206 protein-coding genes, 17 pseudogenes and 1 riboswitch (2 of these 224 only partly in view) are annotated in these 230686 nt (G+C 58.5%); of the genes and pseudogenes, 75 read left to right on the top strand and 148 right to left on the bottom strand.

Annotated features, from left to right (window positions below):
• From BLM14_RS27035 to BLM14_RS27025, 3 genes are all read left to right on the top strand, one after another.
• A protein-coding gene (locus tag BLM14_RS27035; protein WP_100003158.1) for a DUF6088 family protein crosses the window boundary here: on the top strand, positions 1-76 show its 3' end. 632 nt of this gene lie to the left of the window's left edge; only the last 76 of its 708 coding nucleotides appear in the window; its start codon lies off the left edge, out of view; it ends in the stop codon at positions 74-76.
• Complete coding sequence (locus BLM14_RS27030; protein ID WP_100003157.1) at positions 57-1148, top strand: nucleotidyl transferase AbiEii/AbiGii toxin family protein; 1092 nt, start codon at positions 57-59, stop codon at positions 1146-1148. Before BLM14_RS27035 ends, BLM14_RS27030 begins: the two co-directional genes overlap by 20 nt.
• A 175-nt stretch (positions 1149-1323) precedes the next feature.
• Complete coding sequence (locus BLM14_RS27025; RefSeq protein ID WP_100003156.1) at positions 1324-1527, top strand: cold-shock protein; 204 nt, start codon at positions 1324-1326, stop codon at positions 1525-1527.
• Positions 1528-1594: 67 nt separating this feature from the next.
• Here BLM14_RS27025 and BLM14_RS31350 read toward each other — a convergent pair whose 3' ends face one another.
• Together BLM14_RS31350 and pdxR are read right to left on the bottom strand one after the other, a co-directional pair.
• Positions 1595-1765: a hypothetical protein gene (locus tag BLM14_RS31350; RefSeq protein ID WP_157929618.1), complete on the bottom strand. Its 171-nt coding sequence runs from the start codon at positions 1763-1765 to the stop codon at positions 1595-1597.
• A gap of 33 nt (positions 1766-1798) precedes the next feature.
• Positions 1799-3247, bottom strand: coding sequence for a MocR-like pyridoxine biosynthesis transcription factor PdxR (gene pdxR, locus BLM14_RS27020; RefSeq protein WP_237143715.1), 1449 nt, complete (start codon positions 3245-3247; stop codon positions 1799-1801).
• A 192-nt stretch (positions 3248-3439) separates the two neighbouring features.
• On the opposite strand from pdxR, the gene BLM14_RS27015 reads away from it, so the two are divergent.
• From BLM14_RS27015 to BLM14_RS27005, 3 genes are read left to right on the top strand one after another with little or no spacing between them, the layout of a single operon-like run.
• Complete coding sequence (locus tag BLM14_RS27015) at positions 3440-4129, top strand: B3/B4 domain-containing protein (protein WP_100003154.1); 690 nt, start codon at positions 3440-3442, stop codon at positions 4127-4129.
• A 59-nt stretch (positions 4130-4188) separates the two neighbouring features.
• On the top strand, positions 4189-4827 hold the full coding sequence (locus tag BLM14_RS27010) for a LysE family translocator (RefSeq protein WP_100003153.1): 639 nt from the start codon (positions 4189-4191) through the stop codon (positions 4825-4827).
• A 17-nt stretch (positions 4828-4844) separates the two neighbouring features.
• Positions 4845-5645 carry a dihydrodipicolinate synthase family protein gene (locus tag BLM14_RS27005; RefSeq protein WP_237143714.1) on the top strand — a complete coding sequence of 267 codons (801 nt, stop codon included), beginning with the start codon at positions 4845-4847 and terminating at the stop codon, positions 5643-5645.
• Positions 5646-6398: 753 nt separating this feature from the next.
• Here the strand turns inward: BLM14_RS27005 and BLM14_RS27000 are convergent.
• The 9 genes from BLM14_RS27000 to BLM14_RS26960 form a co-directional block, all read right to left on the bottom strand.
• Positions 6399-7103 carry an HAD family hydrolase gene (locus BLM14_RS27000; RefSeq protein WP_100003152.1) on the bottom strand — a complete coding sequence of 235 codons (705 nt, stop codon included), beginning with the start codon at positions 7101-7103 and terminating at the stop codon, positions 6399-6401.
• Complete coding sequence (locus tag BLM14_RS26995; RefSeq protein WP_100003151.1) at positions 7100-7909, bottom strand: phosphodiesterase; 810 nt, start codon at positions 7907-7909, stop codon at positions 7100-7102. Before BLM14_RS26995 ends, BLM14_RS27000 begins: the two co-directional genes overlap by 4 nt.
• 63 nt (positions 7910-7972) lie before the next feature.
• Positions 7973-9229: an ABC transporter substrate-binding protein gene (locus tag BLM14_RS26990; RefSeq protein WP_100003150.1), complete on the bottom strand. Its 1257-nt coding sequence runs from the start codon at positions 9227-9229 to the stop codon at positions 7973-7975.
• 41 nt (positions 9230-9270) lie between these two features.
• Positions 9271-10104 carry a carbohydrate ABC transporter permease gene (locus tag BLM14_RS26985; RefSeq protein WP_100003149.1) on the bottom strand — a complete coding sequence of 278 codons (834 nt, stop codon included), beginning with the start codon at positions 10102-10104 and terminating at the stop codon, positions 9271-9273.
• Complete coding sequence (locus tag BLM14_RS26980) at positions 10101-11054, bottom strand: carbohydrate ABC transporter permease (protein ID WP_100003148.1); 954 nt, start codon at positions 11052-11054, stop codon at positions 10101-10103. The genes BLM14_RS26985 and BLM14_RS26980 overlap by 4 nt, the downstream gene beginning before the upstream one ends.
• A gap of 1 nt (position 11055) precedes the next feature.
• Positions 11056-12204 (bottom strand): ABC transporter ATP-binding protein, encoded by a 1149-nt coding sequence (locus tag BLM14_RS26975; RefSeq protein ID WP_100003147.1) that lies wholly within the window; start codon positions 12202-12204, stop codon positions 11056-11058.
• Between the two features lie 70 nt (positions 12205-12274).
• Positions 12275-13099 (bottom strand): MurR/RpiR family transcriptional regulator, encoded by an 825-nt coding sequence (locus BLM14_RS26970; protein ID WP_100003146.1) that lies wholly within the window; start codon positions 13097-13099, stop codon positions 12275-12277.
• 149 nt (positions 13100-13248) lie between these two features.
• Entirely contained in the window at positions 13249-14421 is a 1173-nt protein-coding gene (locus BLM14_RS26965; RefSeq protein WP_100003145.1) for an MFS transporter, read from the bottom strand.
• 536 nt (positions 14422-14957) lie between these two features.
• Entirely contained in the window at positions 14958-15947 is a 990-nt protein-coding gene (locus tag BLM14_RS26960) for a threonine/serine dehydratase (protein ID WP_100003144.1), read from the bottom strand.
• A 108-nt stretch (positions 15948-16055) separates the two neighbouring features.
• Here BLM14_RS26960 and BLM14_RS32835 point away from each other — a divergent pair.
• Together BLM14_RS32835 and BLM14_RS26955 are read left to right on the top strand one after the other, a co-directional pair.
• Positions 16056-16301, top strand: a pseudogene (locus tag BLM14_RS32835) (GntR family transcriptional regulator); the annotation flags it as partial.
• A 159-nt stretch (positions 16302-16460) separates the two neighbouring features.
• Positions 16461-17174 carry an aminotransferase-like domain-containing protein gene (locus BLM14_RS26955; RefSeq protein ID WP_237143713.1) on the top strand — a complete coding sequence of 238 codons (714 nt, stop codon included), beginning with the start codon at positions 16461-16463 and terminating at the stop codon, positions 17172-17174.
• 852 nt (positions 17175-18026) lie between these two features.
• Here the strand turns inward: BLM14_RS26955 and BLM14_RS26945 are convergent.
• Positions 18027-19829: an NAD(P)/FAD-dependent oxidoreductase gene (locus tag BLM14_RS26945; protein ID WP_100003141.1), complete on the bottom strand. Its 1803-nt coding sequence runs from the start codon at positions 19827-19829 to the stop codon at positions 18027-18029.
• A 68-nt stretch (positions 19830-19897) separates the two neighbouring features.
• Positions 19898-20974, bottom strand: a complete 1077-nt coding sequence (locus BLM14_RS26940) for a 2,3-butanediol dehydrogenase (protein WP_100003140.1) — start codon at positions 20972-20974, stop codon at positions 19898-19900.
• A gap of 196 nt (positions 20975-21170) precedes the next feature.
• Here BLM14_RS26940 and BLM14_RS26935 point away from each other — a divergent pair, with 196 nt between their 5' ends.
• Positions 21171-21674 (top strand): helix-turn-helix domain-containing protein, encoded by a 504-nt coding sequence (locus BLM14_RS26935; RefSeq protein ID WP_100003139.1) that lies wholly within the window; start codon positions 21171-21173, stop codon positions 21672-21674.
• Here BLM14_RS26935 and BLM14_RS26930 read toward each other — a convergent pair.
• The 6 genes from BLM14_RS26930 to BLM14_RS26905 all read right to left on the bottom strand — a co-directional run bounded on the left by BLM14_RS26930 (position 21671) and on the right by BLM14_RS26905 (position 29265).
• Positions 21671-23581, bottom strand: coding sequence for a sigma-54-dependent Fis family transcriptional regulator (locus BLM14_RS26930; protein ID WP_100003138.1), 1911 nt, complete (start codon positions 23579-23581; stop codon positions 21671-21673). The genes BLM14_RS26935 and BLM14_RS26930 overlap by 4 nt on opposite strands.
• 842 nt (positions 23582-24423) lie before the next feature.
• On the bottom strand, positions 24424-24633 hold the full coding sequence (locus BLM14_RS26925) for a cold-shock protein (protein ID WP_100003137.1): 210 nt from the start codon (positions 24631-24633) through the stop codon (positions 24424-24426).
• A gap of 269 nt (positions 24634-24902) precedes the next feature.
• On the bottom strand, positions 24903-25778 hold the full coding sequence (locus tag BLM14_RS26920; RefSeq protein ID WP_237143712.1) for a D-amino acid aminotransferase: 876 nt from the start codon (positions 25776-25778) through the stop codon (positions 24903-24905).
• Positions 25779-26144: 366 nt separating this feature from the next.
• Entirely contained in the window at positions 26145-27017 is an 873-nt protein-coding gene (locus BLM14_RS26915) for an isocitrate lyase/phosphoenolpyruvate mutase family protein (protein ID WP_100003135.1), read from the bottom strand.
• Positions 26992-28230: a pyridoxal phosphate-dependent aminotransferase gene (locus tag BLM14_RS26910; RefSeq protein ID WP_162293260.1), complete on the bottom strand. Its 1239-nt coding sequence runs from the start codon at positions 28228-28230 to the stop codon at positions 26992-26994. The genes BLM14_RS26915 and BLM14_RS26910 overlap by 26 nt, the downstream gene beginning before the upstream one ends.
• Before the next feature lie 123 nt (positions 28231-28353).
• Entirely contained in the window at positions 28354-29265 is a 912-nt protein-coding gene (locus BLM14_RS26905) for a LysR family transcriptional regulator (RefSeq protein ID WP_100003133.1), read from the bottom strand.
• 165 nt (positions 29266-29430) lie between these two features.
• On the opposite strand from BLM14_RS26905, the gene BLM14_RS26900 reads away from it, so the two are divergent.
• The 7 genes from BLM14_RS26900 (at position 29431) to BLM14_RS26865 (ending at position 37409) form a co-directional block, all read left to right on the top strand.
• Positions 29431-30603, top strand: coding sequence for an ABC transporter ATP-binding protein (locus BLM14_RS26900; RefSeq protein ID WP_100003132.1), 1173 nt, complete (start codon positions 29431-29433; stop codon positions 30601-30603).
• Positions 30604-30674: 71 nt separating this feature from the next.
• Positions 30675-31559 carry a carbohydrate ABC transporter permease gene (locus tag BLM14_RS26895; protein ID WP_100003416.1) on the top strand — a complete coding sequence of 295 codons (885 nt, stop codon included), beginning with the start codon at positions 30675-30677 and terminating at the stop codon, positions 31557-31559.
• Positions 31556-32392 (top strand): carbohydrate ABC transporter permease, encoded by an 837-nt coding sequence (locus tag BLM14_RS26890; RefSeq protein WP_100003131.1) that lies wholly within the window; start codon positions 31556-31558, stop codon positions 32390-32392. Before BLM14_RS26895 ends, BLM14_RS26890 begins: the two co-directional genes overlap by 4 nt.
• Before the next feature lie 23 nt (positions 32393-32415).
• Positions 32416-33702 carry an extracellular solute-binding protein gene (locus BLM14_RS26885; protein WP_157929617.1) on the top strand — a complete coding sequence of 429 codons (1287 nt, stop codon included), beginning with the start codon at positions 32416-32418 and terminating at the stop codon, positions 33700-33702.
• Between the two features lie 130 nt (positions 33703-33832).
• The gene (locus tag BLM14_RS26880) at positions 33833-34981 is read left to right on the top strand and encodes an aminotransferase-like domain-containing protein (protein WP_100003129.1); all 1149 of its coding nucleotides are present in this window, start codon (positions 33833-33835) and stop codon (positions 34979-34981) included.
• 81 nt (positions 34982-35062) lie between these two features.
• A complete protein-coding gene (locus BLM14_RS26875) occupies positions 35063-35977 on the top strand; it encodes a branched-chain amino acid transaminase (protein ID WP_100003128.1) in 915 nt (304 codons plus the stop codon).
• A gap of 499 nt (positions 35978-36476) precedes the next feature.
• Entirely contained in the window at positions 36477-37409 is a 933-nt protein-coding gene (locus tag BLM14_RS26865) for a TauD/TfdA dioxygenase family protein (protein WP_100003126.1), read from the top strand.
• 492 nt (positions 37410-37901) lie between these two features.
• Here BLM14_RS26865 and phnF (BLM14_RS26860) read toward each other — a convergent pair whose 3' ends face one another.
• Positions 37902-38636 carry a phosphonate metabolism transcriptional regulator PhnF gene (gene phnF / locus BLM14_RS26860; RefSeq protein WP_100003125.1) on the bottom strand — a complete coding sequence of 245 codons (735 nt, stop codon included), beginning with the start codon at positions 38634-38636 and terminating at the stop codon, positions 37902-37904.
• 111 nt (positions 38637-38747) lie between these two features.
• Between phnF (BLM14_RS26860) and BLM14_RS26855 the strand changes: the two genes are divergently transcribed.
• From BLM14_RS26855 to BLM14_RS26845, 3 genes are all read left to right on the top strand, one after another.
• A complete protein-coding gene (locus tag BLM14_RS26855) occupies positions 38748-40262 on the top strand; it encodes an alkaline phosphatase family protein (protein ID WP_100003124.1) in 1515 nt (504 codons plus the stop codon).
• A 131-nt stretch (positions 40263-40393) separates the two neighbouring features.
• Positions 40394-41641, top strand: a complete 1248-nt coding sequence (locus BLM14_RS26850; protein WP_100003123.1) for an ABC transporter substrate-binding protein — start codon at positions 40394-40396, stop codon at positions 41639-41641.
• Positions 41642-41645: 4 nt separating this feature from the next.
• Positions 41646-42803, top strand: coding sequence for an aminotransferase-like domain-containing protein (locus BLM14_RS26845; protein WP_237143710.1), 1158 nt, complete (start codon positions 41646-41648; stop codon positions 42801-42803).
• A gap of 98 nt (positions 42804-42901) precedes the next feature.
• On the opposite strand, the gene BLM14_RS32200 is transcribed toward BLM14_RS26845, so the two are convergent.
• Positions 42902-43423 (bottom strand): dienelactone hydrolase family protein, encoded by a 522-nt coding sequence (locus BLM14_RS32200; RefSeq protein WP_237143730.1) that lies wholly within the window; start codon positions 43421-43423, stop codon positions 42902-42904.
• Between the two features lie 33 nt (positions 43424-43456).
• Complete coding sequence (locus BLM14_RS26835) at positions 43457-43885, bottom strand: LysR family transcriptional regulator (protein ID WP_335672094.1); 429 nt, start codon at positions 43883-43885, stop codon at positions 43457-43459.
• A 199-nt stretch (positions 43886-44084) separates the two neighbouring features.
• Here BLM14_RS26835 and BLM14_RS26830 point away from each other — a divergent pair, with 199 nt between their 5' ends.
• The 8 genes from BLM14_RS26830 (at position 44085) to BLM14_RS26795 (ending at position 53522) form a co-directional block, all read left to right on the top strand.
• Positions 44085-45656: an ABC transporter substrate-binding protein gene (locus BLM14_RS26830; RefSeq protein WP_100003414.1), complete on the top strand. Its 1572-nt coding sequence runs from the start codon at positions 44085-44087 to the stop codon at positions 45654-45656.
• Complete coding sequence (locus BLM14_RS26825) at positions 45656-46729, top strand: ABC transporter ATP-binding protein (RefSeq protein WP_100003122.1); 1074 nt, start codon at positions 45656-45658, stop codon at positions 46727-46729. Before BLM14_RS26830 ends, BLM14_RS26825 begins: the two co-directional genes overlap by 1 nt.
• Positions 46726-47718 (top strand): ABC transporter ATP-binding protein, encoded by a 993-nt coding sequence (locus tag BLM14_RS26820; protein WP_100003121.1) that lies wholly within the window; start codon positions 46726-46728, stop codon positions 47716-47718. The genes BLM14_RS26825 and BLM14_RS26820 overlap by 4 nt, the downstream gene beginning before the upstream one ends.
• The gene (locus BLM14_RS26815) at positions 47718-48653 is read left to right on the top strand and encodes an ABC transporter permease (RefSeq protein WP_100003120.1); all 936 of its coding nucleotides are present in this window, start codon (positions 47718-47720) and stop codon (positions 48651-48653) included. The genes BLM14_RS26820 and BLM14_RS26815 overlap by 1 nt, the downstream gene beginning before the upstream one ends.
• Positions 48654-48662: 9 nt before the next feature.
• A complete protein-coding gene (locus tag BLM14_RS26810) occupies positions 48663-49526 on the top strand; it encodes an ABC transporter permease (RefSeq protein ID WP_162293271.1) in 864 nt (287 codons plus the stop codon).
• 69 nt (positions 49527-49595) lie between these two features.
• Positions 49596-50735: an NAD(P)/FAD-dependent oxidoreductase gene (locus tag BLM14_RS26805; RefSeq protein ID WP_100003118.1), complete on the top strand. Its 1140-nt coding sequence runs from the start codon at positions 49596-49598 to the stop codon at positions 50733-50735.
• 26 nt (positions 50736-50761) lie between these two features.
• Complete coding sequence (locus BLM14_RS26800; protein WP_100003117.1) at positions 50762-52006, top strand: M24 family metallopeptidase; 1245 nt, start codon at positions 50762-50764, stop codon at positions 52004-52006.
• 43 nt (positions 52007-52049) lie between these two features.
• Positions 52050-53522 (top strand): alkaline phosphatase family protein, encoded by a 1473-nt coding sequence (locus BLM14_RS26795; protein WP_100003116.1) that lies wholly within the window; start codon positions 52050-52052, stop codon positions 53520-53522.
• Between the two features lie 817 nt (positions 53523-54339).
• Here the strand turns inward: BLM14_RS26795 and folD are convergent.
• The 7 genes and pseudogenes from folD to mocR all read right to left on the bottom strand — a co-directional run.
• Positions 54340-55233: pseudogene (folD, locus tag BLM14_RS26790) on the bottom strand (bifunctional methylenetetrahydrofolate dehydrogenase/methenyltetrahydrofolate cyclohydrolase FolD); the annotation flags it as partial.
• Positions 55234-55236: 3 nt separating this feature from the next.
• A complete protein-coding gene (gene purU, locus BLM14_RS26785; RefSeq protein ID WP_100003114.1) occupies positions 55237-56121 on the bottom strand; it encodes a formyltetrahydrofolate deformylase in 885 nt (294 codons plus the stop codon).
• Between the two features lie 41 nt (positions 56122-56162).
• Complete coding sequence (locus tag BLM14_RS26780) at positions 56163-56978, bottom strand: 3-methyl-2-oxobutanoate hydroxymethyltransferase (RefSeq protein ID WP_100003113.1); 816 nt, start codon at positions 56976-56978, stop codon at positions 56163-56165.
• 47 nt (positions 56979-57025) lie between these two features.
• Positions 57026-58252, bottom strand: coding sequence for an NAD(P)/FAD-dependent oxidoreductase (locus BLM14_RS26775; RefSeq protein WP_100003112.1), 1227 nt, complete (start codon positions 58250-58252; stop codon positions 57026-57028).
• 39 nt (positions 58253-58291) lie between these two features.
• On the bottom strand, positions 58292-58609 hold the full coding sequence (locus BLM14_RS26770) for a MocE family 2Fe-2S type ferredoxin (protein ID WP_100003111.1): 318 nt from the start codon (positions 58607-58609) through the stop codon (positions 58292-58294).
• A gap of 41 nt (positions 58610-58650) precedes the next feature.
• The gene (locus BLM14_RS26765; RefSeq protein ID WP_100003110.1) at positions 58651-59736 is read right to left on the bottom strand and encodes a fatty acid desaturase family protein; all 1086 of its coding nucleotides are present in this window, start codon (positions 59734-59736) and stop codon (positions 58651-58653) included.
• Positions 59737-59886: 150 nt separating this feature from the next.
• Positions 59887-61398: a rhizopine catabolism transcriptional regulator MocR gene (gene mocR, locus BLM14_RS26760; RefSeq protein WP_237143709.1), complete on the bottom strand. Its 1512-nt coding sequence runs from the start codon at positions 61396-61398 to the stop codon at positions 59887-59889.
• Between the two features lie 117 nt (positions 61399-61515).
• Between mocR and BLM14_RS26755 the strand changes: the two genes are divergently transcribed.
• From BLM14_RS26755 to BLM14_RS26735, 5 genes and pseudogenes are all read left to right on the top strand, one after another.
• A complete protein-coding gene (locus BLM14_RS26755) occupies positions 61516-62445 on the top strand; it encodes a sugar ABC transporter substrate-binding protein (protein WP_100003109.1) in 930 nt (309 codons plus the stop codon).
• Positions 62446-62790: 345 nt separating this feature from the next.
• Positions 62791-63732 carry a Gfo/Idh/MocA family protein gene (locus BLM14_RS26750; protein ID WP_100003108.1) on the top strand — a complete coding sequence of 314 codons (942 nt, stop codon included), beginning with the start codon at positions 62791-62793 and terminating at the stop codon, positions 63730-63732.
• 32 nt (positions 63733-63764) lie between these two features.
• Entirely contained in the window at positions 63765-64694 is a 930-nt protein-coding gene (locus BLM14_RS26745; RefSeq protein WP_100003107.1) for a polysaccharide deacetylase family protein, read from the top strand.
• Positions 64658-64911: pseudogene (locus BLM14_RS31615) on the top strand (IS3 family transposase); the annotation flags it as partial. The gene BLM14_RS26745 and the pseudogene BLM14_RS31615, both read left to right, overlap by 37 nt.
• A 157-nt stretch (positions 64912-65068) precedes the next feature.
• Positions 65069-65332, top strand: a complete 264-nt coding sequence (locus tag BLM14_RS26735; RefSeq protein ID WP_108724309.1) for an aldehyde dehydrogenase family protein — start codon at positions 65069-65071, stop codon at positions 65330-65332.
• 337 nt (positions 65333-65669) lie between these two features.
• Here the strand turns inward: BLM14_RS26735 and BLM14_RS26730 are convergent, their stop codons facing one another.
• From BLM14_RS26730 to BLM14_RS32195, 6 genes and pseudogenes are all read right to left on the bottom strand, one after another.
• Positions 65670-66044, bottom strand: coding sequence for a hypothetical protein (locus BLM14_RS26730; RefSeq protein ID WP_237143708.1), 375 nt, complete (start codon positions 66042-66044; stop codon positions 65670-65672).
• A gap of 216 nt (positions 66045-66260) precedes the next feature.
• Positions 66261-67286 carry an ABC transporter permease gene (locus tag BLM14_RS26725; RefSeq protein ID WP_100003106.1) on the bottom strand — a complete coding sequence of 342 codons (1026 nt, stop codon included), beginning with the start codon at positions 67284-67286 and terminating at the stop codon, positions 66261-66263.
• 34 nt (positions 67287-67320) lie between these two features.
• On the bottom strand, positions 67321-68862 hold the full coding sequence (locus BLM14_RS26720; RefSeq protein WP_100003105.1) for a sugar ABC transporter ATP-binding protein: 1542 nt from the start codon (positions 68860-68862) through the stop codon (positions 67321-67323).
• Between the two features lie 182 nt (positions 68863-69044).
• Positions 69045-70106 carry a Gfo/Idh/MocA family protein gene (locus BLM14_RS26715; protein WP_100003104.1) on the bottom strand — a complete coding sequence of 354 codons (1062 nt, stop codon included), beginning with the start codon at positions 70104-70106 and terminating at the stop codon, positions 69045-69047.
• A 411-nt stretch (positions 70107-70517) separates the two neighbouring features.
• Positions 70518-71429 (bottom strand): myo-inosose-2 dehydratase, encoded by a 912-nt coding sequence (gene iolE / locus BLM14_RS26710; protein ID WP_100003103.1) that lies wholly within the window; start codon positions 71427-71429, stop codon positions 70518-70520.
• 188 nt (positions 71430-71617) lie between these two features.
• Positions 71618-71963, bottom strand: a pseudogene (locus tag BLM14_RS32195) (MFS transporter); the annotation flags it as partial.
• A 273-nt stretch (positions 71964-72236) separates the two neighbouring features.
• Here BLM14_RS32195 and BLM14_RS31610 point away from each other — a divergent pair.
• Positions 72237-72326, top strand: a pseudogene (locus BLM14_RS31610) (IS6 family transposase); the annotation flags it as partial.
• A gap of 345 nt (positions 72327-72671) precedes the next feature.
• Positions 72672-74414, top strand: a complete 1743-nt coding sequence (gene ggt, locus BLM14_RS26695; RefSeq protein WP_100003102.1) for a gamma-glutamyltransferase — start codon at positions 72672-72674, stop codon at positions 74412-74414.
• A gap of 122 nt (positions 74415-74536) precedes the next feature.
• Here ggt and BLM14_RS32830 read toward each other — a convergent pair.
• From BLM14_RS32830 to BLM14_RS26635, 12 genes and pseudogenes are all read right to left on the bottom strand, one after another.
• A pseudogene (locus BLM14_RS32830) lies at positions 74537-74719 on the bottom strand (hypothetical protein); the annotation flags it as partial.
• Between the two features lie 3 nt (positions 74720-74722).
• A complete protein-coding gene (locus BLM14_RS26685; protein WP_157929616.1) occupies positions 74723-75121 on the bottom strand; it encodes a FadR/GntR family transcriptional regulator in 399 nt (132 codons plus the stop codon).
• Positions 75122-75407: 286 nt separating this feature from the next.
• Complete coding sequence (locus tag BLM14_RS26680; RefSeq protein ID WP_100003100.1) at positions 75408-77264, bottom strand: coiled-coil domain-containing protein; 1857 nt, start codon at positions 77262-77264, stop codon at positions 75408-75410.
• Positions 77257-77739 (bottom strand): ABC-three component system middle component 2, encoded by a 483-nt coding sequence (locus BLM14_RS26675; protein WP_157929615.1) that lies wholly within the window; start codon positions 77737-77739, stop codon positions 77257-77259. Before BLM14_RS26675 ends, BLM14_RS26680 begins: the two co-directional genes overlap by 8 nt.
• Positions 77736-78740: an ABC-three component system protein gene (locus tag BLM14_RS26670; RefSeq protein ID WP_100003098.1), complete on the bottom strand. Its 1005-nt coding sequence runs from the start codon at positions 78738-78740 to the stop codon at positions 77736-77738. Before BLM14_RS26670 ends, BLM14_RS26675 begins: the two co-directional genes overlap by 4 nt.
• A 318-nt stretch (positions 78741-79058) precedes the next feature.
• Positions 79059-79505 carry an aminotransferase-like domain-containing protein gene (locus tag BLM14_RS26665; protein WP_100003097.1) on the bottom strand — a complete coding sequence of 149 codons (447 nt, stop codon included), beginning with the start codon at positions 79503-79505 and terminating at the stop codon, positions 79059-79061.
• A 148-nt stretch (positions 79506-79653) separates the two neighbouring features.
• On the bottom strand, positions 79654-80589 hold the full coding sequence (locus BLM14_RS26660) for an ABC transporter substrate-binding protein (protein ID WP_100003096.1): 936 nt from the start codon (positions 80587-80589) through the stop codon (positions 79654-79656).
• 101 nt (positions 80590-80690) lie between these two features.
• On the bottom strand, positions 80691-82508 hold the full coding sequence (locus BLM14_RS32495) for an amino acid ABC transporter permease/ATP-binding protein (RefSeq protein ID WP_100003095.1): 1818 nt from the start codon (positions 82506-82508) through the stop codon (positions 80691-80693).
• A 228-nt stretch (positions 82509-82736) separates the two neighbouring features.
• Entirely contained in the window at positions 82737-83279 is a 543-nt protein-coding gene (locus BLM14_RS26650) for a GNAT family N-acetyltransferase (RefSeq protein ID WP_100003094.1), read from the bottom strand.
• Positions 83280-83303: 24 nt separating this feature from the next.
• Positions 83304-84485, bottom strand: coding sequence for a M20 aminoacylase family protein (locus BLM14_RS26645; protein ID WP_100003093.1), 1182 nt, complete (start codon positions 84483-84485; stop codon positions 83304-83306).
• A 2-nt stretch (positions 84486-84487) separates the two neighbouring features.
• Positions 84488-85843: an LLM class flavin-dependent oxidoreductase gene (locus tag BLM14_RS26640; protein WP_100003092.1), complete on the bottom strand. Its 1356-nt coding sequence runs from the start codon at positions 85841-85843 to the stop codon at positions 84488-84490.
• A gap of 14 nt (positions 85844-85857) precedes the next feature.
• Positions 85858-86862 carry an LLM class flavin-dependent oxidoreductase gene (locus BLM14_RS26635; RefSeq protein WP_100003091.1) on the bottom strand — a complete coding sequence of 335 codons (1005 nt, stop codon included), beginning with the start codon at positions 86860-86862 and terminating at the stop codon, positions 85858-85860.
• 708 nt (positions 86863-87570) lie between these two features.
• Between BLM14_RS26635 and BLM14_RS26630 the strand changes: the two genes are divergently transcribed.
• From BLM14_RS26630 to BLM14_RS32825, 3 genes and pseudogenes are all read left to right on the top strand, one after another.
• Positions 87571-87801 carry a hypothetical protein gene (locus BLM14_RS26630; RefSeq protein WP_100003090.1) on the top strand — a complete coding sequence of 77 codons (231 nt, stop codon included), beginning with the start codon at positions 87571-87573 and terminating at the stop codon, positions 87799-87801.
• 258 nt (positions 87802-88059) lie between these two features.
• Positions 88060-88392: pseudogene (locus BLM14_RS26625) on the top strand (riboflavin synthase); the annotation flags it as partial.
• Positions 88393-88475: 83 nt separating this feature from the next.
• Entirely contained in the window at positions 88476-88751 is a 276-nt protein-coding gene (locus tag BLM14_RS32825) for a hypothetical protein (protein ID WP_418314282.1), read from the top strand.
• Here the strand turns inward: BLM14_RS32825 and BLM14_RS26620 are convergent.
• From BLM14_RS26620 to phnA, 7 genes are read right to left on the bottom strand one after another with little or no spacing between them, the layout of a single operon-like run.
• Positions 88667-89920 (bottom strand): amidase, encoded by a 1254-nt coding sequence (locus tag BLM14_RS26620; protein ID WP_100003088.1) that lies wholly within the window; start codon positions 89918-89920, stop codon positions 88667-88669. The two genes, BLM14_RS32825 and BLM14_RS26620, sit on opposite strands and share 85 nt — an antisense overlap.
• A complete protein-coding gene (locus BLM14_RS26615) occupies positions 89914-91560 on the bottom strand; it encodes a dipeptide ABC transporter ATP-binding protein (protein ID WP_100003087.1) in 1647 nt (548 codons plus the stop codon). The genes BLM14_RS26620 and BLM14_RS26615 overlap by 7 nt, the downstream gene beginning before the upstream one ends.
• Position 91561: 1 nt before the next feature.
• Complete coding sequence (locus BLM14_RS26610; RefSeq protein WP_100003086.1) at positions 91562-92473, bottom strand: ABC transporter permease; 912 nt, start codon at positions 92471-92473, stop codon at positions 91562-91564.
• Positions 92470-93387, bottom strand: coding sequence for an ABC transporter permease (locus tag BLM14_RS26605; RefSeq protein ID WP_207795639.1), 918 nt, complete (start codon positions 93385-93387; stop codon positions 92470-92472). The genes BLM14_RS26610 and BLM14_RS26605 overlap by 4 nt, the downstream gene beginning before the upstream one ends.
• A 5-nt stretch (positions 93388-93392) precedes the next feature.
• On the bottom strand, positions 93393-94961 hold the full coding sequence (locus BLM14_RS26600) for an ABC transporter substrate-binding protein (protein ID WP_207795638.1): 1569 nt from the start codon (positions 94959-94961) through the stop codon (positions 93393-93395).
• 31 nt (positions 94962-94992) lie between these two features.
• Positions 94993-96258, bottom strand: a complete 1266-nt coding sequence (locus tag BLM14_RS26595) for an alkaline phosphatase family protein (RefSeq protein WP_100003085.1) — start codon at positions 96256-96258, stop codon at positions 94993-94995.
• Positions 96259-97533: a phosphonoacetate hydrolase gene (gene phnA / locus BLM14_RS26590; RefSeq protein WP_100003084.1), complete on the bottom strand. Its 1275-nt coding sequence runs from the start codon at positions 97531-97533 to the stop codon at positions 96259-96261.
• Positions 97534-97692: 159 nt separating this feature from the next.
• Here phnA and BLM14_RS26585 point away from each other — a divergent pair, with 159 nt between their 5' ends.
• Positions 97693-98661, top strand: coding sequence for a LysR family transcriptional regulator (locus BLM14_RS26585; protein WP_162293259.1), 969 nt, complete (start codon positions 97693-97695; stop codon positions 98659-98661).
• Between the two features lie 399 nt (positions 98662-99060).
• A pseudogene (locus tag BLM14_RS32820) lies at positions 99061-99556 on the top strand (SAM-dependent methyltransferase); the annotation flags it as partial.
• 62 nt (positions 99557-99618) lie between these two features.
• Here the strand turns inward: BLM14_RS32820 and BLM14_RS26580 are convergent.
• The 15 genes and pseudogenes from BLM14_RS26580 to BLM14_RS26520 all read right to left on the bottom strand — a co-directional run bounded on the left by BLM14_RS26580 (position 99619) and on the right by BLM14_RS26520 (position 116695).
• Positions 99619-100944, bottom strand: a complete 1326-nt coding sequence (locus tag BLM14_RS26580) for an NtaA/DmoA family FMN-dependent monooxygenase (RefSeq protein WP_100003082.1) — start codon at positions 100942-100944, stop codon at positions 99619-99621.
• Positions 100945-100991: 47 nt separating this feature from the next.
• Positions 100992-102353, bottom strand: a complete 1362-nt coding sequence (locus tag BLM14_RS26575; RefSeq protein WP_100003081.1) for an LLM class flavin-dependent oxidoreductase — start codon at positions 102351-102353, stop codon at positions 100992-100994.
• A 69-nt stretch (positions 102354-102422) separates the two neighbouring features.
• On the bottom strand, positions 102423-104105 hold the full coding sequence (locus BLM14_RS26570; RefSeq protein WP_100003080.1) for a dipeptide ABC transporter ATP-binding protein: 1683 nt from the start codon (positions 104103-104105) through the stop codon (positions 102423-102425).
• On the bottom strand, positions 104102-104968 hold the full coding sequence (locus BLM14_RS26565; RefSeq protein ID WP_100003079.1) for an ABC transporter permease: 867 nt from the start codon (positions 104966-104968) through the stop codon (positions 104102-104104). Before BLM14_RS26565 ends, BLM14_RS26570 begins: the two co-directional genes overlap by 4 nt.
• 13 nt (positions 104969-104981) lie before the next feature.
• Complete coding sequence (locus BLM14_RS26560; RefSeq protein ID WP_418314284.1) at positions 104982-105914, bottom strand: ABC transporter permease; 933 nt, start codon at positions 105912-105914, stop codon at positions 104982-104984.
• Between the two features lie 125 nt (positions 105915-106039).
• A complete protein-coding gene (locus BLM14_RS26555) occupies positions 106040-107659 on the bottom strand; it encodes an ABC transporter substrate-binding protein (protein ID WP_100003410.1) in 1620 nt (539 codons plus the stop codon).
• Between the two features lie 69 nt (positions 107660-107728).
• On the bottom strand, positions 107729-109363 hold the full coding sequence (locus tag BLM14_RS26550) for an ABC transporter substrate-binding protein (RefSeq protein WP_100003077.1): 1635 nt from the start codon (positions 109361-109363) through the stop codon (positions 107729-107731).
• A 76-nt stretch (positions 109364-109439) separates the two neighbouring features.
• Entirely contained in the window at positions 109440-109997 is a 558-nt protein-coding gene (locus tag BLM14_RS26545) for a GNAT family N-acetyltransferase (RefSeq protein WP_100003076.1), read from the bottom strand.
• Between the two features lie 104 nt (positions 109998-110101).
• Positions 110102-111097, bottom strand: a complete 996-nt coding sequence (locus tag BLM14_RS26540; protein ID WP_100003075.1) for an LLM class flavin-dependent oxidoreductase — start codon at positions 111095-111097, stop codon at positions 110102-110104.
• A 78-nt stretch (positions 111098-111175) separates the two neighbouring features.
• Entirely contained in the window at positions 111176-111328 is a 153-nt protein-coding gene (locus tag BLM14_RS31335) for a hypothetical protein (RefSeq protein ID WP_157929613.1), read from the bottom strand.
• A gap of 685 nt (positions 111329-112013) precedes the next feature.
• Positions 112014-112259: pseudogene (locus BLM14_RS26535) on the bottom strand (integrase core domain-containing protein); the annotation flags it as partial.
• A gap of 163 nt (positions 112260-112422) precedes the next feature.
• The gene (locus BLM14_RS31330; protein WP_157929612.1) at positions 112423-112599 is read right to left on the bottom strand and encodes a hypothetical protein; all 177 of its coding nucleotides are present in this window, start codon (positions 112597-112599) and stop codon (positions 112423-112425) included.
• A 174-nt stretch (positions 112600-112773) separates the two neighbouring features.
• Positions 112774-113790: a sensor histidine kinase gene (locus BLM14_RS26530; RefSeq protein WP_100003074.1), complete on the bottom strand. Its 1017-nt coding sequence runs from the start codon at positions 113788-113790 to the stop codon at positions 112774-112776.
• Positions 113791-114038: 248 nt separating this feature from the next.
• Positions 114039-116378, bottom strand: a complete 2340-nt coding sequence (locus BLM14_RS26525; RefSeq protein WP_100003409.1) for an EAL domain-containing protein — start codon at positions 116376-116378, stop codon at positions 114039-114041.
• Positions 116379-116410: 32 nt separating this feature from the next.
• Positions 116411-116695 carry a hypothetical protein gene (locus BLM14_RS26520; protein WP_100003073.1) on the bottom strand — a complete coding sequence of 95 codons (285 nt, stop codon included), beginning with the start codon at positions 116693-116695 and terminating at the stop codon, positions 116411-116413.
• A gap of 423 nt (positions 116696-117118) precedes the next feature.
• On the opposite strand from BLM14_RS26520, the gene BLM14_RS26515 reads away from it, so the two are divergent.
• The 4 genes from BLM14_RS26515 (at position 117119) to BLM14_RS26490 (ending at position 119658) form a co-directional block, all read left to right on the top strand.
• Entirely contained in the window at positions 117119-117523 is a 405-nt protein-coding gene (locus BLM14_RS26515) for a host attachment family protein (protein WP_100003072.1), read from the top strand.
• Between the two features lie 549 nt (positions 117524-118072).
• Positions 118073-118393, top strand: a complete 321-nt coding sequence (locus tag BLM14_RS31605) for a hypothetical protein (RefSeq protein ID WP_204252056.1) — start codon at positions 118073-118075, stop codon at positions 118391-118393.
• A 458-nt stretch (positions 118394-118851) separates the two neighbouring features.
• Positions 118852-119079 (top strand): helix-turn-helix domain-containing protein, encoded by a 228-nt coding sequence (locus BLM14_RS26495; protein WP_100003069.1) that lies wholly within the window; start codon positions 118852-118854, stop codon positions 119077-119079.
• Positions 119080-119406: 327 nt separating this feature from the next.
• On the top strand, positions 119407-119658 hold the full coding sequence (locus BLM14_RS26490) for a hypothetical protein (RefSeq protein WP_133123905.1): 252 nt from the start codon (positions 119407-119409) through the stop codon (positions 119656-119658).
• Positions 119659-119787: 129 nt separating this feature from the next.
• Here the strand turns inward: BLM14_RS26490 and BLM14_RS26485 are convergent, their stop codons facing one another.
• Both BLM14_RS26485 and BLM14_RS26480 read right to left on the bottom strand, forming a co-directional pair.
• Positions 119788-120150 (bottom strand): DUF6481 family protein, encoded by a 363-nt coding sequence (locus tag BLM14_RS26485; protein WP_100003067.1) that lies wholly within the window; start codon positions 120148-120150, stop codon positions 119788-119790.
• 143 nt (positions 120151-120293) lie between these two features.
• Positions 120294-120863 carry an ABC transporter substrate-binding protein gene (locus BLM14_RS26480; RefSeq protein ID WP_100003066.1) on the bottom strand — a complete coding sequence of 190 codons (570 nt, stop codon included), beginning with the start codon at positions 120861-120863 and terminating at the stop codon, positions 120294-120296.
• Positions 120864-121121: 258 nt separating this feature from the next.
• On the opposite strand from BLM14_RS26480, the gene phnF (BLM14_RS26475) reads away from it, so the two are divergent.
• Positions 121122-121865 (top strand): phosphonate metabolism transcriptional regulator PhnF, encoded by a 744-nt coding sequence (gene phnF, locus BLM14_RS26475; RefSeq protein WP_100003065.1) that lies wholly within the window; start codon positions 121122-121124, stop codon positions 121863-121865.
• Between the two features lie 202 nt (positions 121866-122067).
• Here the strand turns inward: phnF (BLM14_RS26475) and BLM14_RS26470 are convergent.
• The 9 genes and pseudogenes from BLM14_RS26470 to BLM14_RS26430 form a co-directional block, all read right to left on the bottom strand.
• Positions 122068-122226: pseudogene (locus BLM14_RS26470) on the bottom strand (amino acid ABC transporter ATP-binding protein); the annotation flags it as partial.
• 268 nt (positions 122227-122494) lie between these two features.
• Positions 122495-123196, bottom strand: coding sequence for a DUF1045 domain-containing protein (locus tag BLM14_RS26465; protein ID WP_100003064.1), 702 nt, complete (start codon positions 123194-123196; stop codon positions 122495-122497).
• Between the two features lie 156 nt (positions 123197-123352).
• On the bottom strand, positions 123353-124642 hold the full coding sequence (locus tag BLM14_RS26460) for a class-III pyridoxal-phosphate-dependent aminotransferase (protein ID WP_100003063.1): 1290 nt from the start codon (positions 124640-124642) through the stop codon (positions 123353-123355).
• 20 nt (positions 124643-124662) lie between these two features.
• The gene (locus BLM14_RS26455) at positions 124663-125910 is read right to left on the bottom strand and encodes an alkaline phosphatase family protein (RefSeq protein WP_100003062.1); all 1248 of its coding nucleotides are present in this window, start codon (positions 125908-125910) and stop codon (positions 124663-124665) included.
• Positions 125911-125956: 46 nt separating this feature from the next.
• Positions 125957-126979, bottom strand: coding sequence for an ABC transporter ATP-binding protein (locus BLM14_RS26450; RefSeq protein WP_100003408.1), 1023 nt, complete (start codon positions 126977-126979; stop codon positions 125957-125959).
• Positions 126976-127986 (bottom strand): ABC transporter ATP-binding protein, encoded by a 1011-nt coding sequence (locus tag BLM14_RS26445; protein ID WP_100003061.1) that lies wholly within the window; start codon positions 127984-127986, stop codon positions 126976-126978. The genes BLM14_RS26450 and BLM14_RS26445 overlap by 4 nt, the downstream gene beginning before the upstream one ends.
• Entirely contained in the window at positions 127983-129506 is a 1524-nt protein-coding gene (locus BLM14_RS26440; RefSeq protein ID WP_237143706.1) for an ABC transporter substrate-binding protein, read from the bottom strand. The genes BLM14_RS26445 and BLM14_RS26440 overlap by 4 nt, the downstream gene beginning before the upstream one ends.
• Before the next feature lie 55 nt (positions 129507-129561).
• Complete coding sequence (locus BLM14_RS26435) at positions 129562-130476, bottom strand: ABC transporter permease (protein ID WP_100003059.1); 915 nt, start codon at positions 130474-130476, stop codon at positions 129562-129564.
• Positions 130473-131393 (bottom strand): ABC transporter permease, encoded by a 921-nt coding sequence (locus BLM14_RS26430; RefSeq protein ID WP_100003058.1) that lies wholly within the window; start codon positions 131391-131393, stop codon positions 130473-130475. Before BLM14_RS26430 ends, BLM14_RS26435 begins: the two co-directional genes overlap by 4 nt.
• 312 nt (positions 131394-131705) lie before the next feature.
• On the opposite strand from BLM14_RS26430, the gene BLM14_RS26425 reads away from it, so the two are divergent.
• Positions 131706-132554 carry a DeoR/GlpR family DNA-binding transcription regulator gene (locus BLM14_RS26425; protein ID WP_162293258.1) on the top strand — a complete coding sequence of 283 codons (849 nt, stop codon included), beginning with the start codon at positions 131706-131708 and terminating at the stop codon, positions 132552-132554.
• Positions 132555-132656: 102 nt separating this feature from the next.
• Here BLM14_RS26425 and BLM14_RS32180 read toward each other — a convergent pair whose 3' ends face one another.
• A complete protein-coding gene (locus BLM14_RS32180) occupies positions 132657-134378 on the bottom strand; it encodes a recombinase family protein (RefSeq protein WP_237143716.1) in 1722 nt (573 codons plus the stop codon).
• A 206-nt stretch (positions 134379-134584) separates the two neighbouring features.
• On the opposite strand from BLM14_RS32180, the gene BLM14_RS26410 reads away from it, so the two are divergent.
• Positions 134585-135484, top strand: coding sequence for a LysR family transcriptional regulator (locus tag BLM14_RS26410; RefSeq protein WP_100003056.1), 900 nt, complete (start codon positions 134585-134587; stop codon positions 135482-135484).
• Positions 135485-135736: 252 nt separating this feature from the next.
• Here BLM14_RS26410 and BLM14_RS26405 read toward each other — a convergent pair whose 3' ends face one another.
• The 7 genes and pseudogenes from BLM14_RS26405 to BLM14_RS26375 form a co-directional block, all read right to left on the bottom strand.
• Positions 135737-136342 (bottom strand): FAD-binding protein, encoded by a 606-nt coding sequence (locus tag BLM14_RS26405; protein ID WP_100003055.1) that lies wholly within the window; start codon positions 136340-136342, stop codon positions 135737-135739.
• A 168-nt stretch (positions 136343-136510) separates the two neighbouring features.
• Positions 136511-136731 (bottom strand): annotated as a pseudogene (locus tag BLM14_RS26400) (recombinase family protein); the annotation flags it as partial.
• A 205-nt stretch (positions 136732-136936) separates the two neighbouring features.
• Positions 136937-137149: an antitoxin VbhA family protein gene (locus BLM14_RS26395; protein WP_100003054.1), complete on the bottom strand. Its 213-nt coding sequence runs from the start codon at positions 137147-137149 to the stop codon at positions 136937-136939.
• A gap of 13 nt (positions 137150-137162) precedes the next feature.
• A complete protein-coding gene (locus BLM14_RS26390) occupies positions 137163-137537 on the bottom strand; it encodes an HVO_A0114 family putative DNA-binding protein (RefSeq protein ID WP_100003053.1) in 375 nt (124 codons plus the stop codon).
• The gene (locus tag BLM14_RS26385) at positions 137534-137818 is read right to left on the bottom strand and encodes a toxin-antitoxin system TumE family protein (RefSeq protein WP_100003406.1); all 285 of its coding nucleotides are present in this window, start codon (positions 137816-137818) and stop codon (positions 137534-137536) included. The genes BLM14_RS26390 and BLM14_RS26385 overlap by 4 nt, the downstream gene beginning before the upstream one ends.
• A gap of 340 nt (positions 137819-138158) precedes the next feature.
• Positions 138159-138512, bottom strand: a complete 354-nt coding sequence (locus BLM14_RS26380; protein WP_100003052.1) for a DUF2958 domain-containing protein — start codon at positions 138510-138512, stop codon at positions 138159-138161.
• Positions 138513-138956: 444 nt separating this feature from the next.
• Positions 138957-139220, bottom strand: a complete 264-nt coding sequence (locus BLM14_RS26375; protein ID WP_100003405.1) for a DNA -binding domain-containing protein — start codon at positions 139218-139220, stop codon at positions 138957-138959.
• A 359-nt stretch (positions 139221-139579) separates the two neighbouring features.
• Here BLM14_RS26375 and BLM14_RS26365 point away from each other — a divergent pair, with 359 nt between their 5' ends.
• Together BLM14_RS26365 and BLM14_RS26360 are read left to right on the top strand one after the other, a co-directional pair.
• Positions 139580-139837 (top strand): type II toxin-antitoxin system VapB family antitoxin, encoded by a 258-nt coding sequence (locus tag BLM14_RS26365; protein ID WP_162293257.1) that lies wholly within the window; start codon positions 139580-139582, stop codon positions 139835-139837.
• Positions 139837-140241 (top strand): type II toxin-antitoxin system VapC family toxin, encoded by a 405-nt coding sequence (locus tag BLM14_RS26360; protein ID WP_100003050.1) that lies wholly within the window; start codon positions 139837-139839, stop codon positions 140239-140241. The genes BLM14_RS26365 and BLM14_RS26360 overlap by 1 nt, the downstream gene beginning before the upstream one ends.
• 408 nt (positions 140242-140649) lie before the next feature.
• Here the strand turns inward: BLM14_RS26360 and BLM14_RS26350 are convergent.
• From BLM14_RS26350 to BLM14_RS26330, 5 genes and pseudogenes are all read right to left on the bottom strand, one after another.
• Positions 140650-140819: pseudogene (locus tag BLM14_RS26350) on the bottom strand (FAD-dependent oxidoreductase); the annotation flags it as partial.
• A 13-nt stretch (positions 140820-140832) separates the two neighbouring features.
• A complete protein-coding gene (locus BLM14_RS26345) occupies positions 140833-141120 on the bottom strand; it encodes a nitrate reductase (RefSeq protein ID WP_100003048.1) in 288 nt (95 codons plus the stop codon).
• A 53-nt stretch (positions 141121-141173) separates the two neighbouring features.
• Positions 141174-142178 carry a CobW family GTP-binding protein gene (locus BLM14_RS26340; protein ID WP_100003047.1) on the bottom strand — a complete coding sequence of 335 codons (1005 nt, stop codon included), beginning with the start codon at positions 142176-142178 and terminating at the stop codon, positions 141174-141176.
• Between the two features lie 25 nt (positions 142179-142203).
• Positions 142204-143379: a CobW family GTP-binding protein gene (locus BLM14_RS26335; RefSeq protein WP_100003046.1), complete on the bottom strand. Its 1176-nt coding sequence runs from the start codon at positions 143377-143379 to the stop codon at positions 142204-142206.
• The gene (locus BLM14_RS26330) at positions 143372-143731 is read right to left on the bottom strand and encodes a Fur family transcriptional regulator (RefSeq protein WP_237143705.1); all 360 of its coding nucleotides are present in this window, start codon (positions 143729-143731) and stop codon (positions 143372-143374) included. Before BLM14_RS26330 ends, BLM14_RS26335 begins: the two co-directional genes overlap by 8 nt.
• Before the next feature lie 164 nt (positions 143732-143895).
• On the opposite strand from BLM14_RS26330, the gene aztA reads away from it, so the two are divergent.
• The 6 genes and pseudogenes from aztA to zigA all read left to right on the top strand — a co-directional run bounded on the left by aztA (position 143896) and on the right by zigA (position 149808).
• A complete protein-coding gene (gene aztA / locus BLM14_RS26325) occupies positions 143896-144744 on the top strand; it encodes a zinc ABC transporter ATP-binding protein AztA (protein WP_100003044.1) in 849 nt (282 codons plus the stop codon).
• Positions 144744-145619: a zinc ABC transporter permease AztB gene (aztB, locus tag BLM14_RS26320; protein ID WP_100003043.1), complete on the top strand. Its 876-nt coding sequence runs from the start codon at positions 144744-144746 to the stop codon at positions 145617-145619. Before aztA ends, aztB begins: the two co-directional genes overlap by 1 nt.
• A gap of 17 nt (positions 145620-145636) precedes the next feature.
• On the top strand, positions 145637-146629 hold the full coding sequence (gene aztC, locus BLM14_RS26315; protein WP_100003042.1) for a zinc ABC transporter substrate-binding protein AztC: 993 nt from the start codon (positions 145637-145639) through the stop codon (positions 146627-146629).
• A 74-nt stretch (positions 146630-146703) separates the two neighbouring features.
• Positions 146704-147840: pseudogene (gene aztD / locus BLM14_RS26310) on the top strand (zinc metallochaperone AztD); the annotation flags it as partial.
• Between the two features lie 42 nt (positions 147841-147882).
• On the top strand, positions 147883-148497 hold the full coding sequence (locus tag BLM14_RS32345; RefSeq protein WP_418314283.1) for a ZinT family metal-binding protein: 615 nt from the start codon (positions 147883-147885) through the stop codon (positions 148495-148497).
• Positions 148498-148584: 87 nt separating this feature from the next.
• Positions 148585-149808: a zinc metallochaperone GTPase ZigA gene (zigA, locus tag BLM14_RS26305; protein WP_100003041.1), complete on the top strand. Its 1224-nt coding sequence runs from the start codon at positions 148585-148587 to the stop codon at positions 149806-149808.
• 26 nt (positions 149809-149834) lie between these two features.
• Positions 149835-150039: riboswitch (cobalamin riboswitch) on the top strand.
• A gap of 254 nt (positions 150040-150293) precedes the next feature.
• Here the strand turns inward: zigA and BLM14_RS26300 are convergent.
• Complete coding sequence (locus BLM14_RS26300) at positions 150294-151472, bottom strand: MFS transporter (RefSeq protein WP_162293256.1); 1179 nt, start codon at positions 151470-151472, stop codon at positions 150294-150296.
• 37 nt (positions 151473-151509) lie between these two features.
• Here BLM14_RS26300 and BLM14_RS26290 point away from each other — a divergent pair, with 37 nt between their 5' ends.
• Complete coding sequence (locus tag BLM14_RS26290; RefSeq protein ID WP_162293255.1) at positions 151510-152472, top strand: LysR substrate-binding domain-containing protein; 963 nt, start codon at positions 151510-151512, stop codon at positions 152470-152472.
• A 438-nt stretch (positions 152473-152910) separates the two neighbouring features.
• On the opposite strand, the pseudogene BLM14_RS26280 reads toward BLM14_RS26290, so the two are convergent.
• A pseudogene (locus tag BLM14_RS26280) lies at positions 152911-153006 on the bottom strand (helix-turn-helix domain-containing protein); the annotation flags it as partial.
• 65 nt (positions 153007-153071) lie between these two features.
• Here BLM14_RS26280 and BLM14_RS26275 point away from each other — a divergent pair.
• Both BLM14_RS26275 and BLM14_RS26270 read left to right on the top strand, forming a co-directional pair.
• Positions 153072-153488 (top strand): annotated as a pseudogene (locus tag BLM14_RS26275) (3-keto-5-aminohexanoate cleavage protein); the annotation flags it as partial.
• A gap of 87 nt (positions 153489-153575) precedes the next feature.
• Positions 153576-154605: pseudogene (locus BLM14_RS26270) on the top strand (IS110 family RNA-guided transposase).
• Between the two features lie 616 nt (positions 154606-155221).
• On the opposite strand, the gene BLM14_RS26260 reads toward BLM14_RS26270, so the two are convergent.
• The 11 genes from BLM14_RS26260 to BLM14_RS26210 all read right to left on the bottom strand — a co-directional run bounded on the left by BLM14_RS26260 (position 155222) and on the right by BLM14_RS26210 (position 168010).
• Positions 155222-155578 carry a DUF779 domain-containing protein gene (locus BLM14_RS26260; protein WP_237143729.1) on the bottom strand — a complete coding sequence of 119 codons (357 nt, stop codon included), beginning with the start codon at positions 155576-155578 and terminating at the stop codon, positions 155222-155224.
• A gap of 46 nt (positions 155579-155624) precedes the next feature.
• Positions 155625-157142, bottom strand: a complete 1518-nt coding sequence (gene adh / locus BLM14_RS26255) for an aldehyde dehydrogenase (RefSeq protein ID WP_100003035.1) — start codon at positions 157140-157142, stop codon at positions 155625-155627.
• Between the two features lie 162 nt (positions 157143-157304).
• On the bottom strand, positions 157305-158297 hold the full coding sequence (locus tag BLM14_RS26250) for a GAF domain-containing protein (protein WP_100003034.1): 993 nt from the start codon (positions 158295-158297) through the stop codon (positions 157305-157307).
• Positions 158298-158431: 134 nt separating this feature from the next.
• Positions 158432-160156 carry an ABC transporter substrate-binding protein gene (locus BLM14_RS26245; protein WP_100003033.1) on the bottom strand — a complete coding sequence of 575 codons (1725 nt, stop codon included), beginning with the start codon at positions 160154-160156 and terminating at the stop codon, positions 158432-158434.
• Positions 160157-160219: 63 nt separating this feature from the next.
• Positions 160220-160627: a DUF2160 domain-containing protein gene (locus BLM14_RS26240; RefSeq protein WP_100003032.1), complete on the bottom strand. Its 408-nt coding sequence runs from the start codon at positions 160625-160627 to the stop codon at positions 160220-160222.
• Entirely contained in the window at positions 160627-161445 is an 819-nt protein-coding gene (locus BLM14_RS26235; protein WP_100003402.1) for a carbohydrate ABC transporter permease, read from the bottom strand. Before BLM14_RS26235 ends, BLM14_RS26240 begins: the two co-directional genes overlap by 1 nt.
• Positions 161446-161533: 88 nt before the next feature.
• Positions 161534-162400, bottom strand: a complete 867-nt coding sequence (locus BLM14_RS26230; RefSeq protein ID WP_100003031.1) for a carbohydrate ABC transporter permease — start codon at positions 162398-162400, stop codon at positions 161534-161536.
• Positions 162401-162403: 3 nt separating this feature from the next.
• Entirely contained in the window at positions 162404-163471 is a 1068-nt protein-coding gene (locus BLM14_RS26225; RefSeq protein ID WP_100003030.1) for an ABC transporter ATP-binding protein, read from the bottom strand.
• 8 nt (positions 163472-163479) lie between these two features.
• Positions 163480-164562, bottom strand: a complete 1083-nt coding sequence (locus tag BLM14_RS26220) for an ABC transporter ATP-binding protein (RefSeq protein ID WP_100003029.1) — start codon at positions 164560-164562, stop codon at positions 163480-163482.
• Between the two features lie 119 nt (positions 164563-164681).
• The gene (locus BLM14_RS26215) at positions 164682-166457 is read right to left on the bottom strand and encodes a thiamine pyrophosphate-binding protein (RefSeq protein WP_100003028.1); all 1776 of its coding nucleotides are present in this window, start codon (positions 166455-166457) and stop codon (positions 164682-164684) included.
• Entirely contained in the window at positions 166457-168010 is a 1554-nt protein-coding gene (locus tag BLM14_RS26210; RefSeq protein WP_162293254.1) for an FGGY-family carbohydrate kinase, read from the bottom strand. Before BLM14_RS26210 ends, BLM14_RS26215 begins: the two co-directional genes overlap by 1 nt.
• Positions 168011-168345: 335 nt before the next feature.
• Between BLM14_RS26210 and BLM14_RS26205 the strand changes: the two genes are divergently transcribed.
• Together BLM14_RS26205 and BLM14_RS26200 are read left to right on the top strand one after the other, a co-directional pair.
• Positions 168346-170058, top strand: coding sequence for a glycerol-3-phosphate dehydrogenase/oxidase (locus BLM14_RS26205; RefSeq protein ID WP_100003026.1), 1713 nt, complete (start codon positions 168346-168348; stop codon positions 170056-170058).
• Entirely contained in the window at positions 170055-170846 is a 792-nt protein-coding gene (locus BLM14_RS26200) for a GntR family transcriptional regulator (RefSeq protein WP_100003025.1), read from the top strand. Before BLM14_RS26205 ends, BLM14_RS26200 begins: the two co-directional genes overlap by 4 nt.
• A 494-nt stretch (positions 170847-171340) precedes the next feature.
• On the opposite strand, the gene BLM14_RS26190 is transcribed toward BLM14_RS26200, so the two are convergent.
• A protein-coding gene (locus tag BLM14_RS26190; protein WP_100003401.1) for an IS3 family transposase occupies positions 171341-172530 on the bottom strand; the annotation gives its coding sequence in 2 pieces (ribosomal slippage) (positions 171341-172278 and positions 172278-172530; 1191 coding nt in all).
• Positions 172531-172778: 248 nt separating this feature from the next.
• Here BLM14_RS26190 and BLM14_RS26185 point away from each other — a divergent pair.
• Positions 172779-172958 (top strand): MerR family DNA-binding transcriptional regulator, encoded by a 180-nt coding sequence (locus BLM14_RS26185; RefSeq protein WP_100003400.1) that lies wholly within the window; start codon positions 172779-172781, stop codon positions 172956-172958.
• Entirely contained in the window at positions 172955-173128 is a 174-nt protein-coding gene (locus BLM14_RS32815; protein WP_157929611.1) for a hypothetical protein, read from the top strand. Before BLM14_RS26185 ends, BLM14_RS32815 begins: the two co-directional genes overlap by 4 nt.
• A 266-nt stretch (positions 173129-173394) precedes the next feature.
• On the opposite strand, the gene BLM14_RS26175 is transcribed toward BLM14_RS32815, so the two are convergent.
• The 8 genes from BLM14_RS26175 to BLM14_RS26140 all read right to left on the bottom strand — a co-directional run bounded on the left by BLM14_RS26175 (position 173395) and on the right by BLM14_RS26140 (position 181962).
• Positions 173395-175347: an acetoacetate--CoA ligase gene (locus BLM14_RS26175; protein WP_100003022.1), complete on the bottom strand. Its 1953-nt coding sequence runs from the start codon at positions 175345-175347 to the stop codon at positions 173395-173397.
• Positions 175348-175401: 54 nt separating this feature from the next.
• A complete protein-coding gene (locus BLM14_RS26170) occupies positions 175402-176184 on the bottom strand; it encodes an amino acid ABC transporter ATP-binding protein (RefSeq protein ID WP_100003021.1) in 783 nt (260 codons plus the stop codon).
• 118 nt (positions 176185-176302) lie between these two features.
• A complete protein-coding gene (locus BLM14_RS26165) occupies positions 176303-177553 on the bottom strand; it encodes a Zn-dependent hydrolase (protein WP_100003020.1) in 1251 nt (416 codons plus the stop codon).
• On the bottom strand, positions 177540-178214 hold the full coding sequence (locus BLM14_RS26160; RefSeq protein ID WP_100003019.1) for an ABC transporter permease: 675 nt from the start codon (positions 178212-178214) through the stop codon (positions 177540-177542). The genes BLM14_RS26165 and BLM14_RS26160 overlap by 14 nt, the downstream gene beginning before the upstream one ends.
• A complete protein-coding gene (locus BLM14_RS26155) occupies positions 178199-178849 on the bottom strand; it encodes an ABC transporter permease subunit (protein WP_237143704.1) in 651 nt (216 codons plus the stop codon). The genes BLM14_RS26160 and BLM14_RS26155 overlap by 16 nt, the downstream gene beginning before the upstream one ends.
• A gap of 29 nt (positions 178850-178878) precedes the next feature.
• Complete coding sequence (locus BLM14_RS26150) at positions 178879-179793, bottom strand: dimethylarginine dimethylaminohydrolase family protein (protein WP_100003017.1); 915 nt, start codon at positions 179791-179793, stop codon at positions 178879-178881.
• Positions 179794-179796: 3 nt separating this feature from the next.
• Complete coding sequence (locus tag BLM14_RS26145) at positions 179797-180570, bottom strand: transporter substrate-binding domain-containing protein (protein WP_100003016.1); 774 nt, start codon at positions 180568-180570, stop codon at positions 179797-179799.
• 18 nt (positions 180571-180588) lie between these two features.
• Positions 180589-181962: an amidase family protein gene (locus BLM14_RS26140; RefSeq protein ID WP_237143727.1), complete on the bottom strand. Its 1374-nt coding sequence runs from the start codon at positions 181960-181962 to the stop codon at positions 180589-180591.
• A gap of 129 nt (positions 181963-182091) precedes the next feature.
• On the opposite strand from BLM14_RS26140, the gene BLM14_RS26135 reads away from it, so the two are divergent.
• The 5 genes from BLM14_RS26135 to dtd all read left to right on the top strand — a co-directional run bounded on the left by BLM14_RS26135 (position 182092) and on the right by dtd (position 186140).
• Entirely contained in the window at positions 182092-183342 is a 1251-nt protein-coding gene (locus BLM14_RS26135; RefSeq protein ID WP_204252054.1) for an aminotransferase class III-fold pyridoxal phosphate-dependent enzyme, read from the top strand.
• A 37-nt stretch (positions 183343-183379) separates the two neighbouring features.
• The gene (locus BLM14_RS26130) at positions 183380-184177 is read left to right on the top strand and encodes a FadR/GntR family transcriptional regulator (RefSeq protein WP_237143703.1); all 798 of its coding nucleotides are present in this window, start codon (positions 183380-183382) and stop codon (positions 184175-184177) included.
• Between the two features lie 47 nt (positions 184178-184224).
• Positions 184225-185148, top strand: a complete 924-nt coding sequence (gene kce, locus BLM14_RS26125; RefSeq protein WP_100003012.1) for a 3,5-dioxohexanoate:acetyl-CoA acetone transferase — start codon at positions 184225-184227, stop codon at positions 185146-185148.
• A complete protein-coding gene (locus BLM14_RS32810; protein WP_100003011.1) occupies positions 185145-185597 on the top strand; it encodes a PaaI family thioesterase in 453 nt (150 codons plus the stop codon). The genes kce and BLM14_RS32810 overlap by 4 nt, the downstream gene beginning before the upstream one ends.
• A gap of 102 nt (positions 185598-185699) precedes the next feature.
• On the top strand, positions 185700-186140 hold the full coding sequence (gene dtd / locus BLM14_RS26115; protein ID WP_100003010.1) for a D-aminoacyl-tRNA deacylase: 441 nt from the start codon (positions 185700-185702) through the stop codon (positions 186138-186140).
• Here the strand turns inward: dtd and BLM14_RS32805 are convergent.
• From BLM14_RS32805 to BLM14_RS26095, 5 genes and pseudogenes are all read right to left on the bottom strand, one after another.
• Positions 186140-186299 (bottom strand): annotated as a pseudogene (locus BLM14_RS32805) (IS3 family transposase); the annotation flags it as partial. The gene dtd and the pseudogene BLM14_RS32805 sit on opposite strands and share 1 nt — an antisense overlap.
• A gap of 124 nt (positions 186300-186423) precedes the next feature.
• A complete protein-coding gene (locus BLM14_RS26110; RefSeq protein WP_100003009.1) occupies positions 186424-187236 on the bottom strand; it encodes an SDR family oxidoreductase in 813 nt (270 codons plus the stop codon).
• 137 nt (positions 187237-187373) lie between these two features.
• Positions 187374-188393: a phosphotransferase enzyme family protein gene (locus BLM14_RS26105; protein ID WP_100003008.1), complete on the bottom strand. Its 1020-nt coding sequence runs from the start codon at positions 188391-188393 to the stop codon at positions 187374-187376.
• Between the two features lie 8 nt (positions 188394-188401).
• Entirely contained in the window at positions 188402-189673 is a 1272-nt protein-coding gene (locus BLM14_RS26100; RefSeq protein ID WP_100003007.1) for an aminotransferase class III-fold pyridoxal phosphate-dependent enzyme, read from the bottom strand.
• Positions 189674-189758: 85 nt separating this feature from the next.
• Positions 189759-191231, bottom strand: coding sequence for an APC family permease (locus BLM14_RS26095; protein ID WP_157929609.1), 1473 nt, complete (start codon positions 191229-191231; stop codon positions 189759-189761).
• 505 nt (positions 191232-191736) lie between these two features.
• On the opposite strand from BLM14_RS26095, the gene BLM14_RS26090 reads away from it, so the two are divergent.
• Entirely contained in the window at positions 191737-192351 is a 615-nt protein-coding gene (locus BLM14_RS26090; protein WP_157929608.1) for a TetR/AcrR family transcriptional regulator, read from the top strand.
• Positions 192352-192676: 325 nt separating this feature from the next.
• Here BLM14_RS26090 and BLM14_RS26085 read toward each other — a convergent pair whose 3' ends face one another.
• The 10 genes from BLM14_RS26085 to paaN all read right to left on the bottom strand — a co-directional run bounded on the left by BLM14_RS26085 (position 192677) and on the right by paaN (position 205501).
• Positions 192677-194653 carry a copper amine oxidase gene (locus BLM14_RS26085; RefSeq protein ID WP_204252053.1) on the bottom strand — a complete coding sequence of 659 codons (1977 nt, stop codon included), beginning with the start codon at positions 194651-194653 and terminating at the stop codon, positions 192677-192679.
• A gap of 27 nt (positions 194654-194680) precedes the next feature.
• On the bottom strand, positions 194681-196087 hold the full coding sequence (locus tag BLM14_RS26080) for an aldehyde dehydrogenase family protein (protein ID WP_100003398.1): 1407 nt from the start codon (positions 196085-196087) through the stop codon (positions 194681-194683).
• 111 nt (positions 196088-196198) lie between these two features.
• On the bottom strand, positions 196199-197125 hold the full coding sequence (locus BLM14_RS26075) for a helix-turn-helix domain-containing protein (protein WP_100003004.1): 927 nt from the start codon (positions 197123-197125) through the stop codon (positions 196199-196201).
• Between the two features lie 80 nt (positions 197126-197205).
• Entirely contained in the window at positions 197206-199266 is a 2061-nt protein-coding gene (locus BLM14_RS26070) for a 3-hydroxyacyl-CoA dehydrogenase NAD-binding domain-containing protein (RefSeq protein ID WP_100003003.1), read from the bottom strand.
• Positions 199267-199270: 4 nt separating this feature from the next.
• Entirely contained in the window at positions 199271-199972 is a 702-nt protein-coding gene (locus BLM14_RS26065; protein WP_100003002.1) for an ABC transporter ATP-binding protein, read from the bottom strand.
• Positions 199959-200744, bottom strand: coding sequence for an ABC transporter ATP-binding protein (locus tag BLM14_RS26060; protein WP_100003001.1), 786 nt, complete (start codon positions 200742-200744; stop codon positions 199959-199961). Before BLM14_RS26060 ends, BLM14_RS26065 begins: the two co-directional genes overlap by 14 nt.
• A complete protein-coding gene (locus BLM14_RS26055) occupies positions 200741-201697 on the bottom strand; it encodes a branched-chain amino acid ABC transporter permease (RefSeq protein WP_100003000.1) in 957 nt (318 codons plus the stop codon). Before BLM14_RS26055 ends, BLM14_RS26060 begins: the two co-directional genes overlap by 4 nt.
• A 2-nt stretch (positions 201698-201699) precedes the next feature.
• Complete coding sequence (locus BLM14_RS26050; RefSeq protein ID WP_100002999.1) at positions 201700-202572, bottom strand: branched-chain amino acid ABC transporter permease; 873 nt, start codon at positions 202570-202572, stop codon at positions 201700-201702.
• A 74-nt stretch (positions 202573-202646) separates the two neighbouring features.
• On the bottom strand, positions 202647-203795 hold the full coding sequence (locus tag BLM14_RS26045) for an ABC transporter substrate-binding protein (protein WP_100002998.1): 1149 nt from the start codon (positions 203793-203795) through the stop codon (positions 202647-202649).
• 44 nt (positions 203796-203839) lie between these two features.
• The gene (paaN, locus tag BLM14_RS26040) at positions 203840-205501 is read right to left on the bottom strand and encodes a phenylacetic acid degradation protein PaaN (protein ID WP_100002997.1); all 1662 of its coding nucleotides are present in this window, start codon (positions 205499-205501) and stop codon (positions 203840-203842) included.
• Positions 205502-205601: 100 nt separating this feature from the next.
• Between paaN and paaG the strand changes: the two genes are divergently transcribed.
• The 4 genes from paaG (at position 205602) to BLM14_RS26020 (ending at position 208874) form a co-directional block, all read left to right on the top strand.
• On the top strand, positions 205602-206390 hold the full coding sequence (paaG, locus tag BLM14_RS26035; protein WP_100002996.1) for a 2-(1,2-epoxy-1,2-dihydrophenyl)acetyl-CoA isomerase PaaG: 789 nt from the start codon (positions 205602-205604) through the stop codon (positions 206388-206390).
• Complete coding sequence (gene paaI / locus BLM14_RS26030; RefSeq protein ID WP_100002995.1) at positions 206387-206836, top strand: hydroxyphenylacetyl-CoA thioesterase PaaI; 450 nt, start codon at positions 206387-206389, stop codon at positions 206834-206836. Before paaG ends, paaI begins: the two co-directional genes overlap by 4 nt.
• A gap of 35 nt (positions 206837-206871) precedes the next feature.
• On the top strand, positions 206872-208182 hold the full coding sequence (paaK, locus tag BLM14_RS26025; protein WP_100002994.1) for a phenylacetate--CoA ligase PaaK: 1311 nt from the start codon (positions 206872-206874) through the stop codon (positions 208180-208182).
• 95 nt (positions 208183-208277) lie between these two features.
• A complete protein-coding gene (locus tag BLM14_RS26020; protein ID WP_100002993.1) occupies positions 208278-208874 on the top strand; it encodes a TetR/AcrR family transcriptional regulator in 597 nt (198 codons plus the stop codon).
• Positions 208875-208884: 10 nt separating this feature from the next.
• Here the strand turns inward: BLM14_RS26020 and BLM14_RS26015 are convergent, their stop codons facing one another.
• The 10 genes from BLM14_RS26015 to pcaF are packed head-to-tail and all read right to left on the bottom strand — an operon-like array spanning position 208885 to position 217790.
• Positions 208885-209499 (bottom strand): transferase hexapeptide repeat family protein, encoded by a 615-nt coding sequence (locus BLM14_RS26015; protein ID WP_100002992.1) that lies wholly within the window; start codon positions 209497-209499, stop codon positions 208885-208887.
• Positions 209500-209997, bottom strand: coding sequence for an acyl-CoA thioesterase (locus BLM14_RS26010; protein WP_100002991.1), 498 nt, complete (start codon positions 209995-209997; stop codon positions 209500-209502). It abuts the gene before it with no gap.
• A 4-nt stretch (positions 209998-210001) separates the two neighbouring features.
• Complete coding sequence (gene paaZ / locus BLM14_RS26005) at positions 210002-212059, bottom strand: phenylacetic acid degradation bifunctional protein PaaZ (protein ID WP_100002990.1); 2058 nt, start codon at positions 212057-212059, stop codon at positions 210002-210004.
• A gap of 15 nt (positions 212060-212074) precedes the next feature.
• On the bottom strand, positions 212075-212830 hold the full coding sequence (locus BLM14_RS26000) for a Phenylacetic acid catabolic protein (protein WP_100002989.1): 756 nt from the start codon (positions 212828-212830) through the stop codon (positions 212075-212077).
• A gap of 11 nt (positions 212831-212841) precedes the next feature.
• Positions 212842-213918, bottom strand: a complete 1077-nt coding sequence (gene paaE / locus BLM14_RS25995) for a 1,2-phenylacetyl-CoA epoxidase subunit PaaE (RefSeq protein WP_100002988.1) — start codon at positions 213916-213918, stop codon at positions 212842-212844.
• A 22-nt stretch (positions 213919-213940) separates the two neighbouring features.
• Positions 213941-214465, bottom strand: coding sequence for a 1,2-phenylacetyl-CoA epoxidase subunit PaaD (gene paaD / locus BLM14_RS25990; RefSeq protein ID WP_100002987.1), 525 nt, complete (start codon positions 214463-214465; stop codon positions 213941-213943).
• 9 nt (positions 214466-214474) lie between these two features.
• The gene (paaC, locus tag BLM14_RS25985) at positions 214475-215257 is read right to left on the bottom strand and encodes a 1,2-phenylacetyl-CoA epoxidase subunit PaaC (protein WP_100002986.1); all 783 of its coding nucleotides are present in this window, start codon (positions 215255-215257) and stop codon (positions 214475-214477) included.
• Positions 215257-215541 carry a 1,2-phenylacetyl-CoA epoxidase subunit PaaB gene (paaB, locus tag BLM14_RS25980; RefSeq protein ID WP_069061017.1) on the bottom strand — a complete coding sequence of 95 codons (285 nt, stop codon included), beginning with the start codon at positions 215539-215541 and terminating at the stop codon, positions 215257-215259. Before paaB ends, paaC begins: the two co-directional genes overlap by 1 nt.
• Before the next feature lie 13 nt (positions 215542-215554).
• Positions 215555-216559 carry a 1,2-phenylacetyl-CoA epoxidase subunit PaaA gene (gene paaA, locus BLM14_RS25975; RefSeq protein WP_100002985.1) on the bottom strand — a complete coding sequence of 335 codons (1005 nt, stop codon included), beginning with the start codon at positions 216557-216559 and terminating at the stop codon, positions 215555-215557.
• 25 nt (positions 216560-216584) lie between these two features.
• Positions 216585-217790 carry a 3-oxoadipyl-CoA thiolase gene (gene pcaF, locus BLM14_RS25970; protein ID WP_100002984.1) on the bottom strand — a complete coding sequence of 402 codons (1206 nt, stop codon included), beginning with the start codon at positions 217788-217790 and terminating at the stop codon, positions 216585-216587.
• A gap of 201 nt (positions 217791-217991) precedes the next feature.
• On the opposite strand from pcaF, the gene BLM14_RS25965 reads away from it, so the two are divergent.
• Entirely contained in the window at positions 217992-218966 is a 975-nt protein-coding gene (locus BLM14_RS25965) for a PaaX family transcriptional regulator C-terminal domain-containing protein (RefSeq protein WP_162293252.1), read from the top strand.
• Positions 218967-219445: 479 nt separating this feature from the next.
• Here the strand turns inward: BLM14_RS25965 and BLM14_RS25955 are convergent, their stop codons facing one another.
• From BLM14_RS25955 to BLM14_RS25920, 8 genes are all read right to left on the bottom strand, one after another.
• Positions 219446-220477, bottom strand: a complete 1032-nt coding sequence (locus BLM14_RS25955) for a proline racemase family protein (protein ID WP_100002982.1) — start codon at positions 220475-220477, stop codon at positions 219446-219448.
• Positions 220474-221943, bottom strand: coding sequence for an aldehyde dehydrogenase family protein (locus BLM14_RS25950; RefSeq protein ID WP_100002981.1), 1470 nt, complete (start codon positions 221941-221943; stop codon positions 220474-220476). Before BLM14_RS25950 ends, BLM14_RS25955 begins: the two co-directional genes overlap by 4 nt.
• A 37-nt stretch (positions 221944-221980) precedes the next feature.
• On the bottom strand, positions 221981-223213 hold the full coding sequence (locus BLM14_RS25945; RefSeq protein WP_100002980.1) for an NAD(P)/FAD-dependent oxidoreductase: 1233 nt from the start codon (positions 223211-223213) through the stop codon (positions 221981-221983).
• Positions 223214-223277: 64 nt separating this feature from the next.
• The gene (dapA, locus tag BLM14_RS25940; RefSeq protein ID WP_100002979.1) at positions 223278-224156 is read right to left on the bottom strand and encodes a 4-hydroxy-tetrahydrodipicolinate synthase; all 879 of its coding nucleotides are present in this window, start codon (positions 224154-224156) and stop codon (positions 223278-223280) included.
• Positions 224157-224192: 36 nt separating this feature from the next.
• A complete protein-coding gene (locus BLM14_RS25935) occupies positions 224193-224858 on the bottom strand; it encodes an amino acid ABC transporter permease (protein ID WP_100002978.1) in 666 nt (221 codons plus the stop codon).
• Between the two features lie 11 nt (positions 224859-224869).
• Positions 224870-225538, bottom strand: coding sequence for an amino acid ABC transporter permease (locus BLM14_RS25930; protein WP_100002977.1), 669 nt, complete (start codon positions 225536-225538; stop codon positions 224870-224872).
• Between the two features lie 10 nt (positions 225539-225548).
• Positions 225549-226319: an amino acid ABC transporter ATP-binding protein gene (locus BLM14_RS25925; RefSeq protein WP_162293251.1), complete on the bottom strand. Its 771-nt coding sequence runs from the start codon at positions 226317-226319 to the stop codon at positions 225549-225551.
• 60 nt (positions 226320-226379) lie between these two features.
• Positions 226380-227213, bottom strand: a complete 834-nt coding sequence (locus BLM14_RS25920; protein ID WP_100002976.1) for a substrate-binding periplasmic protein — start codon at positions 227211-227213, stop codon at positions 226380-226382.
• A gap of 196 nt (positions 227214-227409) precedes the next feature.
• Here BLM14_RS25920 and BLM14_RS25915 point away from each other — a divergent pair, with 196 nt between their 5' ends.
• From BLM14_RS25915 to BLM14_RS25905, 3 genes are all read left to right on the top strand, one after another.
• Positions 227410-228129: a GntR family transcriptional regulator gene (locus tag BLM14_RS25915; protein WP_100002975.1), complete on the top strand. Its 720-nt coding sequence runs from the start codon at positions 227410-227412 to the stop codon at positions 228127-228129.
• A 311-nt stretch (positions 228130-228440) separates the two neighbouring features.
• Positions 228441-229190 carry a pyrroline-5-carboxylate reductase gene (locus BLM14_RS25910; protein ID WP_100002974.1) on the top strand — a complete coding sequence of 250 codons (750 nt, stop codon included), beginning with the start codon at positions 228441-228443 and terminating at the stop codon, positions 229188-229190.
• An 88-nt stretch (positions 229191-229278) separates the two neighbouring features.
• A protein-coding gene (locus BLM14_RS25905; protein ID WP_100022278.1) for a cobalamin B12-binding domain-containing protein crosses the window boundary here: on the top strand, positions 229279-230686 show its 5' portion. Its footprint extends 332 nt past the window's final position; 1408 of the gene's 1740 nt are visible here — the first part of the coding sequence; it begins with the start codon at positions 229279-229281; its stop codon lies off the right edge, out of view.

Genomic DNA, 230686 nt, shown 5'->3' with positions numbered 1-230686 from the left:
GATGTATCCCGTGGTGGAGACAATAACGCGCGACATTCGCGTCGCAGAGGAAGGAAATGCGCCAGGGCTTCATTAATGTGCTTCGCAGTAGCGCCGATGAGCGCCGGGCCTTGTTCGAAACGGTGGCTTCCGACCTACAAACGCGAGCTGAGAATATCGAAAAAGACCTATACGTTTGCTGGGTCCTCGACTTCCTATTCAACGGACGCGCCGACGATCCGATCGGTCTTTACTTCAAGGGGGGTACCAGCCTCAGCAAAGCCTACGGCCTGATAAATCGCTTCTCCGAAGATATCGACATCGGCATTTATAAAGCCGACCTGAAAGTACCGACAGAGAGCGAGATCGCCGCTCTCTCCTCGGTGACCAAGCAGCAAAAGGCACTGGCGGAAGAGGTCGACGAAGCCGCACGTCAATATATGTCTGGACCTCTGAAGGGAAGACTTAGCCAAGAAATCGCTGCGGTCGAGGCCACGATCGGCCAAGCTGGGCATTTCTCTCTCAATTTTGGTTACGATGCCTACCGAAAAAAAGAGGCCCTCGACGTTCTGGTGCTCGGATACAAAAGCGTTTTCGATACGAGCGGGGACTATGTTGAGTCAGCAGTACGCATTGAAGCCGGCGCGCGCCCAGACCCGTCACCTGCAGAGGCGCGCACGATTGTTGCCTATGTTGCTAAAGAAATGGGAGAAGGTGATTTCACGGTTCCCAACGTAACGACCGCCAAGCCGGAGAGGACGTTTTGGGAAAAGGTTCTCATTTTGCACGCGATGACGGAAACGACCGAAAAGCGCAGCGCTGAAGAAGACCCGGAAAGAAGGATCCCGGACCTCAATCGGTATTCACGCCACTATTACGACGTCCATCAGATTTGGACACACCAGGACTACGGTCTCACAACGGCTTCGATGCGTGAACTCGCAGAGGCGTGCCGACAGCATAAGGAACTCATGTTTCGATCTCCGGACCACCGATACGATCTGGCCGTGCCGGGCACATATCGCCTCGTACCGACACCAGCCATGCGCAAGAAACTTGCCGCCGACTACGACAGAATGTCGGCGATGATCTTTGCAACGCCGCCAGGCTTCGAAGCGGTGATGAAGAGTATTGAAGAGCTCGAGGCAGCGGTCAACTCGACCAAATAGCCTATCCGAACTATCGACCCTCATTCATAGCTCCACGAGATCAACAGAATGCATGAAGCCCTAAAGATGAGCCTCGACGCCAGTATCGCGGTGTTGGCGGTTGATGGGCAAGCAATAGCGCTATAAAAAGTCTATCGCGGAGTCAAATCGCTACGGGAATTCAAGAGGAACTGTCATGCCCACTGGTACTGTTAAATTTTTCAATGACGACAAGGGATTTGGTTTTATTACACCCGAGAATGGTGGAACGGATGTCTTCGTTCACGTCTCTTCCTTGCAGCGAGGCGGCTCGCTCAGAGAAGGTGACAAGGTCAGCTTCGAGGTAGGCCAGGACCGCAAGACCGGGAAGTCGAAGGCCGAGAACGTCAGCGTGCTTTAACCACAAGGGCGCGTGCTAGCCTGCCTGCGAATTCGGGCAGGCTGAACGCCTCCGAGATCGGCGGCGTTTACTGAAAATTCCGGCTCTTCACCTTCAAAGTACCGATGTGAAGGTCGGGCACGAACATGTCCCGCGGCTTCACACCGATCGGCGGCAGCTCTCGGCTGTCCGGACTGCCCGGTAATCCATGGGCGAATTCGTCGCCGCGGCCGGTCGGCAGCCGGAAACCAACCCGCATCCGTTCGGTTCCAGAAGCCCAATCCAATGAAAACTATCTGACCATCAAAAACTTCCCGTTGTCGCCCGCGGTCCCGCGCAGAGGCTCCGCATTGCCGACACGGTCGAGGTAGACGCAGTGCAACTTCTCCACTCCCTTGGCGAGTTGGTCGACGGACATGGACGCATAGCCGAAAATATATCCGGCTCGCTCATCAGTCGGGGATGAGAACAGGCGTGTGACAGGATAGATTCCGACGTCATGGTTTCGAGCGGTATCGGCAAAACGCTCCTCGTCCTTGGAGCGCATCGTGTTGAACCACACGACGACGTGAAGTCCCGCGGTCGTGCCGACGATCTCGATGTCGTCGGCAAAAGCGCGGGTCATTGACGCTAGAAATACAGCGCGTCTTTCCGCGTTCAGTCTCCTCATCTTGCGGACATGTCGCTCATAAGCGCCAGTCTCGATCAGCGCCGCGAGAGCTTCTTGCTCGAACGTGGAGGTGTGCCGATCGGCGATCTGCTTGCAGTGGACGAACGCCTCGACAAGTGGATGCGGGAGCACGATGTATCCAAGCCTGAGCGTTGGTGACAGGGTCTTCGAGACCGTTCCGACGTAGATGACGCGGCCTTGTCCAGACAGATATAGAGGCGGTATGGGGCCAACGTCGTACCGATACTCGCCGTCGTAGTCGTCCTCGATAACATAGGTATTCGCCGAAGCGGCCCACTCCATCAATGCTTGGCGATGCGCAGCAGGCAAAACTCCTCCCAGGGGAAACTGGTGGCTCGGAGTCACGTACGCCACCGCGATGTCGCCAGCCTCGGGAAGCTTCGTGGTGTCCATGCCATGAGCGCCACAGGGCACAGCAACGGTGTTTGCTCCGACGGCGAGCATGACGTTTTTTGCCATGGCATAGCACGGGTCTTCGACCACGACCCCGTCGCCGGGATTGACAAGGACCCGCGCGCAGAGGTCCAGTGCCTGCTGCGATCCGTTCACAACTAAGATTTGGCCGAGATTGCAGCTGATGCCCCTTGACCGCCAGACATAGCTCTGCAAAGCCTCCCGCAAGGATCGGCTTCCGGCCGGATCATCGTATCCCAATCTGTCGCGATGCATGAGGAAGGCGGTGTTCAGCGCTTTTCGCCAGGGTGTCTTTGGAAAGTCCACCGCTGCGACATCCCCGTAGCGGAAATCGAATTTGAGCTGTGGCTTCCCGGCGGTGCTGTTCGACGGCTGAGCCATCGTGCGAGTTGCATAGGCCGAAAGCTGGCGAGCGGCGATCGCCGAACGGTCGGACGGGGTAACTTGACTCAGCCGCCCTGCGGACGCAACCGTTGCTTTTCGACCCTGCTGTACCTGGACATAACCCTCCGAAATGAGCTGGTCAAAAGCGGTGGTCACCGTTGTCCTTGAAACACCCAGTTCTTCCGCAAGCGAGCGGCTCGAAGGCAAAGTGTCGCCGACACCGTATACTCCGGCTTCGATCTGCGTGAGCAAGGAATGATAGATCCGACGCGTTGCTCCCGTTCTGCGAGACCCGTCCTTGTACTGGACCAATGAACATCCCCATAACTGGCAGTTTCATTTGTGCCAGTGAACTGCAATAGTGGTTTCCAGTCAAGGAGAGGTGTTCGTCACTCGTCGCGCCGCTCATGGATTGCCTTTGCCTGAATTGATGGAGTTGCCTGGATGTTTGAGAAACCCGTCATCGACGGTCGAATACAGAATATTGCACCCGGATTCAGAGCAGTGAGCGTCCACGTCGATGCCAATTCCGCAGGAGAAGGGCGTTTCGATCCTCGATTGCTCGCTGAAGCCTGCGATTGCGTGTTGGCGGGTGGGCCGGCTTGGGCAGAAACTCATCTGGCGAGTTGGTCCGACGCCTATGTCCGCTTTGGGGCGAAGCCGAACCGCACGCCATGCTCAGCCCAGGCCCTGAGAAAGCGTGTCCTCAAGGACGGTAGCATTCCGACAATCAACCCGATCGTCGATCTCTACAACGCCATCAGCCTCAAATACGCAATCCCGGTGGGCGGCGAGAACTACGACTCCTATGTCGGGAGACCCTTCCTGACGATCGCGGACGGGACGGAAACGTTCGACACCGTAATGAATGGGGAGGAGGTCATCGATCCGCCTTTGTCGGGAGAGGTCGTCTGGCGCGACGACAACGGTGTAACCTGCAGACGCTGGAACTGGCGACAAGGAACTCGAACCCGCCTGGAGGCCACAAGAGGCCGGATGTGGTTCATATTGGAGGCTTTGGAGACCATGCCCGACGAAGCGCTGGCGGAGGCGACGGATGCCTTGGTTGAAGGGCTGAATGCGTTGATGCCGGGCTGCACGATCGTGAGCCAAACAATCGCCATCGCCAAGTGACGTTTCGGGTCGAGTGATCGCATCCACCGATTTGAATGAGATTTTTAAGGGTTCAGAGAATGAATGTCGATGTCCATCAGTTGCTCATAGTCTACGCAGCATATGTCATCGCCGCGGGAAGCCCCGGCCCGAGCAACATGCGCATTATGGGCGTGGCGATGGCTCGCGGCAGAGGTGCCGCGCTCATGCTCGCCTCGGGCGTTGTCAGCGGCTCGATCTTCTGGGGTCTGATGGCCTCGACGGGCATCTCCGCCTTGTTGGCCAGGTACGCCCAGGCGCTGATCGTTCTCCAGATTTTCGGGGGCCTCTATCTGCTATTCCTCGCCTTCAAGGCGGGACGTTCGGCCCTCACGTCAAACGAGAAGCTGGCAGCGCGCGCGTCTGCCGACGAAGTCACTCTTTCACCGGGTGCGCTCTATCGAAGGGGTCTCGTGATGCATTTGGCGAACCCAAAATCCGTGCTGGCATGGATCGCGCTGGTAACACTGGGGATCGGCCCGAATTCCTCATGGCAGAGCATTGCTGCGATATTGAGTGGCTGCGCCGTCCTGAGTGTCGCGATCTTCTGCGGCTACGCCATCGTTTTCTCCACACCCCCGATGGTGGCTCTGTATCGCCGCTGTCGTCGCTGGATCGAAAGTCTGCTGGCGATGTTTTTCGCGTTTGCAGGGCTGCGCATGCTGCTCTCCCGTATTTAGTTTCGAAAGGATAGATGATGACTTTGTTTCGTGGACTGTCGGCGTTCCCCCTCACTCCAACCGATGCCGAGGGGCATGTCGACACCGATGCGCTGGCTCGCTTTCTCGAGCGGATTCATCACGCCGGCGCAGATTCCATCGGCCTGCTCGGCAGCACGGGCGGCTATGCCTACCTCACGAGGGAGCAACGGAAGCGTGCGGTCCAGGTCGCCGTGGAATGCATCGGCGGCAAAACGCCTCTTGTCGTGGGTGTGGGAGCATTGCGTACCGACGAGGCTAAGGCGTTGGCGCGCGATGCCAAATCCGCTGGCGCTGACGGCCTGCTCCTCGCACCCATGTCCTACGTTCCCCTAAAAGACGACGAAGTCTTCCGGCACTTCGTTGCCGTGGCCGAGGCGGGAAACCTGCCTTTGTGCATATACAACAATCCAAGCACCACGCACTTCACATTCAGCGATGCATTGATCGCCCGGCTTTCAGCGGTGTCCAACATCGTCGCCGTAAAAATGCCTCTGGCGGCAAATGACGATTATGCGGGGGAACTGGCACGCCTGCGGCAGATCACCCCTGACACGTTCTCGATCGGATACAGCGGCGATTGGGGTGCGGCCGATGCCTTGCTTGCCGGATGTGACACCTGGTACAGCGTTGCGGCAGGTCTGCTGGCGGCCCCGGCGCTTGCGCTGACGCGTGCGGCGCAGTCAGGGGACGCTGTCGAAGCCGCGCGGTTGAACCACGCTTTCGAACCGCTCTGGACCCTGTTCAAGCGGCACGGCAGCTTCCGCGTCATGTTCGTCATCGCCGAGCGCAGGGCATAGGTTTCCAGTGTAACCGCTGACAGGTATTGGTGCAAAGCGAGCGTGGTGGTCAAGCTCCTTGTCGTCTTGCTGTTGAATTCCGCTGTGATTTGACCCGTCTTTCCGCGTGGCGCTAAACCCCTGCTAAGCGGAGGCAGGTCTATGAAGTGCATCGTAATTAGAACTAACCGTGGGTTACCGCGAAAGGGCGAACGGGGTGAATTTTGTATGGAATTCGACAGCGCAGACGTTATTCACGCTTCGGTACGCCATTGGCGCCGAGAAGTTCGATTTCCCCTATCGCAATTGGTTGCGGGCTCGACCAATCCGATTTGCACTAGCGGAACTAAATAACTGATTTATTAGACGGAGGATCGCAGCCGCGATATGGGGCAACCCAAGAAAACGGCAACCTATGGGATTACCGAGGTATTTTCATCTTATGCTGGATGCGGTGCCTCACAACCAACGATTCCCGCGCCTGGTCGAATGGCGCCACACCAGATGGAACTGCGCGCAACATAACTGCGGGTTCCCCTAACAGGAGCGCGTTATACCACCGGCCGTGGCCCGCCGTTTACTTCGAGCCTTGGCCGACAGCTGGGCTCGTATCCGCATATGCATGCCGCAGATCCGCAGCCTATCTAATCCTTTGGAAAACGGCATGCCTTCCCGAGCCACGCGTATCGTAGGTTTCGCCCTCGCGAATGATCCAGAGCCCGGCCGCAGCACATGCTGTCACCGGGCGCCTGGAAAAGACGTTTCGGCGGGCGATCAGCCTTCTGCCATCTTGGGAGTCGCGTAAACCTCGCTCATCATCAGCAGCGGACCCAACTCTTCTGCCGATGTCGCAACGACTGCAGCGCCGGCTGAGAGCAATCGTTGACCGTGGTCCTCAAGGCAATGGCCGCCTGCCGTGAAACCAATCACGGTCATTTCTGCCGCGACACCTGCGCGAACGCCGGCAATGCTGTCTTCCACCACGACGCAGCGCGCCGGCGCAATGCCCATCTGGGTTGCGGCGAACAGGAACAGGTCCGGTGCCGGCTTGCCGGCCTTTACCATGACCGAGCTGAAGACGTGTGGATCGAAGTGCGTCCAAAGCCCGGTCAGTTCAAGACCAAGTCGCAGCTTGTCCGGCGCGCTGCTCGAGGCGACGCAGCGCGGTAATGGCAACTGGTGCAGGAGCCGGTCAATGCCACTGATCGCTTGCAATTCCGTCCGATAGCTTTCCTTGATCCGGGATTGCACGATGGTATCGAAGTCGCTCGGCAGGGCACGGCCCCAGTCTTCCTCGATCATCTTCCGCATGGTCGCCGACGACAGGCCGGTGAAGCGTAGAACCACATCAGAATAAGACGTCGGATAGCCGATGCGGGTCAGTTCCTCAGCGTCGATGCGACTTGCCAGCGTCTCGCTATCGATCAGAACGCCGTCGCAATCGAAGATGACCAGTTCATAAAAATTCTGTTGGTTCATTGTTCGCCCTCCGGAACTGGACCTGCAGCGGAGATCTCAACCACGTGGCGGTCGCTCACTTCCAAGCGATGGACCAGGACGCCATCAGCGTCTATCAGCGCGATGTCGAAGGCCGGCGCGTCCTCGACGAAATCCGCATCCCTGCGCGTGAAATTCGGAATGATCTGATGCGCAACGCCGCGGCTTGCGCTGAAGGGGATGCCACTCCACGTACCGCCGACATCGACATGCACATGACCGTGGAAGATGTGCCGCACATTGCCGGCCCCAACGATTGCCCGCATGTTGTGACGCCAGTTCTCTGTGTTCCATGGTTCAAAATGCGGCAAACCGATCGGCTGCAGCTGATGATGGACGAAGAGAAAAGTGGGCGCTTCCGGCTTCTCGGTAAACCGCGCCAGCAGCCATTCGAGCCGCCCCTCGTCCAGCGCGCCATGGCCGGAACCCTCCACAAGGGTGTCGAGGAAGATGAGGCGTCCCGCGGAGCTCTCGTGGACCGACTGGACGAAGCCGCTTTCATCGCGCGGTTCACCGGGAAAGGCGCGCACGAAGTTCTCACGGCTGTCGTGATTGCCGAGCAGAAGCCGGGTGGGTACGCGCAGGTCCCGCAGCACGTCGCGCAGCAGTTCGTAGGAAGCGAAGTCTCCCTCGTCAGTGAGATCGCCGGTCACGACGCAGAGCTCGGCGTCGGCGTGATCACGGTTGATACGCGCGATGGTTTTTCGCAACCGTTCGGCAGGGTCGAAGCCAAAGAGCATTGCGCCCGGGCGTACAAGGTGGAGGTCAGTCAGATGAATGAGTTTCATAGGTAAATCCGCGAAAAAAGGAAGGAACGCCGCACACATGTGCAGCGTCCCGGGAGGAGTGGATCAGTTGGTCTTCGGCAGAAGGGCGCGAACCTGGGACGCCATGTCCGCGAGAGCGGCTTCCGGCTGCTTGGAGCCGAGCGCGATGGCCGTCATTTCGTCGCGTAGGACCTCGCCGATCTGAACACCGTTATCGCCAGGCCAGGAGAACCACGGGCGAGCGCGCGGCGTCTGGAGCACGCTGGTGTACCAGTTGGGATGCTTGTCGTAGAAGGCGCCGAGATGATCCTTGTCGAGCGCAAGCGTGTTGGTCGGCATGTAGCCGGTATTCGGCACGACAATGCTCTGGCCTTCAGGACTTGTGGCGAACTTGACGTACTCCCAGGCAGCGGCGCGCTTGGCGGGATCGTCGGTCAGGACTACTGCAACCATGCCGCCCGTCGGCATTGTCGCATCTTCAACGCCGAGCGGCTGCTTGGCCGTGCGCAGTTTGAACCGGTCTCCAATTTCACCTTCGAAACCGCTCACACTACCGGCAGAGGCGAAGAAGAAGCCAAGCTTGCCGGAGGTGAAGAGTTGCCGGGCGGCGCGGGAGTCGATCGCCGGCTGAGCGCCATCGGTATGGAACCGCTTGAACAGCTTGACCGCGGCCTGGCCGGCAGGACCGTCAAAAGCGATGTCGCTTTCCTTGTCGTTCATCATCTGGCCGCCGAAGTTCCGCACCAGGTTCTGCGTGGTCCAGTCGTCCGAGCCAAGCTGATAATACATGCCGGACGTTCCGTCGCCGAGCGCTCCGATTTTGCCGGCGAGCGCAACAAAGCTGTCCCAGTCGGCCGGGATCTTGTCGGGATCGCCACCCGCCTGCTTCACAAGATCGGCATTGTAATAAACGACCGGCGTCGACATGGCGAAGGGAAGACCGTAGAGATGGCCGTCGATCGTTGCGAGAGACAGGACCTGCTCCGTATAACCCTTTTTGGCCAGGTGGTCCGCGGCAACGAGATCATCGATGGGCTTTACGAGGCCACGCGCGACGAGCGGACGCAGCACGTTGAACCCGACATAGTGAACGTCCGGCAACTCGCCCGCCATGCTCTGGCGGATCAACGCCTGGACAGCTTCATCATAGCTGGGTGCAGCGGCACGGAAGTTGATCTTGATGTCCGTATGGTCCGCCATGAAGCGATCGGCGATCGGCTTGTGGATGACTTCGTGTTCGGGCCAGGCGTAGTACACGTCGAGTTTCGTTTCGGCTTGCGCCGGCAGGGCTGCTAGGGCGACAGTGATGCCGGCAGCAAGGATCATGGCAAGTGTTTTCACATTGCTCTCCTAAGGTTTGAGAATTAGGTTGGAAAACGGAGTTAGTGTCGGACGAGCACCAGGCCCCGGATAAAGTGCTTCTGCATGAGAAGAAAAAGACCGACCAAGGGCGCGGTCACGAGAACGCCCCCGGCCATCAGCGCACCGACATTTCCGGCGCCCTCGCCCGCCTGCCGGAAATAGGCAATGCCGAGCGACGGCGTCATCATGTCGGGATTGGTCGTCACCACCAGGGGCCAATAGAGATCGTTCCAATGGGCCACGAGGGAGAAGATCGAGAAAGAGGCGACGGCTGGCCACGCTGCAGGCAGCATGATCCGCCAGGCGATCGAAAGTTCGCTGAAACCGTCGAGGCGTGCTGCGTCCAGCACCTCGTCGGGAAAGGTCACAAAGAACTGCCGGAAGAGGAAGATGGCAAACACCGAGATGATCCAGGGCAGCACCAGCGCAGCGTAGCTATTGAGCAGCCCGGATTTCGCGAGCGCTATGTAGATCGGGATCGTCGGTATTTGGACCGGCACCAGGAGACCGACAAGGACGGCCCCTAAGAGGATCGGGCGGCCGGGAAAGGAAAGTTTGGCGAGCGCATAACCACAAGGAATGGCAACCGCGATCTGCAGCACAAGAATTGCGAAGCAGACGACGATGCCGTTCCCCATGAATCGCAGGAGCGGAATGGCCGAAAGTGCGTTGCCGTAATTGTCGATTGCGCCACTGAGCGTCGGGACCGGCAGGAGGCTGCCGCTGAATATCTCGCTCTGCGGCGTCAGCGAGGCCAGTAGCATCCATAAAAAAGGGAAGACCATGACGATCGCGCCAGTTGTCAGTATGGCGTGCGAGGCAAGGCGGGAGGCCGGAGACTGCGTGATGATCATGACCGGCCTCCATTGGTTTTAGAGCGACCCCGGCGCTCGGAAACACGCATCTGGACGAGCGACAGGATGGTGACGAAGACGAAGAAAGAAACGGCGATTGCCGACGCATAGCCCACTCGAAAGTAGCGGAAGCCTTCTTCATAGAATGTGTAGAGAATGACGGACGTGGACTTCATCGGCCCGCCCCCTGTGAGAACAGCGACCGTCTCGAACACCGAAAAGGCGCGGATGATTGTCATCACCGTGACGAACAGCGTCACCGGCGCCAGCATCGGCCAGGTCACGAGCAAAAAGCGTTTCCATCCATGGTCTGCCCCATCAATCGCTGCGGCTTCGTAGAGTTCCTTTGGAATGGTCGAAAGACCGGCAAGGAAGAGGATCATGTTGAAACCCACCAACTGCCAGATGCCGATCGCCGCGAGCGAATAGATGGCCGTTGCCGGATCGGACAGAAACCTGACGGGAGAGGCTCCGAAAAGCTGCAGCAGGGTATTTGCGAAACCGAGACTGGGATGGAGGATTGCTTCCCAGGCGGTTGCAAGCGCCACCAGGGTCGCTGCCACAGGCAGAAAGTACGCTGTGCGATAGAGTGCCGCAAACCGAGATTGGGCGATCAGGAGAGCGACCAAAAGCCCCCATCCAATAGAGGTCGGCACGACCACAAGCACATAAAGCGCGGTGTTGCGCAAGCTCTGCGCAAAGCCGGGGTCGGTCAGCATGCGCGTATAGTTGGCAAGCCCGACAAACCGGGCACCGGCAAGACCGAGCGAAGCGTCTGTGAACGACAGAAAGAAGACGAGAATGGCAGGGCCGATCACAAGAGCGGCAATCAACAACGTCGCGGGCAGAGCCAGAATGACGCCCGCGCGAGCCTGGGCACGCGCGTAAAGATCGTGGGTTGAGGCGTTATCAGCCAAGGAACGGATCGGGATATCGTCGACCACGGCCATCTCAAGCCGCCCTGCTGTGGTCGCGACGCTGGCGGGACCCGTTAAAGGGGAAGAACCATGCCTTGTCCTGATCGATGCTCAGTCCGAGGGTCTCCCCGCCTCGCATCGCATGAGCGCGTTCAGCCGCGATCCGAACGACGAACTGCCCACCCGCGCTAGCCTCGGCAAAGACATAAGCATCGGTCCCAGCGTGCTCGATGCGTGCGACTTGAACCGGCAGCACGCCCGGCTCATTTGCGCCAACCAGGAACGCATGTTCCGGCCGGAAAGCCAGCGTGCCAGCCTCCCCGGATCCGAGCGCATCGCGAATAATGATCCTGTTGCCACCGATCATCAGCCCGCCGCCGATCGGTGCGGTCACAGCCAACTCATTCAGGAATGGCTGGGCCAGGAACCGGGCAACATCGAGATCGACAGGTTCGCGATAGAGATCGGCGGGGCTTGCGACTTGGCGGATCTCACCGCCAAACATGATGGCGACGCGGTCCGAAAGCGCTGCCGCCTCAGCCTGGTCGTGGGTCACGAATATCGTCGTCGTTCCCATTTCCCTATGGAGCCGAGCGATCTCGCCACGCGTATGGATGCGCAGCGCTGCATCGAGGTTCGCCAGCGGTTCGTCCATCAGGAAGATTTTCGGGTTGCGCACCATGGCGCGACCCAAAGCCACACGCTGGCGTTGTCCACCCGAAAGTGCTGCCGGCCGGCGGTCGAGCAGCGCGTCGAGCTTGAGCAACGCCGAGGTCTGGCGGACCCTCTCTTCGATCGAGCGGTTGCGTTGGCCAGCTCCGGGCAGCAGAGCGCCGATCACCGGAAGACGTTCAAAGCCCGTCAGTTCGCGCATGATCAGCGGGGCTGCGATATTGTCGTAAACGCTGAGATGCGGATAAAGCGCATAGCTTTGGAATACGAAGGCCAGCTCGCGATCCTTCGGCGCGATAGCGTCCAACCCCCTGCCCCCTGCACGCACATGGCCGTGATCCGCGCGCTCCAGTCCAGCTATGATGCGCAGAAGGGTGGATTTGCCGCAACCGGACGGCCCGAGCAGGGTCAGAAATTCCCCTGCGGCAACCCTTAAAGAGATGCCGCGCAGCACATCCGTCGCGCCATAGCGCTTGCTGATTTTGTCAATGTGGAGGTCCAAAGCTGCCATTCCAGTTCCTTCGGTTGGGGCAGCTTTAATGGTGTATTATTTCATATTGATGACAATATGGAGTTTAGTTTCATTTTCCAGACAATTCCTCAATCGCTTTTCCGAGCGCCAGCATCAGGCTTTCGATCACGAAGATCTTTCCGACCATCGGGGTCAGCGTGCCGCCGATCGGGCGGTCATGAAGACCAGATGCCTGCAGAGTGAAGTCCGCTGCCTCACTTAGCGGACTGCGGGCGCGGTTGGTGATCGCAACGGTCACTGCCCCCGCTGAGCGGGCGCCTTTCAGAAATTGCACGGTATCAACCGACAGACCGGAGATCGAGCAACCGATCGCCACGCATCCCGGGCCAAGTCCATTGGCGACTTCATGCGCCATGTTGGAGTTTTTGAACGCCACCGCCGTAAGTCCAACCCGCAAGAGCCTGTAGGCGAGCAGTTCTGCCGTTACGCCGGACATCCCTGCTCCGTAGAGATCAATCCGTCTGCTTGCCGCAAGCACCGCGGCGACCTTCTTGAGGGTTTCGAGATCGGCATTGCTGTGTGCGATGCCGAGGTTTTGTACCATGGTGTCATGGAGCGATAGCAGGGCGCTGTCCGCATTTTCAGGACCAGCGGTAGGCAGTCCCGGACGGCCAATCTCTCCAGCCAGCGCCAACTTGAAATCGCGAAAGCCGGAAAAGCCTATCTGCCGGCAAAGCCGCACTATGCTTGCTTCACCGCTTCCCGCGAATTCACCCAACTCTGCGACCGATTGGTGCAGCACCTTTTCGGGGTTTTCCAAAATGTACTTGGCAATGCGAGCAAGCGCATTCGGCAGACGATCGATCTCCTCCTGCAAGTGAGCCAGGATGCTCTCGTGCCGTGCCGCTGTCATTGCTGGCGGGTTAATGCTCATTGCCAAAATACCTGTTCCTTGTAAGGCCGAAGAAAACAAAAGCCGTTTTCCTAAAAAGCCGAGAATGCTCCCTACGAGTTAGCATGGTCGGTCCCAATAATTCCCCTTCAAAATTTGCCTGGGACGCATTTGCGGAGCCGTAGCCGCAATCAATGTCCTTCTCCAGTCGCAGGCGCGCCATCAACCTGTTCCTGCTTCAACACTGGAGCCAGGGCTGCAGCCAACACGGCAGAAACCCCAACCACGAAAAAGCAGACGCGCAAGCTAGTGGCTTCCGCAAGCAGTCCGATCGCGGGAGGCCCGAGGACCATGGCGCCATAGGCGAAGGTTGCGACGGAGGCGATCGCCCGGCCTGGCGGCACATGACGGTCCGCGGCTGCCCGACTGAAGGCAAGCGGAATGAGGGCAGCGTAGCCGACCCCCATGAGCACGAAACCCAGCAGGACAAGCGGTAAGGTGTCGGAGGCGACGATTAGGAAAATTCCAATGGCGGCCGAGTATCCGCTCAGCCGTGCAACGGCGGCTGGCCCCAAGCGCGAGACGAGGAAATCCGCAGCGAGCCTCATGATCACCATAGCGGCGGAAAAGCCCGCGTAGCCCAGCGCGGCGTGCGCCTCCGCCGTTCCGACAACATCGTGCAGGTAGACGGCGCTCCAATCGGCAGCAACGCCCTCGCCCAACCCGGAAGCAAGCGCAATGAACCCTACAAGAAGGAGAGTGCAGTTAGGTAGCGCGAAGCTGACCGCTCCCTTCCGCTTCGGCCGGGTGGTAGACGGCCAATCGAACCGGAGAAGCGGTCCCAGAAGGGCGCCGGCGACGACCGCGGTGAAAGCGAAATGGATGTGCAGGGGTGCCTCGGCATGAGCGGCAAAATAGCCGCTCGTTGCGCCGAGCCCTGCACCAAGGCTCCACATCGCATGGAACGACGACATCACTGGCCGCCCCATGTGTTTTTCCACTTCGCTCGCCCAGCTGTTCATCGTCACATCCATAGAACCATGGCACATTCCGAAGAAGAAAAGCGCGACCCCCAGCAGCGGCAACGTTGGGGCGAAACCAAGCAAGACGATCGAAATCAGGAATGCGGCCGCGATCCTTCGGGTCACTCGCACAGCACCCAAACTATCGGACATCCGGCCGGCAAGCGGGAACGAAATGAGCGCGCCCAGCCCCAGAAGCAGCAACAGCGCTCCGAGGCCCGCCTCGTCAAGATCAAAGCGCGTCATCACGGCTGGGACGCGAGAGGCCCAGGTTCCGAACAAGACACCGTTCAAGACAAATGCCGCAGCGACACTTCGCCAAGGAGTGAGCAGACTGGACATTGTCTCCAGAAGAACGTTGGCGCAGTCGGCCGCCTGGCCGATTTGCGAGTTGCTGATCCAGAGTCAATGGAGTTCGATTGAACGGAGAGCTCCCGTGCCTCCCGATGCTCTGTGTTAGCGGCAGCCTTTAACGGTGTTTTATTTCATTTTGATGACATTGTGGAGCCTGGCTCCACAAACGAAGATCGCCTCGGAGAAGCAATGGGCTCGGCAAACGATCCTCTTACTCGCTTTGCGAGCCTGCAAGCGCTTCTCGGTCGCATCGCTACCGCACATCTGTGCAAAAAGCACTGAAAGTCGAAGGGCTACTGTAAAGTCACTTAGCCGGCAGACATGTGCACGCCGACCAACCCAAATCACGCGCTAAGCAAGTTAGTGTCGCAGCATACTGGTGGCTCACAACCAACGATTCCTGCGATTGGTCGAGCGCTGCATCCCGAGGCTGGCGGCGTGAGAATGAGCTGGTCGAAGATGAAAGCACCATCGGCAAACGGGCCCGATGACGCGCCCGATGTCCGTGCACTCAACAGCGGTGATCAAAGAAGACTTTTCAGCGTCTTTGGACTGATGCGGGATCCGCAAATGACGAGAACAACTGTCTTGCCCTCGAAGCGTGCAGGATCATGCTCTGCGGCTTCGAGCAGAGCAGCGATGGCAAGTCCTGCTGACCCTTCCAGAAGATGGTTGTCGTTCTCGATGTACAGCCGCATCGCGGCCTTCGTGGCCTCCTCCGAAAGGAGATGCCATTCGTCAACGAGCCGAGTGACCAATGGAAGGGTGATGGCATCCTCTTCCATGCCCCCGGCGCATCCGTCAGCAATCGTTGGATCAGCCTCGAAAACCACAACCTTGCCAGCCTGGATTGATGCATACATCGCATGATCGGCTTGTGGGGAGCATGCGCAGACCCGAAGTGTCTGACCAATTCCCTTCAGGTATCCGGCAATGCCGCTGAGCAGTCCGCCGCCTCCGACCGACAGGAATAACTCGTCGACCTGGCCAATCTGTTCCATCAACTCCTTGCCGATCGTCCCCTGCCCGCCAATAATTGCCGGGTCATTATAGGGGGAAGCGAACGTGAGACCGCGCTCATTCGCGAAAGCGCGGGCGTGGATTTCGGTTTGTCCGCTGTCTTTCGAGTAGAAGCGAACCTCTGCACCAAGTCCGCGGACTGCATCTATCTTAACGGACGAGGCGTTCTCCGGCATGAAGATTAGGCTTTTTGCTCCGAACGCATTCGCAGCATGTGCTACAGCAGCGCCATGGTTGCCTGTAGAAGCAGCGACAATCCCCCTGGCACGCTCGGCTTCTGACAACGAGGCGATCTTGTTCACGGCCCCGCGCGCCTTGAAGGAACCAGAAACCTGAAGCTGTTCAAGCTTGAAGAAAACGTTCGCTCCAGTACGGCTGCTGAAGTAGGTGGACCGTTGTAGAGGGGTGCGGTGAATATGGCCGGCGACCCGGGTATGTGCAGTTTCCACGAGGGCGGGAATGTCACTTACCGCAAGAGCTTGAGCTTCAGTCACCGTTCGGTCCTTTCTTTAAGAAGTTCGCGCTGGACACCATGTCAGAGAGCCCTTGCGTTGAAAGAGTCCAGTTTTTAAGAAAGTGGTATCATCGGCTTCTGCAGATGGATGCCATTTTTGAGCGTGCAGTTCTTAGTAATGGATGGAGGGATCGTGGTGCGTTCTGAAGGACTGGTGCGAGTGTTGTCTTTTCTTGGCGACTGGAGCAGACCCGGTGAGCCACTTTACAAGAGTCTCGCCGGCGCCATTGAGGCTTGCGTGGTGCGGAAGGAGATGATTCCTGGCGACCGATTGCCTTCGGAGCGAGAGCTCGCTGCAGGGCTTGGTATCAGTCGAACCACCGTCTTGCGAGCGTTCCTGCATTTGAAAGAAAGTGGCATAGTCGTGGGACGAAAGGGTAGTGGGACGCGGGTCGCTGGCGCCCCTGGCGCGAAGGTTTCTTTGTCCAGGGACGTGCGCGCAGCCTCGCGACTGGCACCCGGGGGCCAAAAGGCATCATCAGGAACAGTTGACTTGTCCATAATTGCGCCTGAAGCTCCAACGGCTTTCGCTCAGATCATCGCTGATCAGGCAGCTTTCCTGCTCGCAGAGAGGGATTACCATCCCCAGGGCCTGCCCCAGCTTCGAATGCTGATCGCGAGCCGCTACGACAATGCCGGGCTCCCTACAACACCTGAGCAAATAATCATTACGACGGGTGCGCAGCAGGCCATTAGCCTGGTAGCCGCGGCGGAGCTATCCCGTGGTGATCGGGTCTTGATCGAAGATCCAACATACCACGGTGCAATCGACGCCTATTCGCTCGCTGGAGCGCGCCTCGTGGGGGCACCATTGGGACGCTTTGGCTTGAGCCCAAGTGTAACGAGGCATATGGTCCTCTCGATATCGCCCCGTCTGCTCCATGTAACTCCCAACCACCAAAATCCAACGGGAGTGGTCTACACCTCCGATGTGCGCGCAGAGTTAGCTGAGATTGCTGACGAGACGGGCCTAACGGTGCTTGAGGATGACACCCTAAGCGAATTGTGGTTCGACAAGGAACCGCCACCGCCCCTGGCATCTTGGAGCAGAAAGGATCGCGTGGTCACGGTCGGTTCGTTCAGCAAGACCCTCTGGGCCGGGCTTCGCGTTGGCTGGCTTCGTGTTCCCCCTCGAGAAGTAGGCCGTTACGTTACGATCAAGACAGCTGCAGACTCGTCAGCGCCGGCAGCACTATTGATTCCTTGATCCGAGCAAGAGTGGCACATCTCCGATCCGCACGAGATGTCATGTCAAAGTTGCTGCGCCAACACATACCAGACTGGACTTTTGTGCGGCCAGGCGGCGGTGCCTTCCTTTGGGTCGATGTGGGAGGTGTAAACACAGCTGCTTTTCAGCAGCTAGCGTTGAGGCAAGGTGTCCTGTGTACCGACGGTGATCTTCTATCGCCTACCCGCAGCGTGCTCCACCACCTACGCTTGGCATTCGATCAACCCGTCGAGAGCCTCGAACTTGGTGTAAAGCGGTTGGCGGCAGCAATGGCGAATTCGGTGCGTAGTAAATAATCGCGCTTCGCTTGACACTATTCACGTGTTGATCTCCACAAGAAGTGACCGGTATAGCAGTGAAACCCCGGGGCTGAACCACGCGCCGCGTGCTGATCAACATTCTCTCTTGCCGCCGTGGCAGTCGTGCAGGAAACGGCCAATTCAAGGGCTGACGCATGCGACCTCCTTGGTTGTTCTTGCCTCAAGTGAGACAAACGCAGTCGCAAGGTAATGCTCGACTTAGGTGACGCTTTACCCTCAAGCGAAGCGATTTCGGGAAGGTTTTGCCTTGAGACAACCACCAGAGGCAGGCCTTTTCAAGCGAGAGCATCTTTGCCTGCATACCAGAACCGGCTTACACAGTTATCTTAGAACATAACTGCCACCTGGGCCGGATTGCAAAGGGGAGAGAGCGGGTCTGGGGAAACAGTTCTTGTTCTGAACCCCGTCTTGATGAACAATCGAATGAATAGGCCCATACCGCTAAAATCGCCGTTGGAAATCCTTTCCCGTGGCACACGCAGTTGCCACGGGACCACGTTTAAGTCTTGGGTCAGGAAAGATGATGCACTTCTTGAAGGCCGTAGACAGGCGTTTCGATACCCTCCATGCGGGCCTTCAGTTGGAGGGATAGGTATTGCGAGTAGTGACGCGATTGATGCAAGTTGCCACCGTGGAACCACAGCGCCTCCTGTTGTGTGGGTTTCCACATATTGCGCTGCTCGCCTTCCCAGGGTCCAGGATCCTTTGTGGTACTGGAGCCAAGTCCCCAGCATTTGCCGACCTTGTCAGCAACCTCTTTCGAGATCAGATCGGCCGCCCAGCCGTTCATTGAACCATAGCCCGTTGCGTAAACAATCAGATCAGCCTCGAGTTCACGTCCGTCTTCCAGCACGATCCCATTCTCATTAAGTTCGCGGACATTTGCACCGCTAATGAGCTTGATCTTGCCATCGGCGACGAGGTCGCAGGCGCCGACGTCAATATAGTAGCCCGAACCACGGCGCAGATACTTCATGAACAGGCCAGAATCATCATCGCCGAAATCAAGCATGAAACCTGCTTTCTCCAGTCGCCTGTAGAAATCGGCGTCCTTTTCGCGGATCTTGTTGTAGATTGGGATCTGGAACTCATGCATGATGCGATAAGGCAGCGACGCGAAGATGAGATCGGCTTTGCGTGTCGTCATTCCGCTGGCCACGGCGCGTTCGGAATAAAGATCACCAAGGCCGATTTCCATCAGCGAATCTGATTTGACAATATGTGTCGATGAGCGCTGCAGCATGGTCACGTCAGCCCCGACTTCCCACAGCGCCGCGCAGATATCGTGGGCCGAGTTATTGGATCCAACAACCACAACCTTTTTGCCCGTATAAGCTTCTGGCCCCGGATGCTGGGATGAATGCTGTTGTTCGCCCTTGAACACATCGATCCCCTTGAACTTCGGCCAATTGACCTTGCCGGACATGCCTGTCGCCAACACCAGCTGTTTTGGTCGCAGCACAATTTCCTCGCCTTCGCGCTCGACGACAACCGTCCATTCGCCACTGACTTCGTCGAACTTGGCGGATTTGCAGACCGTAGAACTCCAGTAATTCAGCTCCATGACCTTTGTGTACATCTCCAGCCAATCCCCGATCTTGTCCTTCGGCGCAAAGACCGGCCAGTTGTCCGGAAACGGGATATAGGGGAGATGATCGTACCAGACCGGATCATGGAGGCAGAGCGACTTGTAACGCTTTCGCCAGCTGTCGCCGGGGCGTTCATTCTTCTCGACGATGATCGTCGGCACCCCAAGCTGGCGCAGGCGGGCACCAAGCGCAATACCGCCCTGCCCGCCGCCAATGATGACGCAATAAGGCTGGTCCGAATAGCCAAGTTCGGCAGCCTCTGTTTCGCGCTTCTCCTTCCAGGTCTTGCGATTTGGCTTGCTGCCATGTTGTGCGCCGAGGGGGCGCAAGAAACCTTTGGGTTCCTCGTGTCCTTTGAGTTCCGACATTGTCGTCAATAATGACCAGATCCGGCCGTTCTTCAGGCGGATGTGGCCATAGCCCCTGGCGGCATCTGTCTCGAACTCGATCCAACCCTGGACGACACCGTCGTCCTCGGTGGCGACTTCCTTCAAGTCCTGCCGCAGGTCTCGCGGTTTGATATGCACAAGCTGATCGGAGAGCATGTCCCTGATCTGGTTGTGTCCTTCGAGCGTCTTAATGTTCCAGGTGAACGTTACAAGATCGCGCCAGTAACAATCGTCCTGAAACAGATTAGCAGCCGCATCGACATCATTATTAGCAAAGGCTCTTTCGAGCTTGCCAAGGACGGTCTCAACTTTCTGGTGGGGGCTGTCGTCAAGCATGAAATCTCCTCCATCTGCTTGCATGTCAATCGTTGATCGGGGTGCAGGCTCCTCTTCCGCAATCCCGGCTATGCAGTCATGTCGATCAGAATCTTCAGATGCTTGCCCGCGGGATCAAGCAGGGTTTCAAAGCCTTCCGCCACAGCTTCATTAAGGGTGATGCGTTTGGTGATGACCTTGTTGGCGGGCAAAAGCCCAGAACCAATCAACCGGATCACACGGGGCCAATAATGGGTGGGATAAGCCCAGGATCCGCGAAGGTCGATGTCCTTGAACGTGACTTGAAACCAATCGAGCGGGTTCTCGTGGGGATGCAGTCCCGTCTGTACGACGACCCCTTGTTTGCGCACGGCATCGGTGCAGGCTTTTAACGCATGTTCATTGCCAACGCACTCGATTGCTACATCACAGCCGACGCCACCTTCTGTCTTGGAGCGTACGACGTCGCCAACCGTTTCGCGCACGGGGTTGATTGTAACGACATCGGGCAAAATGGTCCTTGCGAGGTGAAGCCGCGTATCGTTGATGTCCGACAAGAAAAGCTGTGCTGCGCCTGCCGCGCGGGCCGCCAGCAGCGTCAGCACACCGATGGGTCCAGCTCCAGTAACCAATACGCTGCTTCCAGCGGCCACACCGCCGCGGTCACAGGCATAGACCGCGACTGCTGACGGCTCAACGAGAGCCGCTTCCTCATCGGTCATTTCATCGGGGATATTCTGAACATTGTATTCGTTGAGCAGAGCGTATTCCGCCATGCCGCCTGACTGCCAGCTCAAACCTGCAAGTGCGAGATCTGTGCTGAGGTGGAACAGGCCCCGATCGGCAAAATAATCGCCAGAGCGGGGCATGATCAGCGGCTGCACGGACACGCGGTCTCCCGGCTTGACTGATGTGACGCCCTCACCCACCGCCTCAACAACTCCGCCAAATTCGTGGCCGAGCACCTGTGGGCCGCTGGTCCCGGTGAAGGGATGCGGTTCAACCGGAATGAAAATTGGGCCCGACACATATTCATGCAGATCAGTGCCGCAGATACCGACAAACGTATTGCGGATGAGAACTTGTCCACTTGGTGGATTCGACGTTGGTTTAGCGATCTCTTCGAGACGCAAATCCTTCGCCGCATGGAAACGCAATGCTTTCATTCATTCCTCCCGGCCCCGGCATCATCGCCAAACGGGGCTGTTGCATTCATTCGTCTTCCCGTGGTCGTCCAATCGCTGCTCGACAATTGGCAATGCTACGATCGCAAGAACTATGCCAAGCACGCGGTATGGCGTTATGTAATTGTTCTAATTATATAAATCGCGGCAGGTTACGCCTTGGGCGGGTGTCTAAGCTGTGGCAGTACAACAGGTGGCGCACCCCATTTTGCAACAGTTGCAACACTGTGCTTTTCCAAAAACCAGGGCTATCAAACAAGCACTGCGTGTGTTCGAGGCAACGATGGAAGAACCCATCAGCATGTTTGAGGTGTCGCAGCGCATTGGAATCACGTGTCGGCAGATGGAGAGGATATTCAAGGAGGAACTGGGCAAATCACCGTTAAGAGTGCGGGATCGCTTAAGGGTTCGCAGAGCAAAACGGTTGCTGCTCGAAACGGATTTGAATTTCACTGAGATCGCTGTCGCTTGCGGATTGCTTGGCACAAAAACACTCAACGGAGCGTTTGCGCGCGAGGAAGAAAATTGCCACGGGAACTTCGGCCTTCACGCGCCAGTGTGTCATCGCATTCCGCGCTCGGACGAGACGCGAATTGACAACAATTCGCCCGTCAGACCAGCGTACAGCAATCGCACATTTTTGATGGCGTTCAAAATTCTGGGGTTCAAGTACAATAGTTAGTGGGCTGGTTTTTGCCGAAGCCGTCGCAACTGTCTATGCACCGTGGACCGGTCAACGCCGAGCAAACGAGCGGCCGCCGAAATGTTTCCACCTGAGGATGCAAGAGCCTCCGTAAGGCGTAAAGACAGGCCATCGCCAGATGACAATGTTGAATTGGATAAAGGTTTGAACGCGGGACGATGAAAGTGGTCGGGTAGATCAACAGGCTCAATGACGCCGTTTTCGCAAAGCGCGGAAGCAACATCAAGGACGTTAAAGAGTTCGCGGACATTACCGGGCCAAGTGTACCGTTTGAGCAGCAATCTTGCTTCTGCACCAAGCTTGGGGCTAATCCCGGCGCTCGACTTGCATTTCTTGAGCACCTCATCCAGCAACCACTCGAAGTCGCTGCGGTCTCGCAACGCAGGCAGTGACAGGGTAGCCGCGTTCAGCCTGTAGAACAGATCCTCGCGAAATCTTCCTTGCGCGACAAGCTCGGCCAGGTTGCGGTGGGAAGCGGACAGAACACGAATATTCACCGGCTTCGGTCGGGAAGCACCAAGTGGCAGAACCTCGCGCTCGGCCAATGCCCGCAGCAGGCGGCTCTGCAATCCCAAAGGCATATCACCAATCTCGTCCAGGAAGAGCGTCCCGTCATCCGCTTCTTCGATAAGGCCCTTGCGGCCTTTTGCCAGTGCTCCGGTAAATGATCCAGGAACATAACCGAACAGTTCGCTCTCGATAAGTTGTTCGGGCATGGCCGCGCAGTTTACCGCGATGAAGCGACCCTTCGCACCGCCGCTGTCGTGGATTGCGCGCGCGAGGTACTCCTTGCCCGTTCCGGTCTCGCCCTGGATCAAAATCGGCAGCGATTTGTCAGCGAGTTTGGCGGCCTTTGCCTGCAGGGCGGCCAGTTGCGGATCGCCGCCACTTAAGCGTCGCAGCGAGGCCGGTATTTTTTCCGGTATCGCCTGTGGGCCGCGATACCTGTAATTTGGCTCGATCGCATGCGCAAACAGGATGTTGCCGTCGCGAGCAAATACCAGTCTGTCCTCTGATGGACGCGTACGGGTAAGATCACCCAGATCATCAACATCCATGTCGAAGAAACGCGAAACAGGCTGTCCAATCAAACTATCGGGCTGACGCCAATCGAGACCGGACGCCCGCGCCAATATCTTTGCTCCGTCATGCGTCACGCCAATAATGCGCCCTCGCCCGTCGATCGACACCGCAGCCTCAGGATCGACATCAAGAAATTCCGGAGAGCGGGAAAAGCGCAAAACCCATTCGTTGCGGGTTTGTGCCATAAGATTGGCAAGTTCGATCCGCCTGGCAGTCGCCGTCACAAGATGGAGCGCGAGGTTCTGGCTGGCCTTTATCTGAGGAGACCGTAGAAGCGAGATATCCAACACTGCCGACAACTCGCCCTGTGCATCGTATATAGGAGCGGCAGTGCACGTTAGCGGCGTATGGGTGTTGTCGAAATGATCCGTTTGGTGGATGGTCAAAGCCTCACCGGTCTCTAGGCACGAACCAACCGCGCATGTTCCGGCGCGTTCTTCCGACCATTCGGAGCCTAGATAAAGACCCGACTTGCGCAAGTTGTTGTCAAACAGCGGGTCGCCTAAAAACTCGACTGTCACGCCCTGCCGGTCAGAGAGCAGGAGCACATAATTTTGGCCGGCGACGTGACGAAAAAGGTTCTCGAGCCCCGACCGCGCGATTGCGATCAACTGTTCGGATTGCTGGCGGTGCTCCCGCAGCTGGATGTCCGGAACAATATAGGCTTCACAACTTTGCGCCGGATCGAGCTTGTGCTGCGTGATACAGCGCAGCCATGATTGCACAACGGTCTCATCCCGATTGCTGATGCCCCCCAGACTGACAGCTTCGATCTCGCGAATGTGTTCCGAATGCAAAGACATGAGTTTGCGCGACAAACCTCCCGGCAGATCGCTCTCCCTTCTTTTGGCACGCCCAGTCTGCATGAGTTGACTGGATTGTAAATACAGCCCCAATTTTTAGAAGATTATCTCATCTACGTCCTCGGCAAAGTAACCCGTCGCATTTGCATGCCACAGCCATCTCTTTGAAAGCTCGATAGCGCCGTATTTTAACGTCGGCCATCGGCCGAACAGGGTTCCGCGTGGCCCGTACTGGTTGCCTCGCCAAAGGCAAAGAACCTTGCATCCTCCCATCCTTTGCGGCTTTTGTTGGCTTTGGATAGGGAGGATGAAAGGATCGTCGGCTTATTGCATGACGTTGCCAAGAAACGGCGTGGTCCCTTGATAAAATCGGCTCGAAGGGGTTTCCCCCTCATATCCAGTTCGCGACACTTGGCGATCAGAACGCCGGATTCGCCGCGACGAGCGCCGTCATAGCGGACCTATGGTCTCGACCGCTGTACTTGGCGCGGGCTCGACCACTTCAAGGCCTACGTCCGGTCCTCGGTCGTCGCCTACAATCTCACCCTCTTCTCTCGTCTCAGACCGGTTTGACGCCAGTCATCGAGTCGCCCTCACTGGGCATGCCAGCGAGCCACGCTCCCCCAATGCCCGCATCCCGCCAGAAAGCTCTTCGGCCGCAATCTGTGAGACGCGGCGCCGTCACGCCTGTCCATACAAATATCCGGTCTGCTGCCAAACAATCGCTGAAACTACACGCTCAAGTGCGGTGTGATTGATGGGAAAAAAGGGCCGGACATCAAACTCAGCCCTCTTGCTTTTCGAGGTCCCTCGCCGCCGGTCGCGCGAACGAGACGCGTCGTTTAGCCGGCGCTCAATTGATCGGCCGACATTTTGCCCGATTTCTTGTCCCGCACCATTTCGTAGTTGATTTTCTGACCGTCATTGAGACCACGCAGTCCCGCCCGCTCTACGGCCGAGATATGGACAAAAACATCAGTACCGCCATCATCCGGCTGAATGAAGCCAAAACCTTTGGTCGAATTAAACCATTTAACAGTGCCAGTAGCCATTTTATACCTTCGTGGTGCGTATGGGCGTGCGAGAGGATTGGCGACAACCCGGTTATAGTGCGGCTAGAGATTCATAGTCGCGACCGGAAATGTCAATCAGGAGAATTGCTTAGAGAAATAGGGCAATCTCCCTCCTTCGGTCTCATCATCGGTCTACAAAACGCTGGGGAAAATTTTCAGGCGTTGTTACGGACGCCTGCTCCGGCCACGGTGGCAATGGCATATGGATCGCCGACAGGGCATCAGACCCGCGGGAACAACTGGCGACGTTAGGGAGTACGCTCACAATCTCCAGTCAGAACATTGGTAGCAGTGTCGCCGCTACGCGCATAATCCCGATAGGCTTTTTGCAGCCTGAGCGTAACCGCACCAGGCTTCCTATCAGCGACTGGCTGTGTATCGATCTCGACAACCGGGATGACGAAAAAGGTAGCGCCTGTGAGGAAGACCTCAGACATCTGACGCAGAGCGGAAACCGTTATTGGTTCTTCCGTGACAGGCAGTCCTAGTTCCTCTGCCAGAGCAATGACACGCTTGCGTGTGATTCCTGGTAGAATTGTTGGCCCGAGTGGATGCGTCCAGACAACACCATCTCTATCCACTCCGAAAACGGTGGTAGATCCACCTTCCGTGACGATGCCGCCCTCGTGAAGTATTGCCTCGCCCGCCCCCACTGCATGCGCTCGGGATTTTGCGAGAACCTGTGCCAGGAGGGAGGTCGATTTTATGTCTCGACGCTTCCATCTAAGATCTTCAACCAGTGCGGCCGAAATGCCGGAATCGAGCCTCGGATCGGAATCGAGCGGCTTTGGCTGGACAATGCCAAGGATGGTCGGGGACAGGTCCTTGGTCGGCACAAAATCACGTTCCATCACGCCACGCGTGACTTGAATATAGACGGTCCCCGTCTCAATAGTATTCGCATCGATCAACCGGTGATGAATGGCTTGCCAATCGGCAAAATCAAGGTCCACTTTGATGTTGATGTGCTCAAGAGAGGAGCGCAGGCGAGAGAGATGCGCGTCGAAATCAACCATGCGCCGTCCGACAAAGGCTGTGACTTCATAGATCCCGTCGCCGAGATTATACCCACGATCAAAGATTGGTATCCTGGCTTCCTCTATTGGAAGATACCGACCGTCCAAATAAGCAATCCGAGCTGATGATATGCCGCTCATCGTCCACCTTTAAGAATTGGTCCGCCAACTGCGGATGCTACGTCATTGTGCTTGCCTGGATCGACAAGACCCGATGTCCCGTCGAGCATTCGGTTATGATCTAGATCCTCGTCGAATCGGGATTGATTAGGGTTGAGGCGACCGCGGATCCAATCGCCAAGCGTAGTAGTCGCCATTGTAGTGAAGAGACCCTAAAAAAACTTGCCGTCTCCGAAGCTCGTGCCAAACGGCGTAATCTGATCAAGGTAAGCAACCCAACATAAAGCCCGTCTTCCGGAGAAACCTACGTCGTCGATCGGAATTGGCGGCGGGCTTTAGCCGCATCGTCCCTACCTATCTCAGGAACCGCTTTTCGTCGGCCTTGACCTCGTCCATCTTCTGAAGCCGGAAGATCTCTTCGACGGGCACGATGTCCTTGTGCACGTTCTGCACGCCGCCATCGGCGATGATCCGCCGGAAAGCATCCTGCATCGCAGTCGTCGCGGCGCGGATACCATAATTGCCGTAGATCGTCATCTTGATGTTGCCGAGCGCGCGGATACGCGTGGCGTTGAGTTCCGGATAAGCGTTCGGAACAATGACGAGCGGGACGATGCCCTTCCAGGCGCGGGAAAAACTCTCGATCTCGGCCGGGTCCTTCTTTTTCGAGTGGATCAGAACCATGTCCGCGCCGGCCTCGGCATATGCCATGCCGCGCTTCAGCGCTTCCTCTTCGCCGAGGCCCGCAATCAGGGCTTCCGTGCGGGCAATGACGAGGAAATCCGGATCGCTGCGGGTGGAGACCGCAGCTTCGATCTTGCCCTGGAATTCCTCGATGCGCAGCAGTTCCTGGCGGCCATCGGCGGCCAGGCTGGTGACCTTCGGAAAGGTCTTGTCCTCGATCACGACGGCGGCCGTGCCCGCCTTTTCGTATTCGCGGATGGCATGGATCACGTTCAATGCGTTGCCGTAGCCCGTATCGATATCGGCGACGATCGGCAGCGAGGACTGACCGGCGATCGCCCGCAGCATATCGAGATGCTGGGTCATCGTGATCAGGCTCATATCGGCAAGTCCGTAGAGCGCCGAAAGTTCGAAGCCGGAAGCCCAGAGACCGTCGAAGCCGGCCTCTTCGGCGAGGATGGCGGACAGCGGGCTGTGGGCCGCCATGATGTGAACGAGGCCGCGTTCGGCCATGCGGTCACGCAGTTGCTTTGCTTTGCTCATAGATCTTCTCACTTTCGGAAAGGGCTTCGCACGCGGCAAGGATGCGGCCGCAGGCGTGCTGCAGCTCTTCGACCGACGCTGCATAGGAAATGCGGATATAGGGCGAGGCCATGAAGCCGCTGCCCGGCACCACGGCGACGCCGAAATGCTCCAGCAAGTACAGGGCAAAATCCGTATCGGTCTCGATCACCTTGCCCTGAGGGGTGGTGCTGCCAATCACGCCGGCGCAATTGACGAAGACATAGAAGGCGCCGTCCGGGGTGCGGCATTTGAGTCCTTGTGCCTCGTTGATCTTTTCGACCACGAGATCGCGGCGCTTGCGGAAGCTCGAGACGAAATCGTCGATGTAGTCCTGGTTGCCGCCGATCGCCTCGATCGCCGCATATTGCGAGATCGAGCTGGTGTGGGACGAGGTCTGACCCTGGATCGTGTTCATCGCCTTGATCAGATCCTTCGGCCCGGCGCCGTAGCCGAGGCGCCATCCGGTCATGGCGCTGGATTTGGAAACGCCGTTGACCGTCAGCGTCCGGTCGATCAGGTCAGGTGCTGCCTCGGCCATCGTGGCGAAACGCACGCCATAAACGAGCTTCTCGTAGATATCGTCGGCAAGCACGTGCACCTGACTGGGGCGGCGCAGAACGACGGCCAGCGCAGCAAGCTCGGCCTTGGAATAGACCGCACCGGTCGGATTGTTGGGCGAGTTCAGCATCAGCCACTTGGTGCGCGGCGTGATCGCCGCCTCCAGATCTTCCGCCTTCAGTTTGAAGCCGAAACGTTCGTGGCAGGCAACGAGAACCGGCTCGCCACCGGCAAGCCGCACCATGTCGGGATACGACACCCAGCAGGGTGTCGGGATGACGACCTCGTCGCCCGGATCGAGACTGGCGAAGAGCGCATTGAAGACCACTTGCTTGGCGCCGCAGCCGACGGTGATAGCGTCGATGTCGTAGTCGAGGCTGTTGTCGCGCAGGAGCTTCTGACGGATCGCCTCACGCAGCTGCTTGACGCCGGCGACAGGCGTGTAACGCGTCTTGCCCTCACGAATGGCAGCTATTCCAGCTCTTTGCACCACGTCGGGCGTATCAAAATCCGGTTCGCCCTGGCTAAGCGTAATGACATCGATTCCCTTTTCCTTCAGGGCAGCGGCGGCGGCGGTCATGGCCTTGGTTTGAGAGGGACGGACGGCTTGTAGTCTTTTGGCGATGAGTGACAATGCAACTCTCCTCGAAACACCGGGTTTGACCCAGAACTAGCTAAGGTAACCGCAACGCGCCAATTGCGGCATCGCACAAAGCGGGCATAACGATCGCATTTCCCGATGGAATCAGAAGCGCGACTATTTGGCTGGGACGTCTTCCTCCGTCATTTTGCGGCAAAGCCGGGTGAGCCAACGGCAGAAGGCGCGGGCGACATCCGGGTTGTCGCTGCGATCGATCGCATAGGCACGGTACTGCATGCCGCTTGGCGCGCGTGACCCGGCAAGCACTTCCAGAAGGCCCTGTCTGATCAGCTCCGCGACGACGATGTGCGGCGTCACCAACAGGCTTTGCCCGGTGGTGACCGCCGGCAGGGCGAGATAGTGATGATCGTAACGGGCGCCTGAGGTGATATCGGACGTCTTCAGGTCCATTCCGCGCAGCCAGGTCGGCAGGATGTCGGGCCGGGATGTCACTGCAATTACCGAGGTGCTCCGCAAGGCCTTGAGGCCGCGGCCGGCGACACAGTCCGGGGCACCGACGCAGACGAGTTGCTCGTCATGGACGTCCCAGCGGTCGGCTGGCTCGGTCAACATCAGGTCTCGGGTCAACAGCACGTCGAAGCTGTCGGTCGAAGCGGGTGCGGACAACGTGCTGATGACGTCGACCGTGACGCCGCCCATTTCTTTGGAGAATTCGCGCAAATTGGGGATCAGGACCGTATAGGCGAAGGTGGAAAGCGACGTCCGCACGACGAGACGATTGGCGTCCGTCCTGTCGCTGCGACGCATCCGCTTTGCGGTGAAGAGGATCGTATCGAGCGGCTCGGCCACGGCATCGGCGAATAGTCGTCCGAAGTCCGTCAACTGGCTCTGGCGGCCGCGCCGTTCGATCAGCTTTGCCCCGAAATACTCCTCCAGCACCGCAAGATGGCGGCTGACCGAGCTCTGGGTGATGCCAAGCGTCTTCGATGCCCGCGTGACGCTGTTGTCTCGTGCGACCTGTACAAACGCCCGCACCGCATTGAGTGAAAGATCCTTTTCCTCGGCCAAAATTCGTCTCCCATGAACCGGATGGATACTCATCCAGAATCGCTTAACTGGCATCGCAATATTCGATAATTGTCACAACCATGTAACAAAGCCAATCGATGGTCAGCCTCAATTGAACTCATCAAGGCGATGCTTTTGAACATTGCCGACTGAACGAGGTAACCGATGTCGGCGATAACCATCGAAAAAATAGAAAAGACATTCGGCGCCACCCCCGTGCTGCGCGATGTCTCGCTGAAGATAGCCGATGGTGAGTTCCTGACGCTGCTCGGCCCGTCGGGCTGCGGGAAGTCGACGCTGCTGCGCATCCTCGCAGGCCTCGAGGTGCAGACCGGCGGTTCGATTTCGATTGGCGATCGTGTCGTCGACGGCGTACGTCCGAAGCGGCGCGACGTGGCGATGGTGTTCCAGTCCTATGCGCTCTATCCGCATATGACAGTCGCTCAGAACATGGCCCTGCCCTTGCGTATGCGGCGGCTGTCGGCCTGGCAGAGGTTGTCGATGGTCGGCGGGTTGCTACCGGGCACCAAGCCGGTATCTGCAGAGATTGAGCTGGATGTGATGCGGACCGCGAAAGCGCTTGGTATCGGTCATCTGCTTGCCCGCAAGCCCGGTCAGCTGTCAGGCGGCCAGCGCCAGCGTGTCGCCGTCGGCCGTGCCATGGTGCGCGAGCCGGCGGTCTTCCTGATGGATGAGCCGCTCTCCAATCTCGACGCCAAGCTCAGAGTGCAGATGCGCGCCGAGATCAAGGAATTGCATAATCGACTCGGTGTCACCTTCGTCTATGTCACCCATGACCAGTCCGAGGCCATGACCATGTCGGACCGGGTGGCGGTGATGCTCGACGGCGAGTTGCTGCAGGTCGCCCCCCCGCAGGAGATTTATGACGATCCCGACGACCGGCGCGTCGCCGAGTTTATCGGCTCACCCAAGATCAACATGTTGGACGCAAGGCTGCGCGAAGACGGACTGGCCGATACGGCCGGCACGAGCTTTTCCATTGCCGGCAATATCGGACCGGGTACAGCCCTGACCCTGGGTGTCCGCCCCGAAGCGTTCCATCTCGTCGATGCCGGTGGCCCGAATGTCCTGACCGGCGCGGTGCGCCTGGTCGAGCACATGGGGTCTGACCTCTTCGTCCATCTTAACGTTCCGGGAACCGATCATCCGGTCATTGCCCGGCTCCTCGCCGAACGCGCACCGCAGATCGTCTCGGGCCAGACCCTGCATCTTGGCGTCAAGCCGGAGCGCCTGTTGCTCTTTTCCGCCGACGGACGCCGCCTGCGCCCGAATGATGATGCGGGCGCGACCGTGCTGCGGATCAAGGAGCACGTGTAATGAGCAGCGTCGCTTCCACCGCAATCAAACCTGCCGGCCCTTCGGCAGACCGGCCCGGCACCCGCAAGGCGCTGCGCAATCCCAGGCTCGCCGAAACACTCGCGGCCTGGTCATTGGCCGGACCGGCACTCGTCCTGCTTGTCGCCCTGTTCTTCCTGCCAGTCTTTGCCGTCTTTGGCATTGCCCTCACCGACTGGCAGTTCGGCGCGAGCTCGCTCTCCTTCGTCGGGTTCGGTAACTTCAAAGAGGTCTTCGCCGACGAGGGCTTCCGCGCTTCGCTGGTCAACACCATCCTCTATGTCGTGATCGTCGTCCCCGGCACGATCATCCTCGGCCTTTTGATTGCACTCTCGATCGAAAGCGGCAAGTCTTGCCGAGCCTTCTACCGCGCCATCCATTTCCTGCCCTTCATGGCGACGCTGACCGCCATGGCGATCGCCTGGGAGGCGCTGCTGCATCCAACCATCGGTCTCGTCAACCAGACATTGGCCAGCTTGGGTCTGCCGACGGCCAACTGGTTGCGCGACGAACAGACCGTGCTTCCAACGCTCGCCATCATCGGCATCTGGCAAAACCTCGGCTATGCCATGGTGTTGTTCCTCGCCGGGCTGAAATCGATCCCGCAGGACCTCTATGACGCTGCCGACATTGACGGCGCTGACCTTTGGCTCGATCGGCTGCGCACCGTCACCCTGCCGATGCTCGGGCCGGTCTCCATGTTTGTCTTCATCGTCGTGGCGCTCAGGGCCTTCGAGACCTTCGATACCGTGCAGGTTCTGACGCAAGGCGGGCCCGGCCATGCTTCGGAGATGCTGCTCTACACCCTCTACCGCGAAAGCTTCGAGTACCTGCGCACCGGCTATGGCGCCTCCGTCGCTGTCGTCTTCCTCTTCATCGTCGTTGCGCTGACCCTCATCCAGGCCCGCGTCATGGACGACAGGGTTCACTACCAATGAGCACCCACCGCCTCGCGCCGCCCTCGGCCATTCTTCGCCATGCCGCCCTGCTGACTACCGGAGCGCTGATCCTCATTCCCTTTGTGTGGATGATCTCGCTGTCGATCAAGCCGCCGGGCGAGATCTTCCGGGCCTCCTTCAGCTTTTGGCCGGAACAGTTCTACGGCATCGAGAACTACACCAAGGCTCTGACCGAGGCACCGTTGCCGCAATACATGTTCAATGGCATCTTTGTTTGCTCGATGATCGTCGTGCTGCAGATCGTCATCTGCGCGCCGGCGGCCTATGCGCTGGCCAAGCTCGACTTTCACGGCAAGAACCTGCTGTTCGGCATGGTGCTGATCGCGCTGATCCTGCCGCACGAGGTGCTGTCCCTGCCGCTGTTCATCCTCGGCTACCAGATCGGCATCCTCAACACCTATGCAGCGCTGATCTTCCCCTACATTGTCTCGCCCTTTGGCATCTTCCTGTTCCGGCAGTTCTTCAAGACGATCCCCGACGACGTCATCCATGCTGCCCGTCTCGATGGCCTGTCCGAGCTGTCGATCGTCTGGAAAATCATGGTGCCGATGGCGCTTCCGGCGATTATCGCCTTTGGCATCTTTTCGGTCGTCGGCCACTGGAACAGCCTGTTCTGGCCGCTGATCGCGGTGCGCGACCAAGCCCTCATGCCGCCGCCGCTCGGCATCATGGCCTTCAAGAACGAAGAAGCCGGAAACGACTACGGCCCGCTCATGGCCGCATCCACCATCGTCGTCCTCCCACTCATCATCGCATTCCTCTCCGCACAAAAATGGTTCGTCGAAGGCCTCACAGGCGGTGCAGTGAAATGATCCCCAAAGATAGGACAGCTACAATGAAACTAACCCGCCGAATTTTCGCCAAAGCCCTCGCTGCTGGCCTTATCACAGTTCCAGCGTTCTCGCTTCTCTGCTCGACCGAAGCATTGGCTGAGACAATTACACTGAAGATTTCTCATTCGTGGCCAAATCGTACCGAGTTTCTCCAGCGAATGCAGGCCGCCTTCAACGGTTCACACAAGGATGTACAGATCGAGTACGTTTCGGGAGGAGACAACTGGCAACCGCTCTTTCAGTCGACACTCCGGGACTCGCTCGTTGGTCAGCTTCCCGACGTGACCCACCAGTTGATCAACTATACTGGGCTTTATTCAGAGAAGGGCATCGTCCAGCCGATTGATACCATACCCGGAGGTCAGGATTTCATTGCGTCATCGGGTGTTTCTCGCGCCCTTGTTGAGGCTGCGACGGCGAACGATCATGTCTATGCCGTGCCCTACGGCCTGACCGTTCCCGCTGTCTTCTACAACATGAGCCTGCTCAAAAAGGCGGGTTGGGACCAGGATCATGTGCCCCAAAGCTGGGAAGAGATCATCGATGCAGCAGCGAAGGTCTCGGCGCTCGGCGGCAATATCAGCGGCGGCTACTTCGAGTTCGAAGCATCTAACAACTGGATGTATCAGAACGTGTTGTCCGGCCTTGGTGGCTCGATGCAGGGGGAGAACGGAACCGTCGGCTTCGATAGTGAGCTCGGTGTCGAGGCTATGAGCATCATTGGCAATTTCGCGAAAGCAGCCAATACCGTGGCGATGACGCGGGATCAGGCACGTCAGGCTTTCAATGCAGGAACAGTTGGAATTCTTCTCCGGTCCGCCAGCGGCATTCCGTCCATCATGAAAGCCGCGCAAGCGAATAACTTCAAACTTGAAGTAGGACCTTTCCCCGTTACTGCCGGCAAAGGCAAGCTCTCTGCTGTCTCACACGGCATGTTCATTCTCACCGACGACCCCGCCCGCCAGAAAGCCGCCCTTCAATACATCGAATGGGCTTATGGACCTGAGGCACAGGCGTTGGAAGCCGAATATGCAGGGTACCTCCCGGCAAATTCCAAAGCGCTCAACGAAAGCGAGCTGTTTGCGGACTATCTCAAATCCAATCCCTACGTCCGCAGTCTGACCGCATCACTGTCGGATGCCGGTGACTGGTACACTTATCAGGTCGACAACACTGACCAGATCTTTGACGCTCAGATCGAAATCGTTCGTCGCGTGGTCACCGGTAAGACCGACCCTGCCGCAGCCGTCGCAGAGATGTCGGCCGAAACAGAGAAGCTCCTGAAATAAACATGATGGGGACCGATTGGTCATCCTTTCGGCCCCACTTCCCCGCTGGCTGCGAGGTCTCTGATCCAGCCTTTCCTGCGCGGGCGCGATCCCCAAAGAGCCAACCAAAATTAGAGAACGCGAGGCCATCATGAACGCTCCGACACCAACCGCTCAAATCGAAACACAGAAAACGGACGGCTCATCACTGCCTCCTGTTCCGATGACGGGCAACCTCCCGCCGCGTGTTCCTGAAGTCTTCGACCATGAATATCGCGCGGCGATGCGGAGCCTCCTAGAAGCAAGGGAGCCGATGGACTGGATTGGCGTCCACCAGTTTCTGGGGTTTCCGGAAGATCGTGCAGCGGGCGCCCAGTTCGTGACGCGGCGCCTTTCTGCGGCTCCCGATCCGGAGCGAGTGGTTCTGTCCCACTCGACGCAAGCAATTTTAACTGTTCTTTGCGGTTCTCTCGTAGGAGCAAATGGCGTTCTGGCGGTCGAGGAACTGACCTACCCCACCATGGCAAAATTCGCCAAGCAAATGGGCTTTAATCTGGTTGGCGTCAAACTGGATGATCAAGGGATCATACCAGACGCGTTCGAAAAAGTGTGCAAGGAGCACAAGCCGCGGGCGCTCTATACTCTGCCTACGTTGCAAAATCCGACAACCGCCATGATGGGGTTAGAGCGCCGCAAGGAGATCGTCGAGATCGCGCGAAAACATGGTGTTGCGATCTTCGAAGACGACATCTATTCGCTACTGCCGGAGGGCGTGCCGTCACCGCTCGCCGATTTGGCGCCCGACATCACCTATTATATGCTCGGCACGGCCAAATCGATCGGCGCGGGCCTCAAGGCGGCCTATCTGGTAACGCCGACGACCACTGAACCGGCCCGGTTGTTCTGGCCCGGGAGCGGCATGACCTATTGGATGATCGCGCCTGCCAATGCGGGTGTTGCGACGGAACTCGTTCACAACGGCGGTGCCGACCGGATCATTGCAGCTGTCCGCGAAGAAACCCGCGCACGGCAAAACATGGTTGCGGAAACGCTGAAAGCCACCAGTTACCGGACTGCACCCGAATGCTTGCACGTCTGGATGGAAGCCCCATCGAATAGGGATCTCCAGGGGTTCGGCGAAGATTGCAAACGCCGCGGTGCGGACGTGGGCCCTGCGAGCAGTTTCCTCCTCGCAGGCGGCTCGGCGCCGCATCGAATTAGATTTGGCACAGGTAAAGCAAGAGAACGCTCCGACCTTCAGCGTGGTCTGGACGCGATTGCGGCGGCCTATTTCTCCTGAACACGACGTCAAAGTCGAGGTTCGTCACCCAGTACTCCGACCTCGGCTTTCCCCTCAATCAAATAAACAATGAGAGCGGACATGGCAGCCCCAGAATTTGTCTATCACAATGGAAAGATCGTTCCGTGGAGCGATGCAACACTACACGCGTTCTCGCTAGCCGGAAAATACGGAATCGGAGTCTTCGAAGGCCTCCGGGGCTACTGGAATGACGAGGATGAGCAGCTCTACCTGTTCAGGCTTGCAGAGCATTTCAAACGTTACGCCTTCTCTCAGAAGGCGATGCGGTTCGATCCTGGCCCGAGCGAGGAGGAACTGACACAGGCGATCTTTGACCTATGCAAGGCCAACAACATCCGGTGCTCAGCGCACTTGCGCGTTTCGGCCTTCCTTACGAATGAAGGCGATATGGTCGCCACCGGGCCGGTCGGCACGACCATCACAGCCATCCCGCGCCCATCGGCAAGCCAGGTGAAGAAAGGCGCCTCCGCACAGATAAGCTCGTGGATCAGAATGCCCGACAATGTGATGCCGGCAAGGATCAAATGTAACGCCAACTACCATAACTCCCGGCTGGCTTCGATCCAGGCGAAGCAGGATGGCTACGATCTGCCAATTCTTCTGAACTCGCGTGGCAAGGTTTCGGAAGGGCCGACGACATGCATCTTCCTCGTCAAGGATGGCCGGCTCATCACCCCAGATGTGGCCAGCGATATCCTTGAGTCGATTACCCGCCAAACCGTCATCGAAATTGCCAAGGAGTATTTGGACCTCACCACGGTGGAGCGGGATGTCGATCGAAGCGAGTTGATCGCTGCCGATGAGGTCTTCCACTGCGGCACAGGCGCTGAGATTGCGCCGATCACGACCATCGATCGCCTTCCCGTTGGCGATGGTCAGCCTGGCTCTCTGACCACGAAATTGCAGGAAATCTATTTCTCGCTCGTCACCGGGAAAGACCGGAACCACCCCGAGTGGAGGACACCGGTCTATTGACAGACTAACAGCGAGCCACCGGATCACTCTTGCGCAGGGCCCAGTTCCTGGCAGTTCCGCGAGAGTTTCAACCATAACATGAGGGAGTTTCATATGTGGACATCAAGACGTAAGTTCCTTGCAGTACCAGTCGCCGCGGCGATCTTGTCGCTGTAGGTTCACATCGCATCGGCCGACGAGGTTGGAAAGATCAGGGTAACAGCTGCATCCTCCGATCTTAACGCTATGTGGGTGGAACTGGCCGAGGAGTTCGAGAGGACCCATCCCGGAATTAAGGTCGAACTCGACAATTCCAATCGGAGCTACGACGACCTCGTTCAGGCTCACTTCGCGAACGGCGGTTTGGAGAGCCATCGACCCTGACCGCATCGTCGTGATGGGAAGCCTCATGCCGCCCTGCTGATCACAGGCGCGCTAACTTACGGCGCTGTGTCGCGACATCCCACTATAGTGTGGGCGCGGCACCGCACAAACCCGCTTGAAAACCCAGGAGAAACAAATGAGCACATTAGAAAATGATGTTATTACTATTGCCCCGGCGTCGCCTTTCTTAGGTGCTGACGTAACGGGCATTTCGGTAGCGCATTTGGTGAAGTCACCAGATGTCGCTACAGTGCAATCGTTGAGACAAGCCTTGGATCAATTCCTTGTGCTACGCTTCCGCCAGCCATCCCTCACTGATGACGAGATAGTAGGTTTCGCCACCCTTTTCGGAAAAATCCTGTCGGATCGTAAAAACACCGGAGAGATGGATTCAGTCCAGCCGAGTGGTCGAGCAGAACTTAAAGTTTTGTCCAACGCGACGGCTTCCGATGGTCGCCCTGTTGGCGATAAAGGTGCCGCGGCGCAAATTTGGCACACCGATGGATCTCACCGCGAAAGACCGAACGCATATTCTGTCTTGTACGCGCGCAACGCGCCAGACAATCCCCCACGTACGGGCTTTATGAACACCTACACCCTCTACGAAAGTTTGCCCTCAGATTTGAAAAAAGAGATTTCAACACTTCGAGCTGTGTTCAGCGTCCATAATCGATCGCAAGATTTTAATACATTCATGACTGGTGCATCGGTAGACGATGCAAAGCGAGCCGATGGTCCAAGACACCCCCTCGTTCGTTTGCATCCGTCCACAAATCGACCTTTCCTTTATCTGCCGAGGCGCCGTGACGCTTTGATTGAAGGTTATTCTTCCGAGAAAAGTAGGAACTTATTGGAGCGCTTATGGGCGGCTGTGTTTTCTTTATCGGACCAGTGGCACGCCGCTTTGGAAGCCAATGACTTTGTAATTTTCGACAACAGAGCCGTTCTTCATAATCGCGAAGGTTGGGAGTCTACCCAAGAACGCACAGTGTTTCACCTCGCTTTGGAAGGAGAAACTCCGATCCCCGCATTTGCACTGAGGACTGTGGAGCAATCCAAGACTGCTTAGCATCGCGTGCTAGTGGGCTACGACTACTTCACCCGCACGGACTATGGCGGCCTCGTTCGTCATAGCCTCACGTCTCATGCATCCCGTGTTGAGTCGGATCCAGGCCTGTGGGGATTATCGCCCTGGCCCGGAATAGCAGCGCAGGGATAGGCAAAGTCGTCGAAAATGGAGAAGTCAGTGGGTAGTTCTATCAGAAAAGTTGCGTTGGCATGTGTTGCCGCCGCTTGCCGCGCAGCCTGGCTGGGCGTAGCGCAAGCAGAAGAAGGTTAGGAAGCTAAGGGTTAGGGCAGCGTCCTCTGATCTCAACAACAAACCGCCGAAGCTATTCGGTCGCTGCACTCAGAGGTACTAACTGTCGAATCAGAGTTACCGATCTTCTCTGGCACGACATAGATGAGAACGAAACACGTTCGATTGGAGCAGTCAGGGTACTACGCTCGAGCAGTGCAGCGCCATGACTGGCGGCGCGCGGTTTGACCTTTGAAATGATAATCACATGTCCATGACGAATTCGACGCGGCTCGAGCAAAAGCAGGTAGCGGCATACATAACTGGAATGCCATCTGAATCGACATTAGTCACGATCACCTCCAGCACACTTTCATTCGGCGGCATCCTCAGATAGCGCGCCTCATCGTTGGTTGGCTGGCGCGAGCGCACACGCATCATCTTTCGCTGAAAATCAGTAATCCCGACTTGGTGCAGACAAGCAGTTATCGAAAGGCGTTCTTTTTCTTCCTGCTGAGCCGAACGAAACACCTCGGAAATTCCGGGAAGCCGTGACGTGGGAAAGTAATTGCTCCCATAGCTAAGGGGAAGGCCATTGGCCTCTCCTAGAAGCCTTGCCAGTGTAGCGGTTTGGCCGACTGGTATGCCCAGCCCCGCCGCGACCGCTTCATCCGCCGGAAGGTCGCCCAATGATATCAGTTTCCGGCTCGGAACTCTATTTAGCCCGACCAAGTTTTCCTCAAACCGGGTTCTTGGTCCCATGCGATAAGATATAACGTCTTCTACAACGAACGCACCTCTTCCGCGTTCGATTCGTACGAGCCCCTCGTCTTGAAGGTGAGCCAAAGCTCGCAGCGCGGTATGTCGGTTTACACCAAACCGAATGGCCAGATCAGGGGCGGAGGGAATTCGAGAACCTGGCGTCCACACTCCGTTGGTTATTTCGTTAGCTAGGGTTTCCCCCATTTGCCGCCAGAGGTTCATACCATCGTTCTGCATTCCGTCTTCCTTATTAAACTTCTATGTCAAGTTTTGCGCTGTCACACAGATGTCATATAGGCGCTCTATTGATGTGGTCTAGACCACTAGACCGCGAAAGATGGCACCGAAATGTATCCCTCAATTGTTAAATTTCTTGTTGTGAGCTTCGATGGCTTGCGTCCTGACCTCATTGATTCTGCCCAGACTCCAAACATTGCGCGACTAAGGGCTCTTGGCACAAGCCTTGCCGCACAACGGACAGTTTATCCGAGCGAAACCCGCGTTGCTTTCCCCAGTCTTGTCACTGGCGCCACTTCCAGCCAACACGGCATGGTCGGCAACAAATATGTCGATCGTGGAACTACCCCGCAACGATACGTGGACACGTCCGACGCCGTCCTGCTCGACCGGCTGAACCGCGAAAGCGGCGGCAAGCTGATGAGTTCGCCGACGCTGGGCGAAATCTTAGGACGGGCGGGAAAAAGCCTGGCCGTGCTTGCCACAAATACGCCGGGCACCACGCGTTTTTTCCATCACAAGGCGGAGGAATTCGGCCATATCCGCATTTCTGGGCATTTCCCGGAAGCCTGCACCCCGGAAAGCACGCTGACGGAAATTACCCGCCGCTTCGGACCTTTGCCGCCGGTGCCGCCGCAGGGCGAGCCGGACATCGAAGCACAGACATTGATTACCTCGATCTTCCTCGATTATCTCTGGCCGGAGCATGCCCCGGACGTCACCGTACTGTCTTATGGCGAGCCAGATACCTCGTCGCACTTCAACGGCACGGGAGGGGCCAAGACCCGGCAGGTGATTGACCACTGTGATGCTGAGTTCGGCCGCATTCTCGACTGGTGGAAAGCCGAAGGGAGGGCCGCCGGGGTCCAAATCATTGTGCTTTCGGATCACGGTCACATTACCGCCCATACACGTGTCTCGGTCGCCGACAGTCTAACGACCGCAGGCTTCAGCCCGGCCACAGCACCCGGAAGCGGAGTCAATGTTGTCGTTGTGCCTGGACAGGTGGGGGCGCTCTACCTCACGGACCGCTCGACCACGCAGCTTACCCGGCTGGTCGAAGCGCTGGTCGAACAGCCATGGGTGGGGCCGATCTTTACGACTGGAAAGAACGAGGTCGAAGGCATAGCGCCCGGCAGTTTCGCCAGCCATCTCGTCTTTGCCGACCATCCGCGCGCGCCGGATGTATATTTCTGCTTCCGCGCCGACGACAGCGTCGATGAATTCGGATTGGTCGGCGGCACCTTCTACGACAATGACCGGCGCCCGGGTCTCGGCGTGCATGGTGGTCTGCATCCGAAGGAGCTTGCCTCGGTCGGTATTGTGGCCGGCTCTGCCTTCCTCGACGGCGGTTATGTCTCCGACATCCCCTCCGGCATATGCGACATCACGCCGACCATCCTTTCGCTCATCGGCATGGCCATTCCCAACACCATGACTGGCAGTGTTTTGTCTGAGGTTCTGCGCGAACCCCGTACAGGTAGCTCTGGTAGCTCATTACCCATAGTCCGCACACCCCAGATCTTTGAGACCGGCCTCAAGAACTATTCCCAAAAACTGCAACGCACCAGTGTCAACGACGCCCTTTACCTCGACGGCGGCTGGGTGCATCCGAGCGCAATCTAGCACTTGCGATACATTGAAGTGACGTCGCAAGCGCAGCTTGCAGGTGCCAATTTGTCGAACCGCTTCTGTCGATTATCCGCGTCGGAAAATCGACTGTTAGTATCAGCCCCACTAAATACGGAGAAACCCGAATGTCCGTTAATATCTTAAAAGTACTAGCCGTTTCCCTTCCCGCTCTTTTCTCGACATACGCCTCGGCGGAAGACTTAAACGTACTATATTCCAACGCTTATATTCTTAAGAAGCCAATGGAGGAGATCGTTAAGGGCTTCGAGGCTGCCCACCCTGGCACGACCATACACCTGTCAGATGTCAAAGGTTATGCTGATATGACGCAGCTTATGCTGCGGGCAGCGATAACCGGCGGAGTTCCTGACGTAGCTTTTCAAGGAACAAGCTTTCTTCAGGTTTTTGTTGACCGTGGTCTAGCCGTTCCACTCGATGATTTTATCAACTCCGAGTCAGATTGGAAGAACTTCGGTTATTCGAATTCGATTACCAAAATTGGCCAAGTGAATGGCAAGACGTACGGCATTCCTTTCGCTATCTCTATCCCGACGGTCTATTTTAACGGCGATCTTGTGAAGGCTGCCGGAGGTGATCCGCAGAACCTTCCGAAGACCTGGGATGGCATTCTTGAACTCGCCAAGAAAATTCAGGCGCCCAGCGGCGGGATCTACTTTGACTACGCCCCCACTGGCAACTGGACCTTTCTCTCTCTGATTCAGGCCGCTGGTGGCGGAATGATGACGCCGGATATGAAGAAGATTGCCTTCAACGGTAGGGAAGGCATGGACGCCCTGAAGCTGTTGAAGGCGATTGGCGAAGCAGGCATGAAAGATATGAGCCGCGATCAGGCAAAGCAGGCTTTTGCCGCCGGCTCCATCGGCATTTTTGTAACCTCCAGCTCAGACATCACAAGCTATACCGAGCAAGCGGCGGGTCGGTTTCCGCTCATCGTTTCCCAATTTCCGGTCCCCTCCGAGAACGGCACGCTGCCGGCAGGAGGAAACGCCATCATGATTCATACCAAAAATGCGTCCAAGCAGAAGCTCGCCTGGGAGTTCATCAAATATGCGACCAACCCAGAATCGCAGACGGCCATGGTGAAAGCTGCTTCGTATATCCCGGTGAACGAACGGGCCGTGCAGGATGCGGAACTACTGGGAAACTACTACAGGGACAATCCTAACCTCCGAATTCCGGTCTCTCAGCTTGCTCAGCTCAGCGGTTTTTTCTCTTTCCCTGGTGAGAATTCTACCAAGATCACCAAAGCCATCAAGGATCAGTTGCAAGCGGTCATCACGCTTAAGCGCTCACCAGAGGATGCCATGCTGCAGATGGCGAGCGAAGTCGAAGCACTCCTTCCTAAGGAGTGATCTGTTGCTCGACACGGTTGCGGCCATTCGGGCCGCAGGCCTCTTTTCACGTAAGGACAATTCAATGTCACGAGAACCCATCAGCCTGATACGTACAACGCCGCCCACACCTTCATGGGTCGGCGAGGAGTTTTCCAAAGCTTTCGTCGAACTCTCGAGGCGAAGCGACTTACCGACCTTAATGCGAACACACAAATTTAACGGTTCGATGGAAGATCGGCGCGCCGGCAGTCTCTGGCTGAAGCAGCGGTTTGGTGAACATCTGGATCCGGATCGCATCATTGTTACGAACGGCACTCAGAACGCCTTGTTTATAACGTTGGCGACGATGGTGGGCCGAGGCGGACTGTTGCTCACGGAGCGTCTTAGCTACTACGGCTTTCGTCGTCTCGCTACCTTTTTGGGCATTGACGTGCGCGCGATCGAGATGGACGATGACGGCGCTTTGCCAGAGGCGTTCGAAGCCGTATGCAAAACCGATAAGCCAAAAGCTCTTTTCCTGTCGCCCACGCTTCACAACCCCACAACTATCATAATGTCGCGCGAGCGCAGGTTGGCATTAGCTGAAATAGCGCGCAGACACGGTGTGATCATCATCGAAGATGACGTGTACGGCCTCTTGCCAAAGGATGCTCCGCCGCCAATCGCGGCCTTGGCTCCTGACGTTACATGGCATGCAACGGGACTTGCAAAGTGCATCGCGCCCGGCCTCCGTATCGGCTATCTCGTAGCACCCGACGCCGCAGCCTGCGCAAGGGCCTTTCAGCCCTTCAACACCACCTCCACCTGGTTCGTCTCACCAGTTTCGGCTGCCATCGTTGAGCACTGGATCGGCAATGGTGTTGGTAAGCGCATTCTTGACGCCGTGAGAGAAGAAGCTGCGGCCCGTCAGACGATCGCGCGATCGATCCTAGACGGCGCAAGCTACCTGGCCAAACCAGAAGCGCTGCATTTGTGGCTCGATCTGCCTGCTGGCCTCACACAGGAAGGGTTCATCAGTGCCTGCAATCAGCAAGGGGTCGTCCTCCGAAGTGGGGAAATGTTTGCAGTGTCGAACGAGCAGGCCTCGCCTGCAATACGAATCGTTCTTGGCAGCCCCAGCAACCGCGAGGAATTGACCACAGCTTTGGAAGGGGTCGCTACCGTTCTAAAAGCAGCCTGACTTGTCTGGGCCATGAGCTGGTGAAGGTTGCTGTATCGATGGCTTGCGTTAAAAAATTACAGCAACCTTTCCGCACTCGTGGGGCAGACCTGCATGGTTCATCCGAGCCGCCAATCGCTCAACTTCTTTCCTGGAGCGCGGTGATCACGGCTGGTAGCACCGGGCATCCCACTTCTCAAAAGCAGCTCTACAATTTCGAATACTGGCTCTGTCGCAATAGCCAAGCTCGCCTGCCTGCTTGCAGTCCATAGCGGTCCGTTTCCGTAACGATCTATCGCGTTGACCTCTGCGCCGGCAGCAACCAGTTTCCTGATAATCTGAAGGTGCCCATTCTGAGCCCGCGACGTGTAACATAGTAAACCCGTCTTTATCGGCAAGGTCCGGTCGGTGCTGCCCCAAATCAAATGCAGGGGCGGCAATGAGCGGACAGGCTGCGAATAGCCATTCGGGAAACCGCCATCGATTTGCACCAGAGCGTCAATATCGGCGCGCCCGACCGAGGCGGCCGAAGCGATTTGCGCGCCAAGGGAGATTCCGAGAACGCCGACCTTACCGCCATGGCGTGGTTGACCATCAAGATAGGCGGCCACGCCTTGAACGGCAGAAGTCCAGTCCGGCAACCGCTGCGCATAATGGGGCTGGCTCGGTCAACATCAGGTCTCGGGGCAACAGTACGTCGAACCTGTCGGTCGAAGCGGGTGCGGACAAGGTACTGATGAGGAGAACTCGCGCAAATTGGGGATCGGAACCGTATAGGCGAAGGTGGAAAGCGACGTCCGCACCACGAGACGATTGGCGTCCGTCCTGTCGCTGCGACGCATCCACTTTGCGGTGAAGAGAATGGTATCAAGCGGTGCGGCGACGGCATCGGCGAACAGTCGCCCGAAATCCGTCAACTGGCTCTGGCGGCCGCGCCGCTCGATCAGCTTTGCCCCAAAATACTCCTCCAGCACCGCAAGACGGCGGCTGACGGAGCTCTGGGTAATGCCGAGTGTCTTCGAAGCCCGCGTGACACTGTTGTCTCGTGCGACCTGTACAAACGCCCGCACCGCATTGAGTGAAAGATCCTTTTCGTCGGCCAAGCCTGTCTCTCCTAAACATGGTTCGAACCCATCCAGATACGCAGGTTTGCTATCGCATTATTCGATGATTGTCATCGCTCCGTAACAAAACCGGCGGATGGTCCCGACCGAACACCGGTGCACCTCATTGAAGTGCCCAGAGCGCCCTTAACAAGATGCCAAGCTTTGTGCGGCAAAAACTCAGATGGGAATGGACAACATGCGTGATCTGACATTTACAAGGCGCAATATACTGGCTGCCGCTGCGGCAGGCGGTTTGATATCCGTGACCGGACTGCGTTTCGCCGCAGCACAGGGGAACGATCGGCGCACGCTCAAGGTGGGTATGTCCCGCTTCCCAGCGGCCCTTGACCCAGCCCTCGACAACAGTACAGCCACGCGACGCGTCGTCCCGCAGATGTTCGATACGCTTATTGGCTTTGATCAGACAGAAAAAATGGCATTGCGTCCGGCGCTCGCCGAGCGCTGGGAGCGAGTGGACGCGACGGCGCTGCGCCTTTTCCTCCGCAAAGGCGTGACCTTTCATGACGGAAGTCCTTTCACCTCCCGCGACGTCGCGTTTTCACTCAGCCCAGACCATCTGCTTGGCCCCGGCAAGGCCGGCAAGACCGTCGCCATGCAGACGCTCGATACCGTTGATCGCGTTGAGATCGTCGACGACCACACCGTCATCGTGCGCGCCAAGGGCGATGATTCGCTCCTGGAAAAGCGTCTTGCTTCCTGGGCATCGGAAATCGTCAGCAGCCACGCTTTCGACGCAGCCGGATCCTGGGACAAGTGGATCCAAGCGCCCGTCGGTACGGGTCCATATCGGATCGTCAGTCAGACGCTTGACGTGAACGTCGTCCTGGCCGCCTTCGATGCGTACTGGGGCGGAGAGCCGCCATACGCGGGTATCGAATACCGGATCATTCCGGAGCTTGCTTCGCGGATGAACGCGCTTGCCGCCGGGGAAGTCGATTTCATCACCGATCTTTCACCGGATTTGTTCGCTGAGATCGAAAGACAGTCTGGGCTCGAAGTCGCTGGTGGTGCGGTCCAAAACATACGCTGCCTAGCGATCGATACGACGGGACCCGTTCTCTCTCAGGTTGGCGTGCGGCGAGCGCTTAGCCTGGCGCTCGACCGCAAGGCGTTGGTCGAAGCACTGTGGCAGAGCCGGGTGCCGATCCCGAACGGCTTCCAGTTCCCCAGCTTCGGAGAGGGGTACATTGAGGACTTTCCCGCTCTCGCCTACGATCCCGATTTGGCAAGCAAACTCCTCACCGAAAGCGGCTACAAGGGCGAGACGATCGCCTACAAGCTTCTGAACAACTATTATCCCAATCAGGTCGCAAGCGCGCAGATCATGGTCGAGATGTGGCGGGCGGTGGGCCTCAATGTCGAAATCCAGATGATGGAGAATTTCGCCCAGATTGAAAAGAAGCCGATCAACGCGATCTATGACAATTCGACTACGGCTATTTTCCCGGACTTGCTCGCCCACGCGTGGCGACTTTTGGGTCCAAACGGCGAGCTTCCCAAGCTGGGCATCTGGCAAGACAAGGAGTTTTTCGCTCTTGGCGAGAAACTCAAATCAACGGTGGAGCCGGCCGACCGGCGCGCGATCATCCGCAGGATGCTGGAAACTATCGATCACGGCAACCCACCCTGCGTCATTCTGCACGGTTCAGGTCAGTTCTACGGCAAGCGCAAGGACATCGCCTGGGGCCCGGGTCAGACACTCGACCTGAACTTCGGTCCTTTCAACGCTGCCTATACGCAGAACTGATGACCACGCTAGGAGGAACGGCGGTGCAACATCTCGTCGGTACCGCACCAGCATCCGCGTTCCCCGCGACTTCGTCGTCGGGAGCATTGCTTACGATCGAGGGCCTGGCCGTCGACTTCAGCGGTGTGCGGGTCATTCGGGGGATCGACCTCACGCTTTCACGGGGCGAGTCACTTGGTATTGTGGGCGAGTCAGGGAGCGGCAAGTCCGTCACCTGGCTTGCCGCCCTCGGGCTGCTGCCGCGCACGGCCACCGTGTCAGGAAGCGTCCGTCTGGACGGGGAGGAAATGCTGGGCGCAGCAGCCACGCGGCTCGACCGGATCAGGGGCGGGCGCGTGGCGATGATCTTTCAGGATCCGTCGAGCGCGCTCAATCCTGTCATCCGGATTGGCCGACAGGTTGGCGAAGTTCTCGCGCGACATCAGGGGGTGTCGGGATCGAGCATTCGGGCGGAAACGAAACGTCTATTTGACCTCGTGGGCCTGCCGGACGCGGCGCGCCGGCTCGACGCCTATCCCCATGAGCTGTCTGGCGGCCAGAACCAGCGGGTCATGATTGCCATGGCGCTCGCCGGAAAACCGGACGTCCTGGTTGCCGACGAGCCGACAACCGCGCTCGACGCTACGATCCAGGCTCAGATACTGGATCTCCTGACCACCATTCGTCGCGAGACGGGCATGGCTCTTGTCCTCATCAGCCACGATCTCGGCATCGTTTCCGAGACCTGCGAACGCATCATGGTGATGTATGGCGGCCGCGTCGTCGAGACGGCGCCGCCAGACTCCATCTTTGCGAGTCCGCAGCACCCCTATACGAAAGGTCTCCTTGCAGCCTTACCGCCTTTCGAAGGTGCGTTGCATCGGCTCATACCCATCGAAGGACAGGTGCCGGAGCCGGCAAACATGCCTCGGGGATGCCCGTTTGCGCCCCGCTGTCCGCAACGTCTGGCGGTTTGTGAAGAAGCTGTTCCACCGCTCACGCAAACCGATGCCGGCCATTTCTCCGCCTGCGTTGCAGGGGCCGCCACAGAGGCCCAGCAATCCCCGAAAGTCAACAAAAGCGTGCTGGCATGACTGAAAACATTCTTGAACTGCACGGCATTTCCCGAAGCTATTCGACGCGGCAGGGTCTCTTCGCAAGAAAGGTGCCTGTCCATGCCGTCGATGAGGTGTCGCTGTCGCTGCAACAGGGGCAGACGCTGGCGCTCGTCGGCGAATCCGGTTCGGGAAAATCAACGACAGGACGGATCACGCTTGGTCTTGAACGGCCGAACAGCGGATATGTGCTCTTCCGCGGGTCTGAACTGCCGACCACCGATACACCAGCCTGGCGCCGCATGCGCACGCAAATGCAGATGATCTACCAGGATCCACTCGCCGCGCTGGACCGCCGGCTGTCCATCCTCGATCAGGTCCGCGAACCTCTCGACATTCACGACATCGGATCTGCGTCGGAGCGCAACAACAAGGCGCTGGCGATGCTCGACGCCGTCGGCCTGAATACCAGTCATGCCGCAAGTCTGCCGCATCAGTTGTCGGGTGGGCAGCGTCAGCGGGCTGTTCTCGCCCGGGCGCTGATCATGCAACCGGCGTTGCTGGTCTGCGACGAGCCGGTCTCGGCTCTCGACGTATCGATCCAGGCCCAGGTGGTGAACCTTCTCATGGACCTCCAAAAGGACCTGCGTCTCAGTCTTCTGTTTATCAGTCACGACTTGAAAGTGGTTCGCCAGATCAGTCAGCGTATTGCTGTGATGTATCTGGGTCGCATCGTCGAATATGGCGAGACAAATCTTGTGCTCTCGAACCCTACTCACCCTTACACCAAGGCTCTAGTGTCGGCAGTCCCTGTTGCAGGCCGGCGCACGCGTGAGCGCATCATCCTCAAAGGCGAACCACCCAATCCTGCGGCCCGTCCGAGCGGCTGCGCGTTCCACCCTCGCTGTCCCGCTGTGCGGCCGGAGTGCATGAGCCTCTCCCCCACATCCTCAACGCTGCCGGACGGACGCTCCGTCGCCTGTCATGCCGTCGATGCCGCCCAACCGACCAAGGAGGTTGGAATCTAATGCTTCGGTTCGCTGCTATCCGTATCCTCCGTGCCGTTCTGACAATCGCGCTGGTGGTCACATTTGCCTTCATCGTGCTCAGGCTTTCCGGAGATCCAGCCCGCAGTATCATGGGCGACGATGCCTCGCCCGAGGCCATGGCCGCCTTTCGCCGGGAGTGGGGTCTCGATCAGCCTCTCTGGATGCAATATCTCCACTACTTCGCAGCGATTTTTCAGGGCGAGTTCGGCCGCTCGATGCGTGGCGGCGGGCCTGCACTTGACCTTGTCCTGGGACGTATCCCGGCAACGCTCATGCTGACCCTGCCTGCACTTCTGATGAAATTGGCGATCGGCATTCCAGCGGGTATCTATGCCGCTTTGCACCGGGACAGCGCCATCGACCGCGCCGTCATGGTCACGGCGGTCGCCGGCTACACCGTGCCAAGCTTTATCCTCGGACTCGTCCTGGTTCAAGTTCTGTCAATCTGGTTTGCCTGGCTGCCGACCGGCGGCACGGGCAGTCTACTGCATCTCATCCTGCCGATTATCACTCTCGGCGTTGGCGGCGCCGCCGTACTCGCCCGCTTCGTGCGAAGCGCGATGCTGGAAGTGCTGGGGCAACCCTACATCCGCACTGCCAGTGCCAAGGGAATCCCCTGGGCTGCGGTTGTACGTGGTCACGCGCTACCGAACGCCGCAATTCCAACTGTTACGATTGTCGGCTTTATGGTTGGCAACCTGATCGCGGGTGCGGTCGTGGTCGAGAGCGTGTTCTCCTGGCCGGGTCTTGGCAATCTGCTGGTCGTATCGGTGACAGCGCGGGACTTAGCGGTCGTGCAATGCATTCTCCTGCTGGTCGCTGTCGCAATGGTGCTTTCCAATCTCGTCGTGGACTTTCTCTACGGCTTTCTCGATCCGCGCCTGGCCGAAGCCAACTCGACCGGAGGACACTGAGACATGAACATGATGGAAAAAGTGACCGAAACAGCAGCTGGCAAGCGGAAGAACACTAAACACCGTCGGATCCCATTATCCGTCATCGCTAGCTTGCTCTGGATTGTTCTTATCGTCGCCGTAGCGCTGCTCGCCGATCAAATCACCCCATACCAATACACCGCTCTTGATCTGCCGAACCGGCTGGCCTCGCCATTCCACCCGCAGCATCTGCTCGGAACGGACGAACTGGGACGCGATATTCTGTCGCGATTGATCGTGTCCGTTCGTATCTCGGTTCTGGTCGCACTGGGGGCGACGCTGATTTCGGCTTGCTTTGGCACGACGATGGGTTTTGCGGCGGCCCACTTTCGTGGTCGCGTCGAGCAATTCATCCTGATGCTCGCCGACTTCCAGGCGGCCATGCCGTTCCTCATCCTCTCCCTGTCGGTGCTTGCGTTTTTCGGCAACGCTTTGCCGTTATTCATCGGACTGATGGGGCTTTACGGCTGGGAGCGTTATGCCCGTATCTCTCGCGGGCTTGCGATCTCAGCCAGTGCGCAAGGCTATGCCGGCGCTGTTCGTCAATTGGGTGCGAGCCCGACGCGGGTATATTTGCGGCATATCCTCCCGAATATCTCATCGACGCTCATTGTTTCCATGACGCTCAGCTTCCCGGAGATCATCCTCATGGAAAGCAGCCTGTCCTTCCTGGGCCTTGGCGTTCAGCCCCCGCTGACGAGCCTCGGCAATATGGTCGGCTATGGCCGGGAGTATATGACCCGTGCGCCCTGGATCATGTTTGCGCCTGCTGTGCTGATCGTCACGACAACGCTCTCGATCAGTTTGTTGGGCGACTGGCTGCGCGACCGGCTGGACAAGGGACTGCAGTGATGCGGGAACGCAGCGGAGGCTGCAGCCGTATCAGCGGCAAGAGGATCAAACAGATCGCAGGGTTTATAAATGAGAATAATTGTTATCGGAGCGGGCGCAATCGGTTGCTCTGTTGCCTATCACCTGGCCAAAGAGGGTGCGAGCGTTACGGTCGTCGATCCCGAGGGGTTGAGAGGTGGAGCGACCTTAGCCAGCTTTGCCTGGCTGAATTGCCACGACAAAAATCCAGAGGATTACTACCGCCTCCTGATGCGTGGAAACTCGGCTCATCGTGAACTCGGCGACGAGATCGGCCATGCGAACTGGCTAAGGCTTACGGGCGCCCTCGAGTGGTGGCCAGCGAATACCGAGAAAGCAAAGAACCATGCCGCGCGGCTCGATCGGCTGCGTTCCTATGGCCATCCGATCGAGTTGTTAAGTGCCGACGACGTGCTTGCCCTGGAGCCGGATGTTTCCCGATCGAGTTTGGAAGGCTGTGAAGCCGTATATTATCCGACGGATGGCGCTGTCGATACCGTCGTGTACCGCCACGTGCTTATGCGGGAAGCGGAGCGCCGCGGGACGACCCTTGTCGAAGCCCGAGTCGCAGATCTCCTGGAACGTTCGGGTCGGGTCGCAGGTGTAAGGCTTGGTGACGGACGCGAAATGGAAGCCGACTATGTCATCAATTGCGCGGGCCGCGCGTCCAACGCCATTGGAATTCGCCTCGGATATTCCGTCCCGCTGGATTGGCGACCGGGAATGACCGTGACCACAGACGTGACCCGCAACAATATCAGCAGGGTCATCAAGGCGCCGAATATCTATATCAAGCCGGAGGGTGCGGGCCGTCTGCTTTTACACGCAAAGTCCGCTGATCAGACGCTCAATGATATCCACGCGCCGGATGCGGGGAAGGAAGGCGCTGAGGAAATCGCAAGACTGGTGCAAACCGTTCTTCCGACCGTGCGGGACGTCAAGATCGCCTCGGTGAGGATCACCGTCAGACCTTATCCTACCGACGGAAAGCCCGTCTTTGGCCCTCTGCCAGGTGTTGCTGGCTACCATCTGGCGGTCCTGCATTCCGGAATTTCCCTGAGTCCGCTGATCGGTCGTGCCGCGGTGGAGGAAATCCTGCACGGCAGAACGTCAGCGGACTTCGAAGCTTACAGACCGACGCGATTTTCCGCCTCAGCTGCGGCGGCCCAGGTCTCGGCGGCGCCGATTTAGACCATTTTCTCGAACAGGAACATCCCATGGCCTTTCTCCGCCCACTCAATCGCCAGCGTGCCCAGATCCTCATGGAGCAGGAAGGGCTGGACGGAATCGTGCTGATCCAACCCGAGTCGATCATTTATGGCACGGGAGCACGTCCAGGCGGCGCTGCCGGCTGGCGACGGGCAGGCGCTGTCTTCGTGATCGTGCCTGCGGATTCGAGAGAGCCCCTCACGGCTATTGTCGGCGATTTCTACGCTGAAGAGTTTCGAACCGCTTCCGGAATTGACGACATCATCACCTTTCCGGTCTGGGTCGATCTGATCGACATCAGTAAGGTCCCGAATGGGCAACTCACGGAGCGGCTCTCGGCCGCTCGCCCGCCAGAGCAAGTGCATCAAAGACCAGCAAACTTTGACCGCAGACAGACATTTGCGCTGCTTGCGGGGACCCTGGCTCGCCGCGGGCTTTCAACTGCGCGGCTCGGTACCGAGCACGCCTTCCTGCCGGTTGCAGATCAGGCCTGCTTCAATGAAAGCTGCCCCAATGTTCGCTGGTCGGATGCCTCGAAACTCGTCAGTCGCCTGCGAATGATCAAGTCCATCGCCGAAATCGAGCGGCTGAAACTCGCTGGCCAATCTGCCGAGGCTGGCACGGCAGCTGCCATCGCCCACATCCGGCCCGGCTGTACCGCGGACGAACTGCTTTCGGTTTTCCGGACGGCCTCTGCGCAATGCGCAGCCGAACTCGGATATAACGGCCCGGTCCTGGCGAACGGCGGCATCACGATCGGACCTGGCGCGACCGGCAAAGGTCGTCCAGCCGAACGCGGAGACGTTATCCGTCTTGATCTTGGCTGCGTCGTTGACGGTTACACCTCTGATTGCGCGCGCACCGCCGTGCTTGGTTGGCCAAGCGCTGATCAGCAGGCAATCTACGGCGCTCTGCGCAACGCCTTTGAAGCCGGCTTGGAACGCCTCCGTCCCGGCGTGCCGTTGCGTGAGGTCCATGCAACGGCAATGAAGACCATGCATGCTCAGGGCTTTGACATGTACTGCCGCGGCCATTTTGGCCACGGCCTCGGGGCTTCGGTGTTTGTCGAGGAATGGCCGTTCATCGCGGCGGATGAAACAACGGAGATCGAACCTGGCATGGTCCTCGCCTATGAGTTGCCCTGGTATATCCGAGGCCTCGGCGCATTCATGCTCGAAGATCAGTTTACTGTCGGCGCGCGATCAGTGGACGCTGGTTGGACATTGTCGCGCGAACTGGCGATATGCGACTGACGCATTCCTACGCAACCACCTCGGCAACAAGAGTTAGGACAATATGCGATTTCTCATCATCAGCTTCGACGGCCTTCGCCCCGACCTCGTCTCTTCCGACTTGACGCCGAACCTCTGCCGCTTGCAGTCCCTGGGCGTTACGCTGTCGGAGCATCGGACGATCTACCCCAGCGAAACCCGCTCAGCCTTCCCTAGTCTTGTTACCGGTGCCACGACAGGGCGCCATGGCATGGTGGGAAACCAGTATGTCGACCGGTCTGTTAAACCGCCGCGCTACATCGATACGTCAGACGCCGTGCTCCTGCGAAAGCTCGACCTGGAAAGCGGTGGACGACTGCTGTCTGTGCCGGCGCTCGGCGAGATCCTCGCTGCAACTGGGCGCAGCATGGCCGTGTTGGCCACCAACACACCTGGCACGACACGCTTCTTCCATCACAAGGCGGAGGATTTCGGGCATGTTCGACTTTCCGGACATTTTCAGGAGGCCTGCACGCCCAACGATGCATTGGCGGAAGCTGAAGCCGTTGTTGGGCCGCTACAGCCAGCGCCGCCCGGGACCGAGCCTGACACGGCCGGGCAGGACTGGATCACCTCGGCCTTTCTTGAGGTGGTCTGGCCGAAATACCGACCGGACGTCACGGTTCTTTCCTATGGCGAACCCGACATCACCTCGCACTTTCATGGCACCGGCGCCGAGGCGACGCGTGGCATTATCGCCGATTGCGACCGACAGTTCGGGCGTGTGCTTGACTGGTGGGAGGCGGAAGGGCGCACCGAAGGCGTGCAGATCATCGCGATCTCGGACCATGGTCACGTCACGGGTCAAACACGTGTTTCGGTGATCGACAGTCTGCGTGATGCCGGCTTCCGACCTGGTACCGCACCCGCACCGGATGCCGATGTCGTTGTCGTCCCTGGTCAGGTCGGCGCGCTTTATCTCGCGGACCCCAGCACCGAACAGATCGCGCGGTTGGTGGCAATGATTACGAGCGAGCCGTGGTGTGGACCGGTGTTCACACGTGCAAAGAACGAAACTGAGGGCATTGCGCCCGGCAGCCTTGGCAGCCATCTGGTCTTTGCTGATCATCCTCGTGCCCCGGACGTCTCCTTTTCCTTCCGGGCCGATGACGGCGTCGATCCGTTTGGCCTCATCGGCGGAACGTTCTATGACAATGATCGCCGCACCGGGCTGGGCGTCCATGGCGGACTGCATCCGAAGGAACTCGCCGCAGTCGGCATAGTCGCCGGCTCGGCATTTGTCGGGCCCGGTTCCGTCTCCACAATTCCCTCTGGCATCTGCGATTTTGCTCCGACCATTCTCCACCTTCTCGGGATTGCCGAGCCGAACACAATGACCGGCCGCGTCCTTCACGAGGTGCTCCTACAGACAGCGCAGGCGACTGCAGACGTCCGGAATGAAGTCTTCGAAGCTAAGCTCGGCGGATTCCGCCAGGTTCTTCGCCGTGTTCAGGTCGGCGGCGCCACCTATATCGAGAGCGGCAGGGTGGAGGGTTAGTCGTCGGCACCCGTGTCCAGTGAACGTAGCAAAGGTCTCGTGTAGAAGCACGTCGCCTGTCGGTCGAGGCGGGCGCCGATAGGAGCTGATCACATCGACCGTCACACCCTCCTCGCGTCCAGCCTCACTGATCTAGTTGATTCCATCCCGCCCGAAACCCTTCGCAATCACAAGGCCGGTCTATTTCTGCGGCCCCTATTGTCGCGCTGCAGTTAATTATAAGAATGCCGAGTCAGTGATTTCAATGAGTTAGCTTTGCACTTAATTTGATAACGTGCAGTTTATTTGAGAATTCGGTGCCGACCACTGCAGTTAATTTGAGAAACGATCCACACAACGTTGGCTCTTGCTCGTTGCTGACAGGTGTGGGCGCCTAGGCGTCACTCTCTTCAGAATATTCCATTAATTTCAGTTAGATAGCCTCACGAGCCGCGCAGCGTCTGAAGTCTCAATATTGCAGTTAATTTGAGAATCCAAGCGACGTCATTCTCAAATTAAGTGCAGCGGTCAAGCGTGAACGGCCGCATTCTTACGATTAAGTGCAGTGCGACATCCTAAACTTTCGCCCGCGCGCCGATCTCATCGGTGGTGGGGCGAACCATTGTCGATTGCGACGAATGTCCGTACTCGCTCGCATTTCGTCACCTCCCCTTGTCAATTTCTGCAGGGGGGCTTCGCTGTTATTGAATCACTTGTCCGTCGCTACGCCAGAAACGCCTTCTCGTCCGCCTTGACCTGATCCATGTTCTGCAGGCGGAAGATTTCCTCGACTGCAACCATGTCCTTGTTGACGTTGTTGCGACAGGTCCATGCCACTCTCAGGACAGGAAGCATCGATTGAATTTTGAGCGGCCTTTAGGGTGTTGGCCATGAGCATCGCGATTGTCATGGGGCCGACACCTTCCGGAACGGGCGTGATGGCGGCAGCGACCTGCTCAGCTTCCTTGAAAGCAACATCACCGATAAGCCGCGTCTTGCCTTCGCCTTTCTCGGGCGCAGGGATCCGGTTGATGCCAACATCGATTACCGTAGCGCCGGGCTTCAGCCAGTCGCCCTGAACCATCTCGGGGCGACCGACCGCCGCGACCAGAATATCTGCCTTCCGGCATATCTCCGGCAGATCCCTCGTACGGGAGTGGGCGATTGTCACGGTGGCGTTCGCGTTGAGCAACAGTTGCGCCATCGGCTTTCCAAAAAGGTTCGACCGACCGATTACAACAGCATTAAGGCCGGAAAGATCGTCTCCGTGGACGTGCCGAATGAGCACCATAACGCCAGCTGGTGTGCAAGAGACCAGACCCGTTTTGAGATCGCCGATCGCTACCTTTCCAGCGTTCACGACATGAAGACCATCTACGTCCTTCTCCGGGTGGATCGCCTGGATGATTGATTCTGCGTCGAGATGCTTCGGCAATGGGAGCTGAACGAGAATTCCGTGAATCGTCTTGTCCGCATTGAGCGACGCCACGCGCGCCAAGAGCTCTTCCTGCGAAGTTTCGATGGACAGGATATGTTGCACAGATCGGAAGCCACACTGCTTGGCCATCTTGCTTTTCGCATTGACATAGGTGTGACTTGCTGGGTCATCCCCAACCATAATGACTGCGAGACCCGTTTCGATGCCGGTGGTCTCTTGGAGCGAAGCAGCGCCTGCCTTTACAGCATTGATAACAGCGGTTGCGATCGGTTTTCCGTATAAAATTTGGGCCATGCCTCACCCCATCCTTTCCGACGCGTAACTCCCCGGGCTTGCCGGGAAGACGACGGTGCGGTTGCCGTTGATGAAGGTGCGGTGGTGGATATGCGCGTGCACGGCACGGGCCAGCACCTGGCTTTCGACGTCTCGGCCGATCGAGACATAGTCCTCAGCCGACTGCGCATGGGTGATGCGGGCGATGTCCTGCTCGATGATCGGGCCTTCGTCGAGATCCGCGGTAACATAGTGCGCCGTCGCGCCGATCAGCTTCACACCGCGCTCATAGGCCTGCTTGTATGGGTTGGCGCCCTTGAAGGACGGCAGGAAGGAGTGGTGGATGTTGATGATCTGGCCGGACATCGTGCTGCACATCTGGTCCGACAGGATCTGCATGTAGCGGGCAAGCACGATCAGCTCCGTGCCGGTCTGCTCGACCACGTCCATGATCCGGGCTTCGGCCTGCGGTTTGTTGGCCTTGGTGACCGGAATGTGGTGGAAGGGGATATCGTGATTGACGACGACCTTCTGGTAGTCGAAGTGGTTGGAGACGACGCCGACGATCTCGATCGGCAGCGCGCCGATCTTCCAGCGATAGAGCAGGTCGTTCAGGCAATGGCCGAAGCGCGATACCATCAAGAGCACCTTGGTGCGCTCTGACTGGTCGTGGAGCGCCGTTTCCATCGCGAATTTCGCGGCAATCGGCTTCAGCCCTTCCTCAATCGCGGAGCGGCCAACGCCTTCCTCCGAGATGAAGCTAATGCGCATGAAGAACAGGCCGGTTTGGAGATCATCGAACTGCGAACTGTCGATGATGTTGCAGCTCTGTTCAGCGAGATAGCCGGAAAGCGCCGCGACAATGCCGCGGGTAGATTTGCAGGTGACCGTCAAAACGTAAGTGTGCATGGTTTGTCCTTGCTCTGCCGTCCCGGAGTGCCGAGCCGTTGTTATCCTGCGCGAGAAACGGTCTGATCCTGTGCGTCGATCCTACTCAGAAAACCCTCAAGCTCCTCCGGCGCTATGCCGACGAGGTGTACCTTTTCCGGATAGGCGCCGGACCGCACGTCCTCGACATATTCACGGAAGGCTGCGATGCGCTCCTGCTGCAGCCGATCGAACCCGGCGGCAAAGTTGCGATAGACCTTGGCATGGCGCGGATAGTGGCCACGGTTTTGCCCGAGCACGTCCTCGGCAAAGAGGTACTGGGCGTCGCATCCGGTGCCGGCACCCATGGACAGCATCAGGAGTGACGTGCGCTTGGAGATCGCCGAGGCGACCTCGGCGGGCACGACCTCGATCTCGGCGGCAAACGCGCCGGCCTCCTCGAGCGCCTTCACCTGGCGCCAAACCTCGAGCGCACTCGCGGCACTCTTGCCGACGGCACGGAAGCCGCCGGTCCAGGTGGCTTTCGACGGGATCAGCCCGACATGCCCGCAGACCGGAATCCCCTCCTCGCGCAGCCGTCGGACTGTCGAAAGCCCCGCGGCGCAATAGACGGCGTCGCCGTCGGCACGCATCGCCTGGAAGGCGGCGCGAAGATAATCTTCGGTCGTTACGAAATCGTCGAGCCCGGGAAAGGCGAAGACGGATGGGGCCACCTCGCGGAAGGCGGGGCCAAGCAGTTGCGGTGGAACGGAGACAAGGTCGATGCCGGCCTTTTCGGCCGCTTCCGCTTCCTCGAGTGTGACAACGCGCAGCATGGTGAGTTGCCTCTTACCCTTTATAGACAACAGATCGGCGACGGTCGGGCGGCGGTGTTTCATCGAAATCTCCGGTATTTGCAAAGTTGAATGGCGAGCTCTGGCGGCGCTCAGGCCGCCAAGAGTTTCTTGAGCTTGGTCTCGGGCGAGGCAAGTGCTGCTGGGTCCGGGCGGCTACCTGCGGCGATGAGCATTTCCGCAAGGCGAATGTCGCGGGCGACCGCACTCCCGGGGCCAATGCCGCTTGCGGCGATCAGCCGCCCCTCGCTGGCGAGGTGGAACAGAATGAATGCGTCGTTCCCGAGGTCGCGTCGGACAGTCGCCACAGCGCCATCGGCGAGGCCGGCAATCTGCAGAGTCAGCTCGTATTGATCCGACCAGAACCACGGTACGCTTGTGACAGGCTCGGCCGCACCCATCAGGTTGGCAGCAGCGATCGTCCCCTGATCCTGCGCATTGCGCCAGGCTTCGAGCCGCACCCGCCGGCCGTCGTAGTGCGAGAGCGGAAAGGAACAGCAGTCGCCCGCCGCATAGATGTCGGGGTCCGAGGTTTCGAGCGTTTCGTCAACGGCGATGCCGTTTTCGACCAGGATTCCGGCAGCCTCCGCAAGTTCGGTGTTCGGGATCACCCCAATGCCGACGACAATGAGATCGGCGGGCATACAGGCGCCATCGGCGAAGAGGACTCGTCCGTTATCATCATCCGCCTCAAGCGCCGCGATGCGCGCGCCGCAAACAATCTTGACGCCTTCCTGCCGGTGCCGCTCGGCAACGACTGCTGCGATCTCCTCCGGCACGCCGCGGGAAAGGATGCGCGGCAAGCCCTCGATGACCACGACGTCGGCGCCGAGCTTGCGGGCCGTCGCAGCGAGTTCTAGACCGATAAAGCCGCCGCCGATGATGGCGAGCTTCCGCCCCGGCGCAAGTTCGCCACGGATCGCCAGAGCATCGGTATGGGTCCGGAGCATCCGGATACGCTCGATGTTCCCGCTCACGCTCAGAAGGGCGCGCGGCCGGGCGCCGGTCGCAAGCAGCAGCCGATCGTAGTCAATGGCACGGCCATCCGCGAGCCGCACCGCCTTGCGCCTTCGGTCAATCGCCTCGACCGGGACACCGATCAATACGGTAATCTGAGCGTCGTCATAGCGCTCGGGGCCGGCCACGTATTTCGGCGCCCCCCCGCAGGCGAGCCCTTCCTTGGAAAGCGGCGGCCGCTCGTAAGGGAGGTGGGGTTCAGCGCCGATCAGGGTGATTTCGCCCCCAAAACCCTTTTCCCTGAGGGCAAAAGCCGCCCTTGCGCCGCATTCGCCGGCGCCGACGATCACAATATGGCTCATGTTCTCCTCCCCTCGCGCCTGAAGCATCAGGCCGCGTGCTCAGGTAATCGCTATGAAGACGCTGCCGGCCTCGACCTTGACCGGATAGGTCTTCAGGTTGACGCAAACGGGCGCCCCCTTGGCCTGGCCGGTTTTATAGTTGAAGCGACCGTTGTGCTTCGGACATTCGATGATGTCGTCCATCACCAGCCCCTCGGCGAGGTGGATCTGCTCATGGGTGCAGAGCCCGTCCGTCGCAAAGTATTCGTCATCGGGGCTGCGGTAGACGGCGAAGGTACGGCCTTCATGGTCGAAACGGATGACGTCTTCCTCGTCGATATCGTCGGCTGCGCAGACCTGGACCCAGTTCGAGCTCATGGTTTCCTCCATTCATCGCATTGTCTGATTGCCGGCTCGCCTCACTCGGCGGCGTGGACGCCCCGGTCGCTGTGGAACTCTTCGCGATAAGGCCTCGCCGTCGGCGGCAGCTCGCGCTTCAGGAAATAGTCCTCGTTGCGCAATTGCCGCAGAAAGGCTGGGATCATTTCGCGGAAGCCGTGAAGGATCGACGGATTGGCGGCAGGCAGGTCGTACTTGATGATGGCGTGGAGCTTCGGCAGCGCATGATAGGGCACCATCGGAAACATGTGGTGCTCCACATGATAGTTCATGTTCCAATAGATGAAGCGGCTCAGCGGATTCATAAAGACGGTGCGGCTGTTGAGCCGGTGGTCGGTCACGTTGTCGGCAAGGCCTCCGTGCTGCAAAAGGCCCGTCATCACCGCATGCCAGGCGCCGTAGAATCGCGGCAGCCCGATCAGCATCAGCGGCAGGATGGAACCCAACCAGATCGAGAACCCGATCGTTACCGCATAGATCGCTACCCATATCCGTGCCACGCGGATCACCTTCGGCTGCTCCATCTCCGGGATGAATGTCTTCTCCTCGGCGCTGACGATCCCGGCCGCGTTACGCACCATATCGATGACCGCATGCCAGACATCAATGATGCCAAAGACATTGACGACGATTCTCAGGAGATCCGGCGGACGCATAACAGCGATCTCCGGATCGCGGCCGACAATCACCGTGTCGGTGTGGTGGCGGGTGTGGCTCCAGCGCCATGTCACCGGATTGCGCATGATCATGAAGCAGGCGATCTGGTAGACGACATCATTCATCCAGCGGGTCTTGAAGGCCGTGCCGTGGCCGCATTCGTGCCAGCGGCTGTCGGAAGCCGAGCCATAGAGTACGCCATAGGCGAGGAAAAATGGCACGGCGAACCACGTGCCCCAGAAATAGATGCCGAGGCCGCCGAAAAGGACCATGCTGCCGAGCCAGATGATGGTGTCGCGGATGGCAGGACCATCCTCGCGCTTCATCAGTTCCTTCATCTGCTTGCGCGGAACGTCGGTGTGATACCACTCGGCTGCTGCAAGCCCACTCTCAACCGCGGCTTCGGTATCGCGACCAAGCAGGCTGTAATCTCTTTTTGTCGGAACCATTGGGTGCCTCCGGTTTTAATGCTAAATTATGCTAACCCATGATTGGTCCCTTCGTGAGAGCCACTTTCTAGTTTTTGGAGAGCACCGCTTTTTCCTGGGCGTATTACCCCCTTATGCTCGGCTGGGTTCAGTGCGCATCGGAAGCCGGTATCACGGCCGCGGTGGTAAAGCACGCTCCGGCGGGCCGAGAGCGCCGCTGCTCTCTAGGTTCACGAAGGCTGCACGCAATGAACTAATCCCCTCGCGCATGGTCTTCAGGTCGATGCCAGCGTAACCCAGTATGGCGCCCTGTTGGGGCGGGCTATGGAAGAACTGTCGTGACAGTGGTGAGAAATTCACGCCCTGCCTCTGCGCCGCCTGCCACAGAATCTCATCTTCAAGCCCCCGCGTGAAGCGCGCAACAAGTTGCATGCCCGCGTCGTTTTCATCGATTGTGAGCCAGTCAGCGAGATGGCGCCGGCACTCAGCGACGAATACCTTCTGCCGATCAGCATAAAGGCGGCGCATCCGCCGAAGATGTGTGGCGAAGTAGCCCTCGCTGATGAAATCCGCGAGTGCAGCTTGCAGCAGGAGGGAGGGATAGTGGCCTGTGTTGCTGGCAACCCGCTTGAACCCTTCCGAGAGATGCGGCGGCACAACGATGAAGCCGATCCTCAGCGAGGGGAAGAGCGTCTTCGCAAAGGTGCCCACATAGATTACGCGCCCGGACTTGTCCAAGCCCTGCATCGCCGGTATCGGCCGTCCGCGGAAACGATACTCGCTGTCGTAGTCGTCCTCGACAATCCAGGCATCGTGCCTCTCGGCAATCTGAAGAAGCCGCAGCCTGTCTTCCATGCGCATGACGCAGCCTAGCGGCCATTGGCAGGATGGCGTGACGAAGATCAGACGCGGCGATGGCCGGGTCTCGTCGTCTAGCGACCAGCCGTCTGGTCCGACAGGCAATGGCACGAGTCTTGCGCCGGCGCTCAGGAGTGCGTTTTGGGCGCCAACGTAGCCGGGCTCCTCCATCCAGCAGATATCGCCTTCGTCGACGAGCATGCGAGCAAGAATGTCGAGGGCGGCTTGCGTGCCGTTGACCACGATCACCTGCTCGGGGTTGCACTCCACACCCCGTGAAGCCCGCAGGTATTCTGCTATCGCCGCCTTCAGCCGCGGGTGGCCCGTAACCCAATGGTAGCCGTAGAGGTCTTCATGGGAATATCGCGCGTGCCGCTTGAGCAGCCGTGCCCACGTGGAGAAGGGAAACGCTTTGATCTCCGGATAGCCGGGATGGAAGGCTATGCGATCAGGGATCGTCCGGTCTCGCGGCTGATTAGCCATTCTCGTACCGCGGGATGAGAGAGACGGCGCACCGGCCCTGCCAACCGAATTCCGCTGAGTGACGGCGTCTGCGGGCAGCGTCGCCACCCAGGTGCCCGATCCTGAACGCGATTCCAGATACCCCTCAGCGAGAAGAGTGTCGTAAGTAGTGATCACCGTGTTGCGGCTAACGCCGAGATCCTCGGCCATCAAACGGGTGGGTGGGAGGCGTGTGTCAGCCTTCAGATGACCGGCGAGTATTTCTGCACGCAGCTTTTCGTAGAGCTGCCGGTGCATAGGTACATCTGCGTCGCGATCAAGAACAAGCATATCCGAGGGAAAACGGGTGCGTCGCTTGGCCAAATTGGTTCCTTCAAAATCGTTGAAAGCTGCTCTTTCAGTTGGGCCATTATCCCTTCAATCTGTGGTCTCTTCAAGTGTTGGATGTGCCGGCACCGAAGAGCGGAGGAGAAAAACGAAATGAAAAAATTCATTATAGGCAGTGTGATGGCTGTCCTGATGTCGACGGCTGCGCATGCGGAGACCATTGGCGCTTCGATGGCGGTGTTCGACGACAAGTTCGGGACGGTGCTACGCAACGGAATGGAGGACTACGCCAAGTCGCTCGACGGCGTGGAACTACAGATCGAAGACGCACTGAATGACGTCGCCAAGCAGCAGAGCCAGATCCAGAACTTCATTGCAGCCGGGGTGGATGCCATCATCGTCCAGCCAGTCGACACGGACGCGACGGTCGTCCTGTCGAAGCTCGCGGCAGACGCCGGCATTCCTCTTGTCTACGTCAACCGCTTGCCGGTAAACATAGACACGCTTCCGGAGACGCAAGCCTTCGTCGCCTCGAACGAGGTCGATTCCGGCACGCTGCAAACCAAGGAGATGTGCCGTCTGCTGAAGGGCAAGGGCAAGGCCGTTGTCATGATGGGCGAGTTGTCGAACGAGGCGGCCCGCATGCGCACCAAGGACGTGCATGACGTTCTCGCCACCGACGAATGTAAGGGCATCGAGATCGTCCAGGAGCAGACCGCCAACTGGCAGCGCACCCAGGGCACCGACCTGATGACCAACTGGCTTTCCAGCGGTTTGGAATTCGATGCCGTCATTGCCAACAACGACGAAATGGCGATCGGTGCCATTCAGGCGCTGAAGGCCGCAGGCCGCTCCATGGATTCGGTCGTCATCGGCGGCATCGATGCTACCGATGACGCGCTCTATGCGATGGCGGCCGGCGATTTGGACGTCACCGTGTTCCAGGACGCTGTCGGCCAAGGCAAGGGTTCAATTGATGCCGCACTCAAGCTCGCCAAGGGCGAAGCATTGGAAAGAAAGTTGTATATCCCCTTCGTGCTAGTCACGAAGGGGAATATGGCCGAGTTTCAGGTAAAGAACTGAACTTGATCTGGGGCGCGCCGCCGGCGCGCCCAACTCCGATGCGTCCGTCTACCACTAAAGGGGGCGACGAGATGGCACATTTCGCTCCTGGACTCCAGCCGGACATGGATCGGCGCGAGAATAGTGACCTCAAATGCTAAACACCGTCAACCGTGCCTGCCACCGGTGCATACCCAACAGTACGCGCCATCATGCCGCTCAAGCTCGACCAATCGGATCTAACCCTACAGGTTGGCAGAGTGAATGGTCGTAAGGCCATGGTCTTGTGCGAGGCTGAGTGGACTGCGGCAAAGGCAGATCCGCTTTGAACCTATCCGTTATTAAACTCTAACCGCTGGATTAACTATGAGCAAATTCCGTCTTGGTTTAATTGGTGCTGGCCGAATGGGTCAGGTTCATCTTCGTGCTGCTGCTGAAAGCTCGCTTGTCGAAATCGCTGCCGTCGCGGATCCGGTAGCCGCTACTCGCCTTAGTTTGGCGGGCAGCGGGATTAAAACGTATGAAACCGCCGGTGAGATGATAGATTCCGGCGAAGTTGATGGCGTTCTTATCGCAACCCCCAGCAAGACGCATGTGGATACAGTCGCAGAGATAGCGGCACGCGGCTTACCCATCCTCTGCGAAAAGCCCTGCGGCGTCACTGCCGAAGAAGCTCGCAAGGCCGCCGAGGTGGCAGAACGGTTTAAAGTGCACTTGCAGATAGGATACTGGCGACGGTTCGTTCCTGAGCTGAAGCAACTCCGAGATAACATCCGCGCGGGGCTGCTTGGTGACCTTTACCTCGTTTCTTGCTTTCAATGGGATGAAACACCCCCAGCGGCTTCATTCCGAGCTACTGGAGGCGGTGCGTTTGTCGACATGGGCGTCCATGAATTTGATCAGATGCGCTGGCTTACAGGCCAGGAACCGACCAATTTTCGCGTTGCTGCCTCGAAAACTACATTTGCAGAAGCGGTGAAAGTCGATCCCGATGCTGTTCATCTACTTTGCGATTTGTCAGACGGTAGCAGCGGTCTCGTTTCGCTAGGGCGGAGATTTCCACTTGGGGATGCTTGCTGGACTCAAGTCTTCGGCACCGCAGGCTTTGCCGAATCTCGCTTCTTTTGGCCCCCAGATGGAGAAGCGGTCTTCCTGAATGCCCTCCGGGCCCAGCTTGAAGATTTCGTTCAAGCTGCCGAGGGAGGGGCACCACAGGGTGCAACCGCTCCAGACGCTGTTGCCGCGCTCGCCGTCGCCGAAGCAGCCACCGAAGTACTGTCACGCGAACTCAATCAGACGGATAAGTAGGTGGAGTGGTGAGTAGGAGGGAAATAATCAGGATGACCAATGTTGGGAAAAGCGACAACGGAGAGTTCAAACCTCCCTTCGTGGTGATCAATATCGACGACGTTGGCATGTGTCACGGCGCCAATCAAGCTTATATTGAGCTGCGTCGGCTTGGAGCGGTGGATTCAGGATCCGTTATGGTCCCGTGTCCATGGTTTCCCGAAATCGCCGAGGCTGGCGCGCTGGAACCAGATCTTAATCTCGGCATCCATCTCACACTCACATCCGAGAAGCGCCACTATCGATGGCGGCCTCTCACAAAGGTTTCAGCTTCATCGGGGCTCATCGACGGCGACGGCTTCATGTGGCGGAGTGTAGCGGAGCTGCGGCGTCATGCCCATCCAGACGCGGTCGACGCCGAGATGCGTGCTCAAATCGAGACCTTTCTCTCGGCGGGTCTGACCCCCACGCATGTTGATGGCCATATGGGTGGCGTCTTTTCACCCGAGTTTGTTGACCGATATGTCGCACTCTGCCTTGAGTTTAAACTACCCACAGTGTTCCCAGCAACGATCGCAGCATACGGGCCTAAACACAATCTGGGGGCGGTTGACCAAGATAGTTATACAAGTGCAGCAGAGCGTCTCGTTAACGCCGGCGAAATACTTGCAACCAAAGCCCTTGAGACGCCCTGGCACAGGAGGCAACCTGCAGCCGAGCGATACCAACATCTTTTTGAGCAAATCGAACCCGGCCTCAACTTTCTTTGCCTGCACGCAAATGCGCCGGGAGAGATCGAGGCTATCGAACCCGATTCCGCGCAAATTCGCATCGACGAGTATGAGGTGTTGAAGGACTCATCGTTTCGGAAATGGACAGACGGTTTGCCCGTTCGGCGCGGATCATTGCGGGAGGGCGTCAAGTCGATGACGAAAAGTTCTGCCTGTTCGACGTCGCCAGATGCACCCTCGCTCGGCTCATGAGGGTGATGGGTCTTCAGAGCATTACCCGAGGCAATGCCGATCCGCTCGACATTTCCAGACAAGCCGGCTGCCAGCCCGCTCGACCGCGTGAACAGCCAGTTCAAGGCTCCCGCGCCGATCCGGCTCTAGGTGAGCGATTTCACAAATGTCCACCGCCTGGCATGGCCTCGTTTCTGTCGCCTTCGTTATCGATGCGTTCGCCCGTCGTATTGTCAGTTAGCGGGTGAATCGGACGGCTCATGCCGGGTTTGTCCAGTTGTGCAAGGCAAATTCAACCGGTCGTCGCAACACCTTGAACAAGGAGGTTGCGATGGAGCCCCACAAGCGTCGTTCAGAGCGCTCCACTTGAAGCATGCCAGGGAGTTGATCACCGCTTGATCTCTGCGCGCCAGGTCCGCATGGTGTCGTTTTCGGGCGGCGACCGACGAGGCGATCAGCCGATCGGCGGGCTTGAAGAAGCTTGCTATGGAAGCTCGGTCATCGTCATGAAGGATTGCGACTTTGACAAAGCAGTTGAAGGCTCTGTCTCCGGCGCGTTCTGGGTCGTGGGCCAAAACTACATCGGCGCGCAACGCATTCTGATCCAAGCCGATCTGAATGAGCGGGATCCTATCTGGGGAGACGGACGTCGGCCCTAGATCAGAGCGATGATCGGGAGACGAGGAACATTGTCACCTCCGCAGAACCATTGGGCCGCCCGACGGGGCGCTGGCTGAGGACGGCCAGGCTCGTTCTCGTCCACCAGAAGTCAGGGGGGGAAAGGCGTCCCGTTTCTCACCACGAGGATGAGATCGGCCCTGCAAATGTCGTAGTCTGGAAGACCCTGTTCGAGTGCCTCCGATCGAGCATGATGGCAATCAACAGCCGCATCTCAGGCTGGCGGAATGTGACGAAACCTTCAGGCTGCCGACCGGCCCGGCTGATGATTTCGCCAATGGTTCGCCTGGCGACCCGGATTTGAGTTCATTCTTGTGTTCAGCGTCTGATCCCATGGTCGTGATGTGCTGAAAATCGGTTCGTAGCCGGCGTCGTCGTGACGATGATATGAGATCCAGCCACTGCTTCGATCTGTTCCGTGCATGCAGTTATCGTGAATCCAAACTCATTCGAAAGTTCCCGCGCGAAGGTTTCGGCCTTTGCCGAATTGCGCGCCCAAATACGTGCCTGACGAATACGTCCGATCAGCGTCAGCGCCAACAACTGCAATCTGGCCTGAATTCCCGCGCTACGCATTGCGGCTACGGAAGCGTGTTTGCGCGCGGGATACTTTGCTGCGACCGCACCCGCAGCCCCGGTGGCCCGCAGATACAATGCCCCCAAAGTTGCCCCATTCACGATGACGATCCGCAAGACGAAACTAAAATCGCTCTTGGAAAGAGAAGGCATTTTTCGATCTGGGAGGCCAAAATGTTCAACGCCAGTTGCATTGGAACGAACAGAAAACCACCTTTTCCGCGCGCGCCAAAAGCCGGGTATGGAAAATCGCCTCGTTACGTTTTGAAGCGGATGAACCGGGGCGCACGAAAACGCCCCGGCTGGTGCTAATGTAGGTTCTTCCCGCCCTACCTATGCCCTCTTCCGTCCCTTCTGCCGATAGACGTCGATGACGACGGCGGCGATGATGATGAGGCCCTTGACGACTTCCTGGTAGTAGGCGTCGACGCGCAGGAAGGTGAAGCCGGAGGTCATGACGCCGAGGATGATGGTGCCGATGACGGTGCCTGTGATGCGGCCGGCGCCGCCGGTGAGCGATGTGCCGCCGATAACGGCGGCGGCGATTGCGTCGAGTTCATACATCACGCCCATGCCGGCCTGCGCCGTCTGGGCGCGGGCCGCCGTGACGGCGCCGGCGAGCCCTGCCAGCATGCCGGCGATCGCATAGACCTTGACCAGATGCGCCTCGACATTGATACCGGAGATGCGGGCCGCCTGGACGTTGGCGCCGATCGCATAGGTGAACTTGCCGTAGCGGGTATAGCGCAGGCCAATGTGGAAGACTAGCGCCACGACGAGGAAGACGACGACCGGCCAGATGCCCGTGCCGATGAAATTGAACTGGTCCGTCAGCCCGGAGATCGGCTGGCCCTTCGTGTACCACTTGGAAACGCCGCGGGCCGAAACCATCATGCCCAGCGTGGCGATAAACGGCGGAATCTTCGTTCGGGCGATCAACTGGCCATTCACGAAGCCGGCCAACAGCCCGATCCCCAGGCAGAGCATGATCGGCACGACCGCAGGCAGATCCGTCAGCGACGGATAGAGCGCCCGCGGCCAGCTCGATGCCTGCGCCACGCTGGCGGCAATCATCGCCGTCATGCCCACGACGGAGCCGGAGGACAGGTCGATACCGCCGGTGATGATCACCTGGGTGACGCCGACGGCAATGATCCCGATCACCGATACCTGCAGGATCATGATCGTCAGGCGCTGCTGGTTCATCAGAAAGCTCTGGCCGATAAAGATCCAGCCGAGCACCTCATAGACCAGCGCGATGACGACCAGCACCAGGAAAATATTGAATTCGGCCGGCATGCGCCGCCCCGACTTGGCAAGCGGCGGGCTTGCGCCCTGTGCCGCGACATTGGTATCCATGCTGTCTCCTCCCTATGGTTGACATTTTTTGCCGTCAGCGCGCCGCAAGCTCCATCACCTTGACCTGGGTCGCTTCCGCCCGATTGAGGAAGCCGGTCACCCGGCCTTCGTGCATGACCATGACGCGATCGCTCATGCCAAGAACCTCCGGCATTTCCGACGAAATCATGATGACCGCGACACCGTCGCGCGCGAGTTCGGTGACCAGACGGTGAATTTCCGCCTTGGCACCGACGTCGATGCCGCGCGTTGGCTCGTCGAGGATCAGTATCCGAGGCTCGGTCAACAGCCAGCGGCCGATCAGCGCCTTCTGCTGATTGCCGCCGGACAGGTTCTCGATGCGCTCGGCGAGGTTCGGCGTCTTCACCCTGAGCTTACGGGCCATCTCTTCGCATTGCGCTGACAGGGCCTTCTGTTCGACAAAGCCCATATTGACGAACTTGTCCTGCAGCACGGCGATCTGCATGTTTTCGAGCACGTCGAGGATCAGCAGGCAGCCGGTGTCCTTGCGGTCCTCGGTCAGGAACGCCATGCGGTGTCTGATCGCTTCCGTCGGCGAGGCGATTGTGACCGGCTTGCCGTTGATCCGGATCGAACCGAACGTGGCCGGCGTGACACCGAACAGGGTCTCGGCAACGTTCGAGCGGCCGGAGCCGACCAGGCCGGCAACGCCGAGGATCTCCCCGGCGCGAACATCGAAGGAAACATCGTGGAAGACATCTTTCAGACAGAGGTCCTTCACCGACAGGACGACGTCACCGATCGGAACCTCTTCCTTCGGGAACATCTGCGTGATCTCGCGGCCGACCATCATCTTGATGATGTCGTCGCGGGTCGCATCCGTGGATGCGTGCGTACCGATATACTTGCCGTCGCGGAACACCGAAAATTCATCGGCGATCTCGAACAGTTCGTTCATCTTGTGGGTGATGTAGACGATGCCGATGCCCTGCGAGCGCAGGTCGCGAATAATGGTAAAGAGATGGGAGACTTCGCGCTCGGTGAGTGCCGATGTGGGCTCGTCCATGATCAGCACGTCGGATTCGTATGAAACCGCCTTGGCGATCTCGACCATCTGCCGGTTGGCGATCGACAGGTCGCGCACTTCCGACTGCGGGTCGAGCGCGATGTTCAGGCGCTTGAACAGGTCTGCCGTCTTCCGGTTCATTTCGCCGTGATCGACGAAACCGAAGCGGGTCAGGGGTTCGCGGCGGATCCAGATATTTTCGGCGACCGTCATCAAGGGCATCAGGTTGAGTTCTTGATGGATCATCGCGATGCCGTTTTCGAGTGCATCCAGGGGTGATTTCAGCTGGATATCGACGCCCTTGAACTTCACGTCGCCCTTGTCGGGGGTGTAGATGCCGGCCAGAATCTTCATCAGCGTCGACTTGCCGGCGCCGTTCTCGCCCACCAGCGCATGCACCGTGCCCCGCTTCAGCCGGAACGACACGTCGTCAAGCGCCACCACACCGGGAAACTCCTTGCGAACGCCCTCGACCGTAAGCAAATACTCCGCCTTCGGGACCGCACCGCTTAAACGCACCGCAGCCATCGTACTCGGACTAACCGTCATCTCATCGCCTCCCTATTTTGCGGGATTGGCCGATCCTCCACTCTCATCGGCACGTGACTTCTCTCCAGAATTGCCGGCTTATTTGCTCCTCGCGCCGTCGGGCCGGATCGCTGCTATCGGCATGTCTTAGTTGGCTGCAGGAACAGCACGTCCCCAAGGCGGCCATTCGTGAAACGCATCCATCAGGTCCAGGTCAGCGCAACCCCATCTGCCCGCTGTGGCGTTCGTGGACGGGTCCGCTCGACGGACTCCCAGTTGCCGCTTTCAGCCGAACGTTGGATCGCATTGAGCACCTCCATGCTTCCCAGCGACCATTCGAGTTCGATCGGCAAAGAGCCCCCGGAACGTATCGCTGCGCTGAACCGCTCCGCCTGAAGGCGATATTGATCGGCCGGGGCGACCAGCCTCGTCTCGGCTGCGGCCGCCGCGAGCTTGCTGCCATCGTCCAACACGATCCTGCAGTGGTCATCCGGCGCGGGGTTGAACGGATTGCTGAGGCTGATCGACTTCCGGGTGCCAAAGATCTCGACATTGTGGCGCAGTGCGAGTTGGGTGGAGACCATAAGGGTAGCCTGATGTCCCCCTGGGAAAAGTAGGACGGCGCTCGTCAGTCTGTCGATACCGAAAACCGGGTCGAATTCGCTGACGGCAAAAACGCGTTCCGGCTCGGCACCGAAGACCATCCGGGCTGCAGCGATCGGGTAAACGCCGAGATCGTAGAGCGCCCCGCCGCCGATCGAGGCATTGTTCACGATGCTCTTGGGATCGAGATTGATTTCGGTAAACACTCCCTGCACCGCGCGCACTTCACCGATCTCGCCGGAATCGACGATGCCGAGAATTTCTTCCCACTGCGGATGCGCCCGGATCATCACCGCCTCCTGGATTCGCCGGCCCGTTCGGTCCCTGCACTCGATTAGGCGGCTCAGCTCTTGGACGTCCAAAGCCAACGGCTTCTCGCATAGAACATGCTTGCCCGCTTCGGCCGCTCGGATCGCCCATTGCACATGGAGGTGGTTCGGCAGGGGGATATAAACGGCCTCGATTTCCGGATCTGCGAGTATCTCATCGTACGATCCGTAGCTCCGTCCTATTCCGAAACGGGTTGCTACGGCCCGCGCTTTGTCCGCATCGCGGGAGGCGACCGCCACCACCTCCAGCCCTTCCGCGCCCACCATCGACGGAATAACCTTGTCCACGGCGATTGCGGCCGTACCAATAATTCCCCAGCGCACTGAGTCCATGAGGCTTCCTCCTGTTCGCGCAGGTCCGGTCACGGCCGGCCACGCTCCGTCTCGTTTCGCTAAAACTCCAATGCTGCCGCAATGCCGGTAGCGGGTGGATCGAGCTGTTTCATGCCAGGGGCTTCAAAAAGCTCTGCGAGTGTCGATGCCCGATCTTTCCTCCAGGCGGCCGCTTTTGATCGGGCGAGGACCATCGACGCGCAAGCCACAATCACTCCTATCAGGGTAAGACGAGCAGGACCCACGTCGGGCCCAGTGCGTGGGTGATATTGACGAACATCCGACTGCTTCTCCCCACGTGACGTTTCCAAGTTTGATGGGGCGACACGCTCCGTAACGTGTCGCCCCCGACCCGCCGCCTTGGGAGGATTAAGCCGCTGCGGGTTGAACTTTATGCCGCTGTCATTCGCGTCAATCTTCGTGTGCCGAAGCTAAGCGGAAGCCGGCCGCCGCAGCCATGCGCGCCAGGTTTTCGTGACCCATCTTTGCATAGGTCAGCGGGTTGGCCTTCTTTGGATCCTGCTCTGCTTCTACAACGAGCCAGCCGCCATAGCCGGTTTTGGCGAGAGTTTTCAGGATAGTGGGAAAATCCACACCGCCATCGCCTGGAACGGTGAAGATGCCCTCCAGAACGGCGTCCATGAAGCTGACGTCCCGTTCACGGGCTGCGCGAAGAACATCAACGCGCACATCCTTACAATGCACGTGGACGATGCGTTTGGCATGGCGGACAACGAGAGCCACCGGATCCCCGCCGCTGAAGGCACTGTGACCGCTGTCGAACAGGAGACCAACGCGTTCTCCCGTCACGGACATAAGCCGGTCAATCTCCTCATCTGTCTCGACGATGGTGCCCATATGGTGGTGGAAGGCCAAGCCGACGCCGAATTCCGCCATGCGTTCTGCAAGGTCGGTGAGCTTGCGGCCATATCCTTCCCATTCCTCATCTCTAAGCCGCGGGCGTTTCGAAATGGGCTGCCAAATGCCGTCATGGCGACCCATTGAGGTGTCGGCGTAAACGACATGCCTCGCACCGAGATCCCTAAGCAGCGTCAGATGCGCCAGGATAGCCTCAAACTCTGCCTCCACACCCCGCTCGTAGAGGTGGCCGTCCCACCAGCCAGAGGCGAGTTCAAGCCCATAAGGCGCGAGCATCCCCTTCAATGCTGCGCTCTGGCGCGGGTATTTTCCGCCCAACTCGGTCCCGGCGTACCCCGCCTGGCGCATTTCGGAGAGGCACTGTTCAAGCGGCGTGTCACCACCAAGTTCCGGCACGTCGTCGTTCGTCCAGGTGATCGGGTTGATGGCAATCTTGACAGACATTAAAGAGCTTCCTTTTCGAATGGTGCGGTACTGAGGTGCTTTGATCCAGGTGAGGTGCTCCGAAGAAGCAACCCCCGCGTCTCAAATATTGATGAAACATCTAGCGGAGGATTGGCCCCTTCGTAAGTTCCGCTTTCCAAATTTTTGGAAGAGCCACTTGTGTCTACACCGATCATCAAGCTGATCCTCGCCCCAATAGGCGAGGCGGCCAACGGGCCGCGGAAAGCCAGGGTTGCCCCGCCCAAGGTCGGTCCTATGTTGCGCGTCATGTCGTATCCAACCGACATCAGCGTCACCGCGCGGGATATCTCGTTTATCGAGGATGTCGCCCACGGAGGCGTTCCAGGCGGGATCATTCAGCTCGAACCCACTTCCAGCTTCAAAACCCAGCCCAAGGATCAACCAGGGACTGACAAAGCCAACGCCGGCGGAAAGCGCCAGCACGACGGAGGCGAGCGCGATCAAAGACAGGCAAGCGATCATCACCGATCGGCGGCTGTTGTCATCGGCAGCGGCTCCGGCAATGATCGAAAGGAGGCGACCTGATTTGAACCTGCGAAACTAAGCTATTGATTTTGTTGAGAGCGGCTTGCTGCAAGGAATGCCGGGCAAACAAAAAAACCGGTAACCGTTTGGCCCCGGGTTTTTTGTATATTGGTTGCGGGGGCAGGATTTGAACTTGTGACCTTCAAATGCGCAGAAGCCCCGATGGCGGCATCACCATCAAATCGGCCGTAGCTGTCTTTGGTTGATAAAGGCCGCGTACGATTTTGAACAGCTCTTGTTCTGCCCCCTAAACGGCATCGAATGGTTCACATGATACGTAAGCAACAGGCGAGGTTCGCTTTCAGTCCGAATCCATCCCTGGCCGAGCAGTTCCAAATCCTTGCCGCGTGATTGGCCTCGTGTCAGACCTTTCTGCGCTCCCATTCAGCCGTTGCAACAAAACCGCCGTGAGACCGCTGTTTCCCGTGGTCCTCGACCGGGTCGAGCGACTGGATTATACGTCTCGGCGTCAGGGAAAGTGGTTCTCTCCAAACACTCAAAAGTGGCTCTAAACGAAGTGACCAATCCGCGCTAGGATTTTTTTGCCTTAAAACGGAGGGTAGGTTTTCTGCTCCGTTGCTACTCAGTCCCCTTAAAGGACGTCCAGTTCACAATTCTATTTAATGTAACAAAGCCTTCAAGCGGCGGGCGCTAGAGATCCGCTGCAGAGGCTTCACCAGTCCAGGGAGGACGCCCATGCCTCATGCCCGCTCGACGATTGCCGTCGGTCTTGCCCTCGCTCTTGCTTTTGCCCCGCTCACCCCGGCCTTCGCCGCCTCGCCCGCGCCCATCGAGGCCGAGCATGGCATGGTGGTGACTACGCAGCACCTCGCCACGCAGGCGGGCGTCGACGTGCTCAAGAAGGGCGGCAATGCTGTCGATGCTGCGGTTGCCGTGGGCTACACGCTTGCCGTGGTCTGGCCCGAGGCCGGCAATATCGGCGGCGGCGGCTTCATGACCATCCGCACCAAGGATGGCAAGTCGACCTTCATCGATTTCCGGGAGCGCGCGCCGCTCGCCTCGACCAAGACCATGTATCTCGACGATAAGGGTAATCCCGTGAAGGGCGCCAGTATGGATGGCTATCTCGCGGTGGGTGTGCCCGGCTCGGTGGCCGGCTTCGAATATGCCCGCGAGAAATATGGCACAATGGCTCGCCAGGACCTGATGGAGCCCGGCATTCGCCTGGCCCGTGACGGGTTCGTGCTCAATCAAGGGGATGCCGCCTCCTTCAGGGATGGCGCCGACTGGCTGAAGCGCGACACGGCTGCCGCCGCTATCTACCTCAAGCCTGACGGCAAGCCCTATGGGACCGGTGAAAAGCTGGCGCAGCCCGATCTCGCTGCCTCGCTCGAAGCCATCTCCCAGCAAGGGCCGGACGCATTCTACGAGGGGCCTATTGCCGACGCCATCGTTAAGGCCAGTGCCGCCAAAGGTGGTATCCTCGCTAAAGCAGATTTCGAGCAGTACAAGGTACGCGAGCTCAAGCCCGTCACCTGCAACTACCGTGGCTACGACATCATCTCATCGCCCCCGCCGAGCTCAGGCGGCGTGATCATCTGCGAGATCCTCAACGTACTGGAAGGCTATCCGCTCTCCTACCTCGGTTGGGGATCGGCTGACACCGTCCATCTGATGGCCGAGGCGATGCGCTATGCCTATGTCGACCGCAATTCAGCACTGGGCGATCCGGATTTCGTCAAAAATCCAGTCGATCACCTGCTGGACAAGAATTACGCCGCCGAGATCCGTGCCAATATCAATCCCTACCGCGCCGGCGTGTCGCAGGACCTGATGCCCAGGGACCTCGGCGAGCCCAGGGAGACTACGCATTTCTCGATCATCGACAATGACGGCAATGCCGTGGCCGTTACCTATACGCTCAATGGTTCCTTCGGCACCGGAGCGGTTGCGCCCGGCACCGGCATTCTGCTCAACAACGAGATGGACGACTTTACGTCCAAGCCCGGGGTACCAAACCAATTCGGCCTCGTGCAGGGCGAGGCCAATGCGATCGCTCCCAAGAAGACGCCGCTGTCCTCGATGAGCCCCACCATCATCACCAAGGATGGCAAACCCTTCATGGTGATCGGAAGCCCCGGCGGTTCACGCATTATTACCATCACGCTGGAAGCGATCCTCAATGTCATCGACCACGGCATGGACATACAGGAAGCGATCGACGCGCCGCGCATCCATCACCAGTGGCTGCCGGATGCAGTCTATGCGGAGCCGCACGCGCTCTCGCCCGACACAGGGAAGATCCTCACGGGTATGGGCTACAAGGTGCAGGGCGATCCGAACTGGCCAATCTGGGGCTATGGTGCTGGCATCCTGGTCGGCGGCAAAGATCTTGCCCAAATCCAGAAGGGCGGGGGGGCCCGATACAACGGCGCCATCGACAGCCGCGCCGCCTCGGGCGAGGCGCTCGGTTACTGACGAAGTGTGCAGACCCTGGAGTGCCGGTTATTAACCGGCACTCCAGGACAACGCCGACGTGCCCCGCCAACTCCGTCATCGACATCCACCGCCACGCTCAACAGTGCCCTCCGCGTCCGCCGCGCCATCTCTCGAGCCCCGTAATGAGCACTGCCGCACGCCTCCATGGCGACGATACATGCCGGCTGGGCCGCCATGAACTTCCGGAACTGCGACCGCAACAGCTTCTTGCGAAACACCACAGTTCCGTCAGCCGCCGCTCCATGCAGCTGAAACAGACGCTCTCGTTCCTTACCAAGACATATATTCTACGACAGGAGCGCCACTTCACCCTCCCCGATGACGCCAAGCCGGGTGGCCGCTAGCAGAAGATGACGGCGCATGGCGCTACGCGCGTCGGCGGCCGAACCGGCATTGATGGCGTGGTAGATGTCTCTGTGATCGTTGATGACGCTATCCACGTGAGCCGGCCCGCGTTGCGTCAGTGTATTGTTGCGGGCGATCGTCACGCTCTGACTTAGCAACAGTGACAGGTAGCGCTGGAAATCGGCGACTTTGCCGTTCCCGCTTGCCGTCGCGACAGCACGATGGAACTCAATATCCGCACCGACGCCGACATCCTGACTGAGCTTGGTGCGATCCATCTCCTCCCGCCAGTGCCTGAGCGCGGTGAGATCGGCTTCCGAACGGCGGATTGCCGCAAGCATCGGACGGTGTTTTTCGATCTGGTGTGACCCAGCAGGATTTACACCACGCGAAGATTGTCGGTCGCCTTGTCGACGATCGAGGCCTAAGTACGACGGAGCGAGTGTGTACTCCAGCCCAACAAGGAATCGTCGATCGTTCCGCCAAGTCGAACCCACGCAGGCTCGCTCGGCCATCGGCCATCAGTTCGAATCCACTCGGGTCGCCTTTTCTGCTGGAGGCGTAAGCTACACGTGAGTTCCACAGGCGCTGAGGAAGCCGACTAGCGTCAGCGGATAGCGGGCTCCGTCATACCGGGAAAAGCCCGCGGCGGTCTGGCTTCGCAAATACGATGGTCTGACCCCGAAGGTTCGCTGGTGGGGTCTTGTTCTCCACCACATAGATTTGACAGAAGCTCGAAATGGACGCCAAGTGTTCATAGAACCGAATATCCAATGGCGTTGCCTTAATAACCTTTTCTTCTTCGGTCAGCGGATCGTTGTCTATTTCTTCTCTATACGTCAGCAGGGGGGAGTCCAAGACTAGGAAGCCGGGGTGGGGCAACTCTTCGTCTTTGCAGTAAATGACGAAGGCGACTGAAAATGCCGTGCGTAGCAGTGCTTTGACGCCTTTGCCGTTGCGCCCACGGAGTTTTCCATTGATCGCGATGTCATACTTCCCATCGTTCCATGTGACAGCCTCGAGGCCTGGGTACTCCCAGGCAGTTAGCACTTTCTGAACCACTTGCGCGAACCGGTGACCTGTGGGACCGTCGATACCAATGGTCAGACCTTCTGCTTTCTGCTGCCCGTACTTAATCGAAGCAATAGCCGTCTTTCTTGTTGCGAGTTCGTCACGGCGCACAGCTACCGCTATGATCTGCTCGATCTCCTCCAGACGGGAAATGTCGCCTTTGTAGCCATTCCGCATGTTCGCTTCGGCTGGGCGGAGACGTTTGATTTCCTCAAAGTGGCTTTGTGCTTCGGCGCCAAGATTCTTGCTACGCCCTTCGAGCCCCTCGATCTCGGCTAACACACTTGCGAGCGTTACATCGAGCTCGCTCATGTCGCGACGAATTTTCGTGATCTCTGCCCGAGTAGCGGTGATCTGGCGATCGACATCACTAAGGGGATGCGGCTTATGTTGGTGGCCAGGCAAGGCGCCGCACATAGGGCATGGTGCGTTTTCGAAACGCTGGAACAGGAAACCACCTTCCTCTATCGCTTCAAGTCGACGAATGTCCGTTTCGTAGGTGCGTTTCAGGTCAAGAAACCGCTGTTGCATTGCAAGCAGATGCGCGACGTGGGCATCGACGTTAGCTTGGGTATCCAGAGCATCTCGGCGAAGTTGCGACCGTTCATCGAGCTGCTCTTGGACGTGAGAAAGTTCCTCGCCGATATTTTCCAGATGAGATTGTAGGCGATCGCGCTGCTCGATCACCTCGGGCATATCATGGCTGCCAAGCTGACCGTCCAGATCTGAAATCATCTCATCAAGCAGTTGCAGCTTTCCTGACTTGCCAGCATCCAATGTCTTCTTGTCGGGAACTTTCGCCATTGCGGAGTCGTCCTTGCCTGTCAGTAAGAACCGGAACGTGTTCTTATTTAGGGGATCGGTGCTCTTTGAGTGGATTTCTGTTGGTGTTTTGCCACTCAACATTCTGTCTTCATCGATCAGAACATAGGGCATGAAAAAGCGCATCGAGAACGTGTCGAGCTTCGCCGCCTGCGTCGAGGCAATCTTGACGTTTCCGATGCCGAGTTTGGCTAGCAGGAACTCCGAGATGCTGCCGTCCTTCTTCTTGCCGCCTTTACCATGAGCGGCAGCAAGCACCCTACCCGAACGACCGTCGAGATCACCGTCCGGCGCTAGACCATCGAATACCTCGATATCGCCACCCCTCAAGGCTCGTCGAAGTGTGACGCCGGTTCCGTCGTCAAAAGACATTCCGAGCAATGCGGATTCATAGTCATCGCCCTCGGTAGGAGTGTCAGGCGTTTCCCCACCGAACATGAAATTCAGCGTCGCCACAGTGTAGCTTTTCCCTGTATTGGAGCCGCCAAGGAGAATGGTGAGGTCGTCATTGAAGTCGATACCCACCGTTGGCACATTTGAACCAATGTAGGTGAGATGCTCGAGGCGAATAAAGGGATGAGTCTCAGCCATTTGTCAGCCCCTCCTCAGTTTGGAACTCAAGGCTCCACCGGTCGAGCAACTGCCGCATGTATGTGAAGAAATGCGTGCCGTCTTCGCGGACACGGTCGGCCAACCATGTGGCACGGGTTGACAGATCGCGGTTGTAGTCAGAACTCAGCAGCTTGACGAATGCCGGCGCGTCGTCTCCAGAAACGAACCTGATGCCATCGTCAGCCTCCACGATCTCGATTAGGCTGATCCGACGAAGCATATGCAAAGCATCTTGGATCAGAGTGCGTCGAACACGATATTCGCCAACGCGCGCAGAGATAGCCGGGTGCAGGCTGTCCGGGCCGCCAATGTCAGCAGTGTGGACCACGAAGTAATCCAACAAAGAGATCGCATTGAGGTCGAGCTTTTCGGGATAAAAGGCTTCAAGTAGCAAGAGTGAGCGCAGACCGATCTCGACCGAACCATTGAAGACAGGAGTGCTTTCGTCGATCACTTGTTCCAAGGGAGCACTCCATCGTTCGCAAGATGGTGGCAGGTCCCTTGCTTCACTTGTGTGGTGGCACGGTTGTGCCTACCGAAAATACCCGAAATGGGCAAAGTTCCGGCCTGCTTCATGACATCACTGAGTCGGCTCACACCGCTAGTGGATGCGTGCACGTCGAAAACACCCGAAAGGATTTCGTCGCTAAATTTCTCGACATGCTCCGGGTCAAGGTTATCTCGAAAATACCGTCGGAATGCGTCAGCATCGAAATATCGACGCCGCTGCATCGTGAGATTAGGGCCGTGCTTGGCGTGCCGCAACACCTCCGCGGCGTCCGCGAAAGAGGAGCCTTCATCGTTTGAATAGATCTCGATAAGCTGCTGAACGTACCCTTCGGTGTTAGAGACATCGGCCGGCACGACGCCGCTTGGCGCGTCGCCAGGGTCATCGCCGAAAGCATCCGCGAGAACGAGTTTTATGTCGTCCATCGTAAGAATCTTCGGGAGATCAATGCCGAAGATGTGCTCGAAAGGATAAGTTTCAATGACGCCTCTAAGCTTGTCAGACAGCGGTATCGGCGGACCTGTGCGAATCCGTCTTGCGCAACGCTTGTCCCATTCTTGCAGTATCTGCTGTTTGAAGAAGGCTGGGCTATACAGGAGCTTCTCAGCCTTCCGGTTGAACCCCTTAGGTGCTACGAAAAAAAACCGATGCGGCGGGGTGAACTCACCTTCCGACGCATGGAATAGAATTTTGCCGATCTCTTCGTACACCGCACCGTCGTCCACGGTCTTGCTCAGCATTTTGCACTGAAAGTTGTCCCACGCGGCGTCGTGGCGGTTGAGGGAAAGAAAGCCGACGGCGTCGCGGCCAAGGTCGTTGGCGTTCCCGAAGAGATGGTGGTCCGGATACTTTTTGACCTGACGAGCCACCCAGCGGTGAACGAAGACTTCAAGGTCCTTGTCCTCCATAGCCAATATATCCCGGCTATACGCGAGATTGCTCTTCATTCACCCGACCCCACTGCCCTATCCGCCACTCATAACCAACTTGCAGCGAAAAACGTCAAGGGGTGGGTCGCAAATTCTGTAGTGTCCGCAATTGAAGCAACGATTGACTACAGCTCTATGCTGACGATGGCCAGCTTTGGATAACGGTGAAATCGCTCTGAATGACCAACATGGGGTGCAAAAACGGACAACAATTCCGAACAGTTTAACCACGCCGCATCACTCACGGCTATGTCCGCCGATGGCAGATCTCCGCTGTGCTCCTATTCTGCACCTAGCCGATTTCTGAAGCCGTTCACCTCTTATGAGGGCCAATCACTAAGCATCTGTTTTTAAATAAGGAAAGCGTGATCGCGATATTCTGTCGCATGCTAGACAAACCCCTTTTTGAGGGGCGCACATCCAGTAGGTCGCACGGTCGCCGGGCCAGAAGCGAGTTCTCGCAGCCTCTGCCGAAGGCGCAACGACATAGGCCACCTTGAATACGGGCGCCATGCTCTTGGCAGTGCCGAGCACGTACCAGGAAAGCTCGGGAGCGTAGGCGGAGAGTGGCGGCGGCAGATCGGTCGGAAGCAGGCTGTAGATATCGTCTTCGAATATCGCCACGCCATGTTTTCGAGCAATCCCGGCAATCGCCTTGCGGCGCTCGATGCTCATAATAGCCGTGGTGGGGTTGTGCATGGTCGGCTGGGCATAGAGCGCGGCCGGCCGATGCTCGCGGCAGACGGCTTCGAAGGCATCAGGCAGCATGCCCTCCTGGTCCATGGCGACGCTGCAAACCTTCAGGTTCAGGTGAGCGGCTATATTGCGGATGGTGGGATAGGTATACTGTCATTTGAAATCCTCGTACTTTGCTGACACGGCGCGAAGAGGAAGCCGCATTTTGGTGCGGCTTCTCCAGGTGGGATGAAAATCAGCTGTTCGGCAGTCCGGGAGGGTTGGTTGCAGCCTTGTCAATTGCCTCGGAACCGAGATTCCAGCGGTCGAGAACCTGCTTATATTTCCCGTTGGCGATGAGTTCATTGAGCGCTTCGGTGATGCCGTCGGCGGCACCGCTTCCCTTGCGCGTTGTCACGGCAACCTCCGCCGTGATCGGCCAGCCGCCGCTCACCGTGCCGACGAGCCTTGTCTTGCCATTGACCTTCGCCTTGTAGGCCTGCGTCGCATTTACGCTGAAAACGGCATCGGCACGCCCGGATTCGATAGCAAGGTATTTGACCGCCTCGTCATCGTAATATTGCACCTCAATCGGCTTCAGGCCGTTGCCGACATTCTGCTTGTCCCAGGCAAGCAGGATTTTCTCCTGGTTTGTGCCCGGATCCGTAATCACTTTCAGACCAGCGATATCCTTTGGCTCCTTGATTGATTTGATGGGTCCGTCGGCTTTGACGTAGAAGCCGAGCTCGTCCTTGCGATAGGTTGAGAAATCGAATTTCTCCTTGCGCTGCTCGGTGACGGTCACATTGGAAATGACGGCATCGAACTTCCCGGATTGCAAGCCAAGCGGCCAATCGGCCCAGGTGACTGGAACGAGAACAAGTTCGCGCCCGAGGCTATCTGCGACCAGTTGTGCGAGATCGACATCATATCCAACCACCGTCGTCGCATCTGTTGCATAGGTGCTGAGTGGAGGATTCCCCGGGTTCAAACCAATGGTGAGCTTGCCATCGCTGATAAACTTGAAGTCTTTCGAAACGGCCTCGATCGCCTTTTCGCTTTTCTCTGCCCTAACGCGATCCTTTTGCTGAGGACTTAGGTCGAAATCATCGCTTGCCGTGTATCCCAGCCCTGCTGTGGCGGCAATTAAACCGCCGGCAATTGCTGATATCAGTGCTAGTCTCTTTGTCATGCTTGGCCCCTTTTCAAAAGCATTGGGTCTTGGTTAACTAGTGGTGGTTTCCAGCCGAGTCCGATTTGACATGGAAGCCGTGCAGACCCTGCCGGTAGTGCTCAGAGAACCTTGGCCAGAAACTCGGCAGTCCGGGCGTTTGCGGGACGGTTCAAGATCTGATCGGGCGATCCTGTTTCAACGATCTTCCCGGCATCCATGAAGATGACAGTATCGGCAACTTCGCGGGCGAAACCGATTTCATGTGTCACAATGATCAGTGTCGTTCCGGAGCGCGCGAGCTCCTTGATGACATCCAGAACCTCGCCGACGAGCTCGGGATCGAGTGCCGATGTCGGCTCGTCAAACAACAGGACTTTAGGACGAAGCGCGAGCGCTCGTGCAATGGCAACGCGCTGTTGCTGGCCGCCAGAAAGCTGCCGGGGATAGGTGTTGGTCTTGTCGCCAAGACCAACGCGGGCGAGCAGGTCGCATGCAAGGTTGATGGCTTCGGGACGGCTCAGCCGCTTCAGCGAAACCGGTGCTTCTATGATATTCTCAAGCACGGTCAGATGAGGAAAGAGATTAAAACTCTGGAACACCATGCCGACTTCGGCGCGGCGCTTCAGGATGTCTTTCTCCTTCAGCTCATAAAGTGTCCTGCCACTCTTGCGGTATCCGACCAGCTCACCGTCGACAGTGATAAAACCATCATCCACACGCTCAAGATGATTGATCGTACGCAGGAGAGTGGATTTGCCCGAGCCTGATGGACCGAGAATTGCCGTGACGCTTCCGGCTTTGATATCGAGGCGGATATTGTCCAGAACCTTCAACTGTCCAAAGCTTTTTGACACGCCGTGGATTTTCACCCATCCAGGTGCGCGCCATTGCCCGAATGTCTCCCTTTGCGCGCCGGTCTTCGGTAGTGGCGGAAGCTGGCCGTGCGAACTGACCAGAGACGCAGGCTCGATTTGCGGCCGCGCCAGGATCGGTGCACCGAACAGACGGCGCAGCGTAGGGCCAAACAGCGAGACCGGGGCATTGCGCAGCGCGCCTTTGGCAAAATATCGCTCGATATAATATTGCCCGACGGAAAGGACCGTCATGATGATCAGGTACCAGACGGTCGCGACCATGAGCAACGGCACAACCTCAAGGTTGCGGCGATAGATCACCTGCACCGTATAGAACAGTTCCGGCAGGGCGAGCACGTAGACCATGGACGTGCCCTTGGCCAAACTGATGATCTCGTTGAACCCTGTTGGCAAGATGGTGCGCATCGCCTGAGGAAGGATGATCCGGAAGGCCTGCCGCGTGCGTGGGAGACCGAGAGCCGCCGCTGCCTCGAGTTGACCCTGGTCGACCGACAGGATACCACCCCGGATGATTTCCGAAGAGAAGGCTGCCTGGTTAAGGCTGAGTCCGATCAGGGCTGCCGCAAAGGGGCTCAAGATCGAAATCGTCGGATATTCGGCGAAGAGAATATCCGTGTAGGGAACACCGATCCGGACAGTCGCGTAAAGGTAGCCGAGGTTGTTGAGTATCAAAAGCAGAACGATGAGTGGGATGGAGCGAAGCAGCCAGATATAGGCCCAGGAAAGTCCGCCCAGCAGTGGCGATTTCGAAACCCGGGCCAGCGCCAGAGCCGTGCCAAGCGCGAAGCCAAGCACCGTCGCCAAGGCGGTCAGAAGAAGGGTTCGGGCGAGGCCAGCCAAGACGGGCGCGGCAAAAAACCACTCGGCAAAAACGCTCCAGCCCCACTTCGGGTTGGTGAGTATAGACTGCAACGTGACGACAATGACGAATGCTGCAAAAAGTGTTCCGAAGAAACGCGCGGGGTACTTTGCCTTGACGATCCTGTAATGCGTGTAATCCTCACCTCCGCTGGAAGATTGCGGCAGAGAGCGGGCATCGGAATAATCTGTCGCAATCGCCATGTTATCGGATCCTCTTTGCAATACGTATCATCGAGCTATCCCGGATCTGTTCGATACTTTCCGGGATGAAATTTTACTCGAGTGATTTAGTAGTGTTTAGAGGAAACAGTCAAAGATGGATGCTGCGTGGCACGGGGTTTATCGGAAGCATTGTTGCAAAAATTGCTGCTTCTTGAGCATTAAATCCCATGGCGTGTTTGGCGTCAGGATTGCGGTATTTCGCCCCATTCAAGCCGCATGTGTTGAAAGCTTACCGGCTTCTCCGGCCTGCGATGGCGTTTGGGCTGCGAGGTGACTGATGTCTTTTTCGAAGGCCAGATGGCCATAGACTTCCGGATCAACATCGACGTCAAAGAGCGCGGTATATCCCGAACGCAGATAGAGCTGGGTCGCCTCCGGCTGCCTGAATCCAGTGGTCAGATAAATGCGCGAATATCCTTGGCGTACTGCCTGCGCCTCCAGCTCATAGACAACCTTCCGCGCCAGTCCCTGCTGGCGCAAATCGGCATGGGTCCAGATGCGCTTCAGTTCGGCTGTTCGCTCATCATAGCGCTTGAACGCGCCGCCGCCGATGGTCAATCCGTCACGCAACAGCAGAAGGAATGAACCGTGTGGCGGCGCAAAATATTCGGCTGGATAGCGGGTAAGTTCATTGCGTGCTGGTTCGCCGAAGTAGTTGCCGTAACGGCTTTCATATTCTTCAATCAGCGCCTCGACAAGGGGGCGTGCTCTTTCGTCATGGGGAGTGGTGTAGACGAAAACATCAGTCATGATTGTCTCGTTTCCTTTCACAATTCAGGATGGATTCTTGGCGAGATATTCCTCGGCTAGTTTGACCCAGTAGCGGGACGCCGGGGCGATGATCTCGTCATTGAAGTCATAGAGCGGGCTGTGCAGTGGCGCACTGTCGCCGTTGCCGATGAAGAGGTAGCTGCCAGGCAACTCTTCCAGCATGAAGGCGAAATCCTCACTTGCGGAAATCGGCCGGAAATTGTTCTCAACTCTCTCTTCGCCGAAGTGGGTGACGGCGACCTGACGTGCGAATTCCGTCTCGTTGGAGTGGTTGACAAGCACCGGATATCCTCTCGGATAGTCGATTTCGGCGGTCGCTCCATAGCTCTCCGCCTGTGCCTTGGCCAGGTTCGTGATGCGCTGCTTGATTGTTTCACGCACGTCCGCTCGGAAGGTCCGGACCGTCAGCTCGAGCTCCACACTATCGGGAATGACATTCGGCGCGATGCCCGCATGAATGGTACCGACAGTAATCACCGCCGCGTCCAAAGGATCGATATTGCGTGCCACGATGCTCTGCAACGCCATGATCAGGGAAGCACTGGCGACAACGGGATCGACTGTTTCCTGCGGACGCGCTCCGTGACCGCCCTTCCCCACGATACGGATCGTCACCTTGTCAACAGAGGCCATGGCGGGACCTGCAATGAAGCCGAATTGCCCCGTTGCTACGCCCGGCCAGTTGTGCAGGCCAAAGACTGCGTCGCAGGGGAAACGCTCGAACAGGCCATCCCTTATCATGCGGCGAGCACCTGCCCCTCCCTCTTCCGCCGGCTGGAAGATGAGATTGAGAGTGCCGGTGAAATCTCGCGTGTCAGCGAGATAGCGGGCGCTGTTCAGAAGGATGGTGGTATGGCCGTCATGGCCGCAGGCATGCATCTGGCCCGGGGTGCCGCTGGCATAGGACAGGCCAGTCGTCTCTGTTATCGGCAGTGCGTCCATATCTGCGCGAATGCCAAGGCGTTTCGGACCCTTACCGTTCTGCAACGTACCAACCACGCCAGTACCGCCGATCCCTGTGGCAACGTCATATCCCCAGGAGCTGAGCTTGTCGGCAACGATCTGGCTGGTCCGATGTTCATTATAGCCGAGCTCGGGGTGGACATGAAGATCACGCCGAAGTGCGATCGCCTCGTCGAGAAATCGATCGAGGCCCACCGCGACCTTGTCCGGATGATGCGTCATCGCTAGACGGTTTCCTTTTGAGCAACAGGCTTGGTGGCCGCCGCGTTCTCTTCGGCATAGCGGCTTTCGCGGAACGGAAGTCCGAGATTTTCGCGCAAGGTCGCTCCCGGCAGGACAGAACGGTGGTAACCGCGGCTTTCGAGAACGGGCAGCACGTCACGCACGAAATCGTCGAGCCCTGCCGCGAGAATCTGGAAGCCGAGGATGAAGCCGTCCGCAGCGTCATTGTCGATCCAGCGGATCAGTTCCTCGGCGATCTTTTCCGGCGTGCCGGTGAAGGAATTGCGGGGTGTCGTGACCTCAAGCGCCACCTCACGCAAGGTCTGCCCCTTCGCCTTCGCGTCACGTTTTATGCGATCGGTGGTTGAACGAAAATTGTTCTTGCCGATATCCCCAAGCTCCGGAAACGGCGCGTCGAGCGGATAGGCACTGAAATCATGATGATCGAAGAAACGTCCCAGATAAGCCAGCGCCTCGTCGATCGTAACCAGATCGCGGATTTCGCGGTATTTCGCATCGGCCTCTTCTTCCGTTGCGCCAACGATAGGCGAGATACCGGGGAAAATCAGAACTTCATCGGGATTGCGGCCATGCGCCTTCGCGCTGTCCTTGATGCGGCGGTAGAAGATCTGTGCGTCCTCTATCGGCACATGATTGGTGAAGACCCCATCGGCGTGCTTGCCAGCCAGATCAATGCCATCATCCGAGGATCCAGCCTGGAAAACGACCGGCTGGCCCTGCAACGAGCGGCCGATATTAAGCGGTCCTTCTGAATTGAAGAAACGGCCATGGTGGTTCAGCTTGTGCAGTTTGGACTTGTCGTAGAATTGACCGGTGGCGCGGTCGCGAATGAAGGCGTCGTCGTCCCATGAGTCCCAAAGGCCCTTGACCACATCGAGATGCTCTTCCGCAATCTCGTAGCGAAGGGCATGGTCGGGATGGTCGCGACCGTAGTTCTTACCTGATCCTTCGAGCGGAGATGTAACGGCATTCCACCCAGCACGCCCGTTGCTGATCTTGTCGATCGATCCGAACTGCCGTGCAACGGTGAACGGGTCACTATAGGAGGTGGACAACGTGCCGACCAGGCCGAGTTTCGATGTCGTGGCGGCGAGCGCCGACAGGATCGCGATGGGTTCGAAACGGTTGAGAAAATGTGGAATGGACTTTTCATTGATATAGAGCCCATCCGCAATGAAGGCGAAGGCAATGCCGGCAGCTTCAGCCTTTTTGGCCTGTTCTACATAGAAGTTGAAGTTGACGCTCGCATCCGGCGGCGAGCTCGGATGCTTCCATGAGTTCATATGGCCGCCAGGGCCTTGCAGCATCACCCCGAACCGAACAGATTTCTTAACCATCTGATTTCTCCTTGTTACGCGGCGACCGCGTATTGGGCCTGCGCCAGAAGTTCGATCGACGCCAGTCGTCGCGCCGCATCGTTGATAGGTGTGTCGATGATGAATTCACTGATGCCGTAGCGCTCGTGCAGATGGTCAAGGTCAGCAATGACCTTGCGTGCAGAACCGCGAATGACGTTGGGAATTTTCTTCTCGATGCGGTAATCGCGCGCTCCGGACTGCCGGGCATATTCCTTGGCCTGCTCGACACTGCCAACCGTCACGCTCTGCCCACCATTCACATGAACCTTGAAATGCTCAAGATTGCCCGCAAGCCGTTCTGCCTCAGCGTCCGTTTCCGCGGCCACCACACCGACAGCAAGAATTGGTCTGCCGTCAGGCGCTTTCTCCCTGTAGGCATCCAGTGTCTGCCTTAAGACTTCTTCATCACCGTTGAGATGGCTGGCGAACACAAAGGCCCATCCCTGCGCTGCGGCAAGCTCAGCACTGTCGACACTCGCTCCGAGCAGGAAACGCTGGACCGAAACAGCAGGCACCGGGGTAGCCTTCACGCCTGCCAGCGGATGAACCGATGGCAGCGTATCGTCGAGAAATGCACTGAGCTGCGCGAGCTGGGCGGCAAAATCCGGCTTTTCCGGGCGGGCGAGCAGTCCTTGCAGCGCACGGGTCGAAAATGGCAAGCCGCCAGGTGCTTTCCCGACACCGAGATCAATCCGGTCAGGGGCAAGAGCTGCCAGAACATTGAAATTTTCCGCGACTTTGTAGGGGCTATAGTGCTGCAGCATCACCCCGCCGGAACCAATACGGATGCGCGATGTATTTGCCGCCAGAAAAGCGATCAACACCTCAGGTGACGAACTCGCAACGCCTGATGTATCGTGGTGCTCGGCTACCCAGAACCGGTGAAAACCCCATTTCTCGGCCTGTTTGGCGAGTGCCACCGTGCGTTTTAACGCAATACTCGCCGTTTGGCCGTCAAAAATCGGGCTCTTGTCGAGCAGACTGAGTGCATAACCCATTTTGAGAAGTCGCCTCCGTAAGGTGAAAGCGCTCAACCGCGATGGGATGAACGCGTCGTGTCAGAGCCACCCAGATTTCCCCGTATTGGGCTCATCGTCAAAGAAAGCCTTGCTAAAATTCTGACGAACCTCAGAAATAAATCACCCAAGTATGGCCGCGAAAAATTGCACGGTGGCCTGTTTTCGGATTCGACGGACCCTGCTGAACCAAGTCCTTGGAGATGGACAAGCGGCCAGGGCAAAGGCTTAGCTACTCACAAGATCGGCTCACGTCTTTCGTCACCGACCTAAGAAGAATTTCTTAGCGTTACGGGACCTATATCGCATTGACAACCATACCACTCCATGGTCGTTTCTCGACCGGGCAACTGGGGAATTGCAATGACTGATATCAAGTATCGAGAGCCACAAGCTGGGCAATTTAAAATCCGGCGAGATGGAAGTTCATGGATCGTCCTTCGGACAGCCAATCACGAATCTATGAGGAATGACGCCGCCAAGAAATTCCCTTCCAGTCCGCCTGCCGATACAGACAACGACCGGACAAATGACGCCCTAAAGCCGATCCTTGGTGGCAGATTTCCAATAGGTGACTAACATAGCGGGCCTAGCATGAAGCGCGCACGACTTTCGAATTTCCTCCGGCAGCGACGCTTGATCCGAAAGCTTGCCCGCCAATCGGCCCGTCGGCGTGGAACAGTGGCTTGGATGTATCGCGATTACGTCTGCACCTTAGCGAAAGACGCAGAAAGTGGTCTATTTATTGGAGGTGTTGCAGGGATCGATCATGGCCCAACGCTTTCGGACGAAAACGCGGACGCATTGCGAACAGCAATCCATCATGTAGTCGATACCCATTTAGATGTTGATGCCGCGCCTCAGGAGGATGGCAAGATCGGTGAAAAACATGCTTCGCCAGATCCAGATCAATCGCGGTAATTTCCCTGTCGAACGCTATCGACTTCTCGTGGCGGTTGCAATCACCCCCACTATGGCAGGGTGGATGCCGCCGAGGGCATCCACCCCAACTAAAACGGCCTGTCGGCGGCCTGCTGCTAGGTGTTTGCCGCTCAAGTCCGGTGTCATTGCGTGCCCAGAGGGCGCGTTTTTGCTATCATGCATTCACATGAGAACTTTCACCCCCATTACTTCTCCGGTCAGCGCTCTGCGGTATGTATCACGCAGAGGGCAAGCCTGATGTACACCGGTATCGTTAAAGCGGTCAGGCCGCTCGCAGCCGTTAAAGCTCATCTTGGGCACACCGAATTTACCATCGACTTCACAGACGAACTCATTACCGATCTGAAGACTGGAGCCAGCGTCAGCGTCGAGGGCACGTGCATGAGCGTGACCGGGGTTTCTGGTACCCGCGTGACTTTTGAGGCAATGGCCGCGACCCTAGACCGCACAAATCTGCGACGCTTCAAGACCGGAGACTCGGTAAATATTGAGCGCTCGGCGAAAATGACGGACGAAATCGGCGGCCATATCATGGCGGGGCACATTGCCACGATCGCTGAGGTGGTGGAGTTCGAGAGCGTTCTTGGGTGAAACGGGTGATCGATGCTCAGAGGCGAATCCGGGAGGCAGTGTCAGATTGCGTTGCGAGACGAATGGGCGAAGGTGACATCTTGCATTTTTCTCATGGCGGGGTTGGCACGCTCTTTCTATGCGACCTCATGAGTGAACCAATATCCAGGAAACGTGGGCAACCTATATCGGGCTGCTGCTGCTTTGCATTCGAGGCAGAAACCAGAACGTTGATTCACGGCTGGCAAGATATCGGAGAAAACGAACTGAAACTTCAATATGAATTCAAAATCACACGCTCAACGGAGGCCGCGATTGGCAGAATTCGATCATCGTCACCGTGGGCACCGACTACTTGAATGCCAAGCGGGAGTCCCTCTGCGCCTTTCATGCCGCTAACATTTACAACAGGTAGATGAAGCAACGTCCAAAGCCTGTTAAATTCTGACGACCCGGTACTTTCCAGGCCGATTGGCGCCTCCCCCGGGGCGCTTGGGGTAATAATCGCATCGAAAGCGGAAAACAGCTCAGCTACGGCCTCGCGAGCGGCCACGGCGACGGCCAGCGAAGCTCCGTAGTTCTCATCCGATTGCGCCGCATTTTCATCGAGGAAAGCTGCAAGGCGATCGCTCAGCTTGCTGCCGTGGAACTCTCGTTCTTCCGCTAGAGCGCGTACGGCCTCATACCCCATGATCGCCTCGTGAAGTTGGTGAGCCTGCTGCAGGATATCTGGAAGTTCGAGGCGTGCGACGTGCGCTCCGGCGAGCTTCATTGAGGTTGTGACGCTGCCCAGCGCCTCAATGCATCCGGACGATGCCACCGCCCCTTGCCAGCCAGAACAGATGCCGAGCCGCAATGCGCGTGGATCCACTTCCCCTATCGGTGATCGGCCGAGGATGGTAGACGCAACAAATGTCAGGTCGGACACAGTCGCCGCGAATAGCCCAACCGTGTCGAGTGACGGGGCAAGAAGTTTCACGCCGGACATCGGCAAGAGATCATACGAGGGCTTGTAGGCGGCGACACCACAAAAGGCCGCAGGCCGAATGACTGATCCGGCCGTCTGCGTGCCGAGTGCGAAGGCAGCCATCCCCGCAGCGACGGCTGCGGCGGATCCCGACGATGATCCTCCGGGCGTTCGTGTCAAATCGTGAGGGTTTCTGGTCGCGCTCGCCTTGAACAACGCAAACTCGGCCAATGTCGTTTTCCCCACGAGATTCGCTCCGGCATTCCTTGCGAGCGTGACACTGGCGGCGTCTTGCGTTGGTCGATGACCTTGGTAAATCGACGATCCGCACGCCGTAGAGAAATCGGTCGTATCAAAATTGTCCTTCGCGGCGAAAGGAAGCCCTCGCAACGGTCCGCTCGCCGTAAGGCTGGCAATTCGGGCAGTCTCGAAATCCGCTTCGACGAAAGCCTGCACCTGAGGCTCCAACTCGGCATAAGCCTTGTACGCCTCCTTGATGAAATGCTCGGGGGCGATTCGACCGGCCGCGATATCGGCTGCAATCTGGACGGCGCTCAACATGTGACCAACTCCGCTGCGGCATGTCCAACGGCTTCAAATGCGGGCGCGGAGGCAATCAGTTCCTGGCTATAGGCATGCTTTGGATCGCTAATCACCGCACGCGCTGGCCCCTGCTCCACGATGCGTCCGCGGTGCATGACGGCGATCTCATCGGCAATAAAACTAATGACATCGAGATCGTGCCCTATGAACAGAAGCGACAGACGTCTGGATTTCTGTAGATTTTTAAGAAGCTGCAGGACTTGGAATTGCACATGCACATCGAGAGCCGAGACGATTTCATCGCAGATCAGTAACGTCGGCTCCGACATCAAGGCGCGGGCAATACACACCCTCTGTCGCTGTCCGCCGCTCAGCTGGTGCGGAAACCGACGAAGCAGGCCCTCATCGAGGCCCACCTCGTTGAGACCGGATGCAATACGAGCTGCCACCCCTTCAGGTGGCCGGAGCGAAAGCGTAGAAAACGGCTCTCTGAGAGCCTGCTCGATCGTCAGCCTGGGGTTCAACGCTCCATAGGGGTTCTGCAATACGATCTGACATTGGCGCCTGAGGTCCTCTGATAGCCGCCAACCCTCAGCAGCGAGAGATCGAGCGAACATTCTAACGTCCCCGCCAGTGGGCTTCAGCAATCCGACGATCGCTTTGGCGACCGTACTCTTGCCACTGCCGGATTCCCCGATCAAGCCAAGCGTGCGGCCGCGCGAAAGCGAGAACGACACGCCATCAACCGCCTGGACGGATGATTTGAACCATCCCCGGCCGTGATAAGCCGCATGAAGGTTGCTGACCTCAAGGCAGACCTCGGACCGCTGATGGTCAGACGAAGAAGAAAGCGCTGGTTCGCGGAGGCGGCTTCGTGCAGCGACCAACATCCTGGCATAGGGACTTTGCGGCGCTGATAGCACCGCTGCTGCAGAGCCACTCTCGACAAGTTGACCGTCGCGCATAACGATAACGTCGTCCGATATGGAAGAAACCACTGCCAGGTCGTGGGAGATGAAAACCATCGCCATGCCCCGCTGCTTTTGCAGGTGGCGCAGCAGTTTGAGGATCTGCGCCTGCACCGTCACGTCGAGCGCCGTGGTCGGCTCGTCGGCGATGAGGATCGCTGGATTTCCGGCAAGAGCCATCGCAATCATCACGCGCTGTTGCTGACCACCGGACAGTTCGTGCGGGTACCGCCGATATATGATTTCGGGATGCGGCAAGCCCACTTCGTCCAGAAGAGATATTACGCGCGTGCGGGCTTCGGCCGGCGAACAGTTGTTGTGGCGCCTGACCGCCTCAAGCACCTGGTGTCCGACTCGCATCATCGGGTGCAGGCAGGCCATGGGCTCCTGAAACACGATTGCCAGTTCGCCGCCACGCAGGTTTCGCGCCTCTGGTTCGGAGAGGTGCTTGATATCACGACCGCGCAGGAGAATCTGGCTCTTCTCGCTTATGGCTGCCGCCTCAGGCAGAAGGTGCATCAGCGCGAGCGCGGTCAGCGACTTGCCGGAGCCCGACTCTCCGACAATCCCCAAAGTGCGTCCTGCGTCGAGCCGCCAACTGACATCGCTAACCACCGGAGTTGGATTGGGTCCATTCGCGAAGGTGATGGTCAGATTTCGGACATCGAGAAGTGGCGAGCTTGAGTGCATGTCAGTGCTCCGGCCGCGGATCAATCAGCCGCAGCACCAGGTCGGTTGCAAAATTGATCAGGATGACTGCGATCGCCAGGAACAGGACCACGGCCTGAATTAGCGGATAGTCGCGGCCGCTGATCGAGTTGAATGTCAGGCTGCCGATACCGGGCAGCCCGAACAGGACCTCCATCGTAAGTACGCCGCCAATAAAAGAGGCGGAAACAACGCTAATCATCGCCAGAAGGAGCGGCGCTGTCGAAGGCAGAATGTGAGCCAATAGGATCCTGGCTGGGCTTAGACCTTTGGCCCGTGCCGTTCGGATATGCGGAGCGGTGCCGAGTTCCTTCAGTTCCTCATGCAACGGTTTGACGATCTGACCTGCGGCGTCGACACCCAGGATAACGATAGGAACTATGAAGTTTCCGATCACCGGAAGCCATCCTAGCCAAAGCGAAAACACCAGGACGGCGAGGAGGCCTGAGCAGAAAGTAGGCACGGCGATCGACCAGATATTCAGCACATCCACAAGCGGCACAAAAACCGAACGCGGCCATAGAGTCGCCAAAAGTGCAGTCACGACGCCAAGGACCAAACCCAGAAGAACACTGGCCCCGGCCAGCGCCATGGTAACCGGCAAGGCGTTGACCAGAAGATCTGCCGCAGGCACGCGGTAGCGGAGCGAGGAGCCGAGATCGCCCCGCAGCGCGCCAAGCAGCCAGTTTCTGTATTGTTCGAGCCACGAGGCGGTCAGCCCGAGGTCCTCGCGCATGGCCTCGCTCTGCTCCTGAGTCAGGCCGCCCTGGATTGCCAGGACGTCTACCGCGTCGCCGGGAACAACGCGCACCATCAGAAAAACCAGTATCGAGACCGCTGCAATAAGCAGAACGCTACGACCGAGGTGAGACAGGTATGTTGCGACCGCCATCATGCGCGCTTCCTTTCTTGTGTGCCGGAGCGCAACGGGTCGACCAGTGCGCGAACGTGGTTGGCAAGAAGCGCAAGCGCCAGTGTGACTATTGACAGTGCGAAGACCGGTACAATCGCAGCGTGCGGTGCTCGCTCGAACAAAGGCGTCGCATCAGAGATCATCCGGCCCCAGGTTGGTGTATCAGGGGATGCACCTAGACCGAGAAAGCTCAATACGGACTCCGTGACGACACAGCGTGGCAGAATGACTGCCGCCAGCGTCACCAAGGCCCCGATGACATTCGGCAGCGCGTGGCGGTACAAGATACGCCATCGGCTTGCGCCGAGGGTTTTGGCGGCAATGACATAGTCGGCCGCCATCTCCCGCTTCCAGGCAGCTCTCGCGACGTAGGCGAAGTAGGGTGCAAACGAGACGCCAAGCGCCAGGGTGACAGAGCTAAGCCCGGGACCTACGGCCACGACCAGAATCAGGGCAAAGAGGACGTCTGGCAAAGACCGAATAAAGTCGATCACTCCGAACACGGGCACGGCAATCCATCGACCGGTAGCGAGGGCCGCGAGGCCGATGAATGCGCCCAGGAAGAGCGCGGTTACAGTTCCGCCGAGTCCGACGGCGAGGGTCAGCCTGGCCCCATGTATCAAACGCGCAAAGACGTCGCGACCATAGTTGTCGGTCCCGAACCAGAAGTCGGAACTGGGCCCCACGTTTCGGCTTAGAAGGTGTTGCTGGAATGGATCGTGCGCGATCAGTTGTGGACCTACGGCGGCCATGGCGAGGAACAGGACGATAATCACTAGGCTGGCGATCAGCCCACGCGGCAGTTTGAAGATACGTCGTGTCCAATTGCTAGCAGCGCCAGGGAGGCCGAGGACGCGCGACGCGCCCCCGGCCCGTTTGGTTTCGTTTCCAGTCAACGTTTTCACTTCTTGCTCAGCCAGGCATGAGCAAGGCCACCAGCCGCGTAGTGGGGGCTGTAGGTGTAACCGAACTCGAAGCCGTGCACTTCGTTCCTCACTCCGAAGGCCGCCGACGATTGATTGATGACGGTCACGTAGTGCTTGTCCGCAATGATCTTCGCTGCATCCAGATAGAGGTTCTTGCGCGTCTCGAAATCCGGCGTCGTCACCGCTTTCTTGAGAGCGGCGTCAAACTCGGGGTCTTGAATTCCGCCTGTGAAGCGCACGTTCGGTCCGTCGCTTGTCATAACGACATATTGCAGATAGACGTCGGCGCGGGGCCCGGATCCAGCAAGCACGATATCCCAATCATATCGGTCCAGCCTCTGCTGCAGGCCGAGGTCTTCGTAGGGGATGTAGTCGACTTTGAAGCCGAGTGCCCGCACCATTTCGACATAGACCTGATTCTGGGGCAGATCCCACGAGATGATCTCGAGAGTGTGATCTGACGGATTGATTCCCTCCTCGTCCAGAATGCGTCGCGCCGTTGCCAGATCGGCCTTGGCGTGCTTGTCGGCCTTTCGCACGTCTTCGTTGAAATATGCGTTGGTGGGGGATGCCCACTGATTATTGACAATTCCGGATTCGCCTGCTGCGAAACTGGCAATAGTGGCTTTATCAAGCGCATAGACAATGGCCTCGCGGACACGGGGATTGTCGAGTGGCGCGCGGGCCTTGCGGTTGTTGAAGGTGAAATAATCGACGCTGGTCCCTTTTAGATACTCGACGTGAACATCGGTCGTAGCCTTGATGTCTGCGATCGAATCGACATCAATTGATCCGATGTGCAGGTCTCCTGCCCGAAGGGCCAGGCTGCTATCGCCAGCATCGCGCAGGTCGAACTCGACAGCATCGAGATAGGGTAGATCCTCTTGCCAATAATCCGCAAAGGCCGGCGCGCTGAGCTGGACGTTCGGAGCCCATTTGCCGAACAAGAACGGACCGGTGCCGATCGGCTGGGTGATCGTGTCGTTCCAGCCGGTCGATTTCGGCGACAGGATCCACAGCTCTGAAATGAGGTTTAGGAACGGAGCGTAGGGGGCACTCATGCGAACAACAAAAGTGTGTTCGTCAGGCGCCTCAAAACCGGAGGTGAACTTCATCGCGCTCGCCAGCCAGCCACCTTGGACATTGGATTTTACGCGCTCGAAATTGGCCAGGACGTCCGCAGACGTCATCGTGTCGCCGTTGTGGAACTTGACACCTTCACGCAGATGAAACGTGTAGGACAATCCGTCTTCAGACACCTCAAATCTCTCAGCGAGAAAGGGCTTGGCTGTTCCGTCATTGGCGATGCTTGTCAGACCCTCGACGTAGATCTGCTGCACCCCGATGGAGCCGGTATGGCGGTGCGGATCGGCGGTATCCAGGCCAAGGCTGGCGATCTTCAGGACGCCGCCTCTGACTGGTTCGTTGTCCTGTGCCCATACGGTCACCGGCAACGCTGCTGCCGCCAGTGTCAAACCGAGGCCGGATGCAGTTGCCAACAGCATTCGACGGGTCATTCTCGTTGCATTGAGGATCGTCATCATTGTCCTATTCCTGGTTACGTCCGTTGCACGCTCAAGCGCGTTGAAGCGCGCGGCACTGCATGCTTGAGGCCGCGATTCCGAGATGCCGCAAAATGGTCGGGGCGATATCGAGGATGGATGTCGTTTCTTCGCGTTCGGCTGATGCTGAAAACCCTGGGCCACCAATCATCAGGACTGGCGATTGCTCGTAGGCCCCAAGTCCGCCGTGCTGTCCGCGACCCAAACGATCGGACTTGCCGGATAGCGGACGTGCCGCATAACTGCGACCGGGCACCCCAAACTCATTGACTTGCTCATCACTGGCCATCGAGAGAAACAGGGCTAACCCGCGTGTCGATGTCTGGCCGATCTTGCCGAGATCTTCGCCCGCAAACATCTCTCCCGCCCATGGCTGTCGCGAGAGCCGATCGACGAGGGAGGGAACAATCTTGCGACCTTCCTCGGTGGCATAGATCAGGACCGCCGTCCCATTGGGAACCACGATCAGATCGCCTTTGGCGACCGGATCACCAAAGCCGAGTGACGCAATTTCAGCCGACACATCGATCACCGCACGGACGGTCTGATGACCATGATCCGATCCCACCAGCAAAAGGATATCGTCACCAGTCTTCCGAAGGCGATCGACCTGGTCGATCACCATTCCGGCATGCCGATCGGCTTCGTTCAAAGCGGCAATATGTTCTGGCGACCCGAGCGGAACATCATGCTGCGTCGTGTCCGGATGACCCAGCCAGAGCAACGCGAACGCAGGCTGGCGAGCAGTCAGGGCATCGGCGATGAATCGCTCGGTTAAAGCGCGATCGCCAGCCAGGCCTGTGTCAATTTGAAGGGCTTGTGCCGCTGGCTCGGGCTTGCGTTCCGGCCCGAAAGAGCCTGCCCGATGATAGACGTAGCCATTACCATCCGGATCATGTGCGTAGGCGGCCCCCGGCGAAACATTGGAATAGACGATAGTGCCGTCGCGCTCCTTCAGGAGTTCCGCCAGCCCTGGTCGGTCGAGCGACGTGCCGACGACGTGGCGGCGGTGCTGCAGAAAATCCGGATGTCCGGCATCATGGATGACGAAACGATCTTGCTCCAGCAGTGCCAAAGAGTTTCCCTCCAGGCCGTGCTGCGCGGGTGAACATCCGGTGGTAAAACTCGAGGAGCAAACTCGTGTCACCGAAGGCGTCACGCTTCGATGCGCCGCAAACCACTCGGAGCTTTCTCGCAACTGAAGGAGATTGGGGGTGGTATCCTCGCGCACAAAATCGCGCCTTAGGCCATCCAGTATAACGGCGACAACGCGGCGCATTCAGACCTCCACTCCGTTCAGGGCAAAGTCGAAGATGTCGAAATTGCGCAGCGCCGAGGTGCGAGCGCGCTCCATGTGGTCAGCACGCAGGGGGTGCGAGAGAATGAACGGCACGTTCTGCTCGGCGAGCCCACCATGTGATCGTAGACGTTCGCCAGCCAGAGCCGTCAGATCGTGATCGACCGCACGGGCGCCAAGTGCGACGCCGCGCAGACCGATAACTGCGACATCCCCTTCCTTGTCCTCCGGGAGTTCGAAGCGCCTACAGACATCAGCGCGTACCAGCACCTCTTCGATGCCCGGCCAAGCGCGAATGAAAGCGGCGACCTGTTCAGGAGCCAGTCCCTGCCGCTTGAGGTGGACGCGCACGAACCCGCCCAATGCGCCATGATGCCGAACGTATGGATCAGCAATCGGGCAGATTACGCGGGTGCTTCCCTCTCCGTATTCGGCGTCAAGCAGATCACCAAGATAGATGACATTGGGCTCACCCGTCGATGTCGACATGTCGTTCATGCCGTGATCGGCGACGATGCCGACAACGGCCCCATTAGCCAGCAGAGCGGCAATGCGCTTGTCGACGGCCTCCATGAAGTCATCGGCCTCCGGCGTTCCCGGCGCGTGCTTGTGCTGCACATAGTCGGACAAGGACAGGTAGATGAGTTCGGGGGTGCGCTCGGCCAGCAGTTTGATGCCGGCATCAAGGACGTAAAGTGACAGCTCCGCAGAGTACTGATCCGGTGTCGAGCGACCCATCAGTTCAGGCACATTGTCTATGCCGTGTTCGCCCATCGTGCTTTCGGGCGCCTTCTCGGCCGAGAAGGCAATGCCCTGAAGATTGTAGGCGAGCGCCTTGCGCAACTTGTCCTTGGCCGTGACGATCGCCACTCTTGCGCCGTCCTGGGAGAAGCGGCCCAGGATCGTTTCGGCGCGCATCGGCGTGGCGTCGACCATCATGATTTCACGGCCGGTTTCACGATCGATGTAGTAGTTACCGGAGACGCCGTGTATCGCCGGCGGCGCCCCACAAACGATTGAGATGTTGTTCGGATTGGTGAAAGTCGGCATGGCGGCGAGCGCTGTCGAACCGAAGCCCTCGCGACGCATCCTGTCGATCGTAGGGATTCGACCTGCCGTGCTGGCGGCATCCAGATAAGCCAGATCGCACCCGTCGAAACACACAACGACGACCGGCTTGACCGGCCAGCGATAGGTTCTACCATTGATGTGGAGCGAAGGACGATTTTCGGGGTTAGCAGAAGATTTCAATAGCATGGCCGACCATTCGTTATAAAACTGTCATGAAAAACTCATATAGTGATGAGTTTTTACGATTACTGTCGATTATTACTTTCTCTAATCCGCATTATTCTTTTTTATCATCGTAGAGTAAAACGACTTTACTTCCGTTATTATGTGAGAGAATGGAACAGAATGCAGCAACGTCTTCCACCATTGAAAGCGCTTGTAGCGTTCGAGAGCGTCGTGCGGACCGGCAGCGTAACGGCTGCCGCTGAGGAACTGTTCGTGACACACAGTGCTGTCAGCAAGCAGATTGGAGCGCTTGAAATCTGGATTGGCGAACGACTGTTCGCTGAAAACCGGCGCTCGATGGTTCCTACGCCGGCAGCCCAGCAATTGGCCGATAACGTCGGTATGGCGCTGAAGCTGATCTTTCAGTCATTGGGGACGTTCAGTGTCAATGCTGACACCACACCTCTGAGGGTGATCGCACCGGCCACGTTCGCCATGCGTTGGCTGCTGCCGAAGCTGCCCGACTTCCAAGCGCTTAATGAATCCATTCGGGTGCGCGTCCGGCAAACCCATACAACGGAAAACTGGCACGAGATGCCGTTCGATCTGGCCATTCGACGCGGCGGGGCCGTCCCTCCCCATTTGAAATCGGTACCGTTCTTTCGAGAGGAACTTGGTCTTGTGTGCCGTCCAGACCTTATCGACGCGTATGCTGGGGAGCTTCCCAGAGAAATCATCGGGAAATTTCCACTCTTGAAAGCCGATACTCGACCTGGTGAATTGGAAGAATGGCTGCTGTCGGCCGCGGCTCCCATCCATCTAGCTTCTCATGCACGGAGCTTTCCTCACTTCTACATCGCGCTCGAAGCCTCCCTCGGTGGACAAGGTGCTTTGGTGGCACCGATCAAGGTGATTGAAGAAATCCTTCGCAAAGGAGATCTCATCGAGTTGGACCACAATTTGCGACTGAAAGGTCCGAACTATATCGCGCTGTACGATGAGGCCGCATCTGAGGATTCGCCAGCGGTTCTCTTTGCGACATGGCTCAGCACGTTACGATCCAGGTACGAGGATCGCAATTCTGAGGATGCTAAACCATCGCACACGGGGCCAGGAGCGAACGGAATAGCCGTTGGCAACTCATTGTAGCGATACCGCAGGAGCCGACCACCACCTACTTATGTAGGGTTTCTGTTCCGTTGCTACTCAGACCCCGAACCGACCAAGGTGGGCGATTCTGATAGCACGACCAATATCAATACTAAAATAGAGGGGGCTAGGGTTCGCACAAATCCTGAAACCCGCTACGAAATCGGAACCGCTGATTTTTCAGAGAAATTTCTATCGCACAAGTCAGGCGCACAAGTCCGAGTTTCGCGAGCAATTTATGCGACACGGCTGGAGCGGAAGGGACGCGCCACCAGTGGTGCTGATCACCGGCTGACGGAAAGAATATCGATCAGGTCGCTGCCAAAGCGCGTAGACGCTGGCACGGCCAATCCTCAGTGTTCGTGCGATCTCTGCCGGCCCAACACTTTCTGGCGGCGCAAAGGCGTCATTCGCGCGGGGCTGACGAATGCTGCTTTCCCAGGCTTACTGGAAATCGCACAACGGCCTTAAAGGACGCGCGCAATGTTGATGGCGGACCTGAACGAACCACTGCCCGTCGATGATGGCGCCTTCGATTGGATCCTCGCCTCGTTTGACAAGCACTCATCGGAATTCAAACCGTCTCCTCCTCCTCCACAAGGCGGCCGTTTGGTTTGTTCCACGCACCATCCCTTTATGGATCCCAGCTGGCTGGTCCCGACAATTATTTCGAGACCCATTCCTTTAGTGAGACGTGGCAGCGCGGTTGGCAAGGCAATGACGATGCGCTTCCGGTCGCTGCACGCCATGGGCGACCCAGTTAAGTCGGCCGGATTTCAGTTCGATATCCTAAGCGAGCCACAACCCGATCCACGCGCCAGTTCTCTTTTCCCGCAGGCCTCCCAGAGTCTGAAAACCAAGGCGAGATTTCTTCTTCTCGGTCGTAAAATCATGAGGCGAAGTTTTGATGAGTGCAAGCCGCAGCGGGCCAGAGGCGTATCCACTTTACATAAATGCTCAGCCAACCCTGGAGTGGCGTTCCCTACCGATGCCAACGAGGCTCGGCAAGCCGAGATTGGCCCGGAAGCCTCCTTCGAAATATTCCTCATCGATGAGCGAGCGCTTGCGCAACTCGGGAAGAAGACCGTTTAACAGCAAGTCTTCCTGGTCCGGATTGCCGAGCCCGTGTAGAGAAATGACATCCAGTGCATCGGCACGGAAGCGTTCTTCGAGAGCGTCTGCCAGCTGCACGGGTGTGCCGGCGACTGACCAATGGCCGGTTTCCTGGGCCTGGATGATCAGTTCGCGAAGGCTCAGGCCACTCTTTGCAAAGCGGCGGAATATCTCGACCCGGCCGCGGCGGCGATTGACGCTGTCGACCTCAGGAAGCAATCCCCCCGGCAGGCACTTATCGAGTGGCAGATCAGACAGATCAATATCTCCGCCCAGCATGTCGGCAAGCTTTAGACGGCCCTGTTCATAGTCGATCTTTTCATGCTTTTCCCGAACCCGCCGCGCGACATCGGCCTCCGTCTCGCCGATGACAGCGTGGAAGGAATTCATCACCAGCGGAAGATTGGCACCCCGGCCAAAGCTGCGTGCCTGACGCCGAAGTTCCGATACAAAGCTAATAGCGGCGTCGAGCGTCGGCTGCGATGTATAAACAACTTCGGCATAACGCGCTCCGAGCGTGACGCCCTCTGCTGACTGGCCCGCCTGAAACTGTACCGGCCGGCTTTGCGGTGGCGGTGGGACGTTCAACGGGCCCTGAACCTGGAAATGCTCGCCGCGATAATCGATGCGGTGTAACTTCGTCTGATCGATGCTGATCGCTCCGCCAGGGCCTCGGCGGGCAGCTTGCGGATCGTTGGCGTCGAAAAGCGCATTGATCACCTCGATGAATTCGGCGGCCCGGGCATAGCGCTTCGCAGGATCCGGCAGCGCGTCACCACCAAAGTTCTCCTCGCCGACGGAAGACGTTACCGCGTTCCATGCCGCACGGCCACCACTCGCATGATCCAGGGTACCGATCAGGCGAGCCAGATTGTACGGATGATGATACGTGGTCGATACAGTCGCGACGAGGCCAATATGCGAGGTTACCTGGCTCAGCGCGGCAAGGGCAACAATCGGCTCCTGCGTGCCGGTTGTCCCCGCCAGGCCTGCCGGGTCGGCCTGCAGCAGGTCGGCGGTAAACAGACCGGTTATCTTTTCCGCTTCGGCCTTGCGTGCAAGTTCTACCGCACGGCGCGGACCGGTTGTTTGATCGGGGTCGTTGGACGCGAACACGAAATTGCCGGCGCCGACCAATGTTTTCAAGCGGCGTGGGCTGGGGACGGTCATGGTTAAACTCCTTGTTTCATCATGATGGTTTGGATCTCGCCGGTCTCTCAACCCGCACGCGCGAGCACTTCCGCGGCCGATGCTGCATAACGATTGATGGGGAATGGCAATCCGAGATGGTCGCGCAGGGTTTTTCCTTCGTAGTCGTCGCGGAATAAATGACGTGCCTGCAGGATCGGGATCACCTTGTCGACGAAGTCATCAAAGGCAGTCGGCGTACCGCCCCTCAAAATGAAGCCGTCGGTAGCGCCGGCTTCGAACCATTGTTGCAGTCCGTCAGCAACGGTCTCGGCAGTGCCCAGGAACGTCGGAAGCGGCGTTGCCGCCTGCAGAGCAACCTGACGCAGCGTGAGGCCCAGCTCCCGGGCCTTGCGCTTGATCGTGTCCGTCGTGCTGCGGAAACTGTTTTGTCCGAGATCGCCAATATCCGGAAAAGGCTCGTCCAGCGGATACTGCGAGAAATCATAGTGCTCGAAATACCGTCCGAGATAGTCGAGCGCGTTCTCGACCGTCACCAGTTCCGCCGTTTCCCAGTATTTGCGTTCCGCGTCCTCCTGGCTGTCACCGACGATGACGCTGATGCCTTGAAAGAGGAGCAGGTCGTCCCCGCGACGACCGTTTTCCCGCAGCCGCTTTTTCACGTCCTGATAGAATTCGCGTGCCAGTTCGATCGTCTCCTGGCGGGTATAGATCGCGTCAGCCTCTGCCGATGCGAGCCACTTGCCATCTTCCGATGCACCAGCCTGGAAAACGATGGGGCGGCCTTGCGCTGAGCGGCCAACATTCAAAGGACCTTCGACGGAGAAATATTCGCCGCGATGATGAAGCGTATGCAGCTTTTCCGGATCGAAGAAGACGCCGGAATCCTTGTCCCGCAAAAAAGCGTCGTCTTCCCAGGAATCCCACAGGCCCTTGGTGACCTGAAGGAATTCCTTGGCAATACGATAACGTTTGCCGTGTTCGGGATGTTCGGCGCGGGAAAAATTCTTCGCCGAGCCTTCGAGCGGAGAGGTAACGACGTTCCACCCTGCTCTCCCCTCGCTGACATGATCCAGGCTCGAAAACTGGCGTGCAACGGTGAAGGGATCGCTATAGGAAGTCGAGAGCGTGGCGACCAGCCCTATATGCGAGGTTACCGCAGCCAGTCCTGACAAGAGCGTCAACGGCTCGAAACGGTTGAGGAAATGCGGAATGGACTTATGGTTGATATAGAGGCCGTCCGCGACGAACAGAAAGTCGAACTTTCCTTCCTCAGCCTTTTTGGCGAGCGCCTTGCAATAGCCGAAATTGATACTTGCATCGGCTATAGCATCCTTGTGACGCCAGGCCGCCATATTACCGGATGGCCCTTGAATAATTGCGCCGAGCTTGATCTGCCGGCTGCCCGTTGTGTTTTTCCCATTGCTCATCAGTGAACTCCTGTGATCATCATAAATGCCAAGGCCGGCCTCCGCCGGCCTCTTGCGGTGCAGCTCGCCTCAGGCAAGGGTGGGAATGGCCTCCAAAAGGGCCTGCGTGTAACTATGGAGCGGCGCCGCTAAGACCGCGCCGACATTTCCAGTCTCAACGATCCGCCCCTCCTTCATCACCACGACGCGGTCGGTAAGGTGGTGGACCACGCCGAGATCATGCGAGATGAACAGGAGCGATGTGCCGGACGCTGCCTGAAGCTCTGCGAGCAGATCGAGCACTTGCGCCTGTATGGAAACGTCAAGTGCGCTCACAGGCTCGTCGGCAACAAGTAATTTCGGACGCGGTGCAAAGGCACGGGCGATAGCGATCCTTTGCCTTTGCCCACCCGAAAGTTCCCGCGGATGGCGGGTCAGGAATGCAGGACCAAGGCGCACCGCGTCGAGGACCTCTAAAACCCTGCGCTTGCGCTCTGGACCAAAGATAGCGACCGAGTCCAGACTTTCACCGACGATCCTTTCCACCGTGTATCTCGGATCAAACGAACTCAGCGCATCCTGGGCAATCAGCTGGATTCCGGCACGATGTGTCCGCCGTTGTGCCTCGGTCAGATCGCTCCAGGGTCGCCCGTCGATCAGCACTCTGCCCGCGTCGGGCGCGACGAGGCCGAGCACGATCCTCGCAACCGTTGTCTTCCCGGACCCCGACTCGCCGACAATTCCAAGGGCTTCGCCCGCGGCCAGCTTGAATGAAACATCGTTGACGACCAATGATGATGAGACGCCGCTGCCATAGCGCTTGAACAGATGGTCGACCGTGAGCATTTTCCGCTGCGGATCGATCGATTTTGGCGGCAGGAGAATCCTCTGCCGTTCGGCACTCTTCGCCGTTGCAGCGACTTTTGTAGTGGCAGCCGGTACCCGCGCACCGTGATCATCACCCGCTGGCGCCAGCCGATAACCCCGGGAGCTGGCTGAGGGGATAGCGTCCAGTAATTGACGTGTATAGGGATGGCTTGGCGCCGAGAGGATTTCAGCCGTGGGCCCCTGCTCAACGACTTCGCCATTTCGCATAACCAGTACGCGATCGGCCAGCCGGGATACGATGGCGAGGTCATGGCTGATCAGCAGCAACGTGTTCCCGGCGCGCCGTCGCTCCGCCAACAGATCGAGAATTTGTTTCTGTACGGTTGCATCGAGCGCTGTTGTCGGCTCATCGGCAATCACAAGTGCTGGCGCCCGGGCAATCGCTGTCGCGATGAGCGCGCGCTGACGCAAGCCCCCAGAAAGCTGATGAGGGTATTGCGGCAGGCGCCGCGCAGGATCGGGAATGCCGACCGAGTTCAGCAGCGCCAGGCTTTCGCCGTGCAGGTCGCGACGCCTGAAAAAGCTTCCGCCGCCAATCGCATCCGATAATTGCTGACTGATGCGCCGCAGCGGGTCCAGCGAAACCAGCGCGTCCTGCAGCACGAAGCCGATCTTGTGACCTCGCTGCCGCCGCCAGTTCCGCTCGTGGAAATCGAGTGCGTTCTCTCCATCAATATCGAAAATGTCGGCGGTGAGTTTTGCGCCGGGCCCAGTCAGCCCGACAAGCGAACGGGCCGTCACCGACTTGCCGGAACCGGATTCGCCAACCAGTGCGACCGACTCACCACGATGAATGGTAAGATCGAGGCCGCGGACCACGTTGTTGGGCTCACCAGCCTTCGGAAAACCGATGGCGAGGTTGCGGATATGAATGAGTGGCGTCATCCTTGCCTCCTGCCTTCGAATGAAGCCTGCCAATGGCGCCCAAGCACGCTCACGGAAATCACCGTCAACGTGATGGCAACGCCGGGCCAGACACCAATCCACCAGGCGACACGCAGATAATTCCGGCCCTCGGCCAGCATGGCGCCCCATTCCGGGATGGGCGGTTGTGGACCCATGCCCAGAAAACTCAGGCCGGCAGCGCCAATGATGGCAGTCCCGAGACCGATTGTGGCAAGGATAGGAACCTGAGCCATTGCATGGGGCAGGATATGGCGCAGTACGAGCACCGTTGGCGTGAGACCGAAAGTCCTTGCCTGCTCGACATAGCCCGACTCGGCGATGACGAAGGTCTGGGCGCGCACCACCCTTGCAAAACGTGGAATGGACGCGACGCCGAGCGCAAAAATCAAGTTGAAGGTACCCGGTCCCGTGAAGGAAATCAGCACCAGCGCCAGCAGCAGGTCGGGAAACGCGGAAACGACATCGAGAAACCGCGTGATCGCCTCGTCGATGATTCCGCGGGCGAGCCCCGCGAACAGGCCAAGAATCGAACCCACGACCGCCGCGATCACCACGGCGCTGACACCGATCAGGATCGAATAGCGGGCGCCATGGATGACACGCGAAAAGACATCGCGGCCGAGTTGATCGGTGCCGAACCAATGGGCGGCACCGGGAGGCAACTGAGCCTGCAAAGGGTCGGCTGCAATTGGATCATAGGCGCTCAGGAGCTGCGGCCAGGCCGTCCCGATCGCAACGGCCAGAAGGAAGGCTACAGCAGCCAGCAGTCCGGGACGGCTAAAGGCCATGAGAAGGAAATGCCGGATGCCCGATGCCCGTGAAACTGTTGCCGAGACACTCATGTTAGCCTCCCTCTCATGTCCGTGCGCGCAGGCGCGGATCGAGCAGCAGATAGAGAGTATCCACCAATGTGCTGAGCACGACGTAGATGAACGCTGAAAGGATCGCCACAGCCAGAACGACGGGCAAATCCTTGCCAAGCACGGCATCGACGGTGATCTTTCCGAGACCTGGCCGGCCAAAGACCTGTTCGGTAATAACAGCCCCGGACAATAGATTGCCGATCAGCCAGCCGGTCAGCGTCACGGCCGGGAGTGCCGCATGACGCAAGCCGTGACGCAGCCGCAGTGTCAGCCCGTTAGCCCCCCAACTTCGAACGGTGAGCGCAAAAGGTTCTTCGAGCGCTCGTTCCAGCCCCTCACGCAGCACCTGCCCGATGACGGCACCGAGCGAAAGTCCGAGCGACAGCGCGGGGAGAACGAGGGCCGAGAACGTTCTGTCTCCGGCCACCGGAAACAGCTTCAGCGTGAAGGAGAAAACGAAAAGCAGGACGATGCCGAGCCAGAAGGACGGCGTCGAGACGAGCACCAGTTCCATTCCGCCAGCGATACGCCGTGGCCAGCGCAGCCCGGCGGTGGCCACGGCGCTTACAACAGCAAAGACGACAGCGACAACGAGAGCCGCTGCCGTCAGCTTGAGTGTCGGCAGTATCTGCGAAAGAACCAGCGTCGCAACATCGGTTTGCAGGATATATGAGCGTCCGAAATCTCCGTGCAGAACCCGCCAGAGATAGGAGAGGTATTGCGAAAAAAGCGGCTCGTCGAGACCCCATTCGGCGCGGATCGCCGCTTCGATCGCCGGCGTACGAAGCTGCTCTCCGATCAGCAGGCTGACAATGTCACCCGGCGCGACATGCAGGCTGATGAAGCTTAGCGTGATGGCAGCCCATAGGACGACGACGCCGGAACCGATGCGTCCGAGAACCTGCGAGAGCAGAGTGGTACGCATCTGCGAAAAATGCCGCGACACCGGGGAGACAGGCACCTGGCGGAGCGCGGTTACATTCTCAACATCCATTCTCTCTCTCTCCTCTGTCCCCTTCCACAGGTGCGGAAGGGGGTCGGTTCGGTTGGTTATTCGCTGCGCCAAATGTCGTAGGCGCTTTCCGGCAGTTGCTTGAATGGCCGGAAATTGATGCCCTTGACGTAGGATGCGGCGGCGATCTGATCTTCCGGTTCATAGAGCGGCAGCGCGTAGGCCTGATCGAGAATGGCGAAGCGTTGCAGCTTCGCGTAGAGAGCAAAGCGCTCTTTGACATCGAGCGTCGCAGCAGCGGCCTTTAGCCAGGTCCGGAGTTCCGGCGCGGCTGCGCGGCTGTAATTGATCGATCCGCCCTGATCGATCGGCAGATAGTGGTATTCGATATCGATTGCGTCTGTCGGCGTGTTCGAATTCGCGATGGAGCCGAACTCGCCGCTCTTGCGCCGGTCCGTATAGGTGCCTGCGTCCACATAGGAGATTGTCAGATCGATGCCCGCGTTCTGCCGCGCTTGCGCCTGCACGGCTTCGAGCAGCACGTTGCGCTGGTCGCGGACAGTTGCCTGCGCCTGAACAATCTCGACAGAAAGCCGCTTGCCATCCTTGATACGGAAACCTTCGGCATCGCGCCCGCTCCATCCCGCTTCGTCGAGCAACTGGTTGGCCAGCTTCGGATCGTTACCATAGGTGCCTTCGATGCTCTTGTCGTAGAACTGGGAATCGATCGGCGAGGTAATCCCCCACGCCCGCGTGCGTTCGCCGCGATAGACGGATTTAAGCACTGCGTCGACATCAACAGCTGCAAGCAGCGCCTTGCGTATTTTGACATCCTGCGTTGGGCCGAAGCTGACATTCAGAAACAGCGAATAGGGTGTCCCGGTATTCAGCGCATTCTGATAGGTGAAATCAGGATTATCCTTGAAGAGACCGGCATCATTGCCGGAGATGCCTTCGATCACATCAACCTGTCCCGACGTTAATGCACCTGTTCTGACCGAGGATTCCGGCAAAAAGCGATACGTGACCTCATCCAGATAAGCGGGACCCTGATGAGCTGCGGTCTTTGGTGCCCAGTTGTAGGCCGGGTTTTTGACGAAATGGATGTCCTGACCCTTCACGTAGCGCTTGAGAATGAACGGACCTGTCCCGGCGATTTCGGGGCCGCCCGATTTGAGCTGCCCGGAATCAAAGGCCTTGGGAGAGAGGATTTCGAGGCTTGCCGCGAAATCCAGAAAAGGCGCATAGACCTCGCTGAGTGTCAGCACTACGGTATGCGCATCCAGAGCCTTGGCGTCGGCTACCCGGGACACGGGCCCAGCGCTGGCACTGCCGGAATAGGCGGCATCCTTGAGCCTGGTGAAATTGGTCACAATGGCTGCGGCATCGAGCTTCTCGCCATCGGTGAAAGTCACGCCGTCGCGCAACGTGAAGGTGTAGGTCTTCCCGTCATCGGTGATACGGTACTCATTCGCCAGCCACGGCACATAACCGCCGTCCGCCGTGCGGGCGAGCAGCGATTCATAAGTATTGCGCAGCAGCAGCTTGGTCTTGTCCTGGCCGTTGAGTTGCGGATTGAGCGTTGCCGGATCGGTTTCCACCCCCCAGACTAGCGTCCCGCCCCTAATCGGCGCCGTGTCCGCGGCATGTGCCCCGGCTCCGAAAAGGGCTGTGGCGAATGCCGCGGCGAGCCTTAGAGAATATCGGCGGAAAAGCATGTTCATAATTAACCCCCATGATCACTGATGTTGAATTGATGGCGAGCGTAGGAACGGCGCATCAGCCGACTATCGCTCCACCCAAATGTCGTAGGCATTTTCCGGCAGATGCTTGAACGGGCGGAACCTCACCCCACGTACGTTTGCCGCAGCCGCGACCTGGTCTTCCGGTACGTACAGCGGCAGGCCGTAGGCCTGCTCAAGAATGGCAAAACGCTGAAGGTTGCTGTAAATGTCAGAGCGCTCCTTGTGGTCCAGAGTCGAAGCCGCTTCCTTGAGCCATGCCAACACCTCAGGAGCTTCCGTCCGGCTATAGTTGATCGAACCGCCCAAATCCCTTGGCAGATAGTGAAAGTAGATCGTTACCGCGTTTTCTTGCGTGGTGGTCGAATTGGGAATGGCGCCGTATTGGCCGCTCTTCTGGCGATCGGCATAGGTTCCCGCATCAACATAATTCAGAGCAAGATCGATACCGGCGTTCTGCCTCGCCTGTGCTTGTAACGCCTGAAGAAGTACATCACGCTGGTCGCGCAAGGTGGCCTGAGATTGCACAATCTCTATCGACAGCCGCTGCCCGTCTTTGCTCCGGAAGCCGTCTGCGTCTCGCGCTGTCCAGCCAGCTTCGTCCAGCAAACGATTGGCAAGCGTCGCATCGAAACCGTAGCTTCCTTCGATGCTCTTGTCGTAGAAATCCGTATCTGCCGGTGTCAGAACTCCCCATGCACGCGTGCGTTCGCCGCGGTAGACGGATTCAATTACCTTGTCGACATCGACTGCGGCCAGAACCGCCTTGCGAACCTTCACGTCCTTGGTCGGACCATGCGTGACGTTGAGATAAAGCGTATAAGGCGTGCCGGTGTTGATGGCGCTCTGATATGTGAAGTCCGGATTATCCTTGAAAAGACCCGCATCATTGCCGGAAATGCCTTCGATCACGTCAACCTGACCCGAAGTCAATGCACCGGTACGAACGGCGGATTCCGGCAGAAAGCGATAGGTGATCTCATCGAGATAGGCCGGCCCCTGGTGGCCTGCATTCGCGGGTGCCCAGTTATAGGCTGGATTCTTGACGAACCTAATTTCCTGTCCCTTTACGTACCGGTCGAGGATGAACGGCCCTGTACCAGCGATTTCGGGGCCTCCCGACTTCAGCTGTTGCGAGGCGAAGGCTTTCGGCGAAATAATCTCGATACCAGCCGCGCCGTCCAGGAAGGGTGAATAGATGGTGTCGAGCTTGAGAACGACAGTCCTCGGGTCGGGTGCCAGGGCCTCAACGACATGGGACACGTGCCCGGCACTGATGCTACCGGAATAGGTCGCCTCCTTGAGTTTCGTGAAGTTCAGCGCCACTGCAGCGGCGTCGAGCTTTTCGCCGTCGCTGAACGTTACGCCATCCCGAAGCGTGAAAGTATACGTCTTCCCCTCATCGGAAATCGTGTAATCGGTCGCAAGCCAGGGCACGTATCCGCCATCTGCGGTTCGCGCGAGCAGGGATTCATAGACATTACGCAGGATGAGCTTGGCCTTTGCCTGCCCGTTCAAATGAGGATTGAGCGTACTTGGCTCGCTCTCCACCCCCCAAGCCAGCGACCCCCCCGGGACGGGCGATAGACTGTCCTGCGCGTGTGCGCTTCGCACGCCGATGACGGCAGAAATTGCCAGGACGCTCGCTCCGCCGATCATCAAGCCTCTCCTCGTCACCATTTGCTAATCTCCTGAATCTCTTGAATGCCCTGATGGGCCGTCTTCTGGCGGGAGGATGTCTGGGGGACTGGCGTCGTCATTGCGCTTGCGCCAGATGAGGCTCGAAGCGCTCATATTCAGCCACTTCAAGGGTTTCGTAGATGCGCGGATTGAGGATCTTGCGGAGCAGGACCATTTCATCGCCGTCCTTGTTGCGCTTGTAGAAACCCTCATATCCCCGGCGCTCGTAGATACCCATCAGCCAGGGATGACGTGTTGCGGTCGCCAGATAGACGGCGGGAGCCTTGATCTGATCGCGCAAGAAATCCAACTCGACATGATCGAGCAGAGCACTGCCAATCGATTGCCGCTTGAGTTCGGGCGCGACTGCAAACCAATGGAGAAACGGATAGCTGGTCAGATGATTTTCACCCATCGGCCAGGGAAAGCGCACCGAGACGGTGGCTATGATCGTTGCATCTCGCTCGACCACGAAGGTCGTGTGCCGGTCGATTTTCTCGCGAACCAGATCAACATCGGCCGTGGCCGCGGTGAAGCGGATGTTCATCTCGCGTAGCGGCTGATATGCCGCTTGCAATAGCCTGTGCAGGTCTGGGGCATCTACGGCCGTAGCGATACGAATGGAATCACTCATTAAGACCAGTCTCCATCATTGCAGTACGGCGCTTACAATCAGGCAGCGGGAGCGTTGGGTGCCGAAGGCCGCTGACATGTATATTTATCGTTGTTTCAGTCATGTCAGGCCGCGACGGGAAAATGCGCATTAGCCAGAAGCTCAATCGAGGCGAGGCGCGCGCTTCGCTCCGTGACCGGGCAATCAAGGATAAATTCGCTAATGCCGTAGCGATGGTGCAGGCGATCCAATTCTTGTTGAACCCGTGCGGACGTCCCGCGCAAAACGCCCGGCATGCGTTCCTCTATTCGGTATTCGGAGAGCCCGGCTTGACGGACATATTCCTCCGCTAGTTCGAGGCTGCCGACGGTAACACCCTGCCCGTTTTCGACACTCACTTTGAATCGCCGTAAGTCGCCGGCAAGGCGTTCTGCTTCCGCATGCGCTTCTGCGACGATCACGCCAATCGCGAGGAGCGGTACATTTCCACCGCTCGCATCGTAGTAAGCTGTAAAGACCTGATCCAGTAGAGCCTCGTCGCCATTGAGATGGCTGGCATAGACGAAGTCCCAGCCGTAAGCGGCGGCAAGCTGCGCACTTTCGACACTGGCGCCCAGCAAAAAGCGTTCCACCGGGATCGCCGGAATAGGGTTGGCCTTCAGTGCGATCTCCGGACCGGATTTTACAGAGAGGAAGCCATCGAGTTCAGCAAGCTGCTGGCCAAATCCCGGCTTGCGGATTGGGTCATAGGAACCCTGCAGAGCATGCGTTGACAACGGGAGACCGCCTGGGGCTTTTCCGATGCCAAGGTCAACGCGGCCCGGTGCCAGGGTTGCAAGAAGGTTGAAATTTTCAGCAACCTTATAGGCGCTGTAATGCTGCAGCATAACGCCGCCAGACCCTATGCGAATGCGCGATGTATGCGCTAGAAGATGGGCGATCAACACTTCTGGTGATGAACTCGCCAACCTGTCATTGTTATGATGTTCCGCGACCCAGAAACGATGAAAGCCCCACCGTTCGCTTTTTTGCGCCAGCTTCACCGTGCGATCCAACGCTGCGAAAGCGGTCTCATTCTCGTCGATTGGGCTCTTGTCGAGCAAGCTCAGTGCGTAGGTCATAGGTTTTCCAAGTCAGCACCCTCCACGGGCCGACTTGCATCCGATACAAAATCCGTGGATTTACATAGGTATGGATTGCTAAATTCCCTGCAGGAGAAGGAAATGCGTTTTTTCCTTTGTCCTGGCGTCAACGACAGCGCCGGGCTTTGACGCGTAGACAACGTAATTCCCTATCTTCAGGAATGCGGTGTCTATAGACAGGATTACGGGCAGACCACTCTGCGCGAGCATCTTGGTCTCCGGTAACTGAACTGACGATCGCTCATGGCGGTGGACTGAGAAGCGGTCGCGCCTTCGTTATGGCGCAATGCCCTTCTTTATTTTCATGGAGAGCTCCCGCCTGAGCGGGCTGAGGTCTGACGGAAGCACGCGCTTCTTTTCACACGCCAGACCTCTTGGGAAGCGATACTCGCATTGGCGTATTGCTACCCTGCACATCTGCGTGCAGCCTAGACGTCAGCCCCGAGCTGGCTAGAAGCCTGGCGTTTCAACGACGATGACCCGGTGCCAAGCTTCATCATTTCTTAACCATACGGGGCGCGCAGCTTTGCCCTGCTGCCCCCACCCCGAAATTACCCAAGTCAGCACCCCAGCGTCAAAACTTCACCCGGCAGGGTAAACTCTAGGACCCCTTCCGTTCAGGCGCCCGACCACTGCGGTAACTGATTTAACTAAATATGCTCAATTGGCGGTCTATTGCTGAACAGCGTCGATACGACAAGAATTGCTTGAGTAACCGCGGAGCCGGCAATGCAACCCGATCCATTGCATACGAAAGATATGGTGATAATCGCAGTTCTCGTCGCAGTTGCGATTTTTGTATTCAGCGCAGCGCTATCTGCCATTGGCGAAGCGAAACCCAAATTTATTGCACCACCTGTCGTAGCTAGGAGCTAATTGAAACTTTGCGGACTCTCTAGATGTGGAGCATCAACAGGTTGTCCCGGTTAGACCGAGCCAACTGAGGGGTGTTTTTGATTTTAAGCTGCCGTGCCGCCGATGCCAATTATACATGTGTCCAGTTGGCAGATGCGATTTTCGATGCCCGATGAAGCATAGGGCGGGCATGGGCCCTTTCGCGCAGTGCCGTCTGGTTGATGCGCTCGGCCTTGCCATTGGTCTTGGGAGTATATGGTTTGGAGCGGATACGACCGTTATCCATGTCGATGTTGAATTGCAGTCCACGGATTGCAACAGACCGGCCCGTATCAGCTCCATATTGGCTACCGCAAGCTTGGCCACGCCGCCGACGAAGACGAAAGGCAGAGCCTGCGTTGTACCGTCCCACATGGTGAACAGATCGGTGAGCATCAGGATCTTGCTGTTCAGCACGCGGCGCCCGAATCGTAGATTTGGATGACCATGCCCGACTGAATGACGATGCCGCCGTTGATGCCCGAGCAAGGATATTGATCTGGAACGCCGGCGGGCGGCGGTATCTGCGCCTTAAAACTGATCGGACCGCCAGCCCAGGCGTTCCCGACGTAGCTTCGTGTTTTCACGTTGGCTCGGTATTGATGCTCAGGCCGATTACTCCAGCTCTTTGCATCGGCGATGGCGACTTATGGCGCCAATCGCTTTCGTTAGAGAGGGGCCACACCGAGCGCTCCGATTCGGCAATATAGACGATTGCCTCTGAGCGGAGCGAGCTTCCCTGAGCCTCAAAGAGCTAAGGATCAAGAATGAGTAATCGAGACTTTCGTTCCCGGATTGCCTGCGACGGTCGCAAACGTAGCATCGAGCTGTTTTGCCATGGCATCGACAATGCCCGTGCCCAAGCCGGGTTTTGAAAACTTAGGGTCGGAAGAAACTCCAACGCCGTCGTCACTTACCGACATCGACCATTTCGTGTCATCGGAACGATAGTCGACGACGATCTTACCGCTGCGATCGCCGGGAAATGCATGTTTGAGAGCATTGATCACCAGTTCGGTGACGATGAGTCCGAGGCTGACCGACACATTCGCCTTGGCGGCACTGTCATCGACCGTCACCTCAATCGAGAGCTTTTCGGGATCGTGAATCATTGAGGCCTCGAGGCTTTGGCAGAGCTGCGTGAAGTACGACCGGAGGTGAACGTCACCAAGTCTGGAGACCGCAAGCTGCTGTTGGACGGAGGCGATAGACAGCACCCGGCCGTGGGCTGATTGCAGGTGCGCGCGGGTTTCCTCGGACTGAACCGCTCGTGCGCTTTGCATGAGGATGCTGGCAATGATTTGCAGGCTGTTGGCAACCCGATGCTGGATTTCCTGCAAGAGAATGGCTTTTTCCCGCAAGAGGTCATCCTTGAGTTTTTCGGCAAGCCGGGCGTCGGTGACATCTGATACCGATAGAAGAAGCCGGACCTGGTCCGTATCTCCATATTGGAGTTTCTGTGCATTCAGCACGAGGCGACGCGGTTCTTGACCTTCACGGGTCAAGTCGATCTCGTAGGCGCGGATATCCGCGCGGCCTGAAGCAGTAGCCTGCAACAATGACGACAACCGCCGCAAATTCCATTCTCCGCTCCCGAGATCCATCAGTTTCCTGTTCGGAACCTGGCCCGGATCGATCTGAAACTCGTGGCAAAAGGATTCACTCGCGGCAATCACCACGAGGTCACCGTCAAGGAGAAGAAGCGGTGCATTGGATGATGCAACGACCGCCAGGGCAAGGCTCATACCACCTTCCGGCTGATCAATTGGGATAGTCATGAGAATTTGTCCTTGTGGGGACCGGAGGCTCGCGGTGCGAAAGCCTTCCCCGGGCATGGACGTTGCTCGCTCCATAGTCCGAGTGTACGCAAAGAGACAATAGCACAGACTTTATTCCCCGTGTTGCCTCATTTGATATCCGCATGAGAGTGAGGAGAAGTCGGCGTTCACTTGGCGGGTTAGGTCAGCATGCTTCGGGCTTCTTTCAGTTGACCGAGCCTGACACGACAGGCCGGTGAACGCTGATGTCATCGCAGCTTTAGTAAATCCGCCATTGCCTTAGGTTCGATCGGCCTGCTGAAATGGTACCCTTGCGCCTCGTCGCACCCATTGGCACGCAAGAACGCAAGTTGGTCTTCCGTCTCGACGCCTTCTGCAATCACCAACATGTTCAGGCGTTGTCCGAGCGAAATAACTGCAGATATGATGCTTCGGTCATCCTCGTCATGTGCAAGATTTCGCACGAACGACTGATCGATCTTGAGACGTGAAACGGGCAGGCTTTTTAGAGCACTAAGGCTGGAATACCCCGTTCCAAAATCATCGATGGCGAAATGAACCCCAAGCACTTGAAGTTCCTTCATGGTTGCAATGGCCTGATCGACATTGCGCATCAAAAGACTCTCGGTCAGTTCAAGCTCCAGGTACTCTGCTTCAAGGCCATTTTCTTCCAAGGCTCGGATTACCCGGCCCGGCCAGTCCTTTTCCTGAAACTGGCGGGCCGAGACATTGACGCTGACGCTGAGGTGCGCAAGCCCTGCATCCTGCCATGCTTTGTTTTGACGGCAGGCTTCATTCAGGACCCAGTCACCAAGCGGCACGATGAGGCCAGTTTCCTCCGCCAAAGATATAAATTGGGCCGGCGACAGGACACCGAGAACCGGATGCCTCCAGCGAACCAAAGCTTCAACGGCGAAGATGCGCCCAGAGCGAAGATCGACTTGTGGCTGATAGTCCAAATAGAATTCTGACCGGGCAATGCCTTTGCGGATCGCGTCCTGCATGGCAAAGCGTTCATGGGCTTTGGTGTTCATCTCAGGCGTAAAAAACTGGAAGCTGTCCCGCCCACCATTCTTTGCTTGGTACATTGCTGCATCGGCGTTCTTGAGCAATGTTTCCGCGTCGGAGCCATCCTGCGGAAAAGTGGCGACTCCCATGCTGCAGGTGATGTTAAATTCGTGACCTTCAATAGCAATCGGCTCGGTAACGGCTGCCATGAGCTTGTGCAGGATAATTGAGATCGCATCGGGGCTTGCCGCCAGATCGACCAGCAGGAGGACGAATTCATCGCCACCAAGTCGCACTACGGCATCGATCGGCCGCACGCAGTTTACCATTCGGGAGGCGACAATCTTCAGAAGTTCGTCGCCGGCCGTATGACCCAGCCTGTCGTTTACTGTTTTGAAGTTGTCGAGGTCCACAAAGACCACAGACACCCATGGATTATGGCGTTCCGTGCGCAACATTGCCTGGGTCAGACGATCCTTCAGCAGAATTCTGTTCGGCAAACCCGTCAAAGCGTCATGATGCGCCATGAAGCTTATCTGGTCTTCGGCCTGCTTGCGCTCGATCGCGATGGCGGCGATCCGGACAATCTTTTTTGTGAGCCGCCTTTCCAAGGAACCAGGCTTTCTCACCTTACCCGAATACATGGCAAAGGTGCCAAGAACATCGCCCTGATGCGACAGGATCGGTGTCGACCAGCAGGAACGCAGGCCATGGAGTTCAGCCAGTTCCCGATAGTCGACCCACAAGGGATCATTGGCGATATCAGTCACTACAACACTCTCGCGCCGATAAGCGGCGGTGCCGCAAGAGCCCACGTGTGGCCCGATCGCGATGCCATCAATGGCGCGGGAATAATCCGCAGGAAGGCTCGGCGCGGCCCCGTGCTTGAGATGGCACCCGCCGCTATCGAGCAAAAGAATGGATCCCAACACACCCTCAAGCTGTTCTTCGATCAGGCGCACTATCCTGTCGAGCACGTCTTCAAGAGGGGAATTCATTGCGATCATTTCGAGGACCAGCGTCTGACCGTCGCGGAGACGATTGGCATTTTTGCGGACCGTCACATCGCGAGATATTCCAACAAGCCCTATGATCTCCATTTTGTCGTTGTGCAGGACGAGTTTGGAGGTAGAGAGCCATTTTTTTAAACCGGTTACCGCGTCGGCGACCTCTTCCTCCATGTCGATGGACGGGCTGCCTGATTTGATTATTGCCTGCTCGACGGCCAAGAATTCTGACGCGACTGCATTCGGGTGCAGATCAAAATCCGTTTTGCCGATCAGCTCGCTGGGGTGGCTACAACCATGGATGCGCGCCACCGCTTGATTTACAATAACAAAGCGATGATCAAGATCCTTCACAAACAGGTAGTCGGGGACCTGATCGATCATCGCCCGCAGTAGATTTCGTTCCGCGGTCAACTTGGTGCTTGCCCGAATGCCGCCATGGTCTTGCGCTGCCATGTCCCCAATCGTCGCGGTTGAACGTTCGATTTGCGATTGATCGCTCTCTGAGTCGCAATGGCTGGCATCATCTTGGATTGATGGAGCGCGAATGAAAAGTCTCCGCAACCAGGGCATTTGCGTCTGGATATAATCATCGACCACGGGAACTATTCCCTGACGCCTGAACGCGTACGGCTCGTTTGTTGCAGTATCTCTGCACTAAAGCCCATGGTGCGCTCCCGGTCAGCCGCCAGCGATGCGATCAAGCCGACGTCGCGCTTTCCGTTGTTGAACAAGCGCATAACCTCTCGTGCCAAACGGCCCGTGTTTTGATTTTGACCGTCCGATGCATCAAGCATAAACGTAGCCTGTTCATAGGCTGATGCCATGATGTGCCAGTTCACCTTGCTGTAGGCATCCTTGGAAACGGATGTGAGAACTTCAAATGACATAGCTGCTCCCTTTGGGCGGGAGCTCGTCTGATCTCTCTAACGCCAGCGGCCGATTGAATGCCTGACGACCCGATCAGACTCCACTTATAAACCAAGCAAGTCAATTCAAACGAGAAAAACCAATGCCTTCCGCGACTTGTGGGTACACGGGCGAATAATCCAACAGACATGGATAACGATCTGTCGATAGCGGCACGCGACCGGATTCGCGCCATAAAGCCTAATACCGCTCGACTTTCGGCCGGTTTCGACCAATCGGAAGCACCAAAAATCGGCAGCCCGTCTCGACGCATCAGGTAGGTACTCGGCAAATCATTGCATCTTAATCACGCCTGCCGCGTTGTTCTTTCTCCGCACCGGCAATACTGCCATCATATGTTCGTTTGCTCTTCTACAGAGCAGCCAATACGGAGAAATTCAGACATGCAGCTTCCAAAAGGCGCGACAGTCGCTGTCGCAGACGGCGAAAAATTCAATCTCTTCCAAAATATTAGTGATGACGCAAATCTAAAACTAACTGCTCTTGCTGAAGCTGATGTCGATACTGAAAACAATAATGCGAGCGCTGGACGTAAAAGCAGTTCAGCAAATCCTGATCAAGGTCAAGCTGACGAGGATAATTTTGCCGCTGGAATTGCAGACATACTCAATCAGCAGGTCCTTAAGGGAAAGATCACGGGTCTTGTCATAATTGCAGCACCAAAAGCGCTTGGAGAGTTGCGAAAGCATTACCATAAGGAACTGGAGACAATCCTTCTGGGTGAGATTGCTAAAGACCTGACAGGGCATTCGATCCAAGATATCGAGAAAACGATCGGTTCCTCTTAAGCAGCAGCTAAGGTCGGCGGCGTCATCCACCCAGGTGACCCGATTCTTCCCATGGACGAGTGAAGCAACATGGCATCTCCACGTATCATCATGAGGCTTTCGGTAACTGCTAGCTGCACTGCACAAAATTTGTTTGCGCATTGCACAAATTTTAGCTATTAGCCTGCAGCTGATGCACACGATGGTCTCCTCCCAGTTCCATTGCATCAGCTGTTCCCCTCTGGAGGTTTTAACCTTCACACCTAAAGGGCCTCGGTTTTCCGATGGCCCTATTTTTTTCCTGGCGCATCTTCTACGGCGACGGCATAACCTGCTCGTTACCGCGGGCCCATCATCGAGAAATGTCCGAAACGTGCATACATATTTCGGGCGCAGCACTTGTTAGCAGCCCGTTCTGGGACGAGCACAAATGACGAAAGAGTTGAAATCTTCGCATGCCCTTATGGCCGCTGACGATAGAGGTCAGGAGCAGTTGCTACACAATACCGTGTAAATTGATTGCGGCCTTGTCGACGGCTTGATTCAATGGTGGCGCAAGGAGGCGCTACCATGAGTGATTTGATGCTGTTGTCCGAGGCGCAGATGCGCCGCATAGAGCCATACTTTCCGTTGTCGCGCGGGTATTCCGCGAGTGGTATGACGCCGACTGGTTTCGAGACGCCCTTGCCGAACGCAAGATCACCGCCTGCATTCCGTCAAGGGCCAACCAAACGCTCCCGATTCGACATGACCCTGTGCTCTACAAATAGCGCCACAAAATCGAAAACATGTTCGGAGGACTGGCGTCGTATTCACACCCGATATGACCGCTGCGCCCACACCTTTTTCTCAAGCATCTGCATTGCAGCAGCCGTCATCTTCTGGCTCTGATCAGTGAGTCCTGACCCTAGTCATTTGTGGACTTCCCCCTCGACTCGTATTTCCGAGATATTCCAGGCGAAGCAGCATTTCGAGTGACGGCTTGCCGTCGCCGCATTTGTCGGGGTAAGTGTTCCAAACCATTCAGCAAACGCTTTGTCGGCACCGCGGCGCCTGACGCGCCCACTGGCAGCGTAGGCGAGGTGACGTGACTTCCGTTCCGCCTGCGAAAGTGACCCATCGAGACGAATGAGCAGCTCGAAATCGTTATTCGTCAACTTCAACGTCTCCCTCTTCAAATCTTCACCGCGATCCATTGGCTCGTCCCAAAACTGCTTCAATCTAAGGCGCTCAGGCTACGGCCCGTAGGACGCGCGCATATATGGTGATACTTATAATATGCCTTAAAGTATATATTCAATATCCAATGATACGTGGCTATGCTCCTATGATCATGATTCATCATAGTGATGGACAAGATCGACGCTCATGCACTTCGTAAGATTCTGGCCCGCAACATGCGGATCCGGCGGGCGGAGCTGGATATCACTCAGGAGGAGGTCGCCTTGCGGACGGGGTTGACTCAAGCCTACCTCAGCGGCATTGAGCGAGAGAAACGAAACGTCTCCCTGGACAACATTCAAAAAATCGCCACGGCTCTCGAGACAACTGGGTCGGCGTTGCTCCACATCCGTTAGGAACATCGGTGAGGCGCGATCGTTCTGCAAGCGCCCTAACCAAGCCTTCGAGACGAACGGAGTTGAACTCGCGACTTGCATTTTCAAAGCATAAGGCGCCTGCAAAATACGCGCTGATTCCGGGTTTGTTCAAACTCACAGCGTGCATAACCTTTCCTTTAAAACTTTCGACTCTAGACTGACGAATTGCGGCATCGAGTGCTTGATACGCTCATCAAGCGATTTCACGGTCTCGGCAAGGACGGCGAACACCTCACGCGCCGCTTGCGGAAAATCACTCCCGGGGTCCTTCACCTGTTCAATGAGCTTGGCGATATGAGCGGGGCCTTGGACGACCAGCCCGTATTCGGCCAGATGACCCGTGATGGCAAAACGATTGGTGATACCGCCGCCTCAAAGAACACATACGAATCCGGAACGCTTTACCGATTGCCAGAAGGCAATCGAGGATCAACTGTTGAACTGCTGGGCGCGGCGGGTGATGCCGGTTGGAGAAATTCCGAGATCATCGCAGCGATCATTGCGGTCGCGGAAAAAAACCCAGCTGGCGCAAGACAAATTCGTCGGTCCGTCCGTTGATTTATATCTAAAGAAATTCATGAAGGAGCGTGACCGAGCGGGTCGTTTACTGACGCGGATATCAGCCTGTAAACGCGTCGTCTGCCGATTTCCGCCCGTAGGCAACTGGGTGATTTGCTCTGTCGGTATTCAGCGGTGCTTGGCTTTGCGGGCAGCATAGCGTCGATCGCGTTCCGCCTTCCGTTCGGCTTCATCGGTAAGAATGCGTGCGATGCGATCTCTTGCGTCAGCTTCGCGTGCGTCGGCCTCCGCTGAGGCGGCACGAGCGATGGCGTCAGCCTCTGCAGTCCGACGAGCGAGGTCTTCCTGCACTGATCGTTCCCGATCTGCTCGTCTGGCTTCACGTGCCGCGGCAATTGCTTCCCGTTCAGTGCGTTTGGCAATCATATCAGGGTCACTCGGTTTTGGCGCGGCCCCGAACTTCTTTAGAAGCTGCTCCTTCGCCTGCGCTGCGGCTGCACGGCGTTCACTCAATTCTTTGAGGTTTTTCAAACGATAGTCGTCCTATGGGTGTATGCAATGGTTTTTGCTTCTAAAACCGATTGCCGATGAAAAAGGCCAGGCACGAGCCCAGCCTTTGTTTGTATTTGGCCATCGCCGTGGCCATTCCAAGGCCGCCGCTGATTACGCAGCGCTCAACTGATCTGCTGACAACTTACCTCGTCCAGATAAGGCTTGCCATCTTGCCAGTAGTTTTGATTGCGACGGTAAACATTGACGCCCGCCGGATTCAGGCCGTCTGCTACAAAAGGACCGGTGCCCAACGGCTTGTCAAAGGTCGAAAAGCCCTCCGGGAAGATGTAGAATCGGTCCTGCGCCAGCAACAGAGGGAAGTCTGCATCGGGGCGCGAGAGAACAAACCGCAGTGTATAAGGATCGTCCTCGACAATTTCGGTGATATGTTCGAGAAGGACGCGGAGCGGAGATTGTGACGCCGGGTCGCGAAGACGGTTCAACGAATAGGTGACATCCTTTGCCGTCAGGCTCTTGCCGTTGTGGAACTCGACACCGCGACGCAGTTTGAAAACCCATCCATCGACCTTGTTGTTGACCGGTTCCCTGCTCTCGGCCAGCATCGGAACGGTGTTGAGGCGGCTGTCGACGCCCACCAATGTTTCTCCGACCATCGCGTAGGCAAAGTAAACGCTGAAGGACGCGACTTTGGTGGGGTCGAGTAGCGAAGACGATGCAGTCTCCTGCAACATGATTCGTAGGCGACCGCCCTTGGTCGGCGTGGAACTTGTTGCGCGAGACTTGGTCGGGCGATCGCCGCAAGAGCGGAGGCACCGAGTGAGATGTTGAACGTGCGGCGGGAAATAGGATGATTGAGCATTGCCGAATCCATTATTTGAGGAGACTTTGCATGCGCGCGTTTAGCTGACTTGATCTGTTGCATTGCCGGGGCGCTGGACAACTCGTATACACGAGTTGTCGTGACAGACGCATGACAGAGAGGGTAATTTATGAGCTCACGCCCGTCCGGGACGTCAGAACAACCCCGTTGGAAGACGATCGTCGAGACCTTGCATCGCGAGATTCTCGAAGGCGAGTTCGATGAGGAAGGGCGACTGCCAGCCGACACGAAAATCGCCGAACGCTTTGGGGTCAGTCGTATGACCTCGCGCAAGGCGCTCGCAATCCTTCAGAACAAAGGACTCATCCGGATAGAGCACGGCCGCGGCGCATTCATCGAAAGCGATGTCCTCGAATATCGCATGGCCTCACGCATTACATTCCCTCAGAATGTTCGGGCCAACAACCAGCTGCCAAGCCGAAAGCTGATCTCCGCCGAGAGCAGGTCGGCTGACGGATGGGTGTGTTCCTGCCTCGATCTTGCTCCCGGAACAACCGTACTGGCCGTTCAGCTAATCGCGGAAGGCAACGGTCGACCGGTGGCATTCAGCACCAATTTCCTGGATTTGCCCAGGTTTTCGGGTTTCGTGGAGGCGATGGGCCAAGAGGCGGATGTCGAATCCGCCTTGGCGAAATTTGGATTTGCCTCTTTGTGGCCCGGCACTGCCAAGGTGATCGCGCGAATGCCGACAGAAGAGGAGTCCAAACTTCTTGATCAATCCCTGTCGAGACCGGTTGTCGAGAAGAAAGCCGTGGAAATGGACGAGAAGGGCAGACCTGTTTGGTGCCATGTGACCTGCTACGCTGCGGACCGGATTCAGTTCGTTTTCGATGGTGCAGAGCCAGGCAAATAGGCTGGCATTCTAACCAGCTGCGAAGACATCGATCGCGATTTGGCGAATCGCTTTTGCCGAGAAGATCGCGGCAAAAACTCAATCTCAGTTTCAAGCCGAGCCTTCCGGAAAACCGCCTAAGACTTCTCACACAGTCTGCGGGAGATTTGCGACAACGACGTTCGTCAGCATTCGGCCCCGAAGCAGACTTTGAAACTAAAGCTTAATGCAGGATCTGCCCGAGAAACTTCCTAGTGCGCTCGTGCTGGGGAGCGTCGAAGAACGCCGAAGGCTTGTTTTGTTCGACGACGCTTCCCCCATCCATGAATATGACTCTGTCCGCCACCTGGCGGGCAAACCCCATCTCGTGGGTAACGCAGATCCTCCTGCTTGTGGTGTATTCCTTCAGTGATCGTCAGCCTCCGCCCGGCGACACACCGGCGGCGATCGCAACAAGGTTGCTTGTCAGCGCCTTTCCTTTAGCCTCCGGGCGGCCCGGGTTGTCGATGGCGACAATCTCCGGTCCTGTGACTGAAACGCCGGGGCTACGCGCCAGAAAGCCTGTGTGGAATAGTCGAGAAAGCTGTCCCTGCCCGCCGCGGTGGGACCTACGATGAGGAGGAGTGTTCCGCGATCTGCACCGGCGCAGATCATCCCGTTGCCTTCATCTGTTCTCGTGTCCAAAGAGGAAACCGCGTTCGCGCCAGAAAATCGCCTCCTGGATTGTCCTGAACGAACAACGTCAGCGCGTCGATGTAAAAGTCTTCTGCAAGCAGCAGCGGGTCGAACATCGCCTTGAGCTGTTCGCCTACTGCCTCACGCCGGCTGGCTTGCACCGGTCCGGTCAGGGTCATGTGGAAGCGGAAGCGATCGAATACATACGGATAGCCCCACAGGACCAGATTGGTAGTCTCGACGTCATCGAGGTCGGAGCGGAGGTGGCGTTGAAGCTCGGCTTCGTTCAACGGTGCTCGGAACTCGTCTAGGTCGCCTACCGCCCGCGAGGCGAGCCCACCGGAAAATGGCGTGCCGGTGCTCGGGACAAGCGCAAAGAAATTACCGACCCGCGCAACACTCAGAGGGCCGATTGGGCAGATTGGCCGCTTGGCGCAGAAACTGCGGACGGCGGCCTCAAGTTCTTCGGCTGTGCGATCTTCGCGCAAACGGAACGGCGCCTTGATAGTCGCGTGGAAGCCGTAGCGTCTCGGCTCAGCGGTCAGCGCCTGATCACAGCCTGATGCTTGGCTAGACTCATCGCAGTTGTGGGAAAATGCACTGCGGCCCAGCCATCGCGATGCGACGCGGGTCAACGCATGATCAGGCGGAGGGGTATAATAGAGGGCGTATCTCATTCAGAGTATTCTTGTCCGCGGGTCTGGGTATGGAGCTGAAAGATGCGGGCTCGCGTCGTCAGGACAACCCATCGCATCCGGGGGCGACGCAGAAATCCAATTCAGACTTACTGACGATGCGAAGAACATTTGCGGCAGTGGCAGTAGTCAGCACTTCTACGCTGGAGAGCGAATTGGTGTTGACGAGACAGTTAACTCGCGAATGCGCGGTAAAGCGGCATTGAACCGATGGACTACCTCCTTCGCCAATGTCTTGGTCATGAGGACGCCCGGCTTAAATTGAAGGATCCGCGTGTCGAGCGACGAGAAGATCGCCCAGATGCCATGTTCGTAGAGGGCTTTCGACGCGTGAACCGCGCCGTCGGGATGGTTGAATTCCACCCCGATGACCACGCCCTTTTGTCGTAGCCCGCAAATGACATCCCCATGGGTCTGGATCATTTCGGCGAACGCGTCGGCAAAAAAACGCGTCAGGAAGTTAACGTTGGCCAGAACGTTCGGTCGGGCAAGGATCTCGAGAACCTTCAGCGCAACGATGCAGCCGACCTCCGAACCGCCCGTTGTCGATATATGCGCCGCACCGTCCTCTTCCATCCATGCGCCGGAGCGTTCGGTCAGCATTGTTGCCGCGAAGGGATAAACGCCGCCGCTGAGACCCTTTGCACTTACAAAAATGTCGGGCTGGACGCCAAAGGTTTGCCACCCCCACATCTGCCCGGTGCGCATAAGACCAGTCTGCACTTCGTCTGCTATATAAAGCGCTCCATGGCGTTTGCAGAGTTCCTTCACCGCGCGATTGTAGCCGTCATTGGGCATCGGAAATCCGTACGTCGCAGGAATAGTCTCTATGATCACAGCAGCCACATCTCTTGAAGACAGTGCCTGCTCCATCGCCTCCAGATCGTTGAACGGGACCTGCATAAACTCGTCCGGACGATCCGATAGAAATATCTTCGAGAAGCGTGCATCACCGGTTGCGACGGATAGGCCGGAATGGCCGTGATAGCCCTTGATGATCGATACGATCTTGCGACGCTTGGTGGCGTAGCGTGCCGATTTGATCGCAACGTCGATCGCCTCTGCGCCGCCCGGCGAGAAGAAGGCATAGTCGAAACCCGGACTGACCTTCACCAACGCCTCAGCCAGCGCCGCTCGTGGCATCGACGGAAACCAATGATTTCCGATGTCGAAGTGATCGAGCGCAGACTTCAGCGCTTCGACAATCTCAGGATTTCGATGGCCGAAGTTGAACGTCCCTCCATTGACATGGAGGTCGATCAGCCGGCGGCCATCCATGTCAAAGATTTCGTAGCCTTCGCGCTTATCGATGACGAGATCGATACCGGCATCACGCCAGAAGCGGGTCTTGCCAGGATTCCAGTATCGGCTCGACTTTTCGAGGACCTCCTCCTTCGAAGAGAACTTGAACATTCCATAATCGAACATGTGATCTTCAGCAGGCGAGCTCATAGTATGGAAAATCCCATGGCTTCGCCGTCTCTCTTGTCCACCGGCAACCCCAATATGGAAGTCAGAGCCGGATAAAAATCCTCCGCGGCCGCGGATTCGACCGTTCTCTGGGAGATGCCGGCGCCATAGAAGATGGCGAACCGATCGTCGGCAGGCGTGCCGGGGCGCAGTCCGTGCGAGGAGATATAGCGGGGCCGGCCAATAGGACTTCTGCCATCATTGTTGCTCGGCGAGCTTTCGAAGCTGTGGCGATGTGGTGCCGCATAGGCGGCTATTGAGGACCTCACCCCCGCTGGAACATGGTCGTTACCGATGTATTCGGCGCCAAACTCCTCCAAGCGGGAGGTAATCTCGTCGCGGTGTGCTTCGTTCTGCACCACGACGTGCAGGGTTGCACCCTCGGATTGGCAAAGCACGCCTGGCAGGGCGATATCGGTGAAAATCGCCGTCTCGATCGGGCTATGACCGTGGTCGCTCGCCACGGCGATGACATATTCGTCCAGCCTTCCGGCGCGTTCGAGCCGCTGGTGCAACTCGCCGACCAGCAAATCGGCCATCGCCAGCGACCAATGCGAAACCTCACTCTCGTAGCCGAAGTAATGCTGAATTACATCCGGCATCTCGATCTCGGTGAGAATGAGATCCGGCGGCGTGTCGGAGCAGGCAAGATCGGCAACGTCCCGCATGATCTGCTGGTCGCAGGCGATCCCAAGCAGATGCTGCAATCCCGGCTCGTCTTCAGCGATCCCCCCATTGCTGACCGGTATGGTCGCGTTGTGCCCATCCCTTCCGCGCGGAACGAGAAGACGGGAAACCGAACCCGGATTGAGGACCTTGACGAACCGGCTTCCTTCGATAAAGTCGCGCAACCACCATGGCGCCTCGTAAATATCGGTGTCGTCTGGGTCCACCATTGCATGGCCGATGCAGGCAACCTTCAGACCCGCCTCACGGGCGCGACGGGCAATGGTCGGCGCCAGCACATCGTCCGGCCTTGCGACGCGGAAATTCGTGCCGTCGAAGATGTAGTTTCCGAAGATCCCGTGCTCCTGTGAGGGTTTTCCCGTGATCATGCTGGTCCGCCCTGGTAAGGAGGTGCCCGGCACCGGGCAGGACATCCGCCGAACAAGCGTTCCGCTCTGCGCCAGGCCGCTCAAATACGGCAATCGCTGAGCTTGCGTTTCAAAGTAGTCGGCACTCATGCCGTCGATAAGGATCGCGATCAGCTTTCGTTTTTGTTGCATGAATTTGGCTCCATTGGTGAACAGAATTGTCGCAGGCCGGTCTGTGTCAGGACGCGGCGAGGTGAATGCAGGCCGCGAAGTGATTGGGGCCGACAGGGCGCATTGGGGGTTCAATGGCGGAACATTCGGCGATGGCTTTCGGACACCGGGTCCGGAAAACGCAGCCGCTCGGTGGATCAACTGGGCTCGGCAGATCGCCAAGCAATCGAATGCGTTGCCGGGACTGTCCCTCACCAACAAGCGGGGCGGCCGACAAGAGTGCCTGCGTGTATGGATGTGCCGCTCTTTCATACAGGGCGGCTGCCGGCGCGCTTTCTACGATCTTTCCGAGATACATCACCAGCACGCGGTCGGCGATGAAGCGGACCACAGACAGGTCATGCGAAATGAAGAGCATGCCGACATCGAGCCGATCCCGAATGTCCAGCAGCAGATTGAGGATCTGTGCCTGAACTGAAAGGTCCAGGGCGGAGACAGGCTCGTCGGCAACGAGGAACTGCGGGCCTGCGGCAAGAGCACGCGCGATGCCGACACGTTGCCGCTGGCCTCCGCTGAGTGTGTGAGGATAGCGATCGGCGAACTCGCTTCTCAGTCCGACCTGCTGCAAGAGTTCTAAAATTCGGTCGCGCCGAGCCGTCCCTTTGGCCAAACCATGGATGACAAGGGCCTCGCCTACGAGATCGCCGATGGTCATGCGCTCGTTTATACTGTCATAGGGATCCTGGAAGATGATCTGCATGCGTCTGCGAAAGCGGCGAAGCTCACGCGCTGACAGACCCATCAGGTCAACGCCGTCGAACTTGATGCTGCCGGCGGAGGGTTCAACCAGCCTCAACAAACAGCGGCCGGTGGTCGTTTTGCCCGAACCTGATTCACCCACCAGCCCGACGATTTCACCTGGAAAAACCTGAAGCGACACGCCGGCCACTGCCTTCAGTGTTGCCGTCGGGCGCCCCAACAGCCCGCGTCGGACGGGGAAGCTCTTTTGAAGATTCGCTACTTCGAGCAGAGGCGACAAAGGGGTTGTCGCTTCAGAGGCTGCCACTTGATTTGTGTGAAGAACGTTCACGCGCACACCCCCAGGTTCATATCTTGAGCAATCTTGTGCCAGTGCAGGCAGCGGACGCGGCGGCCATCGCCGACCTCTGTCAGCTCCGGCAGCGTCTGAGCACAATCCGCCTTTGCTTCCTGGCAGCGAGGGTGGAACGCGCAACCAGTGGGCAGCGAGCGAGGATTGGGAACAGCGCCAGGGATTGCCGCAAGCCGATGGCCCTTCGCAAACTGCGGTAAAGAGCGCAGCAGGCCTTGGGTGTACGGCATGCGTGGCCGCGCCAGAAGGCTTTGCGTGTCGGCCTCCTCCACGACAAGGCCAGCGTAGAGGACAATGGCGCGGTGAGCGATTTCTGCCACAACGCCGAGATCGTGCGTGATGAACAGAACGGCCATGCCGGTGCGATGTTGAATGTCGGCAATCAGATCTAGAATTTGCGCCTGCACCGTGACGTCGAGCGCGGTCGTTGGCTCATCGCCAATCAAGAGCTTCGGTTGGCACGCCAAGGCGGCTGCAATCACCACCCGTTGGCGCATACCGCCCGAGAGTTCATGCGGATATTCTCCAAGACGGCGGCCCGGGTCGGGCATACCGACCATTTCCAGCATTTCGGCCGCCCGCTTCATCGCAGCGCGGCGGTCCAGCCGTTCGTGCTGTCGAATGACCTCGGCGATCTGTTCCCCGATGGTGTAGACCGGGTTGAGAGCGCTCAATGACTCCTGGAAGATCATGGCAATGTCCCTGCCACGCAACCGTCGCATACGTTTTTCGCTCGCTGTGACCAGGTCTTCGCCGCCGAACAAGACGCGCCCGCCCGAAATCCGGCCGCGGCCGGGCGGCAACAGGCGCAGCATCGACAAACCGATCGTTGATTTGCCTGAACCGGACTCACCAAGCAGGCCGAGTGTCTCGCCCGGTCGGATTTCGAACGAGACCCCGTTTACAGCGTGCACCGGTCCATGGCAGGTAAGGAACTGCGTGTGCAGTTCCTCCACCCGTAGAATGGCATCACGCCTGTCGTTCATTGCCCTGCCCCGACCGCGAAATTGCCCGGCCGGAAATCCATTACGTAGTTGGTGTAGGGCTGCCACTTGATGTCATGGCGCACCCCATAAAAGTCCGGCACGCGATAAAGGACGGTTCCAGGTGCTTGGTCCTCAAAATTGTCCAGCATCTTCTGGTAGAGAGAAAACCGCTCCTTTTTGTCGAGCGTCGTGGCCGCCTTACGGCCAAGCTCCTGAAACGCCTCATTGCCGTCCCAAAGCGCCGTGGTTGTCCAGCTCCACATAATCGTGACATTTGGATCGGGCAGATCAGCCCAGTCGGACAGGTTGCGAACCTCGATGCCGGGATCGTCGTTGGAGATTTCGTAGAAGTTCTCGTTGACTTGTACCTTTGCATTCACACCGATCTTCTGCCACATCGAGACAATCGCTTCGGCCGCGGCCAGGCCGTTGGTGTAATAGACGGGGCTTGTGATGAAATCGATCTCTTCACCTTTGTAACCGGATTGCGCAATAAGCTCTCGGGCACGCTCCGGATCGTATGCGAACTTGGGGCGTTCGGCGTTGTACAGGTCGCCCCATTCGGCATACTGATGGCTATGCAGCACCTCAGCCTTGCCATTCCAAAGTGCCTTTGAAAGCAGTTCACGATCGATCGCCAGGTTGAGACCCTGACGGAACCGCTTATCGGCCATCACCGGATTGGATGTCCGGTAGTTGAGCACCTGGCTGTTCGCCATTACGCTGCGAACGTCGCAGCAGCCCAGGGTCTCAATCGCCGGAATCTGATCCGGGGTTACATTGTTGATTATGCCGACTTCGCCGTTAGCCAGCGCCGTGATACGCGCTGACAAATCGGGTATCTCGCGGAATACCAGCTTGTCCGCTGGCGGCTTGCCTTGCCAGTATTGGGGAAAGGCTTCCAGAATGACGCGGTCGTCGTCGATGGACTGAACAAACCGGTAGGGACCGGCGCCTATCGGCTTCTGTCCGAAGGCATCAAAGCCGACCTTCTCGAAGTAGTCCTTCGGGACGATGCTGCTTGCGGGAAACGTCAGCATCATTTCGATTGTCGGATCGGGATTCTTTGTGACGATGCGAACCGTCAAGTCGTCGGGTGTTTCTACGCGGGCGATGTTCTCATACTGGAACTGGGATCGGCCGTACTGAGACTTCGGATCCAGGATGCGATCGAAAGTAAACTTTACGTCCTTGCTGGTCAGCGGGTCGCCATTGTGGAACGTGGAGCCTGCTCTGAGCTTCACTTCCAGCGTATGATCATCAACACGGCGCCAGCTCTCCGCCAAGGCCGGCACCAGCTCTCCACCGGTACCTTTACCATCAGCTTGGAAATCGCGGCGAATGAGAGTGTCGAATATAGCATTGCTGAGCGGTATGCCGGTGTTGCCGGTTTCAATTGCCGGGTCAAACAGCGGCCTCACCTCCTGCATGCCGACTATGAGATCTTCAGCGACTGCAAATTGGACGCTGGCAAGGCACATGCCGGCAGCTAGCATTGCAAAGCGGATTGGTCGTAACATCATCGTTTCCTTGGGTTGGGGTTGATAGTTTCGGGAGTGCCCCGATCGCTCTTGTTCAGGAACTGAGCCTTCGGTCGAACAGGTCGCGCAACCAGTCACCAAGCAGCGAGACGGCCATCGTTATCATCACGATGAAAGCGGTCGGGATCGCTGCCAGCCACCAGTTGGAAATCAGATAATTTCGGGCTTCTCCGAGCATGGCGCCGAGCGAAGTGTTCGGCGGCTGAATGCCGACGCCCAGAAAGGACAGCGCCGATTCCAGAATGACCACGGAGCTGAAATTAATCGTTGCGAGCACCGTGAGCGGCGAAACCAAGCCGGGCAGCACGTGCCGAAACGCCACTCTCAGCGGCGACGCTCCGAGTGCGCGGGCGGACTCGACAAAGGTTCGGCTTTTGATGACCAAGACTTGGGATCTTACGACCCGGGCATATTTGTCGTATTCGGAGATGCCCACAATAAGGATAAGCACCAGCGGACTTGATCCGGTCAACGCTACTGCTGCCAGCGCAAGAAGCGTGAGCGGCACAGACGCCTGGGCGTCGACCAGGAGCATGAACATGTTGTCGATGCGGCGGCCGGCCAAGCCACTGGCCAGACCAGCCAGACCCCCGGTCACCACTCCGACGATAACGCCTAGGGAGGCAATGATCAGCGTCGTACGCAGCGCAAAGAGCAGTCTCGACAATACGTCGCGGCCGAGATGGTCCGTGCCCAAAGGATGCGACCATGCGCCGCCTAGAAACACCGGGGGCTGGAGTCGCACCAAGAGGTCTTGGTCTCCGGATCCGTAAGGGGCCAATAGCGGCGCAAGAACGGCGACGAGACAGAGCATTACAATCGTGACCGCCGCCATCCGGATGAGCGCGGGCATCCGCCGGAAGTGATTCCATTGCAAGAGCGATTGCATGCGCTTGGAGAGAGCTATCAAGCGACTGCCTTCAGGGACGAGTTGGCCGTGCACGCTCATGACGCCCTCGCCTGGATTCTTGGATCAAGGAGGCCGCACCCGACATCGACAAAAACGTTGGCGATAATCACCGTCGCCGCGACGGCCAAGACCCCGAACTGCAACATGGGAAAGTCGCGCTGCATCACGGCCGCGACCAGCAGCCGGCCGGCCCCTGGCCACGCAAACACCACCTCCACCACGACCGCACCCCCAATGAGCGTGCCGACTTGCAGACCGATGACTGTCAACACCGGCAGCAATGCATTGCGCAGAGCGTGCTTGATGATCACCTTGGAAGGCGGCAGCCCCTTGGCGCGAACGAAGCGGATGTAGTCTTGACCGAGGACATCGAGAAGACTGCTACGCGTTAGCCGCGAGATGCTGGCAATACTCGCAATCCCCAACGTCAGAACTGGCAGGATGTAGTGCGGCCAGCTGCCGGTGCCCCCGCTCGGCAGCAACCGCAGCGTCAGGCTAAAGAGCAGGATGAACACAATTCCCAACACAAAATTGGGCACCGCTTGGCCTACGAAGGTCAGTGCCATCAGCCCTCGATCCACAGGACTGTTGGGCTTGACCGCAGCGATTGTGCCAATGGGAAGCCCGATGAGAATGGCCAGCAGCAGTGAAGGCAATGCGAGATTGAGTGTGGCCGGTAACCGCTCCAGATACATCTCGGTGACCATGCGGCCACTGAAGAAGCTGCGACCGAAATCGCCATGTGCAAGGCCGGATAGATAATCGACGTATTGCACCACAAGCGGGCGGTCGAGCCCCAGTTGTTGCCGCAGCACTTCGCGCTTCACCTCGGGAGTGTTGGGCGGCAATATATGGTAGGTCGGATCGCCACTCATTCTCGTGGCGATAAATACAACCGTCACGACGATCCAAAGCGTCAATGCGGCGCGAATGCTGCGTTGGAGCACGATGGTCATGTTCGAACCCGCCGCCGTCCCCGGGGCTCGACGCCGCTGCCTAGTGTGCCGCACTCCAGCGCAGTAATGCGCAGGAGCCAAGGCGAGGCCTCCCTCATCCATGATTGCGATGTTCTCATCTACTTAGAAACCCGTTGACCGTTCGTGGATGATAATGTGGTTTTGTTACCGTTTTTTGACAAAGATAAACAATCGATCTTGTCGTTCGAACGAAGGCAGCCTTAGCACCGACGAAACGGGCGTATTCGGGCACGCAAGTGACAAGGTCGTTTCATATGTGTATTGATGCTTCGCGCGAACGGAGAAAACAGCATGACCAATTTTGAACCGCAGAACGCGGTTGCGAATGAGATGCCGGCGGCGGGATCTGGCGAGCCAGCAGGCACAATCCTTGCGGCAAGTCGGCAGCGGCAGATCCTCGACCTTCTTGCAGAGCGTCAGGAGATCCAGGTGGGCACCCTGTCGAGCGAGCTACAGGTTTCAGTAGAAACCATCCGCCGCGACCTTAGAATGCTTGAGGAGGCGGGCAAGCTCAAACGGGTACATGGCGGCGCGGTGCTGCTACGGCCCAATGAGGAACTGCCCTATTCCACTCGGATCGAGTCGCTCCAGGGGGAAAAGGAGCGGATCGCTCAGACCTGCCTCGACCATCTCGATCTCCGCGAAGACCAGCTTGTATTCATTGGAGGGGGCTCTACAACCTTGCCTTTGGCGCGGATGCTGGCACGGGGTCCACGAATGCGTTTTGTGACCAATACCATTGATGTCGCCTATGCACTTGCGGCCACGGGCCAGCATGAGGTGGTTCTTACTGGAGGGCGATTGCTCGGCGACCACGAGTTGCTAGCGGGTTACGACACCTTGAACGCGGTCACGAGACGCCTCTTTGATCTGGTGGTGACCGGGACGAATGCGGTTGATGCGAAGCTTGGCTTCCTGGAGTATGAAGAGCCGGAGGCTCGCCTGCACGAGGCGCTCGCCCAACATTCACGCCGATATGTAATAGTCGCCGATCACACGAAATTCGGCAGATCGGCGAGCTACGCAGCGTTGCCGTTGAGCGCGGTCGAAATGGTTGTCACGGATTTGGCCCCGACCCCGGAGTATCAAGACGTGTTTGAAAAGGCGGGCGTGCGCGCCCAGTGGCCAGCGCTAGCTTAGAAAAATACAAAAACGCAGTGCGAGATTTTGTCGCAAAAATCAGGGCCGGCTGTCGATTTCAGAAGACGATTTCAGTAGTGACCAGAAGACGTCTTCAGTCGGTCAAGCAGACTGTTTTCCTACGGCGGCGCGCTTCGCCTTTCGTGCGTCTGTTCCGGCCCCGGTCCAACCAACGCGCTCCAGTGTGTCGATGAGTGTCGATCGCGGCACCTTGAAGCTGCGACATACCGAGGCCTTGCTGGCGCCTCCGTCAAGAGCTGCGATGATCTGTTCGATCTTCTCGGAGTCCAGTGAGGGTGGCCGACCACCTTTGCGCCCGCGCCGTCGGGCTGCTGCGAGCCCTGCGGTCACCCGCTCCGTTATCAGGGCCCGCTCGTATTGAGCAAGTGAGCCAAAGATGTTGAACAGAAACTCCCCATGCGGCGTGGTGGTATCCATTTGCTCGGTCAGCGAGCGGAAAGCGACGCCACGCTCCTTCATCTCGTCGACGATCCGGATCAGATGTGACAGGGAACGTCCGAGGCGATCGAGCTTCCACACCACCAGGACGTCGCCGGATCGAAGCTCCTTCATGCACGCCTTCAGCCCCGGACGATCGTCGCGAGCGCCGGAGGCTTTATCGTGATGGAGATGACGTTCATCGACACCGGCAGCGATGAGCGCATCGCGCTGCAGGTCGACCGACTGACGTTCGTCGGCGGACGAAACACGCATGTAGCCAATGAGCATGTACGGCAAACCTCGAATTGGACGTTTTCGTACACTGCCACAATCCGACAGGGTTTGTCGCGCAAAATAGCGGGTGGTTTGACGGTTACCTTCGACATTCACATCTCCTATTTTACGGCTCCGGCAGATCATCAAGGGAATGTGGGAGATTTCCTCGTAGTAGGGAGTCCGGTTCTTGCCCCACCAGTCATGCTCCGACAGCAGGAAACCGTGGTCGGTGGTGACGACGAGCGCGGTGTTCTCCCAAAGCCCGCCCTCGTCGAACGCATCGAGGAGTCTGCCGAACTGGTCGTCGCACATCGCGACCAGTGCCGCGTAGTTCGCCCTGATTTCCGCAATTTCCTCCGCGGAATTCGTGACCTTCTCGTAGAGGGGCCAATCCAGAATCTTCCCCGTGTAGCCAGTCTCGAAAAGCTTCTTGAACCGCTCCGGAGCATGGAACGGCTCATGAGGATCGAAGGTCTCGATCATCAAGAACCAGTTGTCGGCGTCCTTGTTTCCATCCAGGAACTCCAACCCGGCGGTGAAGCACTTTACACAAGGAAATTCCTCCTCGTCCTTGTAACGCTCTCGGTTCTTGATGTTGCTGAGGTGCTTCCATGCCTTCCAGGGCGTGTTTCCCCGGGTGACCGTCTTGGCGGTCTTGGGAATCCTCGACAACGGGTAGTGCCGGTCGTCGAACATCTCCCTGAAGCGCTCTAATGGCGGCTGGACCATGGCCACCCAGGTGTCGTCTTCCTGTCCACGGATGAATTCCCAGCTGTCGAAAGTGTTGATGTATCCGAACCCGCCTTCCTGAAAATAGTGTTGGTGGTCCGAGATCATGTGAGAATAGGTGCCGTGTTCCGACAGGATTTTCGGGAACGAGTTGTCGAACGGCTCCAGCGGACCCCAGGAGCGGTGCATGAAGGTCAGCCGACCGGTGTGGAGGTCGCGCCGGGCGGGCATGCATGGCAGCCCGCCGACATAGTGGCGGTCGAACGTGATCCCGCGTTTCGCGAAACGGTTGAAATTCGGCGTCGGGATGCCCTGCCCGCCGTAGCACTCCAGCGCCAGGCGGTTCAGCGAGTCAAAGAGGACAAAGACAGTTCGCACGCACAGCTCCATCAAGGGAGGTCAGCCGACCAGGCTGCCTCGTTTTTCCTTGCGGGTAACGATGAAACAATGGCGAAGCGATGTATAATGAATTAGTCGGACCTCTGCGATCGCCTTTTGGAATGAGTTTCTCGGAGGATTCGAGCGACCCGAATTCATCCTTGGCATGGCAGTGATGAAGGCAGGAGCATATCTGGAGGAATGGAATGGATCGCAGTATCCGCGCGTTCATCGCTATCGCGAAGCACGGCAATGTAACGGTCGCAGCCCGCGACATCGGTATGGCGCAGTCGTCTCTGACCAAGAAACTACGGCAGATCGAGATCGAGTTCGGGGCACCCCTGTTCGAACGCCTGCCTCGCGGCATGCGGCTTACGAACTACGGACAAGCCCTCTATCGGTACGCCATCGAGATCGACAGATCGTACAGCCAAGCGAAGGAGGAGATCGTTGCGATCAGGACCGGACAAATCGACCTGCTCCGGATTGGCACCGGTCCGAGCTTCAGCCTGCTGTACATGTCGCGTGTTCTCGATCAACTGAGGTCGGAATTCCCGAAAACGCGGCTTATTCTCTCGAGTCCGGCGAACTCCGCTTACAATGCAAGATTGCTCGCGGGGGATCTCGATGTCGTCGTCGGCCGGATCGAAGCCGAACACCTTTCCGAGAAGATCACCACGACGAGGTTGGCAACGTTCGAGCACTGCCTTGTCATTGGGGACACGAAGGGAATCGCTCACGACCCGCCGACCGCCGCCGACCTCCTGGATTTCGCCTGGATAGGGTACAGCGAGAGCATCGAGCCCGACGCCGCCCTGACCAACTTCTTCCACGCCTATGGATTGGAACCTCCACCGCTCGCGGTGTCGACGAGTTCCTTCAATACTGCCTTGCAACTGGTCGCCGCGGGAAAATACGCGATGATCGTGCCCAACCAATTCCAGCCAATCGTCGAAGCCTCGGGTGCCGTCGCCTATCCGATCAAGACGCCTCTTCATGCCTATGAGGTAGGAGTGTCTGTGCGAAGCTCCACGGTTCGCTATCCGATTGTCAAGCGGCTGACGGAAATCCTGAAGATCGAACTGGCCCGTGGGTCTAAGCTCTAGTGGAACGCCGAGAGACGAGTTGTAACCCTCGCTATAGATGCCCGCGCGAGCTTGCCGATTACAGACCGTCAGCGGCTCATTGGCGAAGGTTTAGGTATTCTTCTTCCTGCGTGGGATCAACGGTTGCCAGATGTCACCGTTCACGTCGCCTTTGTATAACGGTCACAGGTTGTTAGCTAACTCGCCGCGTGGATGGTGTGCTATAGCGCGACAATCAATCAGGATGAGACGCCGTCGCCATGCTGATCCACCTCATCTGATTTGCTCCGCACCCGAGTTTCTCCCGGTGTTCGTGATCGCATTAACCGCGCGGTACGCGAAAACGATGCCCGGTCCGATCGTGATCCCCGCTCCAGGGTAGAGCCCCCGCATCAACGATGTCGCATCGTTGCCGCAAGCATAGAGCCCATCGATTGGTGCCGCGTCGACGTTAAGAACACGGCCGGATGTGTCGGTAGCAAGTCCCGTAGCGGTTCCCAGTGTCGCGGGTACGATCTGCAACGCGACGAACGGTCCGGTGGCGATCGGCCCGAGATTCGGATTGACCTTTCCCACCGAGGGATCGCCGAGCATTCTGTTGAAAACCGAGGCTCCACGACCGAAATAGGGGTCCACTCCGCTTTTGGCATGAATGTTATGCTCTTCTACCGTTTTCTCGAGCGCCATGGGGTCCAGGCCGATCTTCCCGGCAAGCTCCGCGACGCTGGCTCCGACTTGGATGTAACCGGCCCGTTCGTACTGTTTCGTGCCCATCGTCCAAGGCCAGGGAAGCATGTGACCCATGCCGCGCTTTTTCAGGAACTCGTGGTCGCAGATGAAATAGAACCTCTTGTCCGCCGGGTAGCCGTTCTGGAACATCGCCAGGCAGATGTCGTGATAGGAATTCGATTCGACTTGCCATGGTTACACAATCACGCAGGAACGTTTTGAAACTAATGGGAGCGGCGAGCCTCTTGCCTATGCTTTGCCAGCGCTGGGACAGCAGGAAGGGGGGTCTGATAGCAGCGGCTGACGGAAAATATCGGATCAGGTCGCTGCCAAAGCGCGGTAGACGCTGGCACGGCCAATCCTCAGTGTCCGTGCGATCTCTGCCGGCCCAACACCTTCGGCTTTCAGCCTGTGAATCTCTTCCGCGTCGTCGGCCGCCGACCCTTGTAGATGCCCCGCGCCTTCGCTGCCGCGATCCCCTCCATCTGCCGTTCCCGGCGTAAGTTCGTCTCGAACTCCGCAAATACCGCCAACATGTCGCCCACTCGAACACGTCCTGAAACAAGTGCCTGTGCAGCGCCTGCAGATGGCTCGTGTCGAATGTGGGCTCGGGGCCAAGACCGCTTTGCAGTTCGAGCAACCGGATTGCGATCAGCGGATGCTCAGCGGCTTCAAGCGCATCGTGTGTTTCGGCCCCGACTTTGTTTTTGAGGGTGATGCCGTCGGCAAGCGTAAACGACATATCTACCTGATGCCGAGGATGGCCTTAACGCGGGGCATCATTTCGGCAAGTTCGATCTCACCGGCAATGAAAGCATCAAAGACCGGCTGGCAGGCCCGATTCGGCCGCAAGCCCTCGATGGCGTTCGACCGAAAGGCGCTGCGCACCATCTTGCGGCGGCGCTCCATTTCCTCCGGGGTGATGGCGGGGGCCTTGGGTTTGACTGCGAGTGCCATGGAATTCCTCCTGCTATGCGGCGGCTTTGAGGGTAAAATCTGCCTCGATCTCGTTGTAAGGCACAAACACCTTGCCTTCATCGTCCTTCTCGATGATGCCCCAATCGATCAGGACCGAGACATCCTCGTGAACCCGCTTGATCCCTCGGTTGAGGGAGCGGCCAAGTCCGCGAATGCTGGTCGGGCCGATTTTCTGCAATTGCTCAATCAATTCCCAACGCTTGGGCGATATGATGGTGAATAGTTGCGCAGGCGAACTGAAGGTGAGAACGGCAACAGGGTCTTGCTGGTTTCCACTTTCCCATGCGTCAAAGAACTGATCCGCCATCGCTGTAATTGCAGCCATTTCGTCAGCTTCATGCCGTATCTGGATCACTGCTCGGGTCATGGCTTCAACCTCCTTTGGACTTCCGCAAGAAAGTCCTTCTTGAGTTTCTGTGTGTTCACGAACGTATAGCGAAATTCCTTGCCATCGAGGTGGCAATGATCGCCCTTGCCCCGTTCATTGTCGAACCCGACGATACGTTCGCCATTTCTGCCGAAAAACAGGCGGTATTTGTACAAATGGTTGCTGCCGGGAACCGGTTGCGGGACTTTCCAGACAACCATTTCGATGACCGCGCCATCTGCTAGAATACTCTTGAGATATTCGATTTTCTCGGCCTTCATGCTGTCCTTTATGACATCAATATGCATCGCTGTCAATTACGACAACAGCCTGATCAGAAAATCAGGCCGATGCGCTCCCATATGGTCGGTTCGTTTTTCTGACCGGCCTCGGCCAGCATGGTATGACATCGGTGGGTTTCAGGCCCCGGACCTCGTATCCCCGGCTGCGGGCTTCCTCGATCAAGGATTCCATGGTTGGAAACTCCTCAAGGCAGGTTCCAAGCCAGAGTTCCGGTTCGTCAAAATCGGACTCCTTGTCAAAGAAGCCTTGCAGAAAGAAGGTCCGCAACGGCCTCGTCATCGGTGCGGCCCTCATTGATCATGGTGAGGTAGAAGCGGCTCATGCCGTGATCCCTCCGTTTCGCCGGGCTTCCTCGGCATATTTGCCTAGCGTCATTGTCGCCTGAAAGCTCGTATCCCGGTCGGCCTTGAGGGCAAAGGGACCAACGACCGAATGCAATTCCTCGAGAGCGACATTCCCTAATTCCGGAAACCCGAAACCAAGATCGCACAAACCGAAGACAAAGTCGGGATCGTATTCTGTCAGCAACCAAGTGGCTCGGCCTGTCGGCATGAAGAGTTTCACAACCGGCTTGTAATCAACCGGCGCACTTCCCTCTTCCGAGCGGGCGGCATTTGTGCGGTAGTTCTCTACCATCTGTGCAAGTTGTTCATTGGTGATGAGGTCAGACATCTGGTTTTCTCCTGTTTCACGCGAAGCGGTCTTCCTGTCCCGCAAGGGGCAGGAGCCCCGCTCCTGCTCCCGAGCAGTCGGCGATCCGACCGGAGAGAGAGGGGGCATGGCGAAAACCGGAGGGGGATCACCCGCCCGAAGGGACAGGGCGAGGTCCGCTGAAGGCAAATCCTCACCCTGGTCCTGCACAAGGGAGAGTTCGCCGGCGACGCCGGCGGGTTCGAGCGCGGAAGGACGGGGAGACCGTTTTTGCCTGTTGCTGGGGAGAGACGGCCGCACGTCTTTCCCCCCAAGACAGATAGAGTGCTTGCGTAGCAAGCGCCGCCTTCATCACCTTGAGCAAAACGGCCTTTTCGGACGTTATCGAATCATGGCGAAGCAAGGATCAATCAGAAAGCCCCATAGAACCGATGTCAAGCCGCTCGCCAGTAGCCCGGCGGGGCGTCACTGCATGCGCGGTTCGAGTAGGTGCCGGTATCCGACTTTGCTCATCCAGCGGGCACGCGCGAGATGTGTATCATGGATGCGTTTTGCGCGAACAGGATCGGCATCTGCATCAATGCCAAATATGATCTCGACCGCCTCGCGCCAGTCGGCGCCGTCTGCGTCGGCATCGAGCAGACGCAGATAGGTCACGAAATGTACCTCGTCGTAGTCATTCACTCTTTCTGTCAAAGGCGGGCCGTCTTCCCGCAAAGGCTTGCTCATCATCGATTTTGGAGTGATTGGCGACTTCAGTCATAATACGGCTCCCCGGCAAAACGGCAAGCCGCGTATGATGCCACTCGTCTGATCAGCCCGAGCCGCTCGCAGAGTTCGCCGGCGTCGCCGGCGGGCTCGAGCGTTGAAGGGCGGCCGACCGTTTTTGCCTGTTGCGCGGGAGAGACCGGCGGGCGCGCTCCCCCGCTGATCATACGGAGTTGGCGCGAAGCGCCACCGCTGTAGAAGTAGACAGTCGTGGGTATCTGACGGACGGTCCCGCCGATGTCCGGATTCAAATATCCTGACGTCCCATTGCATATGCTACACACTTTCCATATATGTACTACACATTGGGAGCTACACAGATGGTCTTGAACATTCGAAACAGTGAAGCCGACGGTCTGGCGCGCAAGCTTGCCGATCTCGATGGCACGAGTATCACCGAGGCCGTCATTGTTGCACTGAAAGAGACGATCCAGGCCCGCCGCCGCAAGGAAGCGCCAAGTGAGGCTGCCCGTCGCATCCTCGAAAAACGGGGGCTGTCCTTTGCAGCCGGCCGGAAGCCGGTTTCTCCCGCCGCTTATCACGATCTTGATCATGACCTCAGTGGCGGCGACGAATAATGTTCGTTGACGCATGCGCGATCGTATCCATGATGGCAGGCGAGGCAACGGCTGCGGCTCATGAAGCCGCTTTGCTGGAAGCCATTACCCCGGTGACCTCAACGCTTGCAGCTTGGGAAGCGATAATCGTTCTGTCTCGGCCGGACCAGCTCAATTGCCGCTACAGTGAGGCAGAGGGCGCAGTCGTTGAATGGCTTGAAGACCGCAACATCAAACTTCGCGATCCGGCTGTTCCTCGGCGCGTACTCTCCTATGCCGTGGCCGTCGCTGAACAGCACGGTATTGGCAAGCGTTACCTAAGCAATTTCGACTGTTTTCATTATGCCTATGCCAAGGCGATGCGGCAGCCGCTTCTCACACTTGATCAACTGTTGCGCAATACCGACGTAGAGACCAAGCCATAAGCAGCCTAATTATGCGTCAGTCTGGCCGTAACCCGCATGGGCCGAAACGGGCGTGCCGGGAGCCTTGACGAAGCAGGCAGAGGACGGGCTTGCGGAGCTGAAGACCGGAAGCGCCGATGCGCAGGCTGGCGAGGGGTGCGGATGGTTCGGGGAGCCGGTGAAACCGGCGAGTAGGACAGCGGTGCCGAAGGCAGACGCCCAAATGTGGCTTTCACTTCGCAATTTCAAACGCGTTTAGTCTGACCGCTCATCGGATAGCGCACGGCGGCAGCGCGATTCTATTGAGGCATGAACACCTTGCCGAGCTTCCCGGCCGTCGGCATTGCGGACCCAAGGACTGATGCCGGTGTCCGCATTCACCGTGCGATCGGTTGGACTTCGACCGTCACGTGCGATAGTTCGCGGATGTTTTCCAGGATCGGCACCGTCCTGCGACAGGAAACCATGTGAATGGCTGGCAAACCGGTTCCCCCGCAACCGGCATCGATGATGAGGACCTGGCGCCGCGCGCGAAGCAACTGCAGGGCCGCGGCCATTCCGGCGTGGCCGCCCCCGATGATGATCACTCCAAAACGCATCAACTGGATCCTTTCAGTCTGGGACTGCTCGATTCCGGTTGCTGACAGCGCCGGCCACATCCTCCCTCATTACCTCTGCGATGGCCCGGTGGATGCGGATCGTCTCGATCTTCTCACCCGGCCGCATGATGCCGATCACGGTCTCGATGTCGGGACAGCCATCATCGCGACAGGCGAGCTCGGTGATCGACACGACGACAGCATCGTCCAGCTTACAAAGCTCGCGCACCCATGCCTTGATCTGCCGGCTCTTCTCCGGCAGCGCGCGGCGCGGCGCGAACGGGTTCGCGAGACGATTCATTCTTGTTGTGGCTCCGCGATCCGCAAAGGTTCCGTCATGAATGCGTTGATGGCTTATGCGCTCAGCGCGGTGACGTAATCCGGTTCGGCCCGGCACTTCAGGAAGCCGTCCTCAATAATGTCCTTCGGCAGGTTGCGGCCGATGAAGACAAGCCGGCTTATGCGCTTCTCGCCCTTCTTCCATGGCCGCTGGTGTTCGCCTTCGAGCAGCATGTGAACGGCCTGAACCACGAAGCGATCGTCGTCGTCCTTGAAGGAGAGGATACCTTTCATGCGCAGGATATCCATGCCGAAACGCTGGGTGATCATTTGCACCCAAGGCAGGAATTTTCTCGGATCGAGCGGCTGCTCGGTCACAAGCGATAAACTGGTCACATGGTCGTCATGTTCGTGGTCGTGATCGCCATCGAGGAAATCCGGCTCGAATTCGAGGACACGGTCGAGGTCGAAGGCGCCGCGATTGAGCACCTGATCAAGCGGCACGTCGCAACGCGTGGACTGCCTGATTGTCGCCGTCGGGTTGATCTTGCGGATGCGCGCCTCGACGGCGGCCAGTTCCTCGACCGTCACCAGATCGGTCTTGTTGAGGATGACGATGTCGGCGAAGGCAAGCTGTTCCTGCGCCTCGTGGGCGTGATCGATCTCGCCCAGCAGATGCTTGGCGTCCACCACGGTGACGATGGCGTCGAGCTTCGTTTTTTGACGAACGTCATCGTCCATGAAGAAGGTCTGTGCGACCGGTGCCGGGTCGGCGAGGCCAGTCGTCTCGATGAGGATGGCGTCGAAGCGATCCTTGCGCCGCATTAGCCCCTCGATGATGCGGATAAGATCACCGCGAACCGTGCAGCAGATGCAGCCATTGTTCATCTCGAACACTTCTTCATCGGCATCGACGATCAGATCGTTGTCGATGCCGACTTCGCCGAACTCGTTGACGATGACGGCGTACTTTTTGCCGTGCTGCTCCGACAGGATGCGATTCAAGAGCGTCGTCTTGCCGGCGCCGAGATAGCCGGTGAGGACCGTGACGGGCGTCTGTTCAGCAGGTTGGGTGGACATGGTCGTCTCCTGTTGTTCGTTGTGGTCAGTTGGTCAGGGCGCGCGCCAATTGGGTCGCCCCTGACCTGAAGGTTTCTGCAACAGCCGAGGCGAGTTGCCTCAGCGCCCGTCCTGCCTTGATCGGCTTGCCGTCAAGGGCGGCTTCAAAGAGCTGCCGCACCGGCTCCGGGTCGATGCCGTCGGTGATGAAAACGAGGCGGGTGTGGCGATCTGCGCTCGGCCAGCCGTCGAGGATTGCCGGTGGGTAGACGACGTGCTGGACCGCATGAATGACGCGGGGGCGTTCCGGCTCATCGCGGTCGTGCACAAGACCCTTGACCCTGAGTAGTCGAGGTCCCGCGGACATCGACAGCAGGCCAAGAAACGCCTGGAATGCGTCTCGTCCGATCGGCAACTCGCGGGTGACCGCAAAGGTGCGGATTCGTCCCCCGTGACGCGCGAACGGCGATGCTCCCGGCTTGGCGGTCCCATTCGAACTGTGACCGCCATCACCGCGGATGGCTTCCTCGAGCGCCAACCAGCCGATCACGTCATCGCCGAGCGATGCGGGTGCATAAACGCGTCGCTGAAAGAGCGCGGCTGGATCGAATACGGCCTGGTGGGAGTTGTCGATCGGCGCAGCGGGATTGAGCGCAGCCAGCCGTGCCCTGAGGCTCTCGATATCCCGGAGCGAGGCCGGATCGCGCGCCAGATCGGACTTGGTCAGGACGATGCGGTCGGCGAAAGCGATCTGCTTGGCCGCCTCAAAATGGTTTTCGATCGACAGTTCGCCCGTGACGATGTCGACGAGGGTGACGACGCCTGCGAGCTCGAAATTTCGCGCGACGAGATGATCGCGCAGACCAAAGGCCGGGGAGCCGCCCGGCATGAGCTGGTTCACGAGTGGTGCGGGATCGGCGAGCCCGGTGGTTTCGACGATGACGCGGTCGAAAAAGATTTCGCCGCGAGTCGCCAAAATGTGGAGCTCGTGCAAGGTCGACCTGACGTCGCTGCCGATCGTGCAGCAGAGGCATCCTGTCGTCGTGCGGGTGATCTGCGTCTTGCCGACGCGCACGAGGTCGTGGTCGAGCGCGACGTCGCCGAACTCGTTGATGATGACGGCCGTGTCGCAAAAGGCCGGATCGGCGAGCAGCCGATTCAGAAGAGTCGACTTTCCGGCGCCGAGAAAACCGGTCAACACGAAGACCGGTGTCTTATCCATGGGCGCAGGTCTCGCACAGGCCCGACAGTTCGACCGTGGTCGCCATGGTGCGAAAGCCTTCCCTCCTGGCAAGCCGGCGCAACACGCGCTCCAGCGCATGATCGTGGAACTCCTCGGCCCGCCCGCACTTCGTACAGATCGCAAAGGTCGCATGACCGTCTGTGCCGCACTCGGCGCGCGTGCAAAGCGCGAAGGCGCTGAGGCTCTCGATCTTGTGGGCGGTGCCGTCCTCGATGAGTTGTTCCAGGGCGCGATAGACCTGGAGTGGAGAGCGCAGCCCGTCCTCACGCAGAAGCTCGAGGAGTTCGTACGCGCTCATCGGCTTTTGTGCTTGCTCCAACGCCTCGCGCACGAGCTGACGATTCCGGCCGTGTCGCCGGTTCGAAGCTTCCCTAGGGGTGGTGACTGCAGCATCCATCGTCGTTACAATATAACATTATCAATTGACGAATGTAATAACATAACGTATTCCACCGTCAAGAGTGAAAGCCAGGCAGCTTACAGGGGACGGAACGAATGTCTGCATGCGTGACCTTTGAGGACCTGACGCTGGGCTACAACAGCCATCCGGCGGTTCATCACCTGGATGGGGTGGTAGCCAAGGGGTCGCTGACTGCGGTGGTTGGCGCGAACGGATCCGGCAAGTCGACCTTGATGAAGGGAATCGTCGGTGTCCTGAAGCCGATGGCCGGCGCCTGCACCGCCACGCAGGGCGTGAAGCTCGCCTATCTGCCGCAGCTGTCGGAACTGGACCGGTCGTTTCCGGCCCGCGTCGTCGATCTGGTCTCGCTCGGCCTGTGGCCCAGGCGCGGTCTTCTCGGCCGCTATCGCCCCGAGGACCGCGCAGCGGTCGCAAATGCGCTTTCGGCCGTCGGGATGGAGGGCTTCGAGAAGCGGCCGATCGACACGCTGTCGGGCGGCCAGTTGCAGCGGGCGTTGTTCGCGCGAGTGCTGGTGCAGGATGCGGATCTCATCCTGCTCGATGAGCCCTTCAACGCCATCGACGCAAGAACCGTCGCCGACCTGATCGACCTCATCAAGCGCTGGCATGGAGAACAGCGCACGATCATGGTCGTCGTCCACGACTTCGATCTCGTGCGGCAGCACTTTCCCGAAGCCTTGCTCTTGGCCCGCCGTCCCGTGGCCTGGGGCGAGGCCCGAAAGACGCTCGCGCCCGAGAATCTGTTACGCGCGCGGCAATTCCACGAGGCATGGAACGAAGATGCACCCTGGTGCGTGCCCGAGGAACATGTCCACAGCGACGCGCATGTCCACGATCATCGTCCTGTGCACGGTCTGGCGCAACACGGGCCAGTCGAGCAGCCGGCGCAAGCGGGCAATGCCGGTCACAGGGGTGCAGCCTGATGCTCTTTCTCTACGAGTACCTGATTGCGCCCTTCGTCGAGTTCGCCTTCATGCAGCGGGCACTCGCGGGAGCACTGATGCTGTCGGTCGGCGCCTGCCCGGTCGGTGTGTTCCTGATGTTGCGCCGGATGAGCCTAACCGGCGACGCCATGGCCCACGCGATCCTGCCGGGTGCGGCCACCGGCTTCCTGCTTTATGGCCTGCAGATCATCCCGATGACACTGGGCGGATTGGCGGCCGGCGTGGTCGTGGCGCTGGGTGCCGGCGCCGTATCCCGTCTGACCATCCAGAAGGAGGATGCCTCGATGGCCGCCTTCTATCTGATCTCGTTGGCGCTCGGCGTGCTGATCGTGTCGCTGCGCGGCTCGAATGTCGATCTCATGCACGTCCTTTTCGGCACCGTGCTGGCGTTGAACAACGATGCATTGAGCCTGATCGGCACGATCACCGTCGTGACCCTGGTCGCCCTCGCCATCTTCTGGCGCGGTCTCGTCGCGGAATGCCTCGATCCGCTGTTCCTGCGCTCGGTGTCGCGGCTTGGCCCCCCGGTCCATTTCATCTTTCTCGGACTGGTGGTGCTCAACCTCGTCGGTGGTTTCCAGGCGCTCGGCACGCTGCTGTCGGTTGGGCTGATGATGGTGCCGGCCGCGGCCGCGCGCTTCTGGACCTCACGCATCGAGCCGATGTGCCTGTTGGCGGTCGCGATCGGCGTGGCGTCCTGCATCTCCGGCCTGCTCCTTTCCTATCACGCCTCGTTGCCCTCAGGCCCGGCCATCATCCTGTCGGCCGGCGTGGTCTACCTGCTTTCCATCATTGCCGGCACGCGCGGCGTTCTCGCCACGCGCGTCCGGCACGCTTCCCACCGCACCGCCTGAACAAAGGAGTCGATCGAATGTCCAGAATGCTGAAGCTCGCCGCCGCCGTGAGCGTCATGACAATATTTCCGGCCGCACTTGCCACTGCCTCGGCCGAAAACCTCAAGGTCGTCGCCAGCTTTTCGATCATTGCGGATTTCGCCAAGAATGTTGGCGGCGATCGGATCGACATCACCACGCTGGTCGGCCCGAACGGTGACGCCCATGTCTATGAACCGAAGCCCGCCGACGCGGCTGCGGTCGGTGCGGCCGACGTTGTGCTCGTCAACGGCCTTCAGTTCGAGGGCTTCCTGCAGCGTCTCGTCGAGGCGAGCGGCATCAAGGCGCCGGTGGTGGAACTGACGAAAGGCGGCGAGGTGCTCAAGAGTGCCGAGGAAGAGCATCATCACGATGATGATAAGACCGCCGAGGGCGAACAGAAACACGAAGCCGGTGAAGAAGGTCACGAGCAAGCTCATGAAGGCCATCACCACCATGGCGAGTTCGATCCGCACGCCTGGCAGTCGGTTCACAATGCCGAAATCTATGTGAAGAACATCGCCGACACTTTCTGCGCTGCTGATGCCGCAGGTTGCGACACCTACAAGGCGAACGCCGAGGCTTATGGCGAGAAGCTCGATGCGCTGGAAGCGGAGATCAAGGCGTCCGTGGCCGAAATCCCCGAAGACAAGCGCGTCGTCATCACCTCGCACGACGCCTTCGGTTATTTCGAACACGAATACGGTCTGAAGTTCCTCGCTCCCGAGGGCGTTTCCACGGAATCGGAAGCTTCGGCGGCCGATGTCGCTGCTCTCATCAAACAGGTCAAGGAAGACAAGGCGTCGGCGATCTTCCTTGAGAACATCACCAATCCGCGCCTGATCGAGCAAATCGCCTCGGAAACGGGCATCAAGGTCGGCGGCACGCTCTATTCCGACGCGCTGTCCGACGAGAGCGGTACGGCGGCGACCTACATCGACATGATGAAGCACAATCTGAGCACGATCAAAGGCGCAATCCTCGGAAGCTAAGCGTCCGCAAACACCAACGGAAAGGCGGAGAAATCCGCCTTTTCTTTGAACCTGCGTCGTAATGTAATAACATAATGGAGAGTGATATGAAGATGAAGCTTACCTCAGCCACGGCCATTGCGGTGGTTCTGTCGCTGTCGGCCGGAACCGCGCTTGCCGAAGATGTCACTGCATGGCGCCTGTTCGTCTCGGATCGCGAGGAGGCGAAGGTGACGGTCATCGATGCCATCAAGGGCGAGGCTCTCGAGACCTTCCAAATCAAGAGTCCAGCGGTGCTTTATAGCAGCGACAGCGGCCGCATCGTGTTTGCCAGACAGGGAGATGCCGGATTGGTCACTGCCATCGCCAGCGGCATTTCCTTCGATGACCATGGCGATCATGGAGATATCGACGTCGAAGCTCCAAAGCTGACGGGCACAGAGATCACCGGCCAGAAGCCGTCCCATTTCGTCGAGCATGGCGGCGAGTTCACTGCTTTTTTCGATGGCGAAGGTGTCGCCCGGATCATCTCGGAGAAGGCGGTGCTGGAGGGCAAGTCGGACGTCCAGGAAGTGAAGACGGACGCGCCGCAGCACGGCGTCGCAGTCGCATATGGCTCCCATGTGCTGCTATCGGAGCCGAACAAGGAAAAGCCGGACGAGCTCCCGGTCGGCATCAGGACCGTTGACGAATCCGGCAAACAGGTCGGCGAAATTGCCGCATGCCCTGACCTCCATGGCGAGGCGTCGTCTGGCAATATTCTGGCGTTTGCCTGTGCAACGGGCCTGCTCGTCGTCACGCATGGCGACGGAGCGCCAGAGATCAAGCATCTGCCCTATTCGGACTCTTTGCCCGACGGCAAGTCTACAACGCTGATCGGTGGTCGCGGTCTACAGTATTTCCTCGGCAACTACGGCGCCGACAAGGTGGTGCTGATCGATCCGACGGTCGAGAGCGACGCCTTCCGGCTGATCGAACTGCCGACCCGGCGCGTGCATTTCGCCGTCGATCCAACTCGACCGAAGTTTGCCTATGTCTTCACCGAAGACGGCCAGCTTCATCAGCTCGATGTCGTTGCCGGCAAGATCGCCAATTCACTGAAGCTGACCGATCCCTATTCGATGGACGGTCACTGGAACGATCCGCGTCCGCGCATCGCGGTCGCAGGCGACAAGATCGTTGTGACCGACCCGCTGCAAGGCAAGCTTCATCTCGTCGATGCTGCCTCCTTCGCGAAGGCTGGCGAGATCGCTGTCGACGGCAAGCCCTACAACATCGTTGCGGTCGGCGGAAGCGGCGAGGTTCACGACGAGGGCGGTGAGAATAAACACGCGCACAGCCACGATCACGGTGATGACCAGGTCTACAAGGGCTACTTCGAGGACCATCAGATCAAGGAGCGCGCACTGTCCGATTGGGCCGGCGATTGGCAGTCGGTCTATCCCTATCTGAAGGATGGGACGCTCGATCCGGTGATGGCTCACAAGGCAGAGACCGGCGACCAGAGCGCCGACGAGTACCGGGCTTATTACGAGATCGGCTATCGGACAGACGTGGAGCGGATCGAGATCAACGGCGACTCCGTGAAGTTCTTCAAGGATGGGAAGCCGCTTGAGGCCCGCTATGCCAGCGATGGCTATGAGATCCTGACCTATGAGAAGGGCAATCGTGGCGTGCGCTTCATCTTCAAGAAGACCGAAGGTGATGCCGCCGCGCCGCAATACATCCAGTTCAGCGACCACAAGATCGCGCCGGAGGCAGCCGGCCACTACCACCTCTACTGGGGCAATGATCGCTCCGCGTTGCTGGAAGAGGTGACGAATTGGCCGACCTACTATCCGTCCTCTCTGAGTGCGAAGGAGATCGTAAGCGAGATGATGGCGCACTGACCGCGTAGATCCGCTCGCATCGTCTGCGCCCGGCCGCTCAGGCCGGGCGTGCTCCCTCCGCACGTCCGCAAGACCAAGAGACACGCCATGCTCGACACAGCCAAACCCAATCTCCGCCTCCCCGTCACCGTGCTTTCCGGATTCCTCGGCGCCGGCAAGACCACGCTCCTGAACCACGTCCTCAACAATCGCGAGGGACGCCGCGTCGCCGTCATCGTCAACGACATGAGCGAGGTGAACATCGACGCTTCCCTCGTACGCGATGGCGGCGCAAACCTCTCGCGCACCGACGAGAAGCTGGTCGAGATGACCAATGGCTGCATCTGCTGCACGCTACGCGACGATCTCCTCAAGGAAGTGCGCAAGCTCTCGCAAGAGGGCCGTTTCGACTATCTGCTGATCGAGGGAACCGGCATCGCCGAGCCGTTGCCGGTCGCCACTACCTTCGACTTCCGCGACGAAAATGGCGAAAGCCTGTCTGACGTCGCGCGCCTCGACACGATGGTCACAGTCGTCGATGCCGCAAACCTGCTGAAGGACTATTCCTCCCGGGATTTCCTGCGCGACCGCGGTGAAACAGCAGGCGATGGCGACGACCGCGCCCTGGTCGACCTGCTGGTCGAGCAGATCGAGTTCGCCAACGTCGTCGTGATGAACAAGGTGTCGGCCGCCTCGCCGCATGATCTCGATCTGGCGCGAAAGATCGTCCGCTCGCTCAATCCCGATGCAGAACTGATCGAGGTCGATTTTGCGCAGGTGCCGCTGGACAAGGTTCTCAACACCGGCCGCTTCGACTTCGAGAGGGCCGAGCAGCACCCGCTCTGGTTCAAGGAGTTGAACGGTTTCAAGGACCACGTGCCCGAGACGGAGGAATACGGCATCCGTTCCTTCGTCTACCGCGAGCGGCGGCCCTTCGACCCGATGAAGCTCAAGGACTTCACCAACAGATCGTGGCCCGGTGTTGTGCGCGCCAAAGGTTTCTTCTGGCTGGCCACGCGGCCCCACTATGTCGGCGAGATCAGCCAGGCCGGCGCGCTCATCCGCACCGGCAAGCGAGGGCTGTGGTGGGCTTCCGTGCCAAAGCATCAATGGCCGGATCATCCCGAATGGAAGGCCGCGATGAAGCCCTATCTCGATCCGATCTGGGGCGACCGCCGGCAGGAGATCGTCTTCATCGGCTGCGATCCGATGAACGAGGCGGCCCTGCGGGCCGAACTCGATGCCTGTCTCGTTCCGGAAGCCGACTTCATGCCCGGCCGCTGGCGCGACCTGCCCGACCCCTTCCCGATCTGGGAACGGCAGGCGGCTTGATGACGCAGCGGCCCGTTCACCCCGCCAATACACTGCCACACGATGGTTCCCTGGTTCGAAAGTGCCGGGGTGAAAAGGGAACATGGTGCGGCTCTTCAGGCCAAGACCATGGCTGCCCCCGCAACTGTAAGCGGCGAGCAAGATCCGACACGCCACTGACCGAAAGGCCGGGAAGGCAAGATCGCGCTGAGACCCGCGAGCCAGGAGACCTGCCATCAGCGAGAATTGACCGGACGGGGTGTGCCGGGAGAAAGCTCGAAGGCGGCCCCGGGCCGTCCTGCGCGCCATCCTCCGGGCCGCATGATCGTCCGTTCTACCTTAGACCCAATGACGGTCATGAGAGCGTAGGATTCCACACTCTCCCGCAAATGCCCCTCGAGGGTCCGAGGCGGGACGTGCGCAGCAGTCGCCCGCAGTCGAAGCCGAGCGGTTGTAGAGTCTACGACATGCATTGCGAATGGCACGATCGAGCCCCATTGCGGACATCAGCGGATTTGATGCTTCTGCCATTCCGGCTCGACCGGCCGGAATAGCCAAAGGCCACCGCAGAGCGCCGTCAGATAGACAACCGCTGCTGCCCCGAATAGCCCCTGCGCGCCGAGCCCATACATCATGCCGCCGGCGACGACGGGGCCGATGACAGCAGCCAGAGCATAGACGGAGGCAAGGGCGGCGGTGGCCCCCGTCAGCTTCTCAGCCTGGAAGCGGTCGCCGATCAGCGCGAGCGCAGCGGTGTAGAGCCCGTAATTCGCGCCGCCCCAGACCAGCATTAGCCCAGCTACGGGCCAGAACTCCATACTCGATCCGTAGACCAGCGGCAGGGTGCAGGCGAGCGATAGGCCGCAGCAACCGAGCACCGTGCGGCGGCGGCCAGCCCTGTCCAGCGCCAGCCCGATCAGCGGCTGCCCGATCACCAGGCCGACATGGAACACCGCGGCGAGCAGCACCGCCTGCGAGACGTCGAAATCGCGATCGAGCATGATAACCGGCATGAGGCTGATGGCGACGGCATCAATCATCGACGCGATAAAGAGAAAGCCGAAGGCAAAAGGAAAGGCTGTGATCGCCGACACGATGTGGCGCGCCGATCCCGGCACGACCAAGCGGCTCACCGGACGCTCCACCGCGGCGAAAGGGATCAGGGCCATCAGCGCAATCGCGGCGCAACCGAGGAGAAGCGCGGCCGGGCGGTCGGGCATCAGAGCAATCATCGCGGGACCGAGTACGAAACCGAGAGCACTGGCAGCGGTATAGACGCCCATGATCCGCCCGCGCCGCTCGGGGGCCGCGGCGGCGTTTAGCGCCGTTTCGGCGACGATGAACATGAGACCCGCACCGCAGCCCAGAATCGCGCGGGCCGCGAACACCGGCCAGAAGTCCCGCAGGAAGGCCAGCGCAATGAGCGCCACCGCCATCAACCCCACACCTGCCAGCGCCGTTCGACCCGCGCCCAAGCGGCGGCCGAGGCCCGGCACCAGCACCACGCCGGCCATGAGGCCGAGGCCGGTCGCAGCCGTATTCAGGCCATTGAGCGCGCCTGACACCTGATCCGACAGTAAGAGACCCAGAAGCGGATAGGTGGTGCCCATCGCGAAGCCGTAGATCGTCACGCCGAGGATCAGCGCGACGATCATCCGGGTTTGGGGTTTCTGCGGTCGGGTCATGGCATCCTCGTGGTGTGGCATTGTCTCAGAAAATGCCGTGCCATTGCCTTTTGCTCAAGGAAATTATTTTGCCCCAAGCGTACGGTTTTGTTATACTAATCTCATGCGCAAACTGCCGAACCTCAACGCCACCCGCGCCTTCGAGGCCGCCGCCCGGCATGGCAGCTTCGCTGGGGCTGCGGAGGAACTGCGGGTCAGCCATGCCGCCGTCAGCCGCCACGTGCGCAATCTGGAGATGGAATTGGGCGTTGAACTCTTCGAGCGCCACGCCCGCCATGTCGTTCTGACCGGCGAAGGCGGCCTCCTCGCCCGCACCGTCGCCCGGTCCTTCGCCGATCTGGCGCTTGGCGTCGGGCTTCTGAAGCGCGGCACTGCCAAGGGAACAGTCGTTCTGGATGTGGAATCCGATCTGGCGGTCTTGTGGCTCATGCCGCGGCTGACGGCGGAGACGCTGGACGCGCTGCGGCTCAACGTCGATCTCCGCTGCCGCCCGGACCCGCCGCGAAGCCTGCCCGGCGATGTCGATCTGGTGCTGACCTGGGGACCGGCGGCGCTGATCGGCTTCCGATCCGAACCCTTCCTGGACCTCAGCGCCTTCCCGGTCGCCTCGCCCGCATTGATCGCGAAGGGCCCCGATCCGGCCTCACCTGGCTTCTACGCTGCGCACAGGCTGATCCACGAGCGCGGGCTCTACTGGTGGCGGCGCTATTGCGAAGCGGCAGGCGTCATGCTGGACGATGTTGACAACCACCTATTCTTCAACCGCATGCATTTGTGCATCGACGCGGCGCTACGCGGTCTTGGCATTGCCATCGGCGACCATCTCTCCTGCGGCCAACATCTGCGGTCGGGGCGTCTTGTTCAGCTTCCCGGCCCGGTGCTGCCGGGACGGGAACAGTATCATCTGCTGACCCCTGACACGACGCACCTGTCACGACCCGCGCGACAAATGCGCGACTGGTTGAGGAAGGGCAGTGCAGAAATGAAAGGGACAGGCTGAAAGGACTCAGCCAATGTCTGGTCTGTCCGCAATTCGGTCGTTTCGCATGGGAGCACTGGGTGGCCGCGCGCGACCCTGTGCTGCCCTTGATTGCTGCTGCTGGAAGGTCGTGAGCGCTTACCGGTCGTTCGGAATTCGACACGCTGAGACGCAAGTTGACCGGCGGTGCTGAGAAAGGCGGGCGAATCCAAATCCGCCACGGGGATCCCCGCCGCATGCTCCTTCAGGATCGCGATGACCTGCACCGCGGTTTAGCTTACATAGACGTCGGCGCGCTGTTCCAGGCGGGCGACGGCGAGTTCGCCGGCGCGACACGTCCTTCTGCGTTTATTCGCGCGCCTGACAACCTCCTGTTTCCGCCAATGCTGAGGCTGCATGCAAGGTCGTCAAGTTTGATAATGTCGTAAAGCTGGCGGCGATTAAAATGATGAAGGTCGATCACACAATTCCCCACGCCCGAAACCTCCCCCTGCCTGTCATCTCACGCAGGCCGAGTTCGCCAACGAGGTTGAGCGCAGGAGCGAGTGTAGGTCGAGGTCTGTCGTCTCACCTTCGGCGGCTTAGAAACGGGGCCGCCTGTAATCAACTGAGGAATTACAATGGGTACTTTTATCACTTGCGCGGTAACCGGCGGTGCAGACACGGTCTCGCGCCATCCACGGATACCGGCCACCCCCAGGGAAATTGCGGACGCAGCCATCTCGGCCGCAAAGGCGGGTGCTGCAATCGTCCACCTCCACGCGCGTGACCCGCAAACTCGTCAGCAAAGCAGGGACCCAGAACTTTTCGCGGAGATCGTATCTCTGATCCGGGACAGTGGCACGGATGTCATCATCAACGTCAGCTGCGGGATGGCAGGCGATTTAGTGCTCACTGAAACGCCCGAGAGCCAGCTAGCGGGACCGGGAACAGATCTGCTCGGCCCAATTGAGCGGCTTCAACACTTGGACCGTCTTTGCCGTGACCCCAAGCTCAAGCCTGAAATCTGCACCCTTGACTGCGGCTCCATGAATTTCGGCGATGGCGATCTCGTATACTTGGCGCCAGCAACATATCTCCGGCCGATGGCCAAGCATAACCCACAAAGCGGAGAAGGCGGCAAAATGAAGGATACGATGATTGGTGTGGATCTGGCAAAGAGTGTTTTCCAGCTCCACGGAGCGTCGATGACGGGTCAGGTGAAGTTTCGCAAAAAGCTCTCACGGTCCCAGTTTCTGAAGTTCATAGCGGATCAATCACCTGCGGTCGTGGTGATGGAAGCCTGCGGCAGCGCGCACTACTGGGCTCGACAGGTCGCGGAGTTCGGCCATGAGGTGAAACTGATTGCGCCACAGTATGTCCGGCCGTTCGTGAAGCGGCAGAAAAACGATGCGGCCGACGCCGAGGCGATCGTCATCGCGGCGCAGCGGCCGGAGATGCGCTTCGTGGAACCCAGGTCGGAATGGCAGCAAGCCAGGGCGGTGCTGTTCCGGGCCCGTGACCGACTCGTCCATCAGCGCACCGAACTTGTGAATGCCCTGCGAGCAGTGCTCTACGAATATGGTCATACAATCCCGCAGGGCATCGTCCACCTCAAGCGCATCGAGGCGCTCCTCCGATGAACCAAAGAGCGACCTGCCAGGTCTGGTCCGCGAGGAATGCCGGGATCTTCTGGCGCAAATCTGCGAGAAGACAGTGCGTATCCAGACCAAAACGAGGAGGATCAAGGAAGTGGCGGCCGAATCCGATACGACGCGACGGTTGCAGACAATGCCGGGGGTTGGCCCGATCGTCGCGCTTGCGGTCGAGGCCTTCGCTCCTGCGATGGCAAGCTTCAAGCGTGGCCGGGATTTCGCTGCCTGGCTTGGGCTCGTTCCACGACAGCATTCCTCGGGCGGCAAGGAGCGGCTCGGGCGCGTCTCGAAGGCCGGCCAGGCCGACATCCGCCAGTTGCTGATCATCGGGGCAATGTCGCGGTTGACCTGGCTCGGGCGCAGGTCCATCACTGAGGGATCGTGGCTGGACCAGATGCTGGTGAGAAAACCGAAGATGCTGGTCGCAATCGCCCTGGCCAATAAGATGGCGCGGGCAATCTGGGCCATGTTGACGAAGGGAGAAGATTACAACGATCCGGCACTGATTGCGGCGGCATGATCGTCGCAACGACAATCACCGGTAAAGCAGTGTGAGAAGGCAATGACCTGAATGGGCAAATGATCGAACAGATCTGGATCAGGAAAACCAGCTAATGGCTCTGAGCCTTTGTGCTCGCAGACGAGATTAGGACCTGATCCGCAGATCACCATACCGGCCCGCGGCGCCAGACAGGCCGCTTCCATGAGGCCTGACACAAGACCGCACTCGATCACTGTTCATAAGGTTCAAAAACTTCTTGCATCCCGGGCGGCAACCACACAAGCCATTATGCGATTTTCGGGCACATACCAAGAACACTAGGCTGTTTAGTAAGCGTGGCGACGACTGATGGAAGACGTTCCTTTGAAAATGCAGATAATAGCGCTTTTCGACTTGTGCCTGGATGTCCTCAACGCACTTGCGGTCGCAGCCCAACAGGGATCCGGAAGGCGCAAGCCACGGCCTGGTTCTGGCTATGCAGCAATCGATGCGAAATCGATCCAGCAGTTACGAATTCTGTTCGATTGATCCGACGCCTCCTGATAGCAACGGCAAATGCGAGACGACCAGCATTTGGGCCGCGCCTTTCTAATTGACGGCTTAATCGGCCATTAATAAACGATGGGGTACCGTCTTAGATGATGCAAACTTTTGATCGCGTCAGAAATCTCACTTCCCGGCCATTATCGAGCGAAAACATGCCGCCGCGACCTGGGACAACGTCTGTGATAAGCTCGGTGTGCTTCCACACGTCATATTGCGGGGCGCTGATGTAGACGGGAGCTCCACCGATTTCACCGAGCCGAACGTCATGGTCGCCGATGATAAAATCGCCTTTTGGATAACACATCGGTGACGAGCCGTCGCAACAGCCGCCAGACTGATGAAACAAAATCGGCCCGTACTCCGACTGAAGCGTCGCTATCAGTTCAAGCGCAGCAGGTGTAGCGCTGACTTTATCTTCCATTTGCTCCCTCCAGCAAAACATCATCGGTGGCGCAAAAAGTGCCACCGATGTTTATTTCTAGCCGACGATCTTAGAAGAAACCGAGTTTTTTTGGGCTGTAGCTGACGAGCATGTTCTTGGTCTGCTGGTAGTGGTCCAGCATCTTCAGATGGTTTTCACGGCCAATGCCAGACTGCTTGTAGCCACCGAATGCGGCATGCGCCGGATAGGCATGGTAGCAGTTTGTCCAGACGCGGCCTGCTTGAATCGCACGTCCGAAGCGGTAGCAAGTATTTGCATCGCGGCTCCAGATACCTGCGCCAAGGCCATAGAGCGTATCGTTGGCGATCGACAGCGCCTCGTCATTGTCCTTGAAGGTCGTCACTGAAACAACAGGTCCAAATATCTCTTCCTGGAAGATGCGCATGCGGTTATGACCCTTGAAGACGGTCGGCTGCACATAATATCCACCCGCCAGATCACCGGCGAGCAAATTGCGTTCGCCGCCGATCAGCACCTCGGCACCCTCCTGTCTGCCGATGTCCATGTAGGAGAGGATTTTCTCCAGCTGTTCGCTTGAAGCCTGAGCGCCGATCATGGTCGCCGGATCCAACGGATCGCCTTGCACGATCGCCTCCACGCGCTTCAGCGCCTTTTCCATGAACTTGTCATAGATGGCCTCATGGACAAGAGCGCGGCTCGGACAGGTGCATACTTCGCCCTGATTGAGGGCGAACATAACGAAGCCTTCTATTGCCTTGTCAAAGAAATCATCATCTTCGCCCGTAACATCCTTGAAGAAGATGTTGGGGGACTTGCCGCCGAGCTCCAGTGTCACCGGTATCAGGTTCTGGCTGGCATACTGCATGATCAGCCGGCCGGTCGTCGTCTCGCCTGTGAAAGCGATCTTGGCAATGCGGGGGCTCGAGGCAAGCGGCTTGCCAGCCTCGAGGCCAAAACCATTGACAATGTTGAGCACGCCGGGCGGCAGGATATCTGCGATCAGTTCGGCGAGCACCAGGATGGATGCAGGGGTCTGTTCTGCAGGCTTCAGCACGACGCAATTTCCCGCAGCCAATGCCGGGGCAAGCTTCCACACTGCCATCAGGATCGGGAAATTCCACGGGATGATCTGACCGACGACACCGAGCGGTTCATGAAAATGATAGGCCACCGTATCGTGATCGATTTCCGAGATACCACCTTCCTGTGCGCGGATCGCACCGGCGAAATAGCGGAAATGGTCGATGGCGAGCGGCAGATCAGCCGCCGTGGTTTCGCGGATCGGCTTGCCATTATCCCAGGTTTCCGCCTGGGCAAGCACAGCGAGGCTGTCTTCCATCACCTGTGCGATCTTGTTGAGCATGACGCTGCGTTCAGCAGGGCTCGTACGGCCCCAGGCTTGCTTGGCAGCATGCGCTGCGTCGAGTGCCGCATCGACATCACTTGCGTCGGAACGGGCGATCTCGCAAAGAACCTGACCGTTTACCGGCGACGTGTTTTCAAAATAACGGCCGGCCTTCGGTTCGACGAACTTGCCGCCAATGAAGTTGCCATAGCGCTTTTTGAAATAGGGTTTGGCTGTGCGGTGGAACTCTATCTTGTTCACGGATTTTCCTCCCTTGCAGCGCAGCTCGCTCCTGCAAACCGGCTGCGTTGAAAACACCGCCTCCTGCGGTATCAAAGGCAAGGATCGCGCTCTATGAGTTATATGTCAGCCCAGCCAAGGCAGGGCCGTCGTTGATGTGTCGCAGTTCTGCGACAGTTGCGGTTAGAAATCGCTGAACGACACCTTATCGGGAAAGCCGAGCCGTTTCAGTTTGCGATGCAGGGTGGAGCGGCTGATACCCAGATTGTTTGCGGCAGCGGATATGTTGCCGCCAGAACGTGCCAAAGCACGCTGGATGGCGCCTCGTTCTGCGGTGGCATAATCGAGCTCGGCATTGGCTTGCTCGCCCAGAACGTCAGAAGCCGGCAAGGGCTTGCGGAGCGATTCATCGGTCAATCCAAGCATATGGCGTGCTGCGCGGGAAGCGCCGATAACGAGATCATCCTCATCCACAGCAATCAGTGCATGCATGGCTCGTTCGCTCGCGGCGTCCGCGCCTTGCGCCAAAACGATTCTTGCCTTGGGGAATACCAACCGGAAGTTCTCAGCCTCGAGCCTGCGCGCGGCATCAACCACGGCAACAGCAATGAGTTTGACGAAATCCTCGGTCAAGTCGCGGCGGGCCGAGGAGACGTCAATTGCCGCAATCAGGCGGCCCCGATGATCGAAAATCGGGGCAACAGTACAGGACAGCGCAGTGTTCCGGCTGCGGAAATGTTGATCCCGGTGGATGGTAAGCGCCCTCTGTTCGGCAAGCGCGGTACCGATTCCATTGGTCCCTTCGCTCTCCTCGCTCCACACTACTCCGGTCCAAAGACCGATCGTACGGAATGTCGCGTCATCTCCTTCGTAGCCGCGACGATCGACCGGAATTCCATCCTTGTCAGCTAGCAGGACACAGCAGCCTGCACCACCGACGGCGGAATAAAGGCGGTCCAGCGTCGACTCTGCGGTATCGATTAATGATCCAAGCCGTTCGCGCGCATCTTTCAGTTCACGGTCGGTGAGCACTTTCGGAGTGCCTTCTTCGGGATTCAAACCGTAAAGACGCATCGAACGGCCCCAGGATGCGATCAGCGCAGATTGTGCAGCGGCACTTCCGATCAATGCGGACTGTATATGTTCGGCATGCAAGCCATCATGCCGCGTTGCCATGGCCTCCTCCCAAAGTTCAAGCGAACTACCATCGCTATTGCCAGCGTATGCTACTTTGACTTGCCGTCAATGGTCGATTTTGTCGTCACAGCTGGCGGCGGACACCTCCGCCACCAGCCAATGTCATCCGAAACTTACTTGTTCCAGCTCTTGACCAGCTCATCGTAGTTGATGGTCTGGGGCTTTTCCTTTTCGTTCTCGATCTTCAACTGGGGTGCCAGATGGCCGGCCTTGACTGCCTCGGCATTCCAGTAGGCAAGATCATGTTCCTCGGCCAGTTTCGGACCGATATCACCCTGCACGCCTGACTTTTCGAGGCGTCCGAGAACCTTCTCCTGCTCGGAACATAGCGAGTCCATGGCTTCCTGTGCGGATTTCGCACCGGACGAAGCATCGCCGATCGCCTGCCACCAGAGCTGAGCCAGCTTCGGATAATCCGGAACGTTGGTACCCGTCGGCGACCATTGCAGGCGTGCCGGCGAGCGATAAAACTCGACCAGACCGCCTAGTTTTGGTGCACGGTCGGTGAAGCTCTTGTGATCGAGCGTCGACTGGCGAATGAAGGTAAGGCCAACATGGCTCTTCTTCACGTCGACGGTTTTCGATGTTACGAACTGGGCATAGAGCCAGGCAGCCTTTGCCCGATCATCCGGAGTGGACTTCAGCAGCGTCCAGGAACCCGCATCCTGATAACCGAGCTTCATGCCGTCTTTCCAGTAAACGCCATGCGGGCTCGGGGCCATGCGCCATTTCGGTGTACCGTCAGCATTAACGACCGGCAGCCCGTCCTTGACACTGTCTGCGGTGAAGGCCGTGTACCAGAAGATTTGCTGGGCGACATTGCCTTGCGCCGGGATCGGTCCGGATTCAGAGAAGGTCATGCCCTGAGCTTCCGGCGGAGCATAAGCCTTCAGCCAATCGAGATATTTCTGGATCGAGTAAACTGAGGCTGGACCATTGGTATCACCGCCGCGAGCGACGCAAGAGCCGACAGGCTGCGATTTGTCGTTGACCTTGATGCCCCATTCATCGACTGGCAGACCATTCGGGATACCCTTGTCGCCATTGCCAGCCATGGAGAGCCAGGCATCGGTGAAGCGCCAGCCAAGCGATGGGTCCTTCTTGCCATAGTCCATATGGCCGAAGACCTTCTTGCCATCGATCTCCCGGCCGGTGAAGAACTCGGCGATATCTTCATAGGCTGACCAATTGACCGGGACCCCGAGGTCATAGCCGTATTTGGCCTTGAAGTCGGCCTTGTTCTTTTCGTCGTTGAACCAGTCATAGCGGAACCAGTAGAGGTTCGCGAATTGCTGGTCAGGCAATTGATAAAGCTTGCCGTCCGGTGCCGTGGTGAACGATTTGCCGATGAAATCATCGACGTCGATGCCGGGATTGGTGACATCCTTGCCTTCGTTGGCCATCCAGTCGGTCAGGCTGCGTGCCTGCTGATAGCGCCAATGCGTACCAATCAGATCGCTATCGTTGATATAGGCATCATAGATGTTTTCGCCCGACTGCATCTGCGTCTGCAGCTTTTCCACCACGTCACCTTCACCGATCAGGTCATGGGTGACCTTGATGCCAGTGATATCGGTGAATGCCTTGGCGAGTGTCTTGGACTCGTAATCGTGCGTGGTGATGGTTTCGGAAACCACCTTGATGTCCATGCCGGCGAAAGGCTTTGCCGCATCGACGAACCACTGCATTTCCTTTTCCTGCGCCGCCCTGTCGAGGGTCGACATGTCACCAATCTCCTTGTCAAGGAATGCCTTGGCTTCGTCCATTCCGGCCCAGGCGCTGCCTGCACCGAACAGCAGCGCCAAGGCTGTCGTTGTCGTTAAAATTCGCGTTCGCATGATTGTCCTCCCAAAGTTGCGATTGCATCGTCAAATGTCCGGCGGGTGCCGGGCACCTAATTTCTAGACATAGCGGAATACGCCGATGGCATAGACCGCGGATAAAGCCAAAGCCCACCAGAGGTTCGGACCGACAAGTCCCAGCCAGGCGAGATGAATGAAGGCGCTGCCGAGCAGCGTAACGAAGAGCCGGTCGCCGCGCGTTGTTTCAAAGCGCAGGATACCAACACGCGGATTGCCGCCTGGGGATGCATATTCCCATACGGCCATCAGCGACATCAGAAAGAAAATAGTCAAGAAAAACAGTGCCGTCGGGAACGTCCAGGCCATCCAGCCGCCTTTGACCAGTGGCGCGAACCAGTCACGCGCACCATCCTTGAAAGGAACCGCTCCCACAAGCAGCCCGACCATGATTGCGAAAGCGGCGACGACTGCCGCCAGCACTACAGGCCAACGCCTAGTCGCTTCCATTATACCCTCCCCAGGGCGAAGCCCTTGGCGATGTAGTTGCGGACGAAATAAATAACGATGGCGCCCGGAATGATGGTCAGCACACCGGCCGCAGCCAGAACGCCCCAGTCCATGCCGGAAGCCGAAACCGTGCGGGTCATGATGGCAGCGATCGGCTTGGCAGCAGTCGTCGTCAAGGTGCGGGCGATCAGCAGTTCCACCCATGAGAACATGAAGCAGAAGAAGGCCGCAACGCCGATGCCGCTGGCGATGAGCGGTACGAATATCTTTACGAAGAAGCGCGGGAATGAGTATCCATCGATATAGGCCGTCTCATCAATCTCCTTGGGCACCCCGGACATGAAGCCCTCGAGGATCCACACGGCGAGCGGTACATTGAACAGGCAGTGCGCCAGCGCCACGGCGATATGCGTATCGATCAAGCCAAAGGCCGAATAGAGCTGGAAGAACGGCAACGCGAACACGGCGGGCGGTGCCATGCGGTTGGTCAGCAGCCAGAAGAACAAATGCTTGTCGCCGAGGAACCGGTAGCGTGAGAAGGCATAGGCTGCAGGCAACGCCACCAGCACCGAGATCACCGTGTTCATCACCACATAGATGATGGAATTGATATAACCCTTGTACCAGGATGGATCGGTGAAAATGACCGCATAATTGTGCAGCGTCGGGTTCTGCGGCCAAAGTGCAAATGAGTTCATGATCTCATTGTTTGTCTTGAAGCTCATATTGATGAGCCAGTAGATCGGCAGCATCAGGAAGATGATGTAGAGCGTCGGGATCAGCCACCAGAATTTGGATTCGTCGCCGCGCTTGCGCATCTGTCGCGCCAGCGCCTTTGCTATTTTTCCTTGCTGGATGTCGTCATGCCTGGATGTCCGTGGAAGGCTCGCGTCGTTAACATTCATGTCAGCGCTCCGCATCGTAATTGGTCATGACGGTGTAGAAGACCCATGACAGCAAGAGAATGATCAGGAAGTAGACGATCGACATGGCCGCGGCAGGCCCAAGATCGAACTGGCCGACCGCCATCTTGACGAGATCGATCGACAGGAACGTCGTCGAACTGCCGGGGCCACCGCCAGTGACGACGAAGGGTTCGGTGTAGATCATGAAACTATCCATGAAGCGCAGAAGTACAGCGATCAGAAGCACGCGGTTCATCTTCGGCAGCTGGATATAACGGAACACCGCCCAGCGCGAGGCACCATCGATCTTTGCCGCCTGATAGAAGGCATCGGGAATGGACACGAGACCGGCATAGCACAGCAGCACAACGAGGCTCGTCCAATGCCAGATATCCATGATTACAATCGTAAACCAGGCCGCGACAGGATCGGCAGCATAATTATAGGCAATGCCCATTTTCGCCAAGGAGTAGCCCAACAATCCAATGTCAGATCGGCACAGGAGCTGCCAGATCGTACCGACCACATTCCACGGGATAAGCAGCGGCAGTGCCATCAGCACGAGGCAAACGGGAACGCCCCAGCCCTTGCGCGGCATATTGAGCGCAATGATGATACCCAGCGGAATCTCGATCGCAAGGATGATGAAGGAGAAGATGAGATTGCGCCCGAGCGATGCATGAAACCGCTCGGAGTGGAGGATTTCGTCAAACCATTCGGTTCCGGCCCAGAAAAACTGGTTGTTGCCGAATGTGTCCTGCACCGAATAATTGACGACGGTCATCAGCGGGATAACGGCTGAAAAGGCCACGAGCAGCAGCACCGGCAGCACCATGAACCAGGCTTTGTTGTTCCAGGTTTTTTCCATGGTTCAGTTTCCTCCCACGCGCCAGCTATCGGCATAGATATTGATGCCCTTCGGATCGAAGGCGATATGCGGCTCGGCCGGAATATCCTCGCCCTCACCGACAATGATAGCGATGTCCTGATTTTCGAGCCGGGTGCGGACGATCTTGTGGCGGCCGATATCCTCGACCTTGGCAATTTTCACCGGCATCCCCGCACGCCCGAGCCGTACATATTCCGGGCGAATGCCGAGTTCGACCGTCTTTGCCGCGGCGGGCATCACTGGCGCTGGCAGCTGGATCTGATGGCTGCCGATCTGAGCGGTCCCGCCGGAAAGCTTCACCGGCATGACATTCATCCCGGGCGAGCCGATAAAATAGCCAACGAATGTGTGCTTCGGCCGCTCAAACAGTTCTTCCGGCGTGCCAATCTGCACGATCTCGCCGTCATACATGACCACGACCTTCTGGGCGAAGGTCAGCGCTTCCGTCTGATCGTGCGTTACATAGACCATGGTGTAGCCGAAGCGCTGGTGCAGCTGTTTCAACTGCGAGCGCAGCACCCACTTCATGTGGGGATCGATGACCGTCAGCGGCTCGTCGAAGAGAATGGCGTTGACATCGGAACGAACCAGGCCGCGGCCGAGCGAAATCTTTTGTTTCTGGTCGGCGGTGAGGCCGCGTGCCTTCTTGTTGGCCCAGCTGGCCAGATCGATCATGTCCAGCGTCTCGCGCACTTTGCGGTCGATTTCGGCCTCGGCCACGCCGCGATTGCGCAAGGGAAAGGCAAGATTATCGTAGACCGTCATCGTGTCGTAGATGACCGGGAACTGGAACACCTGCGCGATGTTGCGTTCCTGGGTAGAAAGGTTGGTCACATCCTGGCCGTCGAATAACAACTGACCGTGCGACGGGTGAATCAGCCCGGAGATAATGTTGAGAAGTGAGGTCTTGCCGCAGCCGGATGGACCGAGCAGAGCATAGGCGCCGCCGTCTTCCCAGCTGTGGTGGACTTCCTTCAACGCATAGTCCTTGTCCGATTTCGGATTGGGGCCGTAGGCGTGGCGAATATGGTTGAGGTCGATGCGTGCCATGGTTCCCCCTATGCCGCCAGCTTCTGGCGGCGGCTGACGGAATTGCCGCTCATGTCGAAAATCATCAGATTGCGTGGATCGATGAAGATGTCGATCTCCTCGTCGGGCGTGTAGATGTGGATGCCGTGCGTAAGCATCGTCCAGCGCGCATCGGCAAAGGAGAGATGCACGAAGCTTTCCGAGCCGGTAATTTCGGTGGCGGTAACGCTTGCTCTCAAGCCAATCTCATCGGCATTGCTGCGGACGGTGTTGATATGATGCGGCTGGAAGCCGATCGTATAGGTGCCATCGGCGAATTCGGCGAGATGCGCCGGTACTGGCAGCGTGACGCCGCCCTCCAGCTGGAATGCCTTGCCGAACTTCGCCAGCGCAATGGTGTTGAGCGGCGGATCGGCAAAAGTCTGCGCCGTGATCAGGTCATCCGGCTTGCGGAACACGTCGATGGTCGGCCCGAACTGGGTGATGCGGCCTTCGGCGAGGGTCGCGGTATTGCCGCCCAGCAGCAGAGCTTCGTGGGGTTCAGTGGTGGCATAGACGAAGATCGTGCCGGACTCGGCGAATATCCTCGGCAATTCCTGCCGCAGTTCCTCGCGCAGCTTATAGTCGAGGTTGGCCAGCGGCTCATCGAGCAGCACCAGCTTGGCATTCTTTACAATAGCGCGGGCGAGTGCAGTGCGCTGCTGCTGGCCGCCCGAAAGGTTGAGCGGCGTACGGTCGAGAAAAGGCGTGAGCTTCAGCATTTCGGCGGCCTTGCGCACTTCGCGATCGATCGTCGTTTTGTCGGCGCCGGCCACGCGCATCGGCGAAGCAATGTTCTCATAGACCGTGAAGGCCGGATAATTGATGAACTGCTGGTAGACCATGGCGACTGAACGCTTCTGCACCGGAACACCCGTCACATCCTTGCCGTCAAACCATATAGAACCGGAAGTCGGCACATCCAGCCCGGCCATGATGCGCATGAGGCTTGTCTTGCCGGACAGGGTGGGCCCGAGCAGGACATTCAGCGTTGCATGTTCCAAGTTGAGCGAAATATCGCTGAGATGGGGCTTGCCACCCACCACCTTGGATACATTCCGCAGTTCCAACATTCTTACTCCTCCCAAATGCTTTCATCATGACCTTGTTCATTTGATATGTCCGACCTCCACAAGAGATCTGAATGCGGTGAATCCTTAAGCCCCTCCAGACTTTGGATCGCCGGCCATGCTTACTCTTCCAAGCCTGGCGATATCTTCCAGTCTCTCAGCTTGTAGACGGTTCCGGGCCGGGGCCGTGGTTCGCTTGCTCCCTCCTTCATCCGTCGTTTGAAACTGTGGATGGGCGTTGCAAGATCATCGATGCGAATTTCAACGACGGATGGTCCATCGCAAGCGAAAGCCTTGTCCAGCGCCGGCCCGATCTGGTCGGGTGTTTCGACGTAAAAGCCTTCGAGACCTAAACCCTGCGCTGCAGCCGCAAATCCAGGCTTGCAGCTTTGGTTCTCCAATAGTGCAGATTGAACGTTCTTGAAGAAAATATCCTGCCACAGCTGAATCCAACCGAGCCGACCATTGTTCAGGACAATGTTCACGACCCGTTGCTTGTGTTGCAGCTGGCTCGCCAATTCGCCGATCGTGTAGGAAAACCCTCCATCTCCGGCCACGGTGACGACACGGACACCAGGGCGTGTGGCAGCTGCACCAACGGCCGCGGGCGTCGAATATCCCAGTCCACCTTGTCCGCGTGCATAAAGGAAGCTACGGCCCGCCTTTTTGGCCGGGAGAAAATTGGCAATCCATCCCGCAGAGAAGCTGGCATCAGAAATCACGATATCGTCTTCACCAAGTCGTTTGGCCAGCTCGAACATTGCACGTGGCGGCGAGATCGGAACTTGGTCGCTAGCAATCTCGATGCGTTTTTGTTCTTCGCCTTCCGCCTTTACCGCGCTAATCCGCTCGATCCATTGAGGATGCGACTGATCATCGAGCGCAGCGTTCAACAGACTGAGCGTCTCGCGGACATCGCCGAACAGCGGGACTGTCGGACGGAACGTTCGTCCATGCTCCAATGGGTCAGCATCGATTGTAATTGTAGCCTGTTCCGGAAGAGGCAATGTCCAATTCATCGCGGTATTCTGGCTTGCTTTGGAGCCGCACCAGATCACAAGATCAGCCTCTTTGATCAGCTCGATAGCTGCCCAGGAACCAAGCGGATTCAATGCGCCAGCGGCGTATGGCAGCGTCTCCGCCACGGCGCCGCGGCCCGTCAAACTGGTGACTACAAGGCCCTGGAGCTTTTCTGCGAAAACACCAACATCCATGGTTGCGTCCGATCCATGTACGCCTCCGCCGCACACCAGTGCCGGACGTTTGGCCCTGCGAATAAGGCTGATAGCCTCTTCGATCGGACCCGCAGGCGGCGCCGAGCGCAGGTAGGGCGCACGGATCGCTCGATCGTCGATTGCAATCTTGATTTTCTCTTCATCCCATTCGGCATCAAAAATGTCGTGTGGAATAATCAACGCAACCGGACCTTGGCGCGGCGACGTGGCTGTGCGAAACGCTGTCCGGATCAGTTCGGGCAGCGCTGCCACGGATGGAACCAGCCAAGCTTCCTTCGAAATGGATTTGAAGAAAGTCAGCTGGTCAAAGCCTTGGGAGGCAATTCCTTTGTCCTTAAGCGGCAGCCAGTCGAGCGGCAATTCACCGACAATGCCAATCATCGGAATGGAGGCATTCAAGGCTTCTACAAATCCGGCGGAGAGCAGATTGGCTCCCGGGCCAACTGTGACATCGCAAACACCGGGCTTCCCGGTCAACCGCGCATAAGCGTCGGCGGCGTAGGCCGCATTGCGCTCATCGCGCATCAAGATATGACGAATTCGGTCGGTACGGCGAGAGATGCCGTCATGCAACGCTGTCGTCTGGCCGCCGGGCATGCCGAATATGAGCTCCACGCCATATTGCGCCAGCATTTCCGATACCAGATCCCCTATATGAGCCATTACAATTCTTCCCTGCGTGTTTGTGTGTGTTCGTTTGCCAAGGCGCATTGACTGCCCGGTGGGAGCGACGTTTTGCTTCTTGTCGGCTTGTTCCAGATGGCAGCGATGCTGGTAACCGTTTGCTTGTAGGTGGAATACTTTTCTTCAATCGCAGCGACCCTCTCGGTAATGGGATCAAAGCGCCGTTCGACCACGACCATTTTCTCGATTGCCGTTTCAATGTCCGCATAAAGCCCGCTTGCAACAGCGCCGCATATGGCAGCACCCTTGGCACCGAATTCCGTACCGTTGGCTATCTCGACGGGAAGATTTAAGCCGTCCGCAAACATCTGCGCCCACACGTTGCTCCGCGACGGTCCTCCAGCAAGCCGCACGACGTCGGGGATGGCCGCATCAGGTCCTTTCAGGTGGGTCTCGAGGTCGTACTTGTGCGCAAAGACAATGCCTTCATAGACGGCTCGCATTACGTCACCTAGATCGTTGTCAGCCGTCAGACCGAGAAAGCCTCCCGGAGCACCTTGAGGACCGCCAAAAAGGAAAGGGAAAAACAAAATATCGTTGTCCTTCTTAAGGGCGATATCAACTAATGCGTTGCAAACATCATAAATGGATTTGCCTTCCTGCAAGGCGCGATCACCCTCTGCTGAAAGCATCGTCTTACACATCCATTCCAGGTTGCTGGCCGATGTGGGCGTGGCTGATGTCGCAAGATAAGTTCTGGCAACCGGGTAGGCCGCTTGAATAGTCGGTAGCGGGTTCAAGGTTGGGCGATAATGTAGTGTGGAGTTGATACTGAACGTTCCCGCCACAACGGCCAGTTGGTTGGGAGCTGTGACCCCTGACGCAAGTGCGCAGCCCACTACATCGTAAACGCCGCGCGCCACGGGCGTACCGGCAATCAACCCAGTCTGTTGTGAGGCGGCTTCGCTCAGACCTGCGGCAATATCTGTCGATGGCAAAACTGGCGGCAGCTTACCGATCCACTCGCCGAGGCCGAGCTGTTCAAGCGCGGTGCTCGCAATTGTACCGGTATTGACATCAATAATACCGGCACAGCCGCCGTCCGTTGCATCTGTGGAAATATCGTTGCACAGCCGCATCCTCAAAAAGTCCTTGCATAGAAGGACGTGCGCGGCGCGGTGGAGTGTCTGTGGTTCAAATCGCGAGAACCATGCCAGCAGAGCCAAGGTCTGTCCGGGCCATATCCGCTGTTGTATGTGTGTCGAAAGATCCTTCGACAGACCTGTCTTCCACCATTCATCGATTAGGGCAGCGCTGCGGGAATCCGTGGAAACAACGCCGTTGCGCACCGGCCGTCCTTCCTTGTCGACGATGAAAACACCTGCTCCAAATCCTGACGGTGTGATCGCAATGATTTGCTCCGGCGCAGTGCCGGTCCTCTCCATCACGCTTCGGATCGCCTGGCACGTCGCCTGCCACATGGCGTCGGCGTCGCGTTCGGTCCAGCCCGCTTTGGGAAACAACATTTGGTTCGGGCGACGCTCGCATGCCAGTTCGTTTCCGAAAGGATCGAACAGGGCAACCTTCGTCATTGTCCCGCCGGCGTCTATGCCGATGAGGCGCTCACGCATTTCTCCTCCCTCTTGCCGCTTTACTCGCCCACTCCTCTGAGCACTGCCAAAATTCGCACTTTGGATCACGACAACTTATTATTATGAGTTAGCCTATCCAAACTTTTATAATAGTCAATCACCCATTTCAGTTTCTGAAAGAATCGATGGTTTTCTCGATCCCATTGGCATTTTTGACAAATTTTCGTGCTCTTCACATTCGAGAGCCGCTTTCCAAAACTCTGACTTGTAATTATAAGTCTACGCAACCGACTTGCCATTGAACGGCGGAGTTGGACCCGAGGGAGGGCGTAGCAATGCGAACCAGAGCTGATGTTCTTGAGCGATTGAATGCAATACAGGGTCGCTCAGGCAATATCTTAATTGTCGGTGGCGGAGTTAATGGACTGGGGCTGTACCGTGATCTGGCGCTGCAAGGCTGTCCAGCAGTGCTTATCGACAAAGGGGACTTTGCGTCTGGTACAAGTGCGGCTCCATCCCGGCTTATTCACGGTGGTCTGCGTTATCTCGAGACCGGTGAATTCGCATTGGTGAAAGAGTCGGTTATCGAGCGCAATCACCTGCTTCTCAACGCATCGCACCTCGTCCATCCCTTGCGGGTATGGGTGCCCGCATTCAGTTGGGTGGGGGGCGCATTCTCGGCAGCATTGCGATTCCTGCGGCTGAAGAAAACGCCAGGTGCCAAAGGCATCTTCGTCATAAAGCTAGGACTTTCGTTTTTCGATCGCTTCGGCAGATCCAATCAGACAATGCCGCGCCATCGGCTCGTGGGATCCAGCGAAGTAAGGAAACGTCTATCCCGGCTTTCAAACAAGGTGCGGGCTGTTGCCGAATACTACGATGCGCGCGTAACACATCCAGAAAGACTTGCGCTCGAGCTGGCCGGGGACGCCGAACGCGATTGCCCTGAATCGATCGCGATACCATACATGTCTCTGCGGAGTACGATTGACGGCAAGGTCGAACTTTACGATGAGATCGGCAGGCAATCATTTTGGTTGCAGCCTTCAATAGTCGTCAATTGCGCTGGCCCTTGGGTCGATCAGGTTAACCGCGGCCTTGGTATCGATTGTCGCCTTATGGGAGGCACGAAGGGTTCTCATGTTGTCCTTGAAAGACCAGATCTCGCAGCAAAACTGGATGGTCTGATGTTATATTTCGAGACTCATGACCATCGCGCCTGCTTGATTTATGCGCTCGATAAAGCGCGTGTTTTGCTCGGGACGACTGACCTTCGTACCAGCGATCCAGACAATGCGGTTTGCTCCGACAGTGAGATTGACTACTTGTTCGGGGTGTTGGAACAAGTGCTGCCGGGCGTGGAGCCACGAAGACAAGAGATCGTGTTTTCCTATGCTGGCGTTAGACCCCTCCCCTATAATGATGGCGGAGCCACTGGTGCAATTAGTCGCGATCATTTCCTGACGACTTTTGGCCCTGATGACGATCGCCCTTTCGCTGTCGTGAGTTTGGTGGGGGGCAAATGGACCACTTATCGGGCGTGCGCGGCGCAGATGTCGGATGTGGTATTGCGACATTGCGGCAGGTTAAGGATCCACGACACTCTCGAGGTTGAAGTTGGCGGAGGCAAAGGGTTTTCGCCGAAGCCGTATGACTTGGCGACAAGGAGCCAGGCGCTCGCACAATCTCGCCGCATGGAGGTTGATGATGCAACTAGGCTGTTCAACCGCTACGGCAGCACTGCCGAAGCTATTGCTGCCGAGGTTGAAGCCTGCAATCATGAGCGTCTAACCTTTGCACCAGACTATTTTGTTGGCGAAATCGTTTGGATCGTTAAAAATGAACGCGTGACCCGGCTTGCCGATATTATTTTGCGACGGACATTGATGGCATTTGAGAACAAGGCAAGTGACGGGGTTATCCGGGAAGTCGCCGGCATAGCTGCTTCAACATTGAAATGGCGCGCGGCTCACATGGAGTATGAAATTAGCCAGACGATCGACTCGCTTCGCTTGCGCCATCATGTTCGGATACCCTTGCCGATATGAATACATCTGTAAAACAACGAAAGTTGGTCACCAAAACGGCGAGCAGGCGCCTTCCCGAACGCCGCCCGATAAGTGACGGCGGAACGCCACTATGGGCACAGGTAAAATCTTCGATAATCGAGATGATTGCAGACGGCAGGATGGAGCCTCGCTCAAAACTTCCTTCCGAAACCGAGCTTTGCGAAACATTTGATGTCTCCCGAACGGTTGTGCGTGAAGCATTGAAGCAACTCGTCTTCGAACGTTTGGTGTACAAGCATCAGGGAAAGGGGACCTTCGTCGCCGAACGGCGTGATGAACAGGATTTTATTGGATCAACAGTTGGTTTCAGCGATGAGTTGATGGGCAAGAACAAGCTGGTAACACGTCGTGTTATTCGCCAGGAAGTAGCCCTTCCCACCTCGCGGGCGCGCAAACTGCTGCGGCTCGAAAGGGATGAGCGCGTTGTTTTGATTGACCGCGTTATGATTGTCGATGGGGAACCGAGAACCCTCGTGCGCATCAGTCTGCGGCAAAGTGCAGTTCCAGGAATTGAAGCGCTACCGCTCGAAAACCGCTCACTTTATGAAACCCTCCGCCGACAATATGGCATCAGCCTCAAGCGCGCTGAAAGGTGGATCGAAGCCTATACGCCAACCGCAGAAGAAGCGCAGTTGCTGCAAGTTTCAGCCAATACACCTTTGGTCTCAATTGAGTCCTGCTCTTACGGAGATGGCGACGACCCGATTGAATATTTCATAGCTATCTACAGGACCGATCGTGCCAGACTTCATTTCGTAATCAAATAATATCGAAACCAGCAAGGCTTTCAAACATCCTCAATTTCGGATCAAACGCGTTGGCCGTGAGTCCTATACGCATTGTTAAACCGCGAATATTTGAAGTTTGAGAATGCCGTGGGACACGAACAGGATCGAACTCGCGGACGAACAAATTCAAGCACAAGAAGTCCTTGATTTCGGCGTTTGTTCAGAGCCGCAACCTGCTGATAAACCTTCGTTTGAAAATGCCGATAATATCAGATTTTTCATCGAATCCGATTGGTTCCTAGAATTCAACAATCACTCTTTAAAGCATATCGGGATGAGTGATTTCCAATGACCGCCTTGAAGAGAATCGAACAATCGCTGCATCGGCGGCAAACGACTTTTGATTTTGTTAGAAATTCCCATGAAAGTTCGCGCTGCGATCAGGAGCTACCGAAAAGACCCGCGCGATGCCGTGGGCGGCGTGAACTCGATCCAATAAGTCTCTCCGATGGCAGTGACCTGCCATTGAACTTTCATCCAGCGGCGACTAGAGCCTCGGGGGTTTTGAATACGCCAAATGGCGCGGTGTGAGCAACCTGCGGAAACGCGAAGCTTTCATCTTGCGCAGCGCTGGAGCCGGTTGCGGCGATGGTCCCGGCATAGTCTGCCGGGGTCTGGTATCCGAGCGATGAGTGCGGCCTGAAATTGTTATAGTCGTCAGCCCATTCAGTAATGGCACTGCGGGCATGATCGAGGCCGAAGAACAAACTCTCATTGAGCAATTCGTCTCGCATGCGACCGTTGAAACTTTCCACGTAGCCGTTCTGCATCGGTTTTCCCGGTGCAATGTAGTGCCACTCGACCTTGTGATCCTTCGACCAGGCAAGGATGGCATTCGACGTTAGTTCGGTGCCGTTGTCGGAGACGATCATTCCGGGCCTGCCGCGCCGTTCGATCAGTGTCGTCAGTTCTCGCGCGACACGGCGACCGGAGATAGACGTGTCCGGGATCGCCGCCAGGCATTCGCGCGTCACATCGTCGACGACGTTGAGAACGCGGAAGCGTCTGCCGCAGGCAAACTGATCGTGGACGAAATCCAGCGACCAGCGAGCATTGGCCCTCGCTTCGACGAGGATCGGCGCACGGGTGCCGACAGCACGCCGCCTGGCTTTCCGCTTGCGGATGGAAAGACCTTCCTCGCGATAAAGGCGGTAGATGCGATTGACGCCGGACGGTTCTCCGTCCCGCCGAAGCAGGATGAATAGCCGCCTATATCCGAAACGCCTTCGCTCATTTGCGAGGTCGCGAAGCTTCGCCCGCAACTCGACCTCTGGCGGTCGGCAGGACCGGTAACGGATCGTCTTACGGTCGGCGGATATAATCTGGCAGGCCCGCCGTTCCGAAAGCCCCATGACGGCCTTCAGATGCGTGACGGCTTCACACTTGGCGGCGGGCCCTACCATTTTTTTGACAGAAGTTCGCGAAGCGCGGCCGTATCCAGCATCTGCTCGGCGAGTAGCTTCTTGAGCCTGGCGTTCTCATCTTCGAGCGCTTTCAACCGCTTCGCCTCTGAGACTTCCATGCCGCCGTATTTGGCTTTCCAATTATAAAACGTTGCTTCTGAAATACCGTGCTTGCGGCACAGATCGGCTGTCTTTGTCCCAGCCTCCTGCTCCCGCAAAACACCGATGATCTGCTCTTCCGTAAATCTCTGCTTCTTCATTCGTCCGTCCTTCGTCATCAGGCCGGACTCTAATCAATTCTGGAGGAAATTCGCAGTGGCAGGTCAGAAGGTGCGCAGAAATTCGCGCTTACGTTCACCTCGCTGTTTAGCGCTGTAATCGTTCGCCTCCAGACAGCCACGTCGCTGTCGAGGCCGGGAATCATCACTATAGTTTGCATCGTTACCTCTTCGCCCTTGACCGGGCAGCCATCTTCCTACACCTTCAACCTAGGTTTAAGGTCAAGGTCATGCGTATCGGTTTGTTGGCAGCGCGGGCGGGAGTTAGTATTTCGCGCATTCGATTTTACGAGGCTCAGGGTCTGCTACCGCTCCCCCCGAGACATCGCAGCGGCTATCGCGACTATGACGAGCGGGCCTTGGAGATTATCCTTTCATCAACCGAGCCCGCGGTCTTGGCTTCAGCTTGAGGGAAGTTGCGGCTCACCTGGATTCGCCTCAAGACCACACGAGAAAATCGAGGCTCCTCTCCTCAATGGAGGATAAGATCCGCGAACTCGACTCCCTCTTGGCCGATCTACAAAGTAGACGGGCGACGCTGCTAAGCTTGACGGTGGAGCTGCGAAGAACGGAGTGTTGAGTGCCACTGAGACCTCACCGGTTTAGCGGGAACTTTCCATCGAGATTCTTGAGCGCAACCGCTACAGCGATCCGGCATCGTTTGGTAGTCCCGCCATTCGGTCTGCAATCGTCATTGGCGCGGAAGGCTGGCCACCACGCGGATCAGCAGATTGGCTAAAGCACGATTGGATGATCCAACTGCAGCACGAGCTGCAAAAGCAATAACTTCCGAACGATAGCATGCATTCATAAAATAACTGTTTGCGGCGCAACTCATCGCCATGGTTATTGGTTCAGTTCGGCGATCCGTTCAAACAGGTCAAGCGCCTCCGGGTTGGCGAGCGCCTCCTTATTCTTCACTGGGCGCCCGTGCACTACCTCTCGAACAGCGAGTTCGACAATTTTTCCTGACTTGGTACGGGGGATGTCTGGAACCTGTATCACTTTCGCAGGGACATGTCTTGGCGAAGCGCCGGTTGCGATCGCGCTTTTTATTTTGGAAATCAACTCGGGGGTCAGCGTCTTCCCAACTTCGAGCCGCACGAATAGGACGACGCGCACGTCGTCTTCCCATTCCTGTCCAATGCAAATTGCTTCCACAACCTCTGGCAACCGTTCGACCTGGTTGTATATTTCGGCGGTACCGATGCGTACCCCGCCTGGATTGAGTGTCGCATCCGAGCGGCCATGTATGACGAGGCCGTCATGCTCTGTCCATTTTGCGAAGTCGCCGTGGCTCCATGTGTTGTCGAAGCGTCCGAAATATGCGTCACGATACTTGTCTCCGCCCTTGTCGTTCCAGAACATCAGCGGCATCGATGGAAAGGCCGCTGTACAGACTAGCTCGCCTTTTTCACCCCTCAGCGGCTTGCCGTCATCGTCCCAGACATCGACCGCGAGACCGAGACCTGGCCCCTGAATTTCTCCACGCCACACGGGTGACAGCGGGTTTCCCAGAACAAAGCAGGACACGATATCTGTACCCCCCGACATCGAAGCCAGGGGCACATCAGCGTTGATCGATTCATACACGAAAGAGAAGCTCTCGGGCGAGAGCGGTGATCCCGTCGAAGCGATCAGCCTCAGACTGGATAGATCGTGCGTCTTAATCGGCGCAACGCCTTTCTTACGCAGAGCGTCAATATACTTGGCTGAGGTGCCGAAAATGGAAAACTTCTCAGCTGCAGCATAATTGAACAAAACTTGGTCGTCAGGAGCGAAGGGCGAGCCATCATAAAGGCAAAGAGTAGCGCCGGATGCGAGCCCGCTGACAAGCCAATTCCACATCATCCAACCACAGGTAGTGAAGTAAAAAAGCTTGTCGCCTGGCCTGACACTACAGTGGAGCTGGTGCTCCTTTACATGTTGCAGAAGCGTACCGCCGGCAGAGTGCACGATACATTTTGGCATTCCCGTCGTCCCGGAAGAATAAAGAATAAACAAAGGATGGGAAAATGAGAGCTTGGAATAGTCTACTGTTTTAGCATCGAATGGAGCGATGAACTCATCGAAACGCGATGTGATCTCATTCTCCATACGTTTATTAAGCAGCCCGTTGGCGTAAGGCACCACAACAGTGAAGACGCCCAGCCCCTTGGCTATGTTGCCAACCTTCTCTGCCACATCTTGTAGCTTTCCATTGTACCAGTAGCTATTGCATGCGATGAACAGTTTCGGCTGAATCTGTCCAAAACGATCCATGACGCCCTGCTCTCCGAAATCGGGAGAACAGGAAGACCAAATCGCACCGATCGAGGCGGCGGCCAGCATACAGGCAACCGTCTCCGGCATATTCGGCATCATCGCGGCGATACGATCGCCTTGCGCAATTCCCGCGGCGCGATACGCTTGCTGTAGCTTCGATACCATATTGTGCAGGTGGTCCCATGACCATCGATACGACACTCTGTCTTCCCCACGAAAGACAATAGCGTCCGTCCCTCCATTTCTAGACAGAAGATTCTCTGCGAAGTTTAAGGTTGCGTCCGGGAAGAACGCTGCATCCAACATCTGATCGCGATTGATCAACACTCTTTCGCCGCGGTCGCCTTTAATTTCACAGAAGTCCCACACGAGTGCCCAAAACGCCTCTGGTTTCTCTATTGACCAGCAATGAATGTCCTTAAAATTTAGAAGCTCCCTATTTGAGATTTTGCTCGCGAGTTCAGCGAATCTAGCCATCGGAGCAGCGGCGCCTCCTGCGTCGGGAACCCAAAGGGGTGACGTTTCCTTGTTCATTTTTCCTCCGTGCTACAATTAGAAGCGCCACAAGCGATCGAAAAACATTCGTGTTCAGCGATGAAGGACCTGACTGAGAAAAAGCTTCGCTCGTTCAGTGACCGGATTGCTAAAGAATGTGCGAGGCTCATTTTCTTCAACAATCTGTCCTTGATCCATAAAGATCACTCGGTCCGCCACCGCTTGCGCGAAACCCATCTCATGTGTCACGCACACCATGGTCATCCCATCATTTGCGAGCTGTATCATCGTATCGAGAACCTCCTTTATCGTTTCGGGATCGAGAGCTGAGGTAGGCTCATCGAAAAGCATAAGGCGCGGTTTCATACACATCGACCGGGCGATCGCTGCACGCTGCTGTTGACCACCAGAAAGCTGGCCAGGATACTTATGCGCATGCTCTGAGATCTTTACCCGATCAAGGAAGAACATCGCTGTTTCTTCCGCTTCCCGCCTTGATAGTTTCTGAACCCAGATCGGGGCCAATGTGCGGTTTTGAAGAATCGTAAGGTGTGGGAAGAGATTGAAATTCTGAAAAACCATGCCGACTTCACGGCGCACCTCATCAATGTTTTTCGCGCTTTCATTGAGCTCAATACCATCAACGACAATTGTTCCTTGCTGGTGTTCTTCAAGCCGGTTCATGCAGCGGATAAGAGTCGATTTTCCGGAACCGGAGGGGCCGCAAATGACGATACGCTCGCCGCTTCGCACGGTGAGATCGATGTCCCGAAGAACATGATGCGAACCGTACCACTTGTTGAGGGTTGTAATCTGAGCTGCAATGCAATTAGTCTCACGTTCTCGATCCAGGCTTAACTGCGACGGAAGAGGCATCCATATTTTCCTTAAAGTTGCGCTTCGCAAGCAATACTATACGTCCCTGAAGCTGCGACGATTCAGGTTGTTTGCCGCCTGAGGACCAAAATAGGGGTAAAGCCGCTACCAGGTTCAGCTATACCACCTGCGCGACCTCCAATACCGAATGCAGCAACACATTCGCGCCCTGCGCCGCCCAATCGATAGAAATTTCTTCTGTTTCATTATGACTTACCCCGCCTTTGCAGGGGCAGAATATCATTACGGTCGGTGCAACATGCGATGCCCAGCAAGCATCGTGGCCAGCTCCTGATATGATGTTCTTGTGCGAATAGCTGAGTCTATCGGAACAACGTCTGACAATTTCTGCCAAGTTATTTGAGAACGTGACCGGCTCTGTCCGGCCGATGATCTCAAAAGACAGAGAGACGCCGAGTTCATCGCAAATCGCATAGGCCGCGGCGAGAACCTTTTCTTCCATTTCATTCAACTTTGCTGCGTTGGCTGTTCGTATGTCTACAGTAAAGACAACGCGCCCCGGCAGCACGTTTCTCGAATTCGGCGAGAAGTTTACCTGGCCTATGCCGCCCACGGTGTCGGGTTGAGTTTCTCTCGCCACCGTTTCAACGGCATCTGCTATCCGTGCAAACGCAAGTCCAGCATTGACGCGCATTTTCATCGGTGTCGAGCCCGTGTGCGCCTCTTTGCCGGTGAGCGTGAACTCTATCCATCTGAGGCCCTGACAGTGCGTTACGACACCGATATCAATCTGTTGCGCCTCGAGGATTGGGCCTTGCTCGATATGCAGCTCAAAGTAAGAATGCATTTGGCGCGACCCGCTGTTCTCATCTCCAAGCCATCCAATCCGTGCAAGCTCTTCACCAAAAGTGCGCCCATGTGCATCGACTTTTGAATAGGCCACGGCTTTGTCGATCGCTCCGACAAAGACCCCTGAGCCTAGCATCGCGGGGGCAAATCTGGCGCCCTCTTCGTTTGTCCAATTTGCAATAACGATGGGCCTTTTCGTCCGTACGCCCAGATCATTAAGCGTCCGGACAATTTCAAGTGCCGCCAAAACACCTAGCACACCGTCATATTTCCCACCCGTAGGCTGAGTGTCCAAGTGGCTTCCCATATAGACCGGCAACGCTGCGTCATCATGGCCAGGTCGTCGCGCGAACATGTTCCCGACGTCGTCCGCCACAATGCTCAATCCGGCCTCGGCGCACCACCGTGCAAAAACGCGGCGCCCCTCCGAATCTTCGTCCGTGAGAGTTTGGCGATTATTGCCTCCGGCTATCCCCGGGCCAATTTTCGCCATCTCCATCAAACTGTCCCAGAGGCGATCTGCATCGATCAGGTAATTGCTTCTACTACTCATTTCCATTGTTTCTCCTGACATATGCCACGATCCCCATCATCGTCAGGACAATGGCAGCGTAGACGCAAGCAACCACCGAGAACATTTCTAGCGGGGCAAAGTGTGCAGACGAAATCCTGCGTGCAACACCAAGCAAATCGGCCACAGCGATAGCGCTTAACAACGCGCTTCCCTTAAGCAAAAAAATTATCTCGTTGAGATATGCTGGTTGGATAAGACGGACGGCTTGGGGGAAGATGATCCAAGAAAACGCTATCTTTTTTGAAAGCCCTAGTGACCTCGCTGCTTCCCATTGCCCACGATTGACGCCAGCGAACGCGCCCGTCCACAAAGGTACGAGGTAACCTGCGTGATTGATTGCGAACACCATAGTCGCGCAGGGAATCGGTTCTTTTAAAATCCACCAGAACCATGAATTCCGGATCCACTCATATTGCGCAAAACCATAGTATACGAAGAATAGCTGCACCAGGATGGGAGTGCCTCGGATGATGCTGCTGCATACCTGCACACTCTTCCTTATCCAGAGTTGCCTTGACAACGTCAGAATAGAACCGGCGAGGGCCAGCGCGCCACCTAGTAATGTGGCACTCACAACGATTTGCATCGTGTTCTGAAGGCCACGCGCCAACACCGGGATGCTTGACCAAATTAGATTGACATCCATGTGTGTGGCTCCTTGAGACCAGGGGACGACAGACGTCTGCCCAAGAACCAGTTCGAGCTGTATGTCATGACGAGGTAGATTAAACCTGCCAGCGCATAGAATTCGAATGCTGCGCCGGTCACGCGTGCTGCGACGGTCGTGTTCCGCATGAGCTCCGCAAAGCCAATCAACGAAACGATGGATGTATCCTTGATGAGCGATACCCACAGGTTTAGGGCGCCCGGCGCGGCGATCCTGATGGCCAATGGCGCTCTGATCAAAGCAAGAGATTGCCGTTTTTGAAGACCCAACGCGGCGGCGGCTTCGAGCAACCCCCTGTCTATGCTCTTCAGCGCGCCGCGCATCAACTCTCCGAAATAGGTTGCATAAGCTATTCCGAGCGCGAAACTGCCGCCCCAGAAGGGCGACAATTCAAAGTCACGGCCGAATACCTTCTGCAGCAACAATGTACCGGCGAAATAGAGCACCAAAAGCGTTATAAACTCAGGTACAGCCATAACGATCAAGAAAACGCCTCGCAATGCGTATGCGATAGTACCATCTTCATACGTCAGCATCGCGTAGAGCAACCCGATCGCGCCGGCGAGTAAGGCGCTGACTACGGAGAGGGTGGCAGTCAGCACCAGTCCCTCCAATATCAGGTGCCCATATCCTCCCAGAAAGCTCATGCTGCAACTGTCTCCCGCCTAAGTGGCATCGTCAGGCAATGAATACCGCTGCCACCCTTTGCAAACTCCGGAAAGTACGGATCGACGACCTTAAGGCCCTCAGCCCGTAGCTTTTCGATGACGGACCGATTGTGCTTGGATGTCATCACCCTGTCATCGCCCAGCGACACGACGTTGCAGCCCAGTTCCATCGCCTCTTTGTACGTCACCGGTATCACGCGAATTTTTTCCTGGGCAAGGAAGTCGAGAAATGCATCTGGCACCACATCGGTGCATACAAGAGCGAGGTTTTCCGCCGCCATGCTGAAGATAACGTCGAGGTGCAAGAAATGCTCGGGGAAAGGCTGGAGATGAACCCTCCAGCCCTCTTCTTTGAAGAGCGCCGTGAACTCCTCGGCACCCTCCCGCGTTGTCCGTTCGCCGCTGTATCCGACGATAACAAGGCCAGGTTTGGTGATGGATATATCCCCGCCTTCTATCGTTCCTATCGAAGACATCAGCGAAATCGGAATGCCCCTTGAGTGATAGAACTCGATCACCGGTGCGTACTCACCGCGCCGTTCAATGTGTCTGAGTTGCAGGATCGCGGCTCCCCAAGGCGTCATTTGACTGCTGTCACGGGTGTCGCTCTGGAAAATCAAGTGAGGCTTCGGTTGAAGGAAGTGAACATCGACCCCGTTTTCCTTGAAGGCAGCGACGATCTCTTCGTGCTGCTCCTCTGCAGCGAGCACATTTGGGATCGTTTCGGTCATCTTTTCTTTGACAACCGAATTTATCGGCACCCAACCGTAGTGCTCTGGGGAGCACAACAGCACGTCTTTTAAGACGCCATATTCAGAGTCGACACCCCACTTGACTATCTCTTGAGAACAATCTGCAGCGCCGTCTGTACAAATTTGATCGCGTACCATTTCTTACCTCAGATCGTAGGGGAAATACTTCTTGTTGATAATTGAATAGGTGCCGTTCGCCACCACCTGATCGAGGGCAGTATTCAGAGCTTTCAGGAGTTCGGTATTTTGCTTCTGGACGGCGATGCCGACCCCTTCGCCGAGCATCGAGTCGACTAATGGCTCGCCAATCAGCTTTAAAGCACCGTCATCGCCGTCGCGATTGATCGCGAAGTAGCTGGAATTCGCGTCATTCAAGACGTATTCGATACGCCCGGCCTTAAGATCGGCAAAGGCCTCGGTTACCGTTGGGTAATCGCGAACCATGACCTTGTCGCCATACTTCGACTGCAGGTATGTTCCATAGGCCGTCGCGGTTTCCACACCAACAGTCTTTCCGTCAAGATCCGCAGGTGTCACTTTCGCGACCGTATTGGATTTTGGCGCTACGAATACTGCTTTCGCTGCATAGTATGGGTTTGTGAAGGAAACCTTCTCTTTTCTCTCCGGGGTGATGAGCATGCTCGCAAGGATGGCGTCGAACTTGTTGGTGTCGAGGCCCGGGATAAGCGCGTCCCACTCCTGACGCACCCACACGCACTTGCGGTGCATTTCTGCACACAGCGCTTCTCCAAGGTCGATATCAAAGCCGACCAATTGGCCATCGGGATTTGGCGATGCAAACGGCGGGTAGCCGCCATCCAGTCCAAATCGCAGCTCATCTTCTCCAGCCAACGCAGCCGTGTGAGCTGTGAAGAGGCTGGCACTTATCGCAAAAGCGAGCACATACTTCAGCATAACATTGTTCCCTTTGTTTTATTGTGGGTTTCGCGCCTCCAGGCGCATTGCCGCGTCAAGAATTACCGCGTCGCGATACTTCCCGGCGACAATCTGGACCGCAATCGGCAACCCTGACGTAGCAGAGCGTTCCATTGGGAACGACATCGCGGGCGATTGCGAAAGATTGAAAAGATACAGATTGGCGGCCCAATCCAGCCAATTCGTCATTCCTGATTCAGCTGGAAAATCTTGACCGACGTCGAACGCTACAAATGGCGTAGCCGGCATCAGCAAGACATCAAATTCGTCGAGAAATACATTGACGGCGCTTGCCAGGGCGGCACGGCGATAATCCGCATACGCCATCTCCACGGCCGACAACCGTAATCCGGCCTGCGCCATTTCCACCAAGCCTGGGTCCAATCGATGTCGTCTGTCGGCTGGCGTTCGGTCCCAATCCATTGCGCTGTCGCGTACCCAAAAAATATCTATGAGTTGCCGAACCTCCTCGAAGCTGACGGGAAGCTGAACAGGAATGACACGCCCCTCGCGCCCGGCGATTGTGCGAGCCGCAGTCTCTACCGCCAAACGGATTTCGTCGTCTGGCTCGGGACCTATTCCTGACAGACACATGCCAACCCGTAGCGGCCGAAGTTCCGCGCTTGAGACGGTTTCAAAAATGTTGGAGCCGGTAGCGAGCCAATCGCGCGGGTCGCGTTTTCCTGCATGCCGTAGCGAAATAATTGCCTCGTGGACTGTGGCGGTCATCGGCCCGTGGCTCGACATTGTCGATACGAGCGGAAACTGTGGCACCGCACCAAACGATGCCTTGAGCCCCACGACACCGCAAAACGCGGATGGAATTCTAATCGACCCACCTCCGTCTGATCCAGTGTGGATGCGGCCTATTCCTAAAGCCGCCGCCACCGCGGCTCCTCCGCTACTGCCCCCTGAAACCTTGGTTTTGTCCCAGGGATTTCGCGTCACTCCGGTCAATGGGCTGTCGGTAACACCTTTCCAGCCAAACTCAGGGACAGTCGTCTTTCCCAGAAAGACGCAACCGGCTTCGCGCAGTCTTGCCACCAGTGGAGACTCTTGACGCGCAGCTTGTTTCTCGTCGGCATCGGAGGTCGCGGAACCTGCAAATGTCTTCCAACCGGCAACGTGATGAAGGTCCTTTATCGTGGCAGGCACGCCATCGATGTCACTGAGAGGCGCCCCGGCCATCCAACGCTTTTCGGACTCTCGAGCCTGCGCCAACGCGGCCTCATGATCAAGGAAGACAAAGGCGTTGAATTCCGCGGCCTCCTCAGCGCGAGCAAGCGCGTCGATGGCAACGTCGACCGGAGACAGCTCGTGGCTTCGAAAGGCGTCAATTAACTGCGGAATTGTGCGATTCCTTAGCGTCACCAACGATTGCTCCGCTCCACTGCACCTGAGAACCATGCCGTCGCCCCTTGCAAATGATCATAATTGTTATAATGATTATATTCGTAGGCAGGTTTTTTTCGGCTGTCAACTAACTTGGAGGTAAAGCGGATGAAGAATGCGGATGAACTCGGTGCAGTCTTAGAGCGAGAAAGAGGGAAATTCGCGAACGCCAATCCCAAGAGCGCAGCCCAATACGAGGCGGCATCCGCCTTTCCGGGAGGCAGCACTCGAAGTGTGCTGTATTACCCGCCATTCCCGCTTTCGATTGCCAAGGGGCTGAAATCGAAGATTTGGGATGTAGACGGACATGAATACAGTGATTTTTTGAACGAGTACTCGGCGGGTTTGTTCGGCCATTCCAATTCCGCGATCAAGGACGCGATTGTGACCGCACTTGAAGACGGAATTAACCTGGGGGGACCGAATCGCTATGAGGCATGTCTCGCCAGCGCCTTGACAAAGCGATTTTCCCACATGGAGCGCATTCGGTTTTGCAATACGGGAACTGAAGCGAACATCGCGGCAATTCAACTGGCACTTCATGTCACCAACCGGAAGAGCGTCCTGTTCTTCAAGGGTGGATATCATGGCGGCTTCATATGGTATCCTAACGGAGGAATGCCTCTCAATATCGACTTTCATGAGAAAGTGGCGCCGTTCAACGACGAAGATGCGCTGGATGAAATGTTTGCTCTTCATGGAAGCGAATTCGGCGCCTGCATTATCGAACCAGTTATGTCAGCCGGCGGCGCGATCCCCGCCACAAGACCGTTCTTGGTAAAATTGCAGGCGAAATGCATCGAGCACAGCGTCATTTTGATATTCGATGAAGTCGTGTCCTCCCGACTAAATCTCGGCGGCATGCAGGCACTTCACGAAATCTATCCTGACATCACAACACTCGGAAAATACATTGGTGGTGGATTAAGCTTCGGAGCGTTCGGAGGAAGGGCCGAGTTGATCGATCGATTGGATATGCGACGTCCAGACGCCGTGGCTCATGCAGGCACGTTCAACAACAACGTCCTTTCAATGGCGGCAGGCCTTGCTGCTTCAACAGTTCTTACGAAGGAGGCGATTGACCGTATCAACGGACTGGGGGACGCCGCGAGGGAGCAATTCTCGTCGATTTCGCCCGACAAACAAAAGATGAGCATCTCCGGGCAGGGCTCGCTTTCATGCGTTCACTTCGAATCGAAGGAAGTGCACGATTTGTACCACTTGCATCTACTAATGAGCGGCTACTACACCGCCCGACGAGGATCAGTTTACCTTTCGCTCGAAACAACGGAGTCCGAGATCTTGGGCTTTCTCGATGCTACTAGAGTTTTTGTCGAGCGATTTGGTAATTATCTTTAGCGAGCCAAACGTGGCAGCGATAGGAGGTACGACTTTAGTGTCAACAAAACAGATTGAACAGCAAGACAAAGTAACTCTCGGTCAACCTCAAATGGGGTTGAGCCGACGTCAAGCTTGGCATCTTGCAGATCACATTCGCAAAGAAATCATAAAGCAGGGCTTGGGTCCTGGCGATCGACTGCCCGGCGAGAAGAGCCTTATTGAGCAGTTTGGCATGGCACGTGCGACGGTTCGTGAGGGGCTTGCTATCCTGGAAGCGCAAGGACTCGTTTCGATATCGTCAGGCAGAAACGGTGGAGTTTCGGTTTCCGCGATTCCCACCGACGCGATTACCGACGGCATGGCTTCGTATCTTTATTTCGAGAGCGCATCTTGGACAGACCTCTACCAAGCCAGGCTGGCGATTGAACCAGCAGTCGCCGTTCTATCGTTCGATTCCATCGACGACGATGGGATCAAACAAATGCAAGACTCCATAACAGATTGCGAACAGGGACTGATAGGCAACATCAGCCCCAGAGCACACAAACTCGCTGAGATAAATTTTCATGCTGTCATAGCGCAATATTGTCCAAATCCGATATTGCGCTTGAGTGCTCTTCATCTCGTTCGAGCGATGGAGGATATGGTCGATTCTCTGCTGGCTGTGGAAACCTCTGATGCAGCCAAACGTATTATTCAGGATCACAAGGAAATAATGGACGCGTTTCTCTCAAGATCCAGAGGTGAAGTCGAAGAGCTCGTCAGAAAGCATATTGTCGATACTAAAACAGAACTTCTCAACCTCGTCAAAGATCATGGCGCACGATCAGCAAGCAAACCCACCAAACTTTAATCAGGTTTGCCCGCGTCACAATTTCCAACACCACTCGTGAGACCCCAATGGCCGAAAACAATTCGAAAGTTATCATTACGTGCGCGATTACGGGTTCAATACACACCCCTTCTATGTCGCCCTACCTTCCAATCACACCGGAGCAGATTGCAGAACAGGCCATTGACGCCGCAACTGCGGGCGCTGCCATGCTGCACCTGCATGCGCGTGATCCGATCACCGGCCAACCCACACCGGATCCCGAAATTTTTCGGCAATTTGTTCCTCGCATCAGAGAATCGACAGACGCGATCATTGCGCTCACGACCGGTGGAAGTGCCACGATGAGTCTCGATGAAAGATTGCAGGCACCGCGCGAACTGAAGCCAGAAATGTGCTCGCTCAATATGGGCACAATGAATTTCGGTATTTTCCCCCTGGCGCAGAAGGATAGAGACTGGAAGCACGAATGGGAAAAATCATTCTTGGAATCCTCGCGAAGGGGCATGTTTCGGAATACATTTGAAGACATCGAGCGCATCATTTTGGAGATGAGTGAGAATGGAACTCGATTTGAGTTCGAATGCTATGACATCGGCCATCTCTACACTCTGGCATATTTTCTTGAGCGATCACTCGTGAAACCGCCACTTTTCATCCAGTCAGTCGTTGGCATTCTTGGCGGAGTAGGCAGCGATCCTGAGTGTCTCTACCATATGCGCTCAACAGCAGATCGCCTCTTTCGGAACGACTATCAATGGTCAGTCCTGGCGGCCGGTCGAAACCAAATGCGTTTGGGCACGATGGCGGCCCTCATGGGCGGCCATGTCCGAGTTGGCCTGGAGGACAACCTTTGGCTTGAGAAAGGACAGCTTGCCCCCGACAACGCGTCTCAAGTAACGAAACTGCGTCGGATCCTCTCAGAACTTGGGCTAGAAACTGCAACGCCCACTGAAGCTCGCCAATTGCTGGGCATACCCGTCAGGAGATGATGATGGAATCGGCACTAGAAACATTGAAAGCAATGCGCGACGGCTCCAGGGAGCTGCCTCCGATTTACGATCTCTTACAAATCTCGGTCATCGACGCAACAGAAGGCGAAGTGAAGCTTCAGTTGACGCCACATGATGGACTTCGAAGTCCAATCGGACTGGTAGCGGGGGGAGTAATAGCTACAATCCTTGACACAACACTTGCCTGGGCCTGCAGCACCTGCGTGCCCAGCGATAAAGTATGTACGACCGTTGAACTCAAAGTTAACTTTCTGCGCCCCATTTCGGTCACTGACGGTCCTCTCGTCGCTACAGGTCGGACAGTTCACCGAGGCAACCGCATACTGGTTGCAACTGCAGAGTTATCTCAGTCCAGCGCCGACGGAACGAGGCTTATACAATGTGCAATAGCAACTGGCACCTGCATGGCCGTTCAAGCTCCAAGCTAGACCCGATAGTGCGCCACGCAAATCAGAGTTGAAGCTCCGGTTCTATTGCTATGCGATGGGTCCTATACCGAAGGCGGGACCTTAGAATGGAAGGGGTGGCACGTGCGGGCATTGCTACAGAGAGTGTCATCTGCGGCGGTATCGGTTGGTGATCGATTAGTTGGTGAGATCAGTCACGGATTTCTGCTTTTCGTTTGCGTAATGCGAGGGGACAATGAAAGCGAAGCGGAGTGGCTCGCCCGTAAGGTCGTGAATCTGCGGATATTCGATGACGACTTACATCGCATGAATCGCTCTATTCTCGACATTGGTGGCGACATACTTGTCGTGAGCCAATTCACGCTCGCAGCAGAAATTAGAGGCAATCGTCCCAGTTATTCCAAGGCAGCAGCTCCTCAGGCCGCTCGACAGCTATGCGGCCATTTCTCCAACGCCTTGGCTGATTATGGTCTGCGGGTGGCCGAAGGAGTATTTGGGGCAGACTTGCAGGTATGTCTTGTTAACGATGGACCCGTCACCATCTGGCTGGACTCGACTGCCTGAACTTCACCACGGCTGAAGCCGAGTAGCTCTTCACCTGGCGCACGACCGAAAGTTTGTGAGTGCAGTCGATCATTTCTTTCCGCCCAGTAATCCCGCCTTGCCGAGCGCACCGGACAAAAAATCATTCTCCAGTGTCAGTTCGCCGATCTTGGCGTGCAGCGGTATTCTTAAAGACGGCCGAAGACCGTGAGGAGTTTCGAGCTCGATGAGGATTTCCAAGTCGACGCTGACCGAATGGGATTGAGCTACAGAGAAGTTCGAGCAACTCCTTCGGCTTGAAGCACTAGTTCCGGTCGAGGCTCTTCACACCCTCCGCCTGGTCGGCAAAGACAGGGCTTTCGGGGAGTGTGCTGCCGCCATCGACGACGATGGTCTGACCGGTCACATAGCCCGCTTCGTCACTCGCCAGATACAGCATCGCGTATGCGACATCTTCGGGCGCACCGAGACAGCCCAGCGGAACGTATTTCGCCATCGCCTTTTGACCTGCCTCGTCTGCCAGCAGGTCCATGGCGGGTGTCTTGATAAAGCCGGGCTCGACGCCATTGACAGTGATGCAGTCGGGAGCGAGTTCGATCGCGGCCGACCGGATAAAGCCGTTCAGGCCGCTCTTGCTGGCGGCATAGTACGAGGCGCCAGGCATCGCCACGCGCGGCCCGGTCACAGAGGACGTGAACAGCAGTCGCCCGCCACCCTGACGACGCAGGTGCGGAACTGCCGCCTTCGAAAGCCGGAATGCCGCTTTCAGATTGACGCTCAGTGCTTGGTCTAAGGCGTCCTCGTCCAGGTCCTCGACCGTGCCGGCCGCAAATGAAGCCGCGTTGTGCACGACGATATCGAGCTTGCCATAAGCGGAGACGACATCGGCGACCGCGTTTTCAATCTCCTTGGCCGAGCCGACGTCGCTCACGCGCAGCATGGCCTGACCGCCAGTCGCAAGGATTGCGTCAAGCGTCTCCTTCCCGGTGCGCGCCGTGCGCGTCACGATCGCAACCTGCGCGCCTTCGGCAGCAAACGTTCGTGCGATGGCAGCCCCGATCCCCTGCCCGGACCCTGTGACGAGCGCGGTCTTTCCTGCGAGTCGTTTCGAATTCATGATTGTCGTATCCCCTTGAATTGCCGTTCTCGGCGTTTTTCAGTTGAGCAGCAGGCCGCGACGGCGCGGAACTCCGTTGACGAGCACTTTCGAGGTGATGGGCGCGCCAGGGTCTCCGCGGGTGTGCCGCGGAGGCTTCATTCCAGCATCTGTAAATAAGCCGTCCCGACCTGCACTGCCTGTGCGACAAGAAGCGGAGTCATTTCCTTTGCGGTCTGGGTCTCGCTGCGCGTCGTCACCCACCCCAGATAAGTCAGACCGCGGAGTGCCAAAAAGAGATCGAGGTTATCGAGGTGCACATCGGATAGCGGGCGAAGCGATCGATAGCCGGCAACAATGCTATCGCGAAGAGCCGCGTATTCCGGCCTGCCGACGTAGAAATACAAGGCCGTCGCCAGTTCGAACAAATGCCAGCCGTAGCCCGCATCGTCGAAATCGAGAAGCATCAGGCCTGTGTCGCATTTCAGCAGATTTTCCGGCACGAGGTCGGCGTGGACGAGACCATAGCAGTCAGGGGATTTTCCAAGCTTTTCGAGGTCGTTCCTGGCGCGCCGGCAAACAGCATCAATCAGCGGCAGATGTTCCTTTAGAGCCGGGAGCCCACGAAACTGCCCCCAGAAAGGCTTGGCACCAATCAATCCTTCTTCATCCCACGAATGGCGAACGAAGTCATTCGGCGTGCTCCACTGACTCGCGTGATCGTGAAGTTTTGCAGCAAGGGCACCGGCTTCGAAATAAAGCTCGGAAAGCTCCTCGACGGCCAGCTCGCTGCCCTCTTCGGCCGACCCGACGGGCTTGCCGGAAAGCCAATCCAACATATCGACCTGGAAGACGGGAAACGACCCAACCTGAATCTTGGCCAACAGCGCGCCGTTTTTGGCTGGGACGATGCTGGGTACCGGCACTCCTGCATCAGCCAGGGCCGCCATCCACTGCAGTTCAGACAAAAGCTCGTTGTCAGTGTGGTATCCGTGGCGATGGATGCGCAAGGCGAACTTCCGACCCTCGCTGCTCTCAACGCAAAATACGCCGTTCTCACGATATTTTATCAAGTCCATCCGCGTGAACGACCCGGGCCAACTGGCGAGGGCGACTTCCGCGACCTGATGCATCGCCGCGACTTGCTCTTCGAGGGGGAGGAAAGAGAATTCTGTCATGGTAAACCTCACAGGCAAGTGATCGCATCATCGAGCGTGGAAATCAGTAGATCGGCGTGGTCGACGAAAAAGGGCAATGGCGGCCGCATCTTCAAGACGTTATCCCTAGGGCCGATGCGGCTTATCAATATGCCGCGATCACGCATCGCATGAATGAGCCTTCGGGTTTTACTTGCGGCCGGTCTTCCATCCTCCTCGACCAAGTCGATACCAAAGAAAAGACCTTTCCCTCGTACATTGGCAATCAGCGAATGCTTCGCGCGCAGATGCTCAAGGCCCCTTTGAAGATGTTCACCAACTTTGCGCGCGTTGTCGCGTAGGCCTTCTTCTTCGATAACCTCCAGTACCGCAGTGCCCACTGCTGCCGACACCGGATTGCCAGCGAAAGTGTTGAAGTAAAGTGCCTTTGCGGTGAAGGCTTCGAGGTAATCGCGCTTTGTTACCAGCCCCGCCAGCGGATGGCCGTTGCCGAGGGATTTTCCCATCGTTACGAAATCAGGCACGACGTCATATGCCTGATATCCCCACATGTGATCGCCGACGCGGCCTAGCCCCGGCTGAACTTCGTCGGCGATGAACATTCCCCCGGCGGCACGCACATGGGCGACGGCTTGTTCGAGATAGCCCGGCGGTACACTCGGCAATCCCTCCGTCGAGAAAAGGGTGTCGAACAGCAAGGCCGCAGGTTTGTAGCCCGCTTCCAGAAGAGATTCGACGGCCGCCTTGACCCTTTCGGCGTAGTCTTTTGCAAGGATCTCCGGATCACCATCATAACCACTTAAGTCGGGGATATCGACTGCTCTCACATGCGACGCCAAAGCCTCAGGCGCGGGAAGTCCTGTGGTTGCCTCCGCGAGCGACCGGGAATTGCCGTGATAGCTGAAAGCGCTGACAATGATCCCCTCGCCGCCAGTAAGAAACCGGGCCATGCGGAGCGCAAGCTCGTTGGCCTCAGTGCCGGTGCAGGTCAGCATTGCTGCGGATAGTTCCGGATGGAACGTTGCCGTCAAGCGCTCGGCATATTCGACAACGTTCTCGTGGAGGTAGCGTGTGTTGATGTTAATGAGGCCGGCTTGGCGGCAAAGTGCCTCAAGAACGTGCGGGTGGCAGTGGCCGACATGGGGAACATTGTTGTAGGCGTCCAGAAAGCGCCTTCCCGAACTGTCCTCGACCCACACTCCGGATCCTCGAACAAGTTGAAGTGGCTCATCGTAGAAGATTGGCGACCGCGTGCCCAAAACGCGATGACGTCTTTCCAAGAGCCCGCTCGATTGTAACATGACCTCACCTTTCAATTTTGTTGCACGGGTTGTTGGCGATATAGCCAGTCACCTCACTTCATCGTTTGAGCCGCGTGTCCTTCGGTCACGTGACGGAGCCAAAGTCCTGCGCCAGACGGGCGAAGATCTCCGGTCGCCCGCGCCGCAGGAATGTTGCGTAGAAGCAGCCGGCAATGAAGGCGACCAGCAGTCCGACCGGCAGAGTAAGCACCACCGCACTTTGGCTTCCGGTCAGCAGATCGAACTTACTGACAGCCAGGGCAACGGCAGCCGCGAGCCCGAGAAAACTCAATAGAGGAGAAAGAATGGTGATCCACCAATGGGAGCGTCGAGCCTTGGCAAAGTAGGCGATAACCGCAAGGCTGGTCAGTGCCTGCAAGGCAATGATACCGACCGTGCCCAGCCCGACGCCAACAGCCCCGAAGCCGAGCAGCGGATCACTGCCCGCCAAGTAGAAGACAATGGTGGCAACAATGGTGACCACCGTGACCAGCACGCTGGCCACATGCGGCGAGGCATGCTGGCTATGGACGCGCCCCAATACGGCAGGGAGGCACGATTGGCGCCCCAGTGAGAAGATATAGCGGGCCGCGATATTATGGACGGCCAGTCCCGTCGCCAACATGCTGGTGGCGAGGAAGATCTGCATCAGCACGGTGACGGAGCTGCCAATGTACTGGGTGCTCAGGCCGAAATACAAGTTAGCGACCTGCTCATTCGCGACGGTGTGTATATCGCCATCGACCGCGCCGATGCTGATCCAGGTGGTCACGAAATAAAAGGCAGCGATGAGCAGTATGGAGCCGAAAGTTGCTCGCCCGACGCTGCGGGTCGGTGCCTCGGCTTCCTCGGAATAGATGGCAGCGGATTCGACGCCGATGAAGCAGGTGAAGGCCAGCATAACGGCAACACCCGGGGCGCCGCTTGCGACTGCGTCGAGATTAAACACGCTCGTCGGGAAAGCCGCTAGGCCTCGGCTCCAGATCACGCTGACGTTTAGTGCAATCAGCACCGCAAATTCCACCGACAGCAGGATCGCCAACATCCGAGAACTGAAATCCACCTGTCGATAGCCAAGCACGGCACAGAAGAGGATCGCGAAGCCGCCAGTCACGATCCAATGAACATCGATACCGAAGATGTCATGCAGTGCGAGCTGCGCAAAGAAGGCAAAGTATCCAACAACACCGAAGGCGAACGTCAGATAGGCGAGGATCGCAAGAAAAGCTGATCCGAGACCGGGGATCGCGCCAAGGCCGCGAGCGATATAGGCATAAAAGGCGCCAGCGCTCACGACCTCCCGGCTCATCGCCGTATATCCGACCGCGAACAAGCTTAGCACGATGGCGACGCCCACGAATGTGAGCGGCACTCCTGCACCATTGCCGAATGCGAATGCGACGGGCACTACGCCGAGTACAGCGGCCATCGGTGCAGCAGCAGCGACAATGAGAAAGATCAGCCGCAAAGTGCTGAGGCTCGGGCGCAGTTCGGAACCCGACACCGCGGGTCCTACCGCGGACAGAAAAGTATCTCGATTGATATCCTGTGCCGTCATAGTGCAAACTCCCAGATGTGTCCGCAAGCAGTCACGACAGGGCAAACCCCAGCAACCACCGGTCGGAGTTGGTGAAAGACGTGTTGGAATAATTGCGAAGCCCACGCTGCTGGCAGGCATGCCTGAGCATCTTGCCCTAAGCCACGCCGAAACCGGCGCAACAGCGAGCGGCGATCCTATTTTCCGGGAGCGGCCCGGCCTGCCTGACCCTGGTGCTCTCTCAGATGAGAAATTTGAGCCGGCTTCAGTCTTTTTAGACTGAATGATCGCTGCAAGATCACCGCTTTCGAAACACGACGCATCAAGGCGACGTCAGCTGCCAGTTGTAACGGACTCATTTTTGTTCCCCTTTTGATTGACCGTTTTGGCCCTTCGATAGCCACTATACCTCACAGGCAGTCAACAATCAATACAAATAGTTAAAAATCTGAACTGATAGTCCAATTTTCACAAAAGGCGACCGGTTTCCCTTCTCTTCTGTAAGAATGCAGGTTATATGTCCCCCATGAACCAGTCCAAACCGATGACATTGCGCGAAAAGAATCGTCTGAGAGCACGCCAGGAACTGCTAGATGTCGTTCTTGACCTTTTCAGTGAAGGGGGGCTGTCAGCGTGCTCGATGGACGTAGTGGCCAAGCGGGTGGGCGCATCCAAGACGACAGCCTATTCCCATTTTCCAGGTGGTGTCGATGAGATGCTACGGGAACTCTACACCTTGGTCTCGCGGCGGGTAGTTGCCTCTGCGAGAGAGGCACACGATGAGAAAACCGCCGCCGCAGAGAAGATACTCGCTCTGGCGGAAGCGCTACTCTCCGTTTGTGCGGAGAAGAAGGTCGGGCACTTCTATATGATGCTGAGTCCTGTGCTAAGTCCGTTGCTAGAGCCGGTCGTCGGTTATGCGTCGGCGGCTTTTCGAGATATGATAACCAGTGATCTAGCGACGGTGGGGTTCGCACCGGAACACGCGGAGCCCGTATCTGTCCTTCTTACCGGAGCAATGCGGGAGTGCGCTAGAGAAGTCGCAAAGTCACCGGACCGACTTTCGGAGATGCTATCAACTTTCGATGCGCTATCGAGATTGATCGTCGAACAATTTCCGAAAACGTGCAGTGGCGTGTAGACTGCCAGGGGGCAAAGGGCGGCTTTCCGCGGGGGCGCTCCTTTTCCTTGTTGAACTCTACGTTACTGGCGCTCGCCGAGATTTTGACGGCAGCTCCCGCTCGATTCGGCGCGGGTCAACAGCATAACACTGTAGATCGTGCCGGATTTCGGGGCTGCGCTTCAACGCGCTTCCCCGACGTTCTGTGAACGGCAAAACGGCCCCCCGGCGAAACGCCCCACTCCCTCGGTCCGGTGTCGTGCGCAAGGCGGCGCTTCCAGGATCATTAGGATGGGGGCGGTATTTGACGGTGCGAAGCCCGGGATTAACCCGGGCCCCATCGCCTTCACTTCTTTCTGAGCGTCAGCGCCGGATTGTGGGCGAAGAAGTTGTGCGGCATGATGTGCACGGTCTTCCATTCCGTCGACATGACCGGCCAGTCCTCCATGCGCGGAATGTGGTGGAAGCCGGCGGAGAACCAGGTGACGATGTCCTTGCCCATCAGGCTCTGATCCTTCTTCACCCATTCAGCCAATGTGTCAGACCCGTCGCTTTGCATGGCGAACTTTCCGCCCGCGTAACGCTGCTCAGGATCGTGGACCGTGTTCCAGACCGAGTACTCGATGTAGGCGTTGCGCTTCATCGGCGGGTCATTGGCATAGTCATAGGGACCATAGGCGACATTGCCGTGATGGATCATCCAACCGGGCTCGTGGCCGAGATAGCCTTCGCGCGATGGGTTGGAGATGTGGAAGTAGCGCGGCTGCATGGCCGAGAGTTTGTAGCGCGCCTCCATCTCCGTATGGGGCATGGAATGCTGCACCGTCCACATCGACTTGCGAGGGCTTGACGGATCGAGTTTCCCCGGAACGATGTCCATGGTCGAGAAATGGTTCACCGGTTGGTCGACGTCGAAGTCGACGCGGAAGTTGAAGTAGTGGTCGTGGTTGGCGGCGACGAGGTTAGGCGCGATCAGGGTGCCATAGGCCGTATCCGCCTTCGCCGTCGGATCCTTCATCGAAGTGGAAGCAACACCTTTCACCGCATCGAGGCCCGTCGCGCCAACATAGATGTTGATCTGACCGTTTTGCTGCAGGCGATAGTCGATGAGGTAGTCATAGTTGCCGACTTCGGAGGCCGTACGCACGACCAGTTCCGTCGCCGGGCGGCCTTCCGCCGGCACCGGCTTGTCCGGCGTCTGCGCAAAAACCTCGAAGTGGCGCCAGGCCGGATCGCCGATACTGCGCTCGAAGACGCAGATCGCATCCGGAATGACGAGCGGGATGCCTTTGTCGTCGGCGATCGTCGCCGGCAGGAAGGTGGCGTGCGCGGGGCAGTCGATCCCTGCTCGAAGCGGGCTCAGGAAGAGGCCGAAACCATATTCCCCGCTGTCCATATAGGTACGCCAGTACCAGCCTTCGGTCGGGTCCATATAGGGTACGAAGACTTCGGAAAGATGTGCCTGGTATATGACCGAGCGCCAGGTGCCATCATCGTTGACGTCGAGATTGGAGAGGACCAGGCCCGGCCGCTTGTCGACCCGGAAGTTGAAACGCCAGATATCCCATTCGAGATGGCTGCCGTTGATCTTGTAGTTCGGTCCGCCTCCCTGCACGAGCGTGACGGGCTTAGACTCGGGACGCAACGGCAAGCGTTTGGCGACCTCTTCCTCGGTATAGCCCCAGCTATCCTTCGGCAGGTCGATCGCACCCGTATCGATGACGCGCAGCACTTCCTTCTTGCCGATGTCGTAGACGGCGAAAAGGCCTTCGATCGGCTTTGCATAAAAGTTGGAGCCATCCGGCACGTGGTAGCACGGCACCTTCATCAGGCGGGAGTTCTGGTATTCCTGTGTGAAGAAGTTGCCGCCGGTCAGCGGCAGACAGAAGGCCTGCTCCCGCTTCAGCCCGCGCTTGGTGAGCCCCGCTACCATGTCGGGATGGCCGAGCGCGCCTTCCAGCGCGTTCATGAACTCCGTGAAGAGAACCATCGGCTGGCCGGCCGTCTTGGCGTTGCTCTCGACCGTGCCTTTGGTGATGTTGACGACGGCCTCGCTGAAACCGTCCACGCTGGTGAAATAGACCGTCGCCTTGCGGTCGAGGTTGTCGCCTTCCTTCCAGGCGAGCACATCGGTCTTGGCCGGCTCCTTTAACTCGATCAGCGGATAGAGCGTGTCGTCGTCCGCAATCTTCTGCTCGCGAAGAATCTGGTTGATCTTCTGATATTCTTCAGCCGTTAGCCCGTCGAGCGGGTGGGCGGCAGCCACGGCAGCGGCAAGGCCAAAGGCCAGTGCCGTTGCGGCCAGATCTTTCGTCAGTCTCATGATCGTTCCCTCTTTTGCTTATTTCTCTCACGCGAAGACCACCTGGATATCGGTGTATTCGGCAAGCCCCTCCTCCGCGAACTCCACCCCTAGGCCGGACGCCTTCACGCCGCCGAAAGGCGCATTCGGCTGGATGGCGCCGTGCTTGTTGATCCAGACTGAGCCGCAGGCCATGCGGCTCGCGACCTTTCTTGCGGCCTCGATATCGGATGACCATACCGAGCCGCCAAGCCCGTTCGGGCTGTCGTTGGCGAGCCGGATCGCCTCCTCCACGTCGGAATAGCGGATGATCGGCAAGGCGGGGCCGAACTGCTCCTCGTCTACGAGCGCATCGCCGTTGCGAAGGCCGGCGATGATGGTCGGCGGGAAGAACAGGCCCTCGCCGGGCGCGCCGCCGAGCAGCAGCGCACCTCGCCCCTTGGCGTCCGCGACGAGGCGCGAAACCTTGTCGAACTGCATACGGTTCTGGATCGGGCCGAGGATGCTCGCCTCCTCCATGCCGTTGCCGACCGGAATATTCTTCGCATAGGCCACGAGTGCATCGCAGACGGCATCGTGGATCGACTCGTGCACATAGAGCCGCTTCATCGCCGCGCAGGTCTGGCCGTTGTTGATAAAGGCGCCCCAGAAGAGGCCTTCGGCGATCTTTTGCGGATCGGCATCGGGCAGTACGATGCCAGCGTCATTGCCGCCCATTTCCAGCGTCAGGCGCTTCATCGTCTCGGCAGCGGACTGCATGACCTTCTGCCCCGTGGCGCAGGAGCCGGTGAAGACTATCTTGCGGATATCGGGATGCGCCGACATGGCGGCACCGAGATTGAACGCCTTATCGTCGCCCGTCACCACATTGACGACACCTGGCGGCAGCACCTCGTTTATGATCTGCACCAGTCGCAGCGTCGAAAGCGGCGTATAAGGCGAAGGCTTTACGACGACGGTATTGCCCGTGCGCAGTGCTGGAAGAATATGCCAGACGGCGATCATGACTGGGAAATTCCACGGTGTGATGGAACCGACGACACCGAGCGGCTTGCGATGCAGCTCGATGCGCCCCTGCTCATTGTCCTGCAACACCTTGACGGGAATCGAAAGGCCGGTCGTATAGCCCGCCCAGGCGACAGCGCCGCCCACCTCCCAGCGCGAGCCGAGGCCGTTCAGGGGCTTGCCCTGCTCCAGCGTGATGATCTCGGCAAGCTCCGCCGCGTGTTCCTCGATCTTGGCCGTAACGGCTGCGCAGGCGGCCTGCAAGGCTTCGTCGCTCTGCGTCGACCAGGATATAAACGCCGCCTTGGCGGCGGCGATAGCCGCCCCTAGTTCGGCCCCGCCCATATTCGGCGCGCGACCGACTTCCTCGCCCGTCGCCGGGTTGAGCACGGTAAAATCCGAGCTGACATGGGCCGGCTTGCCGCCGATGGTTGCCTTGAATTCCATCATTTCCTCCTCCATGAACGGCCGCCTCCTGCGGAGGGACATTTGGCGGCAGAGGATAGAGGTTGGCAGAGCCTCAGACTTGGACGGCGCCGACCCGCGTCTTGGACAAAAGCGTCAATGGCAGCGTGCAACCGTGCCCGGTGTCGCGCCGTATTTCTTGCGAAACTCGCGGTAGAAATAGGAAAGGTCGTTGAAGCCGCAGTCGAAGGCGACGGCGGTGACACCTTCCGAGGGCTGGTCCCCCTTGCGGGCGGACAGCCGCGCATGGGCAAGCTCCAGCCGGCGATTGATCAGCCGGTGACTGGGCGTTTCGCCGAGCGGTCGGAAATGCCGCTGCAACATGCGCTCCGAGACATTGAGGCGGAAGGCCAGTTCACGCGGGCCGAAGGTCGGGTCAGCTCGGTAGCGGTCGATCATCGCCAGCGCGCGGGAAAGCAGGGTCTCCGCAGGCGCCGCCATCCCCGTCGCGCGGCTCGAATGCAGATAGGCCCCGATGAGACAGAGGAACGCTTCGGCGAGCTGCGCCTGCGCACCTTCTTCCAGTAGCATTTTTGCAATGACGGCGCGCATAGCAAGCCAGAGCGGATCGTTCCTCGATATCGAAAGACCGCCGGTGCAGGCGGCGCCGAAGCGGTGCATCATCTCATCACGCGGAATATGCAACGACACTTGGTTCGAGCGCTCGCCGCGGTAGAGGAAGGTGGACGGTTTGACGGAATCGACCAGGAACATGTCGCCGGGTGAGAGTTCGGCAACATGATCGCCCTGCTCCACGCGACACTGGCCGGCATCCTGCACCAGCAGGAAAAAGTATTCGCCGGGATCCTGCCGGATGGAGCGGGTACTGCGCACGACCTCGGAAGCATCGAGCGCGACGACCGCCGTATCGAAGGGGCCGACGCGGCGTGTGGTGACGTCGCCATCGACCACGCCCGTGCGCCGCATCGGCTCAAGATTGAACGAACCGCAGACCCGCCTGATCTCCGCTTCGAGAATTTCTACCGGTACAGGCCTGTGTCCCGGCGTCATAAGCGACTGCATCGTGCGCTCCCCGGCTCTAACAGATTGCTTCCATCTCACAGACTATCTCATCACAGTCCGCAGCGCTTGCCTATCGTCCTCTATCCGGCAAGCGCTGAAAAACCGCCCGCTTTCGCCGCCCGGCGCAGGCCCTCGTGCGGCGGCTCGGTAAGTCCTTCGGCCGCGAGCCGGTCAAGCACCGCCACGACCTCCGAAAGGCCACGCGCCTCGGCATAATGCATTGGCCCGCCGCGCCAGCGCGGGAACCCGTAGCCGTGAATTTTCACAAGATCGATATCGGCCGCGCGCAACGCCACGCGCTCCTCCAGAATACGCGTCGCTTCGTTGACCATCGGCAAGATGATCGCATCGGCAATCTCGGCCTCGTCCCAAACCCGCTGCGGCCGGCCGGCGGCCTCCTCGGCGATAATCGCCGCTACCGTTTCGGACGATTTTGGTGCACGGTGGCCGGGCTGGTAGTCGTACCAGCCGCCGCCGGATTTCTGGCCGAAACGCTCGTTGGCGCAAAGCCGGTCAGCCACGGGCGCAAAGGGCGTTTCGCCACGCTCGCGGGCGGCCTTGCGCTGAAAGGCGGCGATGTCGAGACCGCCGAGATCCTGCGCCTCGAAGGGGCCCATCGGCAGACCGAAGGCGCGCATGGCCGCGTCGACGGCCGAGGGCGTCGCGCCGGAAAGCAGCAACCGTTCGGCCTGCGCGCGCGTGACCTTCAGGATGCGATTGCCGATGAAGCCATCGCAGTTGCCGGCGCGGACTGGAATCTTGCCTAAATGGCGTGCGAGCGCAAAACCTGTCGTCAGCACCTGGGGCGCCGTCGTTTCAGTGGGCACGATCTCCAGCAGCTTCATGACATGGGCTGGGCTGAAGAAATGCAGGCCGAGAAAGCGCTCCGGATGGGCGATTCCTTCGCTGATCGCATTGGGGTCGAGATAGGAGGTGTTGGTAGCCAGCACCGCATCCGGCCGGCAAACCTCGGAGAGTTTCCCGAAGACAGCGCGCTTGATCCCAATATCCTCGAAGACCGCTTCGATGACGAGGTCGGTATTGGCAAGCGAGCCGTAATCTTCACTGCCGGTGACCCCCGCCATGCGCTCGTCTGAGACTTCCTGCGTGATGCGGCCGCGCTTTACCGAGCCCTCGAAGATGGCGCGGATATTGGCAAGCCCGCGCTCGACCGCCGCCCTGTCACGCTCGATGAGAACGATCGCAAGACCGGCATCGCGCAGGGCTGCGGCAATGCCGGCACCCATAGTCCCGCCGCCAATGACCGCGGCCGAGTGGATCTCGCGCGGCGTCACACCGGCAAGCTCCGGCGGGCGGGGCGCGGCGCGCTCAGCGAAGAAGACATGGCGCAGCGCCGCCGCCTGCGCCGAGCCCCGCAGGTCCAGAAAGGTCTCGCGCTCGAAGGCCATGGCGCTAGCGAAATCCGTCTCGCTGGCGTTGCGGACGGATGCGAGCGCCATGAGCGGCGCAACTTCGCGTTTCGCCTTGGCGGCGACCGCCTTTTCCGCAGTGTCCCAGAAGCCGGACTCGACCGCCGGCACGGCGCGACCGGAGATCGGCTGAGGCAAGGACCTTTCTGCAACTTTATTCGCGAAGGCAATGGCACCGGCCCGAAGGTCGCCATCAATCACCGCATCGATAAGGCCCAGGGCTTTCGCCTTCTTCGCCCCGACCGGGCTGCCGCTCGTCACCAGATCGACAGCGGCGGCGGGACCGATCAGGCGCGGCAGGCGCACCGTGCCGCCGGCGCCGGGGATGATGCCGAGCTTGACCTCCGGCAGGCCAAGACTGGCGGTGGGGACCGCCACGCGATACGCGCAGCCGAGCGCGACCTCGAGGCCACCGCCGAGCGCGCTGCCATGGATCGCCGCGACCCAGGGCTTTTTCGCACCCTCGATGCTTGCAACCACATCCGGCAGATGCGGCGGCTGCGGCGGCTTGCCGAACTCGCTGACATCCGCCCCGGCGATGAAGGTGCGGCCGGCGCAGATCAGCACGACAGCCTCTACCGCCGTATCCGCATCGAGGTCCGCCACCGCATCGACGAGGGCCTGGCGCAGCGCCTGCGACAGCGCGTTGACGGGCGGGTTGTCGACGGTGACGACGGCGATGGCGTTTTCGCTGACAATGGTGACGGTCATGGTCTCATATTCCCAGGTAAGCGGCGCGGATACGTTCGTCCGCGATCAGGTCGGCGGCGGGGCCGGACATGGTGATGCGCCCCGTCTCCATGACATAGCCCCGGTCGGCAACGGACAGCGCGCCAAACGCGTTCTGCTCGACGAGGAGCACGGTGACGCCGAGCGCCTTCATGCTCTTCACCACGTCGAAAATCTGGGCGACAAGAATGGGCGCAAGGCCCATGCTCGGCTCATCGAGCAGCAGGCAGGAGGGGCGCGCCATCAACGCGCGGGCGATCGCCAGCATCTGCTGCTGCCCGCCGGAAAGACCACCTGCCGCGAGATTCCGCTTCTCCTTGAGGATCGGAAACATCACGAAGGCGTCCTGCATGTCGCGGTCCACCTTGTCGTCGGCGAAGAGATAGGCGCCGAGCCGGAGATTTTCTTCCACCGTCAGGTTGGTAAAGATCTGCCGACCCTCCGGCGACTGGGCGAGGCCGCGTTTCACGCGGGCATGCGCCGGCACTGTCGTCAGCGCCTCGCCGCGGAATAGGATCGAGCCCGCCGAGACCGGCTGGATGCCGGAGAGGCATTTGAGCAGCGTCGTCTTGCCGGCGCCGTTGGCGCCGACCACGGCAACGATTTCGCCCGAGGCGACATCGAGCTCGATGCCGTGCAGCACCTCGATGCGGCCGTAGCGCGAACGCAGTCTCTCAACCGTCAGCATGCTTGGCCTCCGTCGCCTGGGCACCCAGATAGGCTTCGATGACGCGCGGATTGCGCGCAATCGCCGTGGGTTCCCCTTCGGCAATCTTCTCGCCGTGATCGAGCACCACGATATGATTGGAAATGCGCATGACCATCTTCATGTCGTGCTCCACCAGGAGGATCGACACGCCCTCTGCCGCGACCTGCGCAATGAGGTGATCGATCTCCTCCGTCTCGACGGCGTTGCAGCCGGCTGCCGGCTCGTCGAGCAACAGCACGCGCGGCTTCAGCGCCAGCGCGCGGGCAATTTCCAGCCGCTTCAGCGCGCCGTACGACAACGAACTGGCCTCCTGTTCGGCAGCGCGGCCGAGGCCGACGCGATCGAGCAGCGCGCGAGCGCTGTCCTCCGATATCTTGCTGCGGCGGCGCGCGGCGGGCAGCGAAAAGAGATCGGCAAAGACCGAGCCGCGCTCGTGCAAATGATGACCGGCGATGGCGTTTTCCAGCACGCTCATCGACTGGAAGATCTGCAGGTTCTGGAAGGTGCGCGACAGGCCGCGACGCGCCAGAAGGTGCGGCGGCATGCGGGTGACGTCCTCGCCATCCAGCACGACGCGGCCGCGTGCAGGGGCATAGACGCCGGAGATCATGTTGAACAGCGTCGTCTTGCCGGCGCCGTTCGGGCCGATGACGGAGACGATCTCGCCGGGTTTCAAGGAGAAGCCGACATCGTTGACGGCACGCAGGCCGCCGAAATCGATGCCCAAACCTTCGATCTGAAGCAGGCTCATTCTGCCCTCCCCCGGATGCGGCGCGCGATGGAGGGCAGCAGGCCCTCGCGCATGAAGATCATGACGAGCATCATGACGAGGCCGAGCATGAGCTGTTCGTATTCCTGGAAGATCGTCAGCACCTGCGGCAGCGTGGTGAGGATCGCCGCCCCGAGAATGGCGCCAAGCACCGAGCCCGCGCCGCCGAGCACGGTCATGGTGACCATCTCGATCGAATGCATGAAGGCTGCGACATCCGGCGTGATGAACTTGTTCTGGAGCGCCAGGAGCGAGCCCGAGATCGAAGCATAGACCGCCGAAAGGACGAAGGCGACGAGCTTGTAGTGAGCGACGTCGACGCCGACCGTGCGGGCCGCGACCTCTGACCCATGCAGCGCACGCAGCGCCCGGCCGGTCGGGCTGTGGTAGAGATTGAGCGCCAGCCAGGCGCCGATCACCAGCATGAGGCCGGAGAAGGCATACCAGAACTCCGTGTTCGACAGATCGAGGCCGATCGCCTTCAGCACGGCGCGCAGGCCGAGTTCCGGCACGGCCATGCCATCCGGCCCGCCGGTCAGTTGCGCTTCGTTCGAGAGCACCATGGAGACGAGGATGCCGAAGCCGAGGCTGGCGACGGCAAGGTAATAGCCCTTGAGGCGCAGGATCGGTCGGCCGACGAGGTAGGCGATGGCGGCGGAGAGAAGCGCGCCGAGCAGGGCGGCAAGTGCCGGATGCAGGCCGAGATGGACGGGCGCGAGCGCGCAGGAATAGGCGCCGATACCGGCGAAACCGGCGTGGCCCAGGCTGATCTGGCCGGCATAGCCGATGAGGATGACGAGGCCCGTCACCGCAAGGCCGTTGACGAAGATCAGCGAGCCGACGCGGAAATAATAGGACGACGGGAAGAAGACCGGCGCGATCGCGATGACCGCGGCCAGGATGAGAAGCGTGGTTGCCTTGGTGGAGAGCCGCATGATCACACCCGATCCGTCGACTTGCGGCCGAACAGGCCCTGCGGCATGGCGAAGAGTACGGCGAGAATGATGATGAAGGCGGCCGCATCCTTGTATTGCGAGCTGATATAGCCGGCGGTCATCGCCTCCAGAATGCCGAGCAGCAAGCCGCCGACGAGCGCACCCTTCGGGTTGCCCATGCCGCCGAGCATGGCAGCGGCAAAGCCCTTGAGTGCGAGAGCAAGGCCGACGTCATAGCTGGTCAGGGTGATCGGCGTCACCAGCACGCCGGCGAACGCGCCGATTGCGGCGGACATGGCGAAGGAAAGCGTCATCACATAGTTGGTGTTGATGCCGACAAGCTGGGCGGCAACGCGGTTGTTCGCCGTCGCCAGCACCGCGCGGCCGATCAGCGTGCGCGTGAAGAACAGCCAGAGACAGAAGAAGACGGCGAGCGCGCCGGCAATGACCCAAAGGCTCTGCGGCAGGATGGTCGCGCCGCCGATGAGGATCGGCTGGTCGCCGGAAAAGGCCGGGAAACGGTGGATCTGCTTGTCGAAGACGAGCTGCGTCGCACCGCGGATGAAGATGGACGCGCCGATCGTGATGATGATCAGCGAAACGACCGGCGCACCGCGCGCGGGCTCGATGGCGAGCTTGTTCAGCACCACGCCGACCGCCGCCGTCGCGATGATGGCGATCAGCGCTGCCAGCGGTAGCGGCACGCCCGCGGCATGTGCGAAGAAAGTGATCATGCCACCGAGCATGACGAACTCGCCCTGGGCGAAGTTCACGACGTCGGAGGCGTTGTAGATGATCGTGAAGCCGAGGGCGACCAGCGCATAGACAGCGCCGACCGTTATCCCGGATAGAAGAAATTGCAGGAGTTCGGGCATGGATGCCTCCGCTTTCCAAGCGACGGTTTCCGCCGGCCGGCACCCTCAGGGCGCAGACCGGCGGCACGGTTCGATTACTCGACGATCTTCCAGCCGCCGTCTTCGATCTTCAGCATGCGGAAGGCGGAGAGATCGAGGCCAAGGTGATCCGTTGCCGACATCGTCACCGTGCCGGTCGTGCCGACGAGACCGGACGTGCCTTCGATCGCGTCGCGGATCGCCGATGGCTCGGCGCTGCCAGCCCGCTTGATCGCATCGACGAGAATGCGAAACGCGTCATGGGCGTAGCCGCCGAAGGTCGAAACCGGCTTGCCGGTCGCCTTCTCGTAGGCTTCCTTGTAGGCGACGACCACGGCACGCTGCGGGTCGTTTTCCGGCAGGAGGCCGGCGACGAGCAGTGCCGTGCCCGGCAGTTTTACGCCTTCGGCCGCCTGCGCGCCGGCAAGCTCGATGAAGCCATCGGAGGCAACCCCATGCGACTGGTAGAGCGGCAGGCCGACGGCGAGCTGTGCGTAGTTCCGGGTGACGATCGCCGGACCCTGGCCGAAACCGGGGTTCAGCACGGCCTGGACGCCATCCTTGCCCTTGATGTTGGTGAGCTGCGGCGTCATGTCGGCATCGGTCGGGCCATAAGTCTCGTCAGCAAGGACCTCGATGCCGTATTCGCCGATGATCGCCAGGCACTGCTTGCGCATCGACGCGCCGAAGCCGTCCGAACCGGAGATCAGGCCAATCTTCGTGATGCCGTTCTTCTTCATGTCTTCGAAGATCTTGGCGCAGGCCATGCGATCCGTATGCGGCGTCTTGAACACGAAGGGCTTGACCGGATCGATGATCTCGACCGCGCCGGCAAGCGAGATGAACGGTACCTCGGCATCCTCCAGAACCGGGATAATGGCCATGGACGTGCCCGTCGTCGTGCCGCCGATCAAGGCAACGACTTCGTCATCCTCGACGAGGCGGGTCGCAAAGGTACGCGCCTTGTTCGGGTCGCCGCCGTCGTCATAGATGATAAGCTCGAGCTTCTCGCCGTTGACGCCGCCGGCCGCATTGATCTCCTCGACGAGCATCTTCAACGTCTTGGCTTCCGGGTCTCCAAGAAACGAGGCGGGGCCGGTCTCAGAGATGGTCGCGCCGATCTTGATGTCGGCGAAGGCAGGGGCCGCGAAGCCAAGGACAAGCGCCAGCGAGCCTGCAAGCGCGGTGGTAGCGGAAAATTTCATGTCGGTTTCTCCTCCCAGAGAAAAGGTTTAAGTTGCAGTTCCTCTCAGGCCGCCACAGGGCGGCGCCACATCACCACGCGGAACCGGTTTGCAACGAAAGCCGCATCCGTAAGGCTGGCATTGCCCGCAGGGTTGGCTCCGGTAACGTGGAAATCGCTGAAGGCGGCGCTCTGGTTGACGTAGATGCCGCCGGTCAGATTGACCGAAAGATTGACACCCGCGAGCGCGAAACGATCGGCAGCGGCGAGAATCCGCGCCTCGTTCGTTTCGTAGAGGGCCGCCGTGATCGCGCCCTTCCGTTCGGCAAGCTCGGCTGCTCGGTTGACGCCGTCGGCTACGTCATCGACGGCGACGACGAAGGCAATCGGGCCAAAGCGTTCTTCACCATAAGCATCCGTATCGGCCGCATCGACGGCGACGATCAGCGGCGTTGCAGTACGCGCCTCTCCAAGTCCTTCGAGTGCCGCGGAATCGCGCACGACACGGCCCAGCGAACGGGATGATGCCACGCGGGCAAGCGTCGCGGGATTGGCAATCGCGCCGCAGACACCCGCCGCGCGGGCCGGGTCGGCCAAAAGGCCATCGACCGCGGCGGCGATTCCGGCTGCGACTTCGTCGAAACTCTTATGGCCTTCGTTCGTCTCGATGCCGTCTCGGGGTACAAAAATATCCTGCGGCGCCGTGCACATCTGGCCCGAATAGAGCGACAGCGAGAAGGCGATGTTGCTGCACATGCCGGCGAAATTGTCGGTGGCGCCGATGACGATCGAGTTGACGCCCGCTTCTTCCGTATAGACATCGGCACTACCGGCATTGGCGCGCACCCAGCTGCCGAAACTGTTGGAGCCGGTATAGTCGATGATGGCAATCGCCGGGTGCTGAACGAGGTCCTTGGTGATCTCGGAACCGGGCGCATCGACGGCAAGCAGCACGATATCAGCAGCAAAACCTTCCTCGACCAGCACCTGCCGTGCGATCTCGACGGTGATGGCAAGCGGCAGGATCGCCGCCGGATGCGGCTTGACGATTAGCGTGTTGCCGGTCGCAAGGCTCGCGAAAAGGCCGGGATAGCTGTTCCAGGTCGGGAAGGTGTTGCAGCCGATGACGAGCGAAACGCCGCGCGGGACGATGCGCCAGTGCTTTTCCATGACGATCGGCTCGCCCCTGCCCTGCGGCTTCGTCCAGGTTGCCTGCACCGGCGTGCGGGTCATCTCTGCATAGGCATAGGCGACGGCTTCGAGGCCACGATCCTGCGCATGCGGACCGCCCGCCTGGAAGGCCATGGCGAAGGCCTGACCCGTCGTGTGCATGACGGCATTCGCCATCTCGAAACTGCGAGCATTGAGACGGGCGAGGATTTCGAGACAGATACCGGTGCGAACCTCCGGAGATGCGGACGCCCATTGCGGCGCGGCAACACGTGAGGCAGAGACCAGCATATCAACGGAGGCAGCGGGATAGGCGATGCCAAGGGACGGTCCGAAAGGCGAAACCTCCGCACCGACCGTATCATTCGCGGGATGCCCGGGCAGGTTGAAGAATTTTCCGAGCCGTGCCTTATAGATGGCAAGGCCATCATCCTTGGCGGTCTCGCCATAGATCTTGCCGCTCGGAATTTCGGAATAGGCGGACCAATAGTCGCGCTTGGCAGCGGCATTCACTGCAGCTTGCAACGTCGGGCGATGGCGCTCGAAAAGTCCGGTCATGTCTGGCTCCTCCCAGTCTGTGCTTTTATAATTGACTGACCGGTCGGTTTATGCAAGAGTTTTTTTCAGTTGCCGCTGGGAAGGGTGGCAGGGAGGAAATATGTCGGATTCGGACACCATTCTGTCGGCGCTTGCCGATGGCGTTCTCAGCCTCACGCTGAACCGCCCGGACAAGCTCAATGCCTTCAACGAGGAAATGCATCTTGCCCTCCGCGCCGGTTTCGAGCGCGCCCACGCGGATGCCGACGTGCGAGCAGTACTCCTGACCGGCGCCGGCCGCGGCTTCTGCGCCGGCCAGGACCTCGGCGACCGCGACCCGAGCAAGGGCGTGCCGGACCTCGGCCACACGATAGAGACCTTCTATAATCCTCTGCTCCGCCTCATCCGCAGCCTGGAAAAACCGGTCATCTGTGCGGTGAATGGCGTTGCCGCCGGCGCCGGCGCCAACATCGCTTTTGCCTGCGACATCACGCTGGCCGCCCGCTCGGCCCGCTTCATCCAGGCTTTCGCCAAGATCGGCCTCGTGCCGGATTCCGGCGGCACCTGGAGCCTGCCGCGCCTCATCGGCGAGGCGCGCGCCAAGGCCCTCGCGTTGACGGCAGAGCCGCTCGGCGCGGAAATTGCCGCCGACTGGGGCCTGATCTGGCGCGCGATCAACGACGACGCGCTGATGGAAGAGGCGACCGCGCTCGCCACCCGCCTCGCCGCCGGCCCGACCAAGGGCCTCGGCATGACGAAGCGCGCCATCCAGGCCGCCGCTACCAATTCGCTCGACCAGCAGCTCGACCTTGAACGCGATCTGCAGCGCGAGGCCGGCCGCAGCGCCGACTATGCCGAAGGCGTTTCCGCCTTCCTCGAAAAGCGCAAGCCGGAGTTCAAGGGCCGATGAACGACGCCGCCAGCCTTTCCCCGCAGGCGCTTGCCGAAGCCTGCGCCAAAGCCATGTGGGAGGATGACAACGCGACCCGCCATCTCGGCATGGAGATCGTCTCCGTAGCACCGGGTGAAGCGGTGATCGCGATGACGATCACTGACGCCATGACGAACGGTCACGGCACCTGCCACGGCGGCTATATTTTCACGCTGGCGGATTCCGCCTTCGCCTTTGCCTGCAACACCTATAACCAGCGCACCGTCGCCCAGCACTGTTCGGTGACTTACATCGCGCCGGCCTTCAAGGGCGACCGGCTGACGGCGACGGCACGGGAACAGTCGCGCCGCGGACGGGGCGGCATCTACGATATCCGCATCACCAATCAGGAGGGCGAGCACGTCGCGGAATTCCGCGGCCACTCGCGAACAGTCAAGGGTACCCATCTGCCTGAACAGGGCTGAGGTTGGTACCATCCCGCATTCTCGGAGGAGATTTTATGGAAGACCTATCCCCCCGCCCCGGAGACCTTGAAGCGATCGAGACGGCGTCGCGTGACGAGATTTCCACGCTGCAGCTTGAGCGCATGAAATGGTCGCTGACCCACGCCTACGAGAGTTCCCCCTTCTACCGCCAGCGCTTCGACGAGGCCGGCGTTCACCCAACCGACCTGAAGACCCTGTCGGACCTCGCGAAATTCCCCTTCACCGTCAAGAAGGACCTGCGCGACACCTATCCCTTCGGCATGTTCGCCGTGCCGCGTGAAAAGCTCGCCCGCATCCATGCCTCCTCCGGCACCACCGGCAAGCCGACCGTCGTCGGCTACACCGCGAAGGACATCGACACCTGGGCGACCGTCGTCGCCCGATCGATCCGGGCCTCGGGTGGCCGCGCTGGCGATATCGTCCATGTCGCCTATGGCTACGGCCTCTTCACCGGAGGCCTCGGCGCGCATTATGGCGCGGAAAAGCTCGGCTGCACGGTCGTGCCCATCTCCGGTGGCATGACCGAGCGCCAGGTGACGCTGATGCAGGATTTCAAGCCGCGCATCATCATGGTAACGCCTTCCTATATGCTCTCGATCCTCGACGAGTTCCGCCGCCACGGTGTCGACCCGCGCGAAAGCTCGCTTGCCGTCGGCATCTTCGGCGCCGAGCCGTGGACCAACGCGATGCGAGAAGAAATCGAACAGGCTTTCGACATGCACGCCGTCGATATCTATGGCCTGTCGGAAGTCATGGGCCCGGGTGTCGCCAACGAATGCGTCGAGACGAAGGATGGCCTGCACATCTGGGAAGATCATTTCTATCCCGAGATCATCGACCCGGCGACGGGCGAGGTGCTGCCGGACGGCGAACTCGGCGAGCTGGTCTTCACGACGCTTACCAAGGAAGGCCTGCCGATCATCCGCTATCGCACGCGCGACCTGACACGGCTGCTTCCCGGCACCGCCCGCTCCATGCGCCGCATGGAGAAGATAACCGGCCGATCCGACGACATGATGATCCTGCGCGGCGTCAACGTCTTCCCGACCCAGATCGAGGAACAGATCCTGAAATGTCGCGGGTTGGCACCGCATTTCCAGATCGAGCTCAGCCGCTCCGGCCGTATGGACAACATGACGGTTCACGTCGAATGTACCCTGGAAGCGACTGACGAGGGCGCGCGCGCCGGATCGGCGAAGGAGCTTGCCCACCACATCAAGAGCGTGGTCGGCGTCTCCACGAAGATTACGGTGCACGAGCCGGGCGGCGTGGCACGCTCCGAAGGCAAGGCAAAGCGGGTGGTCGACAACCGCCCGAAAGAATGAAACGCCGGGATAGCCCGGCACCGGCTTGACTGTGTATAGGGAGGGCGGCCGCCCTCCCCGCAGCCATCAGCCCGGAATGAGCAGAGCAGGACGACATGGCACGCACGCGCGCAGTGGATTTCGAGGAAAAACAGCGTGGCATTCTCACGAGTGCTGCGGCAGTATTTGCCGAGGTGGGCATGGAGAAGGCGTCCATGTCGATGATCGCCTCGCACAGCAATGTCTCGAAGGCCCTGCTCTATCACTACTATCCCGGCAAGGACGCGCTGATCTTCGATATCGTGCGCACGCACCTGACGGAGCTCGACGGCGCGATCGAAGCGGCGGATCGCAGCGATGTTGCCCCACAGGAGCAGCTGCGACTTCTCGTGAAGGCCGTGCTGAAGAACTACGAGGGCCGGGACAACGAACACAAGGTACAGCTCAACGGCACCAGCGCGCTGTCGCCAGAACAGCTTTCGGAGCTGCAGGCAATCGAAAGGCGGATCGTCAAGCGCTTTTCCGCGGTGATCTACGAGATCAACCCTGATCTCAGCAAGGAAAGGCCCTTGCTGATGCCGGTGACTATGTCGCTGTTTGGCATGATGAACTGGGTGTATATGTGGTTTCGACCAAATGGGCCGATCACCCGCGACGAATATGCGGATATTGCGACCACGCTCATACTCGAGGGCGTGAAGGCGGTTCGCTGAGGCAAGTTCGTCAATCGCCGAGCTTCAGCCGCTCGAGAACGAGCGGGTCGTATTCCGGCGCGCGAATGCGCCGCCGGTCGGGCTCAGGCGCCGTCAGCGGCGTAACCGGCGCCAGCTTCTCCTTTGCCTCGAGTGCCAGCCGCTGATAGATGGCGGTGCCGCGACGCTTCCATGAAATCTCCTCCGGCGTGAGTTCGCGCACCACACGCGCCGGCGCACCGATTGCCAGGCTGTTTGCCGGGATTTCGGCGCCAGCCTTGACGAAGGCCATCGCGGCAACAATGGCATTCTCCCCAATAACCGCCTCGTCCATGATGACGGCGTTCATGCCGACCATTGCATTGCGTCCAATTCGGCAGCCATGCAACACCGCACCGTGGCCTATATGGCCCTCCTCGCTGACAACGACGTCGAGATTTGGAAAGCTGTGCACGACACAGGTTTCCTGCACGTTCGAACCACGCTCAAGCACGATTCGCCCAAAGTCGCCACGCAGCACTGCACCAGGACCGACATAACAGGCAGCGCTGACGATCACGTCGCCAATGACGATAGCTGCCGGGTGGACGAACGCGTCAGGATCTATCACCGGGATCACGCCGTCATATGCATAGATCTGCGCCATCTAGTCTTCTCCGGATCTGTCTACGTCGCGGCCCGTCTCTGCAACCGACTCCAGCCGTTCCGCAAATTCGCGCCTCAACGTGCGGCGAAGTTCGGCCGCCTTATAGCGACGGATGTCGAAAAAGTCTGTCGTTCGCAGTTTCGGCACGCACACCGGCCGGCCGGCATCGTCGACGGCGACCATGGTGAAGTAGCAGGAATTGGTGTGCCGGCGGTGGCCAGAGCGGATGTCTTCCGCCTCGGAAGTGCCTCCCGTATGGTTGATCGAGGCGCGGAAGGTGACGAGCTCGCCGACATGGATCGGCTCCTTGAACATCACCTGGTCGACCGAGAGCGTGACCGCATATTGCTGCGAGTAGCGCGAGGCACAGGAGAAGGCCACGCGATCAAGCAGGTTGAGCAGCGCCCCGCCGTGGACCTTGCCGGAAAAATTCGCCATGTCGGACGTCATCAGAACGGTCATTTCCAGGCGGCGCGGGTCCTGCTCAATCGGGGTCATGCGGTCACCCTCGCGTTTTGGCCACCATCGTCAGAACGTCGTACTGCGCGACCGCGGCCCCGGTCTGGTTGGTTACCTTGCAGTCCCAGCGCACCTCGCCGTGCTCGGCATTGGCGCGCGGGTTGATCTCCTTGCAGGTGAGTTGCACCTGCAACGTATCACCCGGATTGACCGGCGTCAGGAAGCGCAGATTGTCGACGCCATAATTGGCGAGAACCGGCCCGGGTGCCGGATCGACGAACAGGCCGGCGGCAAAGGAGACGATGAGATAGCCATGCGCCACGCGCCCGTCGAAGAACGGATTCACCTTGGCCGCTTCCTCGTCCATATGGGCGTAGAAGGTGTCGCCGGTGAACTGGGCGAAGTGCTCGATATCGTCGAGCGTCACCATACGTGTCGCCGTAACAAGCTGGTCGCCGATCTTCAGTTCGGCCAACGACTTGCGGAACGGATGTTCGCCGCCCGAACGCACTTCGGCACCGGGGATCCAACGCCCGGTGACGGCCGAAAGCATCGTCGGCGTGCCCTGCACGGCGGTGCGCTGCATGTAATGCTTCACGCCGCGAATGCCGCCCAGTTCCTCGCCGCCGCCCGCGCGGCCGGGGCCGCCGTGGACGAGGCCCGGTAGCGGCGAGCCGTGACCGGTGGAGCTTTTCGCGCTGATGCGGTTACCGATCATCACGCGGCCGTGGAAGGGTGCGAGCCCGAGCACGACCTCTTCGGCAAAGGCCGGATCGTTGGTGAAGACGGAGGCGACGAGGCTGCCCTTGCCGCGCCGGGCAAGGTCTACCGCTTCTTCCGCCGTGTCATAGGGCATGACGGTGCTGACCGGGCCGAAGGCCTCGACATCGTGCACCGCGCGTGCCGAGCCCGGCTTATCACAATAGAGCAGCACCGGATTGAGGAAGGCGCCGGCGACCGCATCGCCAGACAGCACGCTCGGATTGTCCGGATCGCCCGCGACGATCTCGGCATCGGTAGCTAGATCGCGGATGCGAGCGCGCACTTCCTCCCGCTGGTCGAGGCTGGCGAGCGGCCCCATGCGGACGGCTTCGTCGGCAGGGTTGCCGATGGCCGTCTTGCCGAGGCGATCGCTGAGGCTCTGGATGAGGGCCTCGCCATAAGCGCGCGGCGCGATGACACGGCGGATCGCCGTGCACTTCTGGCCGGCCTTGACCGTCATTTCGCGGGCGACTTCCCTGACGAAGAGATCGAATTCGTCGGTGCCGGGCGCGGCATCGAGGCCGAGCACGGCGGCGTTGAGGCTATCGGCCTCCATGGTGAAGCGCACCGAATTGCCGACGATCGCCTTGTGCGTCTTGAGCCGCTGGCCGGTCGCCGCCGAACCGGTGAAGGTCACGGCATCCTGGCCTTCAACGTGATCGAGGAGGTCGCCTACCGAACCGCAGACGAGCTGGAGCGCCCCTTCCGGCAGGATGCCGGTCTCGATGATACGGCGGACCATGAGTTCGGTGAGATAGGCGGTCTGGCTGGCCGGCTTGACGATGGCAGGAACCCCGGCGATGAGCGTTGGCGCCAGTTTTTCCAGCATGCCCCAGCACGGGAAGTTGAAAGCGTTGATGTGGACGGCGACACCCTGCAACGGGCTCAGGATGTGCTGCGCGGAAAACGTGCCATCCTTGGAAAGCAACTCGACATCGCCATCCAGCAGCACGCGGGTGTTCGGTAGTTCGCGCCGCCCCTTGGACGCGTAGGAAAGCAGCGTGCCGATGCCGCCCTCGATATCGACCCAGCTGTCGGCGCGGGTGGCGCCGGTCGCGGTGGAGAGTGCATAAAACTCTTCCTTGCGCTCCATCAGGGCTTGGCCGAGCGCCTTCAGCATAGCGGCGCGCTCATGGAAGGACATCCGCCGTAATGCCGGACCGCCCTTCTCGCGCCCAAAGGCAAGCGCCGCCTTGAAGTCGAGGCCGGTGGAATCGATGAAGGCGACCGGCGCACCCGTCGAGGCATCGAGCAGCGGCACGCCTTCCTTGGCGCCAGCGACCCACAGGCCGCCGACATAGCTTTCGAGCCGGCGCGGCCGGTTTGCCATGACGTTCATCTTATTACCCCTCAGTCAGTTCAGGTTCAGTGCAGAAAGCTGCGCATCGACCTCCGCCCGCCATTCGGCAAGCAGGGTCTCGTTTGGCGTATGCCGCAGGCCGAAACGCGACAGCGTCTCGAAGCGGGCCGAGCCGGAATGGCCAAAACTCGCGGCGACGCGCGGATACCAGTAGGCGACGGAGGCTTTGGCCTTTGCACGGGCTTCTGCGTCATCGACGATCTGCAGGAGGCCGGCGAGGCCAAGTTCTGCATGGCGGGTCTCGCGCGGCAGGATGGCGCGGAAAACCTCGGCGAGCGGCTGGTAGGAGACGCGTGCCAGTTCTTTCAACTGCACGACGCTCGCCTGGCCCATCAGCACGTTCATGACGACGGCATCCACCCAGCCTGTGAGCGGATAATGGAAGACGGAAAGGCGCATGTCGCCGCCCTGGCGCGCCGCGCCGATATCCGCCTCGCGGGCGAGCCGAACCGCCCAGGGATGGTGCACCGCATAGCGTCCGCCATCGGCGCCGAAGGTTTCCATGACCCGCAGCACCTTGCCGGCATGGTCGGCTTTTTCCAGCACGATGCGGGCGGCAGAAATGCGCTCCTGAATGCCGGGGGCGTCGTTGATCACATCGGCAAAGCCGGCGGAGCCGGCAAGTTCGCTATCCACAAAACTCGCCATCAGCCGGAGCAGTTCGCCGCGATAGCGCGGCGGCACGTTGGCCGGCGATGAGAGCACGCCGCCCTTGACCAGATAGTCCTCGATCGGCATTGTATCGGACATGCGGTTTCCCCCTACTGGTCGTAGCTGACGACGATGCGGTCGCTGAGCGGGTAGCACTGGCAGGTCAGCACATAACCCTGGCGCACCTCGTAATCTTCCAGCGCGTGGTTGGTTTCCATTTCGACCTCGCCTTCCAAAACCTTGGCGCGGCAGGTGGAACAGACACCCGCCTTGCAGGCGTAAGGCGCGTCCATGGCGTTTTCGAGCGCGGCGTCGAGCAGGCTCTGGCCGTGTTTCGGGAATTTGAAGATGCGGGTCGCGCCGTCGAGGGTGACGGTTGCCTCGCAGGCGGCGGCGTGGTCGGCACCGTTGACCTGCCCCACCTTGCGCGGAGCCCGGCCGGGCTGTGAAGAGGCAAACAGCTCGAACTTGATCTGGTCGTCGCGAAGGCCATGCTCACGAAGGGCGGCGGCAATCGCCAGCATCATCGGCTCGGGGCCGCAGATGAAGGCTGTCGTCACCGACTTCGGGTCGATCCAGTTCCTGAAGAGGGCCGCGCATTTCGCGCCATCGATGCGGCCGGTGAAGAGATCGATATCCTGCGCCTCGCTCTCCAGCACATGCAGCACGGAGAGGCGGCCGAGATAGAGGTTCTTCAGGTCCTCCAGCTCCTCGCGGAACATGATCGAGCTGATCTGCCGGTTGGCATAGACCAGCGTGAAGCGGGCGCGCGGCTCGCGTGACAGCACTGTTTTGATGATCGAAAGCACTGGCGTGATGCCGCTGCCGCCAGCAAAGCCGAGGTAGTGTTTCGACACCTCCGGCTCCAGCGCCGTGAAGAAGGCGCCCATCGGCGGCATGGCTTCCAGCGTGTCGCCGGGCTTCAGGTTCTCGTTGACCCAGGTGGAGAAGCAGCCGCCATCGACGCGCTTGATGCCAACCTTCAGCACGCCCTCGTCCCTGCCGGCGCAGATCGAATAGGAGCGGCGCAGCTCCTCATCCTCGAACTTGCGGCGGAAAGTCAGGTACTGGCCCTGCGTAAAATCGAAGACGGCGCGGTCCTCGTCGGACGGCCGGAGCGTGACCACGACCGCATCGCGCGTTTCGCGGCGAATGTCGGTCACGGTCAGGGGATGAAAACGTGCCATGCGCGGGCCCTCTCCCTATGGGTCAGATGCACTTGAAATAGTCGAACGGTTCCAGGCAGTCGGTGCAACGATAGCTCGCCTTGCAGGGCGTCGAGCCGAACTGGCTGATCTTCTCGGTATTGGTCGATCCGCAGCGCGGACAGGCGATCGTCAGGTTCGAGCGGCCCGAAAGCCGGTCGACGCGTTTCATGAGCACGCCACCGGCGGCCGTGCCGTCGATCGGCGGGGCGATGCCGTAGTCGCGCAGCTTTTCGCGGCCCTCGGCGCTGATCCAGTCGGTCGTCCAGGCGGGCGAGAGCTGGCGTTCCAGCTTCACCAGCGAAAGACCCTTTTCCGCGAGCGCCGTCTCGATATCAAGATTGATGATCGTGGTGGCGGGACAGCCGGAATAGGTCGGCGTCACCGTCACCACCAGCGTATCGTCGCGCCAGGCGACGTTACGGATGATGCCGAGGTCGGTGAGTGAGATCACCGGGATTTCCGGATCCGGCACCTCCGAAAGCCAGTGCCAGACATCGTCGATCGAGGGACGGAGTGCCATGGCCATCACCGCCTCCTACCAGGTGGCGCCCGGATAGGCGCGCTGGAGGAACTGCATCTCGGACAGGATGAAGCCGAGATGCTCGGTGTGCACGCCGCGCCGACCGCCCTTGTGCATGTAGCCGTCGGCCGGCTTCTTCAGCGTGCCTTCGGAAAGCGCCTCAGTGACGATCTCGTCCCAGCCGGCCTTGAGGCTCTGCGGTTCCGGGATGACGCCGGCGTCCACAAGTGCCGCATCCACCGCATCGCTCGTAAACATCTCGCCGGTATAGGGCCAGAGATCATCCAGCGCCTCCTGCATGCGGCGGTGGCTTTCAGCCGTGCCGTCGCCGAGGCGAATGACGAGGTCGCGGCTGCGGTCGAGATGGTAGGAAACTTCTTTGAAGGCCTTTTCCGCGATCTCGGCGATGCGCTTCTCGGTCGAGCCTTTCAGCGCCTTCAGCAGCAGGTAGTGCCAGGCGTCGAAGAGGAACTGACGCATCAGCGTCTTGCCGAGATCACCGTTCGGGCGCTCGACGAGCAAAATGTTGCGGAACTCGTAGCCGTCGCGCAGATAGGCAAGATCGTCGGCCGAGCGGCCCTTGCCTTCCACTTCGCCGGCAAGGCCGAGCCAGAGTTGCGTCTGGCCGATCAGGTCGAGCGCGGTGTTGGCAAGCGCGATATCCTCCTCCAATGCCGGAGAATGGCCGCACCATTCGGAGACGCGATGGCCGAGGATCAGCGCATTGTCGCCGATGCGCAAAAGGAATTCGAGAAGCGCGGCCTGATCGACCGCCGGTTCAAGTGCTGCGGTCGCCATCACATGTGCCCCACTTCATCCGGAATGTCGAAGAAGGTCGGGTGACGGTAGACCTTGGAGTTCGACGGATCGAACAGCGGCCCCTTTTCCGAGGGCGCACTGGCGGTGATCTCGGATGACCGCACCACCCAGATGCTGACGCCCTCGTTGCGGCGCGTATAGACGTCGCGGGCATTGTTGATCGCCATTTCGGCGTCGGGCGCGTGCAGACTGCCGACATGGCGGTGGTTGAGGCCATGCTGGCCCCGGATGAAAACTTCCCAAAGCGGCCATTCGCTGGACATCGTTCTCACTCCCTTATTCAGCCGCAATCTTTGCGGCGGCGCGACGGTCAGCGGCTCTTTCCGCATGGGCGGTCAGGCCGTCGCGGAACCAGACGCCATCGTCCCAGGCTTGTCTGCGGGCGTCGAGGCGTTCCGCATTGCAGGGGCCGTTGCCGGCGATCACGTTGAAGAACTCTTCCCAGTCCGGCTCGCCGAAATCATGGCCGCCCTTTTCCTCGTTCCACTTGAGGTCCGGGTCCGGCACGGTGAGGCCGAGATATTTTGCCTGCGGCACAGTCTGGTCGACGAATTTCTGGCGCAGCTCATCGTTGGAATTCTGCTTGATCTTCCAGGCCATCGACTGGGCCGAATGCACGGAGGCGTCGTCCGACGGGCCGAACATCATCAACGACGGCCACCACCAACGGTTCAGCGCGTCCTGCACCATGGCCTTCTGCGCCGGAGTGCCCTTCACCATCTTCATCAGGATGTCGAAACCCTGGCGCTGGTGGAAGCTCTCTTCCTTGCAGATGCGCACCATGGCCCGCGCATAGGGGCCGTAGGAACAGCGCTGCAGCGGCACCTGGTTCATGATCGCCGCGCCATCGACCAGCCAGCCGATCGCGCCGATATCGGCCCAGGTCAGCGTCGGATAGTTGAAGATCGAGGAATACTTGGCCTTGCCTGAGTGGAGCTGCTCGTACATCTGGTCGCGGCTGATGCCGAGCGTCTCGGCGGCGCAATAGAGATAGAGGCCGTGGCCCGCCTCGTCCTGCACCTTGGCGAGCAGGATGGCCTTACGCTCCAGCGTCGGCGCGCGGGAAATCCAGTTGCCTTCCGGCAGCTGGCCGACGATTTCGGAATGGGCGTGCTGGCTGATCTGGCGCACCAGCGTCTTGCGATAGCCTTCCGGCATCCATTCCTTCGGCTCGATCTTCTGGCCGGCGTCGACGCGCTCCTGGAAGGCGCGCTCGTGGGGTTCCATCTCGTCGAGGGACCGGACGCGCGCGGCATCGGTCTTCACCATCTGGGCATACATGGTCTTTCCTCCTGTTTCCGGCGCGTCAGACGCGCTCGAGAATGATGGCGATGCCCTGGCCGACGCCGATGCACATCGTGCAAAGTGCATAGCGCCCGCCCTGGCGGTGGAGCTGATAGGTGGCGGTGGTGACAAGCCGCGCACCGCTCATGCCGAGCGGATGGCCGATGGCGATGGCGCCGCCGTTCGGGTTCACATGCGCCGCATCGTCCGGCAGGCCGAGATCGCGCAGAACCGCCAGCGCCTGCGAGGCGAAGGCCTCGTTGAGTTCGATGACATCCATCTGGTCAAGCGACAGGCCGGCGCGCTCCAGCACCCGGCGCGTCGCCGGTGCCGGGCCGACGCCCATGATGCGCGGCTCGACGCCCGCCGCCGCCATGGCGACGATGCGGGCCTTCGGCGTCAGGCCTTGTGCCTTCGCAACAGCCTCATTGGCGATAAGCAGAGCGGCCGCACCATCATTGACGCCCGAGGCATTGCCGGCGGTGACGGACAGGTCCGGGCCGTTGACGCCCTTGAGCTTGCCGAGTTGCTCGGCCGTCGTGCCGGGACGCGGATGTTCGTCGCGGTCGACGACGAGCGGATCGCCCTTCTTCTGCGGCACAGGAACGGGCACGATCTCATCGGCAAAGATACCGGCCTCGTGCGCGGCCGCCCAGCGGGCCTGGCTGCGCGCGGCGAAGGCGTCCTGATCCTCGCGGCTGACGGCATAGTCTGCGGCGACGTTGTCGGCCGTTTCCGGCATGGAGTCGACACCAAAAGCCTTTTTCGTTGTCGGATTGACGAAGCGCCAGCCGATCGTCGTGTCGTAGACGGCATTGGCGCGGGAGAAGGCACTTTCCGCCTTCGGCATGACGAAGGGCGCGCGGCTCATGCTCTCGACGCCACCGGCAATGACGAAATCACAGTCGCCGGCGCGGATGGCGCGCGCGGCCATGCCGACGGCATCCATGCCGGAGCCACAGAGGCGGTTGACGGTGGTGGCAGGAACGGAAACGGGAAGGCCCGAAAGCAGCACGGCCATGCGGCCCACATTGCGGTTGTCTTCGCCGGCCTGGTTGGCGCAACCGTAGATGAGGTCGTCCACCTTGGACCAGTCGACGTCGGGATTGCGCGCCATCAGCCCGGCAAGCGGCACGGCCGCAAGGTCATCGGCACGCACCGACGACAGCAGGCCGCCATAACGGCCGATGGGCGTGCGGACGGCATCGCAGATAAAGGCTTCAGGCATTTTCCGTAATCCTCCGAAAGACGGGGCTATCCTCTTTAGCCAACCGATCGGTCAATGAATAACTCCAAAAGCATCACACTTCAATTCATTTTTTGGTGTTTTTTGTGATGTTTTCGTAAGTAGCTGGTTTTATTATCGTATTTTTCGTCTATGTTGAGCCTCATTGGCGGTTCACATCGTCGGACGTTAGGAGGGCGTGCTTTGGCTGACGGCATTCAAAACGAGACCTACGCAATCTCCAACTCTGTTGGAGCAGAGAACTGGAAAGTCAGGCTTCTTGAAGGACTGAGTATCCGGGCAGCATCGTTGATCGTAACCATTTACGGTGACATCGTTGTGCCCCGTGGCGGCGTCCTGTGGATGGGAACGCTCATCGAGGTTTGCGTTCGGTTCGGGATTTCGGAGACGCATGTTCGGACGGCTGTGTCGCGCCTCGTGGGATCCGGGCGGCTGATTGGAGAACGCGAGGGAAGGCGAAGCTATTATCGGCTTGCCGAAGCAGCAAAAGAGGAGTTCGACACCGCTGCGAGGTTACTATTCCAACCAGTACCCGACCCCGAGGGCTGGATTATGTATCAAGCATCGCATCTGGAGGAGGAAACGATCAGGCAGCAACACCTCGGCAGAATCGGCGAGAATCTCTACATCCGACCAAACCACGCGCATCTTCCACTCACAATGGCAATCACTTTCCACTGCGATTTAATCCAGGGCCAAACGGAAATGGTCACACTCGCACCGACATTGTGGCCCCTGGCTGTTTATGCTGAAGAGTACCGCGACTTAATCGTGCGGTTCGGACCGGTCCTGGATCATCTCCTTACTCATCCTTATGCGCCGGAGGTCGACTGCGTTTTTGTTCGGCTTTTGCTTGTGCATCGGTACCGGCATGTTCTCCTCGCAGATCCGCTGCTCCCGACTGACGTCCTGCCCGAGGACTGGCCTGGCAGGCAAGCGCGAGATCTGTTCGCGCAGCTTTACGTTATATTGTCCAGAAGGGCCGAACGACAAATCGCCGACACTTTCGAGGGGCGGTACACACGCCTACCGGAAACGACATCCCAAGCCCGTGATCGGCTGGATTTTTTGAGATGTTCGTCTTCCCCAACAGCCCATCAGGCCGGTGTTGTCGAAAAAGCTCAAACCGTGTCCGAAACTTTGAATATCACGCCTTGAACCAAGTCGGACCGCAGAACCCGCGATTAGACCGAGCATTTCCTTCGACCGGTCCGTTTGTTGGCGCAAAGCAGCTCTTTGTTATCGCAGGGATGGTGGTTGCGGGGGCTCGCAACCAACGATTCCTGCGTTTGATCGAACGATGCGTACCTCGTGCCCGCGACTGTCGCCCTCCCAAACGTTCATCCATCGGCGCCTCGATGGCAACTTCGGAGCGGACGCCCGCATTATTGACCAGATCCGTTAGCGTACCGGCAAATGCGTGCCTGATCCCACAGGGCCTGCGGAGCACAGGGATCCGAAAGATCGGCAGAAAGACACCTGCCATTTCCGTCGAGCGGTCACGAGCGGCTCTGCCGCATTGCGATTAAGACCATAGTGGACGATGACCCTTGCCCCCTCGCCCACCAGCGCGCAGCAAATCACCTGCCCGATGGCACCCGTCGCGCCCGTCACATGGGTGGATTGTCCGACAAGTTTCACAGTTCACCGACCTGCAGACCCCAAGTGTCCGACATTGCAAATCCGTGCAGGAACGGATCCTGAGGATCCAATCGCAACTGCTGGCGGCCGAATACATAGCCCTGGCCGGTGATACGCGGCAGAACGGCGGGACGGCCTCCAATCGTCGTCTCGCCCAAAATCTCTGTCGTGAAGGTGCCGCCAATGATGCTTCGCGAGATTCGCTTGTCGCCGGTCCGCGCCTGCCCCCTTGCATGCAGGATTGCGATATTGGCCGAGGAACCCGTGCCGCAAGGCGAACGATCCACACGACCCGGCTTGAGCGTGGTGCAGGTGATGACCGAACCGTCCGGTTGATAGTCGCGGAACATCACATAGGCGATCTCGTTCAGGCCCGGGATCTCAGGGTGGTTGACGGTGACCTGCTCGGCCAGCAGAGACTTGATCTCGGTCCCTGCGTCGGCAAGCGCGCGGGCCGCTTCCGGCACAGTCCGCAGTCCCACCTGATCCACATTGATCTGAGCGTAGAAGACGCCTCCGAAGGCAATGTCGCCAGTGATCCGTCCCCATTTCGCGGTTTCAATTGTGACGTCGAGCTGCTGGACGAAGGCTGGGACATTGTCGAGGCTCACTGAAAGGCAACGGCCGCCTTCACAATGCGCGCGGGCGACAATCAGACCGGCTGCCGTATCCAGCCGGACAACCGTTTCCGGTTCGATCATTTTGACCCGGCCGGTTTCCAAGAGCGCGGTCACAACGCAAATGCAGTTGGAGCCCGACATCGGATGGGCGCGATCCGGCTGCAACACGATGAAGGCTACATCCGCATCCGGCCGGGTTGGGGCCAAAAGCAGGTTCGTCGTGTGCACGACCTGCGCGCGAGGCTCGCGTGTCAGGAACAGACGGAGCGACGGGTCGACATTGTTCAGATGGTCCATTTTTTCGAGAATGGTCGCGCCCGGAATTTCTGGCGCGCCATTGAAAAGCACATTGCCACTTTCGCCCTGGCAATGGACAAGCAGGATATCGAGCGCCTTGTCGAAGGTCATTTGAGATACCACCCCCATGGCTCATCGCTGACCAGACGGGTGATCTGTTTGGTCTCCAAATAGTTGTCGAGGCCCCAGCGGCCAAGTTCCCGGCCGATGCCGGATTGCTTGTAGCCGCCCCACGGGGCTTCGGTGAAAGTCGGCTGCGAGCAGTTGATCCAGACTATGCCAGCGCGGAAGGCCGCGGCGACGCGCTCGGCACGCGCGTCATCGGCCGACATGACGGCGGCGGCAAGACCGAAACGGGAGTCGTTCGATAGACGGATCGCCTCCTCCTCGGTCTCGAAAGGACGGATGCAGACGACTGGGCCGAAGATTTCTTCCACCCAGGCATCGCTGTCGAGCGCCATGTTGGTGAGGATGGTCGGCGCGACCCAGAAGCCTTTGTCAAAGTCTTCATACTTGCCGCCGCAAGAAACCGTCGCGCCCTGCTCGACGGCGCGGTCGATGTGACGAAGGACATCCTCATACTGGCCTTTGTTGACGAGCGGCCCGAGCAGCGTGCCCGCGTCGAGGCCGTTGCCCATCTTGATCTTCTTCGCTTCCTCCACCAGCCGCTCCAGGAGCTTCGGATAGAGCGGCGCCTCCACGAGAACCCGCGAGGTGGCCGAACAGACCTGTCCCTGATTCCAGAAGATGCCAAACATGATCCACTCGACGGCCTTCTCGATATCGCTGTCCGCGAAGACCACGAAGGGCGATTTGCCGCCGAGTTCGAGGCTGATGCGCTTGATGTCTTTCGCCCCGGCGGCCATGATGCGCGAGCCGACCGGACCGGAACCGGTGAAGGCGACCTTATCGACCTCTGGATGTTCGATCAGCGCCTGCCCAACCACCGAGCCCTTGCCGGAGAGGATGTTCAGCACGCCTTTGGGTAATCCGACGGCCTCTGCTATCGCGCCAAGCTCCAGCGCCGTCAGCGAGGTGGTTTCGGCGGGCTTCAGGATCATGGTGCAGCCGGCCGCTAAGGCGGGCGCAACTTTCCACGAGGCCATGAGAAGCGGGTAGTTCCAGGGAACGATGGCGACGGCCACGCCCAGCGGCTCGCGCACGGCCTTCGAGACAAAACGCGCATCTGCAAGCTTTACCTCTTCCACCTCGCCGTCCAGTTCCTCGGCCAGATCCGCATAGAAATCGAAGCAACCGGCCGCGTCGGCAATATCCCACTCCGATTCCGGAAGCGGCTTGCCGTTATCGCGGGTTTCCAAACGGGCCAACTCCGGCATGCGATCGCGGATGCACTGCGCCATGGCGCGCAGATAGATCGCACGCTCCTTGCTCGAAAGACGGGGCCAGGGACCATTGTCGAAGGCCTTTCGGGCCGCCTTCACGGCTGCTTCGGCCTCCAGAGCGCCAGCCGCGGCAATGTGGTGAAAGACCTCTTCGGTTGCCGGATCGATCACCGGAAGCATGGTTCCTTCGGCCGGAGAGACCCATTGGCCATCGATAAAAAGCTTGTTTTGCATGGTGTCCTCACATGTGATGCGTTTGAGCGACCGTGCTTCAGAAGCGGTCGATACGATAGGGGCGCATGTCAATGGGCGGCGTCGCGCCGGTAATCAGGTCACCCATCAGGCGTGCGGTGGTCGCGGCATAGGTGACGCCGAGATGACCATGGCCGGTGGCGTAAAAGACGCCGCGTACCTTCGCCGAGGCGGACATTACTGGTACGGTATCCGGAAAAGCCGGGCGATGGCCCATCCATTCGGAAAAGTTCTCGCAGCGCAGGTTCGGCAAAGCTGTCTGCGCTCTCCGCACGGTAATTTTGGAGCGGCGGTAATCGGGTGCGGCGTCGAGACCTGCCATTTCGACCGTTCCGCCGACGCGGATGCCACCTGCAGTCGGCGTGACCATGAAGGCCCGGGCAGGCCAGATGATCGAGTGACGCATCGAAATGCCGGGCGACATGATTTGCGTATGATAGCCGCGCTCGGTCTCAAGCGGCATCGGCTCGCCCAACATTCTTGACAGCAGTGCGCTATAAGCGCCAGCGCAGATGATGACCTCATCGGCCATGATTTGACCGTCGCCCGCAAGCCGGACAGCGGTGACGCGATCGGAGCAGTTGAAGCCAACCACGTCGCCGCGCCGGATTTCCCCACCGAGGGCTATGAACCGCTGCGCAAGGCTGTTCACGAGACGAAACGGGTCTCGCAGGCTCCGGTTCTGCGGAAGGAGGACGGCAATGCCGATGTTATCCGACAATTCCGGTTCCAGTTCCCGTGCCTGAGCACCCGTCAGGCGCTGGTGCGGAAAGTCGAAGCGCTCCAGGATGTCGATATGCTCGCGGTCGGCGTGGAACTCCGCCTCGTTACTGTAGAGCGAAAGACAGCCCTTTTCCGTCAGTTCATCTTCCAGGCCTGTTTCGCGCAGCAGCGGCAGCAGGTCATCGTAGACGCGTTTGGACAAGGCCGCGCCCTCGGCCTCAAGCTGGCGCAGTTTGCCCGGCCGCGACGCCGCTACAAATCTAACAAACCAGGGAACAAGCTTCGGCATATAGCCTGGGCGTACGCGGACCGGGCCTTCCGGGTTGAGCATCCAGCCGGGAATCTGCCGCCAAATTGACGGCCGCGAGGCCGGCATGAACTCCGTCACCGCAATAGACGCCATGTTGCCGTAGGACGCACCGCGACCCACCTCATCCTTGTCGAGCAGGACGACCTGCCGGCCGCGCTTTTGCAGTTCGTAGGCGATCGCCGTGCCGATAACCCCTGCGCCGACAATCACGGTGGTCATGCGTATCCTCTCTCCTATCAGGTTTCATGTTGGCCGGGCGGCCCATCCGCCCGGCCCAGCCGGCCTACCAACTGAGGATCGGTTCCATGGCGGTGCGGAATTCGGCCTTCTCGTCGTCGGTCAGCGGCCCCAGCGGCGCGCGGCATTCGCCGACGGGCAGGCCCTGCATCTCGCAACCATATTTGATCTTCTGGACGAACTTGCCGGATTCGAGGATGTTCATCGCCCTGTAAAGCGTCTTCATCTGTTCGCGCGCCTTAGCAAGATCGCCGGAACGGAACGTCCGGTCGAGGTCGCAGCAAGCTTTTGCCATGCAGTTGGAGGGTCCGCAGATCCAACTGTCGGCGCCCCAGAACATGAAATCGAGCGCGATGTCGTCTGAGCCGCTGACCAGCTGGATCTTGCCTTCGTAGCGGCTGGCGATGTCGATCGCCCGCTGCAGGACGCCTGAGCTTTCCTTGATACCGATGACACGTGTGTTATCGGCAAAATGATCCATCAGTTCGAAGCTGATGTCGGAGCCGTCCTTTGCGGGATAGCTATAGAGCACCAGATTGACGTCGACTGCGGCGAGCACCGCCTCGTAGTGTTTGATGAGCTCTGCCTGGGTCGGACGAGTGTAAAAGGGCGGCGCCAACAGGACCGTATCGTAGCCGATCTCCTTGGCCAGTTCGGTTTGCTCGATCACTTCGCGCGTGGCGGGTGCATTGGTACCGGCGATCAGAATTTCGCCGGGCTTGGCAAAATCCTTGACGAACTGGAGCACGTCGCGCCGTTCCTCGGTCGTCTGGCTGAAATATTCGCCGGTCGAGCCGTTCGGCACCCAGCCGGTCACTCCTGCATCACGCAGATGGACAAGAAGCCTCTCGAAGGCCTTGAAATCGATCTGGCCTTCTTTATCGAAGGGCGTGACGAGGGCGGGCATGACGCCAGAGAGTTTCATCAGTATCTCCATTGTTGAGTTCGGGCGATTGGCGCGTCAGACCGCCAGCCGCTTGAGGATGCGTTGTTCGATCACCGTGACGGCGCGCGTTAGTGGGAAAGCGATGACGAAGTAGATGAGGGCGACGACGGTCAGCACCTCGATGGGCCGAGCCGTGTTGTTGGAAATGTTCTGGCCGACGAACATGAGGTCCGCCATACCGACTGCCGAGACGAGTGCACTTTCCTTGAACAGGCTAACGCAATTGGAGAGCAGCGTTGGTGCTGCGCGCAGGACCGCCTGAGGAAGCACGACGCTTGTCGTCCGCACCCAGGGCGACAAGCCCAGAGCCACACACGCATCGATCTGCTCGCGGCCGACAGATTTCAGCGAGGCGCGGAAGCTCTCACTGCTGATCGCGCCCATGTATAGGGACAGAGCAATGATGCCCGACGCCATGTTGGAAAGCTCGACGCCAAGGAGAAGTGGCAGGCAGAAGAAAACCCAAAACAGTTGGACTAGCACGGGCGTGCCACGGAAGAATTCCACATAGACGCTGGAAACGCCCCTTAGGATGGCGCTCTTCGAGGTGCGGGCGAGAGCCAGCAGGAATCCAAGCACGCAACCAAGCAGTATGCAGATCAGGGTCAACTTTAGCGTGGTCCAAAGGCCGAGAAGAAGAGCGTCCTGAAATTTGAGCACGGCGGCAAAGTTGAGGGTCATCGTGGGTCTCCTCAACTAGCCAGGGTTTCTCGACGGCGTTCCAAGTATCCAACGATCTGGGATACGGGGAACGACACGGCGAAATATATGAAAGCGACGATGGTGAAGGTCTCGATCGGGCGATAAGTCTGCGTGGCGAGCGTCTTGCCCTGGTACATGAGGTCCTGGACGGCGACGATGGCGACCAGTGCGCTTTGCTGGAAGATGCCGATCCCGTTGGTGAGCAAGACCGGGATCGAGTTGCGGACCGCCGTTGGAAGAATGATGTACAAGATGCGTTGGAACGGGTTCAGACCTAGGGCTATCCCAGCATCGAGTTGCTCCCGGGGCACCCCCTGAATCGATGCACGATAGGCTTCTGCATTGAACGCGGCGACGTTGAGCCCGAGCGCCAGGATGCCCATAGTAATGGAGCCGAGGAAAACATCGAAAAGCATCGGAACGCAGTAAAAGAACCACACGATTTGAATGATTGCGGGCGTGCAGCGGAAGAATTCGATGAACAGCATGACCGGAAGCCGGACCGCTGCCCAACGGCTCATGACGAGCAATGCGAGCAGAAATCCAAGGGTCAACCCAATAGCGTTTGCCGCGATTGTCAGCTCAATCGTGACGAGAAGACCGTCCCAGAGAGGGCCGAAGTTCCGGAAGACGGACGCGAAGTCGAAACTATAATTCATGATCCGCCCCTCAATGCTGGATGTGGAACACCCGCTCGATAAACTCGCGCGTGCGCTCCTCCTTCGGAGCCCCAAGCACCTGTTCGGGCGGACCATCCTCGACCACCACACCGCCGGCGCAGAAGATGACGCGAGAGGCGATATGCTTGGCGAACCACATGTCGTGGGTCACGATGACCATCGGCATCTGCTGCTGGGCGAGTTGCAGGATCACCTGCTCGACTTCACTCACGAGCTCGGGATCGAGCGCCGACGTCACTTCGTCGAACAGCATCAGTTTCGGATCGAGCATAAGCGCACGGGCAATCGCCACACGTTGTTTCTGACCGCCGGAAAGCTGGGCGGGGTAGGCGTTTGCCTTTTGCGCAAGGCCGAAACGCGTCAGCAGCGCCATCGCTCGCGCGATGGCATCGGCCTTCTTCTCGCCTCTCACTTTCACCGGCGCAAGAATGAGGTTGCCGATGACGTCTAGGTGCGGGAACAATGTATAGTGCTGAAAGACCATTCCGATCGATCGCCGGACCTTGGCGTCGATCGATGTTTTACCGTTGCCGTTGGCGGAAATGTAAGGTTTGCCACCGAAGGTGATAGCACCCCTATCGATCTGCTCAAGCCCCATCAGGACGCGCAGGAGCGTGGATTTGCCGCCGCCGCTCGGACCAATGACGACGACGCGGTCACCCGCCTTCATCTCGATGTCCAAGCCCTGCAGCACCTTCACGACGCCGCCGTAGCTCTTGTGTAGTCCTTCAATCTTAACCAGCGGAGCGGTGTCTGACATCGTTCGAAATCTCATCTTGGACAGAGGAAGCGGAGCCGCCCAAAGCGGCTCCGGCACTGCTCAGTTTCCGGCCTTGAGAACCTGATCCACAGCTTGGCGAACCAATTCCTCCACGTGCCCGGTGGCGATACGATCCTGCAGGAAAATGTTCACGACTTCGACGTCGGCGGCCGAAAGCTGATGCGGCAGGCCGAAGGCGACGCCCTGTTTCGCCAACGCCGGCTCTGGGGCCAATGCCACGGCCCAATCGGGGTTCGACTGGGCGAAGAGTGTATTGGTGTCGCCGTCATCGACAAGCATATCCGCCCGCTTTGAGATAATCGCAAGCCGGGTTTCGTCATTTGTCGGCAGGCGCAGGATCGTCGCTTTTTTGACCGCAGCCGAAATCGCCTTGTCCTGAGCCGTGCCGGACATGACGGCGATCGTGACGCCTTCCTGGTCGATGTCGGCGACCGACTTTGCTCCGGCCGGGATCTTGGGATTGTCCTTGTTGTAGGCAAGCGTGAGCTGGTTCTGCACGGCCGGGATCGAGAACTGTATCGCCATGGCGCGAGCCGGAGTGCGATTGAGCGCCATTGACATATCCCACTTGCCCGCCTGCAGGCCTGCAACGATGTTGTCCCAAGTGGTGTCGACAAACTGCGGCTTGACCCCCAGAACGCCGGCGAATTCACGGCAGAGCTCGACGAAGAAGCCTGTGTATTCGCCAGTGGCCGGATCGCGGATCACGTGGGGCGGAGCAACGGCCGCGCCGCAGCGAAGAACGCCGGCATTCTGCACGCCCTGCCAATAGCCTTCTGCGCTCTGCGCATGGGCTGCAGTAGCGGAAAGCCCTGCCATCAGGGCGAGCGCCGGCAACGCCCGCAAAGCGGACACGATAAGCTTGGTAAACATTGATTTCCCTCTTGTTTGCGCTATTCGCGCGGTTCCACCTGTCGGCTTTGGCCGTTCTTGCATTCTTCTTCTGTCGGCTTCGTGTCGACTGTTGAACTTATGTCGTCTAGCAGTCGACAAAGTCAAGAAGAAAATTTAAGATAGCCCAGTGCCGGATTTTCTGGCCCAATACTGCAAAACACGGAAGGGGATTTGCTTGCCCGAAGAAATCGAAATGAAGCGAGTGCGGGGAACGGGCTGGCAAACGGTCTACGACACGCTGCGGGCCGAGATTCTGGCGCTGACGCTTCCGCCAGGCCAGCTGCTCGACGAGACCACGCTCGCGGAACGCTTCGACATGTCGCGGTCCCCGGTGCGCGAGGCGCTGATCCGGCTTGCGGGTGAGGACCTGGTGGTGACGCTCTCCAACCGCAGCACCATTGTCGCGCCCATCGAGGTCGCGAGCTTTCCCAAGTATGTGGAGGCACTCGATGTCGCCCAGCGCATGAACACGCGGCTGGCCGCGGCTTTGCGGACCGATGCGGACCTCAAGATCATCGCCAAGCGCCAGAAGGAGTTCGAGGCTGCGGTGAAGACGGGCCAGCACCTGAAGATGTCGGAGGCCAACAAGCAGTTCCACATGGCCGTCGCCCATGCAGGCAGGAATCCCTATTTCGCTTCTTTCTACGAACGCCTGCTCAACCAGGGGCAACGCATGTTGCATCTCCATTTCGAGTATCTGGAGCGCGGCGGCGAGGGCCACCTCCTCACCGACGAACACGCGCTTATGCTGGAAGCCATCCGGGACAAGGATGTCGAGCGCGCGGACGAACTCGCCCACGGCCACACGCGGCAGTTCCAGGACAACTTCATCGCGTTCCTGCGCGAGAACTACTCGACCGGAGTGACCCTCGGTCGTCCGATTGCCGCGGAGTGACGCTGGCGCTGTCGGCGAGAAAGACCGGCAAGGGTTGATCTTCTGCACATCGGTTCAAGCCTCGGTGTTCGCGAGTCTCCGGAACGCCCGCGGCCGAGCGCGCGAGCCGCAATTCCGAATCAGCGAGTGGGCTGAAGCCTCCGACAGGGGCAGCGATTTCCCACTTGACTTTGTCGACTGCTAGACGACATAATTTAATCAGTCGACACGAAGACGACATACGATTGGGGGAATGGCGGCGGCGCCGCCAAGGAGTTCGCGGGCACTCAGTCGGGGCGATCCTGCCTCTCGCTCAAGGGAAGGAAACTTAAATGGGTTTGGGATTCATCGGCACAGGGACCATGGCGGCGGCCATCGTTGAGGGATTGGGTGGCGGCGAGATACTCGTTTCGCCGCGTGGCGCGGCGTTGGCGGCCGATCTGACGGCCCGGTTCGCGGGCGTGAAGGTTGCCGACTCCAACCAGTCGGTGGTCGATGGAAGCGAGACCGTGGTTTTGGCCGTCCGCCCCCAGGTCGCCGAAGAGGTCATCCGGGAACTGCGCTTCCGGCCGGACCAGAGGGTGATCAGCGTCATCGCGGCCACTCCTATCGACCGTCTGCGGGAATGGATCGGTCTCGATCTTTCGATCACCCGTGCCATCCCGCTGCCCTTCGTGGCGGCGCGGCGCGGTGTCACTCCGATCTTCCCGCCCAACGCCGAGGCCGCAGAGCTTTTCAACAAGCTGGGCACCGCCGTGCCTTGCCACACGATCGAGGAGTTCGACCTCCTCGCGGTCGGCTCCGCGCTCATGGGAAGCTATTTCGGCGTGCTGGAGACGGTACAGGGCTGGCTCTCGTCGCAGGGATTGTCCGAGACCGCCTCGCGCACCTATCTGGCTGGACTATTCGCCAGCCTCGGAGAGACGGCCGAAGCGAGCTCCAGTGATTTCGCCGCCCTGCGTGATGAATACTCGACTAAGGGCGGATTGAACGAGCAGATGTTCCGTGTCTTCGCCGAGCAAGGCGGGACCGCGGCGATGAACGGTGCGCTCACCTCGGTGCTCACTCGGATACGCGGCTAGTATCGCCGCCACGTGATCGGGGTGCTGTTTCTGACATCACCGACCCTTTACTTTCGATCGACCCGGCGCTCATTCAGGATATTGTTCCATGAAAACCCTTCTCCCTGAACCCGATTTGCCACGTGGAACTGACCTATTGGCCGAGGGGAAGGCCTTGGCGCGCGTCTGGTCTGTCGGCCCCTCGGCATTCCTGCGCCACGTGGGGGCAGCCAGCGAGTACGACTTCAAACAGACGAGGATGACGGCGCGGCGTGTGATGCAGCATGCCCAGATCGGGTATCGCGATCCGGCCAAGAGTTGCAGGGCGTATGCCGAGATATGGAAGACTTGTGCAGGTCAGGGCGTTACCGTCGACCGATACGGCCTTTGCCTCGACTGGTCCATGGCTGTGCCGCGCGCCCGTCGTGGCGGTGCCGAACGGGGAACGGGCATGATTCTATCCGGCGTCGAAGATTTCGTCCGCCTCGCTAACTCCGCTCCGGTGGCACCCCATTTCGGCGATTTCGTTTTGGGCTTTCCCGCAGCCCTGGAAAATACACAGGCGGCCTTGTCCGCTGGCAGTACAGCCATCGGAAATCTGGGGCAGTATTTCACCTTCCGTGTGCCCGGCCACGATGACGATATTGAAGCCACAGCTCAGACCGTCCGCGCGATTGGGCTGATCGCCGCGCAGCCGGTCCCGGTCATGGTCCACTCCAACCTCGACGATGGATATGCGGCCCAGTTCACCGACTTGGCATCGTGCCTCGGGATGATCCTGATCGAACGCCACATCGTCACTGGATTGACCGGAGCGCCTATCGGCCATTGCTATGGCCACCATTTCTCGGACCCGTTGGCGCGTCTTGCTTTTCAACGTGCGATGGCGACGGTCGGTGCAGCGCCGGGGACGGTGATCTACGGCAACACCACCGCCTATCGCGGCCTTCCGGCTGCCAACTTCGCCAGCTTGGCCAACTATCTTCTGGTCGATGCCGCAGCCCAGATCAGCCAGCCTACCGGCCATGCGATCAACGCCGTCCCGGTCACCGAAAACGAGCGCATCCCCGAGATCGAGGAAGTCATTGCGGCACAACTTTTTGCCGGACGGATGGCCGAGATGGCCCCGGGTTGGCTGGGGATGCTGGACCCGGGTCCAGTTGAAAGCATGGCCGCGCAGATTGTAGCTGGTGGCCAGGCATTTGCGGCCGCCACTTTGCGTGGACTGGACGAGGCCGGCGTGGACACGAACTGTCCTTTTCAGATGCTCTTGGCGCTCCGCCGGATAGGCGCGCGGCAGCTTGAAGCGGCCTTCGGTGCCGGGCGGCTTGATGCCACCGCGCCAGGTGGCCGAGTTCCGATCGCCCCGGCCACGATCTTGTCGGAAATCGCCGAAATGGCCGACCATGCCTTGCACGGTGCTGGCTTTGTGACCGGGTCGCGGGCCGACCTCACCGGATTTCGGGTCATGGTGGCGACCAGCGACGTGCATGAACACGGCAAGATGCTGGTCGAAG

Source organism: Phyllobacterium zundukense (assembly GCF_002764115.1).
Lineage (GTDB): Bacteria > Pseudomonadota > Alphaproteobacteria > Rhizobiales > Rhizobiaceae > Phyllobacterium > Phyllobacterium zundukense.
The sequence above is the reverse complement of the archived record's forward strand: the minus strand, read 5'-3'. Positions and strand labels throughout refer to the sequence as shown.

Excerpts from the sequence above, each read along its gene's own strand:
- BLM14_RS27030 (WP_100003157.1), top strand. The coding sequence starts at position 57 with ATGCGCCAGGGCTTCATTAATGTGCTTCGCAGTAGCGCCGATGAGCGC.
- BLM14_RS27025 (WP_100003156.1), top strand. The coding sequence starts at position 1,324 with ATGCCCACTGGTACTGTTAAATTTTTCAATGACGACAAGGGATTTGGT.
- BLM14_RS31350 (WP_157929618.1), bottom strand. The coding sequence starts at position 1,765 with ATGCGGGTTGGTTTCCGGCTGCCGACCGGCCGCGGCGACGAATTCGCC.
- BLM14_RS27015 (WP_100003154.1), top strand. The coding sequence starts at position 3,440 with ATGTTTGAGAAACCCGTCATCGACGGTCGAATACAGAATATTGCACCC.
- BLM14_RS27010 (WP_100003153.1), top strand. The coding sequence starts at position 4,189 with ATGAATGTCGATGTCCATCAGTTGCTCATAGTCTACGCAGCATATGTC.
- BLM14_RS27005 (WP_237143714.1), top strand. The coding sequence starts at position 4,845 with ATGACTTTGTTTCGTGGACTGTCGGCGTTCCCCCTCACTCCAACCGAT.
- BLM14_RS27000 (WP_100003152.1), bottom strand. The coding sequence starts at position 7,103 with ATGAACCAACAGAATTTTTATGAACTGGTCATCTTCGATTGCGACGGC.
- BLM14_RS26995 (WP_100003151.1), bottom strand. The coding sequence starts at position 7,909 with ATGAAACTCATTCATCTGACTGACCTCCACCTTGTACGCCCGGGCGCA.
- BLM14_RS26985 (WP_100003149.1), bottom strand. The coding sequence starts at position 10,104 with ATGATCATCACGCAGTCTCCGGCCTCCCGCCTTGCCTCGCACGCCATA.
- BLM14_RS26980 (WP_100003148.1), bottom strand. The coding sequence starts at position 11,054 with ATGGCCGTGGTCGACGATATCCCGATCCGTTCCTTGGCTGATAACGCC.
- BLM14_RS26975 (WP_100003147.1), bottom strand. The coding sequence starts at position 12,204 with ATGGCAGCTTTGGACCTCCACATTGACAAAATCAGCAAGCGCTATGGC.
- BLM14_RS26970 (WP_100003146.1), bottom strand. The coding sequence starts at position 13,099 with ATGAGCATTAACCCGCCAGCAATGACAGCGGCACGGCACGAGAGCATC.
- BLM14_RS26965 (WP_100003145.1), bottom strand. The coding sequence starts at position 14,421 with ATGTCCAGTCTGCTCACTCCTTGGCGAAGTGTCGCTGCGGCATTTGTC.
- BLM14_RS26945 (WP_100003141.1), bottom strand. The coding sequence starts at position 19,829 with ATGCTTGACGACAGCCCCCACCAGAAAGTTGAGACCGTCCTTGGCAAG.
- BLM14_RS26940 (WP_100003140.1), bottom strand. The coding sequence starts at position 20,974 with ATGAAAGCATTGCGTTTCCATGCGGCGAAGGATTTGCGTCTCGAAGAG.
- BLM14_RS26930 (WP_100003138.1), bottom strand. The coding sequence starts at position 23,581 with ATGTCTTTGCATTCGGAACACATTCGCGAGATCGAAGCTGTCAGTCTG.
- BLM14_RS26925 (WP_100003137.1), bottom strand. The coding sequence starts at position 24,633 with ATGGCTACTGGCACTGTTAAATGGTTTAATTCGACCAAAGGTTTTGGC.
- BLM14_RS26915 (WP_100003135.1), bottom strand. The coding sequence starts at position 27,017 with ATGAGCAAAGCAAAGCAACTGCGTGACCGCATGGCCGAACGCGGCCTC.
- BLM14_RS26900 (WP_100003132.1), top strand. The coding sequence starts at position 29,431 with ATGTCGGCGATAACCATCGAAAAAATAGAAAAGACATTCGGCGCCACC.
- BLM14_RS26890 (WP_100003131.1), top strand. The coding sequence starts at position 31,556 with ATGAGCACCCACCGCCTCGCGCCGCCCTCGGCCATTCTTCGCCATGCC.
- BLM14_RS26885 (WP_157929617.1), top strand. The coding sequence starts at position 32,416 with ATGAAACTAACCCGCCGAATTTTCGCCAAAGCCCTCGCTGCTGGCCTT.
- BLM14_RS26880 (WP_100003129.1), top strand. The coding sequence starts at position 33,833 with ATGAACGCTCCGACACCAACCGCTCAAATCGAAACACAGAAAACGGAC.
- BLM14_RS26875 (WP_100003128.1), top strand. The coding sequence starts at position 35,063 with ATGGCAGCCCCAGAATTTGTCTATCACAATGGAAAGATCGTTCCGTGG.
- BLM14_RS26865 (WP_100003126.1), top strand. The coding sequence starts at position 36,477 with ATGAGCACATTAGAAAATGATGTTATTACTATTGCCCCGGCGTCGCCT.
- phnF (WP_100003125.1), bottom strand. The coding sequence starts at position 38,636 with ATGCAGAACGATGGTATGAACCTCTGGCGGCAAATGGGGGAAACCCTA.
- BLM14_RS26855 (WP_100003124.1), top strand. The coding sequence starts at position 38,748 with ATGTATCCCTCAATTGTTAAATTTCTTGTTGTGAGCTTCGATGGCTTG.
- BLM14_RS26850 (WP_100003123.1), top strand. The coding sequence starts at position 40,394 with ATGTCCGTTAATATCTTAAAAGTACTAGCCGTTTCCCTTCCCGCTCTT.
- BLM14_RS26830 (WP_100003414.1), top strand. The coding sequence starts at position 44,085 with ATGCGTGATCTGACATTTACAAGGCGCAATATACTGGCTGCCGCTGCG.
- BLM14_RS26825 (WP_100003122.1), top strand. The coding sequence starts at position 45,656 with ATGACCACGCTAGGAGGAACGGCGGTGCAACATCTCGTCGGTACCGCA.
- BLM14_RS26820 (WP_100003121.1), top strand. The coding sequence starts at position 46,726 with ATGACTGAAAACATTCTTGAACTGCACGGCATTTCCCGAAGCTATTCG.
- BLM14_RS26815 (WP_100003120.1), top strand. The coding sequence starts at position 47,718 with ATGCTTCGGTTCGCTGCTATCCGTATCCTCCGTGCCGTTCTGACAATC.
- BLM14_RS26810 (WP_162293271.1), top strand. The coding sequence starts at position 48,663 with ATGATGGAAAAAGTGACCGAAACAGCAGCTGGCAAGCGGAAGAACACT.
- BLM14_RS26805 (WP_100003118.1), top strand. The coding sequence starts at position 49,596 with ATGAGAATAATTGTTATCGGAGCGGGCGCAATCGGTTGCTCTGTTGCC.
- BLM14_RS26800 (WP_100003117.1), top strand. The coding sequence starts at position 50,762 with ATGGCCTTTCTCCGCCCACTCAATCGCCAGCGTGCCCAGATCCTCATG.
- BLM14_RS26795 (WP_100003116.1), top strand. The coding sequence starts at position 52,050 with ATGCGATTTCTCATCATCAGCTTCGACGGCCTTCGCCCCGACCTCGTC.
- purU (WP_100003114.1), bottom strand. The coding sequence starts at position 56,121 with ATGCACACTTACGTTTTGACGGTCACCTGCAAATCTACCCGCGGCATT.
- BLM14_RS26780 (WP_100003113.1), bottom strand. The coding sequence starts at position 56,978 with ATGAAACACCGCCGCCCGACCGTCGCCGATCTGTTGTCTATAAAGGGT.
- BLM14_RS26775 (WP_100003112.1), bottom strand. The coding sequence starts at position 58,252 with ATGAGCCATATTGTGATCGTCGGCGCCGGCGAATGCGGCGCAAGGGCG.
- BLM14_RS26770 (WP_100003111.1), bottom strand. The coding sequence starts at position 58,609 with ATGAGCTCGAACTGGGTCCAGGTCTGCGCAGCCGACGATATCGACGAG.
- BLM14_RS26765 (WP_100003110.1), bottom strand. The coding sequence starts at position 59,736 with ATGGTTCCGACAAAAAGAGATTACAGCCTGCTTGGTCGCGATACCGAA.
- BLM14_RS26755 (WP_100003109.1), top strand. The coding sequence starts at position 61,516 with ATGAAAAAATTCATTATAGGCAGTGTGATGGCTGTCCTGATGTCGACG.
- BLM14_RS26750 (WP_100003108.1), top strand. The coding sequence starts at position 62,791 with ATGAGCAAATTCCGTCTTGGTTTAATTGGTGCTGGCCGAATGGGTCAG.
- BLM14_RS26745 (WP_100003107.1), top strand. The coding sequence starts at position 63,765 with ATGACCAATGTTGGGAAAAGCGACAACGGAGAGTTCAAACCTCCCTTC.
- BLM14_RS26725 (WP_100003106.1), bottom strand. The coding sequence starts at position 67,286 with ATGGATACCAATGTCGCGGCACAGGGCGCAAGCCCGCCGCTTGCCAAG.
- BLM14_RS26720 (WP_100003105.1), bottom strand. The coding sequence starts at position 68,862 with ATGACGGTTAGTCCGAGTACGATGGCTGCGGTGCGTTTAAGCGGTGCG.
- BLM14_RS26715 (WP_100003104.1), bottom strand. The coding sequence starts at position 70,106 with ATGGACTCAGTGCGCTGGGGAATTATTGGTACGGCCGCAATCGCCGTG.
- iolE (WP_100003103.1), bottom strand. The coding sequence starts at position 71,429 with ATGTCTGTCAAGATTGCCATCAACCCGATCACCTGGACGAACGACGAC.
- ggt (WP_100003102.1), top strand. The coding sequence starts at position 72,672 with ATGCCTCATGCCCGCTCGACGATTGCCGTCGGTCTTGCCCTCGCTCTT.
- BLM14_RS26685 (WP_157929616.1), bottom strand. The coding sequence starts at position 75,121 with ATGCTTGCGGCAATCCGCCGTTCGGAAGCCGATCTCACCGCGCTCAGG.
- BLM14_RS26680 (WP_100003100.1), bottom strand. The coding sequence starts at position 77,264 with ATGGCTGAGACTCATCCCTTTATTCGCCTCGAGCATCTCACCTACATT.
- BLM14_RS26670 (WP_100003098.1), bottom strand. The coding sequence starts at position 78,740 with ATGAAGAGCAATCTCGCGTATAGCCGGGATATATTGGCTATGGAGGAC.
- BLM14_RS26665 (WP_100003097.1), bottom strand. The coding sequence starts at position 79,505 with ATGGACCAGGAGGGCATGCTGCCTGATGCCTTCGAAGCCGTCTGCCGC.
- BLM14_RS26660 (WP_100003096.1), bottom strand. The coding sequence starts at position 80,589 with ATGACAAAGAGACTAGCACTGATATCAGCAATTGCCGGCGGTTTAATT.
- BLM14_RS32495 (WP_100003095.1), bottom strand. The coding sequence starts at position 82,508 with ATGGCGATTGCGACAGATTATTCCGATGCCCGCTCTCTGCCGCAATCT.
- BLM14_RS26650 (WP_100003094.1), bottom strand. The coding sequence starts at position 83,279 with ATGACTGATGTTTTCGTCTACACCACTCCCCATGACGAAAGAGCACGC.
- BLM14_RS26645 (WP_100003093.1), bottom strand. The coding sequence starts at position 84,485 with ATGACGCATCATCCGGACAAGGTCGCGGTGGGCCTCGATCGATTTCTC.
- BLM14_RS26640 (WP_100003092.1), bottom strand. The coding sequence starts at position 85,843 with ATGGTTAAGAAATCTGTTCGGTTCGGGGTGATGCTGCAAGGCCCTGGC.
- BLM14_RS26635 (WP_100003091.1), bottom strand. The coding sequence starts at position 86,862 with ATGGGTTATGCACTCAGTCTGCTCGACAAGAGCCCGATTTTTGACGGC.
- BLM14_RS26630 (WP_100003090.1), top strand. The coding sequence starts at position 87,571 with ATGTATCGCGATTACGTCTGCACCTTAGCGAAAGACGCAGAAAGTGGT.
- BLM14_RS32825 (WP_418314282.1), top strand. The coding sequence starts at position 88,476 with ATGGGCGAAGGTGACATCTTGCATTTTTCTCATGGCGGGGTTGGCACG.
- BLM14_RS26620 (WP_100003088.1), bottom strand. The coding sequence starts at position 89,920 with ATGTTGAGCGCCGTCCAGATTGCAGCCGATATCGCGGCCGGTCGAATC.
- BLM14_RS26615 (WP_100003087.1), bottom strand. The coding sequence starts at position 91,560 with ATGCACTCAAGCTCGCCACTTCTCGATGTCCGAAATCTGACCATCACC.
- BLM14_RS26610 (WP_100003086.1), bottom strand. The coding sequence starts at position 92,473 with ATGATGGCGGTCGCAACATACCTGTCTCACCTCGGTCGTAGCGTTCTG.
- BLM14_RS26600 (WP_207795638.1), bottom strand. The coding sequence starts at position 94,961 with ATGATGACGATCCTCAATGCAACGAGAATGACCCGTCGAATGCTGTTG.
- BLM14_RS26595 (WP_100003085.1), bottom strand. The coding sequence starts at position 96,258 with ATGCGCCGCGTTGTCGCCGTTATACTGGATGGCCTAAGGCGCGATTTT.
- phnA (WP_100003084.1), bottom strand. The coding sequence starts at position 97,533 with ATGCTATTGAAATCTTCTGCTAACCCCGAAAATCGTCCTTCGCTCCAC.
- BLM14_RS26585 (WP_162293259.1), top strand. The coding sequence starts at position 97,693 with ATGCAGCAACGTCTTCCACCATTGAAAGCGCTTGTAGCGTTCGAGAGC.
- BLM14_RS26580 (WP_100003082.1), bottom strand. The coding sequence starts at position 100,944 with ATGACCGTCCCCAGCCCACGCCGCTTGAAAACATTGGTCGGCGCCGGC.
- BLM14_RS26575 (WP_100003081.1), bottom strand. The coding sequence starts at position 102,353 with ATGAGCAATGGGAAAAACACAACGGGCAGCCGGCAGATCAAGCTCGGC.
- BLM14_RS26570 (WP_100003080.1), bottom strand. The coding sequence starts at position 104,105 with ATGACGCCACTCATTCATATCCGCAACCTCGCCATCGGTTTTCCGAAG.
- BLM14_RS26565 (WP_100003079.1), bottom strand. The coding sequence starts at position 104,968 with ATGAGTGTCTCGGCAACAGTTTCACGGGCATCGGGCATCCGGCATTTC.
- BLM14_RS26560 (WP_418314284.1), bottom strand. The coding sequence starts at position 105,914 with ATGCGTACCACTCTGCTCTCGCAGGTTCTCGGACGCATCGGTTCCGGC.
- BLM14_RS26555 (WP_100003410.1), bottom strand. The coding sequence starts at position 107,659 with ATGCTTTTCCGCCGATATTCTCTAAGGCTCGCCGCGGCATTCGCCACA.
- BLM14_RS26550 (WP_100003077.1), bottom strand. The coding sequence starts at position 109,363 with ATGGTGACGAGGAGAGGCTTGATGATCGGCGGAGCGAGCGTCCTGGCA.
- BLM14_RS26545 (WP_100003076.1), bottom strand. The coding sequence starts at position 109,997 with ATGAGTGATTCCATTCGTATCGCTACGGCCGTAGATGCCCCAGACCTG.
- BLM14_RS26540 (WP_100003075.1), bottom strand. The coding sequence starts at position 111,097 with ATGACCTACGCACTGAGCTTGCTCGACAAGAGCCCAATCGACGAGAAT.
- BLM14_RS31335 (WP_157929613.1), bottom strand. The coding sequence starts at position 111,328 with ATGCTCGCGCAGAGTGGTCTGCCCGTAATCCTGTCTATAGACACCGCA.
- BLM14_RS26530 (WP_100003074.1), bottom strand. The coding sequence starts at position 113,790 with ATGACTATCCCAATTGATCAGCCGGAAGGTGGTATGAGCCTTGCCCTG.
- BLM14_RS26525 (WP_100003409.1), bottom strand. The coding sequence starts at position 116,378 with ATGCCCTGGTTGCGGAGACTTTTCATTCGCGCTCCATCAATCCAAGAT.
- BLM14_RS26520 (WP_100003073.1), bottom strand. The coding sequence starts at position 116,695 with ATGTCATTTGAAGTTCTCACATCCGTTTCCAAGGATGCCTACAGCAAG.
- BLM14_RS26515 (WP_100003072.1), top strand. The coding sequence starts at position 117,119 with ATGCAGCTTCCAAAAGGCGCGACAGTCGCTGTCGCAGACGGCGAAAAA.
- BLM14_RS31605 (WP_204252056.1), top strand. The coding sequence starts at position 118,073 with ATGAGTGATTTGATGCTGTTGTCCGAGGCGCAGATGCGCCGCATAGAG.
- BLM14_RS26495 (WP_100003069.1), top strand. The coding sequence starts at position 118,852 with ATGGACAAGATCGACGCTCATGCACTTCGTAAGATTCTGGCCCGCAAC.
- BLM14_RS26480 (WP_100003066.1), bottom strand. The coding sequence starts at position 120,863 with ATGTTGCAGGAGACTGCATCGTCTTCGCTACTCGACCCCACCAAAGTC.
- phnF (WP_100003065.1), top strand. The coding sequence starts at position 121,122 with ATGAGCTCACGCCCGTCCGGGACGTCAGAACAACCCCGTTGGAAGACG.
- BLM14_RS26465 (WP_100003064.1), bottom strand. The coding sequence starts at position 123,196 with ATGAGATACGCCCTCTATTATACCCCTCCGCCTGATCATGCGTTGACC.
- BLM14_RS26460 (WP_100003063.1), bottom strand. The coding sequence starts at position 124,642 with ATGTTCGATTATGGAATGTTCAAGTTCTCTTCGAAGGAGGAGGTCCTC.
- BLM14_RS26455 (WP_100003062.1), bottom strand. The coding sequence starts at position 125,910 with ATGCAACAAAAACGAAAGCTGATCGCGATCCTTATCGACGGCATGAGT.
- BLM14_RS26445 (WP_100003061.1), bottom strand. The coding sequence starts at position 127,986 with ATGAACGACAGGCGTGATGCCATTCTACGGGTGGAGGAACTGCACACG.
- BLM14_RS26440 (WP_237143706.1), bottom strand. The coding sequence starts at position 129,506 with ATGTTACGACCAATCCGCTTTGCAATGCTAGCTGCCGGCATGTGCCTT.
- BLM14_RS26435 (WP_100003059.1), bottom strand. The coding sequence starts at position 130,476 with ATGAGCGTGCACGGCCAACTCGTCCCTGAAGGCAGTCGCTTGATAGCT.
- BLM14_RS26430 (WP_100003058.1), bottom strand. The coding sequence starts at position 131,393 with ATGACCATCGTGCTCCAACGCAGCATTCGCGCCGCATTGACGCTTTGG.
- BLM14_RS26425 (WP_162293258.1), top strand. The coding sequence starts at position 131,706 with ATGACCAATTTTGAACCGCAGAACGCGGTTGCGAATGAGATGCCGGCG.
- BLM14_RS26410 (WP_100003056.1), top strand. The coding sequence starts at position 134,585 with ATGGATCGCAGTATCCGCGCGTTCATCGCTATCGCGAAGCACGGCAAT.
- BLM14_RS26405 (WP_100003055.1), bottom strand. The coding sequence starts at position 136,342 with ATGTTCCAGAACGGCTACCCGGCGGACAAGAGGTTCTATTTCATCTGC.
- BLM14_RS26395 (WP_100003054.1), bottom strand. The coding sequence starts at position 137,149 with ATGGCACTCGCAGTCAAACCCAAGGCCCCCGCCATCACCCCGGAGGAA.
- BLM14_RS26390 (WP_100003053.1), bottom strand. The coding sequence starts at position 137,537 with ATGACCCGAGCAGTGATCCAGATACGGCATGAAGCTGACGAAATGGCT.
- BLM14_RS26385 (WP_100003406.1), bottom strand. The coding sequence starts at position 137,818 with ATGAAGGCCGAGAAAATCGAATATCTCAAGAGTATTCTAGCAGATGGC.
- BLM14_RS26380 (WP_100003052.1), bottom strand. The coding sequence starts at position 138,512 with ATGTCTGACCTCATCACCAATGAACAACTTGCACAGATGGTAGAGAAC.
- BLM14_RS26375 (WP_100003405.1), bottom strand. The coding sequence starts at position 139,220 with ATGAGCAAGCCTTTGCGGGAAGACGGCCCGCCTTTGACAGAAAGAGTG.
- BLM14_RS26365 (WP_162293257.1), top strand. The coding sequence starts at position 139,580 with ATGGTCTTGAACATTCGAAACAGTGAAGCCGACGGTCTGGCGCGCAAG.
- BLM14_RS26360 (WP_100003050.1), top strand. The coding sequence starts at position 139,837 with ATGTTCGTTGACGCATGCGCGATCGTATCCATGATGGCAGGCGAGGCA.
- BLM14_RS26345 (WP_100003048.1), bottom strand. The coding sequence starts at position 141,120 with ATGAATCGTCTCGCGAACCCGTTCGCGCCGCGCCGCGCGCTGCCGGAG.
- BLM14_RS26340 (WP_100003047.1), bottom strand. The coding sequence starts at position 142,178 with ATGTCCACCCAACCTGCTGAACAGACGCCCGTCACGGTCCTCACCGGC.
- BLM14_RS26335 (WP_100003046.1), bottom strand. The coding sequence starts at position 143,379 with ATGGATAAGACACCGGTCTTCGTGTTGACCGGTTTTCTCGGCGCCGGA.
- aztA (WP_100003044.1), top strand. The coding sequence starts at position 143,896 with ATGTCTGCATGCGTGACCTTTGAGGACCTGACGCTGGGCTACAACAGC.
- aztB (WP_100003043.1), top strand. The coding sequence starts at position 144,744 with ATGCTCTTTCTCTACGAGTACCTGATTGCGCCCTTCGTCGAGTTCGCC.
- aztC (WP_100003042.1), top strand. The coding sequence starts at position 145,637 with ATGTCCAGAATGCTGAAGCTCGCCGCCGCCGTGAGCGTCATGACAATA.
- zigA (WP_100003041.1), top strand. The coding sequence starts at position 148,585 with ATGCTCGACACAGCCAAACCCAATCTCCGCCTCCCCGTCACCGTGCTT.
- BLM14_RS26300 (WP_162293256.1), bottom strand. The coding sequence starts at position 151,472 with ATGACCCGACCGCAGAAACCCCAAACCCGGATGATCGTCGCGCTGATC.
- BLM14_RS26260 (WP_237143729.1), bottom strand. The coding sequence starts at position 155,578 with ATGATGTTTTGCTGGAGGGAGCAAATGGAAGATAAAGTCAGCGCTACA.
- BLM14_RS26250 (WP_100003034.1), bottom strand. The coding sequence starts at position 158,297 with ATGGCAACGCGGCATGATGGCTTGCATGCCGAACATATACAGTCCGCA.
- BLM14_RS26245 (WP_100003033.1), bottom strand. The coding sequence starts at position 160,156 with ATGCGAACGCGAATTTTAACGACAACGACAGCCTTGGCGCTGCTGTTC.
- BLM14_RS26240 (WP_100003032.1), bottom strand. The coding sequence starts at position 160,627 with ATGGAAGCGACTAGGCGTTGGCCTGTAGTGCTGGCGGCAGTCGTCGCC.
- BLM14_RS26235 (WP_100003402.1), bottom strand. The coding sequence starts at position 161,445 with ATGCGCAAGCGCGGCGACGAATCCAAATTCTGGTGGCTGATCCCGACG.
- BLM14_RS26230 (WP_100003031.1), bottom strand. The coding sequence starts at position 162,400 with ATGGAAAAAACCTGGAACAACAAAGCCTGGTTCATGGTGCTGCCGGTG.
- BLM14_RS26225 (WP_100003030.1), bottom strand. The coding sequence starts at position 163,471 with ATGGCACGCATCGACCTCAACCATATTCGCCACGCCTACGGCCCCAAT.
- BLM14_RS26220 (WP_100003029.1), bottom strand. The coding sequence starts at position 164,562 with ATGTTGGAACTGCGGAATGTATCCAAGGTGGTGGGTGGCAAGCCCCAT.
- BLM14_RS26215 (WP_100003028.1), bottom strand. The coding sequence starts at position 166,457 with ATGGCTCATATAGGGGATCTGGTATCGGAAATGCTGGCGCAATATGGC.
- BLM14_RS26210 (WP_162293254.1), bottom strand. The coding sequence starts at position 168,010 with ATGACGAAGGTTGCCCTGTTCGATCCTTTCGGAAACGAACTGGCATGC.
- BLM14_RS26205 (WP_100003026.1), top strand. The coding sequence starts at position 168,346 with ATGCGAACCAGAGCTGATGTTCTTGAGCGATTGAATGCAATACAGGGT.
- BLM14_RS26200 (WP_100003025.1), top strand. The coding sequence starts at position 170,055 with ATGAATACATCTGTAAAACAACGAAAGTTGGTCACCAAAACGGCGAGC.
- BLM14_RS26185 (WP_100003400.1), top strand. The coding sequence starts at position 172,779 with ATGCGTATCGGTTTGTTGGCAGCGCGGGCGGGAGTTAGTATTTCGCGC.
- BLM14_RS26175 (WP_100003022.1), bottom strand. The coding sequence starts at position 175,347 with ATGAACAAGGAAACGTCACCCCTTTGGGTTCCCGACGCAGGAGGCGCC.
- BLM14_RS26170 (WP_100003021.1), bottom strand. The coding sequence starts at position 176,184 with ATGCCTCTTCCGTCGCAGTTAAGCCTGGATCGAGAACGTGAGACTAAT.
- BLM14_RS26165 (WP_100003020.1), bottom strand. The coding sequence starts at position 177,553 with ATGGAAATGAGTAGTAGAAGCAATTACCTGATCGATGCAGATCGCCTC.
- BLM14_RS26160 (WP_100003019.1), bottom strand. The coding sequence starts at position 178,214 with ATGGATGTCAATCTAATTTGGTCAAGCATCCCGGTGTTGGCGCGTGGC.
- BLM14_RS26150 (WP_100003017.1), bottom strand. The coding sequence starts at position 179,793 with ATGGTACGCGATCAAATTTGTACAGACGGCGCTGCAGATTGTTCTCAA.
- BLM14_RS26145 (WP_100003016.1), bottom strand. The coding sequence starts at position 180,570 with ATGCTGAAGTATGTGCTCGCTTTTGCGATAAGTGCCAGCCTCTTCACA.
- BLM14_RS26135 (WP_204252054.1), top strand. The coding sequence starts at position 182,092 with ATGAAGAATGCGGATGAACTCGGTGCAGTCTTAGAGCGAGAAAGAGGG.
- kce (WP_100003012.1), top strand. The coding sequence starts at position 184,225 with ATGGCCGAAAACAATTCGAAAGTTATCATTACGTGCGCGATTACGGGT.
- BLM14_RS32810 (WP_100003011.1), top strand. The coding sequence starts at position 185,145 with ATGATGATGGAATCGGCACTAGAAACATTGAAAGCAATGCGCGACGGC.
- BLM14_RS26110 (WP_100003009.1), bottom strand. The coding sequence starts at position 187,236 with ATGAATTCGAAACGACTCGCAGGAAAGACCGCGCTCGTCACAGGGTCC.
- BLM14_RS26105 (WP_100003008.1), bottom strand. The coding sequence starts at position 188,393 with ATGACAGAATTCTCTTTCCTCCCCCTCGAAGAGCAAGTCGCGGCGATG.
- BLM14_RS26100 (WP_100003007.1), bottom strand. The coding sequence starts at position 189,673 with ATGTTACAATCGAGCGGGCTCTTGGAAAGACGTCATCGCGTTTTGGGC.
- BLM14_RS26095 (WP_157929609.1), bottom strand. The coding sequence starts at position 191,231 with ATGACGGCACAGGATATCAATCGAGATACTTTTCTGTCCGCGGTAGGA.
- BLM14_RS26090 (WP_157929608.1), top strand. The coding sequence starts at position 191,737 with ATGAACCAGTCCAAACCGATGACATTGCGCGAAAAGAATCGTCTGAGA.
- BLM14_RS26085 (WP_204252053.1), bottom strand. The coding sequence starts at position 194,653 with ATGAGACTGACGAAAGATCTGGCCGCAACGGCACTGGCCTTTGGCCTT.
- BLM14_RS26080 (WP_100003398.1), bottom strand. The coding sequence starts at position 196,087 with ATGATGGAATTCAAGGCAACCATCGGCGGCAAGCCGGCCCATGTCAGC.
- BLM14_RS26075 (WP_100003004.1), bottom strand. The coding sequence starts at position 197,125 with ATGCAGTCGCTTATGACGCCGGGACACAGGCCTGTACCGGTAGAAATT.
- BLM14_RS26070 (WP_100003003.1), bottom strand. The coding sequence starts at position 199,266 with ATGACCGTCACCATTGTCAGCGAAAACGCCATCGCCGTCGTCACCGTC.
- BLM14_RS26065 (WP_100003002.1), bottom strand. The coding sequence starts at position 199,972 with ATGCTGACGGTTGAGAGACTGCGTTCGCGCTACGGCCGCATCGAGGTG.
- BLM14_RS26060 (WP_100003001.1), bottom strand. The coding sequence starts at position 200,744 with ATGAGCCTGCTTCAGATCGAAGGTTTGGGCATCGATTTCGGCGGCCTG.
- BLM14_RS26055 (WP_100003000.1), bottom strand. The coding sequence starts at position 201,697 with ATGCGGCTCTCCACCAAGGCAACCACGCTTCTCATCCTGGCCGCGGTC.
- BLM14_RS26050 (WP_100002999.1), bottom strand. The coding sequence starts at position 202,572 with ATGCCCGAACTCCTGCAATTTCTTCTATCCGGGATAACGGTCGGCGCT.
- BLM14_RS26045 (WP_100002998.1), bottom strand. The coding sequence starts at position 203,795 with ATGAAATTTTCCGCTACCACCGCGCTTGCAGGCTCGCTGGCGCTTGTC.
- paaN (WP_100002997.1), bottom strand. The coding sequence starts at position 205,501 with ATGACCGGACTTTTCGAGCGCCATCGCCCGACGTTGCAAGCTGCAGTG.
- paaG (WP_100002996.1), top strand. The coding sequence starts at position 205,602 with ATGTCGGATTCGGACACCATTCTGTCGGCGCTTGCCGATGGCGTTCTC.
- paaI (WP_100002995.1), top strand. The coding sequence starts at position 206,387 with ATGAACGACGCCGCCAGCCTTTCCCCGCAGGCGCTTGCCGAAGCCTGC.
- paaK (WP_100002994.1), top strand. The coding sequence starts at position 206,872 with ATGGAAGACCTATCCCCCCGCCCCGGAGACCTTGAAGCGATCGAGACG.
- BLM14_RS26020 (WP_100002993.1), top strand. The coding sequence starts at position 208,278 with ATGGCACGCACGCGCGCAGTGGATTTCGAGGAAAAACAGCGTGGCATT.
- BLM14_RS26015 (WP_100002992.1), bottom strand. The coding sequence starts at position 209,499 with ATGGCGCAGATCTATGCATATGACGGCGTGATCCCGGTGATAGATCCT.
- BLM14_RS26010 (WP_100002991.1), bottom strand. The coding sequence starts at position 209,997 with ATGACCCCGATTGAGCAGGACCCGCGCCGCCTGGAAATGACCGTTCTG.
- paaZ (WP_100002990.1), bottom strand. The coding sequence starts at position 212,059 with ATGAACGTCATGGCAAACCGGCCGCGCCGGCTCGAAAGCTATGTCGGC.
- BLM14_RS26000 (WP_100002989.1), bottom strand. The coding sequence starts at position 212,830 with ATGTCCGATACAATGCCGATCGAGGACTATCTGGTCAAGGGCGGCGTG.
- paaE (WP_100002988.1), bottom strand. The coding sequence starts at position 213,918 with ATGGCACGTTTTCATCCCCTGACCGTGACCGACATTCGCCGCGAAACG.
- paaD (WP_100002987.1), bottom strand. The coding sequence starts at position 214,465 with ATGGCCATGGCACTCCGTCCCTCGATCGACGATGTCTGGCACTGGCTT.
- paaC (WP_100002986.1), bottom strand. The coding sequence starts at position 215,257 with ATGGCGACCGCAGCACTTGAACCGGCGGTCGATCAGGCCGCGCTTCTC.
- paaB (WP_069061017.1), bottom strand. The coding sequence starts at position 215,541 with ATGTCCAGCGAATGGCCGCTTTGGGAAGTTTTCATCCGGGGCCAGCAT.
- paaA (WP_100002985.1), bottom strand. The coding sequence starts at position 216,559 with ATGTATGCCCAGATGGTGAAGACCGATGCCGCGCGCGTCCGGTCCCTC.
- pcaF (WP_100002984.1), bottom strand. The coding sequence starts at position 217,790 with ATGCCTGAAGCCTTTATCTGCGATGCCGTCCGCACGCCCATCGGCCGT.
- BLM14_RS25955 (WP_100002982.1), bottom strand. The coding sequence starts at position 220,477 with ATGACCTTCGACAAGGCGCTCGATATCCTGCTTGTCCATTGCCAGGGC.
- BLM14_RS25950 (WP_100002981.1), bottom strand. The coding sequence starts at position 221,943 with ATGCAAAACAAGCTTTTTATCGATGGCCAATGGGTCTCTCCGGCCGAA.
- BLM14_RS25945 (WP_100002980.1), bottom strand. The coding sequence starts at position 223,213 with ATGACCACCGTGATTGTCGGCGCAGGGGTTATCGGCACGGCGATCGCC.
- dapA (WP_100002979.1), bottom strand. The coding sequence starts at position 224,156 with ATGAAACTCTCTGGCGTCATGCCCGCCCTCGTCACGCCCTTCGATAAA.
- BLM14_RS25935 (WP_100002978.1), bottom strand. The coding sequence starts at position 224,858 with ATGACCCTCAACTTTGCCGCCGTGCTCAAATTTCAGGACGCTCTTCTT.
- BLM14_RS25930 (WP_100002977.1), bottom strand. The coding sequence starts at position 225,538 with ATGAATTATAGTTTCGACTTCGCGTCCGTCTTCCGGAACTTCGGCCCT.
- BLM14_RS25925 (WP_162293251.1), bottom strand. The coding sequence starts at position 226,319 with ATGTCAGACACCGCTCCGCTGGTTAAGATTGAAGGACTACACAAGAGC.
- BLM14_RS25920 (WP_100002976.1), bottom strand. The coding sequence starts at position 227,213 with ATGTTTACCAAGCTTATCGTGTCCGCTTTGCGGGCGTTGCCGGCGCTC.
- BLM14_RS25910 (WP_100002974.1), top strand. The coding sequence starts at position 228,441 with ATGGGTTTGGGATTCATCGGCACAGGGACCATGGCGGCGGCCATCGTT.